Here is a 223,582-nt window from a genome sequence, read left to right as displayed (position 1 = left end):
GTCGCACCGACCTCGTCGGCGATCTCCTCGACCATCCCCGGCTGGATGCCGTGGGAGTCGTACAGCTCGACGAGCGTCTCGCGCGGGATCGGCCGATCGTCGTCGGCGTGCTCCTGGGCGATCTGGCGGACTCGCCGACCGCCACGGTCCAGGGTCTCCTCGTATTTTTGCACCTCGTTCCGAACGATCTCGCGGATGGTGTCACGGTTCTCGTACCCGAGGCGATCGGCCTGCATGTCGACGAGCTCGTCGATGGGGGCGTCCACGCCGACGTCGTCGACGAGGCGCTTGGTACGCCGGAGGACCATCCGCGCGAGGTAGCCGGTCCCCACGTTGGAGGGGACGATCCCGTCGCCGAACATGTACGCGAGAGTCCTGGCGTGGTCGGCGATGGCGTAGATATCCTCGAGCGGTGAGAGAAGCCGCTCGACGTACTCTGTCTCGACGCCCAGCTTGTCCGCGATGTTGTCGCGGGCGGCGGCGATATCCTCGGCCTCGTCGATGTCCATGCGTCCGGCGAGTTTCGAGGACCGGCGGACCAGGTCGCGTTCCTCCTCGGAGAGCTCGATGCCGGCGTTCTCCTTGAGGAACTCGATGGTGTCGGGATAGATAGCCTCGTACACCGTGGGCGTTCCTTGACTGACCCACGTCCACCGCTCCAGCCCGTAGCCGGTGTCCACGATGTAGGTGTCCATCGGGCTGTAGCGGTTGCCGTCTTTCATCTCGTACTCGCCTTCTGGGTCCTGTTCGAGGGACATGAAGACGAGCGTCGCGAGTTCCGCGCCACGGTAGAGCACCTCGAAGGCGGGGCCGGCGTTCCCGCCGCCCACCCACGGGTCTTCGATGTAGGTGACCTCCTCGGGGTCGGCACCCATGTCCACGAAGAACTCATCGCAGAGTTCGACGGTCTCGTCCTTCCAGTAGACCTCGCCCTGGTAGGCGAGGTCGTCGGGGGCGTCCTCGCGGGCGTTGAAGGCGTGGTGAGCCATCATCTCGAAGGCCATCGTGTGTCGCCCGGTCTTGCCCACGTTGTCGATGTCCTGCATCCGGATGCAGGGCTGGCTGATCGTCAGCGGGTTCGCCGGCGGCGGCGTCTTCCCGCTGGTCACCAGTGGCTGAAAGTCGTAGATTGACGCCTGCGTGAGCAGGACGTCGTCCCGCCAGCGGTTCGCTGCGACGGGGTAGGGGTCGATCCGCTCGTGGTCACGATCTTCGAAGAAGGAGAGAAACGCCTCGCGCATCTCTTCTAAGGTGTACTCCTCGGGGAACCCCGGATTGTCGATGAACGAGTAGTCGTCACAGGGTGGCTCCCCGCAGGTCTCCCGGGACTCGTCGCGAGTCCAGAAGTGCGCACCGCACTGGCTGCACTGCTTGCGCATGAATCCTTCCTCCTCGAAGTACTCGAGGCGGTACGCTTCTTCCAGGTCGGTCATTGCAAGGTAGTGACCGACGCGGGAGTAAAACAGTTCCGGGACCGAGAAACGACATCGAGACGGCACGAAACGTCCGGAGAGAGCAGTTTCGACGACTTCGACCGGTCCGGCGGTTCAGACGACGTCGAGGCGCCTGAGCGACCCGTAGCGGTCGGCGCGCCAGCCGGTCGTGGCCGCGCTGTGGCCCGCGTCAGAGGTTCGCCCAGGCCTCGTCGACGGCGGCACCCGTTTCGGCGACGATGTCCGCCCACTCCTCCGAGTCCGGCGCCAACCCGACCAACCGGGCGATCCGCATGATCGAGACGTGGTAGACCTCCTGTCGGCCGTCCTCGAGTTCTCGTACGACCACGTTGCAGGGGAACAGGCCGCCGATCCGTCCGTCGGTCTCCGCGAGAGCGGCATCCGCGACGGCCGGGTTGCAGGCACCCAGGACGAAGTACGGATCGCGACCCGCGTCGACCTTCTCGTTGAGCATCTCGGACGGGGAGAACTCCGTGGCGACGCCAAATCCCGCGTCGGTGAAGGCCGTCCGGACGTGTTCGATCGCCTCCTCGTGGCCCATCTCGAGGACCGTTCGTTTCTCGCCGACGTCGGCGGCGTCGAGGCTGGTGGGATCGATCGGCAACGATGTCTCGTTCATCATCACGACAGAGGCACGCACCGAGCAAAACAGCGCCCCTACCGGCGACGCGCGCTCATTCGACCTCGAGGGCGACCGCCGCGAGCAGCGCCTCCAGCTGGACGCGCTCGTTCGCACCCGTGGTGATGCGGTAGTCGGCCTCACCGAGGCGGTCCATCAGGAAGACCGCCGTCTCCTCGTCGACGTCGAAGTCCCAGACAGACCGATGGAGCTGGTCGATGATGTCGCCACCCGCCAGGCCACGCTCGCCGATGAGTTCGTCGAGGCGGGCGCGAGCGGTGGGGAAATCACCGTCGATAGCGCTGGTGACCATCTCCCGGATCTCTTCGGGGCGGGCCGTGCTCGTGATGGCGAAGACGCTCTCCTCGTCGACGACCTCGCCGGTCGCCGCGGCGGCCTGCAGCGCGTTGATGGCCCGTCGCATGTCGCCGTTCGCCGCGTAGACCAGGGCGTCGACGCCAGCGTCGGTGTAGTCGATCCCCTCTGCCTCGGCGATGTCCTCGATCCGTTCGGCCACCGCGTCGTCGTCGAGTGGGGTGAACCGGAAGACGGCACACCGCGACTGGATGGGATCGATGATCTTCGAGGAGTAGTTACACGAGAGGATAAAGCGGGTGTTGTTCGAGAACTGCTCCATCGTCCGCCGGAGCGCGGACTGTGCGTCGCTGGTGAGCGCGTCGGCCTCGTCGAGGAAGATGATGCGGTAGTTGTAACCGCCGAAACTCGACCGCGCGAAGTTCTTGATACGGTCGCGGACCACGTCGATGCCACGTTCGTCGGAGGCGTTCAGTTCCAGGAAGTTCTCGCGCCAGTCGTCGCCGTAGAGTTCCTTGGCGATGGCCGTAGCCGTCGCGGTTTTTCCCGTACCTGCCGGCCCCGAAAATAACAGGTGGGGGAGGTCGTCGCGGGCGACGTAGCTCTCGACGCGGTCGATGATGTCCTCGTGGCCGACCACGTCCGCGAGGCGTTCGGGGCGATACTTCTCGACCCAGATCTGCTGTCGCCCGTCCGCGGGATCTGCCATGGTGGGAGTGTGGTGGGTGAGAGGTAAAAAGGGTGCGAGACGCGTGGAGCTGACCGGAGGGAAGCTCCACGTTGTGGCGAGCGGGGAGCGTGAGCGACCCGAGAGACGCGAGGCGCCGACCGAAGGGAGGGGCCTCGGATAGACGAGCGGTGAGTGAAACGAGCCGCGAGACGAGTGGCGCGAACGCAGTGAGCGCTACTGGCATATCGAGCGGGGAGTGCGAGCGACCCGAGAGACGCGCGAGGCTCTCGGTATTGCGAGCGGCGAACGTAGTGAGCCGCGAACCCCGACTGGTCCCAGCGAACTGAACCGCTCCAGCCAGCAAGACACCGATACTGAGTAGCAGGCCACAAAATGTCAACCTGCATTTATCGTCTTGGCGGGAGAATGTCGATGGTATGAACCGTTATCCCTCGCTCCGCCGAGCGACCGTCTTCGCGATAGTCGCGCTCGTCGTCTTCGCTGGCGTCGCCGGCGTCGTCGCTTCCCAGCCATCGCAGAGCGTCGCCCCTGCCCAGACCGGTCCAGCAGGGACGGTCGTGGTCGACGAGGGCGAGACGTCGAACGGCATCTCGACGGTTGCTGGAACCGTCGTCGTTCGCGGAACGGTCGACGGTGACGTGAACGCCGTCTCCGGCGATGTCGTCGTCGAGGAGACCGGAACGGTGACCGGGAACGTGAACGGGGCCGCCGGAAGCCTGCGGATCGCCGGCACCGTCGGTGGGAACGTCGACTTCGCCGGCGGGAACGTCGTCTTCGAGCGACCCGCACGGATCGGCGGTGACGTCAATCTCGGTGCCGGGAACGTCCTCATCGCCGGACAGATCGACGGCACCGTGACGGTGGGCGCCGACCGGATCACTGTCGGGCCGTCCGCGGTCGTCGCCGGCGACCTCCGGTACGACGGCGCGTTGAACCTGCAGGAGGGCGCGACGGTCGAGGGATCCGTGATTCGTGACGACAGCATCGGCGGCGGCATGGGTCCGGCCGGGTGGGGCACAAACTGGGACATTCCTGGCTGGGTCGACACCGTCTACGGGTTCTTCGCGAACCTGCTCCTGGGCGCGCTCCTACTCGTGCTGTTCCCCCGGTTCTCGAACGAGGTCGCCGACGCGGTGGAAGAGCGCACGGTCCGTTCGGGCGGCTGGGGCCTCCTCTTGCTCTTTGGCATTCCGATCCTCCTCGTGGCGTTCGCCATCACCATCGTCGGCATCCCCGTGGCGCTTCTCGGTCTGATGCTGTACGTGCTGGCTATCTGGGTCGGCGTGGTGTACGGTGAGTTCGCCGTCGGTCGGTATCTCCTCGCCCGGCTCGGCTCCGAGGGCAAGTGGAAGGCACTGCTACTCGGCCTATTCGTCTTCGTGCTCATCGGGTTCATCCCGATCGTCGGCGGGATCGCCGTCTTCCTCGCGTTGCTGGTCGGTATCGGGGCGCTGGGGAGTGGGCTGCGTGGTCGTTTCGCGGAGCGACGGGGTGGCGGCGAACGAGAAGCGAAGACCGGTGACGACGGCGAGGCGGTGATCGGTGACAGGCCCGGAAGCGACGTTGGGACGGAGGCCGGCGAGACGCGTTGAGAACCGCTTCACCCGTCGGCCGACACCCTCATTATCGCGACACTGCTACTGCGCGAGTACATGCGCGTCACCGTCGACGTCGTCGGTGAGGAAACCTACGACGTCGAGCTCGCTGACGGCACCTACGCCGACCTGCTCGACGCCGTCGGGTTGAGCACCCACGAGGCGTCGGTGCTCGTGGAGGGCCGCCCGGTCCCGGAGGACCAGCCGATCGAATCGTCCACCGTAACCGTGTTGCGACTCGTCAGGGGCGGATGACGGTTCGCGAAGCGACCCCCGGCGACCTGGCTGCAGTCATGAACGTTCTCGACGGGGCCAACATCGCCATCACCGCCGATACTGTCGCCCGGCGTATCGAGGCGGATATGGTGCTCGTGGCCGGCGACCAGCGGCGCCCGCTCGGCGCGCTGGTCGCGATTCCACGACGGGAAGGTGTGCACATCGAGGCCATCGCGGTCCGGCGCCGTCGCCGCGATCAGGGGATCGGCACCGCGCTCGTCGAGGCGGCCGCCGATCGGTGGGGCCGACTCACGGCGACGTTCGACCCACCGGTCCGGCCGTTCTACGAGTCGCTCTCCTTCGACCTCGAATCGCGTGGCGAACGGTACTGGGCCGAACGCGTCTAGACGAGCGGTTCGACGAGGTCGCGGCCGGCGGCGAGCAGCTCCTCGACTGCGGCCTCGCTCGCCCCTTCGGCGTACACGCGCAACTTCGGTTCCGTCCCGCTGGGGCGGATGAGGATCCAGGAGCCGTCCTCGAGGAGCGCCTTGACCCCGTCGGCGGGGTTGATCTCCTGGACGGCCCGACCCGCAACCGTCTCGGGGAACGACCCTTCGAGGTCCCCGAGAACGCGGGACTTCTCCGCGTCGGGGCAGTCGACGCTCACCTTGTCCTGATAGACGTCGCCGTGCTCGGCGAGGAGCGCGTCGACCCGGTCGTCGAGCGAGCGCTCGGAGTCGGCCGTAGCGGCGAGCAGCGCCATCAGCACGCCGTCCTTGGTCGGGACGTGGCCCCGCATGGTGAATCCGCCCGACTCCTCGCCGCCCATCAGTGCGTCGTGCTCCCGGAGGGCGTCGGCGACCCACTTGAACCCGACCGGCGTCTCGATGACCTCCTCGCCGTGGGCCGCCGCGACGCGGTCGATGAGGAAGGTCGTCGAGACGGTTCTGACCGCGGGACCCGAATCGGACTCGAGGAGGTAGTCGTACGCGGCCGCGAAGAAGAAGTTCTCGTCGAGGAATCCGCGTTCGGGGGTGACGATGGCGACGCGGTCGGCGTCGCCGTCGTTGGCGACGCCCAGGTCCGCGTCTTCCTCACGGACCGCCTCGACGAGGGGCTGGAGCCGATCGCGTGAGGGTTCGGGTGCCGTCCCGCCGAACTCGGGGTCACGGTCGCAGTGCAGACAGACCACCTTGGCACCCGCGCGTTCCAGAAGCCGATCGGTGACGCCGCGCCCGCTTCCATACATGGCGTCGTAGACTACTGTGAGGCCGTCGAGATCGGGGTCGAGCAGCTCCAGTACTGCGTCGAGATGCGGCTCCACGAAGTCGACCTCCCGGATCGCCCCCCACTCGTGTTCGGGGGCGACGACGGGCTCGCGGAGGTTGGCCTCGATAGCCGCCGTGATGGTCGGCATCGACGGAGCGCCACTGGCCGGGAAGAACTTCACGCCGTTGTACTCGGGCGGGTTGTGGGAGGCGGTGACGACGAGCCCGCCGGCCAACTCTCGGGTGACGATGGCGTGGGCCACCATCGGCGTGGGGCAATCCCGGGCGGGGAGGAGGACGTCGTGGCCGTTCGCCGCCATGACCCGTGCGAGTTCCTCGACGAACCCGCGCGAGCTCTCTCGGGCGTCGTAGCCGATGGCGACCGGGTCCCCCGCCCGCCCCTCGTCGTCGAGGTAATCGGCCACGGCCTGCCCAACCATTCTGACCCGCGGCGCGGTGAAGACGTCGAGTGTGGCTCGCCACCCCGACGTGCCGAACGAAATCGCATCCATGCGGCCACCATGTACGCGGTCCGACAAAACGGCACCGGTCGCCCCTCTCAATCGTCGACGAGACGGTCCTTCTCGGCCCGGGAGAGCTGTTTGATCGCGTACTCCCGTGAAAGCGCTGCCGACCGCGTCTCGAAGGACTCCACGTGCACGACTTCGACGGGAGTCCGGCTCTGCGTGTATTTCGCACCGTTACCGGCGTTGTGCTCGGCGACGCGTCGCTCGACGTCGGTCGTGTACCCGGTGTAGAGGGTGTCGTCGGCACAGGCGAGGACGTACACGTGATGCACGACCACCCGTTCGTCGCTCGCCACCCTCCCGGTTTCGGTCGCGGTCGCGACGGGCGAAAAACAGGTCGTCATACTGATGTGACCCCGGTCTGAACACAGCAATCCCTGGGGGGTGGGTGCCGTGTGGGGGCCGGAGGACGGCTAAGGCGTCCGATTATGGCAACTCTTATTAGGGTAGTCTGAAAAATGGTCTTCGTATGGCAGACCTCATCGTCAAGGCCGCTGTGAAGGAAGCACTCGCTGACAAAAACGTCGCATCCGACTTCTACGACGCGCTCGACGAGAAGGTCGACGCGCTGCTCGAGGACGCCGGCCGACGTGCCGAAGAGAACGGTCGCAAGACCGTCCAGCCGCGCGACCTGTAAGCCAGACGCACTGAACCGGTTTTTTGACCCCGAACCCGCCAGCGGCCGCTCAGTCGAATCGGTCGACCGTAACGCCGTCCGTCGATCCCACGTGGATCTCGTCCACGAGATCGACGAAGAGACCGTGCTCGACGACCCCCGGGAGCGCGGAGAGCGCCCCCGCCAGATCGCCTGGCGATTCGATGGTGCCGAACGAACAGTCCAGCACGAGGTTGCCGTTGTCGGTGACCACCGGTCCGTCCTTGGCCGTCGCGTCCCGAAGGGTCGGTTCGCCGCCGAGGCCCGAGACCTCGCGTTCGACGACCGGTCTGGCGTCCGGAAGGACCTCGAGCGGAACGGGTCGCGTCACCGTCTCGACGATCTTCGAGTGGTCAACCACTACGACGAAACGCTCGGCGGCCGAATCGATGATCTTCTCCCGCGCGTGGGCCGCGCCCCCGCCCTTCAGCAGGACACGTCCGGCGACCGCGTCCGCACCGTCGATGGCCACGTCGACTGCCTCGACCGCGTCCAGACTGGTCAGGGGGATGCCGGCCTCGATGGCGAGTTTGCGCGACTGATACGACGTCGGGATACCGCGAACGTCGAGACCCGCGTCGACCGCGTCGCCGAGGGCACGGATGGCCCAGGCGGCCGTACTTCCGGTCCCCAGCCCGACGACCGCACCGTCACCGACCAGATCGGCGGCACTCTCGCCGGCCCGTCGCTTCGCCGCGTCCGACCCGCCCTGGGTCTTCATACCCGTCTCACGGACCCATGGGGAGAAAAAGGCGTGGGTCCGGAACCGGACCGTCGGTCCGACTGCCGATATTGTATGGTTATGACAATCGCAAAAAGTTTTGTGTGAACGGCCGCCCGAAACCCGACTATGGACGTTCGAGACATCATGTCGACGGACCTCGTGACGGTGACACGCGAGACGTCCCTCCAGGAGACGGTCACGCGTATGCTCGACGACCGCGTGGGCAGCGTCGTGGTCGTGGAGGGGTCACAACCGGTCGGTATCGTCACCGAGACGGACGTCCTGGCGGTCGGGACGACCTACGGGCGTCCCTTCGAGGAGATCCCGGTGACGCGGGCGATGAGTGTTAATCCGGTCACGGTCGACCCGGAGACGTCGCTCGAGGCGGCGATCGAGGTTCTACTCGACCACGGAATCAAGAAATTGCCGATCGTCGACGGCGACGAACTCGTCGGCATCGTCACCATGACCGACTTCGTCTACCACCAGCACGACCTGGCGACCGAGGCGGCCAGGCTCGAACGAGACCGAACCGGGCCACTCGAGGACAGCGACGGCCCCGTATGACGGACACCGGACGCGGTTCGTCGATCAGTCTGCCACGAGCACCGTCTCGCCCGCGCGGACTCGATCGCCTTTCGAGACCCGTACGTCGTCTATCGATACCCTTTCGGGGAGGAGGACGTCGGCGCGACTGCCGAAGGAGACGTGCCCGATCCGCTCGCCCCGCTCGACGTATTCGCCGGGTTCGACGTGGGGGTAGATGCGTCGCGCGAACCACCCGGCGATGAGGGTCACCCGGACGTCGTCGAACGCGAAGTGCAGGCGCTCGTTCCGGTCGGAATCCTTCGTGAACGCCGGTCGATTGGCCCCCGGGACGTGGGTCCGCTCCCGGAGGGTGCCCCCGCTCGGAGCCCGATTCACGTGAACGTCGGTGACGTTCATGAACACCCCCACGCGTACGCGACTGTCCTCGCGTCTGAGTACCGAGACGCGACCGTCGGCCGGTGCCACGATCCCGCTCGCCGGTGGATGCCGGTCCGGGTCTCGATGGAACCACAGAATGAGCAGGCCCAGGATGGCCGCACCCACGCTCCAGAGCGGCGAGACGAATGCCGCGACGACGGCGGCGAGGAGTACTGGGCCGGCGAGTCGCCAGGTCCCGGGGGCGAGTTGCATGGTCGTCGGTACGGTTGCCGACGACTCGAACCTTCGGGTGTGGGACGACGAGCGGGGGGTTTATTCGGGGTGGCGCCCAAACCGCGCCCGATGGACGCACGCCACGCTCGGTATCCGTTCCTCGCCGGTGCCAGGACGGCGGTCGAGGAGGCCGGGGTGGACCTCGCCGACGTCGTCGCGACCGACCAGGACGTCGTCGAGCGGGCCGTCGAACGCGTCACCCGTTCGCTCACCGACCGGGAGGTGGGGCCGATGGCCCGCTCGACCCGGGTCGAACTCCTCTCCTATCCGGTGGCCCGCGTCCTGGTCTCGCTCGTGGACGCGGACGTCGCGCGTCGGCGCTATGCAAGTGCCGAGGCCGCGACCGCCTTCGAACGGTTGACGACGGAGTTCGATGACGACGCGGAGATGCGCTCCGTAGGCTCGAGTGCCCTTACGCGGGATGCACTGCTGCGGGAGTTCGACCTCTCCGTCGCCGTTCGCCGGGTGGATGATGGCTATCGCATGGACGTGGCCCCGTACCTCGAGTACGCCGCGTCCCTCCGGGGCGAGGAGTGGCGGTTGACCGGGCGAGCACTGGCCGACGGAACCGTCCCGCTCGAGGCGGCCGAACTCGACCGCATCCTCGAGCGGGCCATCGAGGAGCGCGTGGCGGAGGGGCTCCCACTCTCGGTCCCCGATGCCATCGCGTCGGAACTGGACCGGGAGGTCGAGACGGTCGAGGAGACGCTGTCGGACCTGGATTTCACCAGGGACATCGACACCGTCGTTCCGGAACTGTTTCCGCCCTGTATGCAACACCTCCTCGACGGCATCCAGCGGGGCGACCACCTCCCACACCACTCGCGGTTCGCCATCACCTCCTTTCTCGCGAATATCGGGCTCTCGACCGAGGAGATCGTCGATCTCTACCAGGTGAACCCCGGCTTCGGCCGCGAGATGACCCGGTACCAGACCGATCACATCCGGGGCGAGTCGAGTCCGACCGAATATACGGCGCCCTCCTGTGCGACCATGAAGGCCTACGACGACTGCGTCAACCCGGACGACCTCTGTGATGCCATCTCCCACCCGCTCTCGTACTACGAGGTCAAACTCGACGACGCCGACGACGAGGAGTTGACCGACTGGCGAGAACGCGAGGCCACTGCCGAGGACTGAGCCCGAGGTGCTCGCGGTCAGTCGTCGCCGATGAAGAAGACGCCGATGAGCGCCATCGTCAGGATGAATGCGACGATGCCGCCCACGATGACGTAGGCCCCGGTCGTGTCGATTCCGTCCGGCGAGATACTCCCGGCGGCGACGAGAAATGCGATGAAGACGACGACCCCGACGGTGGCGAGCAGCGCCTCCCGGATCGTGTCGCGTCCGACACTCATACCCCGCCGTTTCGTCAGGGCGAGCAAAAAGCCACCGAAGCGCGGTTACCGCTCGCCGAGACGTGACTGTGTCGATTCGCCGGCCAGCGACGGGAGGTCCTCGCCGGCCGCGAGCGCGGTCTCCTTTTTTACGCGGTAATTGCCGCCATCCGTGACGTGGAGGTCGCCAGGGTGAAAGAAGTACCACGCCTCGCGGTCGAATCGCACGCCGACGCGTGGTTTGGCCCCGAAGTTCCGGGCGAAGTAGACCAGCGCCTCGACCTCTTCGCCGGTGAGGTAGATGGGGTCGCCGGCACTGGATTTCGCCTCGATGGCGTAGAAGTCGTCGCCGTTGCCGGCCAGCACGTCGGGGAGTTCGCGGGCGGTCGCCGACCCGCTCGCTGGTGCGCGCATTACGGCGAAGCCGTGCTCGTCGAGTTCGTTGACGAGTTCCCGTTCGCGGCGGTCCCCCTTCCGGTTGGCACTCATCACTGCTGCTCGGTTCCGGAGGCCCTTAACGTCGGCTGACTGGCGGCGGTCAGTCGCTCTGGATGCGCGGGGCCAGCATGAACGTGACCTGCCCCAGCCCCTCGGCGATCTCGAAGTGCATCTTGACCGGGAACTCCTCGCCCAGGTCGACGGCGACCTCGCCGTCCTTCGGGATGGCCTTGTTCATATCCTTCAGGTAATCGAGGGAGAAAAGTGAGTGAGCGTCTCCGGACTCGAGGTCGATGAGGTCCTCGCGACCGAGTTCGAGGTGAACGTCGTCGGTATCGCCCTCCGCGTCGACGTAGAACAGCTCCTCGCTCGCGTCGACGCCCAGTGCGATGTGATCGGAGACCATGTCCGCGGCTCTGACCGCCCGGTCGATGTCCCGTCCCTCGATGACGATACGCGCAGGGAGGTCCAGGTCGGGGAGGTCGGGTTCCTGGCGGATGGAGTCGGGGTCGATGAGCGCGAGGGTGTACTCGAGACCGTCGATCTTGATGTGGAGTTTGCGGGTCTCCTCGTCGAGTTCGAGCTGAACCAACTGGCCCGCGTCGGCCATGCCGGCGATGTCCTCGAGACGGGTGAGGTTGACCCCGATGAGTCCCCCGTCGGCCTCGTAGGACTCGAACGCCGTCGCGTCGAGTTCGAGGTCGACCATTCCCACGTTCGCCGGATCCACAGCGCGGATGGCGAGTCCCGCTTCGTTGAGGTGGATCTTGCATTCGTCCACCAGGACGCTCACGGAGTCCAATGTGGTCCGGAGCGTATCGGCACTCACGATGGCCTTAAACATCTTGTTCGCGTGTAGGCACACCCATCATAAAAAGCCATCCGTTCGGGGGCCGTCTCGACCGGCGAGCCGGCCGGTTTGGCGAAGCCGCCCCCGCCGTTGGCCCCATCGCGAGTACGAACATCGGTACCGCCGATCCGACCGTCTCGGCACCCCTCGCGACGTGCGACGAGGGCATCGACCGCGACGGCGACGCTGGCGCAATCCCAAGCGAAGGGGGTAAAGGGTCGAACGGCCTTCATCCGCCAATGACCGGGTCGAAGGACCACTACTACAACAAGTCGAAACAGGAGGGCTACCGCGCGCGGTCCGCGTACAAGCTCAAACAGCTCGACCGCGAGGTTGGCCTCCTCCCGTCCGATGGAACGGTCGTCGACCTCGGTGCGGCGCCGGGCGGCTGGCTCCAGGTGGCGGCGGAGGCGGTGGGCCCGTCCGGTCGCGTCATCGGCGTCGACTTCCAGCGGATCCCGGATTTCGAGGACCACGACGTCGAGACCATCCGCGGCGACGTGACCGAAGACGAGACGAAAGAACGCGTTCGGGAGGCCGCCGGTGGCCCGGTCGATACGGTGCTCTCGGACATGGCGCCGAACATGACCGGCGAGTACAGCGTGGACCACGCTCGCTCCGTGCACCTGGCCCGGCAGGCCCTGGAGACGGCCCTCGACCTGCTCGACACTGGCGGCGACTTCGCGGTGAAGGTCTTCGACGGCCAGGACTTCGCGGCGTTTCGTGAGGACTGCGAGGCCGAATTCGAATACGTCAGGGTCCTCAGCCCGGACGCGTCGCGCGATAGTTCCTCCGAGGTCTACGTCGTCGGGAAGGGTCGGCTGACGACGCCGCTTCGCGAGGGCGACGAGGTCGACGTCGAGGTCGTCGACACCGGCGACGAGGGCGACGGCATCGCCTACGTCGACGGATACACCCTGTTCGTCTCGGACGCAGAACCCGGTGACGCGGTGACCGTCGAGGTCACCGGCATCAAACCGAGATTCGGGTTCGCCGAGGTCGTCGACGCGTAACGGGTTTCATTCACGGCCGTGTGGTCGTCGGCTCGTGGTCTCCCGTGCCAACCAGCGGCCGGTTCGGCCGTTTCGAACCCGGCGTTCCCGCTCGAACGGTCGTCGACTCCCCGCGGAAAACGATGTCTGGTGGCTCTTTTTATCAGGGAATAGACGTTTGAGTTAAGACTCTGGGGTGTGTCTACGTGGCATGACTCCCGATCGTGTTTCGACCGGTATTCCCGGCGTCGATACCATCCTAAATGGCGGTCTCATCGACGGCCGGAACGCACTGCTTCGAGGACCACCTGGTTCCGGGAAGACGATCTTCAGCCTCTATTTCCTCTCGGCTGGCGTTGACGCGGGCGAGACGAGTCTCTTTGTCAATCTCGGCGAACCCAGCGATTACGTCAATCGAACGGCGAGTGCGTTCGACCTGCACGCCGACGACGTCCACTTCGTCGACCTCTCGCCGACGGACGAGCAGTTCTCACCGGACGAAGCCTACACACTCTTCGAGGGAGCAGCGGTCGAACAACCGGACTACATCACCGCTCTCAGAGAAACTATCGAGGATATCGACCCCGACCGTATATTACTCGACCCGATTACCGAATTTCGGTTTCTCACCACCGACGAACGCCAGTTTCGAAAACAGATCCTCGGGTTCCTCGATTTCCTCTCCGCACGCGATATGACGGTGGTGTTGACCTCTCAGGCAACGTCGTCGATCCCCGACGACGACCTGCAGTTTCTCACTGACACCGTCATCAATCTCGAACTCCACTCGGACTATCGGACGGTCCGCGTCTCGAAGTTCCGGGGGTCCTCGTACCGATCCGGGAGCCACGCCTACGAGATCGACGATTCAGGAGTGACCGTCTTTCCAAAGATACGGGGCGATCTCGAACCAGTGGATCATGTCGAACTCACGAAACTTTCTTCCGGCGTCCCGGAACTCGATCAACTCCTCAACGGGGGCTTGAGCAGGGGGACGGTGACGGCGCTGAGCGGTCCGACCGGTGCCGGCAAGACGACGACGGGGGTGCAGTTCCTGAAGGAGGCCGTCGCACAGGGAGAACGCGCGGTGCTGTACGAGTTCGAGGAGTCCACTCGCACGTTGCTCGACCGCGCCAGAGCGATCAATATCCCGATCGAACCGATGGTCGAACGGGGGGACCTCTCCGTCGTGGAGGTCCCTCCGGACGCGTATACCGTCGACGAGTTCGGTCACATGGTCCGCACCGCCGTCGAGGAGGCGGGCGTCGATGTGGTCATGATCGACGGGACCAAAGGCTTCGGGCAGAACCTCCGGGGGATGGACGACGACCCGGCCAGGGATCTCCTGCGGATCGGTCGGTACCTGCGATCACAGGGGGTAACCGTCATCGTTCCACACGAGGTCCACTCGGTTACTGGCGAGTTCAAGGTGACCGAACGGGGGACGAGCAATCTCGCCGACACGATCTTGTTCATTCGACATGTCGAGTACCACGGCGAAATACGGAAGGTGATCGGAGCCCTGAAAATGCGGACCAGTTCCTTCGAACGGGCACTTCGCGAACTGGAGATCACTGAATATGGCCTCCAGGTTGGCGACCCGCTTCCACACCTTCGTGGAATACTGACCGGCACCCCTGGGTGGAACGATCGGGAGCAGACATTGGACGCCAATAATGGGGCCTGATCACACGCCCGACGGCCGATCGGACGGATATTCGACCGCCAACACGTCCGCACAGATCCTCTCACTCGTCAGTGATCGGGGCAACCGGCGAGTGCTGACCGACTGGATAGACGCCCAGGACGACTACGGTCTGGTGGCCGAGACCAGTGACGTACTGACGGCCGAGTACGACTGTTTGATCGTCGATGTCGGCGCTCTCGCTGACCGTCGCCAGTCCCTCCTCGAGCGGAAGGAAATCGAGACGCTGGTATTACCAGTCATTTTGCTCGTCGACGAAACCGAGGAACGCCACGTGCGCCGAGAACTTCGCCGGGAGCAACCCGCTCTGTTCGATGCGATCAATGCAGTGGTGACGATGCCGATTGCGGAATATCGATTCGCCGACCAGCTACGAACGCTCCTTCTGATGCGCGAGCAGTCTCGAAAGATCGCCGTCCAGGAACACCAGTTGCGGGCAATCAGGGACGAGCATGCCGGCCACGGCGTCGTCATCACGGATCCCGACGGAACGATTCAGTACGTGAACAGGGCGTTCGAACAACAGTCCGGGTATCCGTCCGAGGAGGTAATCGGGAAAAATCCCCGAATTCTGCAGTCCGGCGAGCACGACGAATCGTTCTACGAGGAGTTGTGGGACACGATTTTGGCAGGCAAGGTCTGGGATGGAGTGGTGACAAACGAGCGCAAGAGCGGGGAGACGTACATTCTGAATCAGACGATCGCACCAGTTACCGATACGGACGGCGCAATCGACCGGTTCATCGCAGTCAACCACGAGATCACACAACTCAAGGAACTGGAGACCTCGCTCCGTCGACGGAGCGAACAACTGGAGATTCTCAACCGGGTGCTCCGTCACGATATCCGAAACGACCTGAACGTCATCATCGGGTGGCTGGAGATGGTCGGCGACCACGTGGCACCGCCAGGTGTGGCGTACATCGACCGGGTCACGTATTCGGCCAAACACATGGTCGAAATTACCGAGGAGGCGAGTGATCTCGTTCAAGATATCACGACCGATAGCGATCCCGATCTGGAGCCAGTCGAGCTATCGTCGGTACTTCTAGAGGAGGTGGAAAAACGGCGAGAGACCTTCACGCAGGCAACGATCGACTTTCGCGACGAGGTCCCCCCCGGGACGACGGTCCGGGCGAACTCGATGCTCGCATCGGTGTTCCGGAATCTCGTCAACAACGCGATCCAGCACAACGACTCGGCCGAACCGCGGGTGGAGATACGGAGCACGCTCAGGGACGCTTCGGCGGTCGTGACGGTGGCCGACGACGGCCCTGGAATACCGGATGGGAAGCGAGCGCAGATATTCAGCCAGGCGGAAAAAGGGCTGGAGAGTGGGGGGACTGGAATGGGGCTGTTCCTCGTCCACTCCCTGGTCGAAACGTACGGTGGATCCGTGTGGATCGAGGACAACGACCCGCAGGGGGCGATCTTCGGCGTCGAACTGGTGACCACCGGGTCACACCCTGACGACCCCGAGTGAGCGAAACGACCTGGCGGGACGGACAGACAGCGTACCAGGTCTCTGTGACGATCGTGACACCATCTCGGGAGGCGATATCGACCGCTCGACGTTCGACCGACTGCTGCTACAGGCCCCTCGAGTTCCGTGAGCCGGCCCACCGCTGCACGGCGGCCCACCGACGACGCCCTCATCCCAGCACGACGAGTGCCGCCCCGACGACGATGATTGTCGAGCCGACCACCGACCATCGGGAGATGACCTCCAGATTGCCCAGCAAGGCCGCACTGAACGCGAGCGCGAACAGCGGCTGGGTTTGCACTAGCGGGAAGAAGATGCTGGCGTTCGTGATCTGCAGGCCCACGAAGTAGAGGATGAACGCAACCGCCATGAACGTGCTCGCGATGCTGAACTGCCGCAGTGCGGTGGGATCGGTCTCGAGTATCTCCCGTCGCCACCGGGTCGCGAACAGCGGGAGGACGACGACCAGTCCGACGACCATGTTGACCGTCCCCGCCTCGATCGGGGCGATTCCCGTGTCGAGGGCGAGTTTCCTGAGCGTCACCGCCATCGCCAGCATAACTGCGGCGACGAGCGGATAGAGGACGACTGCGTTCGAATAGCTCTCCTCGGCGGTCTGGGTCCGGATGTCCTTCGAGAGGACGACGATGCCGCCCACGATGGCGACCGTGCCGGCGACGACCAGCGGGGTGATCGTCTCCTCGAGGACGAGCCAGGCGAAGACGGTGGCGTACAGCGGCGACGTCGCGGAGACGGAGAGGGATTTTCCCGGGCCGAGGTAGTTGATCCCGAGAAAGTACAGCGACCGGCCGGCGACCGACCCGATGATGGCGCCGATACCGGCGTAGACGACACCCATGACTGGGGTCTCGGCGAAGCCGGTGGTGACGGCGGTCATCGCCAGGAAGACGACCGATCCGACCCCCAGCGAGATGACCAACAGCGCTCGGAACGACCCCGTCTGCAGTCCGCGTCGCGAGAAGATGCTCGCGAATCCCATCAGGAGTGCAAAGCAGAGTGCGAGGGCCGGCCCGAGCATGCCCGGATAGCTGGGCTCCGTGGGCAAATAGTTGCGGGATGGGGTGGGGATCCGGTCGGTCGAGACCGGCCGTGGAACGGGGCAGTATCAGTCCGCGGACGCCACTACCTGTTCGTCGCGCTCGCGTTGGCGGACGAACCCAACCACGGCGTAGACGAACGGCGTGTCGGCCACCGCGATTAGCAGTTTGAGGACGTACTGGCCGACGATGAGTCCTCCCAGGACAGCCGGTTTGAGCGGGTCGGCGGTCCCCAGAAGGGCCGGGACCGCGTAGAACGCCAGCGTGACGAAGATGACCGTGTCGATGAGCTGACTCGAGGCCGTCGAGGCGAGGTTGCGGAGCCACAGGTGGGCCCCGTCGGTCACCTCGCGGAGGACGTGAAAGACGAGCACGTCCCAGTTCTGGCTGACCAGATAGGCGGCCAGGCTGCCCACGACGATGCTCGTACTCGGCCCGAGAACGCCGGCGAAGGCCTCGGCACCGACGGGGGAGGTCGGGGCGACTGGCGCGGCGATGGTGCTCCAGACCAGCGCCAGCATGACGAAGTTGAGAAAGAAGGCCACGTTCACCAGGACCTGGGCGGCCCGCCGGCCGTAGAGTTCGGCGTAGGCGTCCGAGGCGAAGAAGGTGATGGCGTAGGCCAGCGCGGCACCGGGCAGGAAGAGCGTCTCGCCGGCGAGCGGGAGCGAGATGGGGATGTCGATGGCCAGGACCTTCGCTGCGGTCAACTGGGCGGTCACCAGTGCCGTGACGAACAGGCCGACGAGGGCGACCTGCGCCGTCGCGAGACGGTCGGTCATTCGTCGTCCTCTAGGCGACCCTGTCGGTCGTCGATGTCGTCGAGCAGGTCGAGGGTCTTCCGGATGGACGCGCGGATCGCCTCGCTTCGGTTGACGAACTTGCCGTCCGCGCCGACGTGGTCGTCGAGGTCAGCGAGTAACTCCGCGGGGACCTCGACGCTTATCTTGGGCATACTGGGGTATTATTGCGAGAATATACTTGGCCGTGACGATTCGCGGGAGGGGTGGAACGCGTATCGGGGCGAGCGGGCTGGTCAGTCTTCGCTTGCGGAGCCTACGCCCTCGGGTCGCTGGACCGGGTCGATGTCACGCCGGCTGGCGTCGAGGGCGGAGAGCCCGTAGACCAGGGCGACCAGCACGAGGACGCCGACGACGAGGAGGAGCCACGGCGAGATGCCGGTAAAGCCCCAGACCAGCATCAGTCCGATCGCGATCAGGACGACGGTGACCGCGTAGTACAGCTGGGTACGGACGTGGTCCACCAGGTCCGCGCCGGTGAACGTCGCCGAGAGGACGGTCGTATCGGAGATCGGTGAAGTGTGGTCACCGAAGATCGAGCCCGAGAAGACCATCGCCACGACCACGGCGACCATGGTGTGGGTGGCGGTGAGCTCCCAGGCGACCGGGACGGCGATGGGCGTCATGATGCTCATGGCGCCCCAGGCGGTCCCCATCGAGAACGCGACGAATCCGGTCACGAGGAGGACGACGACCGGGAGAACGGCCGGTGAGAGCGTCTGGGTCGCGATACCGGCGACGTACTCGCCGGTCCCGAGGTCGTTGGCGACGTTCCCGATTGACCACGCGAGGACGAGGATCGTCACCGCGGTCAACATCAGCCCGAACCCGTCGATGGTCGCGTCCACGCTGTCGCTCACTGACAGGACGCCGTCGAGATAGCCCAGTACGTACGTGGAGAGGACCATGGCGAAGGATCCGAAGATGAGGGCCATGGCATAGTCGCCGCCGGTGATCATCTCGCGCACCGACGTGCCGGGCGCGTACCCGGTGTACAGCGCCGACCCGATGGTGACGACCACGAGGACGCCGATTGGGAGGAAAAAGGAGCGAAGTCGCGGATTTTCGACCGCTGGTTCGCCGAGTTCCGCCTGCACGTCCTGCATCGGTCGGGCGTCCTCCCGGCTCACCCTCCCGGTCGTCGAGGCGCGGTGTTCGGCCGTGAGCATCTCGCCGAAGTCCCGCCGGGTGAGGACGACGATACCGACCATCGCGATGGCGAGGATGGCGTACATGTTGTATGGGATGGACTGGAGGAAGATCTCGAAGGCGTTCGGGACCTCGGCCGCCGCGAGGTCGGTAGCCTCGTAGCCGCTCTCGATCATCGATAACTGGAAGGCAACCCACGAGGAGATGCCCAGCGTCGATACTGGGGCGGCGGTCGAATCGACGATGTAGGAGAGTTTCTCGCGCGAGATGCGCAGGTGGTCGGAGAGGTCCTTCACGCTGCTCCCGACGATGGCGGTGTTCGCGTAGTCGTCGAAGAACATAACGATGCCGAGGACCCAGGCCGCGAGGCCGGCCTTTCGCTGGGTGTCCAGATGCTCCATCGACCAGTTGCGGATCGCATAGGAGCCACCGAGTCGCCAGACCATGGCGACCGCCGACCCCAGGAGCAGGATGAAGATCATCACTTGGGCGTGAAAGGTGCTGTCGCCGATGGCGGCGGCGATCCAGGTGAACGTCTGCCCGAGTCCGAGACTGCCGGTCGCGATGACGCCACCCGCCCAGACGCCGAGAAACAGCGACAGGACGGCTTTACGGGTCACGACGGCCAGGACGATGGCCAAAAGCGGCGGTACGAGTGAGAGTGCGCCGAATTCTGACATGTGCCACCACATGCAGGCGAGTGGTAAGTAATTCCCCCCGTTCGAGGGGGGGGGGGAGGGAGAAGTGGTCGTGACCCTGGACCTGTTGTCAGGCGGGTTGCTTGACGCTACGCCCGCCACCTCGCCGCCCACCCAGCGTGACGACCCAGAGGATGCCGAGACCCACCATATAGGCGAACGAGAGGGGCAACGCGACGATGAGCATCGTGTAGAGGCTGCCGGGTGTCAGGACGGTCCCGATGACGAAGGTGGAGAGGACCGCCACGCGCCAGTGTTCTCGCATGACCCGATAGGGGACGAGCCCGCCCCGGTGGAAGAGCAGCATGGACACCGGGACGTCGGCGAGCAGGCCGATGTAGGCCGTCGTCAGGAACACCATCCAGAAGAAGTTGTTCACCCGGTAGGAGATGACCATGCCCGCCTGGAGGGCGTCCTGGACGAGATACGAGATGATCGACGGGGCGACGAACTGGTAGCCGAGGATGCTACCAACGACCAGTCCGATACCGATGGAGACGCCCCACAGGGTGATGTAGCGTCGGTCGCCACCGATGATGCCGCGTTCCTCGAGGGCCGGATACGCGTAGTAGAACGCGAAGGGGACGGTCACGATGGCCGCCATGACCGTCGCGATCTTGACCTCGAAGACCAGCGCCTCGACCGGGTGCAGGGTGATCGGCCACTGCAGTTCTGCCGGCGACGGTCGGACCTCGGCAGGGATGCGGGAGAGGAAGTCCGCCCGGATCATCCCGATACCACCCTGGTAGAGGAAGGTGAAGATGCCGGCCATGGTGAGCATGAAGACGGTCGCGAGGCGGAACGCTCGCGAGCGGAGGCTGTCGAGGATGAACTTGATGTCGTACCAGTAGCCGCCGATGTCGTCCTCGGTGGTCTCGTCTTCGGTGAAGGCATTGACCATGCCGGCAGTCGTGCTGGCGATGGGGTCGCTCTCACCGCCGGCCGGTTCGGGATTCGCCTCGTAGGTCTGCTGGGGGTTGTCAAAGCGGTCCAGGATGGCCTGGGCCTTGTGCGGTTCGTCCTCGTCCATGGCCGCCCGGGCGTATTCGAGCGCCTCCGCTTCGGTGAGGTCCTCGAACACTTCCGGCGGGGCGGCCTTGACGCCCCGGGTGGACAGTTCTGCGATGTCGAACCGTTCGGAGAGCGGGGCCGGTTCGGGCGGTGTGCCCGCCCCGCTGCGGACGATCGCCTGATAGACGACGACCATGATCGCGAGCAGCGTCAGGACCACCCCGATCAGCACGGCCGCGACGGCGATGGCGACCGGGCGTGGGAGCCCCACGACGGCCTCGATGGCGGCCATCTGTCCGGGTCGGCCCCAGGCCGGTAACGCCGGAATGACGGTCTGGTTCACGAGGCGCTCGCCGCCCGAGGAGAAGAAGACGTAGGTCAGCCCACCGCCGAGGACCGCGACGCCGGCGAGGTGGTTCCACCGGTCGAGGATGGCCTCGCTCACGTCGATCTGCGAGCGTCCCCGGTTCGCGATGGTGACGACCCGGGCCAGATAGAGGCTGAACCCGTAGAGGGCGAGCAGCGGGAAGGCCCACATCAACTGGGTGAACGGGTCGGGCGGGGAGAACAGGGCGCCGAACCCGAAGATCATGACGACGGCGTACTTCCACTTGTCGCGGAAGGTCTCGTAGGGGATGATGCCGGTCACCGAGAACGCCGACATCGCGAGGGGCAACTGGGCCGCCAGCGCGAAGGAAAAGGCCAGGACCAGGATGAACTCGGTCCAGTCGACGATGGAGTACATCGGGGCCAGTCCAGCGCCGATGGCGTTCCCCGCCAGGAACTGGAACATCAGCGGGAAGAAGAGGAAGTAGGCGTAGATCGATCCACCGACGGCCAGCGAGAGTGCGACCAGCCCCACGACGACCAGTTGCCATCTGGCGACAGAGACGTCCGGGATGATGTCGCGTTCGACGAGCGGCTCTTTCCCGTAGTAGGCGAGCACCGGGATGGCGAAGACCACCCCGACGACGAGTCCGATCTTCACCTGGAGGAGGATGACGTCGAATGGCGTCTGGGCGATGACGCTGGCCCCCCTCGCGAGGAGGTCCTCCTTGAACTGCGGCCAGACGTACGACCGCATCGCCATGATAGCCAAAAGCAGGCCCACGACGAAGGCGATGAAGACCTTCTGGAGGCGCTCCTGGGCGGTCCGGAGGGCGACGCCGAGGGTCTGGCGCCCGGTCTCGATGCTCCGGGCCGTGTCCTCGTCGACGTAGTTCGAGACGCCACCGCTCATGTGCCCGAGGGTATCCCGTTCGCGGTTATCAATCTTCTCGTATACTGGTCCGGGCTCCGATAAAAAAGGCCTATAACGCCCGGGCAGAGAACTCTCCGTAGCCATGGGACCGGACGACGTACCGCCCCGGGAGGACGCCGACGAGAGCGGCGACGCCGACGCGGGCCGTTCCGGAGAGCGGGAGGCGGACGAGGAGTCAGCGCCGTCCGCGGATTCCGACCCCGGTCCCGACGACGATTTCGAATGGACGGACGCCGCAGACGGTGACCCCGATGCGGCGACGACGGCGGGAGATGGAGACCCCGACGTCGATGAATCTGACGAGGCAGGCGACGAGAACGCCGACGCGGATCAACAGTCCACGTCGGAGGAGTCCGTCGACGAAGACGAAGGCAGCGAAGACGGTGAAAGCGACGCCGAGGACGGTGAAGACGGTGAAAGCGACGCCGAGGACGGTGAAGACGGTGAAAGCGACGCCGAGGACGGTGAAGACGGTGAAAGCGACGCCGAGGACGGTGAAGACGAGGCGGACGACGCTCCCGAGCCAATCGATGACGGCGTCCCTGATTGGGACGTCGGCCGGAACACGGACGAGGAAGATGACGACACCGGCGACGGAGCCGAGGATACGGCCGGGTTCGAGATCCCCTCGGACGTCGACATCCGTGAGGGCTACGACGAGTACGAAGACCGGGTCGACTTCGACGGTGATTCGACGGAGCGAACCACCGAGGTTGACCTGGCCGACGAAGACGTAGCGACGGTCTCGGATCCCGACTCGACGGCCTTCGAGCGCAAGGCCGCCTCGGGGCCCCAGTCGGACGAAGAGCAACCGCTCGCGGTCCACATCGAGGAGATGATCAAACGGCTCGGCATCGTCATCGCTATCGCTGGGGCCGTGAGCCTGGCGGCGTTCCCCTTCGCCGAGGACGTCGTCACGTTCCTCTGGTACTCGATTTTGCCCGCCGATGTCTCCCAGCCGCACGTCTACCACCCGCTCGAACTCGTCCTCACGCAGCTCAAGACCGCCAGCCTCGCGGGTCTCGTCATCGCCCTCCCGGCGTTCGTCTACGAGACCTACGCATTCATGCGACCCGGTCTGTACCCCCACGAGCGGCGCTACTACCTGGCCGCGGTGCCGACCAGTCTCGTCCTCGCGCTGGTCGGGGTGTCCTTCGCGTACTTCATCGTCCTGCCGGCGGTGATGAACTACTTCCTCTACTACTCCGAGACCGTCGTCGACATCGCCTTCGCGCTGGGCGCGACGTTCAACCTCTTTCTCATCCTGATGGGCTATCTCGCGCTGGTCTTCCAGATCCCGCTGTTCATCATGCTCGCCATCATGATGGGGCTGACCACCCGCGAGTGGATGGAAGAGCGCCGCATTATCTTCTGGGGGGTCTTCCTGGGGCTGTCCTTCCTCTTCAGCCCGGACCCGACCGGGATGGCGCCGCTTATCGTCGCCGCGACGATGGTCGCGCTCTTCGAAGGGACGCTGTTGGTCCTCCGGTGGACCAACCGTGGATGAGTCTCGGTTCGGGTGGTAGCGGGTACCGTCTCCGTCCTGTTCTCGCTTTGCCACGATCGGGCACCCCAACCGTTTAGCGCCGGGGCGACGACACCCCGGTAATGGACCTGGAAGCCATCCCGGGCGTCGGGGCGAAGACCGCGGCGGCGTTGCGGGACCTCGACGATCCCGAGGGCGCCCTCGAACGCGAGGACGTGGCGGCGCTCGCGGGGGCACCCGGGGTCAGCGAGGGGCGCGCCGCCCGGATCGTCCGGAGCGCGATCCGCGACCGCCACGACGACCCCGGCGGATTCCTGGCGACCGACCGTGCACGGGAGATCTACGACCGCGCCCTCGAACTGCTCCAGGACCGGGCCGTGACCACCTACGCCGAGAAACGACTGGAGACGTTCTACCCCAGTACCGCCGAATCGCGCATCGAGGAGACGCGGACGTTCGCGGAGCGAGCAATGGGTCTCTCGGTCGAAGACGACGCCCTGGAGGCCCTGCGTGACGTCGAACCCCTCTCTCAGCCCCGCTCGGTGACCGTCCGGGACCGCTGTCTCGCGACGACCGACGGGGAGACGTACGCCGCCGCCCGCGAGGCCTTCCCCGAGATGAGCGTCGAGATCGTCGACGACGCCCGCGACCTGGCGGAACTCGCTCGCGGCTACTCGACGGTGATCGCCCTCGACGAGGCGTTCGCGGGGGTCGACGTCGAGGGAGACGTCCGCGTCGAACCGCGAGCGTTAGACGACCCGGCGGCGACCGTTCCCGAACGGACTCTCGCCTTCTTCGCGACGAACCGGACCACCATCCGGGCCGCCATCGCCGTCCATCGGGCCGCAGACCTCGACCCCGCCATCGACCTGGACGAACTCGACGATGCCCTCTCGCGTCTCGACGAGGATGGCAGCGTCGTCGGCGACGAGGAACTGGCACGGCTCACGGCGGCGGTGGACGATCTCGACGTCGCCGTCTCGACCGCCGAGTCGGTGGCGAACGACCGACTGAAGGACGCCATCAAGGCTAGAGACGTGACCATCGAGGGGTCGGACCTCCTCTCGCTGGTCGAGCGTGGCGCCGGCGTCGATTCGCTGCTCTCCCGCGAACTCGCCGACGAGTACGACGCGGCCGTGGATGACGCCCGATCGACCCTGGTGGACGCCCTCGGCCTCGCGGAGGACGAGGCGGAGATCGCCCGTCGGGCCTTCCCCGAGGACCCGACCTATCCAGTCGAGCGCGACGAGGGGGTCGTCTCGCGCCTTCGGGAGTCGCTCGTCGCCGAACGCGACCGGCGGGCCGCGAAGCGCAAGCGCGAGATCGCCGCCGACCTGGCCGACCGCCGCGAGGCGACGACGCGTATCGTACGGCGGGCACTCGAACTGGACGTCGAGTACGCCATCTCACGCTTCGCCGCTGATTTCGACTGTACGATGCCAGAGCGGGGCGGTCGTGGGTTCGCCATCGAGGCTGGCCGATCACCGCTCCTCGACGAGCAATTCGAGGCCGTGGAACCGGTCGATTACGCGGTCGACGGCGTCGCCATCCTCTCGGGCGTGAACAGCGGGGGAAAGACCTCGACGCTGGATCTGGTCGCCCTCGTGACGGCGCTGGCGCACATGGGACTGCCCGTTCCGGCCGAATCGGCGCGGGTGCCCGCCGTCGAGGAACTGGCCTATCACGCGAAGACCCAGGGGACCCTCGACGCGGGGGCCTTCGAGAGCACGCTCCGCGACTTCGCGGCCATCGCCGACGGAACGGCGGCCAAACTCGTCCTCGTCGACGAACTGGAGAGCATCACCGAACCCGGGGCCTCCGCACGGATCATCGCCGGCATCCTGGAGGAACTGGAATCGACGGATTCGACGGCGGTGTTCGTCTCACACCTCGCCGGCGAGGTCCGGGACGCCTGCGAGTTCGACGTGACAGTGGACGGTATCCGCGCCATCGGCCTGGAGGACGGCGAACTCAAGGTCGACCGTTCGCCCAAAAAAGACCACCTGGCGCGGTCGACCCCCGAACTCATCGTCGAGAAGTTGGCGGGCGAGGACGACCGCCAGTTCTACGATCGACTGCTCGAGAAGTTCTGAATCGCCCGCGTCGTCACTCGAAGGTCACGAGCGGCTTGATGACGCCGTCCTCTTTGGTCTCCATAAGCCGGAAGGCCTCGTCCACCTCGTCGAAGGGGAACTCGTGGGTCGTCATCTTCGTCGGGTCGACACGTCCCTCGTCGAGCATCCGGAGCAACCGACCGAGTCGCAGGCGACCACCAGGGCACAGGCCCGTTGCGATGGTCTTTTCGGCCATACCGACGCCCCACTCCTCTCGGGGGAGGTTCACGTACTCCCCCTCCCCGTGATACCCGGCGTTGGAGATGGTGCCACCAGCCTTCGTGGCGGCCACGCACTGCTCGAAGCTCGTGCTGTTCCCGAGAGCTTCGATGGCGGCGTCGACACCCTCGCCGTCGGTTCGCTCCATGATCGCCTCGACGGGGTCTACCTCCGCGAAGTCGATGACCTCGTCGGCGCCGTACTCACGGGCCAGTTCCTGGCGCTCCGGAACGGTCTCGACCGCGAATATTTTGCCGGCCCCCTGGAGTGCGGCCCCGTTGGTCGACATCAATCCGACGGGCCCCTGGGCGAAGACGGCGACCGTCCCGCCCATCGGGATGTCTGCGTTCTCGGCAGCCATGAATCCGGTGCTCATCATGTCCGTGACGTACGCGGCTTCCTCGTCGGTGACGCCGTCGGGGATATGCGCGAGGTTCGCATCGGCTTCGTTGACGTGAACCAGTTCGGCGAAGACACCGTCTTTGACGTTGGCGAACTTCCACCCTCCGAGGGCGGCACCGGATTGCGATGGGTGGCCATCCTGGGCCGCGTCCGAACCCCAGTCGGGCGTTATCGCGCCGACGGCGACCCGGTCGCCCGGCGAGAAGTCCTCGACTTGTGAGCCGACATCCTCGACGGTTCCGACGACCTCGTGGCCCAGGGTCAGGTTCTCGCGTTCGCCGATCGCCCCGTGGACGGTGTGGACGTCCGAGGTGCAGACAAGCCCCTTGGTTGGTCGGAGAATCGCGTCGGTCGGTCCGGGCGTCGGTTCGGGTTTCTCGGCGAACCCGACGGTGCCGAGTTCTTCCATGACGAATGCTTTCATCGTATGTTCCTCCAGCCAAGTAGTATTCCAGTGTTGATAATATAGATTGTCTATCATGATGAGTGGCCGGTAACCTCCTGGACGGGACCCTGCCACAATCGACAGCAAGCGGTACGACTCGGCTGGCATCCTCTTGGCCGAGCGAAGCGTTAAGTAGCTACGACGGCGTGGTGAACGTGATGGCCGACGACCCGGATGGGGGAATGTTGTCCTGGGACGAGTCGGTGTTCCGCGACGAGCACGTCCTCGAGATCGACTACGTCCCGGAGATATTTCGCCACCGCGAGTCACAACTCGAGACCCTGAAGTACGCGCTCCGGCCCGCGGTCCGTGGGTCGCGCCCGCTCAACGTGATGGTCCGGGGTCCACCCGGAACGGGCAAGACGACCGCGATCCAGAAGGTCTTCGCCGAACTCGACCACCAGCCAGGTGTGCGGGCGGTCCGCGTCAACTGCCAGGTCGACTCGACGCGCTACTCGGTGTTCTCGCGCATCTTCGAGGCGCTCTTCGAGTACGAACCCCCCTCTTCGGGCATCTCCTTCAAGAAGCTCTTCGGGCAGATCGCCGATTCGCTGGTCGACGACGAGGAGGTGCTGGTTGTCGCCCTCGACGACGTCAACTACCTGTTCTACGAGAGCGAGGCCTCCGACACGCTCTACTCGTTGTTACGCGCCCACGAAGCCCACCCGGGGACCAAGATCGGCGTCATCGTGGTCTCCTCGGACCTCGACCTCGACGTCATCGACGACCTCGACGGCCGCGTCCAGAGCGTCTTCCGGCCGGAGGAGGCCTACTTTCCGGTCTACGACGTCACCGAGATCGTCGACATCCTCCAGGACCGCATCGACGCGGGCTTCCAGGAGGGGGCGGTGCCGACGACGGTCACCGACCGCGTCGCCGAACTCACCGCCGAAACCGGCGATCTGCGCGTCGGCATCGACTTGCTCCGCCGTGCCGGTCTCAACGCCGAGATGCGCGCGAGTCGCACCGTCGAACCACAGGACGTCGAGGACGCCTTCGACGAGGCCAAACACGTCCACCTCTCGCGGAACCTCCGGTCGCTCTCCGAGACCGAGCAGACGCTCGTCGAGGTCGTCGCCGAGCACGGCGATCAGCGCGCCGGCGACGTCTACGACACCTTCCACGAGCGAACGGACCTGGGCTACACGCGGTATACCGAACTCGTCAACAAACTCGACAAACTCGGCATCATCGAGGCCGAGTACGAGCAACTGGAGGGTCGCGGCCGGTCGCGGACTCTTCGGCTGGCCCACGACGAGGACGCGGTACTCGATCAGCTGTAAAACCACTTTTTGCGCTGCGTGGGGTGGCTCCGCCACCCCACTCGGCAAAAACTTGGGGAAAAAGCGCGCGGACTCCCGTCGCGTCGCTTCGCGACGCGGTGGTCCGTCCGCGCTACCGCTCGCTGACGCGAGCGGTGAATCGCGCACCTTCCGGGCTCTTCGAGCCCCTCGGTGCGCGAATGCTTGTCCGGAAATTGAAAATGGATCAGTAGTGCGAAGGTTCAAATACCGAAATCGAACCAACCGCGGCTATGGTGTAACACCCGGCCCGGAGCGAACTCGGCGGGAGCGTGGTCACCCGCTCCGGGAATGAACGTGTTCGGGCCTCCTGCCGGCGTCACCCTGCTCGCGGCTTTGCCGTTCGCACATTTGGAGCTGGCCTGCGGCCACCTCCCCGACCACCTGCTCGCCTTTACGTACCGTGCTGCCAGCTCTGCAGATAGTCCGTCTGCTCCTCGCTGAGCGAGTCGAACTCGACCCCCTCGGCCGCGAGTTTGATCTCCGCGACCTCTCGGTCCAGGTTGTCCGGGACCTCGTGGACCCCGGCGTCGTAGTCGTCGCCGTTTTCCAGCAGTTCGCGGACGCTCACGGCCTGCACCGCGAAGCTCTGATCCATGACCTCGACCGGGTGCCCGAGCGAGACCGGCGTGGCGAGGTTGACCAGGCGACCCTCCGCCAGGACGTTGATGCGCCGGCCATCCTCGAGTTCGTACTCGCGGATGCCGTCGCGGGCGTCTCGCTGCGCGGTGGCGAGGTCCGCCAGTTCCTCGAGGTTGATCTCGACGTCGAAGTGGCCCGCGTTCGCGAGGACGGCGCCGTCTTGCATGACCTCGAAGTGTTCCCGGGTGAGGACGTCACGATTGCCGGTCGTCGTGATGAAGACGTCGCCCTTCTCGGCGGCCTCGGCCATCGTCGTGACCTCGTACCCCTCCATGTGGGCTTCGAGCGCGCGCCGGGAGTCGACCTCGGTGACGACGACGTGGGCGTTCTGGCCGGCGGCCTTCTTGGCGACGCCGCGACCGCAGTGACCGTAGCCGGCGACGACCACCGTCTTCCCCGCCCACGCGAGGTTCGTCGTCATGGCGATGCTGGCGAGCGAGGACTCGCCGGTGCCGTGGACGTTATCGAAGAGCCGTTTCATCGGCGTGTCGTTCACGGCGATGACGGGGTACTCCAGGGCCCCGTCGTCGTCCATCGCGCGAAGACGGTGAACGCCGGTCGTGGTCTCCTCGGTGCCGCCGACGATGGAGTCGATGAGGTCCGGGTGTTCCTCGTGGATGCGGAAGACCAGGTCGCCGCCGTCGTCGACCGTGACGGTCGGTTCGTGGGCGATAACGGCTTCGATGGCGCCGTAGTACTCCTCGTCCTCGGCGCCGTGTTTCGCGTAGGAGGTGATGGTGTCGTTGGCGTCGAGCGCGGCGCTCACGTCGTCGTGGGTCGAGAGCGGGTTACACCCGGTGATGGCGACCTCGGCGCCGCCCGCCGCGAGCGTCTCGACGAGGGCGGCCGTCTTGGCCTCGACGTGGAGGGCCATGCCGATGGTAACGCCGTCGAAGGGCTGATTCGCCTCGAAGTCCGCCCGGAGCGACTGGAGGATGGGCATGTGTTCGAATGCCCAGTCGATCTTCGTGCGGCCGTCTGCCCGGGCCGTCTCGAGGTCATCGAGGCGGTCGCTGATTGGGGGCGCGGTGTCCATGTCCGACACGTCGGGCAGGCCGGTCAAAACCCTACCGAAGCGACGATCAGTCCGCCCGGTCGGCGAGCGTGGCCGCTCGAGACGTCGCCCGGTCCCTGACGGCGTCGAGGTCGAGCGTGGTCAGCTCCCGGTCCCGCAGGAGGACGGACCCGTCGACGACGGTGTGGCGGACGTCCGATCCGGTCGCCGCGTAGGCGAGATGGGAGACGTAGTCGTGGACCGGCGTCATCCGCGGGGCATCGAAGTCGACGACGATGACGTCGGCGGCGGCGCCCTCCTCGATGCGTCCCCCCTCGAAACCGAGGGCTCGGTACCCCCCTTCGGTCGCCATCCGGACGACCGCCTCGGCGGGGACCGCACTCGCGTCGTCAGCGGCGAGTTTGCCGACCATTGCAGCGTCGCGCATCTCGTCGAAGACGTCGAGGTCGTTGTTCGAGGCCGCTCCGTCGGTGCCGAGGGCGACCCCGACCCCCGCGTCCAGTAAGCGCTTGACCGGTGCCATACCGGAGGCGAGTTTCATGTTGGAGGCAGGGCAGTGGACGACGCTCGTTCTCCGCTCTTCGAGAAGGTCAATCTCGCTCTCGTCGAGGTGGACGCCGTGCGCGATGAAGTCGTCCTCGCCGAGCATGTCGAGCGAGTCAGCGTACGCGAGCGGTCGCTCGTCTCGGTCCTCCACGATCGGTCGCACCTCGTCGCGCGTCTCGTTGGCGTGAAAGTGCAGGGGGACGTTTGTCGCCCGCGCTTTCGGCACGAACTCGTCCAGCAACTCCGCCGAGACGGTCGTGAGGGAGTGGGGTGCAAACGCCGTGCGCACCCGCCCGTCGGCGGCGCCGTCGAACTCCTCGGCGACGGCGACCCCCTCTTCCACGTCGGCTCGGGCGTCCGCGTCGTCCTTCCCGACGGTGACGACGCCGTGGGCGATCCGCGCCTTGAGCCCCGCACGATCGACGGCCTCGACGACCTCGTCCATGTGGAAATACATGTCCGCGAAGGCGGTCGTCCCCGACCGGATCATCTCTGCCAGCGCCAGTTCGGTCCCGGCCCTGACGTCCGCCGGTTCCAGGGCCGCTTCGGCCGGCCAGATGTCCTCCTGGAGCCAGCGATCGAGTGGCTTGTCGTCGGCGTATCCCCTGAGGAGTGTCATTGCGGCGTGGGTGTGGGCGTTGACGAGACCCGGCATGACGAGTCCGCCCGTCGCGTCGAGGACCTCGTCTCCAGGTTCGACATCGCCGATGGCCCGGACCGTCCCCTCGGTTTGGTCGAGGAGGACATCGGCCCGCTCGACGCTCAGGTCGGGCCGGAGTACCCGTCCGCCCCTGATCTCGACGGTGGTCATGTCCCCCTGTTCGGAACGGGGGTGCCTGAATCCGTCGACCCAGGCCGGCGGCTATCGGCGAAAGCTAGTTCCATCGCCGAAGCGAATGAGCAGTCAATGCGAATCGCGGTACCCAACAAGGGCCGACTCCACGACCCGGCGCTCGACCTGCTGGACCGGGCCGGCCTGCACATCACCGATGGGATGGATCGACAGCTCTACGCGTACACGGTGGACCCGGACGTCACGTTCCTGTTCGCCAGGGCCGCCGACATCCCGGAGTACGTGAGCGATGGGGCCGCCGACATGGGCATCACCGGATATGACCAGTTCCGGGAGGCGCAGGTCGACGACGTGGTCGAACTGCTCGACCTGGAGTTCGGCACCTGTCGTCTCGTCGTGGCGTCGCCGGAGGACGACGACGTCGAATCCGTGGAAGACCTCGCCGGAGCTACTATCGCGACGGAGTTCCCGAACGTCACCCGGGAGTACTTCGACGACCGGGGGGTCGACGTCGACATCGTGGAAGTGACCGGCGCGACCGAACTCACTCCCCACGTCGAGATGGCGGACGCCATCGTCGACATCACGAGTACGGGAACGACGCTCGCGGTCAACCGCCTCGAGGTCGTCGACCAGGTCCTCTCGAGTTCGGTCAGGCTGTTCGCCCACGAGGACGTCGCGGACGACTCGAAGGTCTCGGAGGTGTCGATGGCCCTCGAGTCGGTACTCTCCGCCGAGGACAAACGCTACCTCATGATGAACGCCGCGGTCGACGACCTCGACGCCATCAAGGACGTCATCCCGGGCATGGGAGGGCCGACGGTGATGGACATCGACGGGGACGATCGGGTGGCGGTTCACGTCGTCGTGGACGAGCGCGAGGTCTTCTCGACCATCAACGAACTCAAACGCGTCGGTGCGAGCGATATCCTGGTCACCGAGATCGAGCGATTGGTGGAGTAACGCTCAGTCGCGATCGCCGAGTTCCTGTCCCTTCTTCGCGAAGTACGCCGGCACGCGCCAGGTCAGGGCGCTGGCGATCGACAGGATGGCCAGCGTGAGCGACGCAGACTGGAGTGCGAGGACGTCAGGACTCAGGACGACGACGCCGGCGGCGATCAGCGGGGCGGGCCACGCTACCGAGAGCCACTCGCGTTCCCCCAGAAGGTAGTACGTGCCAATGAGGACGAGTGACGATCCGGTGAGTGGAACCAGTGTCGCCTGCGGTGTGGGGACGGCGACCGAGATGCCGGCCGCGATGGTGGCACCGAGAAACGTGATGGCACTCCCCTTTAGGACCTGCTTGCGGTACCGTTCCATAGGGAGAAGACGACTGCCATGGCGCATAACGCCACCGATATCGACGAATCGACGGGGACGAGTGCTCGCCGGTTGGCCTATTCGAGGAGTCCGAGGTCTTCCAGGCGGGAGACGATCTTGTCGACGGCTTCTTCGGCGTCTTTCGGCCGCTTGCCACCCGTGATGACCAGTTTGCCGCTGCCGAACAGCAGGGCCACGACTTCGGGTTCGTCGAGACGGTAGACGAGACCGGGGAACTGCTCGGGTTCGTACTCGATGTTCTCGAGGCCGAGACCGATGGCGATGGCGTTCAGGTTGAGTTGTCGGCCGAGGTCGGCGCTGGTGACGATGTTCTGGACGACGATTTCGGGGTCCTCCTCGACCTGGATGTTGAGATCGCGAAGTTTATCGAAGACGATGCGGAGACTCTCGTGGACGTCGTCGGTGCTTTTCGCCCCGGTACAGACGATCTTGCCGGATCGGAAGATGAGCGCTGCGGACTTGGGCTCTTGTGTGCGGTAGACGAGGCCAGGGAACTGTTCGGGGTCGTAATCGGCGCCTTCGAGGTCCATCGCGACCGACTGGAGGTCGAGCTCCTGGCCGATCCCGGTGGAGGCGACCACGTTCTCGATGTTGATGGTTTCCTTGGGATCCGTCATATACGACTTAAGTGTCGTATTTAAGGTTTATAAAGGTTGGTAGTCCCGGTCACACCTGCTGTGTTTTTTCACCCTGCTAACAGGGGTCGTGGGGCGCCGACCGCCGGCAGGGACCGGTTCGCTTACGGTCGGCCGGGACGCAGCCGGGGACGTGTACGTCCTGGAACTCGGCGGGGAGGACGACGCGTTCGCCGCCGCTGAGGCCGGCGTGGCGGCGAGCGACGTCGAGGTCGTCGCTCCCGGTATCGCCGTCGCCGACACCCTCGACGCCAGCCGGTTCCGCTCGCTGGCGTTCGGTCGACGGGCAGGCCAGTTGATCGGTCGGTGCACTTCCGCACCGGATGCGGCCGCGTCCGTCGTCCGTTCCGCGACTACCGAGCGAGACGGTACCGTCGCCGTCCGTGCTCGTGACGTGCGGGGGACGGCCGCCGTGGACACCCAGGCTATCGAACGGACCGTCGGGCAGGCCCTCGTCGAAGGCGGGTTCGCCGTCGACCTCGAGACGCCAGACCACGTCCTCCTCGTTCTGTGCGCCGGAGACGAGTGTCTCCTGGCCTGGCAGATCGTCGAAAGCGACCGCGGGTACGGCGACCGGTTGCCCACCGACCGACCCTTCTTCCAGCCGGGCAGTATGGATCCGCTCCTGGCCCGTGCCGTGGTCAACCTCGCCCGAGTCGAACCGGATGACGTCGTCCTCGACCCGATGTGTGGGACCGGCGGGCTCCTCATCGAGGCGGGACTCGTGGGTGGACGGCCGCTCGGGTTCGACGCCCAGGGGAAGATGGCCAGCGGAACCCGCCGGAACCTCGACGCGTATCTCGACGGACGCTGTAACGTCGGCTTGGCCGATGCGACACGGCTCCCGCTTTGCGATAGCGCCGTCGACGCCGTGGTCTTCGACGCGCCCTACGGTCGCCAGTCGAAGATAGCGACCCACGGGCTGGGCGACCTCGTCTCGGGCGCTCTCGAAGAAGCCCGTCGCGTCGCTCCCAGGGGCGTCCTGGTGGCTGACCGCTCCTGGCGCGTCGCGGCCGAGGATGCGGGCTGGACCGTTCGACGCGTCTTCGAGCGTCGCGTCCACCGGTCGCTGGACCGGTACGTGCACGTCCTCCGCTGAGAGTGGGTCGAACGGGAGATCAGGTCCCGAGTTCGGCGAGCAGGCGACCCACGTGGATACGGTCGCTCGTCCCCTGGCTCATGTCGAACTCCACCTCGCCGGCGAGTCGATGGAGCTCCGCCAGCCGGCGGCCGTCGTAGCGAGCGCGGGCGACTCGCAGGAGTTGGTCGAGCACCTCGCCGCCCGAGAGCCCTTCGTCGACCAGCAGGTCGTCGAGCACCGACCGGGCGTCCGTGAACTCGCCGGCCTCCGCGGCGTCGAGCATCTCTTCGAAGCGGTCGTCCAGCCCCACGTCGGAGAGTGCCTCGTAGGCGGTCTCCATGGTGATCTCTCCGTGGGCTTCTGCCGTGGTCTGTGCACCGAGAATGGCCTTTCGGAGGTTGCCGTCGCCGTAGCTCGCGACGAATGACAGCCCCTCCTCGTCGTACTCGACGGCCTCGGCATCGACGATACGCTCGAGGACCTGGACGGTCTCCGCGTCCGTCGGTGACCGCACCGACACCGGGAAACAGCGCGACCGGATGGGCGGGATGAGCTTCGTCGGCTGTCGGGTGGTGATGACGAACTGGGTCGCCTGGTGGTACTGCTCCATGACCCGGCGCAGCGCCTGCTGGAAGTCCTCGCGGATCGCCTCGGCGTTGTCGAGGAGGATGGTGTTGTACTGGCCGGAGACGGGCGGATAGCTCGCGGACTCCTTGAGCACGTGGTTGATCAGGTCCGCCTTCGACGATTCCCGCCGTCGTTTCGAGGAGATGAACCGCGTGAACCGCGGGTCCTCGGCGACCTCCTTTTTCGTCATCCCGAAGAAATCAGCGACGTTGATCTCGATGAGGTCGTTGTCCGGGTCCTCGTGGGCGGCCTCGGCCAGCGCCCTGACCGCGGCGGTCTTGGCGCTCCCGATTGGGCCGTGCAGCACGAGGTTCACCGGGTCGCCGACGGCGTCCTGGAGGCGGTCGCGGACGTCGGGCTGTGGGAGCTCCGACAGCGTGGGCGCGTACTCGTCGATCCACAGCGGCTGTTCCATTACCGCCAGTTCGGCACTCGGGGGCAAAGAATGGGTCGGTCCGCGCCGCCCGCCAACAGTTCGCGAGCGAGCGGCGCGGGGACTGCCACTCCGAAGGCGGTTTATCCGCGACACGAGAAGGGCCTGCCATGAGCCTCCAGGTGACGTTCCTCGGGACCAGCGGTGCGGTACCGACGACCGACCGCAACCCGAGTGCAGTGTTCTGCCGACGAGCGGGCGACGGGATGCTCTTCGACGCCGGCGAGGGGACCCAGCGCCAGATGATGCGCTTCGGGACCGGTTTCGACGTCGACCGGGTATTTCTGACACACCTCCACGGCGACCACGTCCTCGGGTTACCGGGGCTGGTCCAGACCTGGGACTTCAACGAACGAGAGGACCCGGTGACCGTCTACACGCCGCGTGGGACGGGCCGCGAGATCCGAGACCTCGTGTACGCCATCGGGGCCGACCCGTCCTACGGCGTGGACGTCGTGGAGGTCGGCGCAAACGAGACCATCGTCGACGAAGCGGAGTACGTGGTTCGGACGATCGCCACCGACCATCGCACCAGATCGGTCGGGTACGCGCTGGTCGAGGACGACCGGAAGGGGCGCTTCGACCGCGAGAAAGCGGAGGAACTGGGTGTTCCGGTCGGTCCGAAGTTCTCGACGCTCCACGAGGGGACACCGGTCGAACTCGAGGACGGGACCGTCGTCGAACCGGACCAGGTCGTCGGACCCCCCCGGCCCGGTCGGACCGTGGTCTACACGGGGGACACTCGCCCCGTCGAGAGCGTGGTCGAGGCCGCCAGGGACGCCGACCTCCTGATCCACGACGCCACGTTCGCCGACTCGGCCGCCCAGCGCGCTCGGGAGACGGGTCACTCGACGGCCCGCGAGGCCGGCGAAGTGGCCGAACGGGCCGGCGTCGACCGCCTCGTTCTCACACACATCTCCTCGCGCTACGCTGGTGACACCGGCGTCCTCAAGGCGGCGGCCCAGGAGGCGTTCGCAGGCGGGGTGCTCGTCGCTCGTGACGGTGACGACATCGAGATACCGTATGCAGAACGCAGCTGATCAGTCGTCTGTCGGGCCGGACCCTCGCTGCCAGACCGAGTTCGCGTCATCTGTGTTCGGGTGCGTGTGGGAGACGTCTGCCATCGTGCTCATGTGTGGTAATCACTCACACCGTCGTCCTATATGAATCTACTGTATATGGAATATAATTGCATATTATGACTAACGGTGCGAGATCGTCCCGCTCCTTCAGAACAGGCCCGTGATCGTTCCGTCACCGTCGACGTCCATCCCTTCGGCGGCCGGTTCGGCCGGTAACCCCGGCATCGTGAGCACGTCACCGGTGAGCGCCACGACGAAGCCCGCGCCCGCGGAGGGGTACACCCGTCGGACGGTCACCGTCCAGTCCGTCGGTGCGCCCTTCCGGGAACTGTCGTCCGTGACCGAGTGCTGAGTCTTCGAGATGCACACCGGGAACTCGTCGAACCCGTCCGCCGCGAGTCGGTCCAGATCGTCACGCGCGTCGTCGGTGAATGTCACGCCCGCCGCGCCGTAAGCCGTCTCCGCGACGGTCTCGATCTTCTCCTCGAGCGTGGCGTCGAGCGGGTAGAGCGGTTCGAACGTCCCCGAGTTGCCCTCGGCGAGGGCGACGACGTGGTCGGCGAGGTCCATTCCGCCTTCGCTGCCCTTCGCGTGGACTTCGGAGACCGTCACCCGAACCCCGCGCGATTCGAGTTCGTCGACGACCGCTCGAATCTCCTCGTCGGTGTCCGACGGGAATCGGTTGACCGCGACGACCGCGGGGAGGCCGAAGGCGTCGACCGTCTCCAGGTGGCGTTCGAGGTTCTCGAGACCGGCCAGCGCGGCCTCGGGGTCCGGTTCGGCGAGTCGGTCGTAGTCCGCCGGCCACATGTCCAGACCGTGGTACTTGAGCGCCCGGATGGTCGCGACCACGACCACGGCGTCGGGGACGAGGCCCTGGCGGGCGACGATGTCGCCGAACTTCTCGAAGCCCAGGTCGGCGGCGAATCCGGCCTCGGTGACGGTGTACTCGGCGAGCGAGCGTCCCATCTCGTCCGCCAGCATCGTGTTCGTCCCGTGGGCGATGTTCGCGAACGGGCCGCCGTGGACGAACGCGGGTGTCCCCTCGATGGTCTGGACGAGGTTCGGGCGGAGGGCGTCCTTCAGCAGCGTGGTCATCGCCCCCTGCGCGTCGAGGTCCCCAGCAGTCACTGGCGTTCCGTCCTCGTCGTAGGCGACGACGATTCGAGCGATCCGTGCTTTGAGGTCCTCGAGATCGGTCGCCATGCCGAGGATGGCCATCAACTCTGAGGCGGCGGTGATCAGGAAGCCATCGGAGCGCGGCGGTCCGTTCGCGCTCCCGCCCAGTCCGACGACGGTCTCGCGAAGCGCCCGGTCGTTGACGTCGAGTGCACGGGGCCAGACCACCGCGTCGACGTCGACCTCCAGTTCGTTGCCGTGGTGGACGTGCGCGTCGAGCATCGCGGCGAGGAGGTTGTGGGCGGCGGTCAGGGCGTGGATGTCCCCCGTGAAGTGGAGATTGATGTCTTCCATCGGGAGGACCTGTGATTGCCCGCCACCCGCCGCTCCACCTTTGATACCGAAGACGGGCCCGAGGGAGGGTTCCCGGATGGCTGCGACGGTCGGGGTGCCGCGGGCGTTCAACGCCTGGCTCAGGCCGACCGTGGTGACGGTTTTGCCCGCTCCCTTCGGCGTGGCGGTCATCGCCGTCACGAGGACGAGGTTCCCATCGGCTGCGCGCTCCTCGCGGATGCGCGCGATGGCGTCGCGGGTGAGTTTCGCCGTGTCGTCGCCGTACTGCTCCAGGTCGTCGGGCGACAGGCCGAGGTCGGCGGCGACGTCCACGATAGGGCGCGTGGTTGCCGCGCGGGCGATCTCCGCGTCGGTCCGATCGAGGCCGACACCAGTAGCTGTCATATAGTTTACCAGAAGGGGCGACCGCCCAATAAACGAAAACGCGATTCCCAGCGTGTAAGAACGAAGAATACGCCGGCTTACCCGTACTTGTAGGTCATGCCGGTACCGTTCTCCGGCCACTCCCAGACCACGTTGTCGTACTGGCAGGCCCAGCGGCAACTGCCACACTCGAGGCAGTTCTCGTAGGCGATCATCGGGACGCCGTCCTCGTCGCCCTCGTTCCGCCAGACGTTGGCGGGACAGACCGACACGCAATCGTAGGTGTCACACCGGTCCTCGCAGAACCCCTCGACTTTGACGTCGAGGTGGCTCTCCTCGTGGTCGGTGTACTTGTTGGCATAGAGGCGGTCCTCGATGCTCGCGTTCTCGACGTCCGGTGTCTTGGGATTGGCGCTCATGACAGGAGCCTCCTGAATTTCCAGGCCCGTTTGGCAGCGCCGATATAGCCGCCTGCCGCCTGGAGTACGATATCCTTGGCTTTCTTCGCGTGTGACTCTTTCGGCTCTTTGTCCATGCGGAAGTACTCTTTTTCCGCTTCGGCGATGGCCGTCGGGAGTTTCTCGAAGAGGAACTCCTCTTCCTGGCCGATGAGGTCCTGGAACCAGCTGTAGTTCTCGAGGTTCTGCATCACGAAGGAGTTCTCCAGGTCCTCCGGATACTGCGAGAGGGCGGCCTCGTCGGCTCGCCCGCGGTCGATGGCATCCGCGATGGCGTTGGCGGCGTGATAGCCGCTCTCGGCCGCCATGTTGGTGCCCTCGAGATGAACGCCGTTGTTCAACACGAGCCCGGCGGTGTCGCCGACCAGGACCGCGCCGTTGTGGACCAGGTCGGGGACGTCGTCGTAGCCGCCCTCGGGGATGGCGTGGGCGGAGTACTCGATGAGCCGCCCGCCCCGAACCAACGGCGCGACGGCCGGGTGGTTCTTGAACTCGTTGAGGATCTCGTCGGGCTTTTTCGGGTTGCTGCGGGCGTCCGAAATGGAGTACGCCAGCCCGATGGAGATGGTACGCTTGTTGGTGTAGATATACGCGCCACCGAAGCCCTCGGGGACGGCGCCCTCGCCGAAGTAATGATACGCGACACCGTCCTCGTCGTGGAGGTTGAACCGCTCCTCGATGGTGTCGCGGTCGTATTTGCGAACCTCCTTCGCGGCGACGGCAACGTCTTTCGCGTCCGAGGTTTCCTTGAGTCCCGCCCCCTCGCTGACGAGGGAGTTCGCCCCTTCGGCAAGCACGGTGACGGGTGCCAGGAGTCGGCCGTCAGGTCGGTCGGTCTCGACGCCGATGATCTGGCTGTGCTCGTCGTCACCCTCGCGGATCACGTCGAGCACGGTGGTCTCTGTGATGAGGGTCGCGCCGGCCTCGACGGCCTGGTCGGCGAACCACTCGTCGAAGTCCCCGCGCAGAATGGTGAACGAGTCGTTGTGTGGCTCCTCGTGCCAGGAGCCGGGTTTCATCGACAGGGCCGTCTCGTCCTCGTTCGAGAGCATCGAGAACTTCTTCTCGGCGACGTACCGCTCGACCGGCGCCTCGGAGAAGTCGTCGACGAGTTCACGGATGGTCGGGGTGAACAGCACCCCGCCGAAGACGTTCTTCGCGCCGGGGTACGCGCCCCGTTCGATCATGATGACGTCCAGGTCCTGCTTTGCCATCGTGAGCGCCGCGGCGGAGCCGGCCGGACCGGCGCCGACCACGATCGCGTCGTACTCGTTGTCGTAGTTCGGTGTCTCAGTCATCAGATGCCACCTCCTCGCCCTTCGCTTCGCGAACCTTCTCCGCGAGGGCGGGCAGCACTTCGAAGAGGTCGCCGACGATGCCGTAGTCGGCATTCTCGAAGATCGGTGCGTTCTCGTCCGAGTTGATCGCGATGACCGTCTCGGAGTCGTTCATGCCCTCGAGGTGCTGGATGGCCCCCGAGATACCCGCAGCAATGTAGAGTCGGGGTCGGACCGTCTTCCCGGTCTGACCGACCTGGCGGGCCGGCTCTGCCCACCCCTCTTCGACGGCCTCGCGTGTGGCGGCGACCTCGCCGCCGAGCGCGTCCGCCAGCTCCTCGATGACTGAGAAGTTGCCCTCGGTGCCGTAGCCGCCGGCCACCACGATCTCCGCGTCGGTAATGTCCACGACGTCGCTGACGACGCGCTCGATGATCCGGGTAAAGGCGTCGTCCTCGCCGCCGACGACGACTTCGACGTGTTCGATCTCGCCCTCGCGCGATTCGTCGCGCTCGGCTGGATCGAAGACCCCTGCACGGACTGTCGCCATCTGTGGCCGGTTGGTCGTACACTTGATCGTCGCCATCGCGTCGCCGCCGAAAGTCGGCCGCTTCGCGAGCAGGAGGTGGCTATCCTCTTCGATCTCGAGTTCCGTACAGTCCGCCGTGAGCCCGGCGTAGGTCGGGACGGCGACGCGACCGGCGAAGTCGCGGCCGGTGTGGGTCCCACCGATGAGCGCGATGTCAGGATTACGTTCTTCGACGAGCGCGGCGAACTGGGCGCCATACGGGCCCGCTCGGTACGGTTCGAAGACCGGGTCGTCGGCGACGAGTACGTGATCGGCGCCACGGACGATGGCCTCCTCGGCGATCTCGTCCACGTCGTCGCCCATCAGTAGGGCGACGAGCCGCTCGCCCTTCTTGTCCGCGAGCTTCCGCCCCTCGGCGAGGAGTTCCCAGGACACCTTCGCGACCTCGCCGTCGTGCTGTTCGATGAACACCCAGACGTCCTCGTAGTCGTCCGGATCGACGTCGGCGGGCATCTAGACCAACCCCTCCTCTTCGAGTGCTTCGAAGAGGTCGTCTGCGTCCTCGACCATCTCCTTCTTGCGGGGAACCGGATCGGCCGTGTCCATACCGCCGACCGAGGTCGGCGAGTTGGCCAGCCCCACTTTGTCCTCGATGCCGAGGTCGCTCGCGGAGTACTCCTCGGGTTCGAAGTCCGTCTCGGCGTAGATCTTCCGGTGGAGACCGGCGACCCGTGGCTGATTGGCGCCGAACTCCATGGCGACGACGACCGGCAGCGAGGCGGCGATCCGCTCGTGGCCTCCCTCGATGTCACGGGTGGCGATCAGCTCCTCGTCCTCGGGCGCGGGCTCGAGTTCTTCGACATAGGTCAGCTGTGCCCAGCCGTTGTGGGCAGCGATGCCTGGCGGCACCTGTCCCGTCGATGAATCGGTGCTCTCCTCGCCACAGATGACGACGTCGGCCTCGAGTTCCTCGGCGATGGCTGCCAGCGCGAGGCTGGTCGGCCACGTGTCCGAGCCACCGAACGCCCGGTCGGTGAGGAGGACGCCGTCGTCGGCGCCCAGCGCGACCGCCGTCTCGAGGACGGCGACCGCGAACGGCGGCCCCATCGTGACGGCCGTGACGGTTCCGCCGACCTGCTCTTTGAGCGTGAGCGCCGACTCGATGGCGTTGTAATCCGGTTTGTTCAGGACGGCTGCCGCGTCCGATCGATTCAGCGTACCCGTCTCCGGGTCGATAGAGACGTCGTCGGCGTCGGGTACCTGCTTGACGCAGACGACAATGTTCCATTCTCGTGTCATGGTCTGATGATCTGGTGATCGGTCACCCGGCACCTGGCCACTCTCGGGACGATGGGCAGAATATTCCGCCCGACTGAGCCGTCCGGGAGAATCGGGCGGTCGCCCGCCCGCGCGACGGCCGTCTCGATCGTGCCAGCACCTTTCATAGTCACCCGTGTTGAGTACGTTAACCATCGTCCACAATGAATCCACCTTTTCTACGTCGTGAGAACGTGAGACAACCAGGGCCGAATTTATATTCGCGAACCCGCTAGCTGTCCCCGTGAATTCCCGTACTCGGGCACTCGACGCCCTGGTCTACGGCGTCGACGTTCAGAGCGGTGACGTTCGCGGCGACGCCCCCTCCTACGCCCTGTGCGTCTTCGACGGGGAGTCCGTCGACCGGGACGTCGTCTCGCGGCGGAAGCTCCTCCGCTCGGTCGCGGACCGGGAGCCGTCGATCGTCGCGACGGACAACATGTACGAACTGGCGGCGAACAAGGACGACCTCGTCCATCTCCTCCGCCGTCTCCCGGCCGAGACGAAACTCGTCCAGGTCACCGGCGACGAACGGCCGGAGCCCCTCTCACGAGTTGCCGACCGCCACGGCGTCGACTACGCGAAAGAGCCTATGAAGGAGGCCGAGGCTGCCGCCAAGCTCGCCGCTCGTAACGTCGGGTACGAGGTGTCGGCGTTCACCGACGAGACCACGGTGAAGGTCGCTCGGGGTCGCTCCACCGGAAAGGGTGGCTGGAGCGAGGACCGATTCACCCGGCGTATCCACGGCGCGGTCAAGCGAACGACTCGCGAAGTCGAGGACGAACTCGAATCGGCCGGTCTCCAGTACGAGCGCGACGCGACCGAGAAGTACGGTGGTTTCTCGAACGCCGTCTTCACCGTCCAGGCACCGGTCGCCGACATTCCCGTCTCCGAACACCGGTCCGGCGACACGCGGATCGAGATCGAACCGGTCCGCCGGGACGGCATCGAATTCCGACCACTCGCCACTCGTCGGGACGCCGTCCTCGTCGGCGTCGATCCCGGTACCACGACCGGCCTCGGACTCGTGAGTCTCGATGGCCGGGTCCTCGACGTCTGGAGTTCCCGAACGGCGGATACGGCGGCCGTCATCGAGTGGATCATCGAGCACGGCCGGCCGGTCGTCGTCGCGGCCGACGTCACGCCGATGCCGGAGACCGTCGAGAAGATCCGCCGGAGCTTCAACGCCGCCCGATGGGTCCCGGAGTCCGACCTGCCGGTCGACGAGAAACTCCACCGGACGCGTGACGTGGGGTACGACAACGACCACGAACGGGACGCGGTGTCAGCGGCGCTGTTCGCCCACGACGACCACGCAGAGCAGATAGAACGCGTCATCCGGAAGGTGCCCCGTGACGTCGACCACGAGACCGTCGTGGCCAGGGTGCTCCGCGATGGGGTGACCGCAGAGGCCGTCGTCGACGATCTGACCGAGGACCAGACGCCGACCGAATCGTCCGGCGAACACGAGCCTCGGGAGTTGACCGACGAGGAGCGGCGGATACGGGACCTCGAAACGCAGGTCGAACGCCTCCAGTCCTACGTCTCCGATCTCGAGGACGAACTCGACGCCAAAGAGGCCGACATCGAGGAGTACGAGGCGGAGCTGTCGGCCGCCCGCCGGGAGGAGCGTCGGGAGGCGCGAACCCGCCGAGAGGTCTCACACCTCCGCTGGAAGAACGACTCGCTCGAGGCCGAACTCGACGAGGAACGACGCCGGGCGGACGAACTCGAGACGAAACTCGAACGGCTCAAATCGCTCTGGAAGCTCGATCACTCGAACTTCGCCGACGTGGACACGGACGGCGACCTCGTCTCGGTCAAGCCGGTCGAGAAGTTCTCGCTCGCCGCTCTTCAGACGACCGACGAGGAGTACGGCATCGCCCGTGGCGACGTGGTCTTCCTGCGGGACGCCAGCGGTGCTGGCCGCCGGACCGCCGAGCAACTCGTCGAGTACGAGCCACGGCTGGTCGTCCGCAACGGCGGCGGCCTCTCCGACGTGGCGGACCAGGTGCTCTTCGAACACGAGATACCGGTCGCGCCGGCCGACGACATCACCATCCAGGAGGTCGACGAACTGGCCGTCGCACGAGAGACGGACGTCGAGGAGGCCATCGCTGCGTGGGAGCGTCGGGCCGAGGAGCGCAAGCGAGAGCAGAACGCGGAGATGGTCGACGCGATCATCTCGGAGCACCGGGCGGACCGGGACTGACGGCTCTCGGTGGGTGTGGCGTGCAGGCGGTGCGCGCGATGCCCAAAGGGCATCGCGATACGAGCGAAGGGGGAGCGCTAGCGACCCGTGAGCCGAGTGGCGCCGTCAGGCGTCACCGAATGGGCGAGCGGCGAGAGCGCGGACCGGAGGTCCGCGGTACTCACGAGCGGGCCTGTGGCCCGCGAGCGGTAGCGACCCGTGAGCCGGGTGGCGCCGTCAGGCGTCACCGAATGGGCGAGCGGCGAGCGGTAGCGAGCCGCGAGCCGGTTGGTCGCCATCGACCACTCCGCTCATCGCGAGACGGTGCACCGCACTCCCGCCGTGTTCGTCCCGCGTCGATCAGTCCACGATGTGCGGGCCTGGACCGGTCTCTGTATATGAACCCTCGTCACCCCTGTGAGTATCAGAAGCCATTTTGTCGCGCCCCCACTCTCTCGGGGTATGGATACCTTCGAGCTGGTCACGCGGAACGCCGAGGAGGTGGTGACGGCCGAGGAAGTGGCGGCACTCGCCGAGGATCCCGAGGGAAAGCGAGCCTACGTCGGGTACGAGCCCTCGGGGGTCCTCCATCTCGGCCACCTCCTCACCGCGAACAAACTCATCGATCTGCAGGACGCCGGCTTCGAGGTCGTCGTCCTCCTGGCGGACGTCCACGCCTACCTCAACGGCAAGGGGACCTTCGATGAGATCCGGGAGACGGCCGAGCAGATGCGCGCCCAGTTCCTCGCGTACGGCCTCGACGAGGAACAGACGGAGTTCGTCTACGGCTCCTCCTACCAGCTCGACGAGGAGTACGTCCTCGATCTCCACGCGATAGAGCTCGAGACCACGCTGAACAGGGCCCAGCGAGCGATGGCCGAGATCCAGAGCGGAGAGACGGCCAAGGTCTCCCACGTCGTCTACCCGCTGATGCAGGCGCTCGACATCGAGTACCTCGACCTCGACCTGGCGGTGGGGGGCCTGGACCAGCGGAAGGTCCACATGCTGGCCCGCGAGGAACTGCCGAGTCTGGGGTACGACGTCCGACCGGCGCTCCATACGCCCATCCTGGGCGACCTCACGACCGGCGAGGGCAAGATGTCCTCGAGCGAGGGAATCACCATCTCGATGGAGGACGACCGCGATGCTATCGCCGAGAAGGTCAACGACGCCTTCTGCCCGCCGACACGGGACCCGGAGGGCGACAAAGTGAACCCGGTCCTCGAACTGTTCCAGTATCACGTCTTCCCGCGGTTCGAGACGGTGGTCGTCGAACGTCCGGACGAGTACGGTGGCGACCTGGAGTACGACGACTTCGACGCCCTGGCCGAGGATCTCGAGGGTGGGGAACTCCACCCGGCGGACGCCAAGGGCGCGCTGGCCGAGTATCTCGACCGACTCATCGAGCCAGGGCGAGAACGCCTACAGGCGTTTCGGGCAGGGGAATAGGGCAGCTATCACGTCGACAGACGCGGTTCTCACATCCCGAAGAGGCCCATTACCTGGTCCACACCCCGCTTGACGAGCAGTCCCATCCCGGCGACGATGAGCGCAATACCGGCCCCCACGACCGGGTTCGCGTAGGCCGTCACGCCGATCCCTGCGAGGAGCAATACTACCCCGAGTACGCCGAGTGGTCCGAGCTTCTGGAGCACGTCTCCTCCTGACGAGTCCGCCGGCAAACGGATTTCGGTCCGGGGCCAGCGTCCGACGACGAAGGGGTTTAAACCGTTCGATGCGCAACCCCAGGGTATGACAGCAAACGAAGGCGGCCGAAAGGACCTTCGGATGCCCGACGAGGACGAGGTCTTCGCCGTCGTCGAGAACATGCTGGGAGCGAACCGCGTGAAGGTCCGTTGTGCGGATGGCAAGGAGCGGACCGCCCGCATCCCGGGGCGGATGCAAAAACGCATCTGGATCCGCGAGGACGACGTCGTCCTCGTCGAGCCCTGGGACTGGCAGGACGAGAAGGCGGACATCGTCTGGCGGTACGAGAAGGCCGACGCCGACCAGCTCAGAGACGAAGGACACATCCAGTAATCGATGGCCGACGACGATCTCCTCGACGACCCGGCTGGGCCCCCGGGTGACGAGTGGGAGGAGATCGACGTCACCGATACCGAGGCCGACAGGATCGCCAGGAAACGTGACCGCGAATTCTCGCAGTTCCGCGAGCGAATCAAGGACGCCGAGGATCTCAAACTCGAGGAGGGCGTCTTCGACGAGGCGACCTACGCGGCCATCTACAAACTGGTTCAGGACGGCCACATCGTCGCGTTCGGCGGCCCCATCTCGACGGGGAAGGAGGCGAACGTCTACGAGGCACTGGGACCGGAGGATACCGACGTGGCGGTCAAGATCTACCGAATCAACTCGAGCAACTTCCGGCAGATGCGCGACTATCTCGAAGGTGATCCGCGCTTCGAGGGCATCCGCGGCGACAAGAAGTCGGTGGTGCTGACGTGGACTCAAAAGGAGTACTCGAACCTAAAGCGGGCTCGGGCGGCGGGGGTCCGTGTGCCCGAACCGATCGCCGTCGAACGGAACGTGCTCGTGATGGAACTCATCGGGGAGGAAGACGACCACGCCCCGACCCTTCACGACGTCGCGGTCGAGAATCCCGAGACGGCCTTCGAAGTGGTTCGGGAGTACATGCGACGCCTCTACAGCGCGGGACTGATCCACGGTGACCTCTCGGAGTACAACATCGTGGTCTACGAGGGCGAACTCGTCCTCATCGACGTGGGACAGGCGGTCACCGTCCATCATCCGAACGCCGAGGACTTCCTCGAACGCGATTGCCGGAACGTCGCAGCCTTCTTCTCCCGGCTCGACGTCGACGTGGACGGCGACTCGCTGTGCACGTACCTCCGCGAGAACGCATCACCCGAGGGCGAGTGAGGGGGCGCCAGTGGGTGCCATTCGCGTCGAACAACTCTTAAACGGGCTGAACGAGTATTCCGTCGCATGCAACACGTGAAGATTCCGCAGGAGCGCATCGGCGTGCTCATCGGTGACGGCGGGGAGACGCTTCGCCGCATCGAACACGCGGCCGAGGTGCAACTCGACGTCGACTCGGAGAACGGCGCGGTCGCCGTCGAACAGACCGGCGATCCACTGCTGGGGATGAAGGCCACGGATATCGTGGAGGCCATCGGTCGTGGCTTTCCCCCTGAGGACGCGCTGACGTTGCTCGACGACGAGATGCGGATGCTGGACATCATCGACGTGGGTCGGGTTGCTCGCAACGACAACGACCTCCGGCGGAAGAAGGGCCGTCTCATCGGCGAGAACGGGCGGACCCGAGAGCTCATGGAGGAACTCACCGGCGCGAAGGTCGTCATCTACGGGTCGACGATGGGGATCATCGGCTCCCCGAAGGAGGTCGACGTGGTCCGATCGGCGGCCGAGATGATCCTCGATGGCGCGCCCCACGGGGCCGTCTACTCGTTCCTCGAACGCAAGCGTGTCGAGGAACTCAAACACCAGGGGATGGAATACCACGAGTACAGCGGCTGAGTGCGACGGAATCTTCGCGGACCGATGTCACTCTTGTAGGTCGATCGGATTGGGGAGCGAGAACAATCGGGGCGTCGTCGCTTCGTCGTTCTCGATGATGCGGATTCGGTCGTCGCCGGCCCGCAGTTCGATCGAGCCGTAGTCCTTCGGAATCGACGTTCCCCACTGAACGTCAGAGACCTGTGGACTCGACGCCTTCGTCTCGTTCGTGGGTTCGGTGGCCAGTTGAATCACGTAATCGTCACGGCCCGCAGCCCGAATCTCCAGGTCGACCGACGTGTTCGCGGGGTGGCGGACCGTCGCATTTCCGGTGACGACGATCACGTCGTCGGTCTGTACCTCGTGGACCCAGCCCGCATCGGGGTTCTCGGCGGCATCGGCAGCCCGCGTCGTTCCGGCACTGAAGTAGTACGCCGGATCTTCGCCCAATTGTGGTTCCTGGTCGGACTGGATGTCGTCCTGGAGGGCGGTGGCCCCGGCGGCCCCGACGAGGATGCCGAAGACCACCGCGACGACGAGGAGGGCAACAGTGCGGGTGTCCATACACGATAGTGTCTCGACACGACCAAAACTCTAGTCGACGACGAAGGCTCCCCGTTTAAAGCGGTACTGTGAGGTGTTCACATGCACACGTTCCGGCGGTTCTGGCCGCCACATTCACCGCCCAACACAATGTTTATATAGAACGACAAACAATCACCGGTGACTATGGCACAGCAGATGGGTAATCAGCCCCTTATCGTACTCTCCGACGACTCCCAGCGAACCTCAGGAAAGGACGCGCAGTCGATGAACATCACGGCCGGAAAGGCCGTCGCCGAAGCGGTCCGGACCACACTCGGACCCAAAGGAATGGACAAGATGCTCGTCGACTCGACGGGCAACGTCGTTGTCACGAACGACGGCGTCACCATCCTCAAGGAGATGGACATCGAGCACCCGGCGGCCAACATGATCGTCGAGGTCGCCGAGACCCAGGAGAACGAAGTCGGCGACGGCACCACCACGGCCGTCATCCTCTCCGGTGAACTCCTCTCGGAGGCCGAGGACCTGCTCGAACAGGACATCCACGCGACCACGCTCGCCCAGGGGTACCGCCAGGCCGCCGAGGAGGCCAAAGACTTCCTCGAGGAGATCGCCATCGACATCTCGGCCGACGACGCCGAGTACCTCGAACAGATCGCCGCGACGGCGATGACCGGCAAGGGCGCAGAGAGCGCGAAGAACACCCTCTCGGACCTCGTCGTGAAGGCCGTCCAGTCGGTCGCCGACGAGGACGGCATCGACACCGACAACGTGAGCGTCGAGAAGGTCGTCGGCGGCTCCATCGACGAATCCGAACTCGTCGAAGGCGTCATCGTCGACAAGACGCGCGTCGACGAGAACATGCCCTACGCTGCCGAGGACGCCAACGTCGCGCTGATCGACGACGGACTCGAGGTCGCCGAGACCGAGATCGACACGGAGGTCAACGTCACCGACCCCGACCAGCTCGAGGAGTTCCTCGAGCGCGAAGAACAGCAGCTCCGCGAACTGGTCGACGCACTGGTCGCAGTTGACACGGACGTCGTCTTCGTCGACGGCGGCATCGACGACATGGCCCAGCACTTCCTCGCGCAGGAAGGCATTTTGGCCGCCCGCCGCGTCAAAAGCGACGACATGAAGGCCCTCGCCCGGGCGACCGGCGCGACGGCGGTCTCCAACGCTCGTGACATCACCGAAGACGACATCGGCACCGCGGGCTCGGTCGCCCAGAAGGACATCGGTGGCGACGAGCGCATCTTCATCGAGGACGTCGAGGAGGCCCGCTCGGTCACCCTCATCCTCCGCGGCGGCACCGAACACGTGGTCGACGAGGTCGAGCGAGCCATCGAGGACTCCCTTGGCGTGGTTCGTGTCACCCTGGAGGACGGCAAGGTCGTCCCCGGTGGCGGCGCCCCCGAGACCGAGCTCGCCCGTAACCTCCGCGACTTCGCCGACTCGGTCGGCGGGCGCGAGCAGCTGGCCGTCGAGTCCTTCGCGGACGCCCTCGAGGTCGTCCCACGCACCCTCGCCGAGAACGCGGGTCACGACCCGATCGACTCACTGGTCGACCTGCGCAGCACCCACGACGGTGGCGACACCGCCAACGGTCTGGACGCCTACACCGGCGAGATCATCGATATGAAGGAGGAGGGCGTCGTCGAGCCCCTCCGCGTGAAAACCCAGGCCATCGAATCCGCCACCGAGGCGGCCGTCATGATTCTCCGCATCGACGACGTCATCGCGGCCGGCGACCTCAAGGGCGGTCAGGTCGACGGCGACGATGACGACGACGCAGGCGGCCCGCCCGGCGCCGGCGGCATGGGCGGCGGCATGGGCGGTATGGGCGGCATGGGCGGTATGGGCGGCATGGGCGGCGCAATGTAAGTTCGGCCCAGGTCACACGCCCTCCCACCCCCTCGACCCCTTCTCCCGCACCGAACCGTTCACGAACGTCTTTCTCTCCCCCTCCCGTTTTCGGGGCGTAGCGGCGACGCTACATGGATCAGTCGGCGAAAATCAGTGGTGTTTGGCCGGTCACTCCAGGTCGAAGACGTCCAGGCCGGTCCGTTCGTCTAGCTGGTGGGTCAACTCGGACTCGACCGGAACCACGACGACCTCGAAGGTGCCAGAAACCCGCCCGCCGGCGAAGTGACCTCCGATGGTGGTGAAATCACGCTTTCCAAGCTGGACATGTGCGTGGATCTTATCGGGGCCGACGTTTCCGAGGAAACTCGTGACCTCGAAATCCTCCTCGAAGGTCTCTTCCTTGTAGTCCTGGGCTTCCACGTCGTAGTGCCCGAGGGTTACCTCGTCGATGGCGCCGATTCCGAAAAAGAATCCACCGGTGAGGTCACACTCCTCGCGGACGGTGTCGAGTTCTTCCATCACGTGGTCGCCTGGGTCCATGCGGACGACGATTCGATCTGGTTCTTCGACGTACTCCATGTGCGGCGATTGGGCAGGCGCTGCCCTGAATCTATCCCTCTTCGTCCCGGCAAAAATGACGGCCTTATAAGTGGGAGAGGTGCCGACATCTCCGTATGGACGACCGCTCCACGCTACTACTCGCGAGTCAGGAAGTCGATGCAGAGATGCCGATGGCCGAACTCATCGCCGCCCTCGAGGACGCCTTCGTCGCCTATGCTCGCGAGGACGCGCAGATGCCGCCGAAATCGTACATCGACCTGCCGCAGTACAACGGTGATTTCCGGTCGATGCCCGCGTACCTCGACGCGACGGACTGGGACGCCGCCGGCATCAAGTGGGTCAACGTCCACCCGGACAATCCCGACGATCACGACCTGCCGACGGTCATGGGAACGGTCATCTACAGCGATCCGGAGACTGCCTATCCACTCGCCATCATGGACGGGACCGTCCTCACCAAGAAACGTACAGGCGCCGCGGCGGGCGTGGCGACGGACCACCTCGCGGTCGAAGACGCGCGGTCGCTCGGAATCATCGGGGCCGGGGAGCAGGCTCACACACAGCTCGAGGCCATCTCACAGGTCCGGGACATCGAAGAGGTCGTCGTTTCGGACGTCGACCCCGAGGCCGTCCAGGCGTTCATCGACGAGTACGACGAGGAGTTCACGGTTCGGGAGGGCACCGTCAGCGAGGCCGGCCACTGCGACGTCCTCTCGACGGTCACGCCGGTCGAATCGCCAATCGTCTCGCTGGAGGACGTCGGCGAGCGTACCCATATCAACGCCATGGGTGCCGACGCGGAGGGCAAGCACGAACTGGCCGACGAGCTCCTCCTCGATGCCAAACTCGTCATCGACAACTACGAGCAGTGTACCCACTCCGGTGAGATCAACGTTCCCTGGAGCGAGGGCGTCCTCGACGACGCCGACCTGTACGGCGAGATCGGTGCCGTCGCCGCTGGTGAGACGGCTGGCCGGACGGACGAGGACGGTATCACCGTCTTCGACAGCACGGGCCTCGCCATCCAGGACGTCGCCGCGGCCCACGTCGTCTACGAACACGCACAGGAACACGACATCGGGACCGAGTTCGACTTGCTGGGCGTCTAACACCCACTTTTTGCTCTGCGTGGGGTGGCTTCGCCACCCCACTCGGCAAAAACGTGGGGAAAAATCGCCGTCGGACCCCACTACGGGGGTCCTCGGCGACCGCGCCTTCGGCGCGGCGAATCGCGACCCTCCCGGGTCCTGACGGACCGCTCGGGTCGCGAATGCTCGCCGCTCGACGGTTGGCTCTCGTTTTCACGAAGGTTCAAATACCGAAACCCGGCCATCGACGCGTATCCTCGATAGCTGACCCGGGACGAACACGGCGGGAGTGCGACGGCCCGTTCCGGGAATAGGGCGGCATCGCTGCTTGCCCTTTGCAGGTGTAAACACCGCCACCGCTCCGTCGCCTGTTCGCCAACCTGAGTTAGCTCAGCAGGATCGCCGGTCGGAAGGGTTCGGCGCTCTCGGCCTTCTCCTCGTCGCTCTCGCCCTCTGCGACGACCTCGACCGTCGCGTCGAACTCCCGGCCGAGGAACCCGGCGGCTGACTCGTAGACGTCGGCCTCGTCGATGTCGAGCAGTGCGGCCAGTTCCTCGTCCGAGCGCTCGCGCACGTCCTGTACCAGCGACTGCACCAGGTCGTTGACGGCGTTCCCACGCTCGCGGAGCCCGTCGTACTGCATCACCGACCCCATCACCGCTCCGACGTCGGTCCCGGTCTCCACGACCTCCTCGAAGACCGTGTGCTTCCAGTCGGCAGCGGTGAACACCTGGATGTGGTCGGGGTCCGTCTCGGTGACGTCGACGATGTCCCGGACATCGTCCGCGAGGGCTTCGACGAGTTCCTCCTCCAGTTCGACCCGCTCGGATTCGAACTCCGCCGCGGGCGTCGGCCAGCCGGCGTCCTCGACGGGCACGCCGTCCAGCTGTTCGTGGAGTTCGTTAGTCAGGAAGGGGACGATGGGCGCGAGCAGCCGCAGGCGCGTGCGGAGGACCTCGGTTCGGGTCCACTTCGCACCCGGACGGTCGAGGTCGGCACGCTTGCGGTACCATCGCAGGTCCTCTTCCAGCTGGTAGAAGGCGTCCTGGCTGGCGTGACGGGTGCTGAACCCGTCCATCGCCTCGGTGACGTCGCGGATCGTTCGCTGGAGCCGCGAGAGGAGCCACCGGTCGATCCGTCGCAGGTCTGGACGTTCGCCGGGAGCGTCCAGATCGATGACCGTCTGGGCTCGCCGCCAGAAACTGGCGAGTTGATCCTGGGTACCCTGGACCTCCTCGTCGCGCCAGTCGTAGTCCTGCCAGGGCTCCGCCGAGTTGAGGAGGAAAAAGCGCACCGTGTCCGCGCCGTACTCCTCGATGGCGTTCGAGGGCAACACGACGTGTCCTTTCGAGGAGGACATCTTCTCGCCTTCGAGCAGTCCCATTCCCATGATGGTGACGCCCTGGGGCCAGCTTGGCTCGTCGAAGAGCTCCGCATGGTGGAAGAGATAGAAGGTCAGATGGTTCGAGATGAGGTCGTTCGCGGAGCAGCGGTAGTCCACTGGGTACCAGAAGTCCCACTCCTCGCGAAGGTCGAGTGCGCGCGCTGGTGGATCCTCGACGGCGTCCTCGCCGTAGAACAGGGCGTCGAAGAACTCGCGGGTGAGCTCCTCGGGAGGCACGTCCTGGATCCGGTGGGCGATGGTGTAGTAGGACATGTAGATGGTCGAGTCCGAGAGGGGCTCGATGACGAAGTCGTCGTCCCAGGGCAATCGCGTGCCCAGGCCGTAGTTCCGGATACAGGGCCACTCGTTGAGCCAGTCGATGGTGTGATAGAACTGGTCGCGAGTGTTCTCCGGGATGGCGTCCATCTCGTCGACGATCCGGCGGGTCTTCGCCTTCCAGTCCTCGTCGTTGTAGCGCAGGAACCAGGTCTCCTGTTTGGCGACCTCGACGTCGCCGCCACACCGACAGACGACCTGCTCTGAAAACTCGTACATCGCGTCGAAGTCGCCCTGCGATTCGAAGTCCGCCTTGAGTTCGTCGCGGACGTCTTCGACGATGGACCCGGCGTACTCGCCGTACATGTCCTTGAGCTGGCCGGCGTGGAACTCGCGATTGTAGACCTGCTGTGTGGCGTCCTCGAGCGCGGGGTCGTCTTGCCCGTCGATGCCGAACTCCTCGACGGCGTCCCGGGCCGGGTATTCGCCGTAGCCATCCACGTCGATGATGGACCGTGGCTCGATGGCCGCGACGACTTCGGGGTCGATGTCGTACTCGCGAAGGCGGTCCGTGTCAACTTTCGCCGCCTCCAGGGCGACCCAGTCGTCGGGGCTGTGGGCGGGAACTGACATCACGACGCCGGTCGCGTTGTCCGGGTCCACGAAGTCGGCGGGGAGGATCAGTACCTCGTCGTCGGTGACGGGGTTGGTGACGGTCGTCCCGACGAGCTGGGCACCGTCGAACGTCTCCTCGACGGTCACGGCACGCTCCTGGAGGCGAAGCTTCTCGACGGCTTCCTCGGAAACGATCCAGGATTCGTCGTCGACGGTCGCTCTGACGTAGGCGCTGTCGGGTTTGACGAACGCGTTGGTCACGCCGTGGACCGTCTCCGGGCGGAGGGTCGCCATCGGCATCACGGCCTCCTCGGACTGGAACTTGACGAGGGTGTACTCCTGGAACTCGGCCTCCTCGCCCTCGAGCAGGTCGTGAGTGGTGACCGGGTTCTCCTCGTTGGTGCAGTATTTGACGGGGTGGAGTCCCTTCTCGAGGCGGCCACGCTCCCTGAGCGTCTCGTACTGCCAGGTGATGAACTTCGAGTACCGCTCGTCGTTGGTGGTGAACTCGCGGCGCCAGTCGATGCTCAGACCGAGCGCCTTCATGTTCTTCTTGTAGTGATTCTCGATGAAGTAGCGGGCGAACCCCATCGGCGTCTCGAGGTCGACGAGTTCGTCCTCGGGGACGCCGTAGGTGTCCCGGAGTACCGAGAGCTGTTCGGCTTCGCGTTCCTGGAGCCGGTTGACTGCGCCGATGATCGGCGTCCCGGTCACGTGCCACGCGATGGGGAACAGCACGGTATCGCCCTGGAGACGCCGGTATCGCGCGTACACGTCCGGGACGGTGTAGGTTCGAGCGTGACCGATGTGCATGCCGCCGCTCGGGTACGGATAGGGCACCGTTACGAAGGTGGCGTCCCCGTCGTCGGGGTCCGCCTCGTAGCGCCCCTCGTCCGCCCAGCGGGACTGCCACGTTCGCTCTATTGCCCGTGGCTCGTAGTCCATATCCGTGGTCTCGGTGCCCGTCTAAAAAGGACTTCTGTCTCGTCAGGCCCGTGCCGCACCTTCAAGATGGCTGCGGGCGAGAGGCGTGATATGCGAGAAGCCGTCATCGTCGACGCCGTCCGGACGCCCTTCGCCGACCGGAACGGCCGATTCAGGGACACCCATCCCCAGGACCTCGCCGCCGAGCCGCTGCGGGCGCTCGAGGAACGGGTCGGATTCGATCCGGAACTGATCGAGGACGTCGTCCTTGGCTGTGTCACGCCGGTCGGCGAGCAGGGGTTGAACATCGGCCGAATCGCCCCCATGGTCGCTGGCTGGGGGGAGGGCGTCTCAGGTGTCCAGTTGAATCGGATGTGTGGATCAGGCCAGCAGGCTGTTAACTGGGCCGCGTCGTCCATCCGTGCTGGGTTCCACGAGGTCGTTGTGGCCGGTGGCGTCGAGCACATGACGCGAGTGCCGATGGGCAGCGACGGGAACGCAGAACAGGGCGTCATCGACGAACACGCACTGACGGACACCTACTTCGAGCACTTCGACGAAGCGACGTCCCAGGGCGAGGGGGCTGAACGAATCGCGGAGGACTACGGGTTCACCCGGGCCGACGTCGACGGACTGGCGGTCGATTCCCAGCAGCGGTGGGCCGACGCCTGGGAGGCCGGTTACTACGACGATCAGATCGTTCCCGTGGAGACGACTCTCGATGGCGACCCCATCACCGTCGAGCGGGACGGTCATCCTCGACCCGGGACCACTGAGGACGACCTGCAGAAACTCCCGTTGGCGTTCCGCGAGGAAGGCGAGGGAGTCCACCACGCTGGCAACTCCTCGGGCATCGTCGACGGCGCGAGCGCGCTCCTCGTGACGAGTCTCGAGACGGCCGAGGCGATGGGATGGGACCCACTGTCCCGCATCGTCCAGTCCGAGGTCGTCGGGGTCGATCCGGTCACGATGCTGACCGGCCCCATTCCGGCCACGGCGGGCGTCCTCGAGAAGACGAACCTGACCATCGACGACGTCGATCTCTTCGAGGTCAACGAGGCCTTCGCCTCGGTCGTCCTCGCCTGGCTGGAGGAGACCGGTGCGGACTGGGCCGATACGAACGTCAACGGCGGGGCGATCGCACACGGGCATCCCCTCGGCGCGACGGGGGCTGGCCTCCTCACGAAACTCGTTCACGAACTCGACAGAACGGGTCAGGATGTCGGCCTCTCGACGATGTGCATCGGGTTCGGACAGGGCATCGCTACGATCGTCGAGCGGGTCTGAGCGGCCGAAACCGGCCGACTCTTCGTCGGTTACTCGATGTCGATCTGGTGGGTGTCCTCGCTGCCGTATGCCTTCGGCAGGGTTACCGTCAGTACACCGTTTTTGAACCGCGCTTCGACGCCCTCCTCCTCGACTGCCTCGGGCAGGGAGACCGCTCGACTCATCGATTCACGGCTCCGTTCGCGTCGGACGTACCGACCCGGCTCCTCCGATTCCGCTTCGGATTCCTGTTCGGCGGCGATGCGGAGGGTCTGCTCGGCGAGTTCGACTTCGATGTCGTCTTTGCCGAACCCTGGCAGGTCTGCGGTCACCACGTACTCCTCCGGTCGGTCCTCGACGTCGACGGTGAGCCGACTCTGGAAGCCGAGGTCGCCGCGAGAGACGTCCTCGAACTGTTCGCTCATTCGCTCCAGCATTCGCTCGATATCTTCGAAGGGGTTTCCTCGTCGCATGGCGTTGATACGTTGCTCTGCAAAGAACAAAAATATTGGCCTCCTCGATCGGCCTCGTTGACGATGAGCGGCCCGAACGCGACGGTTCGTGGTCGGGATTGTATCTCTTTCGATAACTAATCGGGGGGTTCGAGGGTACCATCGAGTACGAACCGTTCGGGGCCCGTGATAGGGACACCGTCGGGGGGTTTTCGCTAGCGGCCTGACGCACGTGGCCGCTCGAATGTGAGCTATTTCCGGGTGGAAACACCATTCGTATGAAATTTTATGGTGGTCGGGACGGATGTTTCACGTATGGGTTCGATACCGATAGATACCACCGATGGTCGAACGGAGATTCTCCGTCGAATGCTCACGATTCGGGAGTTCGAGGAGACGGCGAGTGACATGTTCGCTGACGGGGAAATCCCCGGCTTCGTTCACCTGTACATCGGCGAAGAGGCCGTGGGTGTCGGCGCATGCAGTGCGCTAGAGGAAAGCGATTACATTACGAGCACACATCGAGGGCACGGCCACTCCATCGCGAAGGGGCTCGACCCGAAGCTGATGATGGCCGAGCTACTCGGGAGCGTAGAGGGGTACAACAACGGCAAGGGCGGATCGATGCACATCGCAGACGTCGACGCGAACATGCTCGGCGCAAACGGCATCGTCGGTGCCGGCCCGCCGATGGCGACGGGCGCCGCACTGTCGGCGTCCTATCGGGACGCGGACGAAGTCGCACTGGGATTCCTCGGTGACGGCGCCGTCGCCCAGGGCCAGGTACACGAGGCGATCAATCTCGCCGCCACCTGGGACCTGCCGGCAATCTACGTCGTCGAGAACAACCACTTCGGAGAGGGGACGCCGGTCGAAGACCAGCACAACGTCGAGAACCTGAGTGAGACGGCGGAAGCCTACGACATCCCCGGGTTCACCGTCGACGGCATGGACGTGACGGCGGTATACGAGGCCGTCGCGGAGGCCAGAGAACGCGCGTTGGCCGGAGACGGCCCGACGTTCATCGAGGCCGAGACGTATCGCTACCGCGGGCACTTCGAGGGCGACCCGCAGGCGTACCGCACCGACGAGGACGTCAGTGAATGGCGCGAGGAGCGAGATCCCATCGATTCCTTCGAGGAACGACTTCTCGACCGCGGGGACATCGACGAGGACGAACTGCAGACGATGCGCGAGGAGGTAGTGGCGGAGATCGAGGCTGCCGTGGACTTCGCTCGCGACGCCGAACGCCCCGCGCCAGAGGACGCGTACACGGACATGTTCGCGGACCCGGCACCGGAAATCGAACGGTTCGTCGGCGATCTCCGTGCCGACGGACGTGGAGGTGACAGCCAATGACAGAAACTGAAACGATGACGGTTCGCGAGGCCATCCGTGCCGGACTTCGCGAGGAGATGGAACGAGACGAGGACGTCTTCATCATGGGCGAAGACGTCGCCGAGTACGGCGGTGTGCTCAACGTCACCGAGGGCCTTCTCGAGGAGTTCGACGAACGACGCGTTCGTGACACGCCAATCAGCGAAGCGGGATTCACCGGCGCCGGGGTCGGCGCGGCCGCGACCGGCACCCGACCGGTCGTCGAGCTCATGTTCTCCGACTTCATGGGCGTCGCGATGGAACAGATCTCGAACCAGATGGCGAAGATGCGGTACATGTTCGGCGGGAAGACGGACATGCCGATCACGATTCGTACCACCGAGGGTGGCGGCCAGGGTGCGGCGAGCCAGCACTCGGGCACGCCGCACACCTGGATCGCGCACTTCCCCGGACTCAAAGCCGTCGCTCCCGGGACCCCCCGGGCCGCGAAGGGCCTGACGAAATCCGCTATCCGATCCGATGACCCGGTGTTCGTCTTCGAGAACAAGATGATCTACGAGCAGGACGGGCCGGTCCCGACCGACTCCGAGTTCACGATCCCGATCGGCGAGGCAAACGTCGAGCGCGAGGGCGCCGACGTGACCGTGGCCGCGACCCAGCGGCTGGTCGGCGAGTCGCTCGAAGCTGCCGAGGAACTGGCCGGCGACGTCGACCTGGAGGTCATCGACCTGCGGTCCCTGTACCCACTCGACACCGACACCATCACCGAGAGCGTCCGCAAGACGGGTCGGCTCGTCGTCGCGGACGAGAGCCCCCTCTCCTACGGCACCCACGCCGAGGTCATGGCTCGCGTCGTCGAGGACGAGTTCTACAGTCTCGACGCGCCCCTCCAGCGTGTGGGCGTCGCGGACACCCACATCCCGTTCGCGACCGAGCTCGAAGACGAGGTCGTCCCGCACACCGAGGACGTGGTCGAGGCGGTCAGACGGGTGGTCTAGACGGTGCCGACGGTCGGTCTCATCGTCAATCCGGCGTCGGGGCGGGACATTCGCCGCGTCGCCGGTGGCGCGAGTGTGAGCGACGCGTACGCGAAACGGCGCGTGGCCGCGTCCATCGTTTCAGGGCTTACCCTTCAGGAGGAGCCCGTTTCGGTCCGTGTGATGCCGGATGCCGCCGGTATCGGCGAGCAGGCGATCGAGGAGTACGACGGCGACGCCCGGCTTCTGGACATGGACGTCGCCGGCTCCAGACGGGACACCCAGCGCGCCGCGCGACGACTGGCCGAGGAGGTCGACGCGATGGCGATCATGGGAGGGGACGGCACCGTTCGTGACGTCGCGATGAACGTCGCGGAGACGCCCGTGCTCGCGCTCTCCACGGGGACGAACAACGTGGTTCCGACACCCGTCGAGGGAACCGTGGCTGGGGGCGCGCTGGCCCTGTACGCCACCGGTGCCGTCGACGACACCGTCGTCACCGACCATACGATGGTCGAAGCGACGGTCCACGGCGAGGAATCCGATCGGTCGGTGCAGGGCGTCGCGACACTGGGAATCGTCGATCGGTCGTTCGTCGGGACGCGCGCCGTCCTGGATCCGAGCGAATACCTCGCGGGCGTCGTCTCCCGTGCCAGTCAGGGCGAAGTCGGCCTCTCCGGGATCGTCGGAGGCTGTCTTTCCCTCGAAGCTGCGGACGATGACGGCGCCGGCGTCACCGTCGCTGCGGACGCGAGCCGAACGGTCCGCGCCATCACGATGCCCGGGGTCGTCGATACCGTTGGCGTCGAGAAGTGCGAACGGATGGCTCCTGGCGAGACGATCGACGTCTCGGTGGACGAGGCCGTGATCAGTGTCGATGGCGAACGACACGTCGAAGTGCAAAACGCGACGATCGAGGCCGGACCCATCGCCGAGACGGTTCGGCTCATCGACGTGGACGCCGTATACGAGCGCGGTCCGTTCCAGTAAACCGGGGACGGGCCCGTTCCAGTAGCGACGATCCCGTTTCAGTGGGGACGATCGTTCTCTGGTGACGCGATTACGGTCGGTCGACGGAGATCTCCACCGGAAGGTCCTCGCGGAGGAGTAACGCGACGTGACACTGCGATTCTGCTTCGTCGACGAGGGCTGTCAGCGTCTCGTCGTCCACCGACGGGGCGTCGACGACCACTAGCAGTTCGACCGCCTCCACCGAACCGGACTCGGGTCTGATCGCCCCATCGACGTCGATTTTCCCGAGTTCGTGACCCGCTTCCATCGCCACGTTTCGAAGGGTGAGCGCGAGACAGGACTGCAGCGAGCCGAGGAAGATCTCCGGCGGGGTCGGAGCGGATTCGATGCCGAACGGGTACTCGTACTCGCCCAGGCTGAACGTCCCCTCCGTCCCCGGTTCGTTGATCGTGACTGCCCGACGTGGAGCGTCTTCGAACGCCGTCGGCACGTCCGTTGTGCTCGCAGTCCCACTCGCTTCCGCGCTCGTGTCTCCCTGGTCACCGACGAGTAGCGACCAGGGGTCCTCGAGTCGCTCGACGAGCGCATCGAGGAACCGTGCCGCGTCCGCCCCGTCGACGACGCGATGATCGAACGACAGGTCGAGCGGCAGGATCGGTCGCGAGGTGGCGGTTCCGTCCTCGACGGTGACGCGTTCGTCCAGCGCGTCGACGCCGAGAATCGCGATCTGGGGCGGGTTGATGATCGGATCGAACGATTCGACGCCGAGGTGACCGAGATTCGAGACCGTGAATGTCCCGCCGCTCAGGTCGTCCATCGTGTACTCGCCCGCCAGCGTCTTCTCGGCCTTCTCGCGGCGAACCGTGGCGATCTGGCCGATCGATTTCTCGTCGACGGCCGGCACGACCGGTGTCACGAGCCCCGCATCGACGTCGACGGCGACGTTGATGTTGTGCTCCTCGTAGCGGATGTGTTCGCCGTCTTCGTAGGTCGCATTGAATGCCGGGTACTCCGAGAGCGTCTCCGAGAGCGCCGCCAGCAGGAGGTCGGTCATCGATACGTCGGCTGCAAACGCGTCGTCCGCTGCCGCCGTCGCTTCCCGCAAGGCCGTCGCGTCCGCGCTGCGGTGGACCGTCACGTGGACGGCGTTCCGATAACTCTCGCCGAGTCGGCGGGCGATCGTCGAGCGCATCCCGCTGAAGGTCTCCCGCTCGGTGACCGTTCGCGTCGCTGCACCGGCCGGGGCCTCCTGGGCCGGCTCGCCAGCTTCGGCAGCCGCCTCCACGTCCTCGGCCGTGATCGCTCCGTCCGGCCCCGTCCCCTCGACGGTGGCGAGGTCGACGCCGAGTTCGTCGGCGCGCTGTTGTGCTCGCGGGGAGACACGGGGTTCGGCGGCGCCGGCTTCGGCAGCCGCTTCCACGTCCTCGGCCGTCACGGCACCGCCGGGCCCCGTCCCCTCGACGCCGGCGAGTGACACGCCGAGTTCGTCGGCTCGTTGTTGCGCTCGGGGACTCACGCGGTCCGGCTGGTCGCCGGCTGCGGCTTCCGTCGAGGTCGCCGACCCGCCACCGTTGCTGGGGGCGGTCGCGTCCGCCGGTTCGGCGCTGCCCACGGCCTCGCCCGTGTCGAGTTCCTGCTCGGCCTCCGCAATCAGTTCCTCGACGTCCGCGTCCTGACTGGCCACGATTCCCAGCGGAGCGCCGGGCTCGACTGTCGTCCCCGCCTGAACGAACACCTCTCGCAGGACGCCGGCTTCCCGCGTTTCTACGGTCTTCGTCGTCTTCTCCGATTCGATATCCAGGAGCGGTTCTTCTTCACCGACCTCCCCCGAGACGTCGACGTGCCACTCGAGGACCGTCCCCTCTTTCATCTCCAGTCCGAGTTTCGGCATCCGAACGATGTAGCCCATATTCGACGGTTGGTCTCCACCACCATAATAGCATCCCACCGACAGAAAGTGCCAGACAGCGTGGGTGTCGACTGACCCGAGATCGACCGTCGCTCGGGTAGCGGGCGAACTTACGGGGTCGCCTGCAGCCCCTCTCAGACGACGTGTTCGACGTCGTACGACCCCAGCTGTCGGACCCAGCCGTCGGGGGACAGCGCCTCGAGGTCCGCGATGGCCTCCTGCGTCCGGTCCTCGTACAGGCCCGCCGCGATATCGACGTGGAACATGTAATCGCCGAGTCGCTCACCGCTCGGCCTTGATTCCAGTCGGGACAGGTTGATGTCCCGGTCGGCGAACGGCTGGAGCAGCTCCAGGAGCAACCCGGGATAGTTCTCGTTCGGATAGACGACGAGCGTCGACTTGCCGCCCGCCGGGGATCGCTCGTCGGGTCCGGCGACGACGAAGAACCGGGTCGCGTTGGAGGTCCGGTCCTGGATGTCCTCGGCGAGCACCGTGAGTTTCTCGTCGGCGTTGTCCGGGTGGCCGATGCCGGCCACGGTGTCGTCCTGTCGGGCGCGTTCGACCCCCCGGGCGGTGCTCGCGACCGCCTCGAGTTCGACGTCGGGGTAGTTCGCCTCCAGGTACTCCCGGCACTGGGCGAGGGCCTGGGAGTGGCTCGCGATCGTCTCGAAGTCCCCGGTCTGGGCGAGGAGTGCGTGCCGGATGGGGGTCACGACCTCGCGGACCACCGAGACTTCGAGGTCGGCGAGGGCGTCGAGGGTCTCGGTGACGCTGCCCTCGATGCTGTTCTCGATGGGAACGACGCCGCGGTCGAAGTCGCCGGCGGCGACGCTGTCGACGATCTCGTAGACCGATTCCCGGAAGGTGATCTCGCCGTCCGCGACGGCGGAGGCGGCCCGGTGGGAGTAAGTGCCGGCCGGGCCCAGGGTGACCGTTCGCATGACTGCCGGTACTCCGCCGGTTCGGAAAAGGCCATCGGGCGAACAGGTATTTGCCTGATGGGGGCGGGACGCGGAGCTTCAGCGATTAAGAGTGTGGATGGCGTGCCCGAGAGCGTGTTCGGCGGCCTCCATGACGCTCTCGGAGAGCGTCGGGTGGGTGTGGATGGTGCGCGCCACGTCCTCGAGGGTGGCCCCCATCTCGACGGCCAGCCCCAGCTCTGCGATGAGTTCCGAGGCGTCCGGCCCGACGACCTGGGCGCCGAGGACGAAACCCGAGTCCTCGTCCGCCACGATCCGGACGAACCCATCTGGGTGCCCGGTCGTGAGAGCGCGTCCGTTCGCGCCGAAGCGGAACTTCCCGACGGCGGGCTCGAATCCGGCATCTTCGGCCTCGGCTTCGGTCATTCCGACGGTCCCGATCTCCGGGTCCGTGAAGACGGCAGCCGGGATGGCCTGGTGGTCGAGTGCCGACGGCTCGCCGGCGATCACCTCCGCGGCGACCGCCCCCTCGGCGCTCGCCTTGTGAGCCAGCATCGGTTCACCCGCGACGTCACCGATGGCGAAGACGTGATCGACGTCGGTTCGTGCCTCGTGGTCGGTTTCGAGGAAGCCGTCGTCGTTCGGTTCCAGGCCGATCGCCTCGAGGTTCAGGGTGTCGGTGACCGGTGTTCGGCCCACGGCGACGATGGCTTTCTCTGCCTCGTAGGTCGATTCTTCGCCCTCCTCGGTCTCCGTGGTGACGACGATGCCATCGTCGGTTTCCGCCCAGCCGGCCGCCGCCTCGCCGAAGGAGAACTCGATGCCGAGGTCCGCTGCCCGACGCTTGACCGGCCGCACGAGATCCGACTCGTACCCCGGGAGGACGTCGTCCAGCATCTCCACCACCTGGACGTCGGTTCCGAGTTTCGCCAGCACGGTCGAGAGCTCCATTCCGATGTATCCGGCGCCGACCACGACGACGCTGTCCGGGATCGTCTCGAGGTCGAGGACGTCACGCGATGAGAGCACGGTTTCGCCGTCGAACTCGAAGCCCGGGACCTCGATGGGGCGCGAGCCGGTGGCGACGATGGCGTGCTCGAACTCGTAGGACTCCGAGCCTTGCCCTTCGCCCCCGTGGGCGACCCGGAGGGTGTTCTCGTCCACGAACTCGGCGCGTCCCTCGACGACGTTCACGCCGTTGGCCTCACAGAGGTTCTCGACACCCCCGGTCAACTGGTCGACGACACCGTCCTTCCAGGTCTTCATCTCGTCCATCTGCACCTCGGGATCGGCGTAGACGCCCATCTCTTCTGCGTCTCCGGCCTCGTGGGCCACGTCGGTTGCGCTGATGAGTGCTTTCGAAGGGATGCAGCCGTAGTTCAGACAGACGCCACCGATGGCGTCTTCTTCGATGAGCGTTACGTCCAGGCCGAGCTGGCCGGCGCGGATGGCGGCGACGTAGCCGCCCGATCCCGCACCGACGATAGCCAGTTCCGTTCCAGTTGCGACGTCTCCGACGACCATTATTTCAATAGGAGTAGCGAGGGCGTTTCAAGGTACCCCATTACATCGTTCGTGAAGGCGGCCGCGTCCGCCCCGTCGACGATCCGGTGATCGATGGACAGCGACAGCGGGAGCGTCTGCCGCGCGACGACGTCGCCGTCTTCGGCGACCGGTCGCTCCTCGATGGCACCCAGTCCGAGGATCCCGACCTCGGGGTAGTTGATGATCGGCGTCGCGTACTCGCCACCGATGGCCCCGAAGTTCGTGATCGAGAACGTGCTTCCCTGGAGGTCCTCGAGGGCGATGGTGCGCTCGCGGGCCTCCTCGGCGAGCCGATTCACCTCCTCGGCGATTTCGAGGACCGACTTCGCGTCGACGTCGTCGACGACCGGCACCATGAGACCGGCCTCGGTCGCGACGGCCACGCCGATGTTGTAGTAGTGCTTGCGGACGACCTCGCCGGCCTCCTCGTCGAGGCTACTGTTGAGTTCGGGGAACTCCTTCAGCGCGGCGACGACCGCCTTCATCACGAACGGCATGTAGGTCAGCCTGACGTCCTGCGCCTCGGCGTGGGGTTTGAGCCGTTCGCGCATCGCGACGAGTTCTGTCACGTCCACCGTGTCGTGGTGGGTGACGTGGGGCGCGGTGTACTTCGACTCCTCCATCTTGTCGCCGATGGTCTTCCGGACGCCCTTGTACGGGATGCGCTCCTCGCGCGGCCCCGTCTCGCCGGCGGCGACGGTCGCCACGTCGGCGGCCTGGGCGGCCTGCTGGCCCTCGGCGTACTCGCGCACCGCGTCGGCGGTCACGAACGCCTCGCCGTCGCGCCGTTCGACGGCCGGCACCTGGTCGATGTCGACGTCCAGGTCCTTCGCGACTCCTCGCGTGGCGGGTGCGGCCAGGGTCCGGTCGCGATCGGCGGCCGGTTCGGAACTTGGTGGCGTCTCTGCTGTCGTCCCGGGTTCCGCTGCCGGTTCCGCGGCGGGTTTCTCCTCCGTCGCCTCGCCGACCGTTTCCCCGTCCGCGGCGGCCCGGACGTCGCTCTCCGTCACCCGGCCGCTCGGACCGGTTCCGCTCACTGCGCCGATGTCGACGTCGAGTTCGCGGGCCAGCGTTCGAACGCTCGGCGGGGCGAAGGTGCGACCGCCGGTGTCCGGTGCCGACTCCACGGCTGTCTCCGCGTCCGCGGTTTCGGCGGCGTCGGCGTCGGCCGGTGCTTCGGCCGCTTTCCCGTCCGAATCGTCAGTCGGCGCTGGGGCCGCGGCGACGTCCTCGCCTTCGAGGGCGAAGGTCACGATGACCTCGCCGACCTCGACCATGGTGCCGGCCTCGTAGTGGAGCTCCTGGACGGTGCCGTTCACGGGGGAGGGGACCTCGACGACGGCTTTGTCGGTCTCCACCTCGGCGACCGGCTGATCCTCGGAGACCGGGTCACCGACCTCGACGAGCCAGGAGACGATCTCGCCCTCGGCGACGCCCTCGCCCACGTCGGGGAGTTTGAATTCGCGGGGCATGGCTCAGAAGTCCACGGCCTCCCGGATGCCGTGTGCGATGCGGGCGGGCTCTGGGAGGTAGTAGTCCTCGAGCGCGTACAGCGGGTACGGAACGTCGAACCCGGTGATGCGCTTGACCGGTGCTTCCTGGTAGAGGAGCGCCTCCTCCTGGATGATGGCGGTGATCTCCGCACCGAGGCCGCCGGTTCGGGGCGCCTCGTGGACGACCGCCGCGCGTCCCGTCTTCTGGAACGACTCGACGATGGCGTCCGTGTCCAGTGGCGAGAGCGTCCGGAGGTCGACGACCTCCACATCTATCTCCTCCTCGAGGTCCTCGGCGGCCTCCAGGGTCGGGCGGGTCATCGCCCCCCAGGTGAACACCGAGATGTCGGTCCCTTCCCGGCGCACGGCGGCCTCGCCCAGCGGGACCTCGTAGGTTCCGTCGGGGACCTCCTCGCGGAACGAGCGGTAGATCTTCTTCGGTTCGAGGAAGATGACCGGGTCGGGGTCGTCGATAGCGGAGATGAGCAACCCCTTCGTGTCGTGCGGTGTACTCGGGATGACGACCTTGAGGCCAGCCTCGTGGATGTAGAACGCTTCTTTGGACTCCGAGTGGGACTCGGGAGCGCGGATGCCGCCGCCCATCGGGGCGCGCAGCACCATCGGTACCTCGTACTTTCCGCGACTCCGCGTGCGCAGGCGTGCGGCGTGGCTCACGATCTGGTCGAAGGCCGGGTACATGAACCCGGAGAACTGGATCTCCGGAACCGGTTTCAGACCGTAGGCGGCCATCCCGATGGCCGTCCCGATGATGCCGGATTCCGCCAGCGGCGTGTCGATGACCCGCTCGTCGCCATATTCGTCGTAGAGGCCTTCCGTGGCGCGGAAGACGCCACCGTTCTTCCCGACGTCCTCGCCCATGACGATGACGTCGTCGTCTTCGGCCATCTTGTCGTGCAACCCATTGCTGACCGCCTGAACGAGGGTGAGGTTCTGGGTCATATCATTCCTCCAGGAGTGCGTCGTCGCCGTACGTTTCTCGGATGGTCTCGAAGGTCTCCAGCTGATCGCGGACGTGTTCGGGCATCGTCTCGTAGGCGTGCTCGAACATCGCGGTCGGTTCCGGCCGCTCGTGGCTCTCGGCCGTGTCGATGGCGTCGGCGACCGCCGTCTCGACCTCCTCGGTTATTGCCTCGACGTCCGCCTCGGTCAACCGGCCGGTATCGAGGAGGTACGTCTCCAGCCGCGGGATGGGGTCCTTTTGCTTCCACCGTTCGACCTCGTCCTCGTCGCGATAGACTGTCGGGTCGTCGGCGGTCGTGTGGGCACCGAAGCGGTACTGGACCGCCTCGATGAGCGTCGGCCGCAGTTCGTCTTCCTCGGGGTCTTTCGTCTTCTTCACCGCCTCGCGGGTCACCTGATAGACGGCCAGCGGGTCCATGCCGTCGACCTGGACGCCGTCGAAGCCGTAGGCCGTCGCCTTCTGGGCGATGGTCTTCGAGGCCGTCTGCCGTTCTCTGGGGACCGAGATGGCCCACTGGTTGTTGTTGCAGAAGAAGACAGTCGGCGTGTCGAAGACCCCCGCGAAGTTCATCCCCTCGTGGAAATCGCCCTCCGAGGTCGCCCCGTCGCCGAAGTAGACGATGAACGATTTGTCCTCGTCTTTGAGCTTCGACGCCCAGGCCGCGCCGACGGCGTGAGGGATCTGGCTGGCGATGGGGACGGCCACGGTGAAGAGGTTCGTGTCCTCCGCGATGGCGTTGCCCTCCTCGTTGCCCATCCAGTAGAGCAACGTCTGCTCGAGTGGTAGTCCCTGGACCAGTGCCGCGCCGTGTTCGCGATAACTGGGGAACAGCCAGTCCTCGTCGTCGAGGGCGAACGCGCTCGCGATCTGAGCACCCTCCTGGCCCGACAGTGGCGGGTAGGTCCCCATGCGCCCCTGGCGCTGGAGACTCACCGCTCGCTGGTCGAAGTGCCGCGAGAGCTTCATGTACCGGTACATCTCGACCAACTGCTCGTCCTCCAGGTCCGGCTCGGTCGCTCCGTCCACGAGCGAACCGTCTTCGTCGAGAATTCGTACCCGACTGTCCGGGTCGCGGTGCAGGATCGACGTCACGGGAACCCCCGTCCTGACATAGTACACTCTCCCGCCCCTGACACTATAGGGTTTTCGTCACCAATATTCGTGCTGTACACCCACGAGACGTATTATCGCGCCTTCGTCCACTGGTGTGGTGAAAAAGCTGATAATTCGCACTCTTGGCGCATTTTTCCGGACAAATGTACGAAGGCCGCCGAGTCCGGGGGGACCGATTCGACGTTCGGTCAGGGGCCCGCCGAGGCGGTGCGCGCGTCTTGGCGGGCCTCCTCTACCGTCTTCCCGTCCTGGAGGACCGCCTCCACGAACAGTTCGCCGGCGCGGTAGGAGGAGCGGACCATCGGTCCACTGGCGCAGTACAGGAAGTCGAGTTCGTCCTCGGCGACTCGCCGCCACGTGTCGAACTTCTGGGGGTGGACGTACTCCTCGACGTCGAGGTGGCTGGGCGACGGTCGAAGGTACTGGCCCAGGGTGACCACGTCGACGCCCACCTCGCGGAGGTCCGCCATCGTCCGGTAGATCTCGTGGTCGTACTCGCCAAGGCCGAGCATGATCGAGGTCTTGGTGTAGACGTCCGACTCGCGGTCGACCTGCTCGAGGACCCCCAGCGACTGCTCGTAGCCCGCCCGTCGGTCGCGGACCGGCCACTGGAGGCGCTCGACCGTCTCGACGTTGTGGGCGATGACGTCCGGGCCAGCATCGATGATCTTTCGGACCAGGTCCGGTTCGCCCTGGAAGTCCGGGATGAGGACCTCGACGAGGACGCTCGGGTGGCGCCGTTTGATCGCCCTGATGGTCTCCGCGAAGTGGCTCGCACCCTGGTCCGGCAGGTCGTCGCGGTCCACGGAGGTGAGGACGACGTAATCGAGGTCGATCTCGGCGACGGCCGCCGCCACTCGCTCCGGTTCCCGTTCGTCGAGGGGGTCCATACCGCCGGTCTCGACGTCACAGAAGTTACAGCCACGGGAGCAGCGCTCGCCCATCAGCATGAACGTGGCCGTGCCGGGCCCGTCGGCGCCAGACCAGCACTCGCCCATGTTGGGACAGGAGGCCTCCTCGCAGACGGTGTGGAGGTCTCGCTCGCGAAGGGAGGATTTGATGTCCGTGAAGGACTGTCCCGACCGGGGTCGCATCTTGAGCCAGTCGGGTTTCCGTCGGCTCATACCTGTATATTCGTGGCTGTGGCCAAAAACGTGTGGGCCGGTGGTCGTCGACGGACGACCGCCGAGGGAAACGCCTTTGCGCGTACCGCCCCTCCTCCTGGACAGATGGAGGTCGCCGAGGTCGTCCCGGAGTTCGCCGCGGCGTTTTCGTTCGAGGAATTCAACGCGATGCAACGGGCGGCCCTGCCCGCATTGCTGGAGACCGACGCCAACGTCGTCGCCAGCGCGCCCACCGCGAGCGGGAAGACCGCCCTCGCGGAACTCGCCATCGTGGACGCGCTCCGCGACGACGGCACCGCCCTGTTCGTCGCGCCGATGCGCGCGCTCACCAACGAGAAGGAATCCGAGTGGGAACGCTTCGAGGACCTGGGCTACTCGGTGTACGTCGTCACGGGCGAGCGGGAGTTCAACCCCCGACGCGCCGCCCGGGCCGACGTGCTGGTGATGACCCCGGAGAAGGCCGACTCGGCGACCAGAAAGCACGACTCGCCGCGCTACTCGTTCGTCACGGCGGTGGACGTGGTGGTCATCGACGAGGTGCACCTGCTGGACTCGGCGTCCCGGGGGAGCGTCCTGGAGGTCGTCGTCTCCCGTCTCCGACGGCTCGCCGACCCCCGCATCGTCGCCCTCTCCGCGACGATGAAGAACGTCGACGACGTGGCGGCCTGGCTGGACGCCCCGAGCGAGGCGACCTTCGACTTCGGCGACGAGTATCGACCGGTCGACCTCCACGCGGGCGTGCGGACGTACACGCACGGAGAAAACGCCTTCGCCGACAAGTACCGGCGACTGTTCACCGCGATGGACCTCGCCGAACCGCACCTCCGGGAGGACGGGCAGGCGCTCGTGTTCGTCTCATCCCGCCAGGACACGGTCCAGGCGGCGAAGAAGGCCAGAGACGAGATCGCGGAGCGGGACATCCCCATCGCGACACGCGGGGAGTACGACTTTCACACCGAGACGCAGGCGCTGGAGAACGCCACGCTGCGCCAGTCGGTGCTCGACGGCGTCGCCTTCCACCACGCCGGGCTCTCGAAGAACGACAAGGACCTCGTCGAGGAGTGGTTCAAGCAGGGACAGATCGACCTGCTGTTCTCCACGTCGACGCTGGCCTGGGGCGTGAACCTGCCCGCACGCTGTGTGGTCATCCGTGATACGAAACTCCACGACCCCCTCGAGGGAGAGGTCGACATGAGCCCCCTCGACGTCCTCCAGATGATCGGGCGGGCGGGCCGACCCGGCTACGACGACGTGGGCTACGGCTGGGTGGTCTGTGACGGTGCGGACGCCGACCGCTACCGCCGTCTCCTTCGCGACGGGAAGGCCATCGAATCGCGTCTCGCCGACGACCTGGCCGAACACCTCAACGCGGAGATTGCCATGGGGACCATCCACGGCCTGGACGACGTGATGGACTGGCTGGAGACCACCTTCTTCTACCATCGTGCCCAGAGCGTCCCCGACGCGTACGACTACGGGTCGATCCGCGAACGGGTCCGCTCGATCCTGGACGGCCTCCTCGAGCGCGGGTTCATCGAGACCGGCGAGGACCTGGGTCTCTCCCCGACGACGTTGGGCGTGCTCGCCTCGACGTACTACCTCCACCTCGACACCGCCGAGCGCTTCGCCGACCTCGCCGAGGCCGACCCGACCGAGCGCGACGTCCTGCGAGCGGTGGCCCGGGCGAGCGAGTTCGACAGCGTCAGCGCGCGACAGGCCGAGCGCGACGCCATCGACGACGTCCTCGATTCGGGCGAGAAGACCCTCGAACCGGGCGCCCGAAAGGTGTACGCCATCCTCACCGGGAGCATGGACGGGTCCATCCCGCCGGAGCTGCGTTCCGATGCCTGGGTCATCCGGCAGAACGCCCTCCGTCTCGTCGCGGCCCTCGGCGAGTTCTTCGGCCGCTACGACCGGCCCGCAGCGGCGAACCTGGCGGCTCGACTGGAGGCGCGCATCGAGACCGGCGTCCCCCCGGAGGCGGTGGGGCTCACCGCGCTCGACGGCGTGGGCTCGGGCCGGGGACACCGTCTCGCTCAGGGTGGGATCACGGATCCGGAATCGGTCAGGGACGCCGGTATCACGGGCCTCGTCGACGCTGGCCTCTCCGAGGGCGTCGCGAAGAACGTCCTCGAGCAGGCCCACGACCTGCCGGCCATCGCGATCGACTGGGGCGACTTTCCCGACGCCATCGACCGCGGCGACAACGATATGCGCGAGGTGACGGTCACGAACGAGGGGGCCGGGGCGCGCGTCGGGGTGAGGGTGACGGTCAACGGGGTCGAGATGACCCGCGACGATACGTATCTCACCGACGAGACGACCGTTCCAGTGGGCGTGTTCGGAGCCACCGACGACCGACTGGCATACACGGTCACGGTGACCTTCCCGACCCTTCCGCTTCGCGCCGTCCGCGAGGAGCGCGTCGTCGCGGTGACGGCGACCCGGGCGAACCTTTAGATACGGAGACCGGCCCACCGCGGCCCATGCAGCAATCCATCCGGGTGTACGCCGGGCGCTGTACCGTCTCCGAGAACGATGCGACCCAGGACGGCGAGGTCGTGGCGCTCGTGAAGCCGGACAACACCGTGCTCGTCCACGACGCGAGTGGCTACCAGCCGGCGGCGTGGCTCACGCGCGCCGACGCGGTCCAGGTCGAACGCGACGAGGGCGGCTTCCGACTCCGCGCCCGCAAGGGTGGTGACTCCCTCTCGCTATCCGGCGAGTCAGTCGGCCACGCGGAGTTCACCGTCTCGCCCGCCGGCCCGCGGGTCGGCACCTGTCCGACCTGCGATGCGGCCCTCGTCCGCGAACGGGGCGCGGTCACCTGCATCGGCTGTGCGGATTCGTTCCCGCTCCCCCGGGACGCGACCATCACCGACGACACCTGCGAGGACTGCGGGCTGCCGACGCTCTCCGTGGAGCGCGGCGACCACTTCGAGGTCTGTCTGGACCGGACCTGCGAGTCCCTCGACGAGGTCGTGCGCGACCGCTTCGCGGGGCGGTGGACCTGCCCGACGTGCGAGGGCAACCTCGCCATCGAACGCAATCGTGGGCTCCGGGCCACCTGCGAGGAGTGCGGTCGCTCCCACGTCGTCCCGAGCGGCATCGTCTCCGATCCCTGTGCGTGTGGCCTCCCGACCTTCGAGACCACCGATGGCCCACGCTGTCTCGACCCCGCCTGCGAGGCGACAGGGGCACATTGATGGCTTCGGAGGGCACAGGTCACACCAATGGACGCCGAGCTGCACGACGACGAGGTCCGGGTCGGCGGTGACGCGCGACAGCGGTTCCACGACGCGCGCGGCTACGGCCGTCCGCTCGAGGGGAACCGCATCGCGCTCGACCCGCTGGAGGCCGCTCACCTGCTCTATCGGGGCGACATCGCGGCCGTCGACGGGATGGACTTCCGGGCGTTCCTCGCGTCCCGACCGGCCGGTTTCGCCCCCCGGTTTCTGGTCTACCTCGACCTGCGAGACAGGGGATTCTATCTCTCGCCCGCGCGCGAGGGCTGGGTCGCGGATAGCGAGGACGTCGACCTGGTCGTGTACCCGCGAGGCAAGGGGCCGGGCGACGGGGCGGTGGCCCACCGCGTCCGGGTCGTCGGCGAGCGGACCGACGTCGCCGCCGACTCGCTCGGCGACCAGGTCCTGGCGGTCGTCGACGAGGAGGGCGACCTCACCTACCTGGACGTCTCGCCCCTCGAGCCCGAGGGCGGGACCGAGGTGGACCTGGGCGGACCGGTCGACGGCGCCCTCCTCGACGACCGGGTGGTCGTCTGGGACCCGCCGGAACCCCTCCACGAGCGGGCGTTCTACGGCAAGCCCCTGGAGGGACGGGCCGCCGCCTACGAGGCCCTCCATCTCTCGCTGGTCGAGGGTGCGTACCTGGCCGCCCGGGGGTTGCTCGAACTCCCCGAGGGCCGCGGCGTGGAAGCGCTGGTCGAACACGGGAGACGGGTCGAGGGCGAGCGCTTCGACCGGCGGCTGAGGGCGTACTCCGCGCTTCGCGACCGGGGTGCGGTGCCGAAGACCGGGTTCAAGTTCGGCGCCGACTTTCGCGTCTATCGTGAGGTAACGTCGGCCGAGGACCTCGGCCACTCCGAACTCCTGGTCCGTGTCGTCCCGAACGACGTCGCCTTCGATCCGCGCGACCTCGCGCTCGACGTTCGGCTCGCCCACGGGGTGCGGAAGCGAATGGTTTTTGCGCTCGACGCGGCGAACGAGGATACGATACAGTGGCGGGCCGTCTCCCGGCTCACGCCCTGACCACCATGACCGAGGACACAGACACCCCAGACGACGGCGCCCCCACCGCTGGCGCGGACGACCTCGCCATCGACCCGTGGGGTTCCTCGACCATCGAGGATTACCGCTCGCTCTTCGAGCAATTCGGCATCGAGGAGTTCGACGAGGTCCTGCCCGACGTGGCCCACCCCCACTACCTGATGCGCCGGGCGATCATCTTCGGGCATCGCGACTACCGGCGGGTCGTCGACGCCATGCGGAACGACGAGCCCTTCGCCGCGCTCTCCGGGTTCATGCCGACCGGCGAGCCACACATCGGCCACAAACTCGTCTTCGACGAGCTGATCTGGCACCAACAACAGGGCGGGGACACCTACGCGCTCATCGCCGACCTCGAGGCCCACTCCGCCCGCGGACTCGACTGGGACGAGATCGACGAGCACGCGCGGGACTACCTCCTCTCGCTGCTGGCGTTCGGGTTCGACCCCGAGGCGGGCACGCTCTACCGCCAGTCGACCAACCGTCGGCTCCAGGACCTCGCGTTCGAACTCGGCATCGAGGCGAACTTCTCGGAGTTCGAGGCCATCTACGGCTTCTCCGGCGAGACCGACGTCTCGCACATGCAGAGCGTCGTCACCCAGGCTGCGGACATCCTCTACCCGCAACTCGACGAGCCCAAACCGACGGTCATCCCGGTCGGGCCCGACCAGGACCCGCACATCAGGCTCACCCGCGACCTCGCCGCGCGGATGCGAGCCTTCGGGGTCACTCGCGCGTACGCGAGCTTCGAGGCCGACGACGCGGAGCGCGAACTCATCGCGGCCGCCCACGCCGCACTGAGCGACGAGGCCGGCGGCGAGGACGACCTCGTCCGGTGTGTGGAGGCCGCGAACTGGCTCGAACGGGAGGTGGAACCGAGCGAGACCCGCGCCGACGCCATCCGGAAACTCGAGGCCGCCGGCAAGGAACCGGTCCGTCCCCGCGTCCGCTTTCTCGACCGGAACGCCTCCGAGGAGGCCTTCGCTGCGCTCATCGAGGCCATCGACGGCGAGAAGCGGGTCTTCGACGAGCACATCGACGCCTTCGAGATAGACCGGGCGTCGGCGGAGGAACTGGCCCGCGAGGTCGAGGTCGCGCACGGCGACTTCGGATTCATCCCGCCCTCTTCCATCTACCACCGCTTCATGACCGGCCTCACCGGCGGGAAAATGTCCTCGTCGGTCCCGGCGAGTCACATCAGTCTCCTCGACGACCCGGAGGACGGCTACGACAAGGTCCGCTCGGCGACCACCGGCGGCCGGGAGACGGCCGAGGAACAACGCGAACTCGGCGGCCGCCCGGACCAGTGCCCGGTCTACGAACTGTACGCCTACCTCCTCGCCGGGGACGACGACGAGTACGCCCAGACCGTCTACGACGAATGCGCCGGCGGGGAGCGTCTCTGCGGTGGGTGCAAGACGGAGGCCGCCGAGTCGATGGCCGACTTCCTCGAGGACCACCAGGCGCGCCGCGAGGAGATGCGCGAGGTGCTCGAGGACCTCGACATCGACCTCGACCGCCAGCGACCGTAGGAAAACGCTTTTACCGGTTTGTGCCATCCCGTCGCACATGGTTGCCGATCCCCACCGAATCGACCGCATCGAGTCCCGACTACCGGGTGTCGCGGGGTTCGGCGTCTTTTTCGCCTGACGGGTCGGTGGAGCCCGGGCCCGTCGCCCGGTCGAAACCGCCCTCGGGAGACAGAAGCGATAACTACGGTACAGATGCTTGCACGCGACAACGACCGACCCAACGAATGAAGCTTCCACGACAGCAACTCGCGGTGCTCGAGTCACTGAGCGCCGACGAGTGGACGACCGTCGACGAACTGGCCGAACAGCTAGACGAGAAACCCGAGACCGTCACCGGGGCCGCGTTCGCCCTGGAGGCGGACGGGCTGGCCGAGCTAAGTGAGACGACCGACGTGACCGCCTCGCTGACCGACGAGGGTGAAACCTACGTCGAGGATGGGCTCCCAGAGGTCCGCCTCTACGAGGCCGCCCGCTCCCTCGACGCCGACGAGTCGCCGGTCTCCATGGGCGAGGTCATCGGAGCGTCGGATCTCGACGGCCCGCTCGTCGATATCGCGCTCTCGAACTTCGCCCGGAAGGGGTACGGCGACATCGACTCGGGCTCGTTGTCCGCGAACCCGGACGCCGACCCCGCCGCCGACGAGGAGCGGGCGGCCCTCCAGGCGCTCGCCGACGGCGACGATGACGTCGACGAGGGAGTCCTCGACCAGTTGGTCCGGCGCGACCTCGTCGCCCTCGACGAGCGGACGATTCGTTCCGTCCAACTCACCGACGCCGGCGTGACTGAACTGATGGCGGGCGTAACGGTGCGGGAGGCGGTCGACCGCCTGACCCCCGAGATGCTCACTTCCGGCGAGTGGCGCGACGCCGAATTCGCCGAGTACAACGTCGCTGCCGACGCCGCTTCCCCGAACCCCGGGAAGGTCCACGTCCTCCGACAGGCCGCCGAACGCGTGAAGGAGGTCCTCGTCGGGATGGGCTTTCAGGAGATGGAGGGCCCCCACGTCGACGCGGACTTCTGGATCAACGACTGCCTGTTCATGCCCCAGGACCACCCGGCGCGCACCCACTGGGACCGGTTCGCACTGGAGCGCCCCGCGAAGATCGACGAACTCCCCGCGGACCTGGTCGAGCGGGTCGAATCCGCCCACCGCGAGGGCGTCGGCCCCGACAGCGACGGCTACCACTCCCCGTGGGACGTAGAGTTCGCGAAGGAACTCGCCCTGCGCGGGCACACGACCTCGCTCTCCGCGCGATACCTCTCCGGCGAGCAGGTCGGCGAACTGGAGCCACCACAGCGGTTCTTCAGCGTCGAGAAGGCCTACCGTAACGACACCCTCGACGCGACCCACCTCCTCGAGTTCTTCCAGATCGAGGGCTGGGTGATGGCCGAGGATCTGACCGTCCGCGACCTCATGGGGACGTTCACCGAGTTCTACGGACAGTTCGGGATCACCGACCTGCGATTCAAACCGACGTACAACCCCTACACCGAGCCGAGTTTCGAACTGTTCGGGCGCCACCCGGAGACGAACGAACTCATCGAGATCGGGAACTCGGGGATCTTCCGGCCCGAGATGCTCGATCCGCTGGGTGTCGACGCCGACGTCATGGCCTGGGGGCTGGCACTGGAGCGACTTCTCATGTTGATCACTGGCTTCGAAGACATCCGCGACGTGCATGGCACGCTGGCCGACCTCGAGTTCCTGCGGTCCGTGGAGGTGGAGTACTAGATGCCCGTCGTCGACGTCGATCCCGACGACCTCCGACGGATGACCGGCCACGACGAGAAATCGGACGACGAACTCAAAGACGACCTCTTCGGGCTCGGCATCGAGTACGAGGAGGAGACCGAGGACGGCGAGTTCCAGCTGGAGTTCGAAGCCGACCGCCTCGACCGCCTGAGCATCGCCGGTATCGCGCGCTCGCTGCGCTATCAGTACGGCGATGCTCGTGGCGTCTACGTTCCGAAGACGAACGACCCCGACTGGACCATCGAGGTCGACGAGAGCGTTCCAGACGAGCGCCCCTACGTGACCGGGGCTGTCATCCGCGGACTCGACATGAACGACGAGGACCTGGAGGCTATCATCCAGTTGCAGGAGAAACTCCACGCGACGATGGGGCGCAAGCGGGCGAAGGGCGCCATCGGCATCCACGACCTGACGATGCTGAAGGGCGGGTCCGCGCTACGCGCGGACGAGAGGGAGAGCGGCGAAGCCGTGAGCGACGGGACCGCGCTACGCGCGGACGAAAGGGAGAGCGGCGTCGACGGCGAGAACACGATCCGCTACGTCGGTGTCGAACCGGACGAGGACACCTTCGTCCCACTGGACTCGGACCGAGAGCTCACGCCCGCGGCGGTCCTCGAAGAGCATCCGGTGGGGGAGAAGTACGCCGACCTGGTCAGCGAGTACGACCGCTATCCCGCCATCTACGACGACATCGGGCTGTTCAGTTTCCCGCCCGTCATCAACGGCCGCCGCACCGAGGTCTCGACCGAGTCGCGGGACCTCTTCGTCGAGATGACCGGGACCGACCAGTGGACCATCGACAAGATGTTGAACGTGGTCTGCTACGCCCTCGACGCCCGCGGCGGTCGCGTCGAGGAGGTCGAGGTCGCCTACCCGGACGGGACCGTCGTCCGACCGGACCTCGCGGTCGACGAGAAGGAGCTCTCTCACCGTCGAATCGAGCGGACACTCGGCATCGACCTCGACGAGGACGATGCCATCGACCTCTTCGAGCGCTCGGGTCTCGACGCCGATCCGGTGGTCGTCGGTGACGACGAACTCGCCTACGAGGTCGCCATCCCACCCTACAGGGTCGACGTGTTGCATCCGGTCGACCTCGTCGACGACGTGGGCCGAACGTACGGGTTCAACAACCTCACGCCGCGATACCCCGACGTCAGCACGGTCGGTGCCCGGACCGAGGCCTCCCGTCACGAGGAGGCGGTCCGCAACGTCCTCGTCGGCCTCGGCTTCGAGGACATGCTGAATTTCAACCTCACCAGCGAGGCGGAGAACTTCGAGCGAATGGGCCTGGACCCCGACGCGGGCGTGATGGGGGCGGGCGAACCGGCGACCATCGTGGAGGCTTACAGCGAGGACTTCACCATCGTAAGGACGTGGGCGCTCCCCTCGCTGCTGATGGTCCTCGAGAACAACACGCACCGCGAGTACCCACAGGACCTCGCCGAGATCGGCTTCGCCGCCCACGTCGACGAGGACGAACTGACGAACGTCGCCGAACGGCGAACTGTCGCCGGCGTACTCGCCCGCACCGACGCCTCCTTCGAGGATGCGAAGGGGCGTCTCCAGTCGCTCGCTCGCAACTTCGGCGTCGACCTCGAGACGCCGCCGACCGACCACCCCTCCTTCATCGACGGTCGGACCGCGTCGGTCGTCTTCGCTGGCGACACAGTGGGTGTCGTCGGCGAGATTCATCCCGGTGTCCTGGTCGAACACGACCTCGAGGTACCGGTGGCTGGCTTCGAGTTCGAACTGGACGGTCTCCGCTGACAGTCGGCCAGTCTGCCCGGTCTTTCACTCGAGATCCGCGCCGACGGCGTCCTCGATCGATTCGAAGCCGTCGCGTTCCAGGCGCTCGAGGAGCCCGCGATTGATGTCACGGGCGATGGTCGGCCCCTCGTAGATGAGCCCCGTGTAGAGCTGGACGAGCGATGCGCCCGCGCGGATCTTCTCGTAGGCATCCTCGGCGGTGAAGATACCGCCCACGCCGACGACCGGGCGGTCGGTTCGTTCGGCGACGAACCGGACCAGTTCGGTCGCACGGTCCTCGAGTGGCTTTCCAGAGAGACCGCCCTCCTGGGCCCGGTTCGGGTTCTGGAGTCCATCGTCGCGCGTGGTCGTGGTGTTGGTGGCGACGATACCGTCCAGGTCGAGGTCATCCGCGAGCGCCACGACGTCTGCGATGGCGTCGCGGTGGAGGTCCGGCGACACCTTGACGAGTAGCGGTGACGCGCCCGCGTCGACGAGCGTTCCTAGAATCGTCTCCAGCGGGCCACGGTCCTGGAGGTCTCGCAGCCCCGGGGTGTTGGGACTGGAGACGTTGACCACCACGAAGTCGGCGTGGTCGCCCACGCGCTCGTACGTGTACAGGTAATCGTCTGCGGCCTCCTCGAGGGGCGTGGATTTCGACTTCCCGAGGTTCACGCCCACGGGAATCTCGGGAGTCTTCGCGGACGCGAGACGCTGGCCGATGGCGTCGGCGCCCTGGTTGTTGAACCCCATCCGGTTGACGAGGGCCTGGTCCTCGGGGAGTCGGAAGAGCCGCGGCCGGGGGTTGCCCGGCTGGGCCTCCGCCGTCACCCCGCCGACCTCGACGTGGCCGAACCCGAGGGCCGCGAGTGCGCGCGGCACGCGGGCGTTCTTGTCGAAGCCCGCGGCGACGCCGACGGGATTGGGAAACGAAACGTCGAAGACCTCGGTCTGGAGTCGGGGATCCTCCACGACGAAGTGACGACCCATGGCGCCCAACACCCCAACGCGTTGGCTCGCCTCCAGTAAGTGCACGACGACGTCGTGGGCTGTCTCCGGTGGCAGACGGAACAAGAGCGGCTTCACGGCTCCGTACATCGTCTACAATCGCTCGCTGCGTGCGTATAAGTGCCTAGAAGTCGTGTTCGACCTCGTCCGGGTCGGCTTTCTGGATGATGATCTTGTCTTCGCGGACGCGGACGAACACCTCGTCGCCGATCTGCAATCCGGCAACGGCGAGTTCGTCCTCGTGGAGGTTTACGTGCGCGTTGTGGTACGCACCGTCTTCCCCTTTCGCGCCACTCGGGCTGAGCTTCTTTTTGCGGACCATCGCAGTATCCTATTTGGGGCTTCGCCGTGACGTATACTTAAGTTCTTCCGAGTGGCGCCGTCTTCGAGTCCCGCGTCCGCTCGATACCGCAAGCGCTCGTCGGTTTCGTGACGGGGACGGCCGTCACGGGGCCGAATGGCGGCGGTATCGGGCGATATTCCGGTATCGGACGATCATTACATAAATATTTTCTGGTCAGGTCGCCGGTATATTTATACACCCGTCTTGTGTTGGCTTCGCATGGGTTCAAACCATGGTACGTGAGGACGGTAAGCGGAACTTTGCACTTCGCGAGACGAACGGAAACGAATCGAGCGTGTTCTCCGGAAACACTCCCCGCCAGGCAGCGCTCAAAGCCGCACGCCGGCTGGCCGAAGTTGGGTCCTCGGAGGAATCCGCCCCTCGACTCGAGATCCGACTTCGGGAGAAAGGGACGGATAAAGTCCACATCTACGATGCCTGGGCGTGGGAGGAGACCGCTCCCGACGACAAACCGGACTGGATGCCCAGCGATATCACGGAGGCGAACGTCTCCAAGAAGGGCATCGAGCACATCGAAGAGGTTTGAGACACGTTCCTCGCGAAGTTCGGGCGACGGTGATGGGCTTATGTACCGTCTCGCCGTAGTCCGCGCTGGCGCGGGTACCACCCGATCAGACCTGACGCACAGTGCGTGGGATGACCGATCGGCCTCCGCCCGTGCCACACTTTCTGCCATGTAACGCCGTCCCGAGGAGGGGTCCGGTTCGACGCCCTTATCCGTGGGCCTGCATTTCGATAGGTTGCACACGATGAGGTGGCCCGGGTCACCCGGCGCCACTGATGTTCGCTCGACGCCCCGGCACGGGTCGTCGTTCCCGACCACGACTGGTCGGGTTCGATGCCCTTAAGTAATACCCGGGACCTCGGATAGAATGCGTTCGATGAGCGGTGGTCGGCACGACCGACGCGCCGTGATGCGATCCGACGTCCCAGTTTGGCGTCGACCCCGGCCTCGACGGCTCGGGTTCGATGCCCTTAAGTAATAACGGGGCGTCGGGTTGAATGTGACCGCCCCGGGTCGACCGGGGCGATGGGAGCCGACCTGGCTTCGATGGGTTTATCACCCAACGAACCCAACGTTCGGGTCCCGAAGGACATGAGGATTCCACCCCTGCGGTCCGCCGTACAGATGGTATCTGATGTTAGCCTCGATGGTTTGGTGAAATCTGGTCGGCCACGATTTTCATCGTGACGACCACACCCGCCAACCAGAGACTCCCTTCTCTGGCCCGCCGGGAATATTCCCGGCACATTCCGGTTGATCCTGCCGGAGGCCATTGCTATCGGAGTTCGATTTAGCCATGCTAGTCGCACGGGTTTAGACCCGTGGCGAAAAGCTCAGTAACACGTGGCCAAACTACCCTATGGATCAGAATAACCTCGGGAAACTGAGGACAATTCTGAATACCGCTCCTGCACTGGGATGTGCGGAGCTCGAAACGCTACGGCGCCATAGGATGTGGCTGCGGCCGATTAGGTTGACGGTGGGGTAACGGCCCACCGTGCCCATAATCGGTACGGGTTGTGAGAGCAAGAGCCCGGAGACGGTATCTGAGACAAGATACCGGGCCCTACGGGGCGCAGCAGGCGCGAAACCTTTACACTGCACGACAGTGCGATAAGGGAACTCCGAGTGCGAGGGCATAGAGCCCTCGCTTTTGTACACCGTAAGGTGGTGCACGAATAAGGGCTGGGCAAGACCGGTGCCAGCCGCCGCGGTAATACCGGCAGCCCAAGTGATGGCCGATATTATTGGGCCTAAAGCGTCCGTAGCTGGCCGGACAAGTCCGTTGGGAAATCCGCGCGCTCAACGCGCGGGCGTCCAGCGGAAACTGTCCGGCTTGGGGCCGGAAGACCTGAGGGGTACGTCCGGGGTAGGAGTGAAATCCTGTAATCTCGGACGGACCGCCTGTGGCGAAAGCGCCTCAGGAAGACGGACCCGACAGTGAGGGACGAAAGCCAGGGTCTCGAACCGGATTAGATACCCGGGTAGTCCTGGCTGTAAACGATGTCCGCTAGGTGTGACGCAGGCTACGGGCCTGCGCTGTGCCGTAGGGAAGCCGTGAAGCGGACCGCCTGGGAAGTACGTCTGCAAGGATGAAACTTAAAGGAATTGGCGGGGGAGCACTACAACCGGAGGAGCCTGCGGTTTAATTGGACTCAACGCCGGACATCTCACCAGTTCCGACAGCAGTAATGACGGTCAGGTTAATGATCTTACCCGATGCTGCTGAGAGGAGGTGCATGGCCGCCGTCAGCTCGTACCGTGAGGCGTCCTGTTAAGTCAGGCAACGAGCGAGACCCGCACCCTTAGTTGCCAGCGGTGCCCATTGGGCAGCCGGGTACACTAGGGGGACTGCCGCTGCCAAAGCGGAGGAAGGAACGGGCAACGGTAGGTCAGTATGCCCCGAATGAACTGGGCAACACGCGGGCTACAATGGCCGAGACAATGGGATGCAACCCCGAGAGGGGGCGCTAATCTCCTAAACTCGGTCGTAGTTCGGATTGAGGGCTGAAACTCGCCCTCATGAAGCTGGATTCGGTAGTAGTCGCGTGTCAGAAGCGCGCGGCGAATACGTCCCTGCTCCTTGCACACACCGCCCGTCAAAGCACCCGAGTGGGGTTCGGACGAGGCCGGCATGCGCCGGTCGAATCTGGGCTCTGCAAGGGGGCTTAAGTCGTAACAAGGTAGCCGTAGGGGAATCTGCGGCTGGATCACCTCCTAACGATCGGGACCAGGCATTTCGCCTGGCCCAATGGTGGCAGCATCTCGCTGTCCCCATCCCGTCACGAGTGATCGTGCCCGACCAGACACCTACAAACCATCGAGGCTAACACGCCGCACCCCTCCCGATAGGGAGGCGGGCCCATAGCTCAGCGGGAGAGCGCCGCCTTTGCAAGGCGGAGGCCCTGGGTTCAAATCCCAGTGGGTCCATGCTTCCGGGCGGTTCGAATCGTGCCCCTTAAGTGTGGGACGACGATACGAACTACCCCGGACGACTGATGCACTGCCCCGCGAAAGCGCGGGTAGGAAGGGTCGATGTACGCTCGCCCAACAAGGGTATTCCAGTATAGGGTACCCCGTGACGGGTGACGTGCGATGACGACCGTGTATACGTGCAATCCAGGCGCTCACTGGACTCGTCCACCGAATGTGGACGTGCGAAATTGAAGATTACGTGGCTGCTACAGTGCCGCCTGGTGGATAGCTCGGCTCGGAAGCCGACGAAGGACGTGCCAAGCTGCGAAAAGCTCAGGGGAGCCGCACGGAGGCGAAGAACCTGAGGTCTCCTAATAGGAATCCTCACCGCAATTGCCTTGCGCAATGGGGAACGTCCGGAATTGAAACATCTTAGTACGGACAGGAAAAGAAATCGCAATGAGACGCCGTTAGTAACCGCGAGTGGACGCGGCACAGCCCAAACCGAAGCCCTCACGGGCAATGTGGTGTTCGGGCTGACGATCAGCATCCGAACGTCCGCGTGAAGTCTCCTGAAATGGAGCACGATACAGGGTGACAGTCCCGTAACGCGGTCAAGTACGATGTGAGTCAGTTCCAGAGTATCGGGGGTCGGAATTCCCTCGTGAAGATGGCAGGCATCAACTGCCAAGGCTAAGTACTCTCCGAGACCGATAGTGAACAAGTAGCGTGAGCGAACGCTGAAAAGTATCCTCCGAAGGGAGGTGAAATAGAGCTTGAAATCAGGTGGCGATAGAACGATTGGGCATAAAAGGCCCCGCTGGGAACGACTCGGACGTAAGTCCGTGGTAGGACCTTCGGGGAGCCGATGTTCGATCGTACGTTTTGAAAAACGAGCCAGAGAGTGTACCTGTTTGGCAAGTCTAACCGGAGCATCCGGGAAGGCATAGGGAAACCGACATGGCCGCAGCCTTCGGGCGAGGGCCGCCGTCTTCAAGGGCGGGGAGTCAAACGGGTACGACCCGAAACCGGGCGATCTACGCGCGAGCAAGGTGAAGCATGGCGAAAGCCATGTGGAGGCCTGATAGGGTTGGTGTCTTACAATACCCTCCCGTGACTTGTGTGTAGGGGTGAAAGGCCCATCGAGCCCGGCAACAGCTGGTTCCAACCGAAACATGTCGAAGCATGACCTCTGCTGAGGTAGTCTGTGGGGTAGAGCGACCGATTGGGGAGTCCGCCTCCGAGAGGAGTCGGCCCCCCTGTCAAACTCCGAACCTACAGACGCCGTCGAAGCAGGGAGTCCGATCTGCGGGGTAAGCCTGTGGATCGTGAGGGAGACAACCCAGAGCTGGGTTAAGGTCCCAAAGTGCAGGCTAAGTGTGAGATTGAAGGTGGTCCTGAGCCCTAGACAGCCGGGAGGTGAGCTTAGAAGCAGCTACCCTCTAAGGAAAGCGTAACAGCTCACCGGCCGAGGTTCAGGGCGCCCAAAATGATCGGGACTCAAGTCTGCCACCGAGACCGAGCCGCAGAGATAACACTCTGATCGTGTAGGTTGGCACTCTGTTCGGGCGGAAGCACGGGTGAGAACTCGTGTGGACCGAATGGGGACGAAAATTCTGGCCGTAGTAGCAGCGAAAGTCGGGTGTGAATCCCGACGGCCGCAAGGGCAAGGGTTCCTCGGCACTGTTCGTCAGCCGAGGGTTAGCCGATCCTAAGGCCTACCGCAACTCGAGTAGGTCAAAAGGGAAACTGGTTAATATTCCAGTGCCATCGTACAGTGAAAGTCGACGCCTCGGGGTAAATCGAGCTGGGCTATCGCCCAGTCGAACCGTCCAAATCCGTGGAAGCCGTAATGGCACGAAGCGGACGAACGGCGGGATAGGGAAACTCGATCCAACCTGGGGCCCGTGAAAAGACGAGTACGATGTCCGTACCCAGATCCGACACAGGTGCCCTGGCTGAGAAGGCCAAGGCCTGCCGAGACTAACCGACGTTAGGGAATTCGGCAAATTCGCCCCGTAAGTTCGCGATAAGGGGTGCCTGCCCAGTGATTGGGCAGGCCGCAGAGACCAGGAGGCTCCGACTGTCTAGTAACAACATAGGTGACCGCAAATCCGAAAGGACTCGTACGGTCACTGAATCCTGCCCAGTGCGGGTATCTGAACACCCAGTACAATGGGACGAAGGACCCGTTAACGGCGGGGGTAACTATGACCCTCTTAAGGTAGCGTAGTACCTTGCCGCTTTAGTAGCGGCTTGCATGAATGGATCAACGAGAGCCTCACTGTCCCAACGTTGGGCTCGGTGAACCGTACGTTCCAGTGCGGAGTCTGGAGACCCCCAAGGGGAAGCGAAGACCCTATAGAGCTTTACTGCAGGCTGTCGCTGGGACACGGTCGCTGATGTGCAGCATAGGTAGGAGCCGCTACACAGGTACCTGCGCTAGCAGGCCACCGAGGCATCAGTGAAATACTACCCGTCAGTGACTGTGACCCTCACTCCGGGAGGAGAACACCGGTAGCCGGGCAGTTTGACTGGGGCGGTACGCGCTCGAAAAGATATCGAGCGCGCCCAATGGTTACCTCATCCGGGTCGGAGACCCGGAAAAGAGTGCAAGAGCATAAGGTAACCTGACAGTGTTCGGCACAACAACGGACGCTGACGCGAAAGCGTGGTCTAGCGAACCAATGAGCCTACTTGATGTGGGCCATTGATGACAGAAAAGCTACCTTAGGGATAACAGAGTCGTCACCGGCAAGAGCACATATCGACCCGGTGGCTTGCTACCTCGATGTCGGTTCCCTCCATCCTGCCCGTGCAGAAGCGGGCAAGGGTGAGGTTGTTCGCCTATTAAAGGAGGTCGTGAGCTGGGTTTAGACCGTCGTGAGACAGGTCGGCTGCTATCTATTGGGGGTGTTTTGGTACCTGACGGGAACGTCCGTATAGTACGAGAGGAACTACGGACGGGAGCCACTGGTCGACCGGTTGTCCGAGAGGGCATTGCCGGGCAGCTACGCTCCACAGGGTAAGGGCTGAAAGCATCTAAGCCCGAAACCTACCTGGAAAAGAGGTACCGCTGAGGTCTCTCGTAAAAGACGAGATCGATAGACTCGGGGTGTACGCACCAAGGCAACGAGGTGTTTAGCCCGCGAGCACTAACAGACCGAAGCCACCATTCATCCGCACGTCCGACTCGGAGTTCGAGTCCAGGCGTTAACTGGATTGCACGTACACACGGCATCAGGACCACCGACGACTGGTGTCACGATCGCGGTTCGATTCCGCGAGTCGGCGTTAAGGCGGCCATAGCGGTGGGGTTACACCCGTACCCATCCCGAACACGGAAGTTAAGCCCACCTGCGTTCCGGCGAGTACTCGAGTGCGCGAGCCTCTGGGAAAACCGGTTCGCCGCCTCCATTCATTCCGTTCATACCAACCCTCGAGCGACAGCGGTGTCGCTCGGGGGTTTTCGTCATTTTGGACAGTGCCGCCTCCGTTACCGGCACCCACGCGTTCTTGTACCGGACGGGAGTATGTCCGACGAGCCGTGACGTCGAACACTGATGCATCGGAGACCGAGACGATGTACGACGTCGTCTCGAGCGACCGCGGACCGTTCTTGCTCGCCCTCGCCTTCGGCTGGTTTTTGACCCTTGGCGCGCGATTTCTCGTCCCCGCTCTGTTGCCCGTCATCAAGACGGAATTCGCCATCCAGAACGCGGGCGCAGGCCTCATCGTCACCGTCATCTGGCTCACGTACGGCGGGATGCAGTTCCCGGCTGGTGTCCTCACTGATCGCATCGGCGAACGCGTTCTTCTCGGCACGAGTGCACTTCTGGCTGCGGTGAGTATGATCGGGTTCGCCCTGGCGCCGACCTACGAGTGGTTCCTGGTCGCGGCAGCCGCCTTCGGCGTGGCGACCGGACTGTTCGGACCTGCCCGCGGCACTGCCCTCACGAAGCGCTTCGATCAGTTCGAGGGACTCGCCTTCGGGTTCGTTCTCGGTGCCGGCAGTATCGGCGCGGCGACGCTACCGCTCGCGGCCACGGTGCTCACCGAGTACATCGGCTGGCGCTGGGCTATCGGTATCGTCGGGCCTGCGTTCTTCGCCTCGGGCCTTGCCCTACTCGTCGTCGTTCCTCAGACCCTCCCGGGGAGTGGCCCGGCAGGGTCGCTTGTTCAGGGTATCCGACGGTCCGGACGGGCCCTCCGGACGCGTCGAATCGCGCTCGCCGTGGGAGGTATCGTCATCATGTTGTTCATCTTTCAAGGGCTGACCGCCTTCTACCCGACGTACCTCTCCGCCGAAGGGGGACTGTCGGCGTCCACTGCGAGCAGTCTCTACGCGCTGTTGTTCCTCGCTGGCGGGATGTTTCAGCTCAGTGCCGGCCGACTCGCGGACCGGTTCGGATATCGGCGGGTCCTGGTGGGGCTCAGCGCGGTGAGCGTGTTGCCGCTGATGTGGTTGCCGTGGATCGAGTCACTGGGCTGGTTCACCGTGGTGACGGTTCTCATCGCCATCAGGCTCGCTCTGGGCCCCATGACGAACGCCTACATCATCGGCTCGCTTCCCACCGAAAGCAAGGGAACGATCTGGGGATTCGTGCGGACGGGATTTTTCGTCCTGGGCGCGTTCGGATCGACCGTGGTCGGCGGTGTGGCGGACCTGGGGTACTTCGATGCGGCCCTCTACGGACTCGCCGTCATGACGGCTTTGGGCGGGGTGCTGTACTATCTACTCCCGAAAGAGCCGGTCTGAGTTCCCAGTTCAGCTGAACCGGCCAGCGTCGGCCCTTCCGTGACCGCTATACTTCTCGCGCGCGTTCGCTCGACCGTGCACGTCCTCATCGTCGGCTGTGGATACGTCGGGCTCGAACTCGGCCGCCAACTGACGCCAGAGCATCGTGTCACGGGGGTTCGTCGGTCCGAGGCCGGTCTCGACGCGGTCACCGAGGCAGGACTGGAGGCCGTTCACGGGGATGCGTCGAACGCCACTGACCTGCTCTCGCTGCCGAGCGCGGACGTGGTGGTCTACGCGGCGAGTGCCCGCGGTGGAACCGGCGCGCGCGAGACCTACGTCGACGCCCTCGAGATGGTCATCGACCACTTCGGGGGGCGCCGATCGGAACCCGACCAACTGGTGTACACCTCGAGTACGGGCGTCTACGGCGACCACGGTGGTGACTGGGTCGACGAGGAAACCCCACTCCGCCCGACGACCGACCGGGAACGGACGCTAATCGAGGCGGAGCGAATCGCTCTCGAAGCGGGCAATCCGGCCATCGATCGCACGGTCCTCCGCTTTGGCGGAATCTACGGACCCGGACGCTCGCCGGTCGAGCGCTATCTCGAGGGACCGGTTTCTCCCGGCTACGGGAACTTCGTCCACCGCGACGACGCCGCCGGCGCCATCGCCTATCTACTGACTACCGTCACCGAGTCCCCGTCGGTGCTCAACGTCGTCGACGACCAACCGATGGAGCGACCGGCGCTCGCTCGATGGATCGCAGCCCAGCAGGGCGTCCAAGCCCCCGAGGTCGTCCCGCTCGAGGAGCGCGAACTCTCCCAGTCACGTCGGGAACGTTTGGCCGCGAACAAGCGCGTCTCGAACGTTCGATTGCACGAGACCGGCTACGAGTTGCGATATCCGACGGTCGAAGACGGCATTCGGAGCGGGCTCGAGACGGCGTGAGCGGCGCCGGCCCTGGACTTCTCTGTAACCATCGCCGGTGTGCAAATCCTTAACAGCCATTGCGTGCAACCGCGTCCCATGGAAGACATTTTCGTGGGGCGGTTGATGTCCTCACCTGTCCATTCCGTCTCCCGGGACACCCCGGTGCAGGAAGCAGCACAGACGATGATCGACGCCGATATCGGTTCTCTCGTGGTGCTCGACGAGGACGGCGCGCTCGATGGCATCCTCACCTCGACCGATTTCGTTCGCGCCGCGGCGGACGGTGGCTCGAGCGACGAAGCGGTCGTCGGCGAGTACTGCACCGATACCGTCACGACAACCGACGCGAACGACACCATCCGGGACGTCGCCGACATCATGATCGAGCACGGCTTCCACCACGTCCCGGTCACCGAGGGCCAGGAGCCCGTCGGTATGATCACGACCAGCGACATGACCGCCTACGTCTCGCACATCGAGAAACCGAGTCCGCCCGCCTGATCAGCCAGCCGTCGAAAACGCCCGCTCGATCAGTCCGTCTCTGGGAACACGCGGTCGTGGATTCTGCCCGTGAGCTCGTCGGCCAGCGCGACGAGATTTCGCGCGTCGTCCTGGTTGTACGCAATCAGGGTCGCCAGCGCGTCGGCGTCACCATCTCGGTCGTACTCGTGCCAGAGGCGCACGGCGTCTCGCCCAGAGATGTCCGGCCGGTCGCGCTCGATACCGAGGTCTCGTTCAACCCGCTTTAGCCCGCCGCTGAATCCGACCCGATCGCCGAGAAATCGCAGGTCGAGATGCGGCAGGTCGATGTCCAGGTCGAATGCGTGCTCGAGAAAGGGCACGTCGAACTGCTTGCCGTTGAACGTCCCGACGAGTTTCGCGTCCGAGAACTCCGCTTCGAGCGCGGCCCTGGTCAGGTCCTGGCCCCGGACGTAGGTCCGCGTGTTGCCGTCGCGGTGAACGGAGACGGTCGTGACCACGTGTTGCTGTTTGCTCAGTCCGGTCGTCTCGATGTCGAAGAAGAGCGTCTCCTCGCGAAAGTTCTCGTACAGTCGCCAGTGACAGCGACTCGGCATCGTCTCGGCGAAAAACCGTGCGTCACCGTCGTCCAGTCGGGGGCGGGCGGTGGCCAGGTAGTCCTCGATGCGATCGGCGGTCTTGGGCCCGACCGCGTCCGGCGTGAAGGCGTCCCAGTGCGTGATGCCCGCCGTCCAGAGCGATCGTTCGGTCGTCTCGCCGACGCCGTGGACGGGGATGAAGCTGTTCTCGACGCGCATCACTCCTCCGTGAGCGACCAGTCGGCTTCCTCGGCCACCTCGTGGAACGACTGGAACTCCCAGCCGGCCTCCTCGGCCCACTCGCGTTCCTCCGGAAGGCCGACGAGCACCCGACGTTCGGAGTAGAAGTGGTGGGTCTCGTCGATGCGCGCGAGACGATCGGCCGGGCCGCGGGAGACGTCGTTGAAGAAGTCCACGTCGATCCCGTTGTTGCGGAAATACGTGTTCATCGCCGGCCCGCTCGCATCGCCGACGACGCCAACCCAGTCTGACCAGGTGTTCGTCTCGGCGATGACGGCAGACGGCGATTCGGTGCGCTTGAGCGCCTCGAGTGTGATAGCGGTGGTCAGGTCGTGGACGGTCTCGTGATCGGCCTCCCCGCCGGTGCCACAACTTCCCCCTCCCTCGTGTTCGTCCGGCGATTCGGTCTCGGCCCCCTCCGTCTGCGGGACGCCCGGCATCTGCCGGCCCGAAGCCGCTTTCTGGCCCGCCGATCCGCGTTTGCTCGCCGTCGATTCTTCGGGCTTCTGGTCAGCCTGGTCCGGTTCGTCGTCCACGTCGGGGACGCCCGGTGTCGGGCGGCCGCCGTCGGTCAGGAGGGGTCGGGATCCACGCTCTTGGGTCGTCATATCCCCTCCTTGGAGACGGAACGGAAGATGTGTTTCGGACCGTCGTCGCGTTCGAGGCGACTGCGGCCGTCGAACGTCGACGCGGCAACGGAGGGATTGCGCCGGACAGCCCTACCGCAGCGGCCTCCAGTTCCGGCAGACGCACTTGCTCACGGCTTCGCCGTTCGCACATACCGAGACGCTTCGCGTTTCGCGTTGCTCACGGCTTCGCCGTTCGCTTCGTCCGACTGCCGACGTCACACGTTCGCCGCATACGCGGCTCACGGTGTGACAGCCGCCATCGCCGGACCGCAATCCATAAATCGACTCATTGCAGATATTCACGTGCGCCAAGGTGGCAGAGTCCGGCCTAACGCAGCGGCCTGCAGAGCCGCCCATCGCCGGTTCAAATCCGGCCCTTGGCTGTTGCTACGAGTACCACACGAGTAGCGACAGCCAACGGGCCGGATTTGAATCAGGGAACGGAGCGCAGCGGAGTGACCGTGGTTCAAATCCGGCCCTTGGCTCTCAGACGGTACCCGATAGCCCAGGACGACTTTGGACCCGATATTTTGTTCAGATCAGTGCAGCAGTGCTATTAGTTGAGGGCCGTCGCGATGCTGTCGTCCTTCTCAGCGCTCATCCTGACGTTCTGGACTGAGACAGTTTGGGCCAGGTCGCTCGTGCTCGTGTCGTGGGCCTGTTTCTCCGGGACGCTTCCTTCGGCGGCCCATGGCTATCGCGTGAGCCAAACCGAGACGACGACGGAGGACGCGACTGCGTCGCCGGGAGCTACCATCACCGTCGATTTACAGACGGCCGAACAGGACTCGGTGTGACCCTCACTACGTCGTCGATCATCCGCACGAGCCTCTAACTCTCACTCACCTGTTCAGACCGACGCGGAACGGCCGGTCGGCATTTTCTCAGTCATATTGCGTGCTGGCTGGGAGATTGGGATCGAGTACAGCGGCCGAGACGTTACGCTTGCGGTCTGGGGTTGCTAGTGAAAAGGCCCGTCGTGCTAAGACGCAGCGAGATATGCGATTGGAAACGTCCTCGATCGTGGCCGGTGAAACCAAGAGGAACGGATAAGACACGGCAGCCCAAATGGTTGGATATCCAATACGAAAAAGTCGATATTGGAACGTGACCAATGACTACCAGACCCAATCGAGATCGTGCTGATAGCTCTCGCAGATCGTTCATGCGGAAAGCAGCGCTGTTTACCACCGCCAGCGCACTCGGCGGTGGTTTTGGCCCAAGAGCGGCCAGTGCCTCGGACGAACCGTCGCCGGCTGGCGTGGATGATTCGTACACCGTGATCCACCGCGATCCGGTCTACGTCTACAACACGATCGACCCGGAGGTACATCGGGTCGTGAAAGGATATGCGAAGATCCGTCTCGCACCGTCGTTCTACGGGAACGACTGGGACGCTACCTGGTGGGGCAGTTCCTCGGCACTCGACAACTACGCCGAAGAGAATCGCCTCTCCTCGGTCGGCTTGACCTCAGAAGAGACGGCTTTCCTCACCGGCCTCACCGGTCTCAATGACGGAACCTGGTACAACGTCGATCTGGCTGACAAGACCTTCTCTTACGATTCCACACCCGGCCTCGATCTGGAAGACGTGACGGCGACGATGGTGACGGACCCGGGCTTCGAGGACTACACGAAGACGGTGGACGAACAGACCGAGGAGACCGTCACCTACGAGGTCAACCCCGACGAACCGAACGACTTCTTAGAGATCCACGAGTACACTATCTACGTCACCCAGCAGGACGTAACCTATCAGGTGATCGCCGCCGTCTTCGATGAGCGGGAGTCGCTCATCGAGATCGCTGTGGACGTCAAGCCAGGTGATTCTATTCCCGCGATCAATCCCAACAGCAGGGGCGTGACCCCCGTGGCAATCCACACGACCGGATCGTTCGATGCATCGAGCGTCGACGTATCGACGCTGTGCTTTGGCGATCCTTCACGCGTCGCCCCCTACGAAGATTGCACTGGCGCGAGCGCGGTCCGGAGCAGCCTCGAGGACGTGGACTCGGACGGCGACGACGACCTCGTCGTTCACTTCGAGACACGAGAACTGGGCCTGTCGGTCGATACCACCACGGTCGAACTCGTGGGGAAGACGGATACCGGAACCTGGTTTCGGGGTACCGATTCCGTCAGGGTCGTGGACCGAGGACACTCGGGTGTCAGGCGGAGACCACCGGACCCGACGAACCGGTAACTGGTGGTCGAGTGGCCTGTTCGTTCGTGTGGAGGGCAGTGAACCATCCGTCAGCAGTATCGCGACCCGGACCGGAATACTGAAACCGCCTTCGATTTTCCTGTGAGTAAATTACGAGTACTGAGAGCCGTGATTTTGCCAGACACGCCGACCGTGTCGTGGCATCGCTCGTCTTGCTCCGAAGTCTGGCTGCTTGGAGGGGCCCGTCTGCCGAGAAGGTCGACGGGCGACCGAGAGAGGGCGGTCTCGCATCGCCGTTCATTCCGTTCGAGGGTTTCTACGCGAGTCGTGCCGTACTGGGGGGGGGGGTGTTGGTCGACAGCGGGGCGAGCGGTTGGCCGAAGTGTTATCGATTGGCCGCCGGTCCACTGGTGGCACCTCGAACAGGTAACGCGACGGTAACTCACTAACCTGTTGGTAATATTAACTATTTGGTCTCGGGCCTCATCACTCACAGTATGGCAGAGACACACACGCAAGAGCAGGTCACTGGCATCGCACAGCAGCGCAACGTCTGGGTGACGGGCGGCGTCTCGGGGCTGTTCGGCGGCGTCGCGATGGGCGTGCTGCTCCAGATGATGATGACGCCGGTCATCACGACGGCGATTCCGGCGATGTACGGCACGAACGGGCTGGTCGCGGGGTGGATAATCCACCTGTTCAACAGCGTCGTCTTCGGATTGGCCTTCGCGGGCGCCGTGGTTTACCTCCCGGGGCTGTCCGACTACGCCGACCGCGTCACGACGAGTACGGGACTCGGGGTCGCGTACGGCGTCCTCCTCTGGATCGGCGCCGCGGCCATCGTCATGCCGATCTGGTTGGGCGCCGTCGGCTTCCCCAACGCGCCCCCGCTGCCGAACTTCAACCCGATGAGCCTCGTGGGCCACGTCGTCTTCGGTGCCATCCTCGGCGCGCTGTTCCCCGCCCTCGGGAACCGGTGACGCGGCCGACGCGCTCCACCGCTCTCCTTCTCTGGCCCGAAACTGCACGGGGAGACGTTTCAACCGCTGAACCCGCTGGGCAATCGTGGCGCCGCGGAGTACGACCCTGCCGTTCTGGACGTCCCGGAGCCCGGTCGGAGACGACGACGCAGATCGAGCCCTTCGATCGATTCTCGATGACGGTCGTGATGTCGCAATAAACCATTGGTAACATGTCTCGTGAAGACGGTCGCCGTTCGGCCGTGGAATCTGCTAACCGCAGTACAGTGGTGGGACTGGCCCGATCTCCGCGGTGGACGCTATGACCGTCGCCCTTCCCCAAAGCCAAACCCTTTTATAGAAGGACATTCAATCACTGGCTGACGATGTCTCAGCGACGTATGCAAGGCCAGCCCATGATCATCATGGGAGATGACGCACAGCGAGTAAAGGACAAAGACGCCCAGGAGCATAACATTTCTGCGGCGCGGGCGGTCGCGGACTCGGTCCGCTCGACGCTCGGCCCGAAGGGCATGGACAAGATGCTCGTCTCCTCGATGGGCGATGTTACCGTCACCAACGACGGCGTCACCATCCTGCAGGAGATGGACATCGACAACCCGACGGCCGAAATGATCGTCGAGGTCGCAGAGACACAGGAGGACGAAGCCGGTGACGGCACCACCACCGCGGTCGCCATCGCGGGCGAACTCCTCAAAAACGCCGAGGACCTCCTCGAGCGGGACATCCATCCGACGGCCATTATCAAGGGATACAACGTGGCCGCCGAGCGTGCCCGCGAAGAGGTCGACGACATCGCCATCGCGGTCGACCCCGACGACGAGGACCTCGTGCGCAGCGTCGCCGAGACCTCCATGACCGGCAAGGGCGCCGAACTCGACAAGGAACTCCTCTCGGGCATCATCTACGAGGCCCTCGAGCAGGTCTCCGTCGAGGCCGACGACGGCTCCACGGTCGTCGACATGGAGAGTCTCAACATCGAGACCCAGACCGGTAGCAGCGTCAGCGAGTCCGAGTTGCTCGTCGGCGCGGCCATCGACAAGGATCCGGTCCACGACGACATGCCCAGCGAGGTCGAGGACGCGAAGATCCTCCTCCTCAACGAGGCCATCGAGGTCGAGGAGGCCGAAGCGGACACCCAGGTCTCCATCGACAGTCCCGACCAGCTCCAGAAGTTCCTCGACAAAGAAGAAGAGCAGCTCCGCGAGAAGGTCGACCAGATCAAGGAGACCGGCGCGAACGTCGTCTTCTGCCAGAAGGGTATCGACGACATGGCCCAGCACTTCCTCGCGAAGGAAGGCATCCTGGCCGTTCGCCGCGCGAAGAAGTCGGACATGGAGTTCCTCAAGAACGTCCTGAACGCCGCCATCGTCACGGACCTCGACGCCGCCACCGCCGCCGACCTCGGTGAGGGTAGCGTCACCCGCGACGACGATGACGAACTGTTCTACGTCGAGAGCGACAGCGAGGAGGCACTCGGTGTGACCCTTCTCCTGCGCGGCTCCACCGACCACGTCGTCGACGAGGTCGAGCGTGGCATCACCGACGCCCTGGACGTCGCCGCCCAGGCCCTGACCGACGGTCGCGTCCTGCCCGGCGGTGGCGCCATCGAGGTCGAACTGGCCGACCGCCTGCGCTCCTTCGCGGACAGCGTCGAAGGCCGCGAACAGCTCGCCGTCGAGGCGTTCGCGGACTCCCTCGAGCTCGTCCCGCGCGTGCTCGCGGAGAACGCTGGGCTCGACTCCATCGACACGCTCGTCGACCTGCGCGCCGCCCACGAGGCGGGCGACCAGCGCGCCGGCCTGAACGTCTTCACGGGCGACGTCGAGGACACCTTCGAGTCCGGCGTGGTCGAACCCGCTCACGCCAAAGAACAGGCGCTCAACTCCGCCAGCGAGGCCGCGAACCTGGTCCTCAAGATCGACGACATCATCTCCGCCGGGGACCTCTCCACCGACAAAGGTGACGACGAGGGCGGTGCCGGCGGCATGGGCGGCATGGGCGGTATGGGTGGCATGGGCGGCGCGATGTAAGGCCGGCCACTTTCCACAACAGACCCCGACCGTCTGGCCCGAATCGACGACGAATTTCCTCCGTCCATACGCTCTCCAGACAGCGCTGGCTGGGGGTATTCTCGGGCCCGGAGAACGGTGGCCGGTCAGTCGTGAATATCCAGTTCGAACTGGTTGCATTCGACCGGCGCGTCGAGGACGACGCTCGTGTTCGACTCCTTGATGTCGGCGTCCGCGAGCAGGTCCTTGATCAACTGGTTCATATCGTCGGTGTCGGTGAACTTGCCGACGGCGATAATATCGAACTCGCCCGTCACCTCGTAGACGTTGACCATCTGCTTGTGGCCCTCGAGGCGGTCGGTGATGTCCGGGAGGGCGTTCCCCTCGACCTTGAGCTGGACGATGGCGGTGACGTCGTAGCCCAGTTTCTCGTAATCGACCATGGGTGTATAGCCCTCGATGACCCCCTCCGCCTCCAGGTCCTTGAGGTGATTCGACACGGTCGTGACCGAGACGTCGAGTTCCTCGGCGAGACTGCGAAGACTTGCCCGTCCGTCCTCGAGGAGTGCGTTGATGAGCGTGGCGTCCAGATTCTCGTAGGTCATAGCTCACTGTGGGTGCCGGGGGGATTAGAAGTTTACGAATGTCCAGTTTCGCTGAGAAAACTCAGAATTGCGCCGAACGATAGGGCTTTAATACTAGGAGTGTTCGAATCAGATGACCAACCCAATGACAAACGGAACCGAACTCCCGGACGGGGGACTCACTGCCGAGGAACAGGCGGTCGTCGAACGCATCGAAGAAGAGAACATCGATTTCCTGCGGCTCCAGTTCACGGACATCCTGGGGACCGTCAAGAACGTCTCGATCCCGGCGAGCCAGGCGGAGAAGGCCTTCGAGGAGGGCATTTACTTCGACGGCTCGAGCATCGAGGGATTCGTGCGGATCCAGGAATCCGACATGCGCCTCGACCCCGACCCCTCGACGTTCGCCGTCCTCCCGTGGCGGCGCCGGGACGACGGCGGTGCGGCCAGGCTCATCTGTGACGTCGTCGATACGGAGACGGGCGAGCCCTTCTCGGGCGACCCACGATACGTCCTCGAACGGGCCATCGACCGCGCAGCGGAGATGGGGTACACGCTCAACGCGGGGCCCGAACCGGAATTTTTCATCTTCGAGAAGGACGACGGCAGCGCGACGACCCGGACCCACGACACCGGGGGCTACTTCGACCTCGGGCCGAAGGACCTCGCCTCGGATATGCGCCGGGAGATGATCTACGTACTCGAGGAGATGAACTTCGAGGTAGAGTCGAGTCACCACGAGGTCGCCGACGGCCAGCACGAGATCAGCTTCAAGTACGCCGACGCGCTCACCACGGCAGACAACATCGCGACCTTCAGGTCGGTCGTCCGGGCCGTCGCGGAGATGCACGACGTGCACGCGACCTTCATGCCCAAACCCATCTCGAACATCAACGGCTCGGGCATGCACACCCACCTCTCGCTGTTCACCGAGGGCGGCGAGAACGCCTTCTACGACGGTGACGACGAATTCAACCTCTCGGAGACGGCCTACTCGTTCCTCGCGGGCATCCTCGAACACGCCCCGGCCATCACGGCCATCGCCAACCCGACGGTGAACTCGTATAAACGTCTCGTTCCCGGTTACGAGGCCCCTGTCTACGTCGCGTGGTCGGACGTCAACCGCTCGGCACTCGTCCGGAAACCCGCCGCCCGGGTCCCCGCCTCCTCGCGCATCGAGTTGCGTTCGCCCGACCCGACGGCCAACCCGTATCTCGCGCTCGCCGTCATGCTCCAGGCCGGCCTAGAGGGCATCGAACGTGGCCTCGAGGCGCCCGATCCGGTCCGCGAGAACATCTACGAGTTCGACGAGGCCAAACGCGACGAGTACGGCATCGACACGTTGCCTGGCAGTCTCGGCGAGGCGGTCGAGGCGCTCGAGGCGGACGACGTCGTCCTCGATGCGCTCGGCGAGCACGTTGCCGAGAAGTTCGTCCAGGCGAAAAAACAGGAGTTCGCCGAGTACAAGACGGACGTCTCTGCCTGGGAGATCGACCGCTACCTGGAGAAGTTCTAGCCGTTCAGTCCCGGGACGGCAAGGAACAGCGCTCCGGCCCCTGCTCCCGCGAACCCGGCGACGATCGGGACGCCCGATTCGAAACCGACGCCGAGGAGGAGTCCTCCACCGACCGCTGCCGCGACGATCCGTACCGTTTCTATCTCGCTATCGGCGACCCGATCGTTCACGAGCCACCACCCGATGGCACCGCCCGAGACGACGCCGACCTGGAGGGCGGTTTCGGCCGTCCCCGCCAGGAGGGTGCCGGCCAGCGCGACCGGGACGCTCATGGCGAATGCGATGGTCAGCTGCTCGCTCGCGACCCACCGGACCGCGGCCAGTGCCAGCAGTCCCACGACGATCCCGGCGACGACGTCGACGAAGTAATGCACCCCGAGGAACACCCTCGAGAGCGCGACCACGACGACGAGAACCCCCGCGAGACCGTACCGGTTCGTTCGCGACCACCGTTTCAGGTACACCGCCAGCGCGGCGTAGGTGGCGGTGGCGCCCGTCGCGTGGCCACTCGGGAATCCCATCCCGTCCTCGGGTATGAGCATGACGTCCGCAGGTGGGCGTGGCATCGCGAACCCGTACTTCAAGAAGAGGGTCAACGCGAGGGCGAAGAACGTCGTGGCCAGGACCGTGGCGCCCGCCCGCCGGTCGAGGAGGCCGTACTGGGGGCCGAGCCAGTAGACGGCCACCGCGAGGACGGCCACGAACACCGGATCGCCGAGCCCCGTCACCACGACCAGGATCGGGACCACGGTCTCGGGGACGGACTGCGAGATGGCTGCGGCGACACCCTGTCCCCTCATGAGCGACGTTCGCGGAGCCAGTCGAGCACCGACCCTGGTGCACTCGCCGCGGCGAACCCGACGCCGAAGAGGACCATCAGGACGTAGAGACCGAGCGTCGACAGCCAGACGACGATCATCGCGAGAATGGCCCAGCCACCCTCTAGCCAGTAGAACGCGCCCAGGGTCATCAGGGTCCCGTAGAGCAACACCAGGTAGGGCCCCCAGCCGCGCGCCTTCCCGCGCCGAAGTTTGCGCCTGACGTAACGCTGCAGGTCGTGTTCGAGGTCGTCCTTCGAGACCGTCTTCTCGTCGAGCGATTCTCGTAGCTCACGGACCTCTCGGCCGATGGCCGCGACGTCGGGGGCCGGGTCCGCCCGTGGTTCGTCCTCGTCGTCGATACTCTCGGCGTCCTCTCCGATTCGTCCCGCCAACACGGCGTTGACTACAGCCCCCACCATGATAATAACCCCGCCCAGATACAGCCAGGTCACCAGGAGTAACGCTGCACCGAGCACCCCGTAGAGTCGAAAACTCGGGACGAACTGGGCGTAGATGCCGAAGGTCGTCGCCAGCGCCGTCCACCCGACGGCGGTCAGAACGGTTCCCGGTAGGGCCTCCCTGAGGCTCACATCCGCGTCGGGGAATATGTAAAAGATCGGCAGGAAGGCGAGGGCCAGCCCGACGGTCAACGCGGCCGGCCCGACGATCAGCGCAACCGATCCGAGGTCGAGGACCGAGAGGACCACGCCGAGGAGGAGGACGCCGGCAACCGACACGGAGATGACGGCGACGACGAGCAGCGCATCACCCAGCTGTGAGAGTAGCGGTTCGGCCATCTCGTCGCCGTAGATCGAAGAGAATGCCACGTCGAGTCCGCGGAACACCCGGAGCGACGACCACAGGAGGACGGCGACCCCGACCACCGTGATCCCGCCCCCCGGCCCGCTCGCGTCGACGGCGTTGGCGAGGGCCGCCGCGCCCGCGGGAGTCACCATGTCGCCCACGAGCCCGAGCACCTCGCTCGAGACGTCGTAGCCGAGTGCGGTCCCGACGGAAATCGACAGGAGGAGCAACGGGATGACCGAGAGGAAGCCGTAGTAGGCCACCGCGGCGGCCAGAAAACCGATCTGATTGCGATGGACTGCGTTCGCTGTCTCGCGGAGGGTCGGCCACGAGGATTCCTGTCGACTCACTAATCGGTCGTTTGACTGGCCATTACTAATAGTCGGGTGGTCCCGCCGTCAGTGCAGCGCGGCCCGTATCTCGTCGACCCTGGCTGTCGTCTTGAACGTCGTCCCGTCGTAGTGGGTGCGCGAGGCCTCGAAACCGGCGTCGCTGAGCGTCTCGAGAAAGTCGTCCATCGCGATGGCCGGTTCGCTCCACCGCTTGTAGAGGCGGTGCTGGTCGAAGTGCATCGGCACGTCGAGTTCGCCGGCGAGGCGGTCGAGGAGGCGGTCGGCACGGGTGGCCGTTGCCATCGTCTCGTCGAGTTCCCCGCGGACGACCTCCACGAACGCCGGATCGTGCGTTTGTTCGAGCCAGACCGGTCCCGCAGTCAGGACCTCCGTTCCACCGCAGACCTGACACTCTGCCGGCGGATCGGCTGTCAGGCCATACTCGTGCTCCCGGTGGAGACACTCGGGGCAGTGATAGACGTGCCCGAGAGCGTCGATGGACTCGTTCGCGTCGGTCGCGCGGTGGGAGAGGTCGAGGTAGGTTCGCACGTAGTGGTCGCTGACGTGGCTGAGGATGGGGGTGACACCCACGTCGTACCGGGCCGCGGTCCGGGCGAGCGCCGAGAGCAAAATCCGCAGTCCCATCTCCGGGTGATACTCGGTGTTCCGTGGGACCGCACTGTACCGGCGCTTACCACTCGCGAAGTGGGCTCCACAGAGTGGGGCGGTATCGGTCGCCGTGACCGCGACCAGGTCCCGGGTGTTGGCGAACGCCGCGTCGGCGAAGGGGATGGGGGAGCCGAACGGGTCCAGGTCGGTGACGTCGAAGACGGTCTCGGCGTCGTGGAGGACGGCGTTCGCGTCCTGGTAGTGGACCGTCCCGTCGAGGTCGTTGCGAGCCAGGTTCTCTCGACAGAGGTCGACCGCATCCGGGTCGACGTCGGCCATGCTCACCGTCCAGCCGTCGGCCGCCGCGCGGACGCCGCGGATCCCCGATGCCGCCATCGCGTCGAAGTAGCTCTCGGCTCGCGGCTCTCGCTCCCGGTAGGCACTCAGGGTCGCCACCGTCAGGTCGCGGTTGAGTTGCTGGTCCGGATTGAAGAACACGTCCTCGGTCCGCGCGTCGCCGGACTGTTCGGGTACCGCGACCGTGACCGTCCCCTCGGTGACCTCCATACGGTGGCTGGTCGCCGCGGCGCGAAAAACGTCCGGGTTTCGGTCGTCGGTCGCGACTCAGTTCCCGACGGCAGTCGCCCGCTGTACCACCGACGCGCCGTAACGCTCTTCGAGTGCTTCGTGCTGGTCCGGCCGGTTCTCGTAGACGTCTTTGAAGAGGGCGATGGGCGTGCTGGCGGCCTGGTAGGTGGCCTCGTCCCACATCCGGTCCGCTTCGATATCGACTTCGATGCCGTCGATGCGCAGCGTCACCGCCTGCGTCATGGCGATAGCGCCCTTGCCCGCCTCCTTCGCGGCCTCGAACTCCGCCATGGAGTCGACGACGTCGTCCAGGCTCGGAACGTACTCCACGAGGTCGAGGATCGCGTCCGAGAGGTCTTCGTCGTCGAGATGTTCGTCGTCGCCGCCGACACCGAGGCGGTAGCCGTCGTCCGTCGCCTCGAGTTCGATGCGGTCGCCGTCGTAGGTCGCGACGCCGTCCTCCGGGCGCAGTTCGACCTCCCGGCCGTCCGCGTCGAGGAGCCAGTAGCCCTCCTCCGGCGGGAGCGGTGCGGTGTTGGCCTCGACGACCTGGCCGGGCGTGAGCGCCCAGATGCCGAGCATCCCCTTCGCGTGGTTGTCCTCCATCCGGTCGTGGTAGCCCTCGACGTCGCGGATGTCGTCGTACGGGCCGTCGATCGCGATCAGGCCAGCGGCGCTGGCCGCCCGGGAGGTGTTGTGCCGGAGTTCGGCCCACGGTGGGAGGCCGCCGGTCGGGGTCATCGCGCGCATGTCTTTCGTGTAGTCGACCTCGCCGTCGACGAGGAGGAACAGCCGTTCGAGGTTGTTCTCCGGTCGACCCATCTCCTCGCGGAGGTCCCCCATGGCGAGTTCGGCGGCCCCGCTCTCGACGATGACGGACATGGCGAGACTCCCCTCCTCCATGCCGTGTTCGGTCTCGACGATGGTCAGGAACTCGTCGGCCTTCTTCCAGTCGTCGATGCCACCGACCTCCGGGATGACGAACCCGTCGATCTGCTCGCCCGCGCCGTCCTCGGGGTCGGCTATCTCGAGCATATGCTGGAAGCCGCGGTACCGCGTGGCCGGGCTATCGCGGTGCCAGACTACCCGCGGGTGGATCTCTGCCGGCACGTCCTCGCCGTGCGCCGTGACCACCTCGACGATGTTCTCGACCCCCTCGTCTCGCATCGACGGTGCGGTCGCGTCCTCGTTGTCCGGGACCCAGACGTCCGGGGCCTCCATGCCGCGGAGCTGGGCTGCACGTCGCAGCATCTTCGCGGAGTCCGCTTCACCCTCCACCGCCGTCGGCGTGGTGAAGAAGCTTCGCACGAACGCTCTGTCGTGATCTCGTTCGGTACTCATCGTCCTCGAAGGGTTGCAGTTGCCTGGTTCATAATTGTGGGCCCTTCGGCAATTCAATCGTCCGTGGAGATGACCGTCTCCTCGCGGTCCCCGCTGAATCCCTCGGAGTTCGCCATCCGTTCTCGGGCCTCCCGGTCGAAACGACCCTCGATGTCCTGGTACAGTGGGACCTGGGAGAGCTCGTGGTGGCTCTCCGTCGCGTGGCCGAGATACCGCTCCTCCAGGTCGAACTGGGCCGTCTCGTCGTTCTCGGCGAGGTTCTGCATGTCCTCGTAGACGTGGTAGGCGCCGGAGTGCAGCGCGAACAGGGTGATGAAGATGTACTCGTACCCCAAATCGCCGAGTTCCTGGAACGTGAGCGGATCCTCCTCTTCGGACCAGGCGAAAGAGGAGGAGTAGTTGAACGCCAGTCGGAGGTCCGGGTGAGTCTCGTGGATGGTTTCGGCGTACTCGACAGCGTCCTCCCGGGACGGGTCGGGCATCTCGGGCCAGACGATGTCGACCCCCGCGTCCGCGTACAGGCGGCCGCGCTCGAGGTGTTCCTCCCAGTCGCCGTTCGCGGAGCCATAGGCGTCCGTCCGGGCGATGATGATGGTGTCCTCGGACTGCCTGGCGTTCACGGCCGCCTCGAAGCGGGCGACGGCCTTCTCGCGCGAGACGATCTCCTTGCCGGCGATGTGCCCACAGCGCTTGGGCGTCTGCTGGTCCTCGATGTGGATCGCGGCCACGCCGGCCTTCTCGTACTCCCTGACCGTGCGTCGCACGTTGTGGATGCCGCCGTAGCCGGTGTCGGCGTCCGCGATGACCGGCAGGGTGGTCGCCTCGACGATGCGTTTTGCGTTCTCGACCATCTCGGTCATCGAGACCATCTCGAGGTCCGGGAAGCCGAACTGACCGAGCACGGTCGAGTACCCGGACATGTAGGCGGCATCGAGGCCCGCCATCTCCGCGAGTCGGGCGTCGAGTGCGTGATAGATCCCCGGGGCGAACACGAAGTCCTGCTCGTCGAACCGGTCGCGGAGTTCGCGACCAGCGGTGTTGTCGAGGTCACGCCGGGTGTAGTCCGTCTCCCCCAGGGAAGCGATATCGTCGGTCATCGTGATCGAGGATCAGTGGGCTGGTCGAGTGTCTGCCGGTGGCTCCAGACGGCTTCGGCGAGGTACTCGTACCGGTCGTCGGTGTCTTCGGCGTCGGTGCGCAGGTCGGGAACGGCCGGAAGGCCGGTGTTCTCTATGTCGGTGTATCGGGTTGACATGGTATCGTGGGTCGTCGCTGGTCGTTCGGCGGTTGGGTGGCTGTTCGTCGGGTCTGGCGTCCGTCTCCTGCGTGATGTACCATTGCATCCAATGGGTCGGGGAAGTACCGAATAAAGTTAATGATTAATAATGACTATATGGGGGGAAGAGTATTATCACACTATTTTGACAAGGTCTACCACGAAATCGACCGTACCGACTTTAGCCCTCCCCTGCAAAGGACGGGTCGTGTCGACCGTCGAGGACTGGCGCGACGCACTCGCCGAGGCCGGTGCACTCACGCCAGCGATCGTAAAGGAGATTCTCGATGTCCACGGCGACCGCGGACAGCGGGCCATCGAGGCGGTCACCGAGCGACGGGTGAAGGAGTATCGTGACTTCACGGTGGTCGTGGGACACGGTGACGAGTACATCGTCGAGGACGGGGAGTGTACCTGCAAGGACAGCGAATACAACCTCGACCCTGCGGACCCGACCCAGCGGTGCTGGCACGCCATCGCGGTCGATATCGCCGAGCGGATCGACGAGATCGACCGCCACGACATGTGGTACTCGGAAGTCAGGGAGTTTCTGTAACGCGGGGCGACCCAGGGTTCAAATACGAAACCAGGGCCACCTGCGTCCATGCCCTGAACACTGCCCCGGAGCGAACGAGGCGGGAGTGTGATCACCCGCTCCGGGTCATAGCCGATCGGCAACTACACCGGTGCTATCCATCGATCGCCTGTTCGCACACCATACCGGGTCGCTACTGGTCGGCGACGATATCCACGAAGTTCTGGAGGACGCGGAGCCCCGTCTCGCCGGACTTCTCCGGGTGGAACTGCGTTCCGAAGACGTTCCCCGCCTCGTTGGCGACGACGGCCGGGAACTCGACGCCGTACTTCGTCGTGGCGACGACCGTCGTGGGGTCGTCGGGTTCGGCGTAGTAGGAGTGCACGAAGTAGGCGTATCCCCCGTCGACACCCTCGACGAGCGGGTGCGCTCGCTCGACCGAGAGGTCGTTCCAGCCCATGTGGGGCACCTTCTGGTTACCCGTGAACCGGACGTTCCGACCGGGAATGAGATCGAGGCCCTGGACGTCGCCCTGTCCCTCCCGCTCGGCCTCCTCGCTCGAGGTGAGCAACATCTGCATCCCGAGACAGATGCCCAGGATGGGAACGCCGTCCTCGGCAGCGGAGACGAGGTCCTCGCGGAACGGCCCGGCGTTCTCCATGCCGTCGCCGAAGGCCCCGACGCCGGGCAGGACGATGCCGTCCGCGTCCTGGAGGTCGGCGGGGTCGTCGGAGATGGTGACGCTCGCGCCCGCCCGCTCGAGGCCCCGCGTCGCGCTCCGGAGGTTCCCCAGGCCGTAGTCCACGACCATCACGGACGTGGCGGTCTGTTCGGGGGACTGCTGGCTCATGTTCAGTCCTACTTGATTCGGCGCCTTGGCCCTTTCCGTCGCGGCGACACTGCCGCTCAGAACTCCCCGAGACTCGCCTGGTCGCTGCGGGGGTTGCCGGCCAGCTCGGCGGCGTCGGCGATGACCTGCTCGAAGGTCCCGCGTTGACTCCGGTCGTAGAGCGTGGCCGCCGGATGGACACAGATCATCACGTCCCGGACCTGGTCGTCGATAGCGACCGACTCGACGGTGCCGGCCTCGCTCGTCACGGCGACCGACCGGTCGAGCAGGTTTTCGCTGGGGACCTTCCCGAGGGTGACCACGACCGCCGGGTCCACCGCGGCTATCTCGCGGTCGAGGTACGGCCGACAGTTCGCCCGCTCTGTCGCTGTCGGGTCGCGATTGTCCGGCGGCCGACAGCGGACGCTGTTGGTGATCCGGACTACCGACCGGTCCAGGCCATGGTCCCGGAGGACTTCGTCGAGGATCTTCCCGCTCCGTCCGACGAAGGGCTCCCCATCGGCGTCCTCCTGTTGTCCTGGCGCTTCGCCGACGAAGAGGATCGCCGCGTCGGCAGGGCCGACCCCGTTGACGATGCGGCTTCGCGACTCGACGAGGGCCGGACAGCGCGTGCACTCGGTCACGACCAGGTCGTCCTGCTCCATGTCCCTCCTCACGCGGTCGGACGGATTAAGCGTCGGTGGTTCGCCGGACGAACCGATCAGCAGCCCTGGCGGCCTGGCGAGCCACGCGGACCGGCTCCGGCCGCCCGCCGGCCGGCGTGTACGCTTCGACGACGTCGGCCGCTTCTTCCTGGCCGATACCGACGGCCCGGATATAGACCGTCTCCCCGTTGACGGTCGTCGCTCGTCGGTCCGGTAGCGAGCGGTAGGCCGCCAGCCGCCGGTCGAGTGCGTCTCCGTCGAACTCCCGGCGGAGCGCCGGTTCGAGTCCGTCGCTCTCCTCGAACGTGACCGAGATGACGGGCCGATCCGCAACCCGGGACAGGGCCCGCAGGTCGACGACGTTGAACCACGCCAGTGCAACCCCCGCGAGGAGGAGATAGCGGATATCGTCCCTGTCGAGGTCGCTGTAGAGGTCACGGATCGATTCGGTGGCGTCGAGTCCACCCACTGTACAGGAAGAAAATTCGAATCCGTCCACGGCCCGTGCGGCAGTCACCACGACGCCGGCCAGCGTCGAACGGTTGCCGCGATACGACTCGGCGACACCGAGCGCCCGGACACCCGGCTTCACCGCGGTTACTCCTTGATGTCTTTGAGTTTGTCGAGCAGTTCGTCGTTCGATGCCCCGATCTCGAAGTCGACGTCCCCCTCGTGTTCGTATTCAGCCGTTTCTACCCCTTCGTCCCCGTCCATATCGTCCGAATCGAGCGACTGTCGCTCCTGTTCGGATTCATCGTAACTCCCAAAGCCCATATCTACTGGTAGGTATGTGCCGACACCACTAAAATTGCCCGCCCGGGCGACGTTTTTCCGAACGGACCCCCTACGGCCGCTATGAACGTCGTCAATCTGGCCGTCGATGCGGACGTCTTCACCAGCAACGCGTATCTCGTCGAGGGGGACCGGACGGTCCTGATCGACCCCGGTGCGATGCCTGGCACTATCGATGCTATCCGCGACCGAGGGGCGGCCCTCGACGCCGTGGTCGTCACCCACCAGCACGCCGACCACGTCGCGGAACTCGATTCCGTGGTCGACGCCTTCTCGCCGGATGTATACGCGTATGCGGACCATCCTCGGCGAACCGAGGCTCTGGTCGACGGCGACCACCTCGACATCGGTGACGAACGGTTCGAGGCGGTTCACACACCCGGACACGCCGACGACCACCTCGCGTTCGTCTCCGAGACGACGCTCTTCTCGGGCGACGTCGTTGTCCACGACGACGCGGCCTTCACGGGTGGCTCGTTCGGCCGCACCGACCAGCCGGGACAGTCCCGGTCGACGCTCATCGAGAGTATCGAGCGCCTCCTCGACCGGCTGCCGGACTCGGTCGAGGCGATGTATGCCGGTCACGGTGGGACCTTCGAGGGTGACGTGCGGTCCGTCGTGGAGCGGGCGCTCGATCGTGCCAAGCGCCGGGAACCGAAGTACCCCGAGGAGTAATCAGTCGTTCCGGCGGCCACCCGTCCGCCAGGTGGTCCAGTCGTACATCCGCTCGACCTCGCCACCCTGCTGGCGGATGGCGACGGCGGTCGTGAACAGGAACGCGCCGACGAGGACGGTCCCGATGATCCACGTCGCCGCGACCAGCGATTCGTACTCCGTGAGCGACCCGATGGCCAGGTCGGCCAGGACGGTCACGGTGAACGCCACCACGGCGGGGAAGAGGTGGCGGGTCATCGCGGCGATGCTCGTGCCCTCGTGCCGTCGGACGACCAGTACCGCGTACCAGAGCGCCCAGGCCGAGGCGGCCACCCACCCGATGCTGACGACGAGTCCGGTCCAGGCGTGGACGTAGAGGAACCCACTCCACCAGGCGACGATGAACGCGGCGATGATGAGGTAGTCGGCCCACTCGGGGAGCGGACTCTCGCCGGTCTCCCCGCCCCGCCGACAGGAGAAGTACATCGCACGGAACCCGAGTGCGAGAAAGAGGATGAAAAAGAGCGTGGCACCCTCCGAGAAGACCGCCGGCCACTCCATCCCGGTCCAGAGCGCGACCACGCCGGACGATCCGTAGAGGAAGGCTGCGCCAGTCGCGATGGCGAGATACCAGATCCGCTTGCGCGCCGCGCCGACGGCCACGTACTCCGTATACGCGTAGAGGTAGACGAGCAAGATGACCGCAGCCAGCGCGATGACGAGGTGGGCGAGTAGCTGGGTGGCGGCGAGCGCGGCAGCGGCGTCAGTGCTCGGAGCGGGTTCTAACATTCCCTATGCTGCGTACGTCAGGGTGAAAAATCAACCGCCTCGGTCGTTCCCACTGGATGGGAACTCATGCGGTCTGTCGCCATCGCCATCCACAATCGTGATATATTCCATCCCCCACAGCAGTAGATATGCCCGGGCCGATATTTCTCGACGGCGACGGCGTCGCCCTCCACACTATCGAGGAGGCGGACATCCCCTTCTTGCAGGAGACGATCAACGATCCCACCGTCCGGCGGTACGTCTCCCGGTTCGAGCCGATCAACGGGCACCAGGAGCGCGAGTGGTTCGAAGAACAGGTCAGTTCGGACGACGAGACGAACCTCCTCGTTGTCACCGACGATGGTCCTGTTGGCACCGTCGGACTCACACCGGATCCACAGCTGCTCGGCTCGGCGGAGATCGGGATCGTCCTCGCGAAATCACACTGGAACGAGGGGTATGGCACCGAGGCGAGCCGTCTCCTGACCGACTACGCGTTCAGGGAGCGACGAATCCACCGCGTGGTCGCGAGGGTTCTGGACCCGAACGAGGGCTCGAAGCGCATCTGGGAGAAACTCGGGTTCCGACACGAAGCAGTCCACAGGGAGGCGACCTTCGTGGAGGGCGAGTACGTCGACGTCCACGACTACGCGGTACTCCGGAGCGAGTGGCGAGAGTAGGCGAGTGGGCCCGGTGCTACCCGACCGGATTACGTCGCACGCCGTTCTTTGGCCTTCGGTCGGAGCTTCTTGTAGCCGCACTTGCGACACTGTTTTGCACCCTTCGGGTTGCGGGCGTTACACCGCATACAGATCTGCTTGCCCAGCAGACGGTCCTCGACGGACATGGTCTCTGTCATTACCTCGCCTTCGACCGGGGCGCGGTTAAGCGTTACCAACCGTGTTCGTGTCCGTTTCCCGGTTCTACTCTACCGACTCCGCTGTGCCGCGATGCAGGTACTCCTCCTGGATGGCGACCACCTCGCGCGAGTCCTCGCAGTCGGCGTACCGGCGGAGCGGTTCCTCGTTCAACTCGAGGAAGGTCTCACCCCACGTGAACTTCGAGAGCAGCGACTCGGCGTGGTCGCGGTCGCCGAGGATGACGAGTGCTGCGGCGAGCGCCTCGACGGTCGTCAGCCGGAACGGCCGTCCGAAGTTCACGGGGTTCGCCGCGACCAGGTACGGCAGGGCGCGGTGTTCTCCGGGCAGGGCGACCCCTTCGGCTTCCGCCGTCTCCCAGGAGACGTCCAGGGCCACCAGCACGTCGGCGATGGATCGATCGGCCGGCGACAGCGCCTGCTCGGCGAAGGGGTCGAGGACCACCCCGTACGGCGTCCCGCGATTCGACCGGTGGAGGTCGGCCATGTCGAACCGCGAGAGTTTCCGTGCCGTGCACTTCTCGGGGTCGTCGTCGCCCTCGTACCTGACGTGTACGTCCACACCCGGGGCTATTCGGTCCACGGGGTAACGGTTTTCGGCGCGACGGCCCGGTCAGTCCCGACGGCCCGCACCCACGGCGCTCTCGCCGAGCGGTTCGTGGCCCTCGATGACTTCCTGCCCGTCCATGTACGGGCGGAGGACTTCGGGCACGGTCACGGTGCCGTCCTCGTTCTGGTAGTACTCGAGGATGGCGACCATCACGCGACCGATGGCCGTCCCGGAGGCGTTCAGCGTGTGCAGGTACTCCGCGCTCTCGTGGCGCTCTGGCCGGTAGCGGAGCCCGGCCCGCCTGGCCTGGAAGTCCTCGAAGTTCGAGGCGCTCGACACCTCGAGCCAGCGTCCGCCCTCGTCCGGGCCGTCGGGCATGTCGTCACCGGGTGCCCACACCTCGATGTCGTAGGTCTTCGCCGAGGCGAAGGTCAGGTCGCCGGTACAGAGCGAGAGGATGCGGTAGGGGAGTCCGAGGCGACGGATGACTTCCTCGGCTTCGTCGAGCAGGGCCTCGAGTCGTTCGTCGCTGTTCTCGGGTTCGACGAAGTTGACGAGTTCGACCTTGTTGAACTGGTGGACCCGGACGATGCCTCGCGTCTCGGTACCGTGCTCGCCCGCCTCCCGCCGAAAGTTCGGCGTGTACGCCTGGTGTTTGACCGGCAGGTCCTCTTTGAGGAGGACGTCGCCGGCGTACATGTTGGTCACCGGGACCTCGGCGGTGGGACACAGCCAGAGATCGTCACCTTCCAGTTTGTACATGTCCTCCTCGAACTTCGGCAGTTGTGACGTGCCGGTCATGGCCTCGGAGTTGACCGGGATCGGTGGGAAGACGTCGACGTAGTCCTGCTCGCGGTGGACGTCGAGCATGAACTGGATGAGCGCGTGTTCCAGTCTGGCGCCGTCCCCTTTGAGGAAGTAGAAGCCAGAGCCACTCACCTTCGCACCCCGCTCCTCGTCGATGATGTCCATGCGCTCGCCCAGGTCGTAGTGGGGTTCGACCTCGTCGGGGATTTCACGGCGGTCGTCGAACCCCCAGCGGCGGACCTCGACGTTGTCGGCCTCGTCATCGCCGACGGGGACGTCGTCCTGGGGCATCTGGGGGATCTCGAGCAGGTGGCGTTCGAGTTGCGCTTCGAGCTCGTCGGCCCGCTCCTCGACCGATTCGATCTCCGCTTTGAGGTCCTGGGAGCGCTCGATGGCCGCTTCGGCCTCCTCGTCCTCGCCCGCCTGCTTGAGTTCGCCGATGCGCTCGCTCACTTCGTTTCGTTCGTGGCGGAGTTCGTCGCCACGCGCCTTCAACTCGCGCCACGCTTCGTCGACCTCGAGGACGGCGTCGAGGTCGACGTCGGTCACGCCGCGGTCCGCGAGGTTCTGTCGGACCTCGTCGGGGTGGTCGCGGAGATACTGCCTGGAAATCATTGGGCGTGTGTTCTGGTGGGTGTGGCAAAACCGTATCGGACGGGAGATGCCCGCAGGGCATCTCCGGATGAGCGAGCGGGGAGCGAGGGACGAGCGATGCGTGAGCCGGGTGGCGCCGTCCGGCGCCGCCGACTGCCGAACCCTTTTGCCGCCGCGGCCCGCCATGTCGGGCAATGGCACCTGTCGAGGTCTTCGAAGTCGAATCGGCCACCGACGTCTACTACGTCGACACCGGGATGTACGACACCCCGGAGTACGGCGCCGTCTACATCGTCGACGCCGAGCGACCGGCGGTCGTGGACACGGGTATCGGCACACACTGGGAGCGGGTCACCGACGCCATCGAGTCTGTGGGTATCGACCTGGCGGACCTCGAGGTCATCGCGCCCACGCACGTCCACCTCGACCACGCCGGCGGGGCGGGGTTCCTGGCCGAGGCCGCGCCGAACGCCGAGGTCTACGTCCACGAGATCGGCGCGCCCCATCTCGTCGACCCGAGTAGACTCGTCGAGGGGACGAAGGCCGCAGTCGGCGAGCAGTGGCAGTTCTACACCGACCCGAAACCCGTTCCCGAGGACCGGATCACGGAACTCACCGACGGGGACGTCATCGACCTCGGCGATCGGGAACTGACGGCACTCCACGCTCCGGGACACGCCCCCCACCAGGTCGTCTTCCACGAGGCGGCGGACGCGGCGGTCTACGTCGCCGACGCGGCGGGCATCTGGGTCCCCGAGCAGGACCGGATTCGGGAGACCTCGCCGCCGCCGAACTTCGACCTGGAACTCGTCCTCGAGGACGTCCAGACCGTCGCCGACCTGAACCCCGAGGTCTTGCTCTACCCACACTTCGGGCCGGTCGACGAGGATCCACAGGCCACCCTCGCGGAGTACGAGCAGGTCATCGTGGACTGGGTCGAGGCCGTCGAAGCCCGCCTCGAGGAACTGGACGACGAGGACGCAGTGGTCGAGCACTTCGTCGAGAACAACGAGATGGAGGGCACCTGGGGGACGATCAAGGCGTCGGCCGAAACTGGAATGAACGTTCGTGGAGTTTTACGATATCTTAAGAGCAATGACGCGTAGGTGCATGACATGGACTGGCAAGAGGCGGAGCGCGAGTACGACGACGAGGTGATCGGCGAGACGACCCTCGCCCGGATGTTCGAGGACGCGGCGGCCCGACATCCAGACAATCCCGCCCAGGGCTACAAGGGAGGTATCTACGACCGGACGCTGACGCCAGGCGTCCTCGACCCGGCACCGGACGGCGAGTTCGCGGAGCTCACCTACGACGAGATGCGCCACCTCGTCCGCAGGTTCGCCGCCGGCTTTCGCGAACTCGGCGTCGAAGCGGACGACAGGGTTGGAATCTTCTCGCACACGCGCATGGAATGGGCCCAGACCGACTTCGCGCTCCTCTCGGTCGGCGCCATCATCACGACCGTCTACGCGAGTTCCTCGGAGCGCCAGACGAGACACCTGCTCGGCGACTCCGGGTCGATGGGCGTCGTGGTGGAGAACCAGTCGATGCTCGACCGGGTACTCGCGGTCGAAGACGACCTCGACGTGGAGTTCGTCGTGGCGATGGACGAAGTCGACGACCAGGGACGCGACGACATCTACACGATGGCCGACCTGTACGAGATGGGCGAGGCGGCCTGGGATCCCGACGCGTACGAGTCCTGGATCGACGACCGGGACGTCGAGGACCTGGCGAGTCTCATCTACACCTCCGGGACGACGGGCAAGCCGAAGGGGGTCGAGTTGAGCCACTGGAACTTCCGGTCGAACGTCAACCAGACCCGTGCCCGCTACGCCCCGCGCCCGGACAAGGACGAGGACGTCCCGGCCATCACCAGCGATTCGCGGACCCTATCCTTCCTCCCGCTGGCGCACGTCTTCGAACGGCTCGCCGGACACTTCCTGCAGTTCGCGAGCGGGGCACACGTCTGCTACGCCGAGGACCCCGACACGCTCCGCGAGGACTTCCAGCTCGTCAAACCGACCTCGGGGACAAGCGTCCCCCGGGTCTACGAGCGCCTCTACGACGCCATCCGCGAGCAGGCCACCGAATCGCCAGTGAAGGCGCGGATCTTCCACTGGGCGACCGGGGTGGGCCAGGACTATCACCTGGCCGACTCACCGGGGCCGCTCCTCTCGCTGAAACGGGCCATCGCGGACCGCCTCGTCTTCTCGCAAGTACGGGAGGCCCTCGGCGGCAACATCGAGTTCTTCATCTCCGGTGGCGGTAGCCTCTCGGCGGAGCTGTGCTCGCTCTATCACGGTATGGGATTGCCCATCCTGGAGGGCTACGGCCTGACCGAGACCGCCCCGGTGATCAGCGTCAACCCCCCGGAGGAGCCAAAGGTCGGGACCATCGGACCGCCGGTCATCGACGAGGCGGTCAGAGTGGACGAGTCCATCGCCTCACCACAGCAACTGGAGGATGCCGACGGGACCGCCGGCGAACTGCTGGTCAAGGGCCCCAACGTCTTCCAGGGGTACTGGCAGCTCCCCGACGAGACCGCGGAGGCCTTCACCGAGGACGGCTGGTTCCGGACCGGCGACGTCGTCGACCTGCGCTCGGACGGCTACATCACCTTCCTTGAGCGCGCGAAGTCCATCCTCACGCTTTCGACCGGGAAGAACGTGGCCCCCGGCCCCATCGAGGACGCCTTCGCGCCGAGCACGCTCGTCGAGCAGGCCTTCGTGATGGGCGACGACCAGAAGTTCGTGAGTGCGCTCATCGTTCCCAACTTCGAGGGCGTCCGCAAGTGGGCCGAGAAGGAAGGCATCGATCTACCCGACGAACCCCGGGCAATCTGCCGGGATGACGCCGTCGAGGAACGCATTCAGGCGGAGGTCGACGAGGTCAACGAGGGATTCGAGGGGTACGAGCAGATCAAGCAGTTCCGCATCGTCCCGGAGGAGTTCACCGAGGACAACGAGATGCTGACGCCCACGATGAAGAAAAAACGCCGGAACATCCTGGACCGGTACGCGGATCAGGTGAACATGATCTACGAAGAGGAGTAGACGAACGACGGCCCCGCGCCCCTCCAGGAAGCCATTCCAGCCGTCGAAACGGGATCGATGCTGGCACGGTTCGGTTCCAACCCTTTTAACGTCGTACACTCACAACGTGGTTCTGGAATGGCAGGACTGGAGTGCGTTCGATGAGTTCACCGGTGATACCGACCGTCGCTGCCATCATCGCCATCGGGGTCGCAGCCCAGGTGCTCGCAGACCGATTACAGATTCCGAGTGTCGTCTTCCTGCTGGCCGCGGGGGTCGTCCTCGGGCCGGAAGGAATCGGATTCGTGACCAGCGACTCCTTCGGGGCGCTGTCGGCCATCGTCGGCCTCTCGGTGGCTATCATCGTCTTCGAGGGGGCGTTTCACCTCAAGATATCGAAACTCAGGGAGTCTCCAGGGGCGACGATCCGACTCGTGACCGTCGGCGCTGTCGTCGCCCTGGCCGGAACCGCAACAGTCGTTCACTTCCTCTTGGACGTCCACTGGGGGGTCTCCTTCCTCGTGGGGTCGTTGCTCATCGCGACCGGGCCGACGGTCATCACGCCGATTCTGGAGGTCGTGCCCGTCCGGGACCGCGTCGGTGCCGCCCTCGAGACGGAGGGGGTCGTCAACGACGTGACGGCCGCCATCCTGGCAATCGTCGTCTTCGAGGTCGTCGTGAATCCTGACCAACCGGCGATGACGCTCGTCGGGAACTTCGCCTCACGGCTGGGAATCGGCATCGTGGTCGGGATGCTCGTCGCGGCCATCGTATGGTACGCCCTCAGGTACGTGGATCTCTCGCCGAACAACGCCCCGCAGCACGCCCGCCTGATCGTGCTCGCTGGGGCCCTCGTGGCCTACGGGGCCGCGGATACACTCGCGAGCGAGGCTGGCATCGCCGCCGTGGCGACGGCCGGGATGTTGCTCGGAAACGCCGATCTCCCATACGAATCCGAAATAGAATCCTTCAAGGGCGACATCACGCTGATCGTCCTCTCGTTCGTGTTCATCGCCCTGGCGGCGCTCCTGTCCTTCGCGGACCTGATTAGGTTGGGGATACCGGGCCTGGCCATCGCCGCCGCCGTCGCCCTCGTCATCCGACCGATCGGTGTGCTCGCCTCGACCCACGGCGAGCGCTTGCTGTTCAACGAACGGCTCTTCATGAGCTTCGTCGGACCGCGCGGCATCATCCCGGCCTCCGTCGCGACGTTGTTCGCGGTCCAGCTACAGGCCATCGGCCGGGAGGACGCGGCGGGCGTGCTGGTCGGCGTCGTCTTCCTCGTCATCTTCTTGACCGTGGTCGTCGAAGGCAGTCTAGCCCGTCCACTCGCGGACCGACTCGACATCATACCCATGCGTGTACTCATCATCGGCGGCGGTACCGTCGGCCGGGCGCTCGCCGAGCGTCTCGAAGAGCGCGGCGAAAACGTCGTGATCGTCGAACAGGACCAGGAGATGCTCGAAACGACCAGGGACCTGGGGTTCACAGTCCACCACGGCGACGGGACGGATACCGAGGAACTCCGGGACGCCGGGATCGAACGGGCGAAGATCGTCGTGGCCGCCACGGGTGACGACGACGTGAACCTCCTCGTCTCCCAACTCGCGGAGGCGAAATTCGACGTGGAGACGATCATCGCCCGGGCGAACAACCCTGCCAACGTGGATGCGTTCGAGGACCTCGGCGTTCGAACGGTCTCGTCGGCGATGGCGACCGCGTGGGGTATCGACAACCTTATCGAACGCCCGGCGCTCGCCAACTGGATGACCGAACTGGGTCGAACCGGCGACGTCCAGGAAGCAGAACTCACCGACTCCTCGCTCGTCGGGAAGACCATCGGTGAACTCGACGACCGCCTCCCGGGAGGCGTGATCATCGCGCTGGTCAGCCGGGGGGACGAGAACAAGATGCCCGATTCGGATTTCACGCTCCAACGAGGCGATCACCTCACCTTCGTCGGCCAGCGCGACGCGGTCAAAGAGGCAATCGAGTCCTGTCACTGATGCTGTCTTCGGGCTCCCGATTCTGCTATCGAACCGTGCGAGAAAATCGGTTCCTCGGAGTCCGTACCCGAACCGCCGACCGACTCACTTCCGCTCGAACGTCATCGCGCCGCCCTGACCGAACCCGACACAGAGCGTCGCCAGCCCCTTCTCTGCGTCCCGCTTTTCCATCTCGTGGAGCAGCGTCACCGGCAGGCGTGCCCCGCTCGCCCCGAGCGGGTGGCCGAGGGCGATGGCCCCGCCGTTCACGTTGAAGATGTCGTTGTCGATCCCGAGTTCGTCTCGCGCGTAGACGGTCTGTGAGGCGAACGCCTCGTTCAACTCGACGAGGTCGAAGTCGTCGATGGATTCGCCGGTGCGCTCGAGGAGGCCGCGGGTCGCTGGTACCGGCCCGATACCCATCACGCGGGGGTCGACGCCGGCCACGTTGTGGTCGCCGACGTAGGCCATGATCTCGAGGTCGTGTTCCTCGGCGAACGCCTCGCTCGTCACCAGCGTCGCCGACGCACCATCGGAGATCTGCGACGCGTTACCGGGCGTGACCGTGCCGTCGCCTTTGAAGACGGTCGGCAGCTGCTGGAGGGCCTCCATCGTCGTGTCTCGGCGGATGCCCTCGTCCTCCTCGACGAGGCCGTCGTCGGTCTCGATGGGGAGGATCTCGTCGTCGAATCTGCCGGAATCGGTGGCGTCCGCGGCCCGCTGCTGGCTCTGCAGGGCGTACTCGTCCTGCTCCTCGCGGGAGACGTCGTAGCGTTCGGCGACGGCCTCGGCGGTCATCCCCATCTGGAGTTCGGGGACGTTGTAGTGCTCGCTGAGCGCCGGGTGGAGGTGCTCGTAGCCCGCCTGCATGGGCACACGCGACATGTTCTCGGCCCCGCCGGCGATGATGGCCTGGCGCTGACCGGCACGGATGGCGTCGCTGGCGGACATGATGGACTGCATCGAGGAGGCACACCAGCGGTTGATGGTGGTCGCGGGCGTCCTCTCACCTAACTCCGAGAGGAGGGCGATGACCCGGGCCACGTTGTTGTCCTGGTCGCCGCTCTGGTTGGCGACGCCCCACATGAGGTCGTCGATGTCCTCGCTTTCGAGGCCGTTTGTCTCGAGGATGTGATCGATGAGCGGGACCGAGAGGTCCTCGGTTCGAGTGTCGGCGAAGACCCCGTCCTCTTTGCCCTGTGGTGTCCGGACCGCTTCGGCGATGACCGGTGTGGTTTCGGATGGCATACCCAGTGGTGGGCAATCCACCACAATAAAGCCAACAGAACCCCTCGCAATCCGCGAGCGGTTTATCGGCCGATTCGAGTCGTCGAGCGGGTCTCTGCGGTCGGGGACCGCGAGTGGTTAGCCGCTCACTCGAGGCCGAAGTCGGCCAGCGAGTGGGTGTGCTGCCAGGCGCCGACGACCTCGTCGACGTCGAACTTGAGTTTGCCGTCGGTGAGTTCGAGGCGAACCATGTCCTCGGTGACCTCGGTGTCGTGGAGGTGCAGTTCGAGTGGTACGTCGAACTCCGTGACTGCCACCATTACCTCACCGTTTTTCTCGAGCATCGCCTGGATGTCTTCTGCGTCCATGTGGTTCTTCGATTGGACGGCCGCCCCGATAGGTGTTTGGGACGGCGCGTGCCCGTTCCGGACGACAGCACGACCCTCGGTCTCGACAACAGAAAGCGTATATTTCGATGGAGGGATAGTCTGTCCCAATGGGACGGTTGCGGCATCTCCGGCGTCCTCCAGTCGCCCTTCTCCTCGTCGTAGCGGTCGCCCTGCTCCTCAGAGTCGCGTGGCTCGGTGCCCGCGTCGCCCACCAGGACGAAGCGCGGGTCGCCCACTGGATCCTGCACTACATGGCCGTCGAGGCCTGGCAGTATCGGCCGATCATCCACGGCCCGTTCCTCCCGCACGTCAACGGGGTCGTCTTCTCCGTCCTCGGCCCCTCGGATTTCACCGCCCGACTGGTTGTCGCGGTCGTCGGCGGGCTGTTCCCCCTCGCCGCGCTGTTGTTCCGCTCTCGGCTGCGCGACACGGAGGTCATCGCCCTGGGCCTGCTCCTCGCCGGGAACCCGGTCCTGGTGTACTACTCGCGGTTCATGCGCAACGACGTACTGCTGGCGGCATTCGCCGTCACCGCACTCGGCCTGTTCGTCCGGGCGATGGACACGGGGAAGGCACGCTATCTCCTCCTCGGGGCGCCGCTGTACGGTCTGGCGGCGACCACCAAGGAGAACGTCCTGCTGTACCCCATCGCCTGGCTGGGTGCGCTGGTGCTCCTCGGTGACTATCGGCTGTTGGGCGCCCGGTATCGTGAGGCGGACCCAGTCGCCGTGGCGAAACGCGAACTCCTGTCCATCGGGCGGGGACTCTGGCGATGGAAGACTCCCATCGTCGTCGGCATAGTCGAACTCGCCGTCGTCTTCGTCGCCTTCTACGCGCCGAAACCGGACCTCTACCAGGCTCTCGCGAACCCCGTCCAGCTCCCCTCGGTCCTCCAGGCCGCGACGATGGGCACGACGGAGGAGTTCCTCGACCTCTGGGGCAGTACGAGTATGCAAGAACACTCGACGGTGGAGTACCTGGGTCACCTCCTCCGTGTCGTCTTCGTCGGTGGAGCGACCACGTTCGCGTTCTCCATCGTCGGCTTCGTCGGTGACCGGTACGGCGAGCGCGAACCTCGGGACCTGGTCGCGTTCGCCTTCTACTGGGGCATGGCCAGTATCGTGGGGTACGCCATCGTCTCGGACATCAAGGCCCCCTGGAGTGCCGTCCACGTTCTCGTTCCCCTCGCGATTCCGGCGGCTGTCGGGCTCTCGCTCGTCTATCGCAACCTCCGGTCCGCACACGAGTCCGGTGACCGAACGACCGTCGCCATCGCGGCGGTCGTCCTGTTGCTCGCCGCCAGCGTGCCGGCGGGCGCGACGGTCTCGACGAGTTATCTCGCGCCGCAGTCGCCGGACAACGAACTCGTGCAGTACGCCCAACCAGCTGGCGATATGAAACCGACGCTCGACGAGATAGCGGCCATCGCCGACGCGAACGAGGGTGTGGACGTCATCTTCTTCGGGGACGAGTTCTACGCGGAAGGCGACGAACACCAGACGCTGACCCACGACATCGAGACCGGTGGGTACGACGGCTGGTTCGAGCGGCTACCGCTGCCGTGGTACTTCACGTTGTACGACGCCAACGTCTCGAGTACGACGTCGTTCTCGCGACTCGACGAGAATCCGCCGCCGGTGGTCATCGCCCTCGAGGAGGACGCCGACGAGGTCGGCTATCGGCTCGACGGGTACGAACGGGTCACCCACCAGGGGTATCTCCACAGCCGACCGCTCGTCTTCTTCGTCGCCGAGGACTCCCGACGCTCTTAACCGTCCGGGCTAGCAACTCTAAACGATGAACGACAGGGCGCTGGATGTCGTCGAATGTCTACTGACGGCACGCCTCTACGATCGACACACGAACCTCGACGAGAACGATCTTCCGCCGGCGATCCGGATGGCGATCTGGTCCGGTGACGGGGTCTCCCGTCCCCCGCGTCTCGACGAGGACGATGTGGCCGAGGCGAGCGGTATCGAGGACCCCTGGGCGGAGATCTCCGGCCAGATGTTCACCGAACGCGACACCTTCTCCGGGCAGCTCAGCTTCACGGACGACGAGATGGCCATCGAGTGGTACGCCGAGCGGGCCGACGACGAGCGCGTCCAGGCGAACCCGGTGCTGGCTTACCACTTCCAGGACGACGATCGCTTCGCGGTCGACTACGAGGCGGCCCGAGCCGAGAACCGACCGGTGCAAGCCGATCCGCAGTGGATCGACGGCCTGCTCCACGAGTACTTCGACGAGGAGGACGAGGAGATGCTCGACCTCGTGGACGTCCGGGCCCCGGCCGAGATCGAGGTCACTCTCGACGATCTGGTCCTCACGGAGGAGCAGGAGACGGAGGTCACGAAGGTCGCGAAGGCCATCGAGCACCGCGACTACCTGGCGGAGATCGGTCTCCGCGAGATCGGGAAGCTCCTGTTCGTCGGCCCGCCGGGGACCGGCAAGACGTCGACGGCGCGGGGGCTTGCCCATCAGCTGGATCTCCCGTTCGTCGAGGTCAAACTCTCGATGATCACCAGCCAGTACCTCGGCGAGACCGCGAAGAACGTCGAGAAGGTCTTCGAGGTCGCCAAGCGACTCTCCCCGTGTATCCTCTTCATCGACGAGTTCGACTTCGTGGCGAAAACACGCACTAGCGACGAGCACGCCGCCATCAAGCGCGCCGTCAACACGCTGTTGAAGTCCATCGACGAGATCAGCCTGATCCGCGACGACGTCCTGCTCATCGGGGCGACCAACCACCCCGACGAACTCGATACGGCCGCCTGGCGCCGCTTCGACGAGATCCTCAACTTCCCGCGGCCGGACGAAGGGATGCGCGCGGACATCCTTCGGCTGGTCACCGAGCGCCTCGACATCGCGGAGTTCGACCCCGAGGCCGTCGCGGCCGAGACCGAGGGGCTCACTGGGAGCGATCTCAGACTCGTCCTGCGCGAGGCGGTCCTCGAGGCCCTCGTCAGCGACCGTCGCGAGCTGACCCAGCAGGACCTCCTCGACGCGGTCGAGGAGTTCGAGGAGCGCGACCACCTGCGGAACCTCGATACGCTCGACGCGGCCCTCGAAGGGGACGATCACGACCACGACCACGCCGCGACCCACTAGCATGCGGGTCACGCTGCTCGGTACCGGGGACACCACCGGGACGCCGACCCCCGGGTGTGGCTGTGCCACCTGCGAGCGGGCACGGGAGTCCGGCGTCGAGCGGACCCGATTCTCCGTCCACGTCGTCAACGAACGCACCGGCGAATCGCTGCTCGTCGACGCCAGCCCCGACTTCCGCGCACAGTTTCTCACCCACGACGTGGACCTGCCGGACGCCGCGGTCATCACGCACATCCACTTCGACCACCTCGACGGCCTCGGCAACGTCTACCGACTCGTCGACGACCTCGACGTCCACGCCGCCGACGAGACGGACCCCCAGACCGGCGAATCGGTGGCGGAGACGGTCGCCCGCAAATACCACTACCTCGACCGGGTGACGGTCCGTCCGGAGTCTCCTTTCGAGACGTTCCAGGCGGCGGGGTTCGACGTCACGCTCGTCCCCGTCGACCACCCACCGCTGGTCTGCTATGGGCTGGTAATCGAGGACGGGGACACGAGACTCTCGATCACCGGCGATACGACCTACGCGATCCCCGACGAGTCGAGGGACAGACTTGCGGACCCCGACCTCCTGCTCGCGGACGCAATCCTTCCCGCGACGGCGTGTGAATACCACCCCATCGGTGGCACCGACTACGACGACGAGGGCGTCCCGCGTACCTTCGGCACCAAGCACATGACCCGCGAGGGCGCACTCGCCCTCGCCGCCGAACTCGATGCCGATCGCACCCGGCTGGTCCACGTCTCACACCACTACGACGCCGCGGAGGCGTTCGCCGACGAACTGGCGGTCGACGGCGAGACGTTTTTGCTGTAGGTTACGAGAAGCGGTCGAGGCCCGACTGTCGGCGCGTCTTCGGCGTCGGCGCGGGCTCCCAGGTGGTCCGCCGCGCCCGCTCCGCGACGAGGTCGACGGCCGGTGGATCGGCAGGGATCTTCCCCGGACAGTCGCTCGTGCACGTCTCGCTCGGGTTGACGATACGGTCGTGGAACTCACAGTAGGGCAGCGAGGGGTCCGCCGTCCGTTCCGGCGTACATCGCTCGCACGCCGGCATCGAGTAGGTCCGCCAGCCCTTGCCGTAGGCCCGTTCGGCGACGCGGCGGCGCTGTCGCTCGATCGCGGCGGGTGAGACGACACGGACGTCGGTCCGGTTCGAGTGCCAGTCGAGGGGTTCGATCCCCGGTCGCGTCGGATCGAGTGGCGTCGGTTCCCTGACGACCTCGATGGTAGTGTCCGGATGCACCCGCCAGACCCCGACCGCATCGGGGATCCGGTTGAGGTGCGCCCGCGTGACGTACGACTCGGTCGCGAGGATCGCGGCGTCGAGGACGCCAAGGCTCACGTCCGTCCGCAACTGTTCTTCGAGGTCGCCCGGCGTTCCCAGGTCCGGTTTGTTCTCGATCCCGACGATTCGACCGTACCACGCGGGATACCGCGCGACCTGGCGGACCACCGGGTGGCCGTCTCGCCTGGTGCGTTCGAAAAAGCCCACCTCGGCGGCGCGCTCGGCCAGGCGGTGTGCCCGTTCCGGTTGCCCGTCGATGGCTCGCGTCTCGCGGACGAACCGGCCGACACCGACGTCGGCCTCGATGGCCGCGTCGGGGATGGTCTCGGGGGTGAGCGCGACGCGCTCCTCGAAGGCCGGGCCCGGTTCGACGTACACCACGTCGACGATGCGGCCGCCGGCGGCGTGGACGCTGGTGCCGAGTTGTCGGCCGAGCACACCACCGGCTGCGACGTCGGTATCGCCGGGGAGCCCCGCCCGTTCGAGGTTGGCACAGAGGCGCAACTCGAAGCCGTATTCGCGCACGGCCGGGGCTACGTCGCGCTCGCCCAAAGCGTCGATGGTGCCGGATCGATCACCGCCACGTTCGGTTAGCTCGTATCGATGCCGAAGGGCTTGTAGAGCAGACATCGCCGTGTGAGGCCGGTCCCCACGAAGACGACACCGACCAGGGTCAGGACGGCCGCGACGACGACGTTTGCCGCCCACAGGCCGAGGATGCCTGCCAGGCCGAGCACGGCGAGGAGTGCGCCGAGGACGATACGGACAGACCGATCGGTCGATCCGACGTTGATTTCCATACCGTGTGATACATTCTCGACCCTGGTAACCGTTGGGAAGTGGGGCAGTTTCACCGGCTCAGGTCCTGACCACTACGGTACCCGCGACCCGGTCACCGACGCGCTGGTGGTCCGACGAGAGGGCTATCGCAACGATCCCGACGAGGTAGAAGAACGCGGCGTCGACCCCGGCGAAGAGGTTCCGACTGAAGGCGGCCCAGAGACCCAGGCGACCCCCATCGCGTGATACCACCTTGATGCCGACGAGGCGCTTGCCGACCGTCTCGCCGTTCCAGGCCCACTCCAGCAGGACGGGGACGGCACCGGCCGCGAGGGTTCCGACGAGTATCGCCGTCGGGCCGACGGCCATGAACGTGGCGAACAGGCTGTGCCGCGTCGTAGCCACCCCACCGAGGAGGACCGCGGCCCCGCCTCCGACCAGGGAGAAGACGAGGAGCGAGACGATGGCATCGACGAACTGTGCGACTGCGCGTGCGCCGAGGACGTTGGTGTCGTCGGCGTGGGTCGGCTGGCGACCCGGTGAGACGGTGGTCGTCATGTGACGGGCCGAGCTGGTCCGGGGTTGATATGTAAACCCTCGCCTCCCGGACGGGGTCGACACCCCCATCTGGCGGGCGCGTAACAGCAGGTTTATCAGTCGTTCGACGCGAAATTCCATCGAATATATTGCTACTATGGTAGACGAACACCGACAACCGGAGGTGAACATCGGCCTCGTCGGGCACGTGGACCACGGGAAGACGACCCTCGTCCGCGCGCTCTCCGGCGAATGGACCGATCAACACTCCGAGGAGATGAAACGCGGTATCTCCATCCGCCTCGGCTACGCCGACGCGACGCTCCGCAAGTGTCCCGAGTGCGATGAACCCGAGGCCTACACGGTCGAGGAGACGTGTCCGGAACACGACGTGGAGACCGAGGTGCTCCGGACGGTCTCGTTCGTCGACGCCCCCGGCCACGAGACGTTGATGGCGACGATGCTCTCCGGTGCCGCACTGATGGACGGGGCGGTCCTGGTCGTGAGCGCGACCGAGCAGGTGCCCCAGCCACAGACCGAAGAGCACCTGATGGCCCTCGACAGCATCGGCATCGAGAACATCGTCATCGCCCAGAACAAGATCGACCTCGTGGACGGCGAGACGGCCCGCAACAACGCCGAACAGATCGAGGAGTTCGTGGCCGGCACCGTCGCCGAGGGGGCGCCGATCGTCCCGATCAGCGCCGAACAGGAGATCAACGTCGACCTGGTCATCCAGGCGCTCCAAGAGCAGATCCCGACGCCCGAACGGGATCCGGACGCGCCAGCGGAGATGTACGTGGCCCGCAGTTTCGACATCAATCGTCCCGGCACAACCTGGGGTGATCTGCAGGGCGGCGTCCTCGGCGGCAGTCTCGTCCAGGGCGTCCTGGAGACCGACGAGGAGATCGAGATCCGCCCCGGTCGGGAGATCGAAGCGGGCAACGAGACCGAATGGGAACCCGTCTCCACGACGGTCCGCTCGCTGCAGGCGGGTGGAGAGATGGTCGACTCGGTCACGCCCGGCGGCCTACTGGGCGTGGGGACCGGCCTGGATCCGAGCCTCGCGAAAGGTGACGCGCTCGCCGGGCAGGTCGCCGGCGACCCCGAGGCACTCCCGCCGGTCTGGGAGGAGTTCACCATGGGCGTCGACCTCCTGGACCGTCTCGTCGGCGCCGACGAGGACGAGGACGTCGAGGAGATATCGACCGGCGAACCGCTCATGCTCACGGTCGGCACGGCCACCACGGTCGGGGCCGTGACCAGCGCCCGCGAGGGCGAGGCAGAGGTTTCGCTCAAGCGACCGGTCTGTGCCGCGGAGGGCGTCCAGATCGCGATTAACCGCCGCGTCGGCGCCCGCTGGCGTCTCATCGGTATCGGGACGCTGCGTGGATGAGGGTCGCCATGGACGCCAACGCACTCATGATGCCGGTCGAATCCGGCGTCCGCGTCTTCGACGAACTCGACCGGCTGCTCGGGGCCTACGACTGCGTGGTTCCCGACGTGGTCCGGGACGAGTTGGCGAAACTGGCCGAGAACGGCGGCACCGAGGGCCGCGCGGCCAGCGTCGGCGCGGACCTGGCGTCCCGCTGTGACACCGCCGAGACGGCCGAACCGTACGCCGACGACGCCCTGTACGACCTCGCCACGACCGGCGCGGTCGACGCCGTCGTCACGAACGACGCCCCACTCCGGTCGCGCCTGCTCGACGCGGGCGTACCGGTAATACATTTACGGGGCCGGAATAAACTAACCCGCACTAACCCATAGATGTACAAACGAGTCAGGCTCAAGGATACGGTGGAGGTTCCGCCGCGACACCTCGCCGAGGTGACGCCGGACCTCGTCAAGCGACTCCTCCAGGACAAACTCGAGGGTCGCATGGACGAGGACGTCGGCAGCGTCGTGACCGTCACCGAGGTACACGATATCGGCGAGGGAGCCGTCATCCCGAACCGGCCCGGCGTCTACTACGAGGCCGAGTTCGACGCGGTCACCTTCGACCCGGAGATGCAAGAAGTCGTGGACGGCGAGATCGTCGAGGTCGTCAGTTTCGGCGCCTTCGTCGGGATCGGCCCCGTCGACGGCCTCCTCCACGTCTCCCAGATCTCCGATGAGTACCTCGCCTTCGACGAGGAGAACCAGCAACTCGCATCCCGCGAGTCGAATCGCACCCTGGGCGTCGGCGACGCCGTCCGCGCCCGCATCGTCACGAAGAGCATCGACGAACGCAACCCGCGGGAGTCGAAGATCGGACTCACCGCCAAACAGCCAGGCCTCGGCAAGCACGGCTGGCTCCGCGAGGACCGCAAGGAAGAGCAGGCGGCGGAGGGCGAGTAGATGGCGTCGAACCGGCTTGCCTGTCGCGAGTGTCACCACATCGTCGACCCCGACGAGAACGCCTGTCCGTACTGCGGGTCGACGACGCTCACCGAGGACTGGGCCGGGTACGTCGTGATCACCCACCCCGAGCAAAGCGAGATCGCGACGAAGATGGAGGTCAGCGAACCCGGCGAGTACGCGCTCAAGGTCCGGTAATCGATCCGTGGTCCGCACCGTCGCGAGCCTCCCCGAGTCGGCGAGAGCGGCGTTCAAGGAGCCGCTGGGCCCTATCTTCCAGGACGCCGATGCCCTCCTCGAGGACGCCGGCACCCCACTGATCACCGTCGGCGACGTCGTCACCTATCACATCGTCGGTGCCGGCGTCACGCCCCACGTCGCCATAATCGACGGGATCACCGAACGGGAACCGGTCAGCGAAGACGTGCGCCGTGGGATCCCCGACGCCGACAGGGCGGTCTCCGTCGAGAACCCCCCCGGCACGCTCACGGAGTCGTTGCTCCTGGCACTCGATGAGGCCCTCGATGCCGAGGAGCGCACGCTGCTCCGCGTGACGGGAGAGGAGGACCTGGCGACGCTGCCCGCGGTCCTCCTCGCACCAGCTAATGCGAGCATCGTCTACGGGCAACCTGGCGAGGGGATGGTACGGGTGGGGGTCACCGAACCGCGTCGCGAGGCCGTCCGTGAACTCTGTGGGTCGCTGGAGACTGATGAGCGGTTCTGGGAACTCGTCGACGCCGAATCGCCGGCGTGACGGTACGCGCTTCGAAATCCTTTTACTGATTTCGACACCTATCACGACTAACTGACCATGGAAATCGACATTCTGGAGCAGGAGACGAACTCCATGCTCCACCGGACCGACGTCACGTTCGAGGTCGTCCACGAGGACGCCAGCCCCTCGAGACTCTCCGTCCGCGACAGTCTCGCCGCAAAACTCGACAAGGACTCCGAGGAGGTCGTCGTGGCCAAGCTCGACACCAAATTCGGCATGCGCAAGACGGTCGGCTACGCGAAGGTCTACGAGTCGGCTGCCGACGCGGCGGACGTCGAGCAGGAGTACATGCTCGAGCGCAACAAGATCGCGGCCGACGGCGAGGGCGAGGAGGCCGCCGAATAATGGTGCGCGGCGACTACTACGAGGACGGCGAGGCCACGAAGGAGCGCTGTCCCCGCTGTGAGGACGCGTTCCTCGCAGACCATGACGACCGCATGCACTGCGGTCGCTGTGGTTACACCGAGTGGAAGTAAGGCGTGCGCGTTCTCGGTATCGAGGGCACCGCGTGGGCCGCGAGCGCCGCGGTCTTCGACGACGAGACCGACGACGTCACTATCGAGACCGACGCGTACCAGCCCGATAGCGGCGGTATTCACCCGCGCGAAGCCGCCGAACACATGCGCGAGGCCATCCCGTCGGTCGTCGATCGCGCCCTCTCGACCGCCGACGGTCCCATCGACGTCGTCGCCTTCTCCCGTGGCCCCGGTCTCGGTCCCTGTCTGCGCGTCGTCGGCACTGCCGCTCGTGCCCTGTCCCAGACCCTCGACGTCCCACTGGTGGGCGTCAACCACATGGTCGCCCACCTCGAGATCGGGCGCCACCGCTCCGGGTTCGAGTCGCCGGTCTGCCTGAACGTGAGCGGCGCGAACGCCCACGTGCTCGGGTATCGCAACGGCCGGTACCGGGTGCTCGGGGAGACGATGGACACCGGCGCGGGCAACGCCATCGACAAGTTCACCCGCCACGTCGGCTGGACGCATCCCGGCGGCCCGAAGGTCGAGGATGCGGCGAGGTCGGGCGAGTACCTGGATCTCCCCTACGTCGTCAAGGGGATGGACTTCTCCTTCTCGGGGATCATGAGTGCCGCCAAGCAGGCCTCCGACGACGGCGTCCCAGTCGAGGACGTGAGCCGCGGTCTCCAGGAGACGATGTTCGCGATGCTCACGGAGGTCGCCGAACGCGCCCTCTCGCTCACCGGGCGCGACGAACTCGTGGTGGGTGGTGGCGTCGCCCAGAACGAACGCCTCCAGGAGATGCTCCGCGAGATGGCCGCCCAGCGCGGCGCGGACGTCTTCGTCCCCGAATCACGGTTCCTCCGCGACAACGCGGGGATGATCGCGGTCCTCGGCGCGAAGATGGCCGCCGCTGGCGACACCATCGACGTCGCCGACTCGGGCATCGACGCGGACTTCCGCCCCGACCAGGTGCCGGTCACCTGGCGGTCGGGTGAGTCGGTCGACGTGAGGGGGGATCCGGTTGGAGCGATCAGGGGCGCCGAAGCGGTCGTGACCGTCGACGACCGAACGGTCACGAAACGTCGTCGGCAGAAGACCTACCGTCACCCGTCGCTCGACGAGCGCCTCCGTCGCGAGCGGACCGTCGAGGAGGCGCGGCTCACGCACGACGCACGACGAGTGGGGGTGCCGACACCGGTCATCCACGACGTGGACCTCACGGAGCACACCATCGTCTTCGAGTACGTCGGGGAGCGGGACCTCCGCGACGCGCTCGCCGAATCCCGCGTCCAGGCCGTCGGCGAACACCTCACCACGCTCCACGACGCGGGGATTGTCCACGGCGATCCGACGACGCGGAACATCCGCGTGGACGGGCCACGCACGTACCTCATCGATTTCGGCCTCGGCTACTACTCGCGGGACGTCGAGGACTACGCGATGGACTTGCACGTCTTCGAGCAGAGTCTCCGGGGGACGGCGAACGACCCCGAGGCGCTCGTCGAGACAGTCGAGTCGGCGTACGCGGCGTCCGGGGACGAAGTGGTACTCGATCGGCTCCGGGCCATCGAGGGACGCGGGCGGTATCAATAAGCGAACAGGTGGTCGGGTGGGGGGACGGTGCCGGTCGGTCCGTTTTCTCGGTCCGGAGCGGGTGACCACACTCCCGCCTGGTTCGCTCCGGGCCATGCGCTACGTCATGGCCCGTACTGGAACCGTCATCGTATTTGAACGGCCGGGAATACGGGGCCGGCGTCCTGCCCAAACGATTTTATCCGGTGCGAGCGTAGAATGAAACATGGTTGACAAACCCACGTCGGGCGAACTTTTCGGGGTTCCGTACAACTTCGAACGACCGAGCATGAAACGCCTCCTCGAGGCTTACTGGCAGCCGGGCGAGGAGATGCTCGTCGAGAAGCCCTTCGGGGTTGGCTATACGCTGAATCTCGCGAACTGGCGATCCTGGATCGTCGTGGCCGTCGCCGGTGTCCTGCTCTGGCGCGAGCGCCAGTCCGAGGCCGAGGCGGCACGCGACGACGGACCGGTCGAGGTCGTCGTCGACGACTAAGCGGGAACCGACGCCTCTTTTCTTCGCGGGGCGGAGTTTCCGGTATGCTCAACTTCGCGACGACCAACGAGGGCAAACTCGAGGAGGCACGGTCGCACCTGGCGGGCGTGACGGACGTCGAGCAGTTCGACTACGATTATCTGGAGATCCAGAGCGACGATCTGGCGGCCATCGCCGCACGCGGCGCGCGCGAATCGTTCGACGCCCTGGAGGGTGAGGCCCCCGTCATCGTCGACGATACGGGCCTCTTCATCCGAGAGTTCGACGGGTTCCCCGGCCCCTACGCGGCCTACGTCGAGCACACGCTCGGGGTCGAACGGGTCTGGGATCTCGCCAGCGACCTCGAGGACCGCCGCGCCGCCTTCCGCTGTATCGTCGCGTACGCCGACGAGGACGGCGTCGAGACCTTCGAGGGGCGCGTTCAGGGCACGCTCGTCGCCCCACGCGGCGAGGGCGGATTCGGCTACGACCCCATCTTCGAGTTCGACGGCACGACCTTTGCGGAGATGCGTACCGAGGAGAAGAATGCCTTCTCGCACCGGGCGCGGGCGCTCTCGAAACTCGCCGATTGGCTGGTCGACGAGTGAAAACTACCCTCGCGGGTCGCGGTCGGGGCCGGGATAGCTGCCGCCCTTCACCGCCTCGTACAGCGACGCTGCATCGAACATGCTGACGAAGGCGTCGGGGAGGCGCACACTCGTCTGCACTCTCGCAGACAGCGCCGCATTCGTTCCGGGCGAGGCGAGCGATTCGTCGAGTGTGAGCAGGTGGCCGGCGGATCCGGCGAGGGCGGCCGCCAGGGCCGGATGATCCTCCGCGGGATGATCGACGATCGACGCTTCGGCTTCGACACGCTCGCGCCAGTCGGTCGCGAGGTGCTCGTCACCGAGTTCGGCGATCACTGATTCTGCGTCGTCGAGCAGTGCCTCGCTCGCCACGAGGGTCATCCAGTCGTGGGACCGGACGAGATCCATGGCTGCACGCGCCCGACCGTCGACGAAGAGATCGGCAGCGAGGACGTCGGCGTCCGCGACGACACTCGCTGGGTCCGGCTTCACGACCGATCACCTCGGCGTCGGTCGTGTGCCGATCGAATCTCGTCGATCGTCACGTCGTGGGCCGCCGCCCGCTCGAAGAGATCCGTCCAGGTCGTCATTTCACGGCCCTCACGAGCGACCGGATCTCCTGGCGATAGCGATCCGGTTTCAGGCCGAGGTCGACGTCGACGGTGACGGTGATGGCAGCGGAGAGCTCTTCGGTCACCGTCTCGGTCACGTTCGAGGCGGGATAGGCACCGCCGGCGACGAGGACGGACCCCTCGTGTGACCAGACGGCCAGGTCGCCCTCGACGTCGATCGGCGACCCGGTGAGGGAGATCGACCGGTCGTCGGTCACCGGGACGGAGACCCCATCGAAGGGGAACTCGGCCTCGAACGTCGTCAGGCGTGCGTCCGCTCCGGTGTCCACGGCCAGCGATCCGGTGTCGACCTGCCCGACGTTCTCCAGCCCCGCCTTCTCCATCTGCGTGGCGAACTGCGAGCGGGCGGCGGTCTCACTCCGGTCGACGATCCGGTCGGTCGCGACGCTTCCGGGGAGGTCCGCGAGGTTCGGGCTGAAGTCGACGCGTGTCGCCGCGAACATCGCCATCGCTCCGTCGACCCGACCGAGCGTCTTCTCTTTGATCGCTTCCCGTAACTCATCGTCGCTGTAAACCAGCGAGTGCGATTTCGCCTCGATGGTGACCGGGCCGTAGCTCTCCTCGAAGACCATCTCCTCGGATTCGTCCTGTAGTGTCCACCCGCCCTCCTCCAGTCGATCCGTCGGGACGACAGGTGCACCAACCGACCCGAGCGCACTGGAACATCCCGCGAGCGTGGCCAGGGCCCCGGCCCCGGTGACTGCGAGGAACTGCCTTCGTTGCATGCGCGTCCCCAGGAACTCGGCCGGCATCTCTTTTGTGCTCTCTCGTGGGGGGCCGACCACCGGTCGAGCGAAACCTCCACGACCACCCTGCTCTCGCAGACAGCACCGGTGGTAATTATTGGGGAGTGCCCCACCCTCAGTATGACTCCCATCGTCCCATTGACCAAATCCGGCAATGGTATACGCCATTCCCTCTAACGACACCAGATAACAGACATGTCCAGGGTCGCTTTGTATTTCGACGTCAGGCCCTCTCTCCCTGGACTGGCCATTCTCGACCCCATCCAGGGGCGCCGGGTACCCATCGAGACCGACGACGTCCCCGACCTCGTCGAGCAACCGACGGATGCCCTGCCGTTTCCCGTCGATACGGTCTCCACGTTCACGTCGCGATCGCTCCGGTTGGACCAGGGTGATCACGTGGTGGTCTGGCCGGACGGGGCGGCCGCCACCGAACCCATCCAGGCCCACCAGACGGGGTCGTTCGGGCCCGGCACTCACCATATCGAGATCAGTGGCCCCATCAAACTCTACCTCGCCGTCGAGGGGCCGTTCAGCATCGAGGTCGGTATCGACTTCATCGACGTCGACCTCGTCGACCGGACGACGGTCTCGGTGGGTGCCCGGTCGTACCACGAACGACCGGCGGGTACCATCACGGTCGGCGATGACCCCGAGGACGTGATGACGGCCATCTCGGCGTTCGGCTCGGCGCTGAAATCGACGACGCCGGACGTCTCCTTCCCGACGCTCCGTGGCCATCCGCCGCTGATCGAGACGGGCGACGCTCTCGCCATCCCGGATGGCCTCTCGATGCCGGATTCGGGTATTACGATCGAGGTCCCCCGGACGCGACGGATGATCTACCCGACGGCCTCGCTCGCGTTCTACCTCGGTTCGAGGGTCGAACCGGGTCCGACCCCCCGCATCCGCACGACCGAGGGATTCGAGTATCCACTGGACGACGAACGGTGGCTCGAGGACGCGATAACGCGGGTCCTTCGCCAGGTTCTCCTCTTCGACGCGGTGGTCCGATCGGCGGGCCCGTACGGACAGTCGGTGCTCGAAGGCGACGTGGTCGAACCACTGCTCGAGAGCGACCCGTCCACCCTCTACGACCGCCCGATGCGCGAACGTCTCGAAGCCTATCTCGCGGTCCCTGCCGAGGAGGTCGCGGACGTCGGACCGCGCTGGGCGATGACGGCGTACGTCCCCCCGACGACCGAAGGGGCGGCGTTTCTTCCCTACGTCGTGAACGAACTCGGTATCATCAGGAATCCACGCGGGACGCGGATCGACGGTCGCGAAGCCCGATCATCGCTCGGTGTCCCGGACGAACGGTCGCGACGATACGTCAGCGCGGGCGACCGGGAACGTCTCATGATTCGTCCGGAGTTCTTCGACGATTCCGTCGAACACGTCTGGCTCGGTGACCACGTCCCCGTCGGTGCAACCAATGGGACGCTCGAATCGTTCGAATACGACCTCGAACGGACCGATTCGACCGGCTCCCTCGAGGTCGCCGTCGTCTCCACCAGACCGACGGCGGTGGACAGTCCCGACCTCGAAGCTGCGTACGACGTCCGCGAGGCACTCCAGATCGAGATGGAGACGTTTGCCGAGACCGAAACTGGCCAGCTTCGGTCGATCTTGGCCGCCGGCTACGACGTCGTGCATTTCATCGGCCAGACGGCTCCGGGAGAGATCGTGACAGCCGATGGAACGCTTACACTCTCGACGCTCGAGACTGTCGACGTGGGGATCGTCCTCCTCGAAGCGGACCACTCCTTCGAGGAGGCACTGTGGTTGGTCGAAAACGGAGCCATTGGCGGTCTCGGCACCGTCGGAACCGTTCCAGACGACCCCTCGCTCTCCATCGGCCGTCTCATCGCCCGCCTGTTGTCCATGGGATTTCCCCTGCGGGGCGCCCTCGAAATCGCCCGCGAGGAGGTCGACAGCGGGGAACAGTGTGTCCTCGTCGGGAACGGGAACGTGGACGTCGTCCAGCCCGATTCTGTCCTTCCAACGGTGGCGACTATCGTCCCCGACGATGGCGAATTTCTCGTACACTGGGACGCCTACCCGGCCGGAATGTTCCGTGTGGGGACTGAAGTGGAACCCTCGCCTGCCGCGGCAAGACGGTTTCTCGGGCCTGGAAACGGCAACCAGCGGGTACGACTATCCTCCTCGGAATTGCAGGCACTTGTCGAGCGTTCCGAGAGCCCCACTGTCGTCGACGGCCACCTCTACTGGACCCCGTCGGCGGTGCTCGATGCCCTGTCTCTCACCTGAGGGTTACCGGAAACGTACTGATAAATAGGATGAACTGCATCGTGCTAGCAACCGTCGGTACCGCCGAGCACGCGATCGGGGACACCGGCGTTGATAACGATGTCATCTGTCTCGATCACAGCCACCTCGACGGAGCCGGGGTTCGAGATACACGATACGATCGAGGGACGGAGTGTAACGTTCGAGACGGCCGAGGCCGTCGACCCCGAGTGCACCGACGAGGACCGGTTCCTGTACCCGACGGATGCTACCGCTACCATCGAGACGTCCGCGCTCCGACTCGGGACGATGGTCTCGATCTTCGTACGGACACCCTCTGGCGAGATGGTGGACCGCATCCGATCTCACCAGCGCCGAGAATTGTCGGACGGCATCTACCACGTCGAGATCAGCTCGACGGTAAAGGTGTACTTTCGGGTCGAAGGCCCCATCACCTTCGACGCCGGGGCCGATCACCTTGACATCGACTTCGACACGAGCCGGCGGGTGGATATCGGCGCCCGCTCCTATCATCAGCACCCGGCGGGGACGATCCAGACGACGATGGACCCCGGCGACCTGATGACCGCTATCGAGGCCTTTTCCTCGTCGATGAAGACGACCCGGCCGGAGATGTCCTACCCGACGCTTCGGGGCCATCCACCGTTACTCGAAATCGGCGAGGACCTCGAGATTCCCGACGATCTCGAATCCCCTGAGACGGGCATCACCATCGAGGTCCCACCACAACCGAGGATGATCTACCCGGTGGCCTCCCTCGCGTATTACCTCGGGGCGGAGATCAGCCGTGGGGAACCGCCCCGGATCGTCACGGAAGACGGATTCGACTATCCACTGGTAACCGAACGGTGGTTCGAGGACGAGGTCGCACAGGTCCTCAAACAGGTCCTGTTGCTCGATTCGGTCGTCCGGACGAAGGGGTTCTACGGCAACGACCTCTACGAACGGACCCTCGTCGAACCTCATCTGCAGACGGACCTCGAGACACTGTACGACCTTCCGTTGACGGAGCGGTTGCAGGAGTACCTGACCGTCGACTTCGAGGCCGTCCGCGAAGCGGTTCCCCGATGGGTGATGACCGCCTACGTCCCGCCCACCCCAGCGGGGGCCGAGACGCTCCCACACCTGGTGAACGAATTAGCGATCATCAGAAATCCCCGCGGGACTCGTGTCGATCGATCCGAGGCCAAGGACAATCTCGGCGTCTCGACGGAGACGGGGAGTAGCTTTCTCAACGACGGTAACCGTGTCCGCCTACTGATCAAGCCGGAACTGTTCGACGACTCGGTGGAACACGTCTGGTTCGGTGACCACGTCCCCATCGGTGCGACGAAGGGAACCATCGAGGCGTTCGAGGCCAAACTCGATCGGCCAGCGAAAGGACCTCAACTGACGATAGCGGTCGTCAGTAACGATCCGGGCCTCGTCCAGGAACCTGACGTCCTCGAGGAGACGTATCGAGGACGCGGTGATCTGGACTACGAAATCGACACGTTCGTCGGAACGACGACCGAGGAACTCCGCAACATATTGGGAACGTCGTACGATTTCCTCCACTACATCGGTGAGACCTCTTCAACTGGACTGCACGCCTCGGACGGGACTGTCGACGGTTCCGACCTCGCCGAGGTGGCCACTGAAGCGTTCCTTATCGACGCTGACCACTCCTTCGAGGAGGCGTTATCGTTGGCGCACCATGGGGCTCTCGGTGGGGTTGGAACGGTCGGGACGGTCGACAGGGATAGTGCCCTGCAGGTCGGACGGGCCATCGCCCGTCTGTTGAATGTGGGCTTCTCGATTCGCGGCGCACTTGACGTGATTCGCGAACAGGTGGCCGTCGGGAACCAGTACGTTGTCGTCGGAGACGGGAGTGTCGACATCGCTCAACCCGAATCGGCATTCCCGACGATCATCGACATCCAATCGAAGGAATCCAGGGGATTCTCCGTCGCGCTAGAGACGTATCCGGCCGGCATCTTTCGCGTCGGATCGACGGTTTCTCCCCATTTCCGCAATGCTGGCATGGATTTCCTTGCGCCAGGAACGATGGGGGTTCGGTATACGATGACACGGAGTGAATTGAACGAGGTAGCAGGGTGGGACTTCTCCCCGCTGCGTATCGACGGATCTCTCTACTGGAACAACACCGTTCAGAATTCGACGCTGCTGAAGGACTGAGTTACGGTCCGGCGTTCCCCGATGCAACAGCCCCCGCCGCGTTACCGGCCTGGCTGAGCAGGAGCAGCGTCATGAACACCACGCCTACCATCCGCGGGTGCTCGTTGAGGAATTCGGTGGTCGATGCGGACGCCGAGTCGGCAACACTCGAAGACATTACACCTTCATCGACACACCGTCACATATTCAATTTATCTAATATATTCATATAATTAATTACCGAAATTAATGAAAGAAACTCTTACGACCCCGGTAGGCGCGCTTGGTCAGATAATCGAACAGATGCCGGACACATAATTGTTCAGGTACTTCGTCGTTCTCGAGACCGTCGGTCCAGGGGCTGAGAGGTGGTCCGGATAGCGACTCAGCCGACCAGACCGAGCGCGATGGGGAGCCACAGGTATGTGAGCGCGACGAGTGCACCGATCCCCAGCAGGTTCAACAGGAGTCCCGCGCGGGCCATCTGCGGGACGCTGACGTAGCCGCTACCGAAGACGACCGCGTTGGGTGGGGTGGCGACGGGGAGCATGAACGCCAGCGAGGCCGCGAGCGCGGCTGCACCCATCAGCGTGATCGGTGAGACGCCCAGCGTCGCCCCGAGACTGGCCATGATCGGCATGAAGACGGTCGCGGTCGCCGTGTTCGATGTCACCTCGGTGAGGAAGACGACGACGGTGGCGACGACGAGGAGGATGGCGACCAGCGGGAGGCCCCCGAGCGCGGTGAAACTGCGGGCGATCACCTCGTCCAGACCGCTCTCCTGGAAGGCGTTCGCCAGGGAGAATCCGCCGCCGAGGAGGACGAGGACGCCCCACGGGAGCCGTTTGGCGTCGTCCCAGTGGAGCAAGAACTCCCCCTCGCGAAGGTCGGCCGGGATGGCAAAGAGGAGGACCCCACCCGCGAGGGCGATGACGGTGTCGGTCACCGACGGAAACAGGGGTTGGAGGACGAACGGCCGGAGTACCCACGCTGCGGCGACGAGGACGAAGACCACCAGCACCCGGCGCTCGCCCCGGGAGACGTCCCCGAGTACCTCTCGCTGGGTCTCGATGATCGCCTCGGTGGTGTCCGCCGCCCGTGACGGTGGGCGGAACAGCCACAAGAGGAGGTACCAGGTCACCAGGAGGAAGCCGACCGAGAGCGGCGTGGCGAAGAGCATCCAGTCGAGGAAGGTGATCTCGAGGCCGAATCTCGATTGGACGACGCCCGCGAAGACGGCGTTCGGTGGGCTGCCGATGATGGTCGCGACACCGCCGATACTCGCGCTGTAGGCGATGCCGAGCATCAACGCGAGGCCGAACCGGGTCTCCGGGAGGTCGTCCGGATCGATGCCCACGTCGTGGACCACATCGATCGGGGGACCATCGCCGGCCGGGGTCGACACTGGCGTCTCCCGCTCGGTGGCCGTCGGAACGCCGAACTCGGCGATGACGGCCATCCCGATGGGAACCATGAGCATCGCCGTCGCCGAGTTCGAGATCCACATCGAGAGGAACGCGGTCGAGACCATGAACCCGAGCAGGAGCCGGTCGGTCTGGACGCCCACGACGCCGACGATGGTGAGCGCGATCCGCCGGTGAAGGTGCCATCGTTCGATGGCGAGGGCGAGGAGGAACCCTCCGAGCAGGAGGAAGACGATCGGGTCGGCGTAGGGCGCCGTCGCGCCAGCCACGTCCACGACCCCGGTGAGAGGGAAGAGCACCACTGGCAGGAGACTCGTAGCCGGGATCGGAATCGCCTCGGTTACCCACCAGATGGCGATCCACAGGGTGCTGGCGAACGTCGCGTTCGCGACCGGCGACATGCCGAACGGCGAGAGGAGGGCCACCGTCCCGAAGGTCGTCGGCCCCAGGACGAGGCCGAGATGCTGTCTGGTGATGCGCTCGTGAAGCGGTTCCCCGTCGGTCATCGTCGTTGTACTGTCATCGTAGCGAGACGTTTCAGTCGTTTCGGTCGGAATCGGGTCGCCGTCGGTTTCGCTCGTTTCGGTCGGTCGAATCGTCGTCCGGCCGGTCGATCGCGGTGTCGCGACTGGTGGCTCCCGTCACGTCGCGCGGAAACCGTTTGCGCCAGGTCCAGCCGTGGATCTCCATCGCCACGAGCATCACGAGGGAGAGGCCCCCGAGGACGACCCACTGGTCGAACCCAACGGGCGCGGTTCCGAGGACCGCCTGGCCGACGGGGTGGTACATCGCGGCGAGGTGGACGACCATCGCGAGTGACGTCCCCGCCACCAACACGGGGCTACGCAGTGGCGAGAGGGCGAACACGGAGACCGTCTCGGAGCGGGCGTTTCCGATGTTGACCATCTCGAAGAGGACGATCAGGAGGAGCAGGTGGTTGCGGGCCACGTCTTCGGGGAGTCCCTGCCCGAGGAGCCAGCCGAAGGAGGCGAAGCCGAGGCCCCCGATGACCAGGGCCGCGACGCCGACCCGCTCGACCATCAACCGATCGAAGATGCGCTCCTCGGGATCCCGCGGCGGCCGGTCGAGGACGTCCCCCTCCTCGGGCTCGAAGGCCAGGGCGACGTCCTGGATGCCGTTGGTCACCAGGTTCAACCAGAGTATCTGGACCGGGAGCAGTGGGAGTGGCATACCGGCGGCGAGACTCGCGAGGACGAGGAGGACTTCCCCGGCACCGGTCGAGACGAGCAGGTAGACGATCTTGCGGATGTTGTCGTAGGCGACCCGGCCCGCCGCGATGCCGGCGACGATGGTCGCGAAGTTATCGTCGCTGATGACGAGTTCGGCGGCGTCGCGGGCGACGTCGGTCCCCGACTTCCCCATGGCGATTCCGATGTTCGCCTGGCGGAGGGCCGGCGCGTCGTTGACGCCATCGCCAGTCACCGCGACGAAGTGCCCGACGTTCCGTGCGGCCTCCACGATCTGGAGCTTCTGGGCCGGCGAGACGCGCGCGAAGACGCGGGTCGTCTCGAGGACGTCGCCGACCGCCTCCGGGGGAAGGTCGGCGAACTCGGCGCCGGTCATCACCGCCTCGGCGGTGTCCGCCAGGTCGAGGTCCCGGGCGATGGCGAGGGCGGTCTCCGGGTGGTCGCCGGTGACCATCGTGACGGCGATGCCGGCGTGCTCGGCCGCCGCGACGGCCTGGGCGACGCCGGGTCGGAGCGGGTCGATGAGCCCCAGGAACCCGAGGAGTGTCAGATGGCTCGGTTCCGTGTTTTGGGCGGTTTCCGTCGCCGACGCGACCGTTCCCTCCGCGAGCGCCAGCACGCGGTACCCCTGCTGGGCCATCTCGGTCACCTCCTCGCGCAGGCACGCACCTGAGGCCGCGTCGACTCCCTTCAGATCGCACATCTCCAGCACGCGTTCGGGTGCGCCCTTGACGAACACGCGCGTCTCGCCCTCGTTCTCGTGGTACGTGGCGCCGAAGCGGAACTCGGGTTCGAAGGGGCGGTCGCCGACGTGCGGGTAGCGGTCGAGCGCCGACCGCCGGGACCAGCCCAGTTTCTCGCCGAAGGCCAAAAGCGCGACGTCTGTCGGGTCGCCGCGCCAGGACCACTCGTCGTCGTGCTGGTAGAGGGCCCCCTCGTTGCAGAGCACTGCCGCCCTGGCGATTCGGCTCAGTTCGTCGGCGACGTCGGGGTCAGGCAGGTGGCCGTCCTGGAGGACGGTCCCTGTCGGGGCGTAGCCCGTGCCGGTGACCGAGACGGTCCGTCCCCCGGGGAGGCGCACCTGCTCGACGGTCAATTCGTTCTTCGTGAGCGTCCCCGTCTTGTCGGAGGCGATCATCGTACAGCTCCCGAGTCCCTCGACGGCCACCAGACGGCGGACGATGACCCCGACGCGTGCCATCCGTCGGCTGGCCACCCCCAGCGCGACCGTGATCCCGACTGGGAGCCCCTCCGGGATGGCCGACACCGCCAGCGCGACGGCGAAGAGAAACATCTCGACCGCGTCGATGTGACCGACACCGATACCGAGGAGTGCGGTGATGGTCGCGACGATCAGCACGACCACGCCCACGAGGCGGGTGAACCGCTCCATCCGAGCCACGAGCGGCGGGTCCCCACCTTCGACCGTGGTGACGTCCTCGGCGAGCTGCCCGACCTCGGTGTCTGTCCCGGTGGCCACGACCACCCCCCGCCCCCGTCCGCGGTTGACCACTGTTCCCGCGAAGGCCATATTCCGTCGATCACCGATCGGGACACGCTCGTCGCCGACCCAGTGCTCGTCTTTTACCACCCCGGCGGATTCGCCGGTCAGCGCCGACTCGTCGACCTCGAGGTTCCGGGAGGCGAGCAGGCGAACGTCCGCCGGTACTCGGTAGCCCGCCTCCAGGAGCACCACGTCGCCCGGGACCACGGCCTCGCCGTCGACGTCCTGGGTCTCCCCGTCCCGGACCACCGTCGCACGCGTGCGGATGAGTCCCTGTAACGCCTGGCTGCTCCGCTCGGCCTGCCACTCCTGGACGCCCCCGATGGCGGCGTTGACCCCGAGAACGAGGCCGATGAACAACGCGTCGACCGTCTCGCCGATGGCCAGCGAGACGATGGCCGCGAGCCCGAGCACGAAGATGAGCGAGTCGTCAAACTGGCGGAGGAGGATGCGCCACCAGCTGGCCGGCTCACGCTTCGGGAGCGCGTTCGGGCCGCACTCCTCGAGGCGGCGGGCCGCCTCCTCGCTGGCGAGTCCCGGCGGGTCGGTGTCGAGTTCCTCGATGACCCGCTCGACGTCCAGCGTGTCCCAGTGGCGCTCTCCCTCCCGCTCGGCGTCAGACATTGGATAATTGACATTCCACGGCCGGGAACTTAGCAGTCGGTGTCCAGCGGATGGGGTGCGCTTTCAGTCGGTCGCGGACCGTCGACGCAGCACCAACGCTTCGGCCGTGGCTCGCGCTGTGGGACGCGATTCGGCGAAAAAACAGGGCCGTCGGTCGGTTTCTTCGCGGTGCCGTGGCGGTGGCGACGGCCGATCAGGTCTCGATGTCGATCCGTTTGCCCTGGGTCGTCGCCCCCGCCATCACCGGGAGTCGGACCTCGAGGATGCCGTTGTGGTATTTCGCGTGGATCTCCTCGTCGTCGATGGTCTTGGGGAACCGGAAGCGCCGGTGGTAGGTCTTGCGCTGTGCGCGTTCGTCGTCGGCGTGCTCGGCGGAGATGTTGAGGACCCCGTCGTCCCACGCGACCTGGATCTCCTCGGGGTCGAAGCCCGGTAGTTCGACGCTCAACACGAACACGTCGTCCTCTTCGTACAGTTCGTAGTCGTTACGTCCGGTCTCGAAGAGTTGGCTCGGAAAGCCGGCACCCTGAAGCCACGAGTTTGCTGGCGTCGTCGGCAGTGCCATGGCTGTTCACCTCTGGCAGCATCAATTGATTGTTCGCGGTTCGTAATAAAATTTTTGCCGGCGGGAATGGCGTCGGAGCGCCGCTGGGCGAGTTCCACAACTCCACAACGCACTCCCGTTGTGCAGTCTGGGTCGTCGCGTCGACCTCCCGACTTCCGGCCCAACTTTCAGGATAGCGTCGAGTCCGATCCGAACCCGGGTTACTCAGTCTATCGCCTCTTCCCCGACCACGATGTAGGCCCCGACCCGTAATGCGGAGCTACTGGACTCGAACCGGTCCGGTCTATCGGAGCATCGTCAAGAGCATCTTGAACGGTTCGTCGGCGGCGAGTGCGTGTGGCACGTCTGCGGGAAACACGAGCGAGGCGCCGTCGTCGACCGTGAACTTCGTCTCGTCGATGCACACCGTCGCGGTGCCGTCGAGCACCTGGAGCAGTGCTTCGTGTGGTGCCGAATGCTCGCTGATCCGCTGGCCCTCCGCGACGGCGAAGAGCGTGAGGGTCGCCGACTCCCGGTCGACGAGCGTTCGACTCACGATGGCGCCGTCCTGGTAGGCGAGTTGCGCTGCGAGGTCGAAGGCACCGTTGGGGAGGTCGGTGAGTTGGGCGTCGCTCATGGTAGGTTTGCTAGAGGTCTGGTGACGGAAATAGGCGAGGCCGAACAGCGAGCGGCCGAAGGAAGTGAGGGTGCTCGAAACGGCGAGCGGGGAGCACAGCGACCCGTGGGCAGCGAGCGGCCGAAGGAAGTGAAGGTCCTCGAAACGGCGAGCGGGGAGCACAGCGACCCGTGAGCAGCGAGCGGCCGAAGGAAGTGAAGGTCCTCGAAACGGCGAGCGGGGAGCACAGCGACCCGTGAGCAGCGAGCGGCCGAAGGAAGTGAAACTCTCGAAAAGCGAGCGTTGAGTGAAGCGAGGCGCGCGGTCGACGAGGAATTCGAAGCGAAGCTTCTCCCGGGAGCGCTCCCGACCGGTGACGACGCTATCACCGCAGACGGCCTCCTCGTCGAGGCGGTCGAGGAGACCAGCACGACGGCAGAGCCGACCACCGAAGAGCCGCCCGAAGCGTCCGCGGAGGAGCCTACTGAGAAACCGACAGAGGAGCCAACCGAGGAACCGACTGAGGTGCCCACACAGACGCCCGGCTTCGGCATCGCAGTCGCGATGCTCGCGCTGATCGGCGCTGCGCTCGTCGCGCTCCGCCGTCGGAACTAACGTTCCTACGAGCCCCGTTCGCTGTGTCACCGGCGCTTCGCGCCGGTTTCCAGCGGGACCTCCGGTCCCGCCCTGCTCACGGGGACGCCGCCGCTCCTAACCAACCACGCCTCGCGGGCGTAACCCGCCATCCGACCCTTCACCGGGTCGATACCTCTCCACATTTCTTCGGACGGGAGCCAAATAGCGAGCGCTCTATCCACCACCGCTGGCAGTCGCTGCCCATGCTTTCGAGGGCCGGGGTTTAGGGTGGCACTCGCATAACATCCAGATACTCGATTCATTCCCATGACCGACCTCCCCTGCTCACGCCTGCTGACGTGGTTGCAACGCGAGTACGGCGACGATCTGCGCGTCCTGCTCCACTACGAGGAGTCGGAGTACGAGTGGCTGTACCGCCGTGACGACGTGCGGGCCCAGTACGACGAGCGGTCCTTCGACGAGAGCGTCGACACCTACCGCGAGATCGAACCGCTCGTCCGCGAGCAATCCGATATCCTCGACGGCGGGGCGCTGCGGGCGACGGTCAACGTCTACGATGACATCGTGTTGCTCCAGTTCCCGATGCGGCCTGGCGAGGGCGTGGTCGTTTCCCTCGAGGCGACCGCCGGTGCGGACCTCGTCGAGATCGTCGCCACCGGGCTGCAGTTGCTGCTCGCTGACGCCGATGCGGCCCAGGCACGGATGCCCGACTGGGTGAAGCAGACGGACTAACTAGGGCACACTCCGTTCCCGTCGGAGCCGTGCGAAACGGGATTCCGTGGCTCGGTCAGAAATCGCTCAGCGGGTGTCGCGAGAACGACCTCGTCTTACGCTCGCTCGCTGGAGACGAAACATTCGTCTCGCGTCGTGACGAGGCCGGCGTGTAGCGCGCCGAAGAGGGTGCGGTCGTACTCCTCGAGCAACGCCGCGGCCGCCAGAATCGCGTGCTGGCTCCCGAGTTCGGTGCGGTCGCGGACCGCATCGTACGCGAGTGGCTGGACGTCGCGTTTGCTATTGACCTGCCTCCAGGCCATGTCCGTGGCAATTTGGCAACCACGCTTCCACTCGGAAATCGTGTCTTCGAGCAAGTCGCGTTGCTCGTCGTCCACGGTCAGGCGGGTGATCGCGGTGCGCCGCACGTACTCCTCTGCCACAGTTTACTGTTATACCGATGGTAGATAAGGGTGGCCGTGCGGTGATTGTATGCTGGAACAACACCGCACGAAATTGAGATACAACAGGATACGTGAACCCGTGATGCAACGCCCGCCGAATGAAGAACTCCAGAAGAGCCTGAGGCGGGATTTGAACCCGCGCTCTCGTCCTTACCAAGGACGCGCTTTACCGCTAAGCTACCCAGGCAGGCATTCAAATCAAGGGATGGCGCGTCGTTTAGGGGTTTCGATTTACCGGTCCGAGGCGGAGTGCGTCGTCACTCGATCGTCGCCGGTCGGCTGTTGACCGACCCGGTGCATGACTTCCTCGACGCTCTCGGGGAGTCCCTCGGTGGCCTCAGGCAGGGGCGGTTTGCCCGCCGATCGGGCCAGCCCCATCACGTACTGGCGGAGTCCGATGGGGGCGTCTTTCCCGCCCGCCGTGGCCCCGGCGATAGCCGCGAGTTCGAAGACGTTCGTCTCGAGCGAGCGGGCGCTCGTCCCTTCTTTCGACTGGAAGTCGGTCTGCTCGTGGCCAAACTCCCGCACCGTCTCGACGGCCTTGTCGGCAGCCTCGGTGTGTGAGAGGAGCTGGAAGCCTCGGGAGACGAGCACGTCGGCGGCCAGCACGTCCATGTCGTCCTCCAGGGCTCCCTGTCCATCGGCCCATGGCTCCTCGCGGACCATTCGGCGGGTCAACTTCAGCCCGTCGTAGATGAGTTGCACGCCGGCCGCCCGGCGCAGCACCGCCTCCTCGTTCCCGTCGCCGACGACGACGCGGGCGCTCAGAACAGTCAACACACCCGGAATCATCGACGTCCCCGAGAGATGCTCGTCCATGACGCCCCTGAGTCGTCTCGGCGAGATGTCGTCGATGGCCTCCCTCGCGGCGGCGCGAGCCTGCAGGGCCTCGTCCATTGATGCAGTCTAGCGGTGGGAACGGCAAAGACCTTTGGAAAGGACCGTCGATGGCCGGCATGATTCGGACACGAGACGAGGGACCGATCCGAGTTGTCACTCTCGACCGGCCCAACCGTCGCAACGCGCTCACCAGAGACGGCCTCGACGCGCTGGCCCGGGCAGTGGACACGACGGACGCGGCTGTCGTGTATCTCGAAGGGGCCGGCACGGCCTTCTGCGCGGGTGCCGACCTCGACGTGTTGCGGTCACTCGACGGCGACGACGCGGCGGCCTTCGCCGACCGCGGGCAGCGGACGATGAACGCCATCGAGACCGCCGATGCCGTCGTGGTCGCGGGGATCGACGGCCCGGCCAGGGGTGGCGGCGTCGAACTCGCTCTCGCCGCCGACGTGCGGGTGGCGACGCCCGACGCGACCTTCGCGGAACCGGGGGTCTCGCTCGGCGTCTTCGGTGCCTGGGGCGGGACCCGGCGCTTGCTCGAGGCGGTCGGAGAGACACACGCCACGGACCTCTCGTACTCGGGACGGACCGTCGACGCGAGCGAGGCACTCGCGATGGGTCTCGTCTCTCGCATCGTCGACGACCCGTACACCGTTGCCGTGGAGATCGCGGCCAACGACCCGGCCGCCTTGCGCGAGCTGAAGGGTCTCCTTGCCGCCCCGCGACCCCATCGAGAACAGGAACGCCACGAGCGCGAGGCCTTCGAGCGATTGCTCGAAGACGGTCTCGAGTGACGGCTCGATGGGGCTGCGTCGCGGAGCAGGTGAAACGTCCGAGCCCCGTCACCGAACCGAATATCGAGCAGTTCGCTTCCCCGTTCAGGGGGGTGTTGGGGTCGTCGGCGGGGTTCGCTTGTGCTCGCTTCCGCGGGCCATCGCGGCGATGCGCTCGACGACCGCCTCATCCTCGTCGATGGCACGGGCGGTCGCGGTCGCGGACAGCGGTCCGTCGACGTGCAGGGCCAGGATGGCGTCGAGCGTGTCGTAATCGATGCCGAGTTCGTCTTCGTCGGTCTGCCCGGCCCAGAGCCCCGCGGTCGGCGTCTTGGTCACGAGTTCCTCGGGGACATCCAGCGAGCGGGCCAGTTGTCGGACCTGCTGTTTGTACAGGTTGCCCAGCGGGTTCACGTCCACCGCGCCGTCGCCGAACTTGGTGAAATAGCCCACCATCGCCTCGGTGCGGTTGCCCGTCCCCAGTACGAGCCCGTTCTCGTGGTTCGCGACCAGGTAATTGATTACAGCGCGCGTCCGTGCGCGAGCGTTCCCGACCGCCTCGTAGTCGTCCTCGGCCTCGCCGAAGGTGTCGAGCAGCAGGTCGACGAACGGGTTGATCTCCACCAGGTCGTACTCGACGCCGAGTTCCTGGGCGACCCACTCGGCGTCGCTCATGTTCTCCGGTTCGGAGACCGCCCCGGGCATGACGAGGGCGTGGAGCGCGTCGGCGCCGAGCGCCTCGACGGCCAGGTGGGCGGTCGTGGTGCTGTCGATGCCGCCGGAGAGCCCGAGGATCGCCCGGTCGGCGCCGGCCGCACCCATGCTGTCCTGGATGAACTCGACGATGGACTCGCGTCTGTCGGCCAGTTCGGTCTCCGAGAATCTGAGGTCGAGTGGTTCTATCGCGTCTGGGTCGCTCATTGCTGGGGGATTCGGCGCCGGGGGGCAAAAACCCACCCCGCACCCATGGAGGTGGTATGGCTCCCTTCCTGGCGTCGACGTTTCGTAGTCACCGACGACCGCCTCCGCCCTACCGTGTAGTTGAAGTGTTCTGGTGTGGAAATAGCGATTGCGTACGAGCGCCGGTGGTCTAGTGGTAGGACATGAGCTTCCCAAGCTCATAGCCCGGGTTCAATTCCCGGCCGGCGCAGTTTCTCGAGCGGCCTGCGAGAAAAACGAGCACAGGGAATTGAGCCCTGCCAGTCGCAGCCCGCGCAGCCGAGCGAAGCGAGGTGAGCAGGACCGTCTGGCTCTGGTTCAATTCCCGGCCGGCGCACTCCCTTCGGTCGTGCGCCGCCCGACTTCCCCCTCGCTCCCTGACGGTCGCTCGCGGGAATCCCGGCCGGCGCAGTTTTCCGAACCCTTTCCGCGAGCGATGGCTGCGCCATCGCGAGCATACGGGTGAGGGAAACGAGCAGAGGGAATTGAGCCCTATCAGACGCGCGCAACGAAGTGAGCACGTCTGATTTTGGTTCAATTTTCGTTGGGCAAAGCCCAACGGCGTCCCCCTCGCTCCCTGACGGTCGCTCACGGGAATCCTGGCCGGCGCAGTTTTTCGAGCGGCCTGCGAGAAAAACGAGCAACGGTATTTGTGCCCCATCTGGCTCACCCGCTGCATTGTACCGATCGACCCATTGCAGTGTCGGCAGCAACCCCCACCCCCCTAGTTCGAGTGGAAATCGCAACACTGCGGTACGATTCGATCTCCAGTAGAAGTGCGGGTTGGTGCGGTCAGGCCAGGAAGACGTGCCGGGGACGGTCGGTGAGGATGTCTCGCCCGAACTGGACCGTCTCGCCGAAGGCGTCGGAGCGGAAGAACGCCATCGCGTCCTCGCGAGAATCCCACTGGCTGGCGATGAACATGTCCGTCTCGTCCTCCCGGTTGACCAGCAGGGTCGTCTCGCGGTGGCCGTCCATGTCACCGAGCATCTCGCCCACGTCGTCGAAGACGTCGACGAAGTCCTCGCGGTGGTCGGGGTCGACGGTGTAGAACATCCCCATCGTGCCCCAGCCATCCTCGCTCTCGCCTGGCCGGCCGACCACGCCCGGGAGTTCGGAGAGAAAGCCACTCGCGGTGTCGGCGGCTGATTCGGTCTCCCAGATGCTCACGACGGCGGCGTTGCCGCTGTCGCGGGGCTCGTAGACGGCGGTCTTGACGTGGGTGTCGTAGTGGTCGAAGTTCGACCGGAGACCGTAGACCTCGTCGGCGAGTTCCTCGGGGTCGGCCTCGGAGTACAGCGCCAGCGCGTAGACGTCCTCGCCGTGGGGTTTGCCACCGTAGACGTCCAGGTCGGCCAGTTCGTCTCGAAGGCTCGGGGTCTCGGAATCCGTCTCCTCGCCCTCCTCTGCACCATGTTCGCCGTGACCGCCGGGATGGCCGCCCTCGCCATGCTCGTGCTCGTCGCCAGCGTGGCCACCGTGTCCGCCGGGATGCTCGCCGGTCGTGGCCGCCTCGTCCGTCTCGCCGCTCTCGTCAGCCTCGACTGGAACCGTCTCGCCGGCCATGTACGCGTCGAGGTCGGCGACCGGGAAGCGGCGGCCGACGTAGAATCGCCCGAACTCGCCGTACTTCGCGGTCGCCTCGTCGAAGCGCATCTCGTAGACGATGTCCTTCAGGGCGACCGCGTCGGTCCCAAAGAGGGTGACTCCCCACTCCCAGTCGTCGAGGCCGAGCGCGGAGGTCACGATCTGGGTGACCGTCCCGGCGTAGCCCTTGCCGGTCTCGCCGTGTTCGGCCATCATCTCGGCGCGCTCCTCGAGTGGGGTATCGTACCAGTTGTACTCCGGATCGCGCCGTTTCGCCATCGGGTAGAACGAGACGTAGGCGTCCTCGGGGATTGAGGGGTGCTTTTTCGACTCCATGTACCGACGGAGGCCGGTGTCCACGCTCTCGGGGTCCTCGAAGTACTCGGGGGCGGTGTACCCGCCGATCTCGGTCACCGACACGAAGGAGGTCGTCTGTTCGGTGAACCCACCGAACGTCGTCTGCTCGAACGCCCGTTCCAATCGTTCGACCTCGTCGAGGGTAGGTCGCAGGTGGAGGACGAGGAGGTCGGCCTTGTGCCCGGCGATGGTGAAGATGGCGGATTCGCCGTCCCCGATATCTTCGGCTTCGCCGATGAACGATTTTGCCTCCTCGAGGGCGGCCTCGCGGCGCCGCACGGGGGCGTCTCGCCAGGCGTTCCAGTCGATCTCTCGGAAATCGTGCAACGCGAACCATCCTTCGTCGGTGGGTGGGACCTCGGCCATATCCCACGATATACAGCCTGGCTTGAAGGGCGTTTCTAGAGGGGCAGCCCTCACGCTTTTCACGGTGGCCCGGGTTCGGGGGGTATGGTCGACGCGGACCGACACCGCCCGCGCTATCTGTCGCGAGCGGTCACCGACGACGAGTCCATCCGTCGATTCCTCGAACGACACGCCTGGGGCGTGCTGGTGACGGTCGACCGGGACGAACCCGTACCGACCCCGTTACTCTACGTCTACGAGCCCGACCCCCACGCGATAGCCGTCCACGTCTCGCCGGCCGGTCGAACGGCCGCTGTGGCAAGTGACGGGTCGCCGGGGGCGTTCACCGTGGCGACGATGGGTGAGATCATCCACGCCCGGGAGGCCGCGGCGTTCGACACCGAGTACGAGAGCGTCGTGGCACACGGGGTGGTGGAGCTGCTCGAGGCGGACGATGCGAAACGGAGCGCCCTCGCCCGGTTGATGGCGAAGTACGCCCCGCGATCGGCGCCGGGCGAGGACTATCGGTCAATCACCGACGAGGAGATCGATCGAACGGCAGTGGTCAGACTCTCCATCGAGGACTGGTCGGGGAAACGCAACGAGGCCGCCCTGGCCGACGAGACCGCACCGTTCGATCCGGAGTGGCGGTCGGCGCAGGACTGACACGCGCGAAGTGTATCGAGCGGACCGGCGTCGAGTGATCAGGACAGCAGTTGCGGCCCGAAGACCATCACCACGAGACTGACGAGCATCACCAGTCCCACGCTCGTCGTCACCGCTCTGGTCGCCGAGCGCCGGTCCTCGATGGGGAGACGGGAGACGACCGCCTCGGCAACCATCCGGAGGAGATGACCGCCGTCCAGCGGGAACGCCGGGATACAGTTGAAGAAGCCGAGATTGAGGTTGATCCATCCGGTCCAGAACAGCACGTTCGCGAGGACGAATGCCCCACCACCCAGCGGGGACAGCGGTCCCTCGAGGACGAAGAAGTTCAGGTTCCAGCCGACGAAGCCGGCGAAGTTGTACTCCAGGCCGGCGGCGCCGAACGTCCCGATGAACGGCAGGATGAGGACCGTCCCGATGGTGCGGATGAAGCCGGTGAAGCCGTCGCCGGCCGCGTCGCCACCGAGGACCGACAGGTATGTCTCGGCCGGATACAGGTTCGTGCCGAAGTCGGAGACGACCATTCCGCTGATGCCGGAGAAGACCCTGACACCGAGGTAACTCGACCCGTCGGCTTGCTCGCCGAGGGTCACGTCCCGGGTTCGTGTCTCACCGTCCACGACTATGGTGACCGGGGTCGTCTCGCCCGGGTTCAGCGCACCGAGTGCCGACTGCAGATCAGTGTGGTCGATGATCCGCGAATCGCCGATGTGGGTCACGGTTACTGTCTCCTCGGCGGGGAATCCGGCCGCCGCGGCAGGGGCGTCGTCGGCAATGGTCACCAGGGCGCCGCCGGCGGCGGTCGTCGAGGTTCCATCCTCTGCCGTCACCGTGACCATCGTCTCCTCTTCGAGTGCCGCGGTGAGTTCCGGTTCGGTCCGGATCGGGTCGCCGTTCACCGACGCGATGGTGGCGTTGACACCGAGCGAGGCGAACGGCGAGGGATCGGCCATTCCCGTCACCAGCAACTGTCGCTCCACCGTCGTCACTTCGCCCGAGGCCAGCGTGACCGATACCGATTGCGCTTCGGTGGCCGCGAGCGCCGCGTTCAGGTCGTCGTTCGTTTCGACGTCGGTCCCGGCGACCGCGACGATCCGGTCGCCCTGGTCGATCGACGCCGTGTCGGCCGCCGACCCGGGCAGCACGCCGCCGACGGCCGCGCCAGAGGCGACACCCATCGAGCCGACGACGGGCCCGAACAGCAACCCGAAGGCGATGACGGTTATGAGGAAGTTGTTCGTCACGCCGGCGGCGAACATCCTGGCCTGGTTGCCGCGGTCGGCGGCCCGCTGGCTCTCCTCGTCGGGTTCGACGAACGCACCCATGGGGATGATCGCCAGCATGGCGATGCCCATCGACTCGATGTCGATGTCGCCGGCCCGGGAGAGGATCCCGTGTCCGCCCTCGTGGACGACCATGCCGATGAAGAGGCCGAGGACGATCTCTGGGGCGACAGCGAGCGGGAGGAAGTCGTTGACGCCCGGGATGACGAGGACGTTCTGGGGCTGGGTCGCGGCGGAGGGGGCCGGCGGGTTCTGGACGACGGTGACCGCGTTGAATACGAGCAAGACGAAGACGCCGACCAGGACCACCAGCGCGAACCCGAGCCCGAAGTTCCCCCACGCCCGCCACAGCCGCTCCGGTTGGGCGATTCGCTCGAGAAACCGTCGCCCTCGCTTCGTGTGGATCGTGAGGATAGGTCCCATCGTCCCCACGTACTCGGGGAGCTGGTCCCGGGACGCGAGTGTGGCGACGGCGGCCCAGTATCCCAGCACCCCGAGGAGGACCCAGGTCCAGGGATTCATTGTCCGAAATGGGGGGCCGTGCGGGGAAATGTATTCGGGTTTCGGCGTTCTCGCGGGCCGGTTTTGAGCGGTCGACCGTTCACCGCTCCCGACGGAGTCTGGCCAGCACGAACTCGGTGTCGAGTTTGCCGAGGAACGTCCCCAGTTTCGGGCCCTGCTCCTCGTCGAAGAAGAGGCGATAGCCAGTCTCGAAGAACTCGCCCACGTCCACGTCGTGGCGCCGAGCGGTCTCGAATATCTCACCCTGGATCTCCTCGGGGGTGTGACCGGCCTCGATGAACTCCGCCAGCTCCTCGAGTGCGTCAGCGGTGGCCGGGTCGACCTCGAAATCCGGTATGTGCTGGCGCTTCAGGTCGTAGTTGAACTCGTTGTCCGTACGCCGTGCCCACTCGCGGGCGAGTTCGACGCGGTCGAGTGCGGCGTCGACCGCCCATCCGGGAGCGTCTTCCGGAATGTGTCCCTCGCGGCGGGCGATCTCCTCGCGGAGGGCCGGGTCGTCGGTCATCCCGAGGACTGCAGCGAAGGTAAAGGGGATGCGGATGCGCTCCTCGCGGAGCTCGTCGACGAGGAGCGGATAGACGCGGTCCGCGAGGGCCTGCTCGTCCTCGGTGGCGTCGACCTCGCCGAAGTAGGTCGCCTCGAACCGGTCGAATTCGTCGACGAGCTGGTCCACCCGGTCGATGTCGAAGTCGCGGGCCTTCTTCGGGTCCTTGCTGAAGAAGTACAACAGGACGGCCGGTTCGAGCAGCCGGAGGACGTCCTGGACGAGGACGACGTTGCCCGCCGACGAGGAGAACGGCTCCCCGTTCAGGGTAAACCACTCGTAGACCATCGGGACCGGTGGGACCGATTCGAGGACGTTGCGGGAGATGTCGACACCGCTGGGCCAGGAGCCCTCTGCGTGGTCCTTGCCGAACGGCTCGAAGTCGACGCCGAGTTCCTGCCACTGGGCGGGCCACTCGAACCGCCAGGGGAGTTTTCCCTCGCGGAGCGTGGCGGTCCCCTCGTGTCCGCAGCCTTCGATGGTCCTCTCTCCCGCCTCTATGTCGGTGCAGACGTAGTCGACCGTGCCCGCCGACGGATCGACGGCGCTGACGGTTTCGGTGACCATCCCACACTCCTCGCAGATGGGGTTGAAGGGCACGTAGTCCTCGTCGACCTTCGCCTGGTACTCCGCGAGGACCTCGCGGGCCAGGTCGGCGCGTTCGAGGAGGTACCGAGTGACCTCCTCGAGGTCGCCGTCCTCGTAGAGATCCGTGTTGGAGATCATCTCGACGGGGACGTCGAGTGCCGCGGCGCTCTCCGCGATGAGGTTCGAGAAGTGCGCCCCATAGGAGTCACAGCAACCGAACGGGTCGGGGATGTCGGTGTAGGGCTTCCCCAGATTCCGACCGAGGGCGCCCGCGTTGACGTCGCCCAGGTCGACGATCTCGCCGTCGAGGTTCGCCAGCTTTCGCGGGAGCTTTCTGAGCGGGTCGCGGTCGTCGCTCGTGAAGATCTGGCGGACCTCGTACCCGCGATCCCGGAGGACCTCGGCGACGAAGTACCCGCGCAGGATCTCGTTCATATTGCCGAGGTGCGGGACGCCGGACGGCGAGATGCCACCCTTGATAACGATCGGCTCTTCCGGATCCCGGGCGAGAACCCGGTCGGCGACCGTATCAGCCCAGAACGCGTGTCGGTCGCCCTCTGCTGTCAGGACGTAGGGGTCGTCTTCGGGTCTCATTGGCGCGCCCACTGCTGGAGTTCGGCCTGGCTCCCGTCCGGGACGACGTCGGTTCCGTCGTGGTCGCCGTCGAGAACGGCGTCGACGACAGCCTCGGGATCGTTACCGTCCAGGACGATAGAGCGCATGCGGGAGCGCTCGATGAGCTTCGCGGCGAGCAGGTCGACTGGTGCGGACGCACCGGCGGTCATCTCGGTGCCGACGATGACGTCGACCAGTTCGGCTGCCGACATCCGGTCGAAGCGGGTCGCCTCGTCGTCCTCGTTGGGATCGGCGTCGAACACGCCCGGTACACTGGTCGCGTAAACGAGGAGGTCGGCTTCCACGAACTCGGCGAGCGCGGCGCTCACGGCGTCGGTGGTCTGGCCCGGCATCACCCCGCCCATGACGGCGACGTCGCCCCGGCGCAGCGCCGCTTTCGCCTCGTCGTAGGTCGTCGCCGGCGATGGCGCCGCCAGGTTCTCGAGAGCGGCGATCAACAATCGAGCGTTCAGCCGGGTCACCGCGATGCCCATGTCGTCCAGTTCGATCTCGTTCGCCTCGAGCGCTCTGGCGGACTCGATGTAGTCGCGGGCGACGCCGCCGCCACCGACGACCACGCCGACCGAGACCCCCGCATCGACCAGTCGCGTGATGGCCCTCGCGTGGGCTGCGACGCGCGCGGGGTCGAGGTCGGGTGCGAGTACACTGCCGCCGAGTGAAACCACGGCCCTCATGCTACCGCGGAGTAGCCCGGTTGCGCTCTTAAGGATTGTCACCGCCGGCCCACGGGCGACACCTACAAGCCGCCAGCACCCGGAATGCACCACATGCAGGCACTTGGCATCGCGACGGCGTCGACCGACCCCGAATCGGTCGTCGAGCGACTCGCGCCGCGACTCCGAGAGCGGGGTCGGCTCGCCATCGTCCGGGCGACGGCGGACGGCTTCACCGTGACCGCAGACGGTTGGGAGGCGACCGGCGCAGCGCTCACGTACGAGGACGTCATGGACAGGGTGGCTCGTGACCACGATTACGGCCTCGTCGTCGGCGTTCCCGACGCTCGCCTCCCACACGTAACCGACGGCGAGGTAGACGCCCACGATCCGGTCCTTCGCGTCGAGTCCGGGGACCTCGATGTGGACGCAGCGATCGACGCCATCGAGGCGGCGGACCCCTACGAGACCCTGGGCTCCCTCGTCGCCGCCGTCAAAGGCTCTTCGAGACGCGACTACGCGGGCGCCATCGCAACGTTCACCGGTCGCGTGCGCGCGAAGGAGGACGAGGACGACGACTACACGACCTCGCTCACCTTCGAGAAGTACGAGGGTGTCGCAGAGGAACGACTGTCCGAGATAGCGGCCGACCTCGAGTCACGAGACGGCGTCGAGGAGGTCCTGTTGCACCATCGCGTCGGCCGAATCGAGGCCGGCGAGGACATCGTCTTCGTCGTCGTCCTGGCGGGACATCGGACCGAGGCCTTCCGCGCCGTCGAGGACGGCATCAATCGCCTGAAGGACGTGGTCCCCATCTTCAAGAAGGAGATCACGACCGACGAGACGTTCTGGGTGCACGAACGGCACTAACTCTCCCGTAGAACTTTACTCCTGGAACCAACTCTCGCCAGCCCTTCGGTTCAGCTGGAAACGAGCCCGGCAGCCTCTCGGTTCAGGTGGAGACGCCCGCTGTCAGACCCCTGCTTCGCCTGGCGATGGCAGGTCGCCTGACCCGCGCTCGCCGTCTCGAACCCTGCAATTGGTGCCCGAAATCGGCGCTGTCCCGACCGAATACGTGCTAGATACGATCGAGTACCTACCGGTACTAGAACTCGAATTACGCCCTCTGCTGGCTCTATAAAATGTCTAAGACTCTCTCGAACGTTCGTGAAACGTCCGTCTGACGCCCGTCATCCCCGTGAAAGCGCCCGAAACGGACCGAACGTTCAACCCTCTATAACTCCCCCCAGCCGATAGGAACGAGCGAGGCAACGAATATGAGTGTCACAATGCCCTCCGACCCAGACTCCAAGGAAGCCCGCCTGCGCCGGTATCTCCGGGAGAAGGCCACCGACGGAGAGCTCTACTTCAAGAGCAAGTTCATCGCGGACGACGTCGGTCTGTCCCCAAAGGAGATCGGCGCGCTGATGGTGAAACTCTCCGAGTCCACCCCCGATCTCGAGATCGAGAAGTGGTCGTACACCTCGGCCACGACCTGGCGCGTCCAGCCAGCCTGAACGGCCAGCGACCGGTTGCCAACCGCTACGGCCGCCACCGACCCACCATCGAGTACCGAACCACCCGCCCACCGCCCTGAACCGCCCGCTACCCACCCCCGAACCAGCGATCGGCGACCCGCCGTCAGGTCCTGAAACGCTGGCTCGCCCCATTCTTCGTCCGCACATCTCTAGCGCTGTCCCGCCTCCTCGGTACCTCGTGCCCACGGTACCGGCAGCGGCGAATCCCACTGGTTTTTGCCCACGCCGTTCCTGGTCGGTGACGTGTCGTTCGTCTCCGCGCTGACCACGGCCATCCTCCCCGTGCTGGCGATCGCCGGCGTGGGGTTCGTCCTCGGCCAGTACCGGGACGTGGCGGTCGAACCGCTCTCGACGGTCACCATCTACATCCTGGTCCCCGCGCTGGTGTTCGCGAGCCTCGCCACCACCTCGATCGGCGGGGAGGCCATCGCGACCCTGGCCGTCGGCGTCGTTTCGTTCACCGTGGTCATGGTCGGCCTGGCCGAGTCTGCCGCCCGTGCCATCGGCGAGACCGGACCGATGCGCTCGGGCCTGGTCCTCTCTTCGGCCTTCTCGAACGCCGGCAACTACGGTATCCCGCTCTCCGCGTTCGCCTTCGGTGGGGTCGGCCGGAGTACGGCGGTGCTGTTCATCGCCGTGCAGTCCGTGCTAATGTACACTATCGGGGTCTACGTCGCCAGTCGGGGGACGAGCCAGCACTGGGGGTCGGCGCTGCTCGAGGTCTTCAAACTCCCGCTCGTCTACGCGGTCCTCCTCGCCGGCCTCGCCCGCTTGCTCGAGGTCGTCCCGCCGAGTGACGGGACCGTGATGCAGACTATCACGCTTACCGGTGACGCGGCCATTCCGGTGATGCTCGTCATGCTCGGTATCCAGCTGGCGAACACGAACTACGGCGCCACTATCACCCGCGTCTGGGCACCGACGACGCTCAAGATGTTCATCGCCCCGATCGCCGCGGCCGCCATCGCCCTCGGTATTGGCTTCGACGACCCCGTCGTCGGGCGGGTGTTCGTCCTCGAATGTGCGATGCCGGCGGCGGTCACGCCGCTCATGCTCACCATCGAGTACGGTGGCGAGGGCGCGGGGGTGGACGCGGCCGAATACGTCAGCACGACGATCATGGTCACGACGCTGCTCAGTATCCCGGTCCTCGCCGTCCTCATCGGCATCCTCCAGTCCGGTGCGCTCCTCTGAGGGGTAGGGGGCTGGCTGGTTCGACCGGCGGGCTTTTTGTTGGAGCGCGAAGAGCCCTCTCCATGACCGAGAGCGACCTCTCGTGGGAGACCCGGGACCGGGCGGTCTCCTACACCTGCCCGGGGTTCGACGTCTTCACCGAGGACGTGGTCCTCCCGGACGGGACCGAGACGGATTACGATTATCTCCACGACGACCCGGCGGTGGTCGTGCTCCCGTTCACGCCTGATGGTGCGGTCGTCGTCATCGAGGAGTGGCGACAGGCGGTCAAACGGGTCAATCGTGGCCTCCCCGCCGGCGGTGTGGAGGAGGGCGACGCCGACCTGGACGAGACGGCCCATCGCGAGTTGACAGAGGAGACCGGCTACGTCGCCGAGGCGGTCGAGCACGTCGGGACGTTCGAGCCGGCGAACGGCATCACGGACGCCGTCCACCATTACTTCGTCGCGACCGGCTGTACCCCGGACGGCGACCAGGACCTCGATCACAACGAGACCATCGCGGTCGAGACGACCGACCTGGAGCGTCTGCGCGAGTCGGTGCTCGCGGGCGAGATTCGGGACGCGCGCACCGCGCTGGGTGTGTTCCTCTACACGGCGGCCCCGGAGCGCAAGGGTTAGGCGAGGGGCTCGGCTAATTCCGGCCAATGCGCGATAGTTTCGAGATACGCGCCCAGGACGCGGCCGGGCGCATCGGCGAGCTTCGGGTTCCCCGGGCGGACGTGACGGTGGAGACGCCGACGCTGCTCCCCGTCGTCAATCCGAACCTCGTCACCATCGAACCCGAACGCTTCCCCGCGTTCGGCGTCGAGATGCTCATCACCAACTCCTACATCATCAAGCGCGACGAGGACCTCCGGGAACGGGCGCTCGCGGAGGGACTCCACGATTTCCTCGGCTTCGACGGGGCCATCATGACCGACTCGGGGTCGTTTCAGCTCGCCGAGTACGGCGAGATCACGACGACGACCGCTGAGATCCTCGAGTTTCAGCACGCAATCGGCTCCGACGTCGGGACGCCGGTGGACCTCCCGACGCCGCCGGACGTCGACCGGGACCGCGCCGAATCCGACCTGGCGACCACTCAGGAGCGACTCGCCATCGCCGAGGACGCCGAGACGGGCGATATGCTGGTCTCCGCACCCATCCAGGGGTCGACGTACACCGACCTTCGCGAGCGCGCTGCCCGGCACGCTTATGAGACCGACCTCGACGTGTTCCCGGTGGGCGCGGTCGTCCCGCTGATGAACGAGTACCGCTACGACGACATGATCGACGTCCTCGCCGCGGCGAAACGCGGTCTGGGCGCGGACGCGCCCGTCCACCTCTTCGGTGCCGGCCACCCGATGATGTTCGCGCTGGCCGTCGCGATGGGGGCTGACCTGTTCGATTCCGCCGCGTACGCAATCTACGCCCGAGACGACCGCTATCTCACCGTCAGCGGCACCGAACACGTAGAGGACCTCGAGTACTTCCCCTGTTCCTGTCCGGTCTGTACGAGTCACGATCCGGCGGCCGTCCGCGAGATGCGAGCGGAGAAACGCGAACGCGTCCTCGCCGAGCACAACCTCTGGGTTTCGATGGCAGAGATTCGACGCGTCAAGGCGGCCATCCACGAGGGGTCGCTGCTCGAACTCGTCGAGCGCCGGGCACGGGGCCACCCGCGTATGGTCGACGGCTACCGGGCCCTGCTCGACCACACCGACCAACTGGAGGCCGCCGACCCGGTGAGCAAGGACGTCTTCTTCTCGCTCTCCGCGGAGAGTGCGCGCCGGCCCGAAGTCTCCCGCCACCACGACCGACTCTCGCGGCTGGAGCCGACCGGGGACGTCCTGTTGACCGAGGGCGGAACCCACGAGGGATTCGACGACTCCTGGCGCGTGGTCCCGCCGTTCGGGCCGTTTCCCCGCGCCCTCTCCCAGACGTATCCGTTCACCGCGGAGACGCCCGAGCGAACCGATCGGGCCGGCTACGAGGCGGCTGCCGACGGGGTGGCCCGACTCGCCGCGACGAACCCGGACGTCTCGTTCACGCTGGCGCACGAGGGGTGGCCGAAGAGCGCCCTCGACCGGGTTCCCGAGGCCGTCGAGACCGTCGACCTCGATTCCGGGGACCCCGCCCACCGCGCGTCGGAGGATAGTAATGCGGTGGACCCGGAGGAGCGGACATGACCGAGTACTTCGAGGTCCTCGAACGGGACGCCGCCGCCCGTCTCGGGGAGCTCAGACTCGAGGACCCCCACCCGACGCCGGGCCTGGCGGACGACGTCATCGAGGACGCCGGGAGCGAGTGGGTCGCCGAGCGAGCACTGCCCGAGGGCGACGAGTCCGTCGTAACCGTGTTGCCCAACCGGGCGATGCCGAGCGGGACCCCGGAGCGGGTCCAGGACGCCTTCGCCACCGAGTACCCCGATGTCGATTTCCCGAGTGCGGCGGTCGTCTCGCCGCGAACCGCCACGAACGTCGGGGCCGACGTCTACGTCCTCTCGGGCGCACCGGGTATCGTCGGCCACGGATCGGGCTTCGTCGACGCCATCGTCGAAACGAAGCGGGCCATCCCGGACGATTCGGCGCTCTCCCTTCCCGGCGTGGCGACGCCCGCGAACGTCGCGACGCTCGTCTACGCGGGCGTCGACCTGGTGGACGAGACGAAGGCCGTGGTGGAGGGGACCCGCGGTCGCTACCTGACCACCGAGGGCGACTACGCCCTCGCGGACCTCGAAGAACTCCCGTGTTCGTGTTCTGCGTGCTCGGTTGGTATCGAGGAATTCGACCGAGAGGCCTGCGTCGAACACAACCGGAACGTCCTCGCAGGCGAACTCGGACGGGTCCGACAGCGCGTCCGTGATGGCCGACTCCGGGACTACATCGAGGGCCAGGCGCGCCACGTCGCGTGGCTCACGGCGGCCGTCCGCGAACTCGACGACCAGTGGACCTACCAGGAGACGCGAACGCCCGTCTACCGGGATCGGCTGTTGCTCTCCGCGAGCGAGGACACGCTCCGGCGGGTCGAGATCCAGCGCTTTGCCAACCGCGTGACGAGCCGATTCGAGCGCCGGTTGACCGACGTGCCGCTCCTGCTGGTGCCCTGCTCGGCGAAAAAGCCCTACAGCGAATCCCAGAGCCACCGCCAGTTCCAGCAGGCCGCCCGCTACCGGGCTCACGTCGTGTCGATGACCTCACCCATCGGCGTCGTGCCCCAGGAACTGGAGTTGACCTACCCCGCCCAGCACTACGACTCGGTCGTCACCGGTCGATGGAGTGCCGACGAGATCGAGATGGTGGCCGACATCCTGCGCGCCTACCTCGACAGCACCGACTATCCGCGCATCGTCGCCCACGTCCCCGAACACGGCTACCGCGCGATCGTCGAACGGGCCACCGCCGACCTCGATATCCCCGTCGAGTTCACGGTCGAGGACCACCCCACGACGGATGTCTCGTTGGCGAACCTCGGGGACGCCCTCGAGGGCGAGCGGACCATCCGCGTCCAGGAGCGCGAACGGGCGACGCTCGCGGCGGTGGCGGACTACCACCTGGGCGAAGGCGCCGCAGCACAGCTCTTCGAGGACGTCACGATGCGCGGTCGCTACCCGAAACTGCAGGCCATCGCCCCCGACGGGGAGCAGTTGGCTGCACTCGTCCCGAAGTACGGCAGTATCGCGCTGACCCTCGACGGGGCCCGACGGTGGGCCGAGAGCCCGATTCCGACGAAGACGGTTCAAATCGACGACTTCGTCCCACACGGCAGCGTCCTCGCTCCAGGCGTGGTGGCGGCCGACGACTCCATCAGGGAGGGTGATGAGGTGGTCGTCGAGGGGCCCTCGGCCTTCGGAATCGGTCGAGCGGCCGTCCACGGTCGGGCGATGGCGGAGGCCACGCGCGGCGTCGCGGTCGACGTCCGTCACGTGACCGAACGGTGAGGCCAGGGGACCGGCGCGGGACAGGTTGATTTTTGTCCCTGGGTGTTCGATTCTCTCGTATGGAAGCAAGCACGCTCTATCTGGTCATGTCGGTCCTCGGTGGGCTCGGACTGTTCGCGGTGTATCTGCTCCTCCGACAGGTCCGCTACTGGCCGTTCCCTGTTCGGACGACGCAGTTCACCATCGAGCGCGACCCCGCTGTCGCCGAGCGCGCGGCCGAACGCGGCCCCTCCGGCGAGGAAGGCGATGTCGAGGCTGAGCCCGTCGAGCGTGGGGAGCAATCGCTGTGGGACCGGCTGAAGCTGGGACTGTACACATACCAGAAGCGCTGAGGACGAGCCGGGCCGTCGAACGTCGGGACTGTTTTCATCCACGGGCTCCAACCGACGGCCATGGAAGCGCTATCGCTGGGCGTCCCGCGGCCGATCCTCGACGCACTTCCCGAGGATGGGGTGGACGCCAGCTCCGACATGCAACGTGTCGTCGCCTCGTGGCAGGAACGGATCAACGAGTCCATCGAACGGGCCCCAGACGACCGGGAGGCAGTCGCGGCGGTCGCCGATGCCATCGAGGAACTCGAGTCGCGTCGGGACCGCTACGACGAGTTCGTCGTGGAACTTCGCGCCTGGGGGCAATCGCCTATCTACGCTATCGCCTGGCGTAACCTCTACATGGACCTGCTCGCCCAGATCTACGAGCACGAGACGCTCGGTGCGGAACTGGAGCGCGAGCGGAACGTTCGGCTGGTCGAAGACGGCATTCGTCTCGGGGAACAATAAGGTAAAACGGCCTGGCACCGACTACCAACCATGAACGTTGAACTCCGTCTGTTCGCGAACTTTCGGGAGACGGTCGGCCAGAAGACCATCGACCGCGAATTCGCGGACGATGCGACCATCGAGACCGTCCTGAATGGACTGATGGACGAGTTTCCCGATTTCGACGGGGCGTTCATCCAGGACGGAGAGATTTTGCCCCAGGTGAACGTCCTCAAGAACGGCCGCGAGGTCCACCACCTCGAGGGGCTCGACACCGACGTCGCGGACGGCGACAAGATCTCCATCTTCCCACCGGTCGCGGGTGGATAGATGCAGATAGAACGCTCCTTCCGGGGCATCTCGGCCAGGCTTGCTCGTCACTACCTCGCGAACCTGGGCGGGGAGATCAAGGACGACGAGACGGTGGAAGGGGCCAATTGGCAGGCCTCGCTCTCGGCGGAGACGGTAGCCATCGGCCCGTCGATCGAACTGACGGAGGTCACCGTCGTCTTCGACGGGCCCGAGGAGGCCCTGGAGCCCCTCGTCGAACGATTCGCGCAGAAAGCGATGCGCGCTGGCGGATAAGGCGGGGTAGCGTTCCCGTCGCCGATCAGTCGTCGGCCGAGACGCCGCCCCGGGAGACGCCCGTTCCCGGTCCGACGTCGATACCAAGTTCGTCGAGGCGCTCGTCGGGCACGACGCCGTCGACCCACTGGCGCCCCTCGTAGTACTCGTCTTTGAGCTGATCGAGTTCGGCGAGTTGGCCCTCCGTGCCGCCCTGGCCGGGGATCGCGTCCTCGTGGCCCTCGACGAACCGTCCCGGCAGGGAGTCGTCGTCACCGTCGAAGCCGACGAGGTTGTTGTAGTACCGCTCGAGCGTGTAGATGCGCTTGCCCGCCTCGATGAGTTCGTCTTCGCTCAGGTCGAGGCCCGTCATCCCGTTGTACTGCAGCACGTACTCCTCGATGCCCTCCGCGAAGGCGTTGAACTTGCAGATGTCGAAGGAGTCGGAGATGGCGTGCATGTCCTGGAAGGTGATAGTGAGTTCGCCCTTCCCCTCCGGGTCGGCGGGGTCGACCTTCTCGGGGAAGCCGAGGATCTCCGCGGAGGGGGTGTACCCGCGGAGGTGGCACGCGCCGCGGTTCGAGGTGGCGTAGCCGATGGCCATCCCTTTCATCGCCCGTGGATCGTAGGCCGGGATGGTCTGGTTTTTGACGTCGAGGCGGGCGTCCTGGGCGCCGAAGCGCTCTGCCGCGCCAGCCGCGCCCTCCGCCAGAGCGTCCGCGAGTTCACCCTCGCGCTCGGCGATTTTGCGCAACATCTCGTACATCGCGTCCTGGTCGCCCCAGTCGATGCCCTCGTCGAGGTGGCCCTTCTCGGTCATCTCCATGGCCATCGCGAGCATGTTGCCAGACTCGATGGCGTCGATGCCGTACTTGTTACACCGGTCGATCAGAACCGCCGTGACCTGGGCGTCGTCGTTCATCGAGTTCGAGCCGAACGAGAAGGCCGGTTCGTACTCGAGTGACTCCATCCGGAGCTGGTGTTCCTCGCCGCCGAGTTCGACCTCGACTTCGACTTCCTTCTTGCAGGCGACCGGACAGGAGTGACAGGTCGGCTCGTCGACGAGGATGTTCTCCCGGACCCACTCCCCGGAGGTGTTCTCGGCATCGATGTTCGGCTCGGAGGGATCTTCCTCGGCTTCGGAGTGCGTCGAGGTGTAGCGGCCGTTGCGCGTCGGGAGCCCGTCCATCTCCTCGGTGAGGTTCGTCAGGACGTTGGTGCCGTATACCGACAACCCGCCCTCGTTCGGGGCGGTGATGTCGGACTCGCGAATGAGGTCCGTCGCCTGTTTGTGTCCCTTCTGGAAGGTCTCCTGGTCCGCCGGCCTGGGCATGTCCGTGCCCGATTTCACCACGACGGCCTTGAGGTTCTTCGACCCCATGACCGCGCCCGTTCCACCGCGGCCCGAGGCCCGGTCGTCCTCGTTGATGATGCAACCGTACCTGACCTCGTTCTCGCCGCCGGGGCCGATCCCCATGAAGCTCAGGTTTTTGCCGTACTCGCCGTCGAGTTCGTCCTCGATGATCTCACGGGCCTCGTGAGTGGTCTTCCCCCAGAGGTGGGAGGCGTCGCGGAGTTCGACTTCGTCGTCTTCCACGTAAGCGTAGACTGGCTCGTCGGCCCGTCCTTCGAAGAGCAGCCCATCGAAGCCGGCCCACTTGAGCCGCGCTGCCGACCAGCCGCCGTGATGGGAGTCGGTGACCGTGTTCGTCAGCGGCGACTTGGTGACGACGGCCATACGGCCGCTCATGGTCGTCTGTGTCCCCGTGAGCGGACCGTTCATGAACGCCAGGAGGTTGTCCGGGCCGAGCGGCTCCACGTCCGTGCCCTGGTCGAAGACGTATTTGACGCCGAGGCCGCGTCCCCCAATGTACTTTTTCGCGTCCTCGTCGTCGATACTCTCGTAATCGACCGTCCCCGCAGACAGGTCGATCCGTGCCACGTGATCGTTGAATCCGCCGATGTCTGTCATAGTAACCTCACCCATTCATATACGGCCGCTGCCGGGGTAGTTCTTGTCACCGTAATGTAACCAATTCCGGTTATCGGCACCCGGCGCAGGGCCTATCTTCGGTCGGTCCCGAGAGAGTCACGTGCAACGAGGACCCGATCGAACCAGGATAGCGGCCGTCGCGTTCGGGGCGGCGATGGTAGTGGCCTCGCTCGTCCCGGGGAGTGGTGTGAGCACCCCGGGTTTCGCACTGCTGGGCATCGTGGGCCTCGACAAGGTGGCCCACGCTGGGGGATTCCTGGTCCTCACCGTGCTGTCTCTGGCGTCTCTCGATCACCGCTGGGGGATCATCGCGGTCGTCGTCGGCCTCGGTGCCCTGGGCGGCGGCATCGAGGTCGCCCAGACCACCATCCCGGGGCGAACCTTCGAGAGAGCCGATTTCCTCGCCGACCTCGTCGGGGTCGTGGCTGGCCTGGCCGTCCATCGGTGGCTGGAGCCAGCGCGAGGGTGGATACTTGGAACGAAGCCGCTTTAGGCGCACGGCGGCTTGCACTCCACAATGAGCCAGCCGAGTCCCGAGGGTCGCGAACGCGGGCGGGGGATGGACGCCCACAACGCCGTCATGCGAGCGCTCCGCGCCCAGAAAGACGAGACCTACGACCCGACCGAACCGACTCGCGTCTGGCTGGACGAGGACAACACCCCCGACGGCTTCGTGCAGTCGTTGACCATCATCCTCAACACCGGCGGGTGTCGGTGGGCCCGCGCGGGTGGCTGTACCATGTGTGGGTACGTCGCCGAATCGGTCGAGGGCGGCACGGTGAGCCACGAGGCCCTGATGAATCAGGTCGAACAGGCACTGGCCCACGAACGGCAGAACGCCGACGAGCCCGCCCCGCTAATCAAGATCTACACTTCTGGTTCGTTTCTCGACGAGCGAGAGGTACCGGCGAAGACGCGGGCAGCCATCGCCGAGACGTTCGCGGATCGCGACCGCATCGTCGTCGAGACGCTGCCGGACTTCGTCGAGGCCGACCGCCTGGCCGACTTCCTGGATCGGGGACTGGCCACCGACATCGCGGTCGGCCTGGAGACGGCGACCGACCGCGTTCGCCACGACTGCGTGAACAAGTACTTCGACTTCGCGGACTTCGTCGACGCCAGCGAGACGGCCCGCGACCTCGGCGCCGGTGTCAAGGCCTACCTCCTGTTGAAACCGCCGTTTCTCGCCGAGTCGGAGGCCGTCGAGGACATGGTCGCCTCCATCGAACGCACCGCCCCCTACGCCCACACCATCTCGATGAACCCGACCAACGTCCAGCGCTACACGATGGTCGACGACCTCTACTTCCGCGGGGGCTATCGCCCGCCCTGGCTCTGGAGCGTCGCCGAGGTCCTCGAACGGACCGCCGACGTGGACGCCCTGGTCGTCTCTGACCCGGTCGGTCACGGCTCGGATCGGGGTCCCCACAACTGCGGGGAGTGCGACGACCGCGTGCAGACGGCCATCAAGGACTTCAACGAGCGACAGGACCCGAGCGTCTTCGGGGAGGTCTCCTGTGCCTGCGAGACGACCTGGGAGACCGTCATGGCCCACGAGACGGCCTACAACATGCCACTGGTTCGGTGAGCCACTGCCAGGTCCCGTGACCTTTCCGGTTACCTCCCGGTAGCTCAGTACTTCTTATCCCTTCGACCAGAACGAGCGGTATGGAGACCTACGATTTCGCGGTCATCGGCACCGGTTCGGGCCTCGACGTGGCGAACGTGGCGGCCAAGCGGGGCCAGTCGGTCGCCATCGTCGAGAAGGGGCCGATCGGCGGCACCTGTCTGAATCGCGGCTGTATCCCCTCGAAGCTGTTGCTCTACCACGCAGACGTGGTCGAGACCATCGAACGGGCCGACGAGTTCCACATCGACGCGAGCGTCGAAAGCGTGGACTTCGCCGAGATTGTCCGCGAGGTGAACGAGGAGGTGTCCGGGGACGCCGACTCGATTCGGCGGGGGTTGCAGTCCTCGCCCCGCCACGACCTCTACGAGGGCGAGGGGCGATTCGTCGACGAGCGGACCATCGCGATCCACGGTGGAGACGACGACGGCAGCCGCTTTCGGGCCGAGACCGTCCTCGTGGCCGCCGGTACGCGACCCGCCATCCCCGACATCGACGGCATCCAGGGGGTCGATCATCTCACGAGCACCGAGGCGCTGCAACTGGAATCCCCCCCGGACCACCTGCTCGTCGTGGGCGGCGGCTACATCGCGGCCGAACTGGGCCACTTCTTCGGTACGTTCGGCAGCGACGTGACCATCGTCGGGCGTCGCCCCACCCTCCTGCCCGAGGCCGACGACGAGGTCGCCGCCACGTTCACCGAACGGTTCGAGGACCGGTTCACCGTCCACACGGGTCACGCCGCCACCAGCGTCTCCAGCGACGGTGACGAGATCGCCCTCGAGGCCCGTCCATACGAATACGGGGATGACGCAGGACTGGTCGACGGTGGGGAGCCAGTGACGGTCTCCGGCGACGCGCTGCTCGTGGCTGCGGGACGGATCCCGAACACCGACACGCTGAACCTGGACGCGACGGGCGTCGAGACGGACGACCGCGGGTTCGTGCGCACCGACGAGTACCTGCGGACGACCGCCGATGGCGTGTGGGCGCTCGGCGACATCGTCGGCGAACATTTGCTGAAACACAGCGCCAACCACGAGGCCAGGACCGTCGTCCGCAACGTCTTCGGCGACGAACTGGAACCGGTCGATTATTCGGCGATGCCCTTCGCCGTGTTCACCTCGCCGGAGGTGGCGGGCGTCGGTGCCAGGGAGTCCGATCTCCGGGCCGCAGGGCGTGAGTACGCCACGAACACGTATCCCTACGAACAGACCGCTCGTGGGTCGGCGATGAAGGCCGAGGGGTTCGTCAAGGCCATCGTTGACCTCGAGGGGACCATCCTGGGCTGTCACATCGTCGGCCCGGAGGCCGCGACGCTCGTCCAGGCGGTCGTCGTCGCGATGAAATCAGGGTCGGGGAGCGTCCAGAACCTCCGCGACGCGGTGCACATCCACCCGGCACTGCCGGAGGTCGTCCAGCGGGCGTTCTCCGGGCAGTTCACGCGGGGCGGGGTGCACCAGGCGGGGCAGGGGGCACCCCACGATCACTGAGACACCATCCTCGACCATCCCGTCTGCGATAACGTCAGGGTAACCCAGTAACGTGTGGGTACGCGAGGGCTTATCCGTCTACTCGCCATCGGTGGTCCCATGACAAACGCTGCCGTCGTCATCCTGGCCGACACCGAATCACACGCCGACCTCGGACGCCTCGTGAACGGACTGGAGACCGCAAAGGAGTTCGCCGAGACGCCCGAGGACGACCTCGAACTCATTTTCGACGGTGCGGGAACCAAGTGGATCCCCATCCTCGAGGACGAGGAGAGCGACCATCACGACCTCTATCAGACCGTTCGGGAGGACACGTCCGTCTGCGACTACTGCACGACGGCGTTCGGTGTCGACGACCCGGTCGACGACTCCGGACTGGTCCGTCTCGACGACCACGACGGTCACCCCAGCATCAGGTCGCTCGTGGCCGACGGCTACGAAGTATTGACGTTCTAGGGGTGCCGTACCGCCGAAGCGCCACGACTTCCAGCGGTCTACCTGTATACCTAGTATTATAATGTTTGATTACGAATAATCGCAATTGGTGGAGCAATCCGCCAGGGGAGGAACGATGCCCGAACCGATTCGAGATGCATACATGTGCGACGATGGATGGTTCGAGGTCCGCGACGACCAGAACCCGTACCGCTGGATTGCCACGAGGGACCCGGTCGAGGTCCGTCGGTAATCAGACCAAGCCGGAGAGGATACCGCGACCGTCCGTACTGGTGATGTCTGCGAGCGCAGCGCGTTCTGGATGGGGCATCATCACCGCAACGTTCTCGCGATCGCCCAGAATGCCGGCGACGCTATCCTTCGAGCCGTTCGGATTCGCCGCCGCCGAGACGGTCCCGTCCGGTTCGCTGTACCGGAACAGGATTCGATTGTCCCGTTCGAGGGCCGCCAGCGCGTCGTCGGTGATCTCGAATCGCCCTTCTCCGTGTGCGATGGGTAACTCGAGCACCTGCCCGGGTTCGTAGGCCCGCGTCCAGCGCGTGTCGGCGTTCTCGACCCGGACGTGGACGCGTTCGCACTGGAATCGCGCGCTCTCGTTGGTGGTGAACGCGCCGGGAGTCAGACTCGACTCGCTGCCGATCTGTGCCCCGTTGCAGACTCCCAGGACCGGCAGGCCGTTCGCTGCCGCCTCGCGCACCTCGGCCATGATGGGTGCCCGGGCCGCCGTGGCTCCGGCCCGGAGGTAATCGCCGTAGGAGAACCCGCCGGGGAGCATCACGCCGGTCGTGTCCTCGGGGAGGCCGTCCTCGTGCCAGACTATCTCCGCGTCGATGTCCATGGCCGCGAGCGCCCGTTCGGCGTCCCGGTCGCAGTTCGATCCACCGAAGCGGATGATGGCGATCATCGTCGTTCGACCGTGACCTCGTAGTCGTGGATGGTCGGGTTGGCGAGCAATCGTTCGGCCATCTCGTCCGCCCGCTCTCTGGCGGCCTCGGCGTCGTCGGCCGCGAGGTCGATCTCGAAGCGGTCGGCCGACCGCAGGTCCTCGAGTGAGAACCCGAGTCGCTCCAGTGCGCGCTGGGTCGTCTTCGCCTCGGGGTCGAGGACGCCCTGCTTGAGGCGGACGGTCACCGTCGCGGTGTAGTCGGTCATCGCGTGATACTGCGCGTCTGTGGTCAAAAACTCTTTTGAAAAACCACCCGCCCATCACGAACGTGGATATCTACAGCGTGCGGACGCGGTCGACCGCCGCGTCGATGGACGGTGCGTCGAAGAGGTCCCTGCCGAGGTAGGCGTTCGCCCCGGCGGCGTAGAGGTTGCTGGCGGCTCTGAGGACGTGTTCGGGGAGGGGTTTCGGGGAGACCTCGACGAGTGTCCGCCAGTCGGCGACGCCCGCCTCTCGTGCCTCGGCCTTGGCCGTCCCGACCGCCTCCACCCAGTCCGGGTCGGTCCGCTTGTAGTACTGGCGGATGACCTCTTTCGACACTTGCTGTCCGTCGTAGCTGAACCGGTTCTCGTCGAAGGTCCCGACGACGTCCGCGACCCGGATCTCGCCGTCGAAGTACAGGACCTCGATCTTGCCGTCCTGGTGGACGAACCCGGTCTCCTCCGCGCGCTCGGTGACCAGGCGATTCACCTCGCGGGCCACCGATTCGAGGTCGGCCACGTCGGCCCGCCCGGCGATCCGATCCGCTTCGGCCCGGTCGAGATAGCGATCCTGTTCCTCGTACTTCGTGGAAAATTCGATGATCGGTTCCTCGAGGGGGACGGGTCCCTCCGGCCACTCCTCGAGGTCGAGGCCGTACGTCGATGGTGACCCTCGTTTTCGAAGACTCGACCCCACCGGGACGACGTTCCGGAAGACGATCTCGAGGGGCACGAGGTAGTTCTCGCCCGCGGCGTCGTGGTAGGTGTCGTAATCGTAGGAGCCGTCCGAGAACGGCAGGTCCGGAACCTGGGTAAGATCGATGGCCATCTCCGTCGGCGGTGTCTCGACGCCATCGACGGCGACCACCTCGTCGCCGGCGACGACCCCCCGGTAATGGGTCGGCACGCCCGCGGCCTCCAGACGCTCGAAGTTGGACGCGCCCATCGTGCAGAGACTCGCCCCTTTCTTCGGGATGGTGTCCGGCATCTTGCCCCAGTCGAACACGGAGTAATCGTCCGTGAACACGAACCGTCCGCGTCCCAGTGCGTCCGACGAGGCCGGGTCGTCCACCTGGAAGTCCTTGACGCTGGTCATGTCCCAACGTGGGAAACGTGGCCACTAAGCGTTTCCGTTGGCGTGCACATTATCTCGACTCACTCGGCCGGATGATGCACGCTCGTGGATAGCCAGATGCCGGGACCCGGTCGTTTATGGGACTCACGGGGCTATCCAGTGCCATGGCAGACGCCTTCCGGACGCGAACGAACGTTCCCCGCGGCGCGTTCGCGTTCGAGCATCAGCCAGCGACCGAGCAGTCCTTCGAGAACGCGCTGGCGAAGGCACGGGACGGAGTACGACTCGACGTCGAGGACGCGGTCGCCCTCCTCACGACCGGCAGCGATGGCGATGGGATCGATCCGGAGCGGGTGGACCAGGTGAGTCGGGTCGCCGACCACCGACGCCGCGACGTGGTCGGCGACGAGGTGACCTTCGTCGCCAACCTCAACAACAACGTCACGACGGCCTGCAACACGGGCTGTCTGTTCTGTAACTTCCGGGACAGCGCACACACCTTCGAATCCGACCACGAGGGCCACGCTCGTGGATTCACCAAGACCCCCGCGGAATCGCGGGAGATCGTCGCCGACGCGGTCGACCGGGGCGTCTACGAGGTCACCTCGGTCAGTGGCCTCCACCCCGCGTTCGTCCTGAACGAGGCCCACCGCGAACGGCTCGACCCTGACGATCCGACACTGGACTATCGGCCGCCGTCGGTCTACGACGTCGACCCGGGAACCTACGTCGAGCAACTCGGGGCGATGTCCGTCGACGGGGTCCACCTCCACTCGATGACCCCCGAGGAGGCCCACCACGCCAAACGCGGGACCGACTGGTCGTACGCGGACGTCTACGACACCCTCTCGGCGGCCGGACTCGACTCGGTGCCCGGGACGGCCGCGGAGATACTCGTCGACGAGGTCCGGGCGGTCATCTGTCCCGGAAAGATCGGGACCGACGAGTGGCTGGCAGGCATGGAAGGCGCCGCGGCGGCGGGCCTCCCGACGACCGCGACCATGATGTACGGCCACGTGGAGAACGAACGCCACCGCGCGATGCACCTGGCCCGCATTCGCGAGTTGCAAGATCGGACCGGCGCCATCACGGAGTTCGTCCCGCTCTCGTTCGTCCACCAGAACACGCCCCTGGCAGAGCGCGGCATCGTCGATGGCGGCGCGACCGACGCGGAGGATCGACTCGTCGTCGCCGTCTCGCGCCTGTTCCTCGACAACGTCGAGCACATCCAGACGTCGTGGGTCAAGTTCGGGGACGAGACGGCCCTCCGCATGCTCGAGGCCGGCGCCGACGACTTCATGGGGACCATCCTCTCCGAGGAGATAACGACCCGCGCCGGCGGCGAGCACGGCGAGTTCCGCTCGGTCGCCGACTACGTCGACCTGATCACGAGCATCGACCGCGTCCCGGTCGAGCGCTCGACCGACTACGAGCGACGGCGTCGGGTCGACCCGGCGCAGTCCGACCCCGGGCCCCGTCTGGGTCCCCGGGCGGACGGCACGCCACTCCTCGCGGCGAGGCGGCCGGACCCGCCGTCGGCGGACGATTGAGGATGATGAGTACCACTCACGCCGCCATGGGGGCTGTCGTCGCAGCAGCCCTCGTGCCCGTGGCGCCCGACCTCGCGGGCGTCGCTGCGCTCGGCGCCATCGCCGGGGGCGTGTTCCCCGACCTCGACCTCGCCTTCGAACACCGGAAGACGCTGCACTACCCGGAGCATTACTGGGTCGTGGCGGTGCCGATGCTCGTCGTCGCGACCATCCGGCCGGGCGTCTGGACGGTCGCCCTGGCCGCGTTCTTCGGGTCTGCGGCCCTCCACTCGGTGACGGACGTCTTCGGCGGTGGGCTGGGATTGCGACCCTGGAAGGCGGACGACGACCGGGGCGTGTACTCCCACTGGAACGGGCGCTGGGTCGCCCCACGACGCTGGGTTCGGTACGACGGCGCCCCCGAGGACGTGGCCCTGGTCGCCGGCTTGTCGGTCGTTCCCGTGCTCGTCTTCGACGGGACCGTCCAGACCGTGATCGTCGTCGGCCTCGCCGTCTCCGTGGTATACGGGATTCTCCGGCGACGGCTCCCAGACCTGTACGAACGCCTCGTCTAGGTATCCCCGTCGTCGGCCGTCGATAACACCTGTGAATCGCGTGAACCGCTCCGGTAGACGGTGCATCCGAGACAGTCCGTCTCCAGCGCCAGTCGGTACGCCGCGGCCACGTCCTCTCGAACGGCCGACGCCGGCAGGTTGACCGTCTTCGAGACGGCGCCGTCGACGTGGGACTGGAACGCCGACTGGATGCGGACGTGGGTCTCCGGCGGAACGTCCCGGGCAGTGACGAACAGCTCACCGAGGTCGTCGGGAATCGGCAGCGACGACGGACCTGCGTACGTTCCGTCACGCATCTGGTCGCGCGCAGCCTCGCGGATCTCGCTGACGTCGACACCTCGGCTCTCGAGCACTGCCCGGAAGTACGGATCGACGGCGACGAACGGTTCGTCGCCCTGGACGTCCCGGTCGGCGGCCCGACGGTAGACGACGTCGTACAGCGGTTCGATACCGGCCGAGGTCCCGGCGATCATACTGGTCGTGCCGGTCGGGGCGACGCTCGTGACCCCGTGATTGCGTATCGGATAGCCATCGACCCACTCCGCGGGTTCCTCGCCCGTGTGACGCCGGAACCAGTCCTCGTGTCGAGAGGGGTCGGCGTACTTGGATTCCGGCCAGCGCGGGAACGACCCCCGTTCGCGGGCGAGGTCGTGGCTCGCCCGCGTCGCGACTCGATCGATACGGTCCATCACCCGATCGGCGACTCCGAGTGCCGCCGTCTCGTCGTACCGGACGCCGAGCTGGAGCAGCAGTTCGGCGAAGCCCATCACGCCGAGACCGATCTTCCGCTGGGTGGCGACCGTCTCCTCGATGGCCGCAAGCGGGTATCTCGACACGGTCGTGACGTCGTCGAGGAATCGCACTCCCAGTCGCGTCAGGTCGGCCAGGCGGTCCCAGTCCATCGCTCGGTCGAGGAACCGGTCGATGGAACCATCGAACGACCGCCAGTCCGGGGCGTCCCCCTCGACCAGCAACGAGAGGTTGACGTGGCCGAGCGTACAGGCCTCGAAATCCTCCAGCGGTTGTTCCCCGCAGGGGTTGGTCGCCTCGATGCGATGGTCGGGGTTGGTCGCGACGTCGAAGGCGTGCTCGCGGTTGGCGCGGTCGAGGTGGAACAGCCCCGGTTCGCCGTTGTGCCACGCACCGTCGACGACCAGGTGCCAGACGAGGCGGGCTGGCAGGCTCGTCGGTTCCCCGACGGTCACGAGTTTCCGGGGGAATTCGTCGAGGTCGGGAACGTCCGCGGCGATCTGCCAGAGATTCGGTTCGCCGTCGCGGGTATCGCCCTCGTTGTAGAACGCTGCGGTCGCCGCGGTCGCGACGTGCTGGTCGCCCGTCCGGGGATTGACGAGTGGATACCGCTCGTCTTCTTCGACGGCGGCCAGGAACCTGTCCGTCAACCCCACCGAGACGTTGAAGTTGGTCAGTCGGGCCCCCTCTCGCTTGGCCGTCACGAACCGCCCGATATCCGGGTGGTCGACGCGGAGAACGGCCATCTGGGCACCCCGGCGCCGCCCTCCCTGGCGCACGACGTCGCACATCCGGTCGAACACCGTCATGAACGAGACGGGCCCGCTAGCCCGACCGCCGCCGGTGGTTACCGGGTCGCCGCGCGGCCGAAGCCGCGAGAAACTGTAGCCGACGCCGCCGCCCGTCTGGAAGATGGTCGCCGCGTCGCCGACCGTCTCGAAGATGTGCCGGAGGTCGTCCGCGGGTGAGATGACGAAGCAGGCCGATAGTTGGCCATCGTCGAGGCCGGCGTTCATTAGGGTCGGCGAATTCGGGACGAAAGCGAGGTCGGCCATCGCCTGCTCGAAGCGGTCGGCCCAGGTGTCCGGGTCGTTCCCGTGGGTCGTCTCCGCACTCGCGACGGCTCGGGCGACCCGTTCGACCAGCTCGGCCGGCGTCTCGACGACCTCGCCGTTCTCCCGCTGGAGGTATCTGGCCGGCAGGATGCGCTCGGTCGCGATCCGGGGCAGCCGCTCCGCGACGGTCTCTCCGGTCACTCGCTTGTGCGGCAGCGCCCTGTCGCCCGTCATGTTCTCGTATTGAACTATTTGCGTGCGACAAGGTACCTATTCTGGTCGACTATATAAGCGATGACCGGACCAGCTGGGACCATGCCGGTGACGGCCAGGTCGGACCAGCGGGAGCGGGACGCCACCGACCTGGACGAGACGGGGCGGCGTCCCCTGTCAGCCAAATGCGTGCGCACCGACCGTCATTCGAGGTAGTTCTACGCCACGTCCTCGACGAACGGGTGCCCGTCGAGCACCGAGCGGTAGCGTCGGCCGGCCGGCGTATCGCTCCGGAGCGCTCGACCGATGGGCTCGGGGACCCACTCGTTCGAGACGCCTTCCGTCGGGAGGAACCGTTCGTAGACGGGCAGTCGCTCGCGCAAGGGGACGCCGGCAGCGTCGGCGACGGCCCGGAGTTCGTCCACCTCGGGCCAGGCGTAGTCCGGATTGACGTGATCGGTCGTCACCGGTGAGACGCCGCCCAGGTCGTCGACCCCGGCGTCGACGAGGTCGCGAAGCGGCGCGAGGTTCGGCGGGACCTGTACGGCGACCGCGTCGGGCAACGCGGTCCGGGCCATGGCGACCGTCCGCCGGAGCGTCGCCAGGTCCGGGGAGCCTCCGCGCCATCGCTCGTTGTCGGCAACCGGCTGGACGATCACTTCCTGGACGTGGCCGTAGCGTTCGTGCAGTTCGCGGATGGCGAGCAGGCTCTCCGCCCTGTCGCGGGCCGTCTCGCCGATGCCCACGAGGATGCCGGTCGTGAAGGGAATCGATAGCTCACCGGCCGTTCGGATCGTGGCGAGCCGCTGGCCCGGCGATTTCCCGCGGGGGCCGGCGTGGGCCTCGACGGACGCCGTCGTCTCGAGCATCACCCCCATGCTCGCCATCAGGTCGGCGACCGTCTCCATCTGGGCTGGCGTCTGGTCGCCGGGATTCGCGTGGGGGAGCAGTCCCTCCTCCAGGGCGATGGCGGCCGCCTCGCGGAGGTACTCGTGGATGGAATCGTGGCCCCACGCCGCTAGCTGGGCGTGGATATCGTCGTATCGGTCGTCGGGGTCGTCGCCGAACGTGAACAACGCTTCCGTACAGCCAGCCGCGGCCCCCCGTCGAGCCGTCTCCCGGATCTCGGTGGGTGCCATGAGCGAGGCCTCGCCAGGCGGGTCGTAGAAGGTGCAGTAGGTGCAGGTGTACCGGCAGGCGGTCGTCAACGGGAAGAAGGCGTTCTTCGCGTAGGTCAGTTCCGCCGGCGGGTCGACGGCCTCGTCGTCGACGGACAGCAGGCGCTCGAGGGCATCGTCGGTGATAGATAGGTCGAGGTCGTGTTCGGCGGCGCCCGGAATCACACCGGGAGTAGTGACCGCCTGCGCAAAGGCGTTGTGTCGCCGGCACGTCCGGCCGCGCTCCCCGGGGCCTCGCTCAGCGCACCGGTCGCGGCTCCCCGCCCTCCATCTCGACGCGGAACCCCGCCTCCCGAAGCCACCGCGTCGCGGCGCCATCGCCGTGGACGAGCACTTCCAGCAGATCGGCGGGGTCGTCGACGTCCGTCGAAAGTCGAAACGAATCGAACTCGCGGACAGACGCCCCGACCTCGCGAGCCTGGTGCAGGTGGTCGCTGAAGGACGCGCCGTGGTAGTCGACCCGGAACGCGGGGTCGCGGACGACGAGGGCGTTCGTGCCCGCAGCCCGCCCGGGCGCGACGACCACGTCGCCGTCGGCGCCGAACAACTGTCTGAGCGTCGAGGGGGTAGCTAACGCGAGGTCGGCCATCACCACGGCGAGTGGCGTTCCGGCGTCGATGGCGTCGTTCACGAGCGGTGTCAGTGCCCGCTCGTCGATGGTGATCGCGGCGTCGACGGCTATCGGTCCGGTGGTCAGCACCTCCGGCGTTCGACCAGCTTCGCGCACTGCCGCGGCCACATCCTGGAGCATTGCCTCGGCGAACTCGCGTCGCTCCGAGCGGTCCAGCACGGGTGCTAGTCGCGACTTGGGTTCGTTCGCGTCGAACGGGATGACGACCCGCATGGGGAAGGGGTGGGGTGTCTCAGCCGAGTCGGTCGTAGGTCTCGCGTTGCTGGAGGTACCAGTAGATGCCCCCAGCCACGAGCGCGAGCAGTACCACGACGCCACCGGCCATCAGCAGGAGGTCGGTCCGGTTTGCCGATTGTGCGGCGCTATTGGCACTGTTCTGCGCCTGCGAGGCCAGATCTCCGGCATTCTCGAAGTTGCCGTTCTCGTACGCAGAGATGGCGTTGTTCAGGAGGGATTCGGCTTCGTCCGGGTTGGCACCTGCGCTCTCGGCGTCGTCGATGGCGGCTTTCGCGTCGTCGATGGCCGTCCGCGCCGACTGGCTGTCGGCCGTGTAGGGCCGGGCGGTGTACGTCGCGACCTCGCTACTCGACCCGCCCTCCTGGGCCTGGGCGAACGTCGCCAGCGTCAGGTTCTGGGCCGGATCGTACTGCCACTCCGACCAGCTCGGCGTGGTGCCCTGCAGGCGGACTTCGACGGCCGAGACGTCTTCGTCGGCCGCGATCTCGTGGTCGAACGAGGGACTGTTGTACTGCTGTTGTTCGATTTTCGCGTCCGTCTGGTCGTAGGTCGTCACCGTCCAGGTCACGTCCGTCAGCTCCGTCTCGCCCGACAGTTGCCACCGGTCGTAATCGGTGTAGAGGTCGGAGACGGTGTACGTAACGTCCTGCTGTTCGCCGACCTCGACGGCCGACGGACTGGCCTCGTCGCTGACGGAGACGGCGGCCGCGGGTGCGACCGAGACGACGAGGAGGGCGACCAGGACGAGTGCTGTGCTAGAAGAGCGGCTCCAGTTCATCTTCGTCGTCTTCCACCAGCTCCTGGAGGTTTTCGTCGCTCTCTGCGCGGATCTCCTCGATGTTGTCCTGGGCTTCGATGGCCTTGCCCTGGAGTTCCTTGATGCGGGGGACGTTCGTCACGCCCGAGAGCAGGACGACGGACGCGACCTTGCCCGAGTCCCGGACCGGATAGTCGCCACCGCGGACTTCCATGCTGCCGGTCTGCTCTTCGAGCCACTTCCGACCGCGTTCGATGCCTTTCCGGTTCAGATAGCTGGCCGGCCCGGCCACGACGAGCAGCGCCCGCTCCGCACCGTCGATCTCGCAGGGAAGGGTCAGTCGACCCAGTGCGGCCTTCCGGACGAGGCTCGTGATGCGGTTGGTGGTGCTCGCGGAGTCCTCGCCCGCCATGTCGTCGTTGCTGCGGAATCGCGAGAGCAGGCCGCCGGAGTCCTGTTGCTGAACGCTCTCCGAGGCGTAGCCCACAGTCGAGATGCCGCCCCCGGCGAGCGTATTGATGATCTCGGAGGAGTCGACGACGCTCTCGGCGACGTCCCCGGTGCCGTCGACCTCGCCCGCGCCGAACAGGATTCCGAAACGGGTAACGATCTCCTCGTTGATCTCGTCGTAGCCACCGGAGACGGATTCACCCGACTTCCGCCAGGCGTCGTTGTCGAACACGAGCAGGTTGTCGACCTCGTGGACGAACGTCTGGAACGAGCGGGCGGCGTTCAACGTGTAGATGCCACCTTCGTCCTTGCCCGGCAGAACGCCGAGTCCATAGACCGGTTCCGTGTATATTCGTTTCAGATGCTTCGCCAGGACGGGTGCCCCACCGGACCCCGTCCCGCCACCGAGGGCGGAGATGAGGAGGAATGCGTCCACCTCGTGGACCGGTATGTTGTCGATCGCCCCCTGGACTTCGTCGACGTCCTCTTCTGCGATCTCGGCGCCGAGTTCGTTGTCGGCCCCGACACCGTGCCCCTTCACCCTCGACTGTCCGATGAGCACGCGGTTGTCCTCCGGCACGTGCTCCAGTCCCATGAGGTCGGCTTTAGCGGTATTGACGGCGACGGCCGCTCGAACGATCCCCGATCCCGTCTGTTGATCGTACTCGAGGAACTTATCGAGCACCTTCCCGCCCGCCTGGCCGAACCCGATCATTGCGAGTTTCATGCTGCAGTCTGGCCTTACCGTGTGGAAAGAAGCAATTAGGCTATAAGCCTTTTGTTGAAGTGATCCTGATATATCTGCCGACGAACCGGAATTTGCAGTCGACGGGCGGTCTCGCGTCAGACAGGGGTCGGACGAAAAAAAGGGATTGCTGGGGGGTTTTAAGTACCCATACGGGCCGACCGACCGACGGGCGTCACCCGATACCGAGGTACGACTCGAGCGTCGTCAACGAATCCACCTCGATTCCGAATGCGTCGACGTCGTTGTGATCGGCAACGTTGTCGATCCGCAGCGATCTGAACTGGTCCCGTCCGAAGGGAACCGGCGACAGCGGGTCGGCGAAGGAAAGGCCTACTCTGGCCATCGACATCGGGATGGACAGTACCGAAACCGACCGACCCTCGGCCCGGTAGACGAGTTCGGTCACGTCCGCGAGCGAGAGCACCTCTGGCCCCCCGATCTCGTAAATCTCGCCCCGGTGGCGCTCGTCTTCGACGGCGTCGGCCACCATCCCCACGAGGTCCTCGATGTAGATCGGCTGGAAACGGGTCACTCCCCCACCCGGCAGGGCGGTGACGTAGGGAGTCGTGAGCATCTTGGTGAACTTCACGAACTCGCCGCCCTCACCGAAGATTACCGACGGACGGAAGATAGTCCACTCGAGACTGGAATCCCTGACGAGTTGCTCTGCGCGTCCTTTCGACCGGAGGTACGACGTGACGCCACCTGGATCCGCGTCGAGGGCGCTCATCTGGACGATGGCGTCGAGGTCGTGTTCCTCGGCCGCCCGGATCACGTTCTCGGTCCCCCCGACGTGGACGACCTCGTGCATCTCGTCGCCGCCCGACGGCTTGAAGAGTGGCGAGAGGGCGACGAGATTGACGACGACGTCCTTCCCCTCGAAGGCGCTCTCGATGGAGTCGTAGTCCGTGACGTCACCGATGACACCGTCGACACCCCGTGGGACACCGTCGTCTTCGGGCGACCGAGCCATCGCGGTCACGTCGTGGCCGCGTTCGACCAGTTCTCGGCAGAGTGCAGTGCCGACGAATCCCGTGCCACCAGTGACGATGATGTTCATGCACTGATAGTACCTGGGTGACGCGTGTAAATGTGTCGCGTGTGAGTCGAACGGGTCGAGCGTGAGACGTCCCTCGGAAGGGCTTAGTGGCGGGTCGAACAAGGTCGACCCATGCTCGTAACGCTCGAGGGAATCGACGGGAGTGGCAAGACCTCGGCGTGGAACCATCTCCGCGAAACCCGGTCGGGCCCGCTCACCTTCACGAGAGAACCGACCGACTCGTGGTACGGCGACGCGGTTCGCCGATCCATCGGGGCCGACGAGGCCGACTCCCTCGCGGAGTTGTTCCTCTTTACCGCGGACCACGCGGCCCATCTCTCCGAGACGATCCGGCCCGCCCTGGAGCGTGACGAGGTGGTGATATCGGATCGGTACTCCGACTCGCGGTACGCCTACCAGGGTGCAGCCATCGCCGATCGTATCGAGCGTCCGGTCGAGTACATCATGGGCATCCACCAGCCGTTCACCCGGCCGCCGGACGCGACCATCTATCTTGACGTCGACCCCGCGACCGGTGCCCGTCGGTCCGGTACGACGAACAAACTGGAGGGCCAGGAGTTCCTGGGGCATGTCGCCCAGAACTACGAACGGCTCATCGACCGGGAGCCAGACCGGTTCGTCCGCATCGACGCGACCGCCGACCAGTCTTCCGTCTTCGAGGCGGTCGACGAGGCACTCGATCGGATCCTGGATGCCTGACGACGACTGGCGATTCGGCTTCCGACTGCCGCCCTTTCGACTGCCCGAATTCTTCCCCGACGACTTCGAGGTGGTCCTCCCCGTACCGGGCCGTTTCCGGGGCCGGCCAGTGGGTACGCGCTGGGTGCTGGCGGTCGCGCTCCTCGTCGACCTCGTCGATGCGCTCCTCGTCCTGACCGTGGTGGGCCCGGCGCTGCTCGCTCGATCGTTCGTCGTCTTCGTCATCTCACTCGCCGTCGCCGGCGCGGTCGGGTTGGTCGCCGTCTGGGAACTCGTGGCGGTACTGATCGGCTACCAGGCACTCACTCTGGTTCCGTCGGTGACCGTGCTGGTCGTCGTGCGGGCCAGATACACCGACGTGGACGCGTGACCGGCCATCACCGATCGGCACCGAACCCCGGGTTCCGGGTATCCCCGCCGCAAACACCACCGGTAAGTAGCGAGAACCAGACGCTCCCGCATGCACCGCGTAATCGGGGTGAGCGACCTGGACGACGTCGAGGTCGACACCGAGGAGGCCAGGGCCCTCTATCGGGACATGGTTCGGGCCCGGCGATTCGACGAGCGGGCGGTCGCCCTGCAGCGACGCGGGTGGATGAGCAGCTTTCCGCCGTATCGGGGCCAGGAGGCTTCTCAGGTGGGGGCCGCGCGAGCCATGGCCGACGAGGACTGGCTCTTCCCGACCTATCGGTCGAACGCGATGCAGCTCACCCGCGGCGTCCCGATGAGCGATATCCTCCTGTTCAGGCGTGGTCGCCCGGAGTACTACTCCGATCACGACGTCAACAACTTCCCACAAGAGATCACCATCGGCACCCAGATTCCCCACGCCGTCGGGTACGCCATGGCCCGAGACTACGTCGGGGCCGACCACGCGACACTGGCGTACTTCGGCGACGGCGCGACCTCCGAGGGTGACTTCCACGAAGGCCTCAACTTCGCGGGCGTCTTCGACGCCCCGGTCGTCTTCTTCTGTGAGAACAACGACTGGGCCATCTCGTTGCCCCGCGAGCGACAGACGGCGAGCGCGACCATCGCCGAGAAGGCGACTGCCTACGGCTTCGAGGGGGTTCAGGTCGACGGTAACGATCCGCTGGCGGTGTACGAGACCGTCTCGGACGCGCTCGCGACGGCCCGGGCGGGCAAACCGATCCTCGTCGAGAGCCTCACCTACCGCCAGGGGGCGCACACCACGGCAGACGACCCGGAGCGATACCGCGACGAGCACGAGCGTTCGCTGCCGGACTGGCGCACCGCCGACCCGCTCGAACGGACGGAGACCTACCTGCGCGAACAGGATGTCGTCGACGACACGGTCGTCGAGCAAGCCCATGCAGCGGCGGACGCGGAACTGGACGAGGCCGTCGCGGAAGCGGAGAACGCCGAGGTACCCGACCCAGACGAGCTCTTCGAGAACGCTTACGGGGACCTGACGGCCCCACTCGAGGCCCAACGCGAGTGGCTCCGGTCGTACCTCGACGACCACGACCCCCAGCGCGTCGAGTTCTGATCAGGTCAACGAGACGTACGTCTTCGTCTCCTGGACGCCGTCGGTGTCCTGTATCGACGAGGACGCGGTATCCAGGACGTCGTAGACCTCGGTCTCGTCGAGTTCGGCGATGACGTCGAAGTCGCCGGCGACGACGTGGGCGTCGGCGACGCTACCGAGCGCCGACACCGCGTCGCGGACGGATTCCGCGGTTCCCGAATCGGTCCGGATCATGATGACGGCGTGTACCATGATGACTGGTTCTGGAGGCGACAGGAAAAACCTTGCCCGCGTCCGGCGCAAACCTATATGGACCTACCTTCTGTACGTACGTGTATGCGAGTTGTAATTATCGGCGCCGGTCGGGTCGGCCTCCGGACGGCCCGAATCATCCGAAACGAGGGACACGACGTGACACTCGTGGACCGGGACCCCGAGATGGTGGATCGGGCTCAGACCGAAGGGTTCGCCGCCATCGAGGGTGACGGGTCCAGCGAGGACGTCCTCGAGGCGGCCGACATCGAAGCGGCCGACGCGCTCGGTGCACTCACCAGCGACCTGAACACCAACTTCGTGGCGTGTATGGTCGGTAACCACCACGACTGCCGGACGGTCCTCCGCATCGACGAGGACTACCGGGAGAACATCTACCGCAAGTACGCCGACGAGGTTGACGCCATCGTCTATCCGGAACGTCTCGGCGCCATCGGCGCGAAGAACGCGTTGTTGGGCGGGAACGTGACCGCCATCGCGGACCTTGCCGAGAACCTCCAGATCGCGCAGTTCACGGTGACCCGCGAGGCACCGATGCACGGGTACACGATCAGCGAACTCGAACTCCCCGCCAGGAGCCAGACGCTCGCGTACGCGAAGCAGGACGAACCCCTCGGCCTGGCCCTTCCCGACGATACGCTGGAGGCGGGCGATCGGATCGCGGTCCTGGCGGAGTTCGACGCACTGGAAGACGTCAAACAGATACTCGTCGGCTCGACCGACACCGGAGGCGACTGACGATGGTCACTGCATACATCCTCATCAAGGCGAACACTGGCGAAGCGGACCGCGTACTGGACGATATCTTTGCGATCGACGGAGTGCTCGACGCACACATCGTCGCGGGAGACGTCGATTTCATCGCGAAGATCGAGGTCGACAGTCCGCAGGCCGTCAAGGACATCGCAGCGGACCAGATCCAGGCGATAGCGGGCGTCGAGGACACGGAGACGTACATCTCCATGGATTGAGGGGGCTATCCCGTCTCCCTGACCAATTCTCACCCGACGAGGGTTCAAATGGGCGGGCGAGTCCAACGCAGGTCATCGCCAGACCCCTGGCCCGGGGCGAACACGGCGGGAGTGCGACTCACCGCCCCGGAGCGCCGCCGAGTCGCCTGCTCGCCATTGTTCGTTCCGAAAGAAGGTTCGGGCATCGCCGCCAGCGCAATCCCTTTTCCCGGTGACCTCCTCAGAACGACCAATGACCGACGGAATCGAGCGGGCGCTGGCCGCCCATCCCCGATTCGAGGAGACGGGGTCGCAGTTCGTCCCGACACAGACGACCTTCGACGCCCGTGTATTCGTTGCCGACGGCACCGTCCGAATCGAGAACGACCTCCCGACGCTGAACGCGGCGGTCGAGGACGAGACCGTCGCCCCGGTCGTCGAGGACGGCTGGTTCGAGACGTTCGAACGTCGCGTGGTCGACGCCGACGGCGTCACCAGGACGGACGCCGTCGACGTGACGACGGTTGAGCGCGAGGCCGCGACCGTCACGGTCGTCACCGAGATCGAACCGTCGCCAGGGACTGCCGGTGAGGACGTCATCGCCATCGTCTCGTTCGTGGAGGGGACCTGGATGGAGGGAATCATCCCGGGCTACGAGTACGTCGACCAGGTGGAACGGATCCGCGACCGCGCACGTCGGAACGCCCAGTCCGGGTGATGGGCCGCCCTACCGGCAGATGGTAACCGGGACCGGCGACCGACGCACGACGGCCTCGGCGACGCTGCCGAGGAGGATGCGCGAGACGCCGGAGCGTCCGTGACTGCCCATGACGATCTGATCGACCTCGTTCTCCTCGGCGTACTCCACGATGACTCGGGAGGGTCGACCGACCTCGGTCGCAGTCTCGATCGAGTCCTCGCCGACCTTCGCTTCGGCCTTCTCGAAGACCTCAGCAGCTCTCTCTTTGGCCTGTTCGTACCACTCTTCGGTGTATCCCGGGACGGTCGCCGTCGCCGTGTAGCCCGCTTCCACTGGATCGATTACGTGCAGGAGGTGAAAGGTCGCGGTCGGGAACTCCTCGGCCGCAAACTCGAATGCGTTCCAGGACTTCTCCGATCCGTCGAGGGGAACGAGTATCGTCTTCATGGATTGACGTCCGGCGCGCTCACACAAAAAGGTGCGTCGGTCAGTCCCTGCCGTGGCGGGTCAGACACGTCGGTAGGCCCATGACCTCGACCGGCTCCGAGTTGTCCGGGGAGTAAACCGCCATCTGTCCCCGTTCCATGTACGGCACCTTCTCCTCGAGTTCTCGTGGCAGGTTGACACTCGAGATGGCATCCTCGTCCCCCAGGTTGAGGACGACTCGCGTGTTGACCTGTTTGAACACGGCGTCTGCGATGTCCTGGGGGTCCTGGGTGATGAGGAACAGGCCGAGTCGTTCCTTGCGGCCCTGTTTGGCCGCTTCGGTGAACTTCCCGATGACCTTGCGGGCCTGGACGCTGTCGGCACCGGCCAGGAAGTTGTGCGCCTCGTCCATCCCCACGATGAGTGGCGTCTCCTTGATGCGGTCGTATTGCGGGTCGTTCGACAGCTTCTGATCGACGAGGAGGCTGGCGACCGCGAGGACCACCATCTCGGCGGCGCGCGAGGTGTTCACGTGGTAGGTCGGAACCACGGAGAGCCGCCCGGGCCGGACGAACGCCTCGACCAGCTCCGTGATGGGGCGGGCATCCTGATCGAAGACGCCCTGTGGGATACCGTGAACCCGGCGTTTGACGGCGTCGAAAGTCGCCTCGTGAACCCGACCGGACTCGTCGAGTTCCTCCCGTAGTGCGGGGTCGTCGAGAAACGTCGTGAATTCGTCGTAGGTGCCCTCGGACCCGTGCGAGTCGAAGAACCGGTCGAGCAGGTACTGGAGTGCGGAATACTGGTTGTCGTTGAGTTGTGAACCCGCGACGAGCCACGGGTTTCCCCGAACCATCGAGAACGGGATGGTGAATGGCTGCTGTTCGGCGCGGTGGTGGGAGGCGGCGTACGTCGCAGTCCCGACCTGGGGGACGAACGCGACGGTGTCCTCGTGACCTCCGTACGCGAGTCCCTGTGTCTCCCAGGAGCGAGCGTCTTCGTCCGTCGCCACCGGGTTGTCGTCGTGCATCTGGGCGTACTCGTCCTGGGGGTCGAACTGGACGACTGCTGCCCGGGGAGAGCGACCGCTCGCGCTATCGAGTTCGTAGCGTCGGTCCTCGTGGAGGTACTGCCTGAGGACGTTCTTTGCTGTGTGGGTCTTCCCCGACCCCGTCCCGCCGGCGACGAGGACGTGCCGGAAGACGAGGGGGTCGGCACCCTCGTCGCCGTCGTCAAGTCGGTAATCGATGGTCGGTGGGTCGGCCCGCGTCCGTACTCGCTCGCCCCCGACCGCGAGGTGACCGAGGAACACGCCGGACCCGGGGATGTTCAGTCCCGTCTTGATCTTCTGCTGGTCGTCGGCGTGGTGGACGACGGTCTCGGGTTTCGGTACCCTGTCCGGCATCCGGCGACGGAGCTCTCCGCCGTCGGGATACAGGACGGCGACGGGGTCCAGATCCGCGAGGAACTTGTAGTCTCGTTCGTCGATGCCCGACGAGCGCATCGCCCGTCGTGCGTGGATCTCGGTCGCGTCGTCGCTCTCGAACTCCTGGGCGTACTCGAGCCCAGCGATGCGACAGAACAGTGTCTCGTTCCCGGGATACGGGGCCAGCAGATAGGTGCCGAGTCGGATCGAGGAGCGGTTACCGGCAGTGATGTACGCCCTGAGTGAGGTCTCCTGGCTGTCCGTGTCGATGCGGAGCCCCTCGGTGACGGCCAGCGATCCGATACCATGGTCTCGGCCCGTCTCGTCGACCTCGACTCGCTCGAAGTCGTCCTCGTCGGTCTCGCTCGGGTCCACCGTGTCCGGAGACGAGGCTTCGTCGGTACCGTACTCCGAGAAGTCCCCCAGATCGCTCATGCAGCAATACGCGGACCGGATCGACTAACGCCTTTCCCTCGGTGCCTCGTGGCTGGTGGCGGTTGCCCCGGTTCCCTTTTCCCCCCGCGCCGTCTCGGTTCGTCTATGAAACTGGTCCAGGGGAGTGCCGCCGGAACGGCGCTGACCGGCACCCTCTACGAACCTGGCGACGACCCGCCGCGGTTCGCCGGTGCACCGACGGAGGACGCCGCCTACGTCTTCGTCTGCGATGCGTTCTACGAGGTGGAGAGCGGTGGCGTGCCCCAGCAGGTCGGGGGCCGCGAGTTACGGGTTGCTTTCGAGACACCGTTCTCGCGAGGATTCGACACAAAGGAGGGGGCGCTGGAAGCCGCCCGGGAGCACATCCGGACGCAGTTCTCGCGGATCGGTGTCGAGCGGTCCGCGGTAGAGATATCGGTCCTCCCCGAACACGAGATCTGAGCGGACGGCTACTGCCAACCGTGTTTCAGATGCCCCAGCGTTCCCGGTCGTAGTTCGTATCCACTTCGGTGTCGAATCCACGCTCGAGACGCCGGGTGAGTTCTCGCTTCTGCCCCCGGTCGATGCGTGCCAGCTCGTCGGCCTTCGCCACCGGCCCGGGCGGTCCACGCTCCGCGGCGACCGCACCCACGGCCCAGCGTTCGACAGCGTTTCGGACCGCCGGCCGCTCGGCGAACGCCGCCGGCAGTTCCACCTTGAACACCAGGTCGGTCCGTGGGTCGTAGACGACGAAGAAGACGACCTCGTAGGCCGGCGGATCGAGTCGGCGGTCGACGCCGATATCGCGATTCTCGCCGGAGAAGACGCCGTCCGCGCCCAGCCGAGACCGGAACCAGTTCGTCCAGGTGAGTTCGTCGCGGACGCGTTCGAACGTGTCGCCGTGGCGTTCGCGCCGTTCCAGTACCCTGGCGAAGAACGCCGAATCGGTCGCCCAGGGCGTCGGTCGCCCTCGTTCACGTACCGTCCGTATCAGGGCCTGGGACTGGGGACTCTTGACGAAACCGACCAGGGGGACGTCCCGCTCGACGAAGCGCTCGACGAGTCGGAGGTAGTTGGCGACGACCTCTTCGACGAGGTCGTCCTCGCTCACCAGGTCGGCGAGCGTCCCGTGGCGGTCCAGCCAGTGGACCGTCTGCTTGGGATACAACGGTCCATCGAGGACGAGCAGGTCGTCGACCCGATCTGCGTTCTCCAGCGCGTGGTGACTCTCCGCCAGGTAGAGCGCCAGCCCGTGGACGACACGCTCCTGATCGCGGGCGAGCGCGGCCGTATGGACCACTCGCCCACGCCCGTGGCCGGCGTCGAAGGCCGTCCACTCGTCCATCCCGTGGTCGACGGTCGCGTCGTTCGAGTAGACGGTCATGATGTACGTCCGTTTCCGGTGGACGTCGAGGGCCGACGGCGTGGCGCTCATGGCGGCCTGGGCGAGGTCGACGAGGAGCCCGTTCTTGAAGGTGGTCGGATTGATCGTTCCTGAGTCGATACCGTGGACGGAGTCGAAGACGGGGTCCCGAAGTGCGAGATCGTCGATTGGCGCCGTCCGTCTGCGCTGGTCGTCGATCGGTTCGAGGACCGCCCCCGCGTCGCCATAAAGGGGGTCGAGGAACTCCGCCCAGACGGCCTCGGCGACGTCGCGCTGTTCTTCGGGGTCGGTATCGTGGCGGATTCGCTCTGCGAGAGTAGCGATCCCGTCGTAATGGACGGGGTCGAGGGTCATCGAGCAAAGCTACCCGTCCCACTCGCAAAAAGGGAGGCGGTCTTTCGCACGGTTTCACGACCCGGCCCCGCCGGCTCATTTCAGTAGCGTTTTCCCCCTGGTTCACCTGATGGAGACCATGAGCGACCTTCGAGCGACCCTCCACACGACCGAGGGCGACATCGAGATCGAACTCTACGACGAACGCGCGCCGAAGACCGTCGATAACTTCGTCGGTCTCGCGACGGGCGAGAAGACGTGGGAGGACCCCGAATCCGGCGAGACCGTGGAAGGCGAACCCCTCTACGACGACGTCCCCTTCCACCGGGTCATCGACGGGTTCATGATTCAGACGGGCGACCCCCTCGGGACCGGTCGCGGTGGCCCGGGATACACGTTCGACGACGAGTTCCACGACGAACTGCGCCACGACGACGCCGGGATCGTCTCGATGGCCAATAGCGGCCCCAACACGAACGGCTCGCAGTTCTTCATCACGCTCGCTGCCCAGCCACACCTCGACGACCGCCACGCCGTCTTCGGGACGGTGACCGACGGGATGGACGTCGTAGAGGATATCGGTTCGACGCCGACCGATCGCAACGACGGCCCGATGAAGGACATCCTCCTCGAATCGGTGACCGTCCACCGCTGAAACCGATCCGTCACCCGTCATTTTGACCGCTGGATTTCATATAGGTGGACGAACAATCAGTACGGTATGCCATCGTACCTGAATACCGAGCCCGACCTGGACGAAAACGAGTCCATCGTCGAGGAGTACCCATCGGAGTCGTACCTGGTCCGACGTGACGACCCAGAAGGGTCAGTTCCCACCTTCACGTTCCACACGCCGGCCCGACCGATCATCGAGTTCGACGACGAGGACCGTGCTCGGTTGTTCGCCGACCTCTACCTGGCTCTCGGTGGATTCCGGATCAAGGAGGGTGTGGGTCCCAACGGTATTCCAGTGACCGTCGCTTCGTCAGGGAAGGCCGGTATCGCCTCGTACATGTACTCCGTCTGGGGGAAGACGCCGACGGAGATCGCGAACACCCTCGAACAGGACCGAAACCGGGTCCTGGGGTACTTCGACCAGATCCGTTCGCGGGCCGACGACGTGATCGAGGCGGCCGACGAGGCAGCGTCCCCGCCGGGTGAGGCCGGGTAGCCCGGCAGTCGAAAGGGATTAGCGGTCGCCGCAGGAACTCCTGTATGCGCGAGGGTAGCCAAGCGGCCAACGGCGGCGGGCTTAAGACCCGCTCCCGCAGGGGTCCGAGGGTTCGAATCCCTTCCCTCGCAGTTTCACGACGAACGAAGTGAGGAGTGAAACGAGACGGAAGGATTCGAATCAGGGAACAAATCTCCGATTTGTGACCGTGGTTCGAATCCCTTCCCTCGCACTTGCACCTTTTACTGCGCGCGAGCCGAAGGCTCGCGCTGGCAAAAGCTGCACCAAAACCCGTCCTCACCCCCTCCGGGGGTTCGTCGGGCTGAGCGCTTCGCGCTCGGAGAATCGGCGACCTTCCGGGTCCTGACGGACCGCTCGGTCGCCGAATGCTCGGGGCAATCGCGCCACTCTATGATTCCCTCGTTCGCAGTTCCATTCACAAGAATTTGACAACTGTTGATACTGAGTGATGAGGGGGGACCCCGTCCCCCAAATATCGTATACTTTCGTTGACTGGCCCCTCCGGAAATAGTGCCGAACCGGAATCAATCAGGTTTCGAGCGCGACGATGGGTCCTCGAATCCTGGCGACTTGGGAACTGGTCCGATCAGGCCCTCAAAACTTACACGGCGCTCCGTCTGGGGCCATCTCCGTGAACGGGCAGAATGAATCCGGAACGTGTTGTCAGCGTATTCCAGTGTCGATCGAAGTGAGAACTGTCCTGGCAGGCCGATATCTGCCCGTAACAGGGGAACGCCTCTGTTCGGTCTTCGACAGACGCGGTAACAGGCGACTCCACGGGCCATTCTTCACGCAGTGACCGCTTGGGTCGCGAATAATTCAAGTAACCGAGACTCGTGCATCGTAGCAACGTAGTACTGATGTCTGGCCCGAATGAGACTGACACCGGTGTGGAGTCGACAGGGCACAGATTGAGTAATGGCGGGTACCGAAACCTCGTGGAGAAAGCGAGTGATGTCACCGCCGTCATCGACGCCGACGGGCAGATATCGTACGTGAACGCTGCTGTCGAGCGAATTCTGGGCTACAACCGATCCGAGTTACCTGGCGACGCGGGACGTGAATACGTCCATCCCGAGGACGAGGATGCATTTGTCGATGCGATTGCGGACCTGCGGGACGGGCAGGTCGGGCAAACGGTCGTCGAATTTCGCTGTCGGCGGGCAGACGGGACCTGGACCTGGCTCGAAGCCACCATGCGGGGTGTCCACGACGACGAGTTCGACGGTGTCATCGTGAACGGCCGGGACGTCACCGAACGAAAAGAACGGGAAGCGGAACTGCGAACCACGAAAGAGCGGATGACGTTGGCTCTCGAGGGTGCGAACCTCGGGGTCTGGGACTGGGACATGGAGACTGACGAGGTCGTGCGTGACGAGCTGCTCACCGAGATGTTGGGCTACTCGCCGTCCGAGATGGGGGATCATCTCGACGACTGGGTACGAGTGGTGCATCCGAGAGGGAAGAAACGACACGACGAGGCGCTGACCGAACACATCGAGAAGCGGACGCCATATTATCAGTCCGAATATCGCCTCGAGACGAAGTCGGGGGACTGGAAATGGGTGCGAACCATCGGGAAAGTCGTCGAGCGAGACGAAACCGGAGAACCCGTGCGAGCAGTTGGCATTCATCAGGATATCGACGACAGAAAGCGCACCGAACTGACCCTGGAAGCCGAGCGGGACATGTTTCGGGAAGGCCCTGCGGTCGTTTTCAAGTGGGAAGACGAAGACGGTTGGCCAATCGACTACGTTTCGGAGAACGTCGAGAGTGTTCTGGGCTACGACCCTGAGGAACTCCAGTCAACCGATCTCGTGTTCGCGGATATCGTCCACGACGAGGACATCGACAGATTGGAAGAGGAGATGGACGGGTACGAAACGGATGGAACCGACCTGTTCACACCCGAACCCTATCGCGTGATCACTGCCGAGGGGGAGGTTCGATGGGTACTGGAGTATACGAAAGATCTCCGGGAAGATGGCCAACGAAACCACCTTCTCGGGTATCTCGTCGACATCACGGAACGGAAACGACGCGAACAGGAACTGGCGGCGCGCGAGGAAAAGTATCGCAATCTCTTCGAAGATACCCGCGACGCCCTCATGTTGATGGACCGCGACGGCTACCGCGATTGCAACCAACAGGCACTCGAACTATTCGGCGTCGAGTCGGTTTCGGAGTTCGTCGAGTATTCTCCATGGGAGTTCTCACCCCCGACCCAACCCGATGGACGGGATTCGAAGGGAGCGGCGCTCGAACGCATCGAAGAGGCGTTCGAAACGGGCACAGCGTTCTTCGAGTGGACGCACAAGCGCGTCGACGGTGCGGAGTTCCAGGCGGAAGTAAAGCTCAGTCGGTTCGAATACGATGGCGAGCCAGTCATCCACGCGTTGGTGCGTGATATCACCGAGCGGAAGGAACAGAAACAGGAACTCGCTGCCGAACGGAACCGAATTCGAGCGATAACGAATGCGATCCCCGACGTAACGTTTGTGTACGATAGAGCGGGACGATATCGAGAGGTTCTCACCGGACAGCGGGGCCTCCTGGCTGACGATGTGTCGGAACTCGTCGGCTCGGACGTGACCGAGGTGTTACCGCCCGACGCCGCAGCGGCAATTCTCGAGGGTATCGAGGACTCACTCGACACCGGCACGGTCCAGACGGTAGAGTATTCTCTCGATCTGGATGGCGAACGGACCTGGTTCGGCGGCCGCATCGCCCCGATGCCGGGCGACCACCAGGACGAAGCCGTCCTCCTGTCCAGAGATATTACCGACAGAAAAGAACACGAACGCGAACTCGAAGCACGCGAGGAGAAGTACCGGAATCTGTTCGAGGACACGCGGGACGCGCTCATGTTGCTCGATCGCGATGGCTTTTTCGACTGTAACGAACGGGCCCTCGATCTGTTTGGGGCCGAGTCGGTCTCGGAGTTCGTCGAGTATTATCCGTGGGAACTGTCCCCACCGACCCAGCCCGATGGAGAGGACTCGAAGGAGACCGCACTGGAGCACGTCGAGACTGCCTTCGAGGAAGGCGAAGCGTTTTTCGAGTGGACACACCAGCGCGTCGACGGGACGGAGTTCCCGGCCGAGGTGAAACTCAGCCGGTTCGAACATCGAGGCGAGCCAGCGTTACACGCGCTCGTCCGGGACATCACCGAGCGAAAAGAGTACGAACGACAGTTGGAGGAGCAACGGGACAACCTCGAGACTCTCAACCAGGTCTTGCGTCACGACATCCGAAATGACATTCAGTTGATAACGGCCTACACGGAATTCCTCAAAACCGAATGTGAGGACGATGCGGTACAGTCGCACATCGAAACCGTCCTCGAGAATGCCGAACATGCCGTCGAACTCACGAAGTCGGGACGAGAGATGGCGGACGTGATGCTCACTGCAGACAAGGAGCTACGGCGCGTGAATCTCCACACCGTCCTCCAGAGCGAAATACAGGAGGTGCGATCGTCGTATTCTGCGGCCACAATCTCCTCGGAAACGACGATCCCATCGGTCCAGGTCCGGGCCAACAACATGTTGGGGTCGGTCTTTCGGAACCTGTTGAAAAACGCCATCCAACACAACGACAAGGAGAGTCCGGCGGTGGCGGTTGGAGTAACAGATCCCGAAGACACGGTCGTCGTCAAGATCGCGGACAACGGCCCGGGGATTCCCCCTGCCCAACAAGATGACATCTTCGGCAAGGGGGAGAAGGGACTCGACAGTCACGGCACCGGAATTGGCCTCTATCTCGTCAAGACGTTGGTCGAAAGTTATGGCGGCGATGTCTGGGTCAAGGACAGAGAGGGTGACCTACTTCCCACTATCGACGAGCAGGAAGGGGCAGTCTTCGTCGTGGAGTTGCCGACGGCGACGGATGAGTGACGCCGTGAGATCCATCCGCAGTCTATCGGTGCTCGAAGCCTGGAGATGGACGATCGTGCAGAGGACCAGTCAGTCGTCGTCTCGGGCGGACAGTGTCGAGTGGGGTGGATCGACCTGGCCCGAGTCAGCTGGTCCCTCGAGGGTTTATCTAGACGCTTCCGATTGGGATATGTCGGCTTCACTCCGAAGCCCCAGATAGATCGTATAGACCATGACCAGAATGAGGACCGCGAAGGGGAGTCCGGTCGTGATGACTGCCGTCTGGAGGGCGTTCAGGCCGTTCCCCACCAGCAGTACGGTTGCTGTCACGCCGATAAGTATTGGCCATACCACACGTTGTCGGGCCCCAACAGTCCGTTTCCCACCGGCGGTCAAATAGCCAATAACGAGCGACCCCGAGTCCAGCGACGTCACTGTAAACGTCAGTAGATTCACTATGACGAGCAAACTCGTCAGAAGGGTGAATGGATAGAACGACAGCATTTCGAACACGGCAATGGCGCGACCGTTGTGTTGCAGTGGCCCGACGATCCCACCACTCAGGACGTTCAACTCGACGAACAGTGCCGTCCCGTTGAACACGGCCATCCAGACCAGTGAGAACAGTGCCGGCACCACGAGCACCCCTCCAACGAACTCCCGGATCGTTCGTCCCTTGGATATCCTGGCGATAAACATCCCGACAAAGGGGGCCCAACCGATCCAGAACCCCCAATAGAATATCGTCCAGTCGTGTTGCCAGCCGGTATCTTGCCCAGCGAAGGCTTCAGCGTGGAAACTGAGTTCCAGAAAGTTTCCGAGATACGCACCGATTCCGCTGGCGAACACGTCGAACAGGTACACTGTCGGCCCACCAACGATCACGAACGCGAGCAATGTCAGCATTAACACGACGTTCGCCTGCGAGAGTCGCTTGATCCCCCGCTCGAGACCAGCGAAAACCGACAGCGTGGTGATGGTGACGATGACGCCGACGATGAGAGCCGTACTCCAGGGTGAGATGGGAACTGTCGTGTCGAGGAAATTCGTGGCCACGAAGTCGAGCCCAGCGTCGATTTGGAGTGCAGCGAGCCCCATCGTCGTCGATAGCCCGGCGACGGTCGCGATGACTGCCACGAGGTCGACGACGTGGCCCGGAAGGCCGTAAATCCGGCTCCCCAGCAGCGGGTAGAATATCGACCGGAAACCAAGCGGGAGTCCGCGGTTGAAGGCAAAAAAGGCGAGCCCGAGACCGACGATTCCGTAGATCGCCCACGGGTGAACGCCCCAGTGGAACATCGTCACGGCCGTCGCGGCCCGGCCGGCAGCGGGTGACTCGGGGGGAACGTCGAATACGGAACCACCCCCTGACAGAAAGTGATGCAGTGGCTCGGCGACGCCGAAAAACAGGAGCCCGACCCCCATACCGGCAGTGAACAGCATCGTGAGCCACTCTGAACGAGAGAATTCCGGTTCCGTATCTGGGCCGCCGATTCTGATACTGCCGTATCGGCTCACGCCAAAGGCGATCATAGCGAGGAGGAATACGTTGACCGCCAGAATATATAGCCAACCGAAGTTCCTGTTGACGACCTCGAACACCGTCTGATAGGCGGCTGCAGCCTGCTCGCCCAGTCCAATCGTGAGGGTGACTGCGACCACCACGGCGAGTACCGAGAGTGGGAACACGACCGGTTGGATATCGAAACCGAACAGCTGCACATTGCTCACTCCTGGTTCCCTGTCGAGGTACGCGTGGAACGGTTCCTCTCGAACCGGTGGTCCATCTTCAGGAGACTGCCGCTCGGCACGGTCTGGCATGCGTGGTTACTTGCAATCGTTCTGGGATCTCTCTCGGTTTCGCGTACCCAGCAACGTCACAGGTGGCTGACTGGCCGCGTGTGTACTGTTCTCTTCGGTGTGGGTACCTACTGATGTCGGTTTGAAAACGATCATTGTCAATTTCAGTCGGTCAGTATACCTGACTGTTGAGCGGTCGCCTCATCTTGATTGCCGGTTTTCGATACTCACCCTTCGAATTTTGGTGTTGTAAATTCAATGGTCAGCGTTCTGCGAGCGGTGACGGACCGGAACCGCAAGGAAGGGCCGCGAGCGGCTGCTCCGGTCGCTTGCAAAACCTGCCCCAATCCCATCGTCCCTCCCGTCGCACGCCTCCAGCGCGCGGTGGTCGGTCCTTAGGCCGGTCGCTACGCGACCGGTGAATCGCACACCTACCGGGCTCATCGAGCCGTCCTCAGAAATCGAAGATTTCTGATGGGCTGCACGAGAGCTCTGCTCTCGTGAACGCTCGGTGCGCGAATGCTAAACCGAGATTGGATCGACTTCTATCGAGCATTCGGCGACCGAGCGGTCCGCTAGGACCCGGTAGGTCGCCGATTCCCCCGCGAGCTTCGCTCGGGGCCCGACGCCCCGACTAACGCCGCGCGGTAGCGCGGCGGCTGGAGGGGCGAGGGTTTTCATGAACGTTTTGCCAGGGCCGCGCGGAGCGCGGCCCGCAGCAAAAGGTTCTTTAGAAGATATTCGCCTGCCGATAGACCGAGATACCGGTGTCCGTAATCTCGTATGGCTTGGTCTCGCGGGAGTGATTCGCATCGCGGATCTTCTGGATCTCGATGGCCAACCGCGTCTCCCGGAAGTCCTCCGGACGGACGTGACGGAGGACGAAGACCGCGTCGGTGAGATACTCGATAATGCCGTACCGGGACGCGAAGGGATTGTCGGTGTCGGCCTCGCTTGTGAGCATGGTCGTCACGCCGGCATTCTTTAGGGCTCGGGCGAAGTCGTAGATCTCCGTCCGGCGGGTCGCCTGGTCGTCGTACATCATCTCGAGGAGCGAGACGGAGTCGAGTACCAGTCGCGAGGCGCCGAAACTCTCGACCAGGCGTGGGAGTTCGTTCCGGATACTCGTGAGACTGTTGGCCATCTCGACGGGGTCGAGGTCGATGACGGCCAGGTCGCCGTCCGCCTCGTAGCGCTCGAACTCCCAGCCCTTCTCCTCGGCGCTCTGGAGGACGCGTTCGTGGCTCTCCTCGAGGGTGATGTAGACGCCACGGTCGCCCGCCGAGAGCGCTTGCTCGAGGAACTGCAGTCCGAAGGTGGTCTTCCCCGTCCCGGCACCGCCGATGGCCACGAGGAGGGTCCGCTCCGGGACGCCGCCCTGGATCATCTCGTCCAGACCTTCGATACCCAACTCGATACGCGGGAGGGCCGATTCGAAGTCCTCGTCGTCGAAATCTTCGGTCGCTCCGGTGCTACCGCCGAGGTCGAACCCGAACGACTCGCCATCGCCACCGCCCGGATCGAACCCGCCAGGGCCGCCGCCGGGCGAGGAATCGTCGAACGCCTCGGCGAAATCAGTCCCGATATCGCCCTGGGGGTCGTCGAGCCCCGTGTCGAAGCCGAAGTCGTCCGAACCGTCGTCGACGTCCCTGCTCGCTGTGTCGCGCTCTGCTGGCTCCACGTTCGATGCCGCTGGCTGCTCGTCCACCGAGGTGGGTCCGGCATCGCGCGGTTCGTCTTCTTCGCCGACTTCGTCGTCGTCCGCCTGGAGGGCCCGCTCGAACCAGTCATCGTCCTCGTCCCTACCGTCGGTCTCCTGGTCCCGATCTGCCATCTAACCGCTCCCTCGCAGTGTCTGCGACGGCGACCGAATCATACTCCACCCTCGGTGGTCGGCACAAAAGTAGTTTTGCCCGCGAGCTTGCGGTTTAAGAGGACGGAGGAAGAAGAGAGGGGCATGCGTGTCGGGATCGTCGCCCAGCGAGGGAACGCCAGGGCTGCCAATCTGGCCGCGGACCTGCGGGACGTGCTCGTGCCGGAGGACGTGGACGTGTGGATCGATGCAGCGACTGCCGAGACGCTCGGGGTCCCGGGCCACGACGTCGATGAGCTCTCCGCTTGCGATCTCGTCGTCAGCATCGGCGGGGACGGGACGTTTCTCTATGCAGCCCGTGGCGCCGGTCCGAAACCGGTGCTCGGCGTCAATCTCGGCGAGGTCGGGTTCCTCAATGCGGTCTCCCCGGACGACGCCCTCGCGGCCGTTCGACGCGAGGTCGAGCGGTTTCGCACGTCCGGTTCGGTCCGCTACCGTGCGGTGCCACGGGTCGTGGCAACCATCGAGGCGGAGGATTGGTCGCTTACCCCCGCTCTCAACGAGGTAACCGTTCAGGGGCGACAACGCGGGCATGGGCAGGGCATCTCCGTCGAAGTGCGCATCGACGGGTCGCTGTACACCACCGCCACCGCCGATGGGGTCCTCGTGGCGACACCGACCGGGAGCACGGCGTACAATCTGAGCGAAGGCGGCCCGCTCATCCACCCCCGGGTCGACGCCCTCGTGGTGACGGACATGGTCGGCCTGGGGTCGATGCCCCCGATCGTGGTCCCATCGGAGCAGGAGATTGCCATCCACGTCCAGCGGGGCGGTTCGGTCGTCATCTCCTCGGACGGCTCGAACCACCGGCGCCTCGACGTGCCCACGACGGTCACACTCCGTGCCGCCGAAGAACCCGCCCGGGTGGCGGGCCCCGTCTCGGACTTCTTCCAGGCGCTGAACAAACTCGAGTGACGTGGCGGCCCGGGTGGCCGCAAGGGAAAGGGTTACTGGCGAACCAGTCCAAACCCCGACAATGAGTCACCAGCTACCGGACGTCCAGGCAACAGCGCCGGATGTCAGGATCGGTCTCGGTCAGGTCGGCGTGACGGGTGTCGAAAAACTCGTTAAAGTCGCCCGCGAGGACTCGCGACCGTACGTGTTGATGGCCGAGTTCGCGGTCACCGTCGACCTCCCGAGCGAGCGCAAGGGACTCGACATGAGCCGAAACATGGAGGCGATCGACGAGGTTCTCGAGGCCGCCGTGAGCGATCCGGTCTACCGCGTCGAGGAGATGGTCGGTGATACCGCCGAACGCCTCCTGGAGAAACACGACTACACCTCCACGGCCACGGTCTCGATGGAAGCCGAGTTCGCGGTCAAAGACCGGACACCGGCGACCGATCGACCCACCCAGAGTACCATCGACATCCTCGCGTCGGCCACGGCCACCGACGGCGAACCGACGCGCGAAGAGATCGGCGCCCGCGTGGATGGCATGACCGTCTGTCCCTGTTCGCAGGGGATGATGGAAGAGACCGCGAGGGAGAAACTGGCGGACCTCGGGGTCGACGAACGGTCGGTAACCGAGTTCTTACAGGAAGTCCCGCAGGCAGGCCACTCACAGCGTGGACACGCCACGCTTACCGTCGAGACCGCCGGCGATCCGGACGTCGATATCCTCGACCTGGCTGACGTGGCGCGGGACAGCATGAGCGCTCGCATCTACAATCTCGCGAAGCGGCCGGACGAGGACGCGATGACCTATCGAGCCCACGCGAACGCCCGATTCGTGGAGGACTGCGTCAGGGCGATGGCCGAACAGGTCGTCGAGGAATGTGACCACCTTCCCGACGACGCCGTCGTCACGATGCGTCAGTCGAACGACGAATCGATCCACCAGCACAACGCCCACGCCGAGCGCATCGCGACGATGGCGGAGTTACGGGACGAACTGAACCGTCCCTAGAGTCGCTCGGCGTCCCGCCAGATGGGTTCGAATTCGTCCGTGACCTCGGCCGTGAATCCCGCGTCCTTGAGGTTGATGAGGGCGAACGACTCGTCCGGGTCCACCGGGTTCAGCACCTCGAGACAGACCTCACGGTCGTCGACGATGGTGATGTTGCCGTCGATGGTCGATGCCACCCGGACCTCGAAGTTCTCGTAGCCGACGATGGCGCTCGCGTACCGCTCGGTGATGTCGGCGGGCAGTTGCCGGTTCAACTGGAGGTCGATGAGCATCGACACCCCGACGCCGCTCTCGAGGGCCGCTTCCAGATGGTCGATTACCTGCCCACCGACCTCGCCGACCTCGAAACTCGACGATGGGGTGCCGGTAATGATCCGCAGTTCGTTTTCGGCCGCGTCGATCCGCTCCAGCAGCAACTCGAGGGAGTTCTCCGGGCCGATAGCGCCCGTCCAGAAGCCGTCTTCCGGATCGGCCGGATTCTCGAGGTCGGTCGTGAGTTCGCCCACGATGGCCTCGTACTGGTCGGCCTTCTCCTCGAGTTCCCGTTTGCGGTCCTCGAGGAGTCTGTCGAGGGCGGTGTCTGGTTCCACGGCGACGTACTTTTTCGGCCGACTCGCTGCCTGGCTTCGAACGAGATGCTGTGATTCGATGCTCCCGAGGACGTCGTAGATGCGTCCCATGGGGACGCCGCTCGCTTCGGACAACTCCTTCGCGGTTGCCGGACCGGTCTCCAGCAGTGCCCGGTACGCGTTCGCCTCGTACTCGGAGAGTCCCAGATCTTTGAGGTCGGCCATCGAACGGTTCTTGTCCCAGAACCACTAAAAACGCTTCGAGAGTTTATGCCGAGCGGTCGTATTCGTCGACGAGACCGGCCAGCGACGCCGGATCCGTCGCGTCGCCGCGGCTCCCGTCGGCGGTCAACAGGGCAGCATGTCCCGTCTCGACGTCGGTGGAGTCGGGCACGACGACCTTCTCGTGGTCCGCCATGCGGAGGGCCGCCCGGTGGAGGTCGGATCCTGGTTCGGTCCCGACGGCGATGACCAACGGTCGGCGACGGAGACGTGAGACCGCCGTTCCGTACCTGGCGACCTGCGGTCCCATCCCTTCGGCCGCCCCGGCAAACGCCTCGCAGGCGTCGATAGCCGCCTCGTGATAGCGGTCCTCGCCGGTCAGGTGGTGAAGGTCGACGAGCGCGTTCGCCATTCGCGCGTTGTCGTCGATGGCATACAGCGGTTCGTCCAGGAGGCCTGGCCCCGCGTCGGGGCCGTCCCTGAACGCGCCGCTCTCGGTCTGGAGTCGGTCGACGGTGGCGTCGGCTATCTCCGTCGCCGTCTCGACGTATTCGGGGTCGAGCACCTGTCCGGCGGTCGCGAACGCACGCAGTGTCGGTGCCTGGGCCGTCAACAGCCCATCCTCGCAGTCCGCATCGCAGTGGGCCACGACGCCGTCGTCGATCCTGTCCGTCTCCAACAGCGACAGTGTCGCCTCGGCGTACCGCCTCGCCGTCTCGTCGTCGGTATAGGCCACGTATCGAAGTAGCGCCGCCGCGGTTCTGGCATTCGGGCCGCTGTACGTCGTCGTGTCGATGGGTGGCGCCTCCATTTCCTCGCGCTCCGCCGCCGGCAATTCGAAGTACTCGCCAGGTTGTTGGCTATTGGCGAACCCGTCGCCGGTCCACAGGGCATCCACGAGGTACTCGACTGTTCGGGCCGCCGTCCGTCGGTATTCGTCGTCACCGGTCGTCAGATAGCCGTTGGCGAAGGCGCGAAGGAGCCCCGCGTTGACGTCGAGTACCTTCTCGCGGGTAGGCTCCGACCAGTCGTTCGCGCCGGCGTGCCGAAAGAAGCCTCCGTCGGGCTCGTCGAAGAGGTGGGTTCGGATGGCGTCGAGGGTCCGGGTCGCTTTCGTCGGTTGCCGGGTCAACGCGAACTCGACGGTGGCGGGGAGCGGGAACTTCTCCTCGGTCCCCCAGCCGGCGTGTGTGGCGTCGAACTGCGTGTCCACCTGGCCGTTGATGTAACGCTCGATGTCGTCGGTCAGGACGCCGGATGGCGGCTCCGTGTCTTGGAGGGTGTGCGGCAGTCGCCCTGCGTTCTCGCCGCTTTTCTTCCACTCCTCGCCGGCGCGCTCGAGGATCCGCCGCATCTGCTCCGGCTTGAGATATCCGGCCGCCGCGAGGAGTTTCCCTGTTGGTGTCAACATGACCGTCGAGGGAAATCCGCCGGCGTTGTAGCGATCCCGCACTCGCGGATGACGGTCGGCGTCGACCCGGATCGGGACGAAGTCGTGGTTGATGATGGCCGCGATGCGCGGTTCGGCGTAGGTCGTCGCGTCCATGGTCTGGCACCAGCCACACCACCGTGCGGAGATGGAGAGCAGTATCGGCTGTTCGGTGTCCTGTGCCCGGTCGAAGGCGGCCTGGCCCCACTCTCGCCACTCGACTTTCATGGCGTCCGCGGCGTCGTCCATACCGGGCCCCTCGGCTCGACTCCGGGAAAGCGTATCGAAGCCGAGCCGAAGGGATATATGCACCCAGCCGCTACGTTCGGCCGATGCTGCGGTTGCTCTTCGCGGCCCTCCTGCTGGTGCCGCTCGCCGACGCGTTCTTGCTCGTAGTCGTCGCGAGCTACATCGGCGCCGTGCCGACGGTCGCGTTGGTGGTCCTGACCGCCCTCCTCGGCATGCTCTTCGTCCGGGCCGAGGGCCGACACACCCTGCAGAAGATGCAGCGCTCCGCTGCCCGTGGTGACATTCCGACGGACGAGGTCGTCGACGGCGGGATGCTCATCGCGGCCGGTGCCTTTCTCCTGACGCCGGGACTGGTCACCGACGCCATTGGCTTCCTCCTCGCTCTGCCGGTGACGCGGATCCCGATACGGATAGGCCTCAAGCGGTTCGTCATCGTCCCGTTGCTCGAACGGCAGACCGGCGGTTTCGCGACGGGCAAGGTCTACACCGTCGGGTTCCCGGGTGGCGACGACTCGGGGTGGTCGACCGGCGGCATGCAGCACCCGGGCGGGAACGGGTCCGGTCCTGGAGCGGGCGGCGGCGCCGGCAGCGATGCCCGCTCCGACGATACGGTCGACCTGGGGTCCGACGCCTACGAGGTCGAGTTCGAAGACGACTCGAAGTGAGCGAACAGACGGCACGATCCCGACCGCGAGCCGCTGTGCCGTACTCCCGCGAGACGACCCGCGCTGTTCAGTGTTGGATGGCCCCGGTTGGTGCCGTCTTCGGTGATAAATCCACGGACTGCGGCCACACGGAGTGTCGAAAGGAAACGCTTAAACGAACCAGCGGGCAACGTGTGGATACGTTCGGGCCAGTAGCTCAATCAGGTAGAGCGCCACTCTGATAAGGTGGAAGTTTGCGGTTCAAATCCGCACTGGCCCACTTCTCATTCTCCGCGAGCGACGACGCCCTGTCGTCGCTCGCTCCCTCCGAGAAGCGGCCACGGATTTGAGCCCTGCCAGTCGCAGCCCGGGAAGCGAGTGAAACGAGCGACCCGGACCGTCTGGCTCCGGTTCAAATCCGCACTGGCCCACTTCTCATTCTCCGCGAGCGACGACGCCCTGTCGTCGCTCGCTCCCTCCGAGAAGCGGCCACGGATTTGAGCCCTGCCAGTCGCAGCCCGGGAAGCGAGTGAAACGAGCGACCCGGACCGTCTGGCTCCGGTTCAAATCCGCACTGGCCAATTTTTCTCTCACAAACGCGCCGAGCGTTACTATCGCTCGGCGCAGTCACTCAGAGAAAATGGGTGCGGATTTGAATCAGGGAGTGAAGCGGAGCGGAACGACCGTGGTTCAAAATCCGCACTGGCCCACTCTCCTACCGTTTGCTGCGCTCCGCTCGCTAGCGCTCGCCCCTCCCTCTCAACTCAGATCCGCATCCCGGAACGACAGATACCCCACGACCAGTGGAACCACCGTCCAGACCACCAGAATGACTGCCAACGCGACGGGCTGGAGGTAGAACGGGGTCTCGCCGGTGAGGGCCAGCCCCATCCCTGGGCCACCGACGGCACTCGCGAGCACCTCTCTCGCCAGTCCGTTGAACGCACCCGTCGGACTGAGGACGGTCAGGAAGAGATACCACGCCTCGAGACCGCCGCTGTTCCCGCTACCGAACAGCATCCGGGCGATCTCGGGGACGAGGTCCCAGAGCAGCGTCAACAGGAGATACGCGCTGATACCGTAGGTCATCGCGCGCGACCGAGTGGCCGTCGCCGCCGAGATGCCGATACCGATACCGACGAAGGCGACGCCGAGGGCCGCAGAGAGCAGCGTCACGCCCGCGAACGCGACTGGCGGGACACCACCGTAGATGACGACGGCGATTACGGCGGCGAACGCGAAACCGACCACGATGCCGACGATGACGACCAGACTCCGCCCGAGGAACTTCCCGGCGAGGACCTCGCCACGGGTCGGCGGGAGGCCGAGCAGGATCTTGATGCTCCCCGACTCGCGCTCGCCGGCGATTGCGAGATAGGCGGCTACCAGGGCCATGATGGGCACGAGGACCCCCGCGAACTGCGACGCTCCACCGATCGCCGCGTACACGTTTGGCGCCCCCGGCACGATCGCGGTGACGGCCATGGCGAGCGAGGTCATCACCGCGATGATGGCGACGATGCCCCAGAGGGTCCGCGAGCGGACCGCGTCGGCGAACTCCTTTCGGGCGATTACCACCGTGCTCATCGTGCCGGCCCCTCTACCGATGGCTCTCCACGGGTGTAGGCCTGGAACAGTTCCTCGAGGGACGCCTCGCTGGTCGAGAAGTCGAGAATGGACGCAGGCGAATCGCGGATCGTGTCGAGGACCCCGAGTTTGGTCTCCGGCATCCGACAGGTCACGGTGATGGTCCGCTCGCCGGTCGTCACCGCCGAGACGCCGTCGATCTCCTCCAGGGCGAGTGTCTCCGGTATCTCGTCGACGGTTACCGAGAGCGTCGAACCGGTGCCCAGGGCATCTCGGAGTCCATCGATAGTGTCCACGGCCACCAGTCGTCCGCGGTCCAGTATCGCCACCCGATCGCAGACGGCCTCGACCTGCGGCAGGATGTGACTGGAGAAGAAGACCGTCCCGCCGGCCGCCGCGGTCTCGCGGGCGATGTCGCGGACCATCCTGACGCCGTTCGGGTCGAGTCCGGAGGACGGTTCGTCGAGGACGAGCAGGTCTGGATCCCCGATCAGTGCGATGGCGAGGACGAGCCGTTGGGCCATCCCCGTCGAGTACCCACCCACGGGGCGCTCGGCGGCCGCGCGGTCCAGGTCGACCCGATCGAGGAGGGCGTCGGGGTCGTCGTCGGCCCGCTTCAATTCGATGGCGTAGTCGAGGTGTTCGTACCCCGTGAGTCGATCGTAGAGGCCGTAATCGTCTGGAAGGATGCCGACCCGACGGTGGATGGCTTCGGTCTCTGACTGGGCATCCATCCCGAGGACGCTCGCCGTTCCTTCGGTCGGTCGGACGTAGTCGAGGAGCATGTCGATGGTCGTCGACTTGCCCGCACCGTTAGGACCGAGGAAGCCGAATATCTCACCCTCCGCGACGGTCAGGTCGATGTCGTCGACCGCGAGGACGTCCGACCCGAAGCGTTTGGAGAGGCCGCTCGTCTCGATGGCGGCCATCGGTCAGTCGCCCCTCGATCTGTCGGTCATCTGGAGTCGGGTGGACGTCACGAGGGATCGGTATCCATGGGCTCGGGGACGCATGTCCAACACTTCGAGCGGAAATGTAATAATAGTATCAGATGTGTCGCGTGAAATCCCGACGCGCTCTGCGGTCCTCGGTGGCGCCGACCCGACACCTAATTACGTCATCCCCTCGCAGCATCGACCATGCAGGCGGCGCTCGTCATCCTGGACGGCTGGGGGTTGGCTAACCACGACCGACGCAACGCTATCGAGGCCGCCGACACGCCGACGTTCGACCGTCTCCGGGAGATTGGCGCGTTCGGCACGCTCACGGCGTACGGCCGGACCGTCGGCCTCCCGGACGACCAGATGGGCAACAGCGAGGTGGGCCACCTCACTATCGGCGCGGGGCGGGTACTCGAGCAGGCCTACACCCGCATCAACGACGCGATAGCAGCCGACGAACTTTGCAGCAACGACGCCATTTCCGGGGCGTTCGACGCAGCCGAGGCGTCGGGGGGTCGGGTCCACTTCATGGGTCTCGTCAGCGACGGCGGCGTCCACTCCGATCAGGAGCACCTCGCCGCGCTCATCGAGTGTGCCGCACAGCGAGGTCTCGAGTCCGTCACCCACGCTTTCACGGACGGCCGCGACACCAGTCCGACCGGCGGGGAGTCCTCCCTCGCCGAACTCCAGTCCGTCGCCGACCGGCACGGGACCGGTCACGTCGCGACCGTCTCCGGACGGTACTACGCGATGGACCGCGACGAGAACTGGGAACGGACGAAACGGGCCTACGACGCCATCGTGAACCGGGCGGCCGATCACCGGGCGTCGTCGTCGGTCGCGGCCGTGCGCGACTCGTACGACCGCGGCGACACGGACGAGTTCGTCGAGCCGACCCTCGTCGACGACCGACCTGGGGTTGAAGACGGCGACGCCGTCTTCGTGTTCAACTTCCGGGCCGACAGGGTACGGCAACTGGTCCGGATGCTGGCGGACCGGAACCCCGTCTGGGACGTCGAGACTTCACCCCCGGAGGTCCACCTGGCGACGATGACGGAGTACGATCAGACGTACGACTTCCCCGTTGCGTTTCCACCGATCGAGCCGACGGATACCCTCGGATCGGTGCTCGCCGAGCGCGGTCTCACGCAACTTCGCCTCGCCGAATCCGAGAAGTACCCCCACGTCACCTACTTCCTGAACGGGGGTCGAGAGGTCGAGTTCGACGGTGAGATCCGCCGCATCGTCGAGAGTCCCGACGTTCCGACCTACGACCTGCAACCGGAGATGAGCGCCGAGGCGGTCACCGATACGGCCATCTCGATCATCGAGAGGGAGGACCCCGACGTCATGGTTCTCAACTACGCCAACCCAGATATGGTCGGCCACACCGGGGACTACGAGGCCGCCATCGAGGCCGTGGAGGCGGTGGACGAGCAACTGGGACGGCTCGTCGATACCCTGAAGCGGGTCGGCGCTCACGTACTCGTCACTGCAGACCATGGTAACGCGGACGATATGGGGACCGCGGACGACCCGCACACGGCCCACACGTTCAACCCCGTCCCCTGCATCTACGTCGCCCCCGACGGGACCGACGGCGGAAGGCGAGTCAGAGAGGGTGGCGAACTCAGCGATCTCGCACCCACGATGCTCGCGCTCCTCGATATTCCGATCCCCGAGATCATGACCGGAGAATCCCTGCTCGAAGACACCAAAGAGGACTAGTCCCGACCGTCGTAGACGATCTCGCCGTCGACAACCGTCATCGCCACGTCGATGTCCGCGATATGCTCGGGCCGTTCCCACGGCGATTCCTCGAGCACGACGAAGTCCGCTCGCTTGCCGACCTCGACCGTCCCGAGTCGGTGTTCGTCGAACCCGGCATAGGCGCTTCCGGCGGTGTAGGCCCGTAGTGCTTCGGTGACCGAGACGCGCTGGTCCGCCGTCGGCGCCGTGACGGCCTGTTCGATCCCGTAGAGCGGGTCCAGGGGCATGCCGTCGCTGCCGAAGGCGAGGGGCACATTCGCGTCCGCGAGCAGCCCCAGGGGATTCGAGCGCAGGCGCCGGTCGTCGCCGAGTCGCTTCTCGTAGAGGCCCCCCTCCCGGGCCCAGCCGTGGAAGTTCGGCTGGACGGAGGCGACGGCACCGACGTCGGCGAGCCGCCCGATCCCCATTTCGTCGATCAGTTCGAGGTGCTCGATCCGGTGGCGGTTCGCCGAATCGTCCAGGTCTTCGAGAACGTCGAGGACCGCATCGACGGCCTCGTCGCCGATGGCGTGCGCGGTCAACTGGCGATCGCCCTCGCTCACTCGCCTCGCGAGTTCCCGGAGCTCTGCAGGCGCAACGACCCAGGTCCCCGTCTCGTCGGGCGCGTCGGCGAACGGCTCGGAGAGCTTCGCGGTCTGGCTGCCGATGCTCCCGTCGGTGAACGTCTTGATGGCGCCGACGCGGACGAACTCGCTTCCGTGATTCGGACGGAGGCCGAGTTCCTCGACCGCGTCGAGGTGGTCCGACCAGTAGTTGATCCGAACCCGGAGGTCGAGGTCGCCTGCGGCGTCCAGATCCCGGTAGGCTCTCGGCGCATGCGACTGGCGAACCATGTCGTGGACGCCGGTCACCCCCTTGGCGTGAACGTCCTCGATGGCGGCCCGTAGCAGTCGGCGTGTCTCCGCCACGTCAGGCGCGACGGCATCCCAGACCACGTCGACCCCCGACTCGACCACTCGTCCTGTCGGCTCACCGTCGTCCATCTGGACCTCCTCCTCGGGGAGGTCGGCCCGTAGTCGTTCCAGGGCGACCGAGTTGAGCGCGACGGAGTGGAGATCGACGCGGAAGGCGGCGACCGGCCGGTCCGTCGAGACGGCGTCGAGGTCGTCGCGGGTCGGCGCTGGGTCCTCGCCCCACTCGCTCTCGTCCCAGCCGAAGCCGAGCAGCCACTCGTGATTCGGTGCCGCGTCCTCAGCCAGTCGTTCCAGCGCCGCCTCGAGGCTCTCGGCTGCTGTGAGATCGGCGTGGACGAGCGACTGTCCGTGCTGTTGCATGTGGGTGTGGGCGTCGATGAACCCTGGGAGCAGGACGCGACCCTCGAGGTCGATGACGGTGGTCTCCGCGCCCGTGACGAACTGGGACTCGTACGCCGAGGTAACCCGGGTGATCCGTCCGTCCCTGACGGCCACCGCCTCGGCGGTCTCGTCCGGTGTCGTCATGGTGTGGACCTCGCCACCGACGAAGACGACAGCTGCGGGTTCGGCCATTACCGGAGAACCGACTGGCGCCGTCAAAACGGTTGGGATGGGCGACGCTCGCACTCTCGATGCGATAACGGTTACATCGACCCACTCGTGCACTGGACCATGACCGACGCAGACGCCCTCGCCGACCGCGTCCAGGCCGGCGAAATCCCCATCCACGACCTGGAATCTCACACGGACCCACGGACCGCGGCCGACGCCCGACGCGAGTACCTTCGCCGCGAGACCGGCGCGGACCTCGACGCCGTCGGAACCTTCTCCTTCGACCCGGCGGACGCGGAGCCGAACGTGGAGAACATGCTCGGAGCGGCCCAGATCCCGATGGGGTTGGCCGGCCCGATCCCGGTTCACGGCTCGGCGGCCGAGGGCGAATACCACCTGCCGCTCGCCACAACCGAGGGCGCGCTCGTCGCCAGCGTCAACCGCGGCTGCTCGGCGCTCGATGCGGCCGGCGGGGCGACGGTTCGGGTCACGAAGCACGGGATGACGCGGGCGCCGGTGTTCCGGGTCTACGACGTCGCAGAGGGGCAGGCCGTGACCGAGTGGGTGCGCGATAACCAGGAGCGGTTGGCCGCGGCGGCCGAGGCGACCACCGACCACGGCGAACTGCAGTGGGCCAGACCCTACGTCGTCGGCGACTCGGTCTTCGTTCGGTTCAGCTACGATACGAAGGACGCCATGGGGATGAACATGGCCACCATCGCCACTGCGGCGGCCGCCGAACTCCTCGAGGACGAGACGCCCGCGGAACTGGTCTCCCTCTCGGGGAATCTGTGTACGGACAAGAAACCGGCCGCGATCAACGCCGTCGAGGGCCGCGGTCGCTCGGTGACCGCCGACGTGCGCATCCCCCGTGACGTCGTCGCCGACCGCTTCGACACGACTCCCGAGGCCATCGCCGAGGTCAACACCCGGAAGAACCTCGTCGGGAGCGCGAAGGCGGGGAGTCTGGGGTTCAACGCGCACGCGAGCAACGTCGTCGCCGCGATGTTCCTCGCGACGGGCCAGGACCCCGCGCAGGTCGTCGAGGGCGCCAACGCCATCACGACCGTCGAAGCCAGGGAAGCGGAACTCTACGCGAGCGTCTCCTTCGCCAGTCTGGAACTGGGCACCGTCGGCGGGGGGACGGGCCTGCCGACCCAGGCCGACGCTCTCGAACTGCTCGGCCTCGACGGCGGTGGCGATCCGCCGGGGAGCAACGCCGACGCCCTCGCCGAGATCATCGCTGCGGCCGCGCTCGCGGGCGAACTCTCGTTGCTCGCCGCGCTCGCCTCGCGTCACCTCGCGAGTGCACACGAGGACCTGGGGCGTTAGGCTCCCGCCTGGCAGCCGGTCGGGTCTCTCCGCAGTCCTCAGAGCAATCGATAGCCGTCTCGCCCGCGCGAGACTCTCCCCATCCGCTCCAGCTTCTCCAGCGCCGACCGCACGTAGTCCGCGGGAACCCCCCGCTCGCCGGCGAACTCGACGACGGCGGCCTCGTCCGGGTGGTCGAGTGCCGCGAGGGCGTCGAGGACGACGTCCTTTCGACTCCGCGACTGGTTGCCCGCCATCGCTCGCTCGCCTGCCGCTGCGACTTCCTCGGTATCGATACCGCTCGCCGCAAGGTACTCCTCGTCGGTCGTTCCGACGTCCTCGAGGGCGGGCTCCAGTTCGGCGAACGAATCGACCCTCGCGAAGGCGTCCTCTTCGCCCCGCCGCTTCGCCAGAAGGGCCGACCGCACGTCCCGGGCATGGTCCTCGTCGTCGGTCGTCACGAACTTCTTGAGGGCCTCGAAGCGGTGGCGCGACCCACAGCGGGGACAGCCGGTCGTCTCCGGCCGTCCCTCGACGATCCACAGTGCCTCGCAGTCCGAGCAGCCGACGACGGCGTACACGCTACACCCTTCGCACCCCATCGCAGTTGAACCTTTAGGTGCCGGGGCCGCGTGCTGTCCGTATGGAACGCGTCAACGAATCCGAGATCGAATCGGCGGAACCGGTCGACGGCGCCCACCTCAAACTCCTCGCTGGCGGCGAGGCGATGAACGTCCAGCACTTCGAGATCGAACCGGGGGCGACCGTTCCCGAACACAGCCACCCGCACGAACAGGCGGGGTACATCGAGAGCGGGGAGGCGGTCTTCCTCGTCGACGGGGAGGAGATTCCCGTCGGGCCGGGCGACTCCTACTCGATTCCTGGCGGCGAACCGCACGCACTGGAGAATCGCGGCGACGAGCCAATCGTCGGCGTGGACATCTTCAGCCCCCCGCGCGAGAACCCGAGCTGGCAGGAGTGACGGCCCGACTGCCAGCGACTCCTGATAGCAGTCGCTGAGCGCTGCGATCGGTCGAAAGAATGTGGAGATCGGGGTGATTGTGGCGGTTCTTGGATTGCGTCGAGCGAAGCTCGACTGGCCGAAGACCTGTCTACGCCAGGTCTTCGATGTTCTCGACGACGACCTGCGCGTACTCGCTGGTGGCGAGCTTCTCGCCGCCCTCCATCTGGCGGTGGAAGTCGTAGGTGACCGTCTTCGCGGAGATGGCCTGCTCGACGGCGTCGCGGACGAGATCGGCGGCGTCGTCCCAGCCCATGTACTCGAGCATGAGACGGCCGGAGAGGATCATCGCGGTCGGGTTGACCTTGTCCTGGCCCTCGTACTTGGGCGCGGAGCCGTGGACCGGCTCGGCGAGGACCTTGCCGGTGCCGAAGTTGGCGCCGGGCGCGATGCCGAGCCCACCGATCTGGGCGCCGGCGGAGTCCGAGAGGTAATCGCCGTTGAGGTTCGGGAGCGCGAGCACGTCGTACTCGTCGGTCCGGGTGAGCATCTGCTGGAGCATGTTGTCCGCGATGCGGTCGTTGACGACCACGGCGTCCTCGGGCTGCTCGCCGTCGCGCTCCTCCCAGAGCGTGTCCTCGGTGATGACCTCGTCGCCGTACTCCTCTTCGGCGACCTCGTAGCCCCAGTCGCGGAACTGGCCCTCGGTGAACTTCATGATGTTGCCCTTGTGGACCAGTGTCACCGTGTTCTTGTCGTCGTTTTCGAGGGCGTAGTCGATGGCCTCGCGGACGAGGCGCTTGGTGCCGAACTCGGTGATGGGCTTGATGCCGATGCCGACCGGGCCGTCGTGGATGGTCGAGTCGAAGCCCATCTCGTCTTCGACGAAGTCCCGAACCTCCTCGACTTCCTCGGTGCCGGCCTCCCACTCGATGCCGGCGTAGACGTCCTCGGTGTTCTCCCGGAACATGATCATGTCCATGTCCTGGGGGCGCTTGACCGGGGATACCTCGTCGATGCCCTCGAGGAAGTAGGTCGGGCGGACGTTCGCGTAGAGGTCGAGCCGCTTGCGGAGTGCGACGTTGAGGCTGCGGAAGCCCGCGCCGACCGGGGTCGTGAGCGGGCCCTTGATGGAGACGCGATACTCGCTCATGGCGTCGACGGTCTCCTGGGGCAGGTTCTCGTCGTACTTCTCGCGGGCGGACTCGCCGGCGTAGACGCGCATCCAGTTGAACTCGCGTCCCGTGGCCTCGGCGGCCGCGTCGAGTACTTTCTGGGTGGCCGGGCCGACGTCAGAACCGATGCCGTCGCCGTAGATGATGGGGACGATGGGGTCGTCCGGGACGTTCAGTTCGTCGGTTTCCTCGTCGTACGTGATCTTCGACCCGCTGGATGGAACTTCGATCTTGTCGTAGCTCATATCATCTAAAACTCTGAAGGACCAGGCAAGAAACCTGCTGTTTGCGTCCATTGTGTTAACATGCGACGGCCGACCTCCGTGTCGGGGATTTTTCTCCCCCCACTGCGAGCGACGGATATGCGCGTTATCGCACACGGCGGGGCCGGCGACGTTCCAGCTGCGCCAGACGCCCGCCACTCGGCCCTCGCGTCGGCCGTCGAGACGGGCGTGTCCGAGTCCGAACCCCTCGATGCGGTCGTCGCGACGATACACCTCCTCGAATCCGATCCGCGGTTCAATGCCGGCTTCGGAAGCTGGCCTCAGAGCGATGGCATCGCCCGTACCGACGCCGGGCTGATGACCGACGATCGGGAGGTCGGCGCCGCGTGCTCGATGCCCGGCGTCGAGCACGCCGTCTCCGTGGCTCGCGTCGTTTTAGAGGAGACGCCACACGTGCTGGTGAGTGGTGTGCACGCGGTGGACCTCGCAGCGGATTTCGGGATCGAGACCGCGGTCGACCTCCAGAGCGAGCGGACGCGAACCCGGTGGAACGAACTCGAGGGGACTCCGACCGGGGGCCCGCGGACCACCTCGAATGGCTCCAGGGACGGTTCGGCGGCCACGACACGGTCGGCGCCGTCGCCGTCGACGGGGATCGCGTCGCTGCGGCGACTTCGACCGGGGGTCGCTGGCTGGCGCTCGCGGGTCGGGTGGGTGACGTCCCCCAGGTCGGGAGCGGATTCTACGCCGCACCGGCCGGGGGCGCGAGTGCGACCGGGGTGGGCGAGGACATCGCCCGGGTGACGCTTACCCGTCGCGCGGTCGACCATCTGGAATCGGGCCACGAAGCCCAGATCGCGGCCGACCTGGCCATCGAGGAGTTCACCGACGTCACAGAATCGGGCGCCGCCGTCATCGTCGCCGACGTCGATGGGACCGTGGGGAGCGCGTTCAACACGGCGGCGATGCAGACGGCGACGGCCACGCGGTGAGGACCCGCAAGCGCTTTCTGCCGGTCGGCTGAAGTGGGGTGCATGAGCGACGTCGACCTGTCCGCCGAGCAGTACGAGCAGTATCGAGAGGCGGGCGAGATCCTCGAGACCGTCCTCGCGGAAGCCGCCGATCGCGTCGAGGTGGGCGCGAGCCATCTCGAGGTAGCCGAGTTCGCCGAAGATCGTATCGAAGAACTGGGGGGAGCGCCCGCCTTCCCGGTCAACATCTCCATCGACGAGGAGGCATCCCACGCGACACCAGCCCGCGACGACGAGTCCGTCTTCGGCGAGGAGATGGTCTGTCTGGACATCGGCGTCCACGTCGATGGCTGGATCGCCGACGCGGCGACGACCGTGGACCTGAGCGGGAATCCCGAGATGGTCGAGGCCGCAGAGGACGCCCTCGCGGCGGCGATCGACGCCGTCGAACCCGGTGTTCATACCGGCGAGATCGGCGCGGAGATCGAGGCCGCCATCGACAGCTACGACCTGAACCCGGTCGTCAACCTCACGGGTCACGGCCTCGCGCAGTGGGACGCCCACACCGGGCCGAACGTCCCCAATCGCGGACTGGACACCGGCGTCGAGTTGCAGGTCGGCGACGTGGTCGCCATCGAACCGTTCGTCACGGATGGGAGTGGGAAGGTCGGCGAGGGCTCCAAGACGGAGATCTACTCGCTGGTCTCGGAGGGTCGCGTCCGCAACCGACAGGCACGCCAGGTGATGGAGACGGTCGCCGAAGCGTACCGGGAACTCCCGTTCGCTGCCCGGTGGCTCGACGACGCACGTGCGGAGATGTCGCTGCGTCGCCTGACGATGAACGACGTCCTTCGGAGCTATCCGGTGCTCAAAGAGCAGGACGGCGCACTCGTCAGTCAGGCCGAGCACACGATCATCGTCACCGAGGACGGGGCCGAGGTCACGACCGGATAGCAAACGAGAGCGACCGTCGACCGAGCCGGAACCATTACTGGCACGCCGCTCGCACGATCGGTCATGGATTCCGTCTTCGCCCCGTGGCGCATCGAGTGGGTGGAACGCGACGGGAACGAGGAATTCGAGGACTGCGTCTTCTGCGAGGTACCCGAGATGGGGGCCGACAGGGAGTACCTCGTCGTCGCCAGAAACGAGCACGCCTTCGTGATGCTCAACAACTACCCGTACAACCCCGGGCACGCGATGGTCATTCCGTTTGCCCACGAACGCGATTACGAGGACCTCTCCGAGCCGGTTCTGCTCGCCCACAGCCGTCTCGTCCAGCAAACCATCACGGCGCTGAAGGCGGCGATGAATCCAGACGGCATCAACACGGGGCTCAACCTCGGGGGGTCGGCGGCCGGCGGTTCCATCGACGATCACCTCCACACGCACGTCGTCCCGCGCTGGCAGGGCGATACGAACTTCATGCCTGTCATCTCCGAGACGAAGGTCATCGTGGAGGCCGTCGAAGACACCTACGACCGACTGTACGACGCGTTCGCCAACCTCGAGGGCACCACCGTCGAAGACGCCTCACGGGCGGTCCACCTCTAGTTCAAATACGAAGCCACGGCCACCCCTGTCCGTGCTGTGACAGACAGCGTGGCGGTGGGAGCGGGAGTGCGACGGACGCCGTCACGAGGAGGGACGTCGCCTGTTCGCCATGACGAGCGGATCGTGACCGCTTCGCGCAGTCACTCGACCGGTTCGCCCATCGCGTAGACCGTGTTGTGCGTGGTGACGGTCACGTCCACGAAATCGCCCGGGTCGATGCCGTACTCGGACGCGTTCTGCACGACGATCTGGTGGTAGGCGTCGTCGAAGGCCTGGACCGAGTCGCGGCGGCCAGACTCGACGGCGAGGACCCGCCGGGTCGTCCCGACGATGTCCTCGTAGGCGGCCCCCACGACGTCCATCTTCAGGTCCGTCATCGCGGACGAGCGCTCCTTCTTGAGGGTCCCACCGAGCCCTTTCATCCCGGCGGCGTCGGTCCCGGGGCGCTTCGAGAATCGCGTGACGTTGATCTTCTCCGGTTCCACGTCCTGGAGGAGGTCCATGCTCGCCTGGAAGTCGGCGTCGGTCTCGGTGGGGAAGCCGACGATGAAGTCCGTCGAGAGCGTCCAGTCCTCGAGGGCGTCGTCGAAGGTCGCGACGACCTCGCGGAACTCCTCGACGGTGTGCTGGCGGCCCATTGCCTCGAGGACCGTATCGGCGCCCGACTGCACCGGGATGTGGAGGAAGTTGTAGAGTTTCTCACAGTCGGCGTACACCTCGGCGAGTTCTTCGCGGACCGCGTGGACGCCCCAGGGGTTGGCCATCCCGAGGCGGACACGGAAGTCGCCCTCGATGGCACAGATGCCGCGAAGCAACTCGGGGAGCCACCGCTCACCCTGGTCCATTCCATAGACGCCGGTGTCCTGGCCGGTGATCCGTATCTCGCTTGCACCGGCGTCGACGAGGTCGTGGGCACGCTCGACGTTCGCCTCGACGGACGGCGAGTCGATCCGACCGGTCGCAAACTTGGTGATGCAGTACGAGCAGTCGCTCATGCAGCCACGGGCGATGGGCAGGATGCCGACGACCCCGTCGAGGACCGGTTCCGTGTCGGGGGTGGTCGTCGGACATTCGCCGTTCGTGACTGCCTCGGGCACCTCGTCCCAGTGCAGAATCTGGGCGTCGACGTCGGCGTCCTCGAATGCGGTCTCCTGTGCGAGTGCCATACAGCCAGTGACGATCAGATCGGCGGTCTCCGCCTCGAGTTCCTCGGCCCGGCGGAGCATGTTGCGTTCGGTCTTCTCGACTACGGTACACGTGTTGAGGATGGCCACGTCGGCCGACTCGGCGTCCGGAACTGGGTGGTGGCCCGCGTCGCGGAGCCGTCGCTCGATGGCGCGGCTCTCGCCGCGGTTCGACGTGCATCCGTAGGTCTCGATGGTGTACCGAGCCATCTACCCTCGGTATCGCCCGCGCGGGCAAAAGCACGGTGTTTCGGGCGGATTCGTCGCCCTCCGGACGGGACACGTATTTCCGACCGCGTGACCAACGAACCGTCGTGCAGTCGAACGCCGACACCGCCCGGTTCTCGGTCCCCATCCAGACCGCCGAAGGTGCGGTCCTGGTCTCCGGCTTCTCGAGCATGGGCCTCGAGATTCTCGCGGGCCGGATCATCGCCCCCGAGTTCGGGAGTAGCATCTACACCTGGGGGAGCATCATCGGGGTGTTCCTGGTCGCATTGAGCCTTGGATACTGGTACGGTGGCAAGCGTGCGGCAGCGAAGGCGAGTCCACTCGCCCTCGCCGGTATCCTCGCGCAATCCGCGCTGTTCGTCGCGTTCTTGCTCGCGGCTGGCGATCTACTGTTGCAGTTCACTGACACGCTGCCGCTCCCGAACCGCTATGCAGTGATCCTGCCGATAGCGGTGCTCTTCGGGCCGCCGGTCTACTTGCTCGGGTTTATCAGCCCCTACGCCGCCCAGCTCTCCCGGGAGCAGAGCACCGGCGGCGCGTCCGGTCGGGTGTACGCGCTCGGGACCATCGGGAGCATCGCCGGAACGTTCGGGACGACCTTCGTCCTCATCCCGTCGCTGTCCGTCCCGATCATCGAGTTGTTCTTCGGTGTCCTCCTCGTCGGGGCGGCAGCAGTCATCGTCCTTCGCCGCGCTCCCCGCTCTCTGGAGATGGTGCGCGTGGTGGTCATCGCGTCACTCGTCGTGGGCGCGTTCGCCTTCGGGGGCGCCAGCATCTCCACGGGCGATTCGATCGTCTACCAGACCCAGACGCCCTACCAGCAACTCGAAGTGGCAGACGACGACGGCGTCCGGACGCTCTACCTCGACGGAACTCCCCACAGCGCGACCTACGTCGACGACCGCGAAGGCTACGTCTTCGAGTACCTGCGGTACTTACACATCCCGATGCTGGTGCAAGACGACGTCGACAACGTGTTGTTCATCGGCGGGGGTGGGTTCACGGCGCCACAGCGGTTCGTCGAGGAGTATCCCGACGTGAACGTCGACGTCGTCGAGATCGACCCGGTCGTCATCCAGACAGCCGAGGACTACTTCGGACTGGCGGAGTCAGACCGGTTACAGGTCCACGAGGGCGACGGGCGCGCGTTCCTCGACGAGACGGACACGGAGTACGACGTCATCGTCCTCGACGCCTACAAGTCAGATCAGGTCCCCTTCCACCTGACGACGGTCGAGTTCATGCACCTCGCCGCCGACCGCCTCGACGAGGACGGGATGCTGGTCGCGAACATCATCTCCCGGCCCTCGGGTTCGGGCTCGGCGTTCTTCAGGGCCGAGTACAAGACGATGAAGGAGGCCTTCCCGTACGTCTACGCGTTCCCGACCTCCGAGACGGTGTTCCTCCAGAACATCGAGGTCGTGGCGTCGAAACAGCAGTTGACACGAGGGCAACTGCAAACACGGGCCGAGGAGCGCGACGTCGGCGTCCCGCTCGAGACGGCGGTCTCCCGCATGATGGATTCCGACACCATCCGGACCGACGACGTGCCCGTCCTCCGCGACGACAAGGCGCCGGTCGACGAACTCCTCGACTCGCAACTCGACCGCCGGTACGTCGTCTCGGAGACGAACGAGACGGCGTCCGTGGCGCGCTAACTGCGGGACGCCTCGAAGTCCTCGACGATAGCGACGCCGCTGCTCGCGCCGATTCGCTCCGCGCCGGCGGCCAGCATCGCTCTGGCGGCCTTCCAGTCGCCGATACCGCCGCTGGCCTTGACCGGCAGGTACTCGGCCATGAGTTCGACGTCCTCGACCGCCGCGCCGCCGTCCGCGAACCCGGTCGAGGTCTTCACGAAGTCCGCTCCGGCCTCGACGGCGACCTCGCAGGCGGCGTGTTTTGCCGCGTCGGTGAGCAACGCGGTCTCGATGATGACCTTCACGGGGAGCGGAACCGCCTCGACGATGGCGGCAATTTCGGCGCGTACGGCGTCTCTGTCACCCGCTTTCAGCCGCCCCACATTGATGACGACGTCCAGTTCGTCGGCTCCGTCGTCCCTGGCGCTCTCGGCTTCCGCCCGCTTGACCGCCGGCGCGTTCTGTCCGTGCGGGAAGCCGATGACGGTGGCGACGGTGCAGTCCTCGGGGGCGTACTCCCTGGCCTCGGCCACGTAACACGGCGGGATGCAGACGTTCATCCCGTACTCGACGGCCTCGTCGACGACCCTGGTGACGTCGGCGAACGTCGTCTCGGGGCCCAGCACGGTGTGATCGATGGTGCTGGCGAGTTCGGCTCGGTCCATGGACGGGCCGTCTCGAGCGATGGTATTAATTCGGCTGGTCCATCCCCGGCGCACTCGCGAGCGCGTCCGTCACCGCCCTCGCATTCGCCGTGGCGACCCGTCGCTGATAGGCCGGCCAGGTCGCGAGCCCACTGCTGCGATCGGCGACGGTAACGTCGCCATCCACGACGTAGGCGTCGCGATTGTCGATGACGATCGGCGCATCGTCGACTATCGCGCTGGCGAGCGTCGCATTGCCCGAGTGAACGTACGCGAAGGACGTTTCGACCGTCGACGAGGGGGAGAGCGGCGAGTAGGAAATCGACGATTCGGTGACCAGGATAGCGAGTATCGGGCCCTCGCTGTCCTTTTCTAGTGATTCGACACGGGTCACGGTGGCTCCACGCTGCGCGAGATCGTCGGCGATGCGGTCGGCCATCCCCGCTTCGAGCCACCCGTCGCCGGCCACGTAGAGGGTCACGGGTCCGTCGAGTGAGGCCCTGGCGTTGTTCACCTGACTGGTACCGACCGAGGAGTCGATGGTGGTCTCGCTCTCGAGGATACTCGCGTCGACGAATCCGAAGCCGACGATACCCGCACCGACGATGGTGACGACGAGGAGGGCGTAGAGAGACCGCCGTTCTGCGTGCATACTTCCCGCTGAGTACTTGTTCGATAGTCAAGGTGTCGGCCAGGCCCGGACGTTTTTGCCCGCCGGCCACCTATCCCACCGTATGGCGACACAGACGGTCGATGCAACGGCCGAGGACATCGCGTCGATGGAGATCAGGGGGGCCGCGACCATCGCCCGTGCCGCCGCCGAGGCCCTGGCCGTGCAGGCCGAGGAGAGCGACGCCGCGGATCCCGAGGCGTTCCGCGCCGAGATGCGGGGGGCCGCCCGCGTCCTCCTCGACACCCGGCCGACTGCCGTCAGCCTCCCCAATTCGTTGCGGTTCGTGCTCAATGGCATGGCCGGCGAATCCGTCGAGGCGCTCCGGTCGTCGGTCGAGCGGACCGTCGAGACCTTCGTCGCCGACCTCGAGTCGGCCCAGGACCGACTGGGTCGGATCGGGGCGAACCGTCTGCGGGACGGCGACGTCATCATGACTCACTGCCACTCGACCGACGCCCTCGCGACGGTCGAGAAAGCGGTCGAGGCCGGCAAGCACGTCGAGGCATACGTCAAAGAGACGCGACCGCGCAAACAGGGCCACATCACCGCTCGGCAACTCCGCGAGATGGACGTCCCGGTCACGCTCGTGGTGGACAACGCCGCCCACCGTTACCTCAACGACGTCGACCACGTGGTCGTCGGCGCCGACTCCATCGCGGCGGACGGATCGGTCATCAACAAGATCGGGACGAGCGGCCTCGCCGTGAGCGCCAGGGACCGCGGTACCCCGATCATGGTCGCCGCACAGACCCTCAAACTCCATCCCGACACGCTCACCGGCCACACGGTCGAGATCGAGATGCGCGACGAGGACGAGGTCATCTCCTCCGCCGACCGCGAGGAGATCGGGGACATCGAGGTGCGCAACCCCGCGTTCGACGTGACGCCGCCCCGCTACGTCGACGCTATCGTGACCGAACGGGGCCAGTTCCCGCCCGAGAGCATCGTGACGCTCATGCGCGAACTCTACGGCGACGTCGACGATCAGCCGTGGACGGAGCCATCGAACCGAGACGCCGTCAGCGCCGACGATCGATAGCAACGCTTTCACGTCCCCGACGAGGTCTTCAGCTATGGTGCTGCCTGCCGGATCGACGATACCGCCGCTCCCCCAGACAGTCCTTCTTCTCGCCGCTCTCGCGGCGGTCGTCTGGGCGCTCCGACGGGCTGGCGTGACGATCTCCGACCGGACGATACTTGCCCTCTCGCCCTGGATGGTGGCCGGTGCGACGGCCTACGTCGTGTCGAAACTTGACGTGGTACCGGCTATCGTGGCTCCGTTTTTCGGGTCGCCGGCGGTCTACGGGACGACGTTCGTGTTTGCTGGGACGACCTGGCTCGTCGTTCGCCGTACGCCACGGCCGCTGGCATCCCTTGGGGGCGTCGGCGTCATCGCAGCCGTCGTTCCGACTGCCGTCGCGCTCTGGGTGGGAATGGCCTCCGGGAGACTCACGCCGGTCGTGCCACTGCTGGGCGTCGCAGGCGGAGCCATCCTGGCCGGTGTCGTCTGGAAACTGTTCGAGACCGTCAGGCCCGCCGACGCGACGACCGTGGGCCTCGCCGGCCCGCTCGTCTTCTTCGCCCACGCTCTCGACGGCGTCTCGACGGCGGTGGGCATCGACCTCCTGGGCTTCGGGGAGCAGTCGCCGCTGTCCCGACTCATCATGGAGGCCGCCGGGGCGCTCCCGACCGCGGACCTGCTGGGCGTCGGCTGGCTGTTCGTGCTGGTGAAACTCGGAATGGCGTCGGTCGTACTCTGGCTGCTGGCGGGGTACGTTCGAGAGGAGCCCGCCGAGGGATTCGGACTGCTGGGGCTCGTCATCGCCGTCGGGCTCGGCCCCGGCGCCCACAACGTCCTGCTGTTCATCGTCCTGGGTCCCTCACTGTTTTAATCCGGGCCCGCACAGGTCGACGTATGGTTCGGGTGGTCACCGCCGGCCACGTCAACTGGGACGTCACGCTCCGCGTGGCGGCGTTGCCGGCGCCGGACGGCGAGGCACGCATCTCCTCCCAGCGTCGGTCCGGTGGGGGCAGTGCGGCGAACGTCGCCGCCGCCATCGCGGGATACGGGGCCGAAGCGGGCGTTATCGGCAGCGTCGGCGACGACGAACCGGGCTTTCTCGCGCGCCGCGAACTCGACCGCGACGGCGTCGACGTCTCCGCGCTTCGAACGGTCCGCTCCGCCGAGACGACCGTGAAGTACCTCATCGTCGACGCCGAGGGGGAGGTGATGGTCCTGGGCAACGAGGGCGCGAACGAGGCGTTCTCGGTCGCCGACCTCGACCCGACGGTCGTCCGGGACGCCGACCACCTCCACCTGACCAGCCAGCGGCCGGAGACCGCCGAGCGACTGGCGGGGATCGCACGAGACGCGGGGGTGACGGTCTCCTTCGATCCCGGCCGCCGACTCTCGGAACGGGACTACGGCGACCTCCCGGATCGCGTCGACCTCCTCTTTTTGAACCAGCGGGAGGCAGCCGTCGCACTGGCCAGTACCGCCCCGAGGGAGGCAGTTGCGGGAACCGACCGCGTTCTCGTCGTCAAACACGGTGCGAACGGGGCGACCGTCTACAGCGACGAGGCGGTGGTCGAGTCCCCGGGATTCGACGTGGATCCGGTCGACACCACCGGCGCGGGCGACGCCTTCGCCGCCGGCTTCCTCGCGGTCGTCCTCGGAGCCTGGGACGGGGTGGCGCGCGAGACGATCCGGGCCGGTGACTTCGACCGTGCCCTCCGGATCGCGAACGCCTGTGGTGCGATGGCAGCCTGCGAGGAGGGGGCGCGGACCGCACCCACGCGCGCCGACGCCGAGGAGTTCCTCGTCGACCGCCGGAGCGTCGACTGATCGCATCCCTGCCCGCCTGACCGACCCGCAACGCCGACCAATCGTCGCGCTTTTTCACCGAAGGCGAGAAACGCCCGCTATGGGAAAACAGCCACATCTCCAGATCGAGGCCGGCGACGTCCACGAGGTCGCGCTCATCCCCGGTGACCCGGGCCGGGTCGACCGGATCGCCGCCCAGTGCGACGAATCGACCACCGTCGCCGAGAACCGCGAGTACAAGGTCGTCAACGCCACCTACGAGGGCGTTCCCCTGACCATCGTCTCGACGGGGATCGGCTGTCCGTCGGCGTCCATCGCCGTCGAGGAACTCGCCCGGGTGGGCGTGGAGACGTTCATCCGCGTCGGGACGACCGGGGCCCTCCAGCGCGACGTCGAGATCGGCGACATGGTGGTCGCGACCGGTGCCGCGAAGAACGAGGGGACGACGAAGCGGTACGAACCCGTCGAGTTCCCTGCCGTCCCCGACTTCGCGGTCACGACCGCACTGGTCGAGGCCGCCGAGGCGAACGACGAGGCGGTCCACGTCGGTCCCATCGCCAGCGACGACGCCTACTACGCCGAGACGGAGGAGTACGTCGCGGAGTGGGAGGACGCCGGCATCCTGTCCGTCGAGATGGAGGCGGCCTCGGTCTTCACGCTCGCACGCCGCAAGGGACTCGCCGCGGCCGCCATCTGCACGGTCGACGGGAACCTCGTGAAGGGGACCCAGAAGGGGGCCGAGGGCGAGGACGAACTCCCGCCGAAGGCTCGGGACAACGTCGAACGGGCCATCGGCCTGGCGCTCGACGCGGTCGTGGCCCTCGCCGACTGAGTCGGTGCTGGCGCCGGCCCTGGCGGTCGACCTGAACACAAGAGCCAACTACCTTTCACCCACACGGGGTGGTAATGGACCGCAGACGGGGGCAGGTCGACGACCTGCTAGGAAGTGCTCGGCGATACGCGAGACGCAAACTCGTGCAAGCCCGGCGGTGGCTGGGGCAGACGAGCCACCTGGAGCGGGTTTCGGTGCTCGTGTTCGCCCCGCTGCTCATCGCGGTCGTCACATTGCTGTCGAATCTGATTGGCGCCGTCTCTTTTCTCCTGTTCCCGCCGCTGGCCTCGGGCACGTACACGCTGTTCGCCGACCCCGAGGGAGCGTACTCTTCGCCCGTGAAATTCGTGGGTGGGATGACGCTGGGGGCGCTCAGTGGCTGGGCCGCCCTGCTCGTGTCCGCGCGATTCCTCTACGGGCTTCCGGTCGGCGCGATGGAGGTTCACCCGGTGGGGGCGGCGTTCGGCATCTTGCTCACCGGTGTGCTGACCTGGCTGCTCGACCTCGAAGAGCCGACGGCCTTCTCGACGGCGCTGCTCGTTCTCATCACGGGGACGTCACAACTCGCGTACATCGTGGGCGTGATGCTCTCCTCGTCGTTCGTCGCGCTGGTCTTCGTCGTCTGGCGCTCGAAATTCTACGAGGAGCGCGCGACCTACCTCTACGGGACGACCGACGCGGACGACCGGGTGCTGGTACCCATGCGGACCGAGGCGGCCGAACGGACGGCCGCGTTCGGCGCCCGCCTCGCCGCGGCCCACGACGCGAGCAAGGTCGTCCTGTTCGGGATGATCACCGACGAGGACGTCGCAGCGGCCGAATCCGACATCGCGTCCGGGACGGTCGAACCGGTCGGCGAGTACATCCACGAGGAAGCGACACCGGCGGAACGACGAGCCGCCGACGTCGTCGCCCGCCGTCTCGAACAGCACGCCGCCAGCCTGCAGGCGACGGTCGGTGTCCCGACGGACGTCGTCGTTAGCCACGTGGGACGTTCCGTCGCCGGGACCGTCCTGCAGACGGCGGAAGCGACGGATTGCGACCTCGTCGTTGCGCCGTACGAGGAACGCGACGGCGAACTGATCGATTACATCCGTGATCTCTTCCAGGCCCGATTCGACGTCGTCGCGTTCAAGTCGAACCGGGAGGAGCCCCGCTGGAAACGGGTGATGGTGACGGTGCGGAGTGCGGGAGACGTCGCGAACGCGATGGTCGAGTACGCCCAGCGCCTCGCGGGCCAGACCGGGACGGTGTCGGTCTGCTCGGTCATCGCGAGCGAGCGCGACCGCCGGCCCACCGAGCGGATGCTCGCGAACCTCGTCGAGGTCGTGGATATCCACGCGGAGACTCGCGTCTCTCAGACCACCTTCCGATCGTTCGTCGAGCGCAACGGCGCCCAGTACGACCTGCTGTTGATGGGGGCGAGCACCGACCGGTCGAAACCCTCGCGCATCATCAAGCGTCCCGCCTTCGAGCAGGTCTCGGGCGTCGAGACGGACGTCGCCATCGTCCATCGCGGGTAGTCGGGCCGGGCAGCGGCTGACCTTTATGAGCGTCTGGCCCAGGGTCTCGGTATGGCGACACCGTCGATCCCCCTGGAGGTCCTGCGGGGACTCTACCTCGGCATCCTGACTGGGGTGTTGCCCGCACTCCTCGCGTTCGGATTCGGGTTCCTCTTCCGGTACGTCACCGGCGTGTCTATCCCGGCGTTCGCGGTCATCGTCCTCGGCCTCGCGCTCGCGGGCGTGAACGGCGGTCTGCTCGCGTTCGTGGACCCGTCTATCACCGAATCAGCGAACAGCATCGCACTGATGACCGCGGTCGTGGTCGTGTTGATGCTCTCGCTGTACACCCACTCGCTCGGCGATCGGCTGGCGACGACCGTCCCGCATCATTTCTCGCTCGAGACCATCCGTGCGACCACCATCTCGACTGACGTGATCGACTTCGTGGGTGGTCGCGGCGAGGTTCAGGTGTCGGTCGTCGGGGAGGTGCGGGACATGGAGGGCTACCCGCCGCTCCCGGAACCGCTCCGGGCGGGCCTCGGCGCCGTCGAGTGGCGCTTCCCTGCCGACCTGCCCATCGAGGAACTCGAGGCCAGAATGGGCGAGCGGTACCGAACCGAGTTCGATCTCCAGGCGGTGGAGGTGACGATGGACGCCCGCGGTCGAGCGACCGTGAGCGCCGCCCCGCCGCGCTCGGGCGTCTCCCGCCGTCTCGAGAGCGGTCGCCGGGCGGTCTCCTTCGACGCGTTGGTGCCAACCGGGGTGGCTCGTGGCGAGGCGGTCACGGTCCTCACCGAGGACGGGGCCGTGGAGGGCAGGGTCGTGAGCGCCCGCTCCGGAGAGGCGGCGGCTGAAGCGCCGGTCGAACAGGATGCCGACCCCGCCGCCGAGGGCACTGACGATGCGGCCGATATCGAGGCCAGCGCAGACGAACAGGCCATTTCGACGCCGGTGCCGGAAACGCGGGCACCGACCACGACCGGGGGCCGTGGACGGGTGACGGTCGCCGTCAGGCCCGGCGAGGCCAGGGACCTCCTCGACGCGACCGACGCGCGGGTCGTCGTCACCTCCCGTGGGTCCCGCCGCGAGTTCGAACTCGTGTCGCTGCTCCACCGGGCGGGCCAGCGACTCCGCCGGGTCACCCTTCGGTCCGGTGGCGCGTTCGACGGAACGACCCTCGGCGAACTGGCGCCCAGAGCGCAGTTCGGCGTCGCGATACTGGCGATCCGGACCGATACCGGCTGGCGCGTGGCGCCGCGTGGCGACACACCCCTCCAGGATGGCACGGAGGTGTACGTCGTGGGGACACACGATGGGGTCGAGGGGTTCAGGGAGGCGGTCGCCTGATGGTCGCGGAGGTGGTGAGCCTCGAACCAGTCCTGCGCGTCGCCGGACTGATCGTGCTATCCTTCCTGACGGCCGCGCTGGTCGCGGTCGCGTATCGCTGGTACGTCCGGGTCCGGGTCCCCGGCGGTGTCGCCCTGCTCGCGGGCGTTTCCGCCGTCGCGCTCTACCTCAACACGCGCGGGGCGCTCGGCCAGGTCGTCGCCGGGCAGACGGGCTATCTCACCTGGGAGGCCGTGGTCTTCAACTCGCTGTCCTTCCTGCTTGGTGCCCTCGTCACGCCACTCGGCCGACGCGGCGGGGATCGACTTGCGGTGAGCGTGATGGCGATGGCGGGGTCCCAGATCGTGGAGGGAGAGGTGAGCACTCTGGTCGGGACCGTCGGTCGCCTGGTCTCGCTGTCGCTCCCGGAGACCATCCACGACATCGACGGCTACGATCCGGCCAGCGAGGGGGTGAAGGACGCACTCGCCGGAAAGACCCTCCTGTTCCCCCGTCGCGGTGGCCGGCCGGAACTCGAAAACCGCCTTCGCGCACGCATCAAGGACGACTACGACGTGGGCTACGTGGACCTCGACGTCGCCCCGGACGGGACCGTGGAGTACCTCGCGCTCGGTCGCCGCGTCGCGGGCATCGGCCCCACTCTCGGACCCGGTGGCGCCGCGGTGGCCGTCGAGGCCGACCCACCGAACGCCGCGAGCGCGGGCGACGTCGTCCAGGTCTGGAAGACCGGTGCGGAGAAGCGGCGCGTCGCGACCGGCGAAGTGCGCGGTGTGGCCGGCGACGTGGTCACACTCGCCCTCGACGAGACGGAGGCCCGGACGCTGGCGGGCAACCGGTACCGACTGCTCACGCTCCCGAGCGAGCCGACGGCGGACCGGGAGTTCGCCGCGCTCCTCAGGGCGGCCGAGGAGACGATGGCCGCGATCAACGTCGACCCAGGGAGCCAACTGGTCGACGCGACGGTCGGCGACCTCGGAGCCACGGTCGTCGCCGTTAAACCGACCGAGGACGCCGTCGACCCGGTCCCACCTATGTCGCGACCGCTGGCGGCCGGCGACCTGGTGTACGTGGTCGCGTCGCCGGCGACGATACGCCAGCTAGAAGAGCGGGCCGCCGCGACCTGAAACCCTCTTGGTCGGGGAGTGCGTACCCCGTTCCATGCAGGTGAAGCTGTTCGCCGACCTGGCGGAGGTCGCCGGCGAGAAGCACGTCGACCTCGACCTCGAAGCGGGGGCGACGGTGACTGACGTCGTCGACGCGCTCGTCGACACACACCCCGGTCTCGGGGAACAGATCCTGGACGAGGACGGGGATCTGGCGGAGCAGTTCAACGTCCTCCAGAACGGCGCGAACGTCTTCGCGACCGGCGACGGCATGGAGACCCCCGTCGAGGCCGACGACGAACTCGCCCTGTTCCCGCCAGTCAGCGGCGGTGCTCGTCCCGATACGGACGCGTGAGGGCCGCTCGGAAGACGAAATCCGGGTCGCCGCTCACGTCGACGCGGTTCGCCGCGACGTCGCTGACCGTCCGGTCGTCTCGGGAATCAACACGCGAATACGCTTTGCGCCGACGATGGCGACGTCCCGGGCGACGGCAGCCAGGAGGGCCGCCGCCGCGACGGCGTCTGTCCACGCGGCCGCGCCGTACTCCGCCCAGGTGTCACGGGTGAACGCGCCGATAGCGTCCCCGTCCTCGTGGCGTGCCTGCCGAATGTTCATCGCCAGGGGACGGACCGCTCCTGGATCTCCCCGGCGAGCGGGCGCCCCATCGCTTCGCGAACGTCCTCGACGTTCTCGACGGCCCACATGAGTTTGACCAGCGCGGTCCCCGGGAGCATGTCCTCGCCCTCGATGACGCCCGCGTCGAGGAGGTCCCGTCCCGTGTCGTAGACACGGTCGCAGACGCGCCCTTCGAGGCACTGACTCGTCATGACGACGTGGGTCCCGTCGTCGACGAGCGATTCGATGGTATCGATGGCGTCGGTGTTGACGTGTCCGAGGCCGGTTCCCTCGACGACGAGCCCCGACTTCCCCGTCATCATCTCGAAGACGGACAGGTCCATTCCGGGCGTGAACTTCACCAGTTCGACGTCGGTCGCCAGGGCCGGGGCGACGTCCAGTTCGACCTCGTCCCGTTCGCGGTACTCGCGCCGGAAGGTGACCTCGCCGGTGTCGT

215 protein-coding genes, 6 tRNA genes, 3 rRNA genes and 2 pseudogenes (2 of these 226 cut by a window edge) are annotated in these 223,582 nt (G+C 65.8%); 120 read left to right on the top strand and 106 right to left on the bottom strand.

The window, feature by feature from the left end; all coding sequences use genetic code 11:
- The 3 genes from alaS to HSRCO_RS13680 form a co-directional block, all read right to left on the bottom strand.
- Positions 1 to 1,433 carry the 5' portion of an alanine--tRNA ligase gene (gene alaS / locus HSRCO_RS13690; RefSeq protein WP_259518199.1) on the bottom strand. 1,339 nt of this gene lie to the left of the window's left edge, so the window shows 1,433 of its 2,772 coding nt (coding positions 1-1,433); its start codon is at positions 1,431 to 1,433; its stop codon lies off the left edge, out of view.
- A gap of 190 nt (positions 1,434 to 1,623) precedes the next feature.
- Complete coding sequence (locus HSRCO_RS13685) at positions 1,624 to 2,073, bottom strand: DUF302 domain-containing protein (RefSeq protein WP_396266434.1); 450 nt, start codon at positions 2,071 to 2,073, stop codon at positions 1,624 to 1,626.
- 55 nt (positions 2,074 to 2,128) lie between these two features.
- A complete protein-coding gene (locus tag HSRCO_RS13680) occupies positions 2,129 to 3,097 on the bottom strand; it encodes a replication factor C small subunit (RefSeq protein WP_259518197.1) in 969 nt (322 codons plus the stop codon).
- A gap of 398 nt (positions 3,098 to 3,495) precedes the next feature.
- On the opposite strand from HSRCO_RS13680, the gene HSRCO_RS13675 reads away from it, so the two are divergent.
- Genes HSRCO_RS13675 through HSRCO_RS13665 form a run of 3 tightly spaced genes read left to right on the top strand, consistent with a single transcriptional unit; the run spans position 3,496 to position 5,297 of the window.
- On the top strand, positions 3,496 to 4,671 hold the full coding sequence (locus HSRCO_RS13675) for a polymer-forming cytoskeletal protein (protein WP_259518196.1): 1,176 nt from the start codon (positions 3,496 to 3,498) through the stop codon (positions 4,669 to 4,671).
- A 60-nt stretch (positions 4,672 to 4,731) separates the two neighbouring features.
- On the top strand, positions 4,732 to 4,929 hold the full coding sequence (locus HSRCO_RS13670) for a ubiquitin-like small modifier protein SAMP2 (RefSeq protein WP_259518195.1): 198 nt from the start codon (positions 4,732 to 4,734) through the stop codon (positions 4,927 to 4,929).
- Positions 4,926 to 5,297 (top strand): GNAT family N-acetyltransferase, encoded by a 372-nt coding sequence (locus tag HSRCO_RS13665; RefSeq protein ID WP_259518194.1) that lies wholly within the window; start codon positions 4,926 to 4,928, stop codon positions 5,295 to 5,297. The genes HSRCO_RS13670 and HSRCO_RS13665 overlap by 4 nt, the downstream gene beginning before the upstream one ends.
- Here the strand turns inward: HSRCO_RS13665 and HSRCO_RS13660 are convergent.
- Both HSRCO_RS13660 and HSRCO_RS13655 read right to left on the bottom strand, forming a co-directional pair.
- Positions 5,294 to 6,670 (bottom strand): phosphoglucomutase/phosphomannomutase family protein, encoded by a 1,377-nt coding sequence (locus HSRCO_RS13660; RefSeq protein WP_259518193.1) that lies wholly within the window; start codon positions 6,668 to 6,670, stop codon positions 5,294 to 5,296. The two genes, HSRCO_RS13665 and HSRCO_RS13660, sit on opposite strands and share 4 nt — an antisense overlap.
- Before the next feature lie 47 nt (positions 6,671 to 6,717).
- Positions 6,718 to 6,963, bottom strand: a complete 246-nt coding sequence (locus tag HSRCO_RS13655) for a GIY-YIG nuclease family protein (RefSeq protein WP_259519808.1) — start codon at positions 6,961 to 6,963, stop codon at positions 6,718 to 6,720.
- Positions 6,964 to 7,154: 191 nt separating this feature from the next.
- On the opposite strand from HSRCO_RS13655, the gene HSRCO_RS13650 reads away from it, so the two are divergent.
- A complete protein-coding gene (locus HSRCO_RS13650) occupies positions 7,155 to 7,322 on the top strand; it encodes a DUF1931 family protein (protein WP_259518192.1) in 168 nt (55 codons plus the stop codon).
- 49 nt (positions 7,323 to 7,371) lie between these two features.
- Here the strand turns inward: HSRCO_RS13650 and rpiA are convergent, their stop codons facing one another.
- Positions 7,372 to 8,061: a ribose-5-phosphate isomerase RpiA gene (gene rpiA, locus HSRCO_RS13645; protein ID WP_259518191.1), complete on the bottom strand. Its 690-nt coding sequence runs from the start codon at positions 8,059 to 8,061 to the stop codon at positions 7,372 to 7,374.
- Between the two features lie 129 nt (positions 8,062 to 8,190).
- Between rpiA and HSRCO_RS13640 the strand changes: the two genes are divergently transcribed.
- Positions 8,191 to 8,631, top strand: a complete 441-nt coding sequence (locus tag HSRCO_RS13640) for a CBS domain-containing protein (RefSeq protein ID WP_259518190.1) — start codon at positions 8,191 to 8,193, stop codon at positions 8,629 to 8,631.
- A gap of 24 nt (positions 8,632 to 8,655) precedes the next feature.
- On the opposite strand, the gene HSRCO_RS13635 is transcribed toward HSRCO_RS13640, so the two are convergent.
- Positions 8,656 to 9,243 (bottom strand): protein sorting system archaetidylserine decarboxylase, encoded by a 588-nt coding sequence (locus tag HSRCO_RS13635; protein ID WP_259518189.1) that lies wholly within the window; start codon positions 9,241 to 9,243, stop codon positions 8,656 to 8,658.
- 90 nt (positions 9,244 to 9,333) lie between these two features.
- Here HSRCO_RS13635 and priL point away from each other — a divergent pair, with 90 nt between their 5' ends.
- Entirely contained in the window at positions 9,334 to 10,404 is a 1,071-nt protein-coding gene (priL, locus tag HSRCO_RS13630) for a DNA primase regulatory subunit PriL (RefSeq protein WP_259518188.1), read from the top strand.
- Positions 10,405 to 10,421: 17 nt separating this feature from the next.
- Here priL and HSRCO_RS13625 read toward each other — a convergent pair whose 3' ends face one another.
- From HSRCO_RS13625 to HSRCO_RS13615, 3 genes are read right to left on the bottom strand one after another with little or no spacing between them, the layout of a single operon-like run.
- A complete protein-coding gene (locus tag HSRCO_RS13625) occupies positions 10,422 to 10,622 on the bottom strand; it encodes a hypothetical protein (RefSeq protein ID WP_259518187.1) in 201 nt (66 codons plus the stop codon).
- A gap of 45 nt (positions 10,623 to 10,667) precedes the next feature.
- Positions 10,668 to 11,090, bottom strand: coding sequence for a Holliday junction resolvase Hjc (gene hjc, locus HSRCO_RS13620; RefSeq protein ID WP_259518186.1), 423 nt, complete (start codon positions 11,088 to 11,090; stop codon positions 10,668 to 10,670).
- 49 nt (positions 11,091 to 11,139) lie between these two features.
- Positions 11,140 to 11,883 (bottom strand): DNA polymerase sliding clamp, encoded by a 744-nt coding sequence (locus HSRCO_RS13615; RefSeq protein ID WP_259518185.1) that lies wholly within the window; start codon positions 11,881 to 11,883, stop codon positions 11,140 to 11,142.
- 245 nt (positions 11,884 to 12,128) lie between these two features.
- Between HSRCO_RS13615 and HSRCO_RS13610 the strand changes: the two genes are divergently transcribed.
- The 3 genes from HSRCO_RS13610 to HSRCO_RS13600 all read left to right on the top strand — a co-directional run bounded on the left by HSRCO_RS13610 (position 12,129) and on the right by HSRCO_RS13600 (position 16,069).
- Positions 12,129 to 12,902, top strand: coding sequence for an RlmE family RNA methyltransferase (locus HSRCO_RS13610; RefSeq protein ID WP_259518184.1), 774 nt, complete (start codon positions 12,129 to 12,131; stop codon positions 12,900 to 12,902).
- 190 nt (positions 12,903 to 13,092) lie between these two features.
- The gene (locus HSRCO_RS13605; RefSeq protein WP_259518183.1) at positions 13,093 to 14,568 is read left to right on the top strand and encodes an ATPase domain-containing protein; all 1,476 of its coding nucleotides are present in this window, start codon (positions 13,093 to 13,095) and stop codon (positions 14,566 to 14,568) included.
- Positions 14,558 to 16,069: a PAS domain-containing sensor histidine kinase gene (locus HSRCO_RS13600; protein ID WP_259518182.1), complete on the top strand. Its 1,512-nt coding sequence runs from the start codon at positions 14,558 to 14,560 to the stop codon at positions 16,067 to 16,069. Before HSRCO_RS13605 ends, HSRCO_RS13600 begins: the two co-directional genes overlap by 11 nt.
- A gap of 169 nt (positions 16,070 to 16,238) precedes the next feature.
- Here the strand turns inward: HSRCO_RS13600 and HSRCO_RS13595 are convergent, their stop codons facing one another.
- The 5 genes from HSRCO_RS13595 to HSRCO_RS13575 all read right to left on the bottom strand — a co-directional run bounded on the left by HSRCO_RS13595 (position 16,239) and on the right by HSRCO_RS13575 (position 22,025).
- Entirely contained in the window at positions 16,239 to 17,108 is an 870-nt protein-coding gene (locus tag HSRCO_RS13595) for a DMT family transporter (RefSeq protein WP_259518181.1), read from the bottom strand.
- 87 nt (positions 17,109 to 17,195) lie between these two features.
- Complete coding sequence (locus tag HSRCO_RS13590; RefSeq protein ID WP_259518180.1) at positions 17,196 to 17,909, bottom strand: queuosine precursor transporter; 714 nt, start codon at positions 17,907 to 17,909, stop codon at positions 17,196 to 17,198.
- Positions 17,906 to 18,082: a ribbon-helix-helix domain-containing protein gene (locus tag HSRCO_RS13585; protein ID WP_259518179.1), complete on the bottom strand. Its 177-nt coding sequence runs from the start codon at positions 18,080 to 18,082 to the stop codon at positions 17,906 to 17,908. Before HSRCO_RS13585 ends, HSRCO_RS13590 begins: the two co-directional genes overlap by 4 nt.
- Positions 18,083 to 18,163: 81 nt before the next feature.
- On the bottom strand, positions 18,164 to 19,756 hold the full coding sequence (locus HSRCO_RS13580; RefSeq protein ID WP_259518178.1) for a Na+/H+ antiporter NhaC family protein: 1,593 nt from the start codon (positions 19,754 to 19,756) through the stop codon (positions 18,164 to 18,166).
- An 88-nt stretch (positions 19,757 to 19,844) separates the two neighbouring features.
- Positions 19,845 to 22,025, bottom strand: a complete 2,181-nt coding sequence (locus HSRCO_RS13575; RefSeq protein ID WP_259518177.1) for a twin-arginine translocase subunit TatC — start codon at positions 22,023 to 22,025, stop codon at positions 19,845 to 19,847.
- A gap of 103 nt (positions 22,026 to 22,128) precedes the next feature.
- On the opposite strand from HSRCO_RS13575, the gene HSRCO_RS13570 reads away from it, so the two are divergent.
- Both HSRCO_RS13570 and HSRCO_RS13565 read left to right on the top strand, forming a co-directional pair.
- The gene (locus tag HSRCO_RS13570) at positions 22,129 to 23,553 is read left to right on the top strand and encodes a twin-arginine translocase subunit TatC (protein WP_259518176.1); all 1,425 of its coding nucleotides are present in this window, start codon (positions 22,129 to 22,131) and stop codon (positions 23,551 to 23,553) included.
- Positions 23,554 to 23,654: 101 nt separating this feature from the next.
- Positions 23,655 to 25,625: a MutS-related protein gene (locus tag HSRCO_RS13565; protein ID WP_259518175.1), complete on the top strand. Its 1,971-nt coding sequence runs from the start codon at positions 23,655 to 23,657 to the stop codon at positions 25,623 to 25,625.
- A gap of 13 nt (positions 25,626 to 25,638) precedes the next feature.
- Here HSRCO_RS13565 and HSRCO_RS13560 read toward each other — a convergent pair whose 3' ends face one another.
- Positions 25,639 to 26,691 (bottom strand): NAD(P)-dependent alcohol dehydrogenase, encoded by a 1,053-nt coding sequence (locus HSRCO_RS13560; RefSeq protein WP_259518174.1) that lies wholly within the window; start codon positions 26,689 to 26,691, stop codon positions 25,639 to 25,641.
- A 179-nt stretch (positions 26,692 to 26,870) separates the two neighbouring features.
- Here HSRCO_RS13560 and HSRCO_RS13555 point away from each other — a divergent pair, with 179 nt between their 5' ends.
- Positions 26,871 to 27,995: an ORC1-type DNA replication protein gene (locus tag HSRCO_RS13555; protein ID WP_259518173.1), complete on the top strand. Its 1,125-nt coding sequence runs from the start codon at positions 26,871 to 26,873 to the stop codon at positions 27,993 to 27,995.
- 412 nt (positions 27,996 to 28,407) lie between these two features.
- Here HSRCO_RS13555 and HSRCO_RS13550 read toward each other — a convergent pair whose 3' ends face one another.
- Positions 28,408 to 29,691 (bottom strand): adenosylhomocysteinase, encoded by a 1,284-nt coding sequence (locus HSRCO_RS13550; protein WP_259518172.1) that lies wholly within the window; start codon positions 29,689 to 29,691, stop codon positions 28,408 to 28,410.
- 46 nt (positions 29,692 to 29,737) lie between these two features.
- Positions 29,738 to 31,027, bottom strand: coding sequence for an amidohydrolase (locus tag HSRCO_RS13545; protein ID WP_259518171.1), 1,290 nt, complete (start codon positions 31,025 to 31,027; stop codon positions 29,738 to 29,740).
- A 96-nt stretch (positions 31,028 to 31,123) separates the two neighbouring features.
- Between HSRCO_RS13545 and hisG the strand changes: the two genes are divergently transcribed.
- The gene (gene hisG, locus HSRCO_RS13540; RefSeq protein WP_259518170.1) at positions 31,124 to 31,972 is read left to right on the top strand and encodes an ATP phosphoribosyltransferase; all 849 of its coding nucleotides are present in this window, start codon (positions 31,124 to 31,126) and stop codon (positions 31,970 to 31,972) included.
- A 3-nt stretch (positions 31,973 to 31,975) separates the two neighbouring features.
- Here the strand turns inward: hisG and HSRCO_RS13535 are convergent, their stop codons facing one another.
- Together HSRCO_RS13535 and HSRCO_RS13530 are read right to left on the bottom strand one after the other, a co-directional pair.
- The gene (locus HSRCO_RS13535) at positions 31,976 to 32,329 is read right to left on the bottom strand and encodes a hypothetical protein (RefSeq protein ID WP_259518169.1); all 354 of its coding nucleotides are present in this window, start codon (positions 32,327 to 32,329) and stop codon (positions 31,976 to 31,978) included.
- A 77-nt stretch (positions 32,330 to 32,406) separates the two neighbouring features.
- On the bottom strand, positions 32,407 to 32,967 hold the full coding sequence (locus HSRCO_RS13530) for a TATA-box-binding protein (RefSeq protein ID WP_259518168.1): 561 nt from the start codon (positions 32,965 to 32,967) through the stop codon (positions 32,407 to 32,409).
- Positions 32,968 to 33,118: 151 nt separating this feature from the next.
- On the opposite strand from HSRCO_RS13530, the gene HSRCO_RS13525 reads away from it, so the two are divergent.
- Positions 33,119 to 34,084, top strand: coding sequence for a THUMP domain-containing protein (locus HSRCO_RS13525; RefSeq protein ID WP_259518167.1), 966 nt, complete (start codon positions 33,119 to 33,121; stop codon positions 34,082 to 34,084).
- A gap of 19 nt (positions 34,085 to 34,103) precedes the next feature.
- Here the strand turns inward: HSRCO_RS13525 and HSRCO_RS13520 are convergent, their stop codons facing one another.
- Positions 34,104 to 35,108 (bottom strand): AAA family ATPase, encoded by a 1,005-nt coding sequence (locus HSRCO_RS13520; protein WP_259518166.1) that lies wholly within the window; start codon positions 35,106 to 35,108, stop codon positions 34,104 to 34,106.
- 128 nt (positions 35,109 to 35,236) lie between these two features.
- Here HSRCO_RS13520 and rnz point away from each other — a divergent pair, with 128 nt between their 5' ends.
- Positions 35,237 to 36,166: a ribonuclease Z gene (gene rnz, locus HSRCO_RS13515; RefSeq protein WP_259518165.1), complete on the top strand. Its 930-nt coding sequence runs from the start codon at positions 35,237 to 35,239 to the stop codon at positions 36,164 to 36,166.
- A 189-nt stretch (positions 36,167 to 36,355) separates the two neighbouring features.
- Here rnz and HSRCO_RS13510 read toward each other — a convergent pair whose 3' ends face one another.
- The 5 genes from HSRCO_RS13510 to HSRCO_RS13490 all read right to left on the bottom strand — a co-directional run bounded on the left by HSRCO_RS13510 (position 36,356) and on the right by HSRCO_RS13490 (position 41,607).
- Positions 36,356 to 38,065, bottom strand: a complete 1,710-nt coding sequence (locus HSRCO_RS13510) for a formate--tetrahydrofolate ligase (RefSeq protein ID WP_259518164.1) — start codon at positions 38,063 to 38,065, stop codon at positions 36,356 to 36,358.
- Positions 38,066 to 38,142: 77 nt separating this feature from the next.
- A complete protein-coding gene (locus tag HSRCO_RS13505) occupies positions 38,143 to 38,463 on the bottom strand; it encodes a ferredoxin family protein (RefSeq protein ID WP_259518163.1) in 321 nt (106 codons plus the stop codon).
- A complete protein-coding gene (locus HSRCO_RS13500) occupies positions 38,460 to 39,800 on the bottom strand; it encodes an FAD-dependent oxidoreductase (protein WP_259518162.1) in 1,341 nt (446 codons plus the stop codon). Before HSRCO_RS13500 ends, HSRCO_RS13505 begins: the two co-directional genes overlap by 4 nt.
- Positions 39,793 to 40,821, bottom strand: a complete 1,029-nt coding sequence (locus HSRCO_RS13495; protein WP_259518161.1) for an electron transfer flavoprotein subunit alpha/FixB family protein — start codon at positions 40,819 to 40,821, stop codon at positions 39,793 to 39,795. Before HSRCO_RS13495 ends, HSRCO_RS13500 begins: the two co-directional genes overlap by 8 nt.
- A complete protein-coding gene (locus HSRCO_RS13490) occupies positions 40,822 to 41,607 on the bottom strand; it encodes an electron transfer flavoprotein subunit beta/FixA family protein (protein ID WP_259518160.1) in 786 nt (261 codons plus the stop codon).
- A gap of 262 nt (positions 41,608 to 41,869) precedes the next feature.
- Between HSRCO_RS13490 and HSRCO_RS13485 the strand changes: the two genes are divergently transcribed.
- Positions 41,870 to 43,837, top strand: a complete 1,968-nt coding sequence (locus HSRCO_RS13485; RefSeq protein ID WP_259518159.1) for a DUF460 domain-containing protein — start codon at positions 41,870 to 41,872, stop codon at positions 43,835 to 43,837.
- Positions 43,838 to 43,914: 77 nt separating this feature from the next.
- Here HSRCO_RS13485 and HSRCO_RS13480 read toward each other — a convergent pair whose 3' ends face one another.
- Positions 43,915 to 44,115 carry a hypothetical protein gene (locus tag HSRCO_RS13480; protein WP_259518158.1) on the bottom strand — a complete coding sequence of 67 codons (201 nt, stop codon included), beginning with the start codon at positions 44,113 to 44,115 and terminating at the stop codon, positions 43,915 to 43,917.
- A 163-nt stretch (positions 44,116 to 44,278) separates the two neighbouring features.
- Between HSRCO_RS13480 and HSRCO_RS13475 the strand changes: the two genes are divergently transcribed.
- Positions 44,279 to 45,265 carry a tyrosine--tRNA ligase gene (locus HSRCO_RS13475; protein ID WP_259518157.1) on the top strand — a complete coding sequence of 329 codons (987 nt, stop codon included), beginning with the start codon at positions 44,279 to 44,281 and terminating at the stop codon, positions 45,263 to 45,265.
- Between the two features lie 29 nt (positions 45,266 to 45,294).
- Here HSRCO_RS13475 and HSRCO_RS13470 read toward each other — a convergent pair whose 3' ends face one another.
- Complete coding sequence (locus HSRCO_RS13470) at positions 45,295 to 45,471, bottom strand: hypothetical protein (protein WP_259518156.1); 177 nt, start codon at positions 45,469 to 45,471, stop codon at positions 45,295 to 45,297.
- A gap of 97 nt (positions 45,472 to 45,568) precedes the next feature.
- Here HSRCO_RS13470 and eif1A point away from each other — a divergent pair, with 97 nt between their 5' ends.
- The 3 genes from eif1A to HSRCO_RS13455 all read left to right on the top strand — a co-directional run bounded on the left by eif1A (position 45,569) and on the right by HSRCO_RS13455 (position 47,335).
- A complete protein-coding gene (gene eif1A, locus HSRCO_RS13465; protein WP_259518155.1) occupies positions 45,569 to 45,856 on the top strand; it encodes a translation initiation factor eIF-1A in 288 nt (95 codons plus the stop codon).
- 3 nt (positions 45,857 to 45,859) lie between these two features.
- Positions 45,860 to 46,717, top strand: coding sequence for a serine/threonine-protein kinase Rio1 (gene rio1, locus HSRCO_RS13460; protein WP_259518154.1), 858 nt, complete (start codon positions 45,860 to 45,862; stop codon positions 46,715 to 46,717).
- Positions 46,718 to 46,783: 66 nt separating this feature from the next.
- On the top strand, positions 46,784 to 47,335 hold the full coding sequence (locus tag HSRCO_RS13455; RefSeq protein WP_259518153.1) for a pre-rRNA-processing protein PNO1: 552 nt from the start codon (positions 46,784 to 46,786) through the stop codon (positions 47,333 to 47,335).
- Between the two features lie 27 nt (positions 47,336 to 47,362).
- Here HSRCO_RS13455 and HSRCO_RS13450 read toward each other — a convergent pair whose 3' ends face one another.
- Positions 47,363 to 47,878 carry a hypothetical protein gene (locus HSRCO_RS13450; protein ID WP_259518152.1) on the bottom strand — a complete coding sequence of 172 codons (516 nt, stop codon included), beginning with the start codon at positions 47,876 to 47,878 and terminating at the stop codon, positions 47,363 to 47,365.
- Between the two features lie 177 nt (positions 47,879 to 48,055).
- On the opposite strand from HSRCO_RS13450, the gene thsA reads away from it, so the two are divergent.
- Entirely contained in the window at positions 48,056 to 49,744 is a 1,689-nt protein-coding gene (gene thsA / locus HSRCO_RS13445) for a thermosome subunit alpha (RefSeq protein ID WP_259519807.1), read from the top strand.
- A gap of 150 nt (positions 49,745 to 49,894) precedes the next feature.
- Here the strand turns inward: thsA and HSRCO_RS13440 are convergent, their stop codons facing one another.
- Entirely contained in the window at positions 49,895 to 50,305 is a 411-nt protein-coding gene (locus HSRCO_RS13440; protein ID WP_259518151.1) for a PPC domain-containing DNA-binding protein, read from the bottom strand.
- A 95-nt stretch (positions 50,306 to 50,400) separates the two neighbouring features.
- On the opposite strand from HSRCO_RS13440, the gene HSRCO_RS13435 reads away from it, so the two are divergent.
- On the top strand, positions 50,401 to 51,396 hold the full coding sequence (locus tag HSRCO_RS13435; RefSeq protein WP_259518150.1) for an ornithine cyclodeaminase family protein: 996 nt from the start codon (positions 50,401 to 50,403) through the stop codon (positions 51,394 to 51,396).
- 364 nt (positions 51,397 to 51,760) lie between these two features.
- On the opposite strand, the gene leuS is transcribed toward HSRCO_RS13435, so the two are convergent.
- Entirely contained in the window at positions 51,761 to 54,595 is a 2,835-nt protein-coding gene (gene leuS / locus HSRCO_RS13430; RefSeq protein WP_259518149.1) for a leucine--tRNA ligase, read from the bottom strand.
- 90 nt (positions 54,596 to 54,685) lie between these two features.
- Between leuS and HSRCO_RS13425 the strand changes: the two genes are divergently transcribed.
- Positions 54,686 to 55,861 carry a thiolase family protein gene (locus tag HSRCO_RS13425; RefSeq protein ID WP_259518148.1) on the top strand — a complete coding sequence of 392 codons (1,176 nt, stop codon included), beginning with the start codon at positions 54,686 to 54,688 and terminating at the stop codon, positions 55,859 to 55,861.
- A 29-nt stretch (positions 55,862 to 55,890) separates the two neighbouring features.
- Here HSRCO_RS13425 and HSRCO_RS13420 read toward each other — a convergent pair whose 3' ends face one another.
- Positions 55,891 to 56,313 carry an Hsp20/alpha crystallin family protein gene (locus HSRCO_RS13420; protein WP_259518147.1) on the bottom strand — a complete coding sequence of 141 codons (423 nt, stop codon included), beginning with the start codon at positions 56,311 to 56,313 and terminating at the stop codon, positions 55,891 to 55,893.
- 294 nt (positions 56,314 to 56,607) lie between these two features.
- On the opposite strand from HSRCO_RS13420, the gene HSRCO_RS13415 reads away from it, so the two are divergent.
- From HSRCO_RS13415 to HSRCO_RS13405, 3 genes are read left to right on the top strand one after another with little or no spacing between them, the layout of a single operon-like run.
- Positions 56,608 to 57,651 (top strand): thiamine pyrophosphate-dependent dehydrogenase E1 component subunit alpha, encoded by a 1,044-nt coding sequence (locus HSRCO_RS13415; protein ID WP_259518146.1) that lies wholly within the window; start codon positions 56,608 to 56,610, stop codon positions 57,649 to 57,651.
- On the top strand, positions 57,648 to 58,628 hold the full coding sequence (locus HSRCO_RS13410; RefSeq protein ID WP_259518145.1) for an alpha-ketoacid dehydrogenase subunit beta: 981 nt from the start codon (positions 57,648 to 57,650) through the stop codon (positions 58,626 to 58,628). Before HSRCO_RS13415 ends, HSRCO_RS13410 begins: the two co-directional genes overlap by 4 nt.
- Positions 58,629 to 58,631: 3 nt before the next feature.
- Entirely contained in the window at positions 58,632 to 59,597 is a 966-nt protein-coding gene (locus tag HSRCO_RS13405) for an NAD(+)/NADH kinase (RefSeq protein ID WP_259518144.1), read from the top strand.
- Positions 59,598 to 59,667: 70 nt separating this feature from the next.
- On the opposite strand, the gene HSRCO_RS13400 is transcribed toward HSRCO_RS13405, so the two are convergent.
- The 7 genes from HSRCO_RS13400 to lipA form a co-directional block, all read right to left on the bottom strand.
- Positions 59,668 to 61,488, bottom strand: coding sequence for a 2-oxo acid dehydrogenase subunit E2 (locus HSRCO_RS13400; protein WP_259518143.1), 1,821 nt, complete (start codon positions 61,486 to 61,488; stop codon positions 59,668 to 59,670).
- A gap of 134 nt (positions 61,489 to 61,622) precedes the next feature.
- Positions 61,623 to 62,429 (bottom strand): prephenate dehydratase, encoded by an 807-nt coding sequence (gene pheA, locus HSRCO_RS13395; protein ID WP_259518142.1) that lies wholly within the window; start codon positions 62,427 to 62,429, stop codon positions 61,623 to 61,625.
- Between the two features lie 78 nt (positions 62,430 to 62,507).
- A complete protein-coding gene (gene lpdA / locus HSRCO_RS13390) occupies positions 62,508 to 63,932 on the bottom strand; it encodes a dihydrolipoyl dehydrogenase (RefSeq protein WP_259518141.1) in 1,425 nt (474 codons plus the stop codon).
- Entirely contained in the window at positions 63,932 to 65,425 is a 1,494-nt protein-coding gene (locus HSRCO_RS13385) for a dihydrolipoamide acetyltransferase family protein (protein ID WP_259518140.1), read from the bottom strand. Before HSRCO_RS13385 ends, lpdA begins: the two co-directional genes overlap by 1 nt.
- Before the next feature lie 3 nt (positions 65,426 to 65,428).
- Positions 65,429 to 66,406 (bottom strand): alpha-ketoacid dehydrogenase subunit beta, encoded by a 978-nt coding sequence (locus tag HSRCO_RS13380; protein WP_259518139.1) that lies wholly within the window; start codon positions 66,404 to 66,406, stop codon positions 65,429 to 65,431.
- Position 66,407: 1 nt separating this feature from the next.
- Positions 66,408 to 67,520 carry a pyruvate dehydrogenase (acetyl-transferring) E1 component subunit alpha gene (gene pdhA, locus HSRCO_RS13375; protein ID WP_259518138.1) on the bottom strand — a complete coding sequence of 371 codons (1,113 nt, stop codon included), beginning with the start codon at positions 67,518 to 67,520 and terminating at the stop codon, positions 66,408 to 66,410.
- 209 nt (positions 67,521 to 67,729) lie between these two features.
- Entirely contained in the window at positions 67,730 to 68,665 is a 936-nt protein-coding gene (gene lipA / locus HSRCO_RS13370; protein WP_259518137.1) for a lipoyl synthase, read from the bottom strand.
- Positions 68,666 to 68,770: 105 nt separating this feature from the next.
- Between lipA and HSRCO_RS13365 the strand changes: the two genes are divergently transcribed.
- The 6 genes from HSRCO_RS13365 to pheT all read left to right on the top strand — a co-directional run bounded on the left by HSRCO_RS13365 (position 68,771) and on the right by pheT (position 78,007).
- The gene (locus HSRCO_RS13365; protein WP_259518136.1) at positions 68,771 to 71,125 is read left to right on the top strand and encodes a DEAD/DEAH box helicase; all 2,355 of its coding nucleotides are present in this window, start codon (positions 68,771 to 68,773) and stop codon (positions 71,123 to 71,125) included.
- Positions 71,126 to 71,151: 26 nt separating this feature from the next.
- On the top strand, positions 71,152 to 71,871 hold the full coding sequence (locus HSRCO_RS13360) for a DUF91 domain-containing protein (RefSeq protein ID WP_259518135.1): 720 nt from the start codon (positions 71,152 to 71,154) through the stop codon (positions 71,869 to 71,871).
- Between the two features lie 27 nt (positions 71,872 to 71,898).
- Positions 71,899 to 72,933, top strand: a complete 1,035-nt coding sequence (gene endA, locus HSRCO_RS13355; RefSeq protein WP_259518134.1) for a tRNA-intron lyase — start codon at positions 71,899 to 71,901, stop codon at positions 72,931 to 72,933.
- A gap of 5 nt (positions 72,934 to 72,938) precedes the next feature.
- Positions 72,939 to 74,483 (top strand): tryptophan--tRNA ligase, encoded by a 1,545-nt coding sequence (locus tag HSRCO_RS13350; RefSeq protein WP_259518133.1) that lies wholly within the window; start codon positions 72,939 to 72,941, stop codon positions 74,481 to 74,483.
- 224 nt (positions 74,484 to 74,707) lie between these two features.
- Complete coding sequence (locus tag HSRCO_RS13345) at positions 74,708 to 76,216, top strand: phenylalanine--tRNA ligase subunit alpha (protein WP_259518132.1); 1,509 nt, start codon at positions 74,708 to 74,710, stop codon at positions 76,214 to 76,216.
- Entirely contained in the window at positions 76,217 to 78,007 is a 1,791-nt protein-coding gene (gene pheT, locus HSRCO_RS13340) for a phenylalanine--tRNA ligase subunit beta (protein ID WP_259518131.1), read from the top strand.
- A gap of 24 nt (positions 78,008 to 78,031) precedes the next feature.
- On the opposite strand, the gene HSRCO_RS13335 is transcribed toward pheT, so the two are convergent.
- Both HSRCO_RS13335 and HSRCO_RS13330 read right to left on the bottom strand, forming a co-directional pair.
- Positions 78,032 to 79,084: a quinone-dependent dihydroorotate dehydrogenase gene (locus HSRCO_RS13335; protein ID WP_259518130.1), complete on the bottom strand. Its 1,053-nt coding sequence runs from the start codon at positions 79,082 to 79,084 to the stop codon at positions 78,032 to 78,034.
- A gap of 34 nt (positions 79,085 to 79,118) precedes the next feature.
- Complete coding sequence (locus HSRCO_RS13330) at positions 79,119 to 79,316, bottom strand: AbrB/MazE/SpoVT family DNA-binding domain-containing protein (RefSeq protein ID WP_259518129.1); 198 nt, start codon at positions 79,314 to 79,316, stop codon at positions 79,119 to 79,121.
- A 253-nt stretch (positions 79,317 to 79,569) separates the two neighbouring features.
- On the opposite strand from HSRCO_RS13330, the gene HSRCO_RS13325 reads away from it, so the two are divergent.
- From HSRCO_RS13325 to HSRCO_RS13290, 8 genes are all read left to right on the top strand, one after another.
- On the top strand, positions 79,570 to 79,884 hold the full coding sequence (locus HSRCO_RS13325) for a non-histone chromosomal MC1 family protein (protein WP_259518128.1): 315 nt from the start codon (positions 79,570 to 79,572) through the stop codon (positions 79,882 to 79,884).
- A gap of 725 nt (positions 79,885 to 80,609) precedes the next feature.
- Positions 80,610 to 82,082 (top strand): 16S ribosomal RNA (locus HSRCO_RS13320).
- Positions 82,083 to 82,221: 139 nt separating this feature from the next.
- Positions 82,222 to 82,293, top strand: a tRNA-Ala gene (locus HSRCO_RS13315).
- A 242-nt stretch (positions 82,294 to 82,535) separates the two neighbouring features.
- Positions 82,536 to 85,457 (top strand): 23S ribosomal RNA (locus HSRCO_RS13310).
- Positions 85,458 to 85,573: 116 nt separating this feature from the next.
- Positions 85,574 to 85,695 (top strand): 5S ribosomal RNA (rrf, locus tag HSRCO_RS13305).
- Together the 16S, 23S and 5S rRNA genes with 1 tRNA gene alongside form the textbook arrangement of a ribosomal RNA operon.
- Positions 85,696 to 85,825: 130 nt before the next feature.
- Entirely contained in the window at positions 85,826 to 87,037 is a 1,212-nt protein-coding gene (locus HSRCO_RS13300; protein ID WP_259518127.1) for an MFS transporter, read from the top strand.
- A 75-nt stretch (positions 87,038 to 87,112) separates the two neighbouring features.
- Positions 87,113 to 87,970: an SDR family oxidoreductase gene (locus HSRCO_RS13295; protein WP_259518126.1), complete on the top strand. Its 858-nt coding sequence runs from the start codon at positions 87,113 to 87,115 to the stop codon at positions 87,968 to 87,970.
- 78 nt (positions 87,971 to 88,048) lie between these two features.
- The gene (locus tag HSRCO_RS13290; RefSeq protein ID WP_259518125.1) at positions 88,049 to 88,453 is read left to right on the top strand and encodes a CBS domain-containing protein; all 405 of its coding nucleotides are present in this window, start codon (positions 88,049 to 88,051) and stop codon (positions 88,451 to 88,453) included.
- A 29-nt stretch (positions 88,454 to 88,482) separates the two neighbouring features.
- Here HSRCO_RS13290 and HSRCO_RS13285 read toward each other — a convergent pair whose 3' ends face one another.
- Positions 88,483 to 89,229, bottom strand: coding sequence for a ribonuclease H-like domain-containing protein (locus tag HSRCO_RS13285; protein WP_259518124.1), 747 nt, complete (start codon positions 89,227 to 89,229; stop codon positions 88,483 to 88,485).
- Positions 89,229 to 89,858 carry a hypothetical protein gene (locus HSRCO_RS13280; RefSeq protein ID WP_259518123.1) on the bottom strand — a complete coding sequence of 210 codons (630 nt, stop codon included), beginning with the start codon at positions 89,856 to 89,858 and terminating at the stop codon, positions 89,229 to 89,231. The genes HSRCO_RS13285 and HSRCO_RS13280 overlap by 1 nt, the downstream gene beginning before the upstream one ends.
- Before the next feature lie 328 nt (positions 89,859 to 90,186).
- Between HSRCO_RS13280 and HSRCO_RS13275 the strand changes: the two genes are divergently transcribed.
- The 5 genes from HSRCO_RS13275 (at position 90,187) to thsB (ending at position 95,056) form a co-directional block, all read left to right on the top strand.
- Positions 90,187 to 90,262: transfer RNA gene (locus HSRCO_RS13275), tRNA-Cys, on the top strand.
- A gap of 177 nt (positions 90,263 to 90,439) precedes the next feature.
- Positions 90,440 to 90,676, top strand: coding sequence for a hypothetical protein (locus HSRCO_RS13270; protein ID WP_259518122.1), 237 nt, complete (start codon positions 90,440 to 90,442; stop codon positions 90,674 to 90,676).
- 368 nt (positions 90,677 to 91,044) lie between these two features.
- Entirely contained in the window at positions 91,045 to 92,082 is a 1,038-nt protein-coding gene (locus HSRCO_RS13265; protein ID WP_259518121.1) for a hypothetical protein, read from the top strand.
- A 458-nt stretch (positions 92,083 to 92,540) separates the two neighbouring features.
- Positions 92,541 to 93,023, top strand: a complete 483-nt coding sequence (locus HSRCO_RS13260) for a DUF1440 domain-containing protein (protein ID WP_259518120.1) — start codon at positions 92,541 to 92,543, stop codon at positions 93,021 to 93,023.
- A 365-nt stretch (positions 93,024 to 93,388) separates the two neighbouring features.
- Positions 93,389 to 95,056, top strand: coding sequence for a thermosome subunit beta (gene thsB, locus HSRCO_RS13255; RefSeq protein ID WP_259518119.1), 1,668 nt, complete (start codon positions 93,389 to 93,391; stop codon positions 95,054 to 95,056).
- Positions 95,057 to 95,181: 125 nt separating this feature from the next.
- On the opposite strand, the gene lrp is transcribed toward thsB, so the two are convergent.
- Positions 95,182 to 95,640: an HTH-type transcriptional regulator Lrp gene (lrp, locus tag HSRCO_RS13250; RefSeq protein ID WP_259518118.1), complete on the bottom strand. Its 459-nt coding sequence runs from the start codon at positions 95,638 to 95,640 to the stop codon at positions 95,182 to 95,184.
- Between the two features lie 124 nt (positions 95,641 to 95,764).
- Here lrp and glnA point away from each other — a divergent pair, with 124 nt between their 5' ends.
- Positions 95,765 to 97,135 carry a type I glutamate--ammonia ligase gene (gene glnA / locus HSRCO_RS13245; protein ID WP_259518117.1) on the top strand — a complete coding sequence of 457 codons (1,371 nt, stop codon included), beginning with the start codon at positions 95,765 to 95,767 and terminating at the stop codon, positions 97,133 to 97,135.
- Here glnA and HSRCO_RS13240 read toward each other — a convergent pair.
- The 6 genes from HSRCO_RS13240 to HSRCO_RS13215 are packed head-to-tail and all read right to left on the bottom strand — an operon-like array spanning position 97,132 to position 102,885.
- Positions 97,132 to 97,935 carry a phosphatase PAP2 family protein gene (locus HSRCO_RS13240; protein WP_259518116.1) on the bottom strand — a complete coding sequence of 268 codons (804 nt, stop codon included), beginning with the start codon at positions 97,933 to 97,935 and terminating at the stop codon, positions 97,132 to 97,134. The genes glnA and HSRCO_RS13240 overlap by 4 nt on opposite strands.
- Positions 97,932 to 99,110: a YihY/virulence factor BrkB family protein gene (locus HSRCO_RS13235; protein ID WP_259518115.1), complete on the bottom strand. Its 1,179-nt coding sequence runs from the start codon at positions 99,108 to 99,110 to the stop codon at positions 97,932 to 97,934. The genes HSRCO_RS13240 and HSRCO_RS13235 overlap by 4 nt, the downstream gene beginning before the upstream one ends.
- Before the next feature lie 48 nt (positions 99,111 to 99,158).
- On the bottom strand, positions 99,159 to 100,268 hold the full coding sequence (locus HSRCO_RS13230) for a tRNA (guanine(26)-N(2))-dimethyltransferase (protein WP_259518114.1): 1,110 nt from the start codon (positions 100,266 to 100,268) through the stop codon (positions 99,159 to 99,161).
- Positions 100,269 to 100,325: 57 nt separating this feature from the next.
- Positions 100,326 to 101,630, bottom strand: coding sequence for a malate synthase AceB (aceB, locus tag HSRCO_RS13225; protein ID WP_259518113.1), 1,305 nt, complete (start codon positions 101,628 to 101,630; stop codon positions 100,326 to 100,328).
- 53 nt (positions 101,631 to 101,683) lie between these two features.
- The gene (locus HSRCO_RS13220) at positions 101,684 to 102,727 is read right to left on the bottom strand and encodes an oxaloacetate decarboxylase (RefSeq protein ID WP_259518112.1); all 1,044 of its coding nucleotides are present in this window, start codon (positions 102,725 to 102,727) and stop codon (positions 101,684 to 101,686) included.
- Positions 102,724 to 102,885, bottom strand: a complete 162-nt coding sequence (locus HSRCO_RS13215) for a hypothetical protein (protein WP_259518111.1) — start codon at positions 102,883 to 102,885, stop codon at positions 102,724 to 102,726. The genes HSRCO_RS13220 and HSRCO_RS13215 overlap by 4 nt, the downstream gene beginning before the upstream one ends.
- 229 nt (positions 102,886 to 103,114) lie before the next feature.
- Here HSRCO_RS13215 and HSRCO_RS13210 point away from each other — a divergent pair, with 229 nt between their 5' ends.
- The gene (locus tag HSRCO_RS13210; RefSeq protein ID WP_259518110.1) at positions 103,115 to 103,462 is read left to right on the top strand and encodes a hypothetical protein; all 348 of its coding nucleotides are present in this window, start codon (positions 103,115 to 103,117) and stop codon (positions 103,460 to 103,462) included.
- 172 nt (positions 103,463 to 103,634) lie between these two features.
- Here the strand turns inward: HSRCO_RS13210 and hisH are convergent, their stop codons facing one another.
- From hisH to HSRCO_RS13190, 4 genes are read right to left on the bottom strand one after another with little or no spacing between them, the layout of a single operon-like run.
- Positions 103,635 to 104,291: an imidazole glycerol phosphate synthase subunit HisH gene (gene hisH, locus HSRCO_RS13205; RefSeq protein ID WP_259518109.1), complete on the bottom strand. Its 657-nt coding sequence runs from the start codon at positions 104,289 to 104,291 to the stop codon at positions 103,635 to 103,637.
- 56 nt (positions 104,292 to 104,347) lie between these two features.
- The gene (locus HSRCO_RS13200; protein ID WP_259518108.1) at positions 104,348 to 104,935 is read right to left on the bottom strand and encodes a uracil-DNA glycosylase family protein; all 588 of its coding nucleotides are present in this window, start codon (positions 104,933 to 104,935) and stop codon (positions 104,348 to 104,350) included.
- Between the two features lie 25 nt (positions 104,936 to 104,960).
- A complete protein-coding gene (locus HSRCO_RS13195) occupies positions 104,961 to 105,527 on the bottom strand; it encodes a DUF99 family protein (protein ID WP_259518107.1) in 567 nt (188 codons plus the stop codon).
- Between the two features lie 5 nt (positions 105,528 to 105,532).
- Entirely contained in the window at positions 105,533 to 105,709 is a 177-nt protein-coding gene (locus HSRCO_RS13190) for a DUF5786 family protein (RefSeq protein WP_259518106.1), read from the bottom strand.
- Positions 105,710 to 105,790: 81 nt separating this feature from the next.
- On the opposite strand from HSRCO_RS13190, the gene HSRCO_RS13185 reads away from it, so the two are divergent.
- The gene (locus tag HSRCO_RS13185; protein WP_259518105.1) at positions 105,791 to 106,402 is read left to right on the top strand and encodes an MBL fold metallo-hydrolase; all 612 of its coding nucleotides are present in this window, start codon (positions 105,791 to 105,793) and stop codon (positions 106,400 to 106,402) included.
- On the opposite strand, the gene HSRCO_RS13180 is transcribed toward HSRCO_RS13185, so the two are convergent.
- On the bottom strand, positions 106,403 to 107,170 hold the full coding sequence (locus HSRCO_RS13180; RefSeq protein ID WP_259518104.1) for a hypothetical protein: 768 nt from the start codon (positions 107,168 to 107,170) through the stop codon (positions 106,403 to 106,405).
- A 128-nt stretch (positions 107,171 to 107,298) separates the two neighbouring features.
- On the opposite strand from HSRCO_RS13180, the gene HSRCO_RS13175 reads away from it, so the two are divergent.
- Positions 107,299 to 107,829 carry a GNAT family N-acetyltransferase gene (locus HSRCO_RS13175; protein ID WP_259518103.1) on the top strand — a complete coding sequence of 177 codons (531 nt, stop codon included), beginning with the start codon at positions 107,299 to 107,301 and terminating at the stop codon, positions 107,827 to 107,829.
- 29 nt (positions 107,830 to 107,858) lie between these two features.
- Here the strand turns inward: HSRCO_RS13175 and HSRCO_RS13170 are convergent, their stop codons facing one another.
- The 3 genes from HSRCO_RS13170 to serS form a co-directional block, all read right to left on the bottom strand.
- On the bottom strand, positions 107,859 to 108,008 hold the full coding sequence (locus HSRCO_RS13170; protein WP_259518102.1) for a 50S ribosomal protein L40e: 150 nt from the start codon (positions 108,006 to 108,008) through the stop codon (positions 107,859 to 107,861).
- Between the two features lie 64 nt (positions 108,009 to 108,072).
- On the bottom strand, positions 108,073 to 108,588 hold the full coding sequence (locus HSRCO_RS13165; protein WP_259518101.1) for a DUF367 family protein: 516 nt from the start codon (positions 108,586 to 108,588) through the stop codon (positions 108,073 to 108,075).
- Positions 108,589 to 108,639: 51 nt separating this feature from the next.
- The gene (serS, locus tag HSRCO_RS13160) at positions 108,640 to 109,998 is read right to left on the bottom strand and encodes a serine--tRNA ligase (RefSeq protein WP_259518100.1); all 1,359 of its coding nucleotides are present in this window, start codon (positions 109,996 to 109,998) and stop codon (positions 108,640 to 108,642) included.
- A 173-nt stretch (positions 109,999 to 110,171) separates the two neighbouring features.
- Between serS and HSRCO_RS13155 the strand changes: the two genes are divergently transcribed.
- From HSRCO_RS13155 to HSRCO_RS13145, 3 genes are all read left to right on the top strand, one after another.
- Positions 110,172 to 111,083: an MBL fold metallo-hydrolase gene (locus tag HSRCO_RS13155; protein WP_259518099.1), complete on the top strand. Its 912-nt coding sequence runs from the start codon at positions 110,172 to 110,174 to the stop codon at positions 111,081 to 111,083.
- Between the two features lie 9 nt (positions 111,084 to 111,092).
- Positions 111,093 to 113,036 carry a long-chain fatty acid--CoA ligase gene (locus HSRCO_RS13150; RefSeq protein ID WP_259518098.1) on the top strand — a complete coding sequence of 648 codons (1,944 nt, stop codon included), beginning with the start codon at positions 111,093 to 111,095 and terminating at the stop codon, positions 113,034 to 113,036.
- 140 nt (positions 113,037 to 113,176) lie between these two features.
- Entirely contained in the window at positions 113,177 to 115,021 is a 1,845-nt protein-coding gene (locus HSRCO_RS13145; RefSeq protein WP_259518097.1) for a cation:proton antiporter, read from the top strand.
- Positions 115,022 to 115,105: 84 nt separating this feature from the next.
- On the opposite strand, the gene HSRCO_RS13140 is transcribed toward HSRCO_RS13145, so the two are convergent.
- Together HSRCO_RS13140 and HSRCO_RS13135 are read right to left on the bottom strand one after the other, a co-directional pair.
- Positions 115,106 to 116,248 carry a thiolase family protein gene (locus HSRCO_RS13140; RefSeq protein WP_259518096.1) on the bottom strand — a complete coding sequence of 381 codons (1,143 nt, stop codon included), beginning with the start codon at positions 116,246 to 116,248 and terminating at the stop codon, positions 115,106 to 115,108.
- Between the two features lie 125 nt (positions 116,249 to 116,373).
- Positions 116,374 to 116,595 carry a hypothetical protein gene (locus HSRCO_RS13135; protein WP_259518095.1) on the bottom strand — a complete coding sequence of 74 codons (222 nt, stop codon included), beginning with the start codon at positions 116,593 to 116,595 and terminating at the stop codon, positions 116,374 to 116,376.
- 128 nt (positions 116,596 to 116,723) lie between these two features.
- On the opposite strand from HSRCO_RS13135, the gene HSRCO_RS13130 reads away from it, so the two are divergent.
- From HSRCO_RS13130 to HSRCO_RS13120, 3 genes are read left to right on the top strand one after another with little or no spacing between them, the layout of a single operon-like run.
- A complete protein-coding gene (locus tag HSRCO_RS13130) occupies positions 116,724 to 118,388 on the top strand; it encodes a flippase activity-associated protein Agl23 (protein WP_259518094.1) in 1,665 nt (554 codons plus the stop codon).
- 25 nt (positions 118,389 to 118,413) lie between these two features.
- Complete coding sequence (locus HSRCO_RS13125) at positions 118,414 to 119,724, top strand: ATP-binding protein (RefSeq protein ID WP_259518093.1); 1,311 nt, start codon at positions 118,414 to 118,416, stop codon at positions 119,722 to 119,724.
- Between the two features lies 1 nt (position 119,725).
- Entirely contained in the window at positions 119,726 to 120,544 is an 819-nt protein-coding gene (locus tag HSRCO_RS13120; RefSeq protein WP_259518092.1) for an MBL fold metallo-hydrolase, read from the top strand.
- Position 120,545: 1 nt separating this feature from the next.
- Here HSRCO_RS13120 and HSRCO_RS13115 read toward each other — a convergent pair whose 3' ends face one another.
- The 3 genes from HSRCO_RS13115 to HSRCO_RS13105 all read right to left on the bottom strand — a co-directional run bounded on the left by HSRCO_RS13115 (position 120,546) and on the right by HSRCO_RS13105 (position 122,351).
- Positions 120,546 to 121,538 (bottom strand): DUF5787 family protein, encoded by a 993-nt coding sequence (locus HSRCO_RS13115; protein ID WP_259519806.1) that lies wholly within the window; start codon positions 121,536 to 121,538, stop codon positions 120,546 to 120,548.
- Between the two features lie 65 nt (positions 121,539 to 121,603).
- A complete protein-coding gene (locus HSRCO_RS13110; protein ID WP_259518091.1) occupies positions 121,604 to 121,813 on the bottom strand; it encodes a DUF2892 domain-containing protein in 210 nt (69 codons plus the stop codon).
- A gap of 58 nt (positions 121,814 to 121,871) precedes the next feature.
- Complete coding sequence (locus tag HSRCO_RS13105) at positions 121,872 to 122,351, bottom strand: RDD family protein (protein WP_259518090.1); 480 nt, start codon at positions 122,349 to 122,351, stop codon at positions 121,872 to 121,874.
- Between the two features lie 136 nt (positions 122,352 to 122,487).
- On the opposite strand from HSRCO_RS13105, the gene HSRCO_RS13100 reads away from it, so the two are divergent.
- The 10 genes from HSRCO_RS13100 (at position 122,488) to rdgB (ending at position 128,558) form a co-directional block, all read left to right on the top strand.
- Positions 122,488 to 123,726: a translation initiation factor IF-2 subunit gamma gene (locus HSRCO_RS13100; RefSeq protein WP_259518089.1), complete on the top strand. Its 1,239-nt coding sequence runs from the start codon at positions 122,488 to 122,490 to the stop codon at positions 123,724 to 123,726.
- Positions 123,727 to 123,734: 8 nt separating this feature from the next.
- Positions 123,735 to 124,100 carry a PIN domain-containing protein gene (locus tag HSRCO_RS13095; protein WP_259518088.1) on the top strand — a complete coding sequence of 122 codons (366 nt, stop codon included), beginning with the start codon at positions 123,735 to 123,737 and terminating at the stop codon, positions 124,098 to 124,100.
- Positions 124,101 to 124,670, top strand: a complete 570-nt coding sequence (locus HSRCO_RS13090) for a DNA-directed RNA polymerase (RefSeq protein ID WP_259518087.1) — start codon at positions 124,101 to 124,103, stop codon at positions 124,668 to 124,670.
- Positions 124,671 to 124,868 (top strand): transcription elongation factor subunit Spt4, encoded by a 198-nt coding sequence (gene spt4 / locus HSRCO_RS13085; protein WP_259518086.1) that lies wholly within the window; start codon positions 124,671 to 124,673, stop codon positions 124,866 to 124,868.
- Positions 124,869 to 124,875: 7 nt separating this feature from the next.
- Positions 124,876 to 125,424: a GTP-dependent dephospho-CoA kinase family protein gene (locus HSRCO_RS13080; protein ID WP_259518085.1), complete on the top strand. Its 549-nt coding sequence runs from the start codon at positions 124,876 to 124,878 to the stop codon at positions 125,422 to 125,424.
- A gap of 57 nt (positions 125,425 to 125,481) precedes the next feature.
- Entirely contained in the window at positions 125,482 to 125,790 is a 309-nt protein-coding gene (locus tag HSRCO_RS13075) for a 30S ribosomal protein S24e (RefSeq protein ID WP_259518084.1), read from the top strand.
- Complete coding sequence (locus HSRCO_RS13070) at positions 125,790 to 125,921, top strand: 30S ribosomal protein S27ae (protein ID WP_259518083.1); 132 nt, start codon at positions 125,790 to 125,792, stop codon at positions 125,919 to 125,921. Before HSRCO_RS13075 ends, HSRCO_RS13070 begins: the two co-directional genes overlap by 1 nt.
- 3 nt (positions 125,922 to 125,924) lie before the next feature.
- Positions 125,925 to 127,496, top strand: coding sequence for a bifunctional N(6)-L-threonylcarbamoyladenine synthase/serine/threonine protein kinase (locus tag HSRCO_RS13065; protein WP_259518082.1), 1,572 nt, complete (start codon positions 125,925 to 125,927; stop codon positions 127,494 to 127,496).
- Positions 127,497 to 127,701: 205 nt separating this feature from the next.
- Positions 127,702 to 127,971: a DUF5808 domain-containing protein gene (locus HSRCO_RS13060; protein WP_259518081.1), complete on the top strand. Its 270-nt coding sequence runs from the start codon at positions 127,702 to 127,704 to the stop codon at positions 127,969 to 127,971.
- 44 nt (positions 127,972 to 128,015) lie between these two features.
- Complete coding sequence (gene rdgB / locus HSRCO_RS13055; protein WP_259518080.1) at positions 128,016 to 128,558, top strand: RdgB/HAM1 family non-canonical purine NTP pyrophosphatase; 543 nt, start codon at positions 128,016 to 128,018, stop codon at positions 128,556 to 128,558.
- Between the two features lie 3 nt (positions 128,559 to 128,561).
- Here rdgB and HSRCO_RS13050 read toward each other — a convergent pair whose 3' ends face one another.
- Together HSRCO_RS13050 and HSRCO_RS13045 are read right to left on the bottom strand one after the other, a co-directional pair.
- Positions 128,562 to 129,029 (bottom strand): hypothetical protein, encoded by a 468-nt coding sequence (locus HSRCO_RS13050; RefSeq protein WP_259518079.1) that lies wholly within the window; start codon positions 129,027 to 129,029, stop codon positions 128,562 to 128,564.
- 94 nt (positions 129,030 to 129,123) lie between these two features.
- Positions 129,124 to 129,894: a DUF6517 family protein gene (locus tag HSRCO_RS13045; RefSeq protein ID WP_259518078.1), complete on the bottom strand. Its 771-nt coding sequence runs from the start codon at positions 129,892 to 129,894 to the stop codon at positions 129,124 to 129,126.
- A 216-nt stretch (positions 129,895 to 130,110) separates the two neighbouring features.
- On the opposite strand from HSRCO_RS13045, the gene HSRCO_RS13040 reads away from it, so the two are divergent.
- Positions 130,111 to 132,186 carry a hypothetical protein gene (locus HSRCO_RS13040; RefSeq protein ID WP_259518077.1) on the top strand — a complete coding sequence of 692 codons (2,076 nt, stop codon included), beginning with the start codon at positions 130,111 to 130,113 and terminating at the stop codon, positions 132,184 to 132,186.
- 99 nt (positions 132,187 to 132,285) lie between these two features.
- Complete coding sequence (locus HSRCO_RS13035; RefSeq protein ID WP_259518076.1) at positions 132,286 to 134,364, top strand: hypothetical protein; 2,079 nt, start codon at positions 132,286 to 132,288, stop codon at positions 134,362 to 134,364.
- 1 nt (position 134,365) lies between these two features.
- Here the strand turns inward: HSRCO_RS13035 and HSRCO_RS13030 are convergent, their stop codons facing one another.
- The 5 genes from HSRCO_RS13030 to HSRCO_RS13010 all read right to left on the bottom strand — a co-directional run bounded on the left by HSRCO_RS13030 (position 134,366) and on the right by HSRCO_RS13010 (position 140,284).
- Positions 134,366 to 134,521, bottom strand: coding sequence for a hypothetical protein (locus tag HSRCO_RS13030; RefSeq protein ID WP_259519816.1), 156 nt, complete (start codon positions 134,519 to 134,521; stop codon positions 134,366 to 134,368).
- Between the two features lie 207 nt (positions 134,522 to 134,728).
- The gene (locus tag HSRCO_RS13025; RefSeq protein ID WP_259518075.1) at positions 134,729 to 136,273 is read right to left on the bottom strand and encodes a DASS family sodium-coupled anion symporter; all 1,545 of its coding nucleotides are present in this window, start codon (positions 136,271 to 136,273) and stop codon (positions 134,729 to 134,731) included.
- 31 nt (positions 136,274 to 136,304) lie between these two features.
- Complete coding sequence (locus HSRCO_RS13020; RefSeq protein ID WP_259518074.1) at positions 136,305 to 139,103, bottom strand: HAD-IC family P-type ATPase; 2,799 nt, start codon at positions 139,101 to 139,103, stop codon at positions 136,305 to 136,307.
- Between the two features lie 193 nt (positions 139,104 to 139,296).
- On the bottom strand, positions 139,297 to 139,668 hold the full coding sequence (locus tag HSRCO_RS13015) for an Hsp20/alpha crystallin family protein (RefSeq protein WP_259518073.1): 372 nt from the start codon (positions 139,666 to 139,668) through the stop codon (positions 139,297 to 139,299).
- A 283-nt stretch (positions 139,669 to 139,951) separates the two neighbouring features.
- Positions 139,952 to 140,284, bottom strand: coding sequence for a cupin domain-containing protein (locus HSRCO_RS13010; protein WP_259518072.1), 333 nt, complete (start codon positions 140,282 to 140,284; stop codon positions 139,952 to 139,954).
- A gap of 21 nt (positions 140,285 to 140,305) precedes the next feature.
- Between HSRCO_RS13010 and HSRCO_RS13005 the strand changes: the two genes are divergently transcribed.
- From HSRCO_RS13005 to HSRCO_RS12995, 3 genes are all read left to right on the top strand, one after another.
- Positions 140,306 to 140,458, top strand: coding sequence for a hypothetical protein (locus HSRCO_RS13005; RefSeq protein ID WP_259518071.1), 153 nt, complete (start codon positions 140,306 to 140,308; stop codon positions 140,456 to 140,458).
- Positions 140,459 to 140,566: 108 nt separating this feature from the next.
- Complete coding sequence (locus tag HSRCO_RS14560) at positions 140,567 to 140,878, top strand: PGF-CTERM sorting domain-containing protein (protein ID WP_310795437.1); 312 nt, start codon at positions 140,567 to 140,569, stop codon at positions 140,876 to 140,878.
- A 288-nt stretch (positions 140,879 to 141,166) separates the two neighbouring features.
- Positions 141,167 to 141,592, top strand: coding sequence for a hypothetical protein (locus tag HSRCO_RS12995; protein ID WP_259518070.1), 426 nt, complete (start codon positions 141,167 to 141,169; stop codon positions 141,590 to 141,592).
- Between the two features lie 200 nt (positions 141,593 to 141,792).
- Here HSRCO_RS12995 and HSRCO_RS12990 read toward each other — a convergent pair.
- From HSRCO_RS12990 to HSRCO_RS12980, 3 genes and pseudogenes are all read right to left on the bottom strand, one after another.
- A pseudogene (locus HSRCO_RS12990) lies at positions 141,793 to 142,014 on the bottom strand (RNA-guided endonuclease TnpB family protein); the annotation flags it as partial.
- 136 nt (positions 142,015 to 142,150) lie between these two features.
- Positions 142,151 to 142,222: transfer RNA gene (locus tag HSRCO_RS12985), tRNA-Thr, on the bottom strand.
- Between the two features lie 44 nt (positions 142,223 to 142,266).
- Positions 142,267 to 142,932: a hypothetical protein gene (locus HSRCO_RS12980; protein WP_259518068.1), complete on the bottom strand. Its 666-nt coding sequence runs from the start codon at positions 142,930 to 142,932 to the stop codon at positions 142,267 to 142,269.
- A 59-nt stretch (positions 142,933 to 142,991) separates the two neighbouring features.
- Here HSRCO_RS12980 and HSRCO_RS12975 point away from each other — a divergent pair, with 59 nt between their 5' ends.
- A complete protein-coding gene (locus HSRCO_RS12975) occupies positions 142,992 to 143,669 on the top strand; it encodes an enoyl-CoA hydratase/isomerase family protein (protein WP_259518067.1) in 678 nt (225 codons plus the stop codon).
- Positions 143,670 to 143,753: 84 nt separating this feature from the next.
- Here the strand turns inward: HSRCO_RS12975 and HSRCO_RS12970 are convergent, their stop codons facing one another.
- A complete protein-coding gene (locus HSRCO_RS12970; protein ID WP_259518066.1) occupies positions 143,754 to 144,569 on the bottom strand; it encodes an NAD+ synthase in 816 nt (271 codons plus the stop codon).
- A 158-nt stretch (positions 144,570 to 144,727) separates the two neighbouring features.
- Here HSRCO_RS12970 and HSRCO_RS12965 point away from each other — a divergent pair.
- A tRNA-Gly gene (locus HSRCO_RS12965) sits at positions 144,728 to 144,798 on the top strand.
- Positions 144,799 to 145,379: 581 nt separating this feature from the next.
- Here the strand turns inward: HSRCO_RS12965 and HSRCO_RS12960 are convergent.
- Positions 145,380 to 146,897, bottom strand: a complete 1,518-nt coding sequence (locus HSRCO_RS12960; protein ID WP_259518065.1) for a heme-binding protein — start codon at positions 146,895 to 146,897, stop codon at positions 145,380 to 145,382.
- Positions 146,898 to 146,981: 84 nt separating this feature from the next.
- Here HSRCO_RS12960 and HSRCO_RS12955 point away from each other — a divergent pair, with 84 nt between their 5' ends.
- Positions 146,982 to 147,542 (top strand): pyridoxamine 5'-phosphate oxidase family protein, encoded by a 561-nt coding sequence (locus HSRCO_RS12955; RefSeq protein WP_259518064.1) that lies wholly within the window; start codon positions 146,982 to 146,984, stop codon positions 147,540 to 147,542.
- A 38-nt stretch (positions 147,543 to 147,580) separates the two neighbouring features.
- Here the strand turns inward: HSRCO_RS12955 and HSRCO_RS12950 are convergent, their stop codons facing one another.
- The 3 genes from HSRCO_RS12950 to pyrH all read right to left on the bottom strand — a co-directional run bounded on the left by HSRCO_RS12950 (position 147,581) and on the right by pyrH (position 151,789).
- Positions 147,581 to 149,347: a site-2 protease family protein gene (locus HSRCO_RS12950; protein WP_259518063.1), complete on the bottom strand. Its 1,767-nt coding sequence runs from the start codon at positions 149,345 to 149,347 to the stop codon at positions 147,581 to 147,583.
- A gap of 79 nt (positions 149,348 to 149,426) precedes the next feature.
- Positions 149,427 to 151,073, bottom strand: a complete 1,647-nt coding sequence (gene lysS / locus HSRCO_RS12945; RefSeq protein WP_259518062.1) for a lysine--tRNA ligase — start codon at positions 151,071 to 151,073, stop codon at positions 149,427 to 149,429.
- A complete protein-coding gene (gene pyrH, locus HSRCO_RS12940; RefSeq protein ID WP_259518061.1) occupies positions 151,070 to 151,789 on the bottom strand; it encodes a UMP kinase in 720 nt (239 codons plus the stop codon). The genes lysS and pyrH overlap by 4 nt, the downstream gene beginning before the upstream one ends.
- 93 nt (positions 151,790 to 151,882) lie before the next feature.
- Here pyrH and HSRCO_RS12935 point away from each other — a divergent pair, with 93 nt between their 5' ends.
- The 10 genes from HSRCO_RS12935 (at position 151,883) to HSRCO_RS12890 (ending at position 159,764) form a co-directional block, all read left to right on the top strand.
- Positions 151,883 to 152,638 (top strand): molybdopterin synthase, encoded by a 756-nt coding sequence (locus tag HSRCO_RS12935; RefSeq protein ID WP_259518060.1) that lies wholly within the window; start codon positions 151,883 to 151,885, stop codon positions 152,636 to 152,638.
- Positions 152,639 to 153,045: 407 nt separating this feature from the next.
- Positions 153,046 to 153,285 carry a hypothetical protein gene (locus tag HSRCO_RS12930; RefSeq protein WP_259518059.1) on the top strand — a complete coding sequence of 80 codons (240 nt, stop codon included), beginning with the start codon at positions 153,046 to 153,048 and terminating at the stop codon, positions 153,283 to 153,285.
- Between the two features lie 264 nt (positions 153,286 to 153,549).
- Positions 153,550 to 154,500, top strand: coding sequence for an AEC family transporter (locus HSRCO_RS12925; protein ID WP_259518058.1), 951 nt, complete (start codon positions 153,550 to 153,552; stop codon positions 154,498 to 154,500).
- A 62-nt stretch (positions 154,501 to 154,562) separates the two neighbouring features.
- Positions 154,563 to 155,120, top strand: a complete 558-nt coding sequence (locus HSRCO_RS12920; RefSeq protein ID WP_259518057.1) for an NUDIX hydrolase — start codon at positions 154,563 to 154,565, stop codon at positions 155,118 to 155,120.
- Positions 155,121 to 155,146: 26 nt separating this feature from the next.
- Positions 155,147 to 156,670, top strand: a complete 1,524-nt coding sequence (gene tgtA / locus HSRCO_RS12915; RefSeq protein WP_259518056.1) for a tRNA guanosine(15) transglycosylase TgtA — start codon at positions 155,147 to 155,149, stop codon at positions 156,668 to 156,670.
- A complete protein-coding gene (gene arcS, locus HSRCO_RS12910; protein ID WP_259518055.1) occupies positions 156,667 to 158,421 on the top strand; it encodes an archaeosine synthase subunit alpha in 1,755 nt (584 codons plus the stop codon). Before tgtA ends, arcS begins: the two co-directional genes overlap by 4 nt.
- A 59-nt stretch (positions 158,422 to 158,480) precedes the next feature.
- The gene (locus tag HSRCO_RS12905) at positions 158,481 to 158,753 is read left to right on the top strand and encodes a hypothetical protein (protein ID WP_259518054.1); all 273 of its coding nucleotides are present in this window, start codon (positions 158,481 to 158,483) and stop codon (positions 158,751 to 158,753) included.
- A gap of 60 nt (positions 158,754 to 158,813) precedes the next feature.
- Positions 158,814 to 159,200: a hypothetical protein gene (locus HSRCO_RS12900; RefSeq protein WP_259518053.1), complete on the top strand. Its 387-nt coding sequence runs from the start codon at positions 158,814 to 158,816 to the stop codon at positions 159,198 to 159,200.
- A 30-nt stretch (positions 159,201 to 159,230) separates the two neighbouring features.
- Positions 159,231 to 159,509: a ubiquitin-like small modifier protein 1 gene (locus tag HSRCO_RS12895; RefSeq protein WP_259518052.1), complete on the top strand. Its 279-nt coding sequence runs from the start codon at positions 159,231 to 159,233 to the stop codon at positions 159,507 to 159,509.
- Positions 159,510 to 159,764: a hypothetical protein gene (locus HSRCO_RS12890; protein WP_259518051.1), complete on the top strand. Its 255-nt coding sequence runs from the start codon at positions 159,510 to 159,512 to the stop codon at positions 159,762 to 159,764. It begins immediately after the preceding gene.
- A gap of 25 nt (positions 159,765 to 159,789) precedes the next feature.
- On the opposite strand, the gene HSRCO_RS12885 is transcribed toward HSRCO_RS12890, so the two are convergent.
- A complete protein-coding gene (locus tag HSRCO_RS12885) occupies positions 159,790 to 161,715 on the bottom strand; it encodes an aldehyde ferredoxin oxidoreductase family protein (protein WP_259518050.1) in 1,926 nt (641 codons plus the stop codon).
- Between the two features lie 121 nt (positions 161,716 to 161,836).
- Here HSRCO_RS12885 and HSRCO_RS12880 point away from each other — a divergent pair, with 121 nt between their 5' ends.
- The 4 genes from HSRCO_RS12880 to HSRCO_RS12865 all read left to right on the top strand — a co-directional run bounded on the left by HSRCO_RS12880 (position 161,837) and on the right by HSRCO_RS12865 (position 165,312).
- On the top strand, positions 161,837 to 162,229 hold the full coding sequence (locus HSRCO_RS12880; protein WP_259518049.1) for a VanZ family protein: 393 nt from the start codon (positions 161,837 to 161,839) through the stop codon (positions 162,227 to 162,229).
- A 24-nt stretch (positions 162,230 to 162,253) separates the two neighbouring features.
- The gene (locus HSRCO_RS12875; protein WP_259518048.1) at positions 162,254 to 163,324 is read left to right on the top strand and encodes an archaeosine biosynthesis radical SAM protein RaSEA; all 1,071 of its coding nucleotides are present in this window, start codon (positions 162,254 to 162,256) and stop codon (positions 163,322 to 163,324) included.
- Between the two features lie 80 nt (positions 163,325 to 163,404).
- The gene (locus HSRCO_RS12870; protein ID WP_259518047.1) at positions 163,405 to 164,856 is read left to right on the top strand and encodes a dihydrolipoyl dehydrogenase; all 1,452 of its coding nucleotides are present in this window, start codon (positions 163,405 to 163,407) and stop codon (positions 164,854 to 164,856) included.
- 99 nt (positions 164,857 to 164,955) lie between these two features.
- Entirely contained in the window at positions 164,956 to 165,312 is a 357-nt protein-coding gene (locus HSRCO_RS12865) for a hypothetical protein (protein WP_259518046.1), read from the top strand.
- Between the two features lie 232 nt (positions 165,313 to 165,544).
- Here the strand turns inward: HSRCO_RS12865 and purQ are convergent, their stop codons facing one another.
- From purQ to HSRCO_RS12850, 3 genes are all read right to left on the bottom strand, one after another.
- Positions 165,545 to 166,216 carry a phosphoribosylformylglycinamidine synthase I gene (gene purQ / locus HSRCO_RS12860; protein WP_259518045.1) on the bottom strand — a complete coding sequence of 224 codons (672 nt, stop codon included), beginning with the start codon at positions 166,214 to 166,216 and terminating at the stop codon, positions 165,545 to 165,547.
- On the bottom strand, positions 166,213 to 166,464 hold the full coding sequence (purS, locus tag HSRCO_RS12855) for a phosphoribosylformylglycinamidine synthase subunit PurS (RefSeq protein ID WP_259518044.1): 252 nt from the start codon (positions 166,462 to 166,464) through the stop codon (positions 166,213 to 166,215). The genes purQ and purS overlap by 4 nt, the downstream gene beginning before the upstream one ends.
- 70 nt (positions 166,465 to 166,534) lie before the next feature.
- Positions 166,535 to 167,554: a phosphoribosylaminoimidazolesuccinocarboxamide synthase gene (locus HSRCO_RS12850; protein WP_259518043.1), complete on the bottom strand. Its 1,020-nt coding sequence runs from the start codon at positions 167,552 to 167,554 to the stop codon at positions 166,535 to 166,537.
- A gap of 143 nt (positions 167,555 to 167,697) precedes the next feature.
- On the opposite strand from HSRCO_RS12850, the gene cofH reads away from it, so the two are divergent.
- Both cofH and HSRCO_RS12840 read left to right on the top strand, forming a co-directional pair.
- Positions 167,698 to 169,083, top strand: coding sequence for a 7,8-didemethyl-8-hydroxy-5-deazariboflavin synthase subunit CofH (gene cofH / locus HSRCO_RS12845; RefSeq protein ID WP_259518042.1), 1,386 nt, complete (start codon positions 167,698 to 167,700; stop codon positions 169,081 to 169,083).
- A 2-nt stretch (positions 169,084 to 169,085) separates the two neighbouring features.
- Positions 169,086 to 169,637 (top strand): metal-dependent hydrolase, encoded by a 552-nt coding sequence (locus HSRCO_RS12840; RefSeq protein WP_259518041.1) that lies wholly within the window; start codon positions 169,086 to 169,088, stop codon positions 169,635 to 169,637.
- Here HSRCO_RS12840 and HSRCO_RS12835 read toward each other — a convergent pair.
- The 6 genes from HSRCO_RS12835 to HSRCO_RS12810 form a co-directional block, all read right to left on the bottom strand.
- On the bottom strand, positions 169,634 to 171,676 hold the full coding sequence (locus HSRCO_RS12835; RefSeq protein ID WP_259518040.1) for an adenosylcobalamin-dependent ribonucleoside-diphosphate reductase: 2,043 nt from the start codon (positions 171,674 to 171,676) through the stop codon (positions 169,634 to 169,636). The genes HSRCO_RS12840 and HSRCO_RS12835 overlap by 4 nt on opposite strands.
- 197 nt (positions 171,677 to 171,873) lie before the next feature.
- Positions 171,874 to 172,998, bottom strand: coding sequence for a 7,8-didemethyl-8-hydroxy-5-deazariboflavin synthase subunit CofG (gene cofG, locus HSRCO_RS12830; protein WP_259518039.1), 1,125 nt, complete (start codon positions 172,996 to 172,998; stop codon positions 171,874 to 171,876).
- Between the two features lie 73 nt (positions 172,999 to 173,071).
- Positions 173,072 to 173,677 carry a 2-phospho-L-lactate guanylyltransferase gene (gene cofC / locus HSRCO_RS12825; protein ID WP_259518038.1) on the bottom strand — a complete coding sequence of 202 codons (606 nt, stop codon included), beginning with the start codon at positions 173,675 to 173,677 and terminating at the stop codon, positions 173,072 to 173,074.
- A gap of 19 nt (positions 173,678 to 173,696) precedes the next feature.
- Positions 173,697 to 174,479 (bottom strand): hypothetical protein, encoded by a 783-nt coding sequence (locus HSRCO_RS12820; RefSeq protein WP_259518037.1) that lies wholly within the window; start codon positions 174,477 to 174,479, stop codon positions 173,697 to 173,699.
- Positions 174,457 to 175,623, bottom strand: a complete 1,167-nt coding sequence (locus tag HSRCO_RS12815; protein ID WP_396266433.1) for a tubulin/FtsZ family protein — start codon at positions 175,621 to 175,623, stop codon at positions 174,457 to 174,459. The genes HSRCO_RS12820 and HSRCO_RS12815 overlap by 23 nt, the downstream gene beginning before the upstream one ends.
- Positions 175,624 to 175,828: 205 nt before the next feature.
- The gene (locus HSRCO_RS12810) at positions 175,829 to 176,716 is read right to left on the bottom strand and encodes a complex I NDUFA9 subunit family protein (RefSeq protein WP_259518035.1); all 888 of its coding nucleotides are present in this window, start codon (positions 176,714 to 176,716) and stop codon (positions 175,829 to 175,831) included.
- Between the two features lie 111 nt (positions 176,717 to 176,827).
- On the opposite strand from HSRCO_RS12810, the gene tmk reads away from it, so the two are divergent.
- From tmk to pdhA (HSRCO_RS12795), 3 genes are all read left to right on the top strand, one after another.
- Complete coding sequence (gene tmk, locus HSRCO_RS12805) at positions 176,828 to 177,415, top strand: dTMP kinase (RefSeq protein WP_259518034.1); 588 nt, start codon at positions 176,828 to 176,830, stop codon at positions 177,413 to 177,415.
- On the top strand, positions 177,408 to 177,785 hold the full coding sequence (locus tag HSRCO_RS12800) for a hypothetical protein (protein WP_259518033.1): 378 nt from the start codon (positions 177,408 to 177,410) through the stop codon (positions 177,783 to 177,785). Before tmk ends, HSRCO_RS12800 begins: the two co-directional genes overlap by 8 nt.
- 90 nt (positions 177,786 to 177,875) lie before the next feature.
- Entirely contained in the window at positions 177,876 to 178,925 is a 1,050-nt protein-coding gene (gene pdhA / locus HSRCO_RS12795) for a pyruvate dehydrogenase (acetyl-transferring) E1 component subunit alpha (RefSeq protein WP_259518032.1), read from the top strand.
- Here the strand turns inward: pdhA (HSRCO_RS12795) and HSRCO_RS12790 are convergent, their stop codons facing one another.
- A complete protein-coding gene (locus HSRCO_RS12790) occupies positions 178,926 to 179,156 on the bottom strand; it encodes an Lrp/AsnC ligand binding domain-containing protein (protein ID WP_259518031.1) in 231 nt (76 codons plus the stop codon).
- Positions 179,157 to 179,240: 84 nt separating this feature from the next.
- Between HSRCO_RS12790 and HSRCO_RS12785 the strand changes: the two genes are divergently transcribed.
- From HSRCO_RS12785 to HSRCO_RS12775, 3 genes are all read left to right on the top strand, one after another.
- Complete coding sequence (locus tag HSRCO_RS12785) at positions 179,241 to 179,915, top strand: TrkA family potassium uptake protein (protein WP_259518030.1); 675 nt, start codon at positions 179,241 to 179,243, stop codon at positions 179,913 to 179,915.
- 2 nt (positions 179,916 to 179,917) lie between these two features.
- Positions 179,918 to 180,148: an Lrp/AsnC family transcriptional regulator gene (locus HSRCO_RS12780; RefSeq protein WP_259518029.1), complete on the top strand. Its 231-nt coding sequence runs from the start codon at positions 179,918 to 179,920 to the stop codon at positions 180,146 to 180,148.
- 232 nt (positions 180,149 to 180,380) lie between these two features.
- Positions 180,381 to 180,845: a DUF5813 family protein gene (locus tag HSRCO_RS12775; protein ID WP_259518028.1), complete on the top strand. Its 465-nt coding sequence runs from the start codon at positions 180,381 to 180,383 to the stop codon at positions 180,843 to 180,845.
- A 9-nt stretch (positions 180,846 to 180,854) separates the two neighbouring features.
- Here the strand turns inward: HSRCO_RS12775 and HSRCO_RS12770 are convergent, their stop codons facing one another.
- Together HSRCO_RS12770 and HSRCO_RS12765 are read right to left on the bottom strand one after the other, a co-directional pair.
- Positions 180,855 to 181,274, bottom strand: a complete 420-nt coding sequence (locus tag HSRCO_RS12770; protein ID WP_259518027.1) for a universal stress protein — start codon at positions 181,272 to 181,274, stop codon at positions 180,855 to 180,857.
- A 40-nt stretch (positions 181,275 to 181,314) separates the two neighbouring features.
- Positions 181,315 to 183,114 (bottom strand): ATP-binding protein, encoded by a 1,800-nt coding sequence (locus HSRCO_RS12765; protein WP_259518026.1) that lies wholly within the window; start codon positions 183,112 to 183,114, stop codon positions 181,315 to 181,317.
- A gap of 105 nt (positions 183,115 to 183,219) precedes the next feature.
- Here HSRCO_RS12765 and HSRCO_RS12760 point away from each other — a divergent pair, with 105 nt between their 5' ends.
- Complete coding sequence (locus HSRCO_RS12760; protein ID WP_259518025.1) at positions 183,220 to 183,555, top strand: hypothetical protein; 336 nt, start codon at positions 183,220 to 183,222, stop codon at positions 183,553 to 183,555.
- A gap of 25 nt (positions 183,556 to 183,580) precedes the next feature.
- On the opposite strand, the gene HSRCO_RS12755 is transcribed toward HSRCO_RS12760, so the two are convergent.
- On the bottom strand, positions 183,581 to 184,831 hold the full coding sequence (locus HSRCO_RS12755) for a DNA double-strand break repair nuclease NurA (protein ID WP_259518024.1): 1,251 nt from the start codon (positions 184,829 to 184,831) through the stop codon (positions 183,581 to 183,583).
- A 118-nt stretch (positions 184,832 to 184,949) separates the two neighbouring features.
- Between HSRCO_RS12755 and HSRCO_RS12750 the strand changes: the two genes are divergently transcribed.
- From HSRCO_RS12750 to HSRCO_RS12735, 4 genes are all read left to right on the top strand, one after another.
- Positions 184,950 to 185,465 carry a peptidylprolyl isomerase gene (locus HSRCO_RS12750; RefSeq protein ID WP_259518023.1) on the top strand — a complete coding sequence of 172 codons (516 nt, stop codon included), beginning with the start codon at positions 184,950 to 184,952 and terminating at the stop codon, positions 185,463 to 185,465.
- Positions 185,466 to 185,531: 66 nt separating this feature from the next.
- Positions 185,532 to 185,981: a hypothetical protein gene (locus HSRCO_RS12745; protein ID WP_259518022.1), complete on the top strand. Its 450-nt coding sequence runs from the start codon at positions 185,532 to 185,534 to the stop codon at positions 185,979 to 185,981.
- Between the two features lie 48 nt (positions 185,982 to 186,029).
- Positions 186,030 to 186,112 (top strand) — tRNA-Leu (locus HSRCO_RS12740).
- Positions 186,113 to 186,892: 780 nt separating this feature from the next.
- On the top strand, positions 186,893 to 189,898 hold the full coding sequence (locus HSRCO_RS12735; RefSeq protein WP_259518021.1) for a PAS domain-containing sensor histidine kinase: 3,006 nt from the start codon (positions 186,893 to 186,895) through the stop codon (positions 189,896 to 189,898).
- A 144-nt stretch (positions 189,899 to 190,042) separates the two neighbouring features.
- On the opposite strand, the gene HSRCO_RS12730 is transcribed toward HSRCO_RS12735, so the two are convergent.
- Positions 190,043 to 191,698, bottom strand: coding sequence for a BCCT family transporter (locus tag HSRCO_RS12730; RefSeq protein WP_259518020.1), 1,656 nt, complete (start codon positions 191,696 to 191,698; stop codon positions 190,043 to 190,045).
- A 709-nt stretch (positions 191,699 to 192,407) separates the two neighbouring features.
- Positions 192,408 to 193,511 carry a KaiC domain-containing protein gene (locus tag HSRCO_RS12725; RefSeq protein ID WP_259518019.1) on the bottom strand — a complete coding sequence of 368 codons (1,104 nt, stop codon included), beginning with the start codon at positions 193,509 to 193,511 and terminating at the stop codon, positions 192,408 to 192,410.
- 123 nt (positions 193,512 to 193,634) lie between these two features.
- Here HSRCO_RS12725 and HSRCO_RS12720 point away from each other — a divergent pair, with 123 nt between their 5' ends.
- Entirely contained in the window at positions 193,635 to 194,465 is an 831-nt protein-coding gene (locus HSRCO_RS12720; RefSeq protein WP_259518018.1) for an NAD(+)/NADH kinase, read from the top strand.
- Between the two features lie 61 nt (positions 194,466 to 194,526).
- Positions 194,527 to 195,459: a GTP cyclohydrolase MptA gene (gene mptA, locus HSRCO_RS12715; protein WP_259518017.1), complete on the top strand. Its 933-nt coding sequence runs from the start codon at positions 194,527 to 194,529 to the stop codon at positions 195,457 to 195,459.
- Here mptA and HSRCO_RS12710 read toward each other — a convergent pair.
- Positions 195,456 to 196,253, bottom strand: a complete 798-nt coding sequence (locus HSRCO_RS12710; protein WP_259518016.1) for a TrmB family transcriptional regulator — start codon at positions 196,251 to 196,253, stop codon at positions 195,456 to 195,458. The genes mptA and HSRCO_RS12710 overlap by 4 nt on opposite strands.
- 43 nt (positions 196,254 to 196,296) lie before the next feature.
- Positions 196,297 to 197,928 carry a DUF255 domain-containing protein gene (locus tag HSRCO_RS12705; RefSeq protein WP_259518015.1) on the bottom strand — a complete coding sequence of 544 codons (1,632 nt, stop codon included), beginning with the start codon at positions 197,926 to 197,928 and terminating at the stop codon, positions 196,297 to 196,299.
- 83 nt (positions 197,929 to 198,011) lie between these two features.
- On the opposite strand from HSRCO_RS12705, the gene HSRCO_RS12700 reads away from it, so the two are divergent.
- From HSRCO_RS12700 to HSRCO_RS12690, 3 genes are all read left to right on the top strand, one after another.
- Positions 198,012 to 198,593, top strand: a complete 582-nt coding sequence (locus HSRCO_RS12700) for an FxsA family protein (RefSeq protein ID WP_259518014.1) — start codon at positions 198,012 to 198,014, stop codon at positions 198,591 to 198,593.
- A gap of 185 nt (positions 198,594 to 198,778) precedes the next feature.
- Positions 198,779 to 198,852, top strand: a tRNA-Ile gene (locus HSRCO_RS12695).
- Positions 198,853 to 198,950: 98 nt separating this feature from the next.
- On the top strand, positions 198,951 to 199,073 hold the full coding sequence (locus HSRCO_RS12690; protein WP_259518013.1) for a hypothetical protein: 123 nt from the start codon (positions 198,951 to 198,953) through the stop codon (positions 199,071 to 199,073).
- A gap of 258 nt (positions 199,074 to 199,331) precedes the next feature.
- On the opposite strand, the gene HSRCO_RS12685 is transcribed toward HSRCO_RS12690, so the two are convergent.
- Positions 199,332 to 200,159 (bottom strand): ABC transporter permease, encoded by an 828-nt coding sequence (locus tag HSRCO_RS12685; protein WP_259518012.1) that lies wholly within the window; start codon positions 200,157 to 200,159, stop codon positions 199,332 to 199,334.
- On the bottom strand, positions 200,156 to 201,088 hold the full coding sequence (locus HSRCO_RS12680) for an ABC transporter ATP-binding protein (RefSeq protein WP_259518011.1): 933 nt from the start codon (positions 201,086 to 201,088) through the stop codon (positions 200,156 to 200,158). The genes HSRCO_RS12685 and HSRCO_RS12680 overlap by 4 nt, the downstream gene beginning before the upstream one ends.
- A gap of 210 nt (positions 201,089 to 201,298) precedes the next feature.
- On the opposite strand from HSRCO_RS12680, the gene gpmI reads away from it, so the two are divergent.
- On the top strand, positions 201,299 to 202,828 hold the full coding sequence (gene gpmI, locus HSRCO_RS12675) for a 2,3-bisphosphoglycerate-independent phosphoglycerate mutase (protein ID WP_259518010.1): 1,530 nt from the start codon (positions 201,299 to 201,301) through the stop codon (positions 202,826 to 202,828).
- On the opposite strand, the gene HSRCO_RS12670 is transcribed toward gpmI, so the two are convergent.
- Positions 202,825 to 204,357 carry an amidohydrolase gene (locus HSRCO_RS12670; RefSeq protein WP_259518009.1) on the bottom strand — a complete coding sequence of 511 codons (1,533 nt, stop codon included), beginning with the start codon at positions 204,355 to 204,357 and terminating at the stop codon, positions 202,825 to 202,827. The two genes, gpmI and HSRCO_RS12670, sit on opposite strands and share 4 nt — an antisense overlap.
- Positions 204,358 to 204,456: 99 nt before the next feature.
- Between HSRCO_RS12670 and hmgA the strand changes: the two genes are divergently transcribed.
- Complete coding sequence (gene hmgA, locus HSRCO_RS12665) at positions 204,457 to 205,668, top strand: hydroxymethylglutaryl-CoA reductase (NADPH) (protein ID WP_259518008.1); 1,212 nt, start codon at positions 204,457 to 204,459, stop codon at positions 205,666 to 205,668.
- Positions 205,669 to 205,706: 38 nt separating this feature from the next.
- Here the strand turns inward: hmgA and HSRCO_RS12660 are convergent, their stop codons facing one another.
- Positions 205,707 to 206,228: a DUF5817 domain-containing protein gene (locus HSRCO_RS12660; protein ID WP_259518007.1), complete on the bottom strand. Its 522-nt coding sequence runs from the start codon at positions 206,226 to 206,228 to the stop codon at positions 205,707 to 205,709.
- 62 nt (positions 206,229 to 206,290) lie between these two features.
- Here HSRCO_RS12660 and HSRCO_RS12655 point away from each other — a divergent pair, with 62 nt between their 5' ends.
- Positions 206,291 to 206,629 carry a cupin domain-containing protein gene (locus tag HSRCO_RS12655; RefSeq protein ID WP_259518006.1) on the top strand — a complete coding sequence of 113 codons (339 nt, stop codon included), beginning with the start codon at positions 206,291 to 206,293 and terminating at the stop codon, positions 206,627 to 206,629.
- A 130-nt stretch (positions 206,630 to 206,759) separates the two neighbouring features.
- Here HSRCO_RS12655 and icd read toward each other — a convergent pair whose 3' ends face one another.
- On the bottom strand, positions 206,760 to 208,028 hold the full coding sequence (gene icd / locus HSRCO_RS12650) for an isocitrate dehydrogenase (NADP(+)) (protein WP_259518005.1): 1,269 nt from the start codon (positions 208,026 to 208,028) through the stop codon (positions 206,760 to 206,762).
- A gap of 117 nt (positions 208,029 to 208,145) precedes the next feature.
- On the opposite strand from icd, the pseudogene HSRCO_RS12645 reads away from it, so the two are divergent.
- The 3 genes and pseudogenes from HSRCO_RS12645 to HSRCO_RS12635 all read left to right on the top strand — a co-directional run bounded on the left by HSRCO_RS12645 (position 208,146) and on the right by HSRCO_RS12635 (position 210,532).
- Positions 208,146 to 208,999 (top strand): annotated as a pseudogene (locus HSRCO_RS12645) (isoaspartyl peptidase/L-asparaginase).
- Positions 209,000 to 209,041: 42 nt separating this feature from the next.
- Positions 209,042 to 209,932: a type II methionyl aminopeptidase gene (gene map / locus HSRCO_RS12640; RefSeq protein ID WP_259518004.1), complete on the top strand. Its 891-nt coding sequence runs from the start codon at positions 209,042 to 209,044 to the stop codon at positions 209,930 to 209,932.
- Between the two features lie 63 nt (positions 209,933 to 209,995).
- A complete protein-coding gene (locus HSRCO_RS12635; protein ID WP_259518003.1) occupies positions 209,996 to 210,532 on the top strand; it encodes an HIT domain-containing protein in 537 nt (178 codons plus the stop codon).
- A gap of 140 nt (positions 210,533 to 210,672) precedes the next feature.
- Here the strand turns inward: HSRCO_RS12635 and HSRCO_RS12630 are convergent, their stop codons facing one another.
- Positions 210,673 to 211,926, bottom strand: coding sequence for a tRNA (N(6)-L-threonylcarbamoyladenosine(37)-C(2))-methylthiotransferase (locus HSRCO_RS12630; RefSeq protein ID WP_259518002.1), 1,254 nt, complete (start codon positions 211,924 to 211,926; stop codon positions 210,673 to 210,675).
- A gap of 104 nt (positions 211,927 to 212,030) precedes the next feature.
- Between HSRCO_RS12630 and HSRCO_RS12625 the strand changes: the two genes are divergently transcribed.
- Positions 212,031 to 213,602 carry a spermidine synthase gene (locus HSRCO_RS12625; RefSeq protein ID WP_259518001.1) on the top strand — a complete coding sequence of 524 codons (1,572 nt, stop codon included), beginning with the start codon at positions 212,031 to 212,033 and terminating at the stop codon, positions 213,600 to 213,602.
- Here HSRCO_RS12625 and deoC read toward each other — a convergent pair.
- Both deoC and HSRCO_RS12615 read right to left on the bottom strand, forming a co-directional pair.
- Positions 213,599 to 214,246, bottom strand: coding sequence for a deoxyribose-phosphate aldolase (gene deoC, locus HSRCO_RS12620; RefSeq protein WP_259518000.1), 648 nt, complete (start codon positions 214,244 to 214,246; stop codon positions 213,599 to 213,601). The genes HSRCO_RS12625 and deoC overlap by 4 nt on opposite strands.
- Positions 214,247 to 214,271: 25 nt before the next feature.
- The gene (locus HSRCO_RS12615; RefSeq protein WP_259517999.1) at positions 214,272 to 214,877 is read right to left on the bottom strand and encodes a hypothetical protein; all 606 of its coding nucleotides are present in this window, start codon (positions 214,875 to 214,877) and stop codon (positions 214,272 to 214,274) included.
- An 82-nt stretch (positions 214,878 to 214,959) separates the two neighbouring features.
- Here HSRCO_RS12615 and HSRCO_RS12610 point away from each other — a divergent pair, with 82 nt between their 5' ends.
- The 8 genes from HSRCO_RS12610 to HSRCO_RS12575 all read left to right on the top strand — a co-directional run bounded on the left by HSRCO_RS12610 (position 214,960) and on the right by HSRCO_RS12575 (position 222,864).
- Positions 214,960 to 215,937: a ribose 1,5-bisphosphate isomerase gene (locus HSRCO_RS12610; protein ID WP_259517998.1), complete on the top strand. Its 978-nt coding sequence runs from the start codon at positions 214,960 to 214,962 to the stop codon at positions 215,935 to 215,937.
- Between the two features lie 34 nt (positions 215,938 to 215,971).
- Positions 215,972 to 216,790, top strand: coding sequence for a DUF63 family protein (locus HSRCO_RS12605; protein WP_259517997.1), 819 nt, complete (start codon positions 215,972 to 215,974; stop codon positions 216,788 to 216,790).
- Between the two features lie 23 nt (positions 216,791 to 216,813).
- Positions 216,814 to 217,743 carry a carbohydrate kinase family protein gene (locus HSRCO_RS12600; protein ID WP_259517996.1) on the top strand — a complete coding sequence of 310 codons (930 nt, stop codon included), beginning with the start codon at positions 216,814 to 216,816 and terminating at the stop codon, positions 217,741 to 217,743.
- 79 nt (positions 217,744 to 217,822) lie between these two features.
- Complete coding sequence (locus HSRCO_RS12595) at positions 217,823 to 218,554, top strand: nucleoside phosphorylase (RefSeq protein WP_259517995.1); 732 nt, start codon at positions 217,823 to 217,825, stop codon at positions 218,552 to 218,554.
- Positions 218,555 to 218,628: 74 nt separating this feature from the next.
- Positions 218,629 to 220,077, top strand: coding sequence for an HPP family protein (locus HSRCO_RS12590; RefSeq protein ID WP_259517994.1), 1,449 nt, complete (start codon positions 218,629 to 218,631; stop codon positions 220,075 to 220,077).
- 51 nt (positions 220,078 to 220,128) lie between these two features.
- Complete coding sequence (locus HSRCO_RS12585; RefSeq protein WP_259517993.1) at positions 220,129 to 221,406, top strand: potassium channel family protein; 1,278 nt, start codon at positions 220,129 to 220,131, stop codon at positions 221,404 to 221,406.
- A complete protein-coding gene (locus tag HSRCO_RS12580; RefSeq protein ID WP_259517992.1) occupies positions 221,406 to 222,530 on the top strand; it encodes a TrkA C-terminal domain-containing protein in 1,125 nt (374 codons plus the stop codon). The genes HSRCO_RS12585 and HSRCO_RS12580 overlap by 1 nt, the downstream gene beginning before the upstream one ends.
- Before the next feature lie 34 nt (positions 222,531 to 222,564).
- The gene (locus HSRCO_RS12575; RefSeq protein ID WP_259517991.1) at positions 222,565 to 222,864 is read left to right on the top strand and encodes a ubiquitin-like small modifier protein 1; all 300 of its coding nucleotides are present in this window, start codon (positions 222,565 to 222,567) and stop codon (positions 222,862 to 222,864) included.
- Between the two features lie 33 nt (positions 222,865 to 222,897).
- Here the strand turns inward: HSRCO_RS12575 and HSRCO_RS12570 are convergent, their stop codons facing one another.
- Positions 222,898 to 223,125, bottom strand: a complete 228-nt coding sequence (locus HSRCO_RS12570; protein ID WP_259517990.1) for a hypothetical protein — start codon at positions 223,123 to 223,125, stop codon at positions 222,898 to 222,900.
- On the bottom strand, positions 223,122 to 223,582 hold the end of the coding sequence (gene gatD / locus HSRCO_RS12565; protein WP_259517989.1) for a Glu-tRNA(Gln) amidotransferase subunit GatD. Its footprint extends 781 nt past the window's final position; 461 of the gene's 1,242 nt are visible here — the last part of the coding sequence; the start codon falls outside the window, past its right edge — the gene reads right to left on this strand; it ends in the stop codon at positions 223,122 to 223,124. The genes HSRCO_RS12570 and gatD overlap by 4 nt, the downstream gene beginning before the upstream one ends.

This window comes from Halanaeroarchaeum sp. HSR-CO, assembly GCF_024972755.1.
Lineage (GTDB): Archaea > Halobacteriota > Halobacteria > Halobacteriales > Halobacteriaceae > Halanaeroarchaeum.
This window is presented reverse-complemented; position numbering and strand designations above follow the sequence as displayed.

Coding starts and splice junctions, on each gene's coding strand:
- HSRCO_RS13685 (WP_396266434.1), bottom strand. CDS start 2,073: ATGAACGAGACATCGTTGCCGATCGATCCCACCAGCCTCGACGCCGCC.
- HSRCO_RS13680 (WP_259518197.1), bottom strand. CDS start 3,097: ATGGCAGATCCCGCGGACGGGCGACAGCAGATCTGGGTCGAGAAGTAT.
- HSRCO_RS13675 (WP_259518196.1), top strand. CDS start 3,496: ATGAACCGTTATCCCTCGCTCCGCCGAGCGACCGTCTTCGCGATAGTC.
- HSRCO_RS13670 (WP_259518195.1), top strand. CDS start 4,732: ATGCGCGTCACCGTCGACGTCGTCGGTGAGGAAACCTACGACGTCGAG.
- HSRCO_RS13665 (WP_259518194.1), top strand. CDS start 4,926: ATGACGGTTCGCGAAGCGACCCCCGGCGACCTGGCTGCAGTCATGAAC.
- HSRCO_RS13660 (WP_259518193.1), bottom strand. CDS start 6,670: ATGGATGCGATTTCGTTCGGCACGTCGGGGTGGCGAGCCACACTCGAC.
- HSRCO_RS13650 (WP_259518192.1), top strand. CDS start 7,155: ATGGCAGACCTCATCGTCAAGGCCGCTGTGAAGGAAGCACTCGCTGAC.
- rpiA (WP_259518191.1), bottom strand. CDS start 8,061: ATGAAGACCCAGGGCGGGTCGGACGCGGCGAAGCGACGGGCCGGCGAG.
- HSRCO_RS13640 (WP_259518190.1), top strand. CDS start 8,191: ATGGACGTTCGAGACATCATGTCGACGGACCTCGTGACGGTGACACGC.
- HSRCO_RS13635 (WP_259518189.1), bottom strand. CDS start 9,243: ATGCAACTCGCCCCCGGGACCTGGCGACTCGCCGGCCCAGTACTCCTC.
- priL (WP_259518188.1), top strand. CDS start 9,334: ATGGACGCACGCCACGCTCGGTATCCGTTCCTCGCCGGTGCCAGGACG.
- HSRCO_RS13625 (WP_259518187.1), bottom strand. CDS start 10,622: ATGAGTGTCGGACGCGACACGATCCGGGAGGCGCTGCTCGCCACCGTC.
- hjc (WP_259518186.1), bottom strand. CDS start 11,090: ATGAGTGCCAACCGGAAGGGGGACCGCCGCGAACGGGAACTCGTCAAC.
- HSRCO_RS13615 (WP_259518185.1), bottom strand. CDS start 11,883: ATGTTTAAGGCCATCGTGAGTGCCGATACGCTCCGGACCACATTGGAC.
- HSRCO_RS13610 (WP_259518184.1), top strand. CDS start 12,129: ATGACCGGGTCGAAGGACCACTACTACAACAAGTCGAAACAGGAGGGC.
- HSRCO_RS13605 (WP_259518183.1), top strand. CDS start 13,093: ATGACTCCCGATCGTGTTTCGACCGGTATTCCCGGCGTCGATACCATC.
- HSRCO_RS13600 (WP_259518182.1), top strand. CDS start 14,558: ATGGGGCCTGATCACACGCCCGACGGCCGATCGGACGGATATTCGACC.
- HSRCO_RS13595 (WP_259518181.1), bottom strand. CDS start 17,108: ATGCTCGGGCCGGCCCTCGCACTCTGCTTTGCACTCCTGATGGGATTC.
- HSRCO_RS13590 (WP_259518180.1), bottom strand. CDS start 17,909: ATGACCGACCGTCTCGCGACGGCGCAGGTCGCCCTCGTCGGCCTGTTC.
- HSRCO_RS13585 (WP_259518179.1), bottom strand. CDS start 18,082: ATGCCCAAGATAAGCGTCGAGGTCCCCGCGGAGTTACTCGCTGACCTC.
- HSRCO_RS13580 (WP_259518178.1), bottom strand. CDS start 19,756: ATGTCAGAATTCGGCGCACTCTCACTCGTACCGCCGCTTTTGGCCATC.
- HSRCO_RS13575 (WP_259518177.1), bottom strand. CDS start 22,025: ATGAGCGGTGGCGTCTCGAACTACGTCGACGAGGACACGGCCCGGAGC.
- HSRCO_RS13570 (WP_259518176.1), top strand. CDS start 22,129: ATGGGACCGGACGACGTACCGCCCCGGGAGGACGCCGACGAGAGCGGC.
- HSRCO_RS13565 (WP_259518175.1), top strand. CDS start 23,655: ATGGACCTGGAAGCCATCCCGGGCGTCGGGGCGAAGACCGCGGCGGCG.
- HSRCO_RS13560 (WP_259518174.1), bottom strand. CDS start 26,691: ATGAAAGCATTCGTCATGGAAGAACTCGGCACCGTCGGGTTCGCCGAG.
- HSRCO_RS13555 (WP_259518173.1), top strand. CDS start 26,871: ATGGCCGACGACCCGGATGGGGGAATGTTGTCCTGGGACGAGTCGGTG.
- HSRCO_RS13550 (WP_259518172.1), bottom strand. CDS start 29,691: ATGGACACCGCGCCCCCAATCAGCGACCGCCTCGATGACCTCGAGACG.
- HSRCO_RS13545 (WP_259518171.1), bottom strand. CDS start 31,027: ATGACCACCGTCGAGATCAGGGGCGGACGGGTACTCCGGCCCGACCTG.
- hisG (WP_259518170.1), top strand. CDS start 31,124: ATGCGAATCGCGGTACCCAACAAGGGCCGACTCCACGACCCGGCGCTC.
- HSRCO_RS13535 (WP_259518169.1), bottom strand. CDS start 32,329: ATGGAACGGTACCGCAAGCAGGTCCTAAAGGGGAGTGCCATCACGTTT.
- HSRCO_RS13530 (WP_259518168.1), bottom strand. CDS start 32,967: ATGACGGATCCCAAGGAAACCATCAACATCGAGAACGTGGTCGCCTCC.
- HSRCO_RS13520 (WP_259518166.1), bottom strand. CDS start 35,108: ATGGAACAGCCGCTGTGGATCGACGAGTACGCGCCCACGCTGTCGGAG.
- rnz (WP_259518165.1), top strand. CDS start 35,237: ATGAGCCTCCAGGTGACGTTCCTCGGGACCAGCGGTGCGGTACCGACG.
- HSRCO_RS13510 (WP_259518164.1), bottom strand. CDS start 38,065: ATGACAGCTACTGGTGTCGGCCTCGATCGGACCGACGCGGAGATCGCC.
- HSRCO_RS13505 (WP_259518163.1), bottom strand. CDS start 38,463: ATGAGCGCCAATCCCAAGACACCGGACGTCGAGAACGCGAGCATCGAG.
- HSRCO_RS13500 (WP_259518162.1), bottom strand. CDS start 39,800: ATGACTGAGACACCGAACTACGACAACGAGTACGACGCGATCGTGGTC.
- HSRCO_RS13495 (WP_259518161.1), bottom strand. CDS start 40,821: ATGCCCGCCGACGTCGATCCGGACGACTACGAGGACGTCTGGGTGTTC.
- HSRCO_RS13490 (WP_259518160.1), bottom strand. CDS start 41,607: ATGACACGAGAATGGAACATTGTCGTCTGCGTCAAGCAGGTACCCGAC.
- HSRCO_RS13480 (WP_259518158.1), bottom strand. CDS start 44,115: ATGGCGACCAACCGGCTCGCGGCTCGCTACCGCTCGCCGCTCGCCCAT.
- HSRCO_RS13475 (WP_259518157.1), top strand. CDS start 44,279: ATGGATACCTTCGAGCTGGTCACGCGGAACGCCGAGGAGGTGGTGACG.
- eif1A (WP_259518155.1), top strand. CDS start 45,569: ATGACAGCAAACGAAGGCGGCCGAAAGGACCTTCGGATGCCCGACGAG.
- rio1 (WP_259518154.1), top strand. CDS start 45,860: ATGGCCGACGACGATCTCCTCGACGACCCGGCTGGGCCCCCGGGTGAC.
- HSRCO_RS13455 (WP_259518153.1), top strand. CDS start 46,784: ATGCAACACGTGAAGATTCCGCAGGAGCGCATCGGCGTGCTCATCGGT.
- HSRCO_RS13450 (WP_259518152.1), bottom strand. CDS start 47,878: ATGGACACCCGCACTGTTGCCCTCCTCGTCGTCGCGGTGGTCTTCGGC.
- thsA (WP_259519807.1), top strand. CDS start 48,056: ATGGGTAATCAGCCCCTTATCGTACTCTCCGACGACTCCCAGCGAACC.
- HSRCO_RS13440 (WP_259518151.1), bottom strand. CDS start 50,305: ATGGAGTACGTCGAAGAACCAGATCGAATCGTCGTCCGCATGGACCCA.
- HSRCO_RS13435 (WP_259518150.1), top strand. CDS start 50,401: ATGGACGACCGCTCCACGCTACTACTCGCGAGTCAGGAAGTCGATGCA.
- leuS (WP_259518149.1), bottom strand. CDS start 54,595: ATGGACTACGAGCCACGGGCAATAGAGCGAACGTGGCAGTCCCGCTGG.
- HSRCO_RS13425 (WP_259518148.1), top strand. CDS start 54,686: ATGCGAGAAGCCGTCATCGTCGACGCCGTCCGGACGCCCTTCGCCGAC.
- HSRCO_RS13420 (WP_259518147.1), bottom strand. CDS start 56,313: ATGCGACGAGGAAACCCCTTCGAAGATATCGAGCGAATGCTGGAGCGA.
- HSRCO_RS13415 (WP_259518146.1), top strand. CDS start 56,608: ATGGGTTCGATACCGATAGATACCACCGATGGTCGAACGGAGATTCTC.
- HSRCO_RS13410 (WP_259518145.1), top strand. CDS start 57,648: ATGACAGAAACTGAAACGATGACGGTTCGCGAGGCCATCCGTGCCGGA.
- HSRCO_RS13400 (WP_259518143.1), bottom strand. CDS start 61,488: ATGGGCTACATCGTTCGGATGCCGAAACTCGGACTGGAGATGAAAGAG.
- pheA (WP_259518142.1), bottom strand. CDS start 62,429: ATGCGAACGGTCACCCTGGGCCCGGCCGGCACTTACTCCCACCGGGCC.
- lpdA (WP_259518141.1), bottom strand. CDS start 63,932: ATGGTCGTCGGAGACGTCGCAACTGGAACGGAACTGGCTATCGTCGGT.
- HSRCO_RS13385 (WP_259518140.1), bottom strand. CDS start 65,425: ATGCCCCGCGAATTCAAACTCCCCGACGTGGGCGAGGGCGTCGCCGAG.
- HSRCO_RS13380 (WP_259518139.1), bottom strand. CDS start 66,406: ATGACCCAGAACCTCACCCTCGTTCAGGCGGTCAGCAATGGGTTGCAC.
- lipA (WP_259518137.1), bottom strand. CDS start 68,665: ATGAGCCGACGGAAACCCGACTGGCTCAAGATGCGACCCCGGTCGGGA.
- HSRCO_RS13365 (WP_259518136.1), top strand. CDS start 68,771: ATGGAGGTCGCCGAGGTCGTCCCGGAGTTCGCCGCGGCGTTTTCGTTC.
- HSRCO_RS13360 (WP_259518135.1), top strand. CDS start 71,152: ATGCAGCAATCCATCCGGGTGTACGCCGGGCGCTGTACCGTCTCCGAG.
- endA (WP_259518134.1), top strand. CDS start 71,899: ATGGACGCCGAGCTGCACGACGACGAGGTCCGGGTCGGCGGTGACGCG.
- HSRCO_RS13350 (WP_259518133.1), top strand. CDS start 72,939: ATGACCGAGGACACAGACACCCCAGACGACGGCGCCCCCACCGCTGGC.
- HSRCO_RS13345 (WP_259518132.1), top strand. CDS start 74,708: ATGAAGCTTCCACGACAGCAACTCGCGGTGCTCGAGTCACTGAGCGCC.
- pheT (WP_259518131.1), top strand. CDS start 76,217: ATGCCCGTCGTCGACGTCGATCCCGACGACCTCCGACGGATGACCGGC.
- HSRCO_RS13335 (WP_259518130.1), bottom strand. CDS start 79,084: ATGTACGGAGCCGTGAAGCCGCTCTTGTTCCGTCTGCCACCGGAGACA.
- HSRCO_RS13330 (WP_259518129.1), bottom strand. CDS start 79,316: ATGGTCCGCAAAAAGAAGCTCAGCCCGAGTGGCGCGAAAGGGGAAGAC.
- HSRCO_RS13325 (WP_259518128.1), top strand. CDS start 79,570: ATGGTACGTGAGGACGGTAAGCGGAACTTTGCACTTCGCGAGACGAAC.
- HSRCO_RS13290 (WP_259518125.1), top strand. CDS start 88,049: ATGGAAGACATTTTCGTGGGGCGGTTGATGTCCTCACCTGTCCATTCC.
- HSRCO_RS13285 (WP_259518124.1), bottom strand. CDS start 89,229: ATGCGCGTCGAGAACAGCTTCATCCCCGTCCACGGCGTCGGCGAGACG.
- HSRCO_RS13280 (WP_259518123.1), bottom strand. CDS start 89,858: ATGACGACCCAAGAGCGTGGATCCCGACCCCTCCTGACCGACGGCGGC.
- HSRCO_RS13265 (WP_259518121.1), top strand. CDS start 91,045: ATGCGGAAAGCAGCGCTGTTTACCACCGCCAGCGCACTCGGCGGTGGT.
- HSRCO_RS13260 (WP_259518120.1), top strand. CDS start 92,541: ATGGCAGAGACACACACGCAAGAGCAGGTCACTGGCATCGCACAGCAG.
- thsB (WP_259518119.1), top strand. CDS start 93,389: ATGTCTCAGCGACGTATGCAAGGCCAGCCCATGATCATCATGGGAGAT.
- lrp (WP_259518118.1), bottom strand. CDS start 95,640: ATGACCTACGAGAATCTGGACGCCACGCTCATCAACGCACTCCTCGAG.
- glnA (WP_259518117.1), top strand. CDS start 95,765: ATGACAAACGGAACCGAACTCCCGGACGGGGGACTCACTGCCGAGGAA.
- HSRCO_RS13240 (WP_259518116.1), bottom strand. CDS start 97,935: ATGAGGGGACAGGGTGTCGCCGCAGCCATCTCGCAGTCCGTCCCCGAG.
- HSRCO_RS13230 (WP_259518114.1), bottom strand. CDS start 100,268: ATGGAGGTCACCGAGGGGACGGTCACGGTCGCGGTACCCGAACAGTCC.
- aceB (WP_259518113.1), bottom strand. CDS start 101,630: ATGAGTACCGAACGAGATCACGACAGAGCGTTCGTGCGAAGCTTCTTC.
- HSRCO_RS13220 (WP_259518112.1), bottom strand. CDS start 102,727: ATGACCGACGATATCGCTTCCCTGGGGGAGACGGACTACACCCGGCGT.
- HSRCO_RS13215 (WP_259518111.1), bottom strand. CDS start 102,885: ATGTCAACCCGATACACCGACATAGAGAACACCGGCCTTCCGGCCGTT.
- hisH (WP_259518109.1), bottom strand. CDS start 104,291: ATGAGCCAGCAGTCCCCCGAACAGACCGCCACGTCCGTGATGGTCGTG.
- HSRCO_RS13200 (WP_259518108.1), bottom strand. CDS start 104,935: ATGGAGCAGGACGACCTGGTCGTGACCGAGTGCACGCGCTGTCCGGCC.
- HSRCO_RS13190 (WP_259518106.1), bottom strand. CDS start 105,709: ATGGGCTTTGGGAGTTACGATGAATCCGAACAGGAGCGACAGTCGCTC.
- HSRCO_RS13185 (WP_259518105.1), top strand. CDS start 105,791: ATGAACGTCGTCAATCTGGCCGTCGATGCGGACGTCTTCACCAGCAAC.
- HSRCO_RS13180 (WP_259518104.1), bottom strand. CDS start 107,170: ATGTTAGAACCCGCTCCGAGCACTGACGCCGCTGCCGCGCTCGCCGCC.
- HSRCO_RS13175 (WP_259518103.1), top strand. CDS start 107,299: ATGCCCGGGCCGATATTTCTCGACGGCGACGGCGTCGCCCTCCACACT.
- HSRCO_RS13170 (WP_259518102.1), bottom strand. CDS start 108,008: ATGACAGAGACCATGTCCGTCGAGGACCGTCTGCTGGGCAAGCAGATC.
- serS (WP_259518100.1), bottom strand. CDS start 109,998: ATGATTTCCAGGCAGTATCTCCGCGACCACCCCGACGAGGTCCGACAG.
- HSRCO_RS13155 (WP_259518099.1), top strand. CDS start 110,172: ATGGCACCTGTCGAGGTCTTCGAAGTCGAATCGGCCACCGACGTCTAC.
- HSRCO_RS13150 (WP_259518098.1), top strand. CDS start 111,093: ATGGACTGGCAAGAGGCGGAGCGCGAGTACGACGACGAGGTGATCGGC.
- HSRCO_RS13145 (WP_259518097.1), top strand. CDS start 113,177: ATGAGTTCACCGGTGATACCGACCGTCGCTGCCATCATCGCCATCGGG.
- HSRCO_RS13140 (WP_259518096.1), bottom strand. CDS start 116,248: ATGCCATCCGAAACCACACCGGTCATCGCCGAAGCGGTCCGGACACCA.
- HSRCO_RS13135 (WP_259518095.1), bottom strand. CDS start 116,595: ATGGACGCAGAAGACATCCAGGCGATGCTCGAGAAAAACGGTGAGGTA.
- HSRCO_RS13130 (WP_259518094.1), top strand. CDS start 116,724: ATGGGACGGTTGCGGCATCTCCGGCGTCCTCCAGTCGCCCTTCTCCTC.
- HSRCO_RS13125 (WP_259518093.1), top strand. CDS start 118,414: ATGAACGACAGGGCGCTGGATGTCGTCGAATGTCTACTGACGGCACGC.
- HSRCO_RS13120 (WP_259518092.1), top strand. CDS start 119,726: ATGCGGGTCACGCTGCTCGGTACCGGGGACACCACCGGGACGCCGACC.
- HSRCO_RS13110 (WP_259518091.1), bottom strand. CDS start 121,813: ATGGAAATCAACGTCGGATCGACCGATCGGTCTGTCCGTATCGTCCTC.
- HSRCO_RS13105 (WP_259518090.1), bottom strand. CDS start 122,351: ATGACGACCACCGTCTCACCGGGTCGCCAGCCGACCCACGCCGACGAC.
- HSRCO_RS13100 (WP_259518089.1), top strand. CDS start 122,488: ATGGTAGACGAACACCGACAACCGGAGGTGAACATCGGCCTCGTCGGG.
- HSRCO_RS13095 (WP_259518088.1), top strand. CDS start 123,735: ATGGACGCCAACGCACTCATGATGCCGGTCGAATCCGGCGTCCGCGTC.
- HSRCO_RS13090 (WP_259518087.1), top strand. CDS start 124,101: ATGTACAAACGAGTCAGGCTCAAGGATACGGTGGAGGTTCCGCCGCGA.
- spt4 (WP_259518086.1), top strand. CDS start 124,671: ATGGCGTCGAACCGGCTTGCCTGTCGCGAGTGTCACCACATCGTCGAC.
- HSRCO_RS13075 (WP_259518084.1), top strand. CDS start 125,482: ATGGAAATCGACATTCTGGAGCAGGAGACGAACTCCATGCTCCACCGG.
- HSRCO_RS13070 (WP_259518083.1), top strand. CDS start 125,790: ATGGTGCGCGGCGACTACTACGAGGACGGCGAGGCCACGAAGGAGCGC.
- HSRCO_RS13060 (WP_259518081.1), top strand. CDS start 127,702: ATGGTTGACAAACCCACGTCGGGCGAACTTTTCGGGGTTCCGTACAAC.
- rdgB (WP_259518080.1), top strand. CDS start 128,016: ATGCTCAACTTCGCGACGACCAACGAGGGCAAACTCGAGGAGGCACGG.
- HSRCO_RS13045 (WP_259518078.1), bottom strand. CDS start 129,894: ATGCAACGAAGGCAGTTCCTCGCAGTCACCGGGGCCGGGGCCCTGGCC.
- HSRCO_RS13040 (WP_259518077.1), top strand. CDS start 130,111: ATGTCCAGGGTCGCTTTGTATTTCGACGTCAGGCCCTCTCTCCCTGGA.
- HSRCO_RS13035 (WP_259518076.1), top strand. CDS start 132,286: ATGTCATCTGTCTCGATCACAGCCACCTCGACGGAGCCGGGGTTCGAG.
- HSRCO_RS13030 (WP_259519816.1), bottom strand. CDS start 134,521: ATGTCTTCGAGTGTTGCCGACTCGGCGTCCGCATCGACCACCGAATTC.
- HSRCO_RS13025 (WP_259518075.1), bottom strand. CDS start 136,273: ATGACCGACGGGGAACCGCTTCACGAGCGCATCACCAGACAGCATCTC.
- HSRCO_RS13020 (WP_259518074.1), bottom strand. CDS start 139,103: ATGTCTGACGCCGAGCGGGAGGGAGAGCGCCACTGGGACACGCTGGAC.
- HSRCO_RS13015 (WP_259518073.1), bottom strand. CDS start 139,668: ATGGCACTGCCGACGACGCCAGCAAACTCGTGGCTTCAGGGTGCCGGC.
- HSRCO_RS13010 (WP_259518072.1), bottom strand. CDS start 140,284: ATGAGCGACGCCCAACTCACCGACCTCCCCAACGGTGCCTTCGACCTC.
- HSRCO_RS12995 (WP_259518070.1), top strand. CDS start 141,167: ATGACCGACCTCCCCTGCTCACGCCTGCTGACGTGGTTGCAACGCGAG.
- HSRCO_RS12980 (WP_259518068.1), bottom strand. CDS start 142,932: ATGGACGAGGCCCTGCAGGCTCGCGCCGCCGCGAGGGAGGCCATCGAC.
- HSRCO_RS12975 (WP_259518067.1), top strand. CDS start 142,992: ATGATTCGGACACGAGACGAGGGACCGATCCGAGTTGTCACTCTCGAC.
- HSRCO_RS12970 (WP_259518066.1), bottom strand. CDS start 144,569: ATGAGCGACCCAGACGCGATAGAACCACTCGACCTCAGATTCTCGGAG.
- HSRCO_RS12960 (WP_259518065.1), bottom strand. CDS start 146,897: ATGGCCGAGGTCCCACCCACCGACGAAGGATGGTTCGCGTTGCACGAT.
- HSRCO_RS12955 (WP_259518064.1), top strand. CDS start 146,982: ATGGTCGACGCGGACCGACACCGCCCGCGCTATCTGTCGCGAGCGGTC.
- HSRCO_RS12950 (WP_259518063.1), bottom strand. CDS start 149,347: ATGAATCCCTGGACCTGGGTCCTCCTCGGGGTGCTGGGATACTGGGCC.
- lysS (WP_259518062.1), bottom strand. CDS start 151,073: ATGAGACCCGAAGACGACCCCTACGTCCTGACAGCAGAGGGCGACCGA.
- pyrH (WP_259518061.1), bottom strand. CDS start 151,789: ATGAGGGCCGTGGTTTCACTCGGCGGCAGTGTACTCGCACCCGACCTC.
- HSRCO_RS12935 (WP_259518060.1), top strand. CDS start 151,883: ATGCAGGCACTTGGCATCGCGACGGCGTCGACCGACCCCGAATCGGTC.
- HSRCO_RS12930 (WP_259518059.1), top strand. CDS start 153,046: ATGAGTGTCACAATGCCCTCCGACCCAGACTCCAAGGAAGCCCGCCTG.
- HSRCO_RS12920 (WP_259518057.1), top strand. CDS start 154,563: ATGACCGAGAGCGACCTCTCGTGGGAGACCCGGGACCGGGCGGTCTCC.
- tgtA (WP_259518056.1), top strand. CDS start 155,147: ATGCGCGATAGTTTCGAGATACGCGCCCAGGACGCGGCCGGGCGCATC.
- arcS (WP_259518055.1), top strand. CDS start 156,667: ATGACCGAGTACTTCGAGGTCCTCGAACGGGACGCCGCCGCCCGTCTC.
- HSRCO_RS12905 (WP_259518054.1), top strand. CDS start 158,481: ATGGAAGCAAGCACGCTCTATCTGGTCATGTCGGTCCTCGGTGGGCTC.
- HSRCO_RS12900 (WP_259518053.1), top strand. CDS start 158,814: ATGGAAGCGCTATCGCTGGGCGTCCCGCGGCCGATCCTCGACGCACTT.
- HSRCO_RS12895 (WP_259518052.1), top strand. CDS start 159,231: ATGAACGTTGAACTCCGTCTGTTCGCGAACTTTCGGGAGACGGTCGGC.
- HSRCO_RS12890 (WP_259518051.1), top strand. CDS start 159,510: ATGCAGATAGAACGCTCCTTCCGGGGCATCTCGGCCAGGCTTGCTCGT.
- HSRCO_RS12885 (WP_259518050.1), bottom strand. CDS start 161,715: ATGACAGACATCGGCGGATTCAACGATCACGTGGCACGGATCGACCTG.
- HSRCO_RS12875 (WP_259518048.1), top strand. CDS start 162,254: ATGAGCCAGCCGAGTCCCGAGGGTCGCGAACGCGGGCGGGGGATGGAC.
- HSRCO_RS12870 (WP_259518047.1), top strand. CDS start 163,405: ATGGAGACCTACGATTTCGCGGTCATCGGCACCGGTTCGGGCCTCGAC.
- HSRCO_RS12865 (WP_259518046.1), top strand. CDS start 164,956: ATGACAAACGCTGCCGTCGTCATCCTGGCCGACACCGAATCACACGCC.
- purQ (WP_259518045.1), bottom strand. CDS start 166,216: ATGATCGCCATCATCCGCTTCGGTGGATCGAACTGCGACCGGGACGCC.
- purS (WP_259518044.1), bottom strand. CDS start 166,464: ATGACCGACTACACCGCGACGGTGACCGTCCGCCTCAAGCAGGGCGTC.
- HSRCO_RS12850 (WP_259518043.1), bottom strand. CDS start 167,554: ATGACCAGCGTCAAGGACTTCCAGGTGGACGACCCGGCCTCGTCGGAC.
- cofH (WP_259518042.1), top strand. CDS start 167,698: ATGGCAGACGCCTTCCGGACGCGAACGAACGTTCCCCGCGGCGCGTTC.
- HSRCO_RS12840 (WP_259518041.1), top strand. CDS start 169,086: ATGATGAGTACCACTCACGCCGCCATGGGGGCTGTCGTCGCAGCAGCC.
- HSRCO_RS12835 (WP_259518040.1), bottom strand. CDS start 171,676: ATGACGGGCGACAGGGCGCTGCCGCACAAGCGAGTGACCGGAGAGACC.
- cofC (WP_259518038.1), bottom strand. CDS start 173,677: ATGCGGGTCGTCATCCCGTTCGACGCGAACGAACCCAAGTCGCGACTA.
- HSRCO_RS12820 (WP_259518037.1), bottom strand. CDS start 174,479: ATGAACTGGAGCCGCTCTTCTAGCACAGCACTCGTCCTGGTCGCCCTC.
- HSRCO_RS12815 (WP_396266433.1), bottom strand. CDS start 175,623: ATGATCGGGTTCGGCCAGGCGGGCGGGAAGGTGCTCGATAAGTTCCTC.
- HSRCO_RS12810 (WP_259518035.1), bottom strand. CDS start 176,716: ATGAACATCATCGTCACTGGTGGCACGGGATTCGTCGGCACTGCACTC.
- tmk (WP_259518034.1), top strand. CDS start 176,828: ATGCTCGTAACGCTCGAGGGAATCGACGGGAGTGGCAAGACCTCGGCG.
- HSRCO_RS12800 (WP_259518033.1), top strand. CDS start 177,408: ATGCCTGACGACGACTGGCGATTCGGCTTCCGACTGCCGCCCTTTCGA.
- pdhA (WP_259518032.1), top strand. CDS start 177,876: ATGCACCGCGTAATCGGGGTGAGCGACCTGGACGACGTCGAGGTCGAC.
- HSRCO_RS12790 (WP_259518031.1), bottom strand. CDS start 179,156: ATGGTACACGCCGTCATCATGATCCGGACCGATTCGGGAACCGCGGAA.
- HSRCO_RS12785 (WP_259518030.1), top strand. CDS start 179,241: ATGCGAGTTGTAATTATCGGCGCCGGTCGGGTCGGCCTCCGGACGGCC.
- HSRCO_RS12780 (WP_259518029.1), top strand. CDS start 179,918: ATGGTCACTGCATACATCCTCATCAAGGCGAACACTGGCGAAGCGGAC.
- HSRCO_RS12775 (WP_259518028.1), top strand. CDS start 180,381: ATGACCGACGGAATCGAGCGGGCGCTGGCCGCCCATCCCCGATTCGAG.
- HSRCO_RS12770 (WP_259518027.1), bottom strand. CDS start 181,274: ATGAAGACGATACTCGTTCCCCTCGACGGATCGGAGAAGTCCTGGAAC.
- HSRCO_RS12765 (WP_259518026.1), bottom strand. CDS start 183,114: ATGAGCGATCTGGGGGACTTCTCGGAGTACGGTACCGACGAAGCCTCG.
- HSRCO_RS12760 (WP_259518025.1), top strand. CDS start 183,220: ATGAAACTGGTCCAGGGGAGTGCCGCCGGAACGGCGCTGACCGGCACC.
- HSRCO_RS12755 (WP_259518024.1), bottom strand. CDS start 184,831: ATGACCCTCGACCCCGTCCATTACGACGGGATCGCTACTCTCGCAGAG.
- HSRCO_RS12750 (WP_259518023.1), top strand. CDS start 184,950: ATGAGCGACCTTCGAGCGACCCTCCACACGACCGAGGGCGACATCGAG.
- HSRCO_RS12745 (WP_259518022.1), top strand. CDS start 185,532: ATGCCATCGTACCTGAATACCGAGCCCGACCTGGACGAAAACGAGTCC.
- HSRCO_RS12730 (WP_259518020.1), bottom strand. CDS start 191,698: ATGCCAGACCGTGCCGAGCGGCAGTCTCCTGAAGATGGACCACCGGTT.
- HSRCO_RS12725 (WP_259518019.1), bottom strand. CDS start 193,511: ATGGCAGATCGGGACCAGGAGACCGACGGTAGGGACGAGGACGATGAC.
- HSRCO_RS12720 (WP_259518018.1), top strand. CDS start 193,635: ATGCGTGTCGGGATCGTCGCCCAGCGAGGGAACGCCAGGGCTGCCAAT.
- mptA (WP_259518017.1), top strand. CDS start 194,527: ATGAGTCACCAGCTACCGGACGTCCAGGCAACAGCGCCGGATGTCAGG.
- HSRCO_RS12710 (WP_259518016.1), bottom strand. CDS start 196,253: ATGGCCGACCTCAAAGATCTGGGACTCTCCGAGTACGAGGCGAACGCG.
- HSRCO_RS12705 (WP_259518015.1), bottom strand. CDS start 197,928: ATGGACGACGCCGCGGACGCCATGAAAGTCGAGTGGCGAGAGTGGGGC.
- HSRCO_RS12700 (WP_259518014.1), top strand. CDS start 198,012: ATGCTGCGGTTGCTCTTCGCGGCCCTCCTGCTGGTGCCGCTCGCCGAC.
- HSRCO_RS12685 (WP_259518012.1), bottom strand. CDS start 200,159: ATGAGCACGGTGGTAATCGCCCGAAAGGAGTTCGCCGACGCGGTCCGC.
- HSRCO_RS12680 (WP_259518011.1), bottom strand. CDS start 201,088: ATGGCCGCCATCGAGACGAGCGGCCTCTCCAAACGCTTCGGGTCGGAC.
- gpmI (WP_259518010.1), top strand. CDS start 201,299: ATGCAGGCGGCGCTCGTCATCCTGGACGGCTGGGGGTTGGCTAACCAC.
- HSRCO_RS12670 (WP_259518009.1), bottom strand. CDS start 204,357: ATGGCCGAACCCGCAGCTGTCGTCTTCGTCGGTGGCGAGGTCCACACC.
- hmgA (WP_259518008.1), top strand. CDS start 204,457: ATGACCGACGCAGACGCCCTCGCCGACCGCGTCCAGGCCGGCGAAATC.
- HSRCO_RS12655 (WP_259518006.1), top strand. CDS start 206,291: ATGGAACGCGTCAACGAATCCGAGATCGAATCGGCGGAACCGGTCGAC.
- icd (WP_259518005.1), bottom strand. CDS start 208,028: ATGAGCTACGACAAGATCGAAGTTCCATCCAGCGGGTCGAAGATCACG.
- map (WP_259518004.1), top strand. CDS start 209,042: ATGAGCGACGTCGACCTGTCCGCCGAGCAGTACGAGCAGTATCGAGAG.
- HSRCO_RS12635 (WP_259518003.1), top strand. CDS start 209,996: ATGGATTCCGTCTTCGCCCCGTGGCGCATCGAGTGGGTGGAACGCGAC.
- HSRCO_RS12630 (WP_259518002.1), bottom strand. CDS start 211,926: ATGGCTCGGTACACCATCGAGACCTACGGATGCACGTCGAACCGCGGC.
- deoC (WP_259518000.1), bottom strand. CDS start 214,246: ATGGACCGAGCCGAACTCGCCAGCACCATCGATCACACCGTGCTGGGC.
- HSRCO_RS12615 (WP_259517999.1), bottom strand. CDS start 214,877: ATGCACGCAGAACGGCGGTCTCTCTACGCCCTCCTCGTCGTCACCATC.
- HSRCO_RS12610 (WP_259517998.1), top strand. CDS start 214,960: ATGGCGACACAGACGGTCGATGCAACGGCCGAGGACATCGCGTCGATG.
- HSRCO_RS12605 (WP_259517997.1), top strand. CDS start 215,972: ATGGTGCTGCCTGCCGGATCGACGATACCGCCGCTCCCCCAGACAGTC.
- HSRCO_RS12600 (WP_259517996.1), top strand. CDS start 216,814: ATGGTTCGGGTGGTCACCGCCGGCCACGTCAACTGGGACGTCACGCTC.
- HSRCO_RS12595 (WP_259517995.1), top strand. CDS start 217,823: ATGGGAAAACAGCCACATCTCCAGATCGAGGCCGGCGACGTCCACGAG.
- HSRCO_RS12590 (WP_259517994.1), top strand. CDS start 218,629: ATGGACCGCAGACGGGGGCAGGTCGACGACCTGCTAGGAAGTGCTCGG.
- HSRCO_RS12585 (WP_259517993.1), top strand. CDS start 220,129: ATGGCGACACCGTCGATCCCCCTGGAGGTCCTGCGGGGACTCTACCTC.
- HSRCO_RS12580 (WP_259517992.1), top strand. CDS start 221,406: ATGGTCGCGGAGGTGGTGAGCCTCGAACCAGTCCTGCGCGTCGCCGGA.
- HSRCO_RS12575 (WP_259517991.1), top strand. CDS start 222,565: ATGCAGGTGAAGCTGTTCGCCGACCTGGCGGAGGTCGCCGGCGAGAAG.
- HSRCO_RS12570 (WP_259517990.1), bottom strand. CDS start 223,125: ATGAACATTCGGCAGGCACGCCACGAGGACGGGGACGCTATCGGCGCG.